The sequence below is a fragment of the Streptomyces sp. NPDC047049 genome (assembly GCF_040643995.1).
In the GTDB taxonomy this organism is placed as follows: domain Bacteria; phylum Actinomycetota; class Actinomycetes; order Streptomycetales; family Streptomycetaceae; genus Streptomyces; species Streptomyces mooreae.
This window is the reverse complement of the sequence record NZ_JBEYVM010000018.1, coordinates 1-165,043: the sequence shown is the minus strand read 5'-3', so window position 1 is coordinate 165,043 and position 165,043 is coordinate 1. Positions and strand designations below refer to the sequence as shown.

Annotated in this window: 133 protein-coding genes, 1 tRNA gene, 1 rRNA gene, 2 pseudogenes and 1 riboswitch; of the genes and pseudogenes, 39 read left to right on the top strand and 98 right to left on the bottom strand. The window is 71.5% G+C overall.

All coding sequences use genetic code 11. The annotated features are described in order from the left end of the window. Positions 1-394: 394 nt before the first annotated feature. The 3 genes from ABZ851_RS29865 to ABZ851_RS29855 form a co-directional block, all read right to left on the bottom strand. Positions 395-1,726 (bottom strand): TRAM domain-containing protein, encoded by a 1,332-nt coding sequence (locus tag ABZ851_RS29865; RefSeq protein WP_361133893.1) that lies wholly within the window; start codon positions 1,724-1,726, stop codon positions 395-397. 331 nt (positions 1,727-2,057) lie between these two features. After that, a complete protein-coding gene (locus ABZ851_RS29860) occupies positions 2,058-4,109 on the bottom strand; it encodes an APC family permease (protein ID WP_361133890.1) in 2,052 nt (683 codons plus the stop codon). Between the two features lie 317 nt (positions 4,110-4,426). Continuing rightward, entirely contained in the window at positions 4,427-6,394 is a 1,968-nt protein-coding gene (locus ABZ851_RS29855; RefSeq protein WP_361133926.1) for an NAD-binding protein, read from the bottom strand. Between the two features lie 328 nt (positions 6,395-6,722). Here ABZ851_RS29855 and ABZ851_RS29850 point away from each other — a divergent pair, with 328 nt between their 5' ends. Further along, the gene (locus ABZ851_RS29850) at positions 6,723-7,391 is read left to right on the top strand and encodes a TrkA family potassium uptake protein (protein WP_086721044.1); all 669 of its coding nucleotides are present in this window, start codon (positions 6,723-6,725) and stop codon (positions 7,389-7,391) included. Further along, a complete protein-coding gene (locus ABZ851_RS29845) occupies positions 7,388-8,059 on the top strand; it encodes a TrkA family potassium uptake protein (protein WP_030088864.1) in 672 nt (223 codons plus the stop codon). Before ABZ851_RS29850 ends, ABZ851_RS29845 begins: the two co-directional genes overlap by 4 nt. Before the next feature lie 144 nt (positions 8,060-8,203). On the opposite strand, the gene ABZ851_RS29840 is transcribed toward ABZ851_RS29845, so the two are convergent. From ABZ851_RS29840 to ABZ851_RS29790, 11 genes are all read right to left on the bottom strand, one after another. Further along, a complete protein-coding gene (locus ABZ851_RS29840) occupies positions 8,204-8,974 on the bottom strand; it encodes a DUF3159 domain-containing protein (RefSeq protein ID WP_361133923.1) in 771 nt (256 codons plus the stop codon). 108 nt (positions 8,975-9,082) lie between these two features. Next, a complete protein-coding gene (locus ABZ851_RS29835; protein ID WP_030088861.1) occupies positions 9,083-9,481 on the bottom strand; it encodes an OB-fold nucleic acid binding domain-containing protein in 399 nt (132 codons plus the stop codon). Positions 9,482-9,597: 116 nt separating this feature from the next. After that, complete coding sequence (locus ABZ851_RS29830; protein WP_093491608.1) at positions 9,598-10,281, bottom strand: response regulator; 684 nt, start codon at positions 10,279-10,281, stop codon at positions 9,598-9,600. A 79-nt stretch (positions 10,282-10,360) separates the two neighbouring features. Further along, positions 10,361-12,913 (bottom strand): sensor histidine kinase KdpD, encoded by a 2,553-nt coding sequence (locus ABZ851_RS29825; RefSeq protein WP_361133885.1) that lies wholly within the window; start codon positions 12,911-12,913, stop codon positions 10,361-10,363. Between the two features lie 774 nt (positions 12,914-13,687). After that, entirely contained in the window at positions 13,688-14,365 is a 678-nt protein-coding gene (gene kdpC, locus ABZ851_RS29820) for a potassium-transporting ATPase subunit KdpC (protein WP_361133882.1), read from the bottom strand. Next, positions 14,362-16,461: a potassium-transporting ATPase subunit KdpB gene (gene kdpB, locus ABZ851_RS29815; RefSeq protein WP_361133921.1), complete on the bottom strand. Its 2,100-nt coding sequence runs from the start codon at positions 16,459-16,461 to the stop codon at positions 14,362-14,364. The genes kdpC and kdpB overlap by 4 nt, the downstream gene beginning before the upstream one ends. A 32-nt stretch (positions 16,462-16,493) precedes the next feature. Beyond that, positions 16,494-18,209, bottom strand: coding sequence for a potassium-transporting ATPase subunit KdpA (kdpA, locus tag ABZ851_RS29810; protein WP_361133919.1), 1,716 nt, complete (start codon positions 18,207-18,209; stop codon positions 16,494-16,496). 31 nt (positions 18,210-18,240) lie between these two features. Then, positions 18,241-18,330, bottom strand: coding sequence for a K(+)-transporting ATPase subunit F (gene kdpF, locus ABZ851_RS29805; protein WP_033264828.1), 90 nt, complete (start codon positions 18,328-18,330; stop codon positions 18,241-18,243). Positions 18,331-18,655: 325 nt separating this feature from the next. Continuing rightward, positions 18,656-19,420 (bottom strand): DUF3710 domain-containing protein, encoded by a 765-nt coding sequence (locus tag ABZ851_RS29800; protein ID WP_361133879.1) that lies wholly within the window; start codon positions 19,418-19,420, stop codon positions 18,656-18,658. 1 nt (position 19,421) lies between these two features. Continuing rightward, positions 19,422-19,943, bottom strand: coding sequence for a dUTP diphosphatase (dut, locus tag ABZ851_RS29795; RefSeq protein WP_088800457.1), 522 nt, complete (start codon positions 19,941-19,943; stop codon positions 19,422-19,424). Beyond that, complete coding sequence (locus ABZ851_RS29790) at positions 19,940-20,533, bottom strand: PaaI family thioesterase (protein ID WP_361133876.1); 594 nt, start codon at positions 20,531-20,533, stop codon at positions 19,940-19,942. The genes dut and ABZ851_RS29790 overlap by 4 nt, the downstream gene beginning before the upstream one ends. Before the next feature lie 58 nt (positions 20,534-20,591). On the opposite strand from ABZ851_RS29790, the gene ABZ851_RS29785 reads away from it, so the two are divergent. Next, positions 20,592-21,035, top strand: a complete 444-nt coding sequence (locus ABZ851_RS29785) for a DUF3093 domain-containing protein (protein ID WP_361133873.1) — start codon at positions 20,592-20,594, stop codon at positions 21,033-21,035. An 18-nt stretch (positions 21,036-21,053) separates the two neighbouring features. Here the strand turns inward: ABZ851_RS29785 and ABZ851_RS29780 are convergent, their stop codons facing one another. The 4 genes from ABZ851_RS29780 to ABZ851_RS29765 all read right to left on the bottom strand — a co-directional run bounded on the left by ABZ851_RS29780 (position 21,054) and on the right by ABZ851_RS29765 (position 24,720). Next, positions 21,054-21,866, bottom strand: a complete 813-nt coding sequence (locus ABZ851_RS29780) for a hypothetical protein (RefSeq protein WP_361133917.1) — start codon at positions 21,864-21,866, stop codon at positions 21,054-21,056. Between the two features lie 102 nt (positions 21,867-21,968). After that, positions 21,969-22,271, bottom strand: a complete 303-nt coding sequence (locus ABZ851_RS29775; RefSeq protein ID WP_003982531.1) for a DUF4193 domain-containing protein — start codon at positions 22,269-22,271, stop codon at positions 21,969-21,971. Positions 22,272-22,797: 526 nt separating this feature from the next. Beyond that, a complete protein-coding gene (locus ABZ851_RS29770) occupies positions 22,798-24,060 on the bottom strand; it encodes a HAMP domain-containing sensor histidine kinase (RefSeq protein WP_361133870.1) in 1,263 nt (420 codons plus the stop codon). Between the two features lie 6 nt (positions 24,061-24,066). After that, entirely contained in the window at positions 24,067-24,720 is a 654-nt protein-coding gene (locus ABZ851_RS29765) for a response regulator transcription factor (protein ID WP_006602630.1), read from the bottom strand. 322 nt (positions 24,721-25,042) lie between these two features. Here ABZ851_RS29765 and ABZ851_RS29760 point away from each other — a divergent pair, with 322 nt between their 5' ends. Next, a complete protein-coding gene (locus ABZ851_RS29760) occupies positions 25,043-25,219 on the top strand; it encodes a hypothetical protein (protein ID WP_006602631.1) in 177 nt (58 codons plus the stop codon). Positions 25,220-25,300: 81 nt separating this feature from the next. On the opposite strand, the gene ABZ851_RS29755 is transcribed toward ABZ851_RS29760, so the two are convergent. Together ABZ851_RS29755 and ABZ851_RS29750 are read right to left on the bottom strand one after the other, a co-directional pair. Beyond that, a complete protein-coding gene (locus ABZ851_RS29755) occupies positions 25,301-26,161 on the bottom strand; it encodes an inositol monophosphatase family protein (RefSeq protein ID WP_336053926.1) in 861 nt (286 codons plus the stop codon). A 62-nt stretch (positions 26,162-26,223) separates the two neighbouring features. Continuing rightward, positions 26,224-27,378: a ferrochelatase gene (locus ABZ851_RS29750; RefSeq protein WP_361133867.1), complete on the bottom strand. Its 1,155-nt coding sequence runs from the start codon at positions 27,376-27,378 to the stop codon at positions 26,224-26,226. A 182-nt stretch (positions 27,379-27,560) separates the two neighbouring features. Between ABZ851_RS29750 and ABZ851_RS29745 the strand changes: the two genes are divergently transcribed. Then, positions 27,561-28,844: an MFS transporter gene (locus ABZ851_RS29745; protein WP_361133864.1), complete on the top strand. Its 1,284-nt coding sequence runs from the start codon at positions 27,561-27,563 to the stop codon at positions 28,842-28,844. A 266-nt stretch (positions 28,845-29,110) separates the two neighbouring features. Further along, positions 29,111-30,454 (top strand): D-arabinono-1,4-lactone oxidase, encoded by a 1,344-nt coding sequence (locus ABZ851_RS29740; protein WP_361133861.1) that lies wholly within the window; start codon positions 29,111-29,113, stop codon positions 30,452-30,454. 98 nt (positions 30,455-30,552) lie between these two features. On the opposite strand, the gene ABZ851_RS29735 is transcribed toward ABZ851_RS29740, so the two are convergent. Then, the gene (locus ABZ851_RS29735) at positions 30,553-31,767 is read right to left on the bottom strand and encodes a hypothetical protein (RefSeq protein ID WP_361133858.1); all 1,215 of its coding nucleotides are present in this window, start codon (positions 31,765-31,767) and stop codon (positions 30,553-30,555) included. 498 nt (positions 31,768-32,265) lie between these two features. Between ABZ851_RS29735 and sepH the strand changes: the two genes are divergently transcribed. Then, positions 32,266-33,330 (top strand): septation protein SepH, encoded by a 1,065-nt coding sequence (gene sepH / locus ABZ851_RS29730; RefSeq protein ID WP_361133855.1) that lies wholly within the window; start codon positions 32,266-32,268, stop codon positions 33,328-33,330. A gap of 116 nt (positions 33,331-33,446) precedes the next feature. Here the strand turns inward: sepH and ABZ851_RS29725 are convergent, their stop codons facing one another. After that, positions 33,447-34,286 carry a sulfurtransferase gene (locus ABZ851_RS29725; protein ID WP_361133852.1) on the bottom strand — a complete coding sequence of 280 codons (840 nt, stop codon included), beginning with the start codon at positions 34,284-34,286 and terminating at the stop codon, positions 33,447-33,449. A 249-nt stretch (positions 34,287-34,535) separates the two neighbouring features. Here ABZ851_RS29725 and ABZ851_RS29720 point away from each other — a divergent pair, with 249 nt between their 5' ends. Then, positions 34,536-35,312 (top strand): VOC family protein, encoded by a 777-nt coding sequence (locus ABZ851_RS29720; RefSeq protein WP_361133849.1) that lies wholly within the window; start codon positions 34,536-34,538, stop codon positions 35,310-35,312. A 35-nt stretch (positions 35,313-35,347) separates the two neighbouring features. On the opposite strand, the gene ABZ851_RS29715 is transcribed toward ABZ851_RS29720, so the two are convergent. From ABZ851_RS29715 to ABZ851_RS29700, 4 genes are all read right to left on the bottom strand, one after another. Further along, positions 35,348-36,013, bottom strand: a complete 666-nt coding sequence (locus ABZ851_RS29715; protein WP_336053914.1) for a thymidine kinase — start codon at positions 36,011-36,013, stop codon at positions 35,348-35,350. A gap of 66 nt (positions 36,014-36,079) precedes the next feature. Then, the gene (locus tag ABZ851_RS29710; RefSeq protein ID WP_361133846.1) at positions 36,080-37,270 is read right to left on the bottom strand and encodes a nucleotide pyrophosphatase/phosphodiesterase family protein; all 1,191 of its coding nucleotides are present in this window, start codon (positions 37,268-37,270) and stop codon (positions 36,080-36,082) included. Further along, the gene (locus ABZ851_RS29705) at positions 37,270-37,863 is read right to left on the bottom strand and encodes a DUF5998 family protein (RefSeq protein ID WP_088802386.1); all 594 of its coding nucleotides are present in this window, start codon (positions 37,861-37,863) and stop codon (positions 37,270-37,272) included. The genes ABZ851_RS29710 and ABZ851_RS29705 overlap by 1 nt, the downstream gene beginning before the upstream one ends. A gap of 38 nt (positions 37,864-37,901) precedes the next feature. After that, a complete protein-coding gene (locus ABZ851_RS29700) occupies positions 37,902-40,934 on the bottom strand; it encodes a GNAT family N-acetyltransferase (RefSeq protein ID WP_361133842.1) in 3,033 nt (1,010 codons plus the stop codon). A gap of 224 nt (positions 40,935-41,158) precedes the next feature. Here ABZ851_RS29700 and ABZ851_RS29695 point away from each other — a divergent pair, with 224 nt between their 5' ends. Further along, positions 41,159-41,440, top strand: coding sequence for an HPr family phosphocarrier protein (locus ABZ851_RS29695; RefSeq protein WP_030990508.1), 282 nt, complete (start codon positions 41,159-41,161; stop codon positions 41,438-41,440). A gap of 305 nt (positions 41,441-41,745) precedes the next feature. Here ABZ851_RS29695 and ABZ851_RS29690 read toward each other — a convergent pair whose 3' ends face one another. The 4 genes from ABZ851_RS29690 to ABZ851_RS29675 form a co-directional block, all read right to left on the bottom strand. Beyond that, positions 41,746-42,435: a GntR family transcriptional regulator gene (locus ABZ851_RS29690; RefSeq protein WP_361133839.1), complete on the bottom strand. Its 690-nt coding sequence runs from the start codon at positions 42,433-42,435 to the stop codon at positions 41,746-41,748. Between the two features lie 265 nt (positions 42,436-42,700). Continuing rightward, positions 42,701-43,480 carry a M23 family metallopeptidase gene (locus tag ABZ851_RS29685; protein ID WP_361133837.1) on the bottom strand — a complete coding sequence of 260 codons (780 nt, stop codon included), beginning with the start codon at positions 43,478-43,480 and terminating at the stop codon, positions 42,701-42,703. Positions 43,481-43,492: 12 nt separating this feature from the next. Further along, positions 43,493-43,648, bottom strand: a riboswitch (cyclic di-AMP (ydaO/yuaA leader). Positions 43,649-43,860: 212 nt separating this feature from the next. Further along, positions 43,861-45,243, bottom strand: coding sequence for a pitrilysin family protein (locus ABZ851_RS29680; protein ID WP_336053934.1), 1,383 nt, complete (start codon positions 45,241-45,243; stop codon positions 43,861-43,863). 38 nt (positions 45,244-45,281) lie between these two features. Next, positions 45,282-46,622: a pitrilysin family protein gene (locus ABZ851_RS29675; protein ID WP_336053933.1), complete on the bottom strand. Its 1,341-nt coding sequence runs from the start codon at positions 46,620-46,622 to the stop codon at positions 45,282-45,284. A 299-nt stretch (positions 46,623-46,921) separates the two neighbouring features. Here ABZ851_RS29675 and ABZ851_RS29670 point away from each other — a divergent pair, with 299 nt between their 5' ends. After that, on the top strand, positions 46,922-49,369 hold the full coding sequence (locus tag ABZ851_RS29670; RefSeq protein ID WP_361133834.1) for a DNA topoisomerase IV subunit A: 2,448 nt from the start codon (positions 46,922-46,924) through the stop codon (positions 49,367-49,369). Between the two features lie 60 nt (positions 49,370-49,429). On the opposite strand, the gene ABZ851_RS29665 is transcribed toward ABZ851_RS29670, so the two are convergent. Beyond that, entirely contained in the window at positions 49,430-50,536 is a 1,107-nt protein-coding gene (locus ABZ851_RS29665) for a GTP-binding protein (RefSeq protein ID WP_361133831.1), read from the bottom strand. 123 nt (positions 50,537-50,659) lie between these two features. Continuing rightward, complete coding sequence (locus ABZ851_RS29660) at positions 50,660-51,829, bottom strand: citrate synthase/methylcitrate synthase (RefSeq protein WP_361133829.1); 1,170 nt, start codon at positions 51,827-51,829, stop codon at positions 50,660-50,662. Positions 51,830-51,942: 113 nt separating this feature from the next. On the opposite strand from ABZ851_RS29660, the gene ABZ851_RS29655 reads away from it, so the two are divergent. The 4 genes from ABZ851_RS29655 to ABZ851_RS29640 all read left to right on the top strand — a co-directional run bounded on the left by ABZ851_RS29655 (position 51,943) and on the right by ABZ851_RS29640 (position 57,791). Continuing rightward, positions 51,943-53,190 (top strand): citrate synthase, encoded by a 1,248-nt coding sequence (locus ABZ851_RS29655; RefSeq protein ID WP_361133826.1) that lies wholly within the window; start codon positions 51,943-51,945, stop codon positions 53,188-53,190. A 204-nt stretch (positions 53,191-53,394) separates the two neighbouring features. Continuing rightward, positions 53,395-54,393: a sucrase ferredoxin gene (locus ABZ851_RS29650; protein WP_361133819.1), complete on the top strand. Its 999-nt coding sequence runs from the start codon at positions 53,395-53,397 to the stop codon at positions 54,391-54,393. A gap of 1,071 nt (positions 54,394-55,464) precedes the next feature. Then, positions 55,465-57,120, top strand: a complete 1,656-nt coding sequence (locus tag ABZ851_RS29645; protein ID WP_361133816.1) for a sensor histidine kinase — start codon at positions 55,465-55,467, stop codon at positions 57,118-57,120. Then, positions 57,117-57,791, top strand: a complete 675-nt coding sequence (locus ABZ851_RS29640) for a response regulator (protein WP_361133813.1) — start codon at positions 57,117-57,119, stop codon at positions 57,789-57,791. Before ABZ851_RS29645 ends, ABZ851_RS29640 begins: the two co-directional genes overlap by 4 nt. A gap of 144 nt (positions 57,792-57,935) precedes the next feature. On the opposite strand, the gene ABZ851_RS29635 is transcribed toward ABZ851_RS29640, so the two are convergent. From ABZ851_RS29635 to ABZ851_RS29610, 6 genes and pseudogenes are all read right to left on the bottom strand, one after another. Beyond that, positions 57,936-59,540 (bottom strand): cation acetate symporter, encoded by a 1,605-nt coding sequence (locus tag ABZ851_RS29635; protein WP_361133810.1) that lies wholly within the window; start codon positions 59,538-59,540, stop codon positions 57,936-57,938. Beyond that, complete coding sequence (locus tag ABZ851_RS29630) at positions 59,537-60,043, bottom strand: DUF485 domain-containing protein (RefSeq protein WP_361133807.1); 507 nt, start codon at positions 60,041-60,043, stop codon at positions 59,537-59,539. Before ABZ851_RS29630 ends, ABZ851_RS29635 begins: the two co-directional genes overlap by 4 nt. A gap of 95 nt (positions 60,044-60,138) precedes the next feature. Further along, positions 60,139-60,824: pseudogene (locus ABZ851_RS29625) on the bottom strand (response regulator transcription factor). Further along, positions 60,821-61,984, bottom strand: a complete 1,164-nt coding sequence (locus ABZ851_RS29620; protein WP_361133804.1) for a histidine kinase — start codon at positions 61,982-61,984, stop codon at positions 60,821-60,823. Before ABZ851_RS29620 ends, ABZ851_RS29625 begins: the two are co-directional and overlap by 4 nt. A gap of 32 nt (positions 61,985-62,016) precedes the next feature. Next, complete coding sequence (locus ABZ851_RS29615; RefSeq protein WP_361133801.1) at positions 62,017-62,505, bottom strand: DUF1453 domain-containing protein; 489 nt, start codon at positions 62,503-62,505, stop codon at positions 62,017-62,019. 157 nt (positions 62,506-62,662) lie between these two features. Next, on the bottom strand, positions 62,663-64,783 hold the full coding sequence (locus ABZ851_RS29610; RefSeq protein WP_361133798.1) for a DNA topoisomerase IV subunit B: 2,121 nt from the start codon (positions 64,781-64,783) through the stop codon (positions 62,663-62,665). 445 nt (positions 64,784-65,228) lie between these two features. Here ABZ851_RS29610 and ABZ851_RS29605 point away from each other — a divergent pair, with 445 nt between their 5' ends. Beyond that, a complete protein-coding gene (locus tag ABZ851_RS29605) occupies positions 65,229-65,459 on the top strand; it encodes a hypothetical protein (RefSeq protein ID WP_003981845.1) in 231 nt (76 codons plus the stop codon). 122 nt (positions 65,460-65,581) lie between these two features. On the opposite strand, the gene ABZ851_RS29600 is transcribed toward ABZ851_RS29605, so the two are convergent. The 7 genes from ABZ851_RS29600 to ABZ851_RS29570 all read right to left on the bottom strand — a co-directional run bounded on the left by ABZ851_RS29600 (position 65,582) and on the right by ABZ851_RS29570 (position 75,018). Continuing rightward, positions 65,582-66,391 (bottom strand): serine protease, encoded by an 810-nt coding sequence (locus ABZ851_RS29600; RefSeq protein WP_361133795.1) that lies wholly within the window; start codon positions 66,389-66,391, stop codon positions 65,582-65,584. Between the two features lie 137 nt (positions 66,392-66,528). Beyond that, entirely contained in the window at positions 66,529-68,082 is a 1,554-nt protein-coding gene (locus ABZ851_RS29595) for an RNA polymerase sigma factor (protein WP_361133792.1), read from the bottom strand. Between the two features lie 403 nt (positions 68,083-68,485). Next, complete coding sequence (locus tag ABZ851_RS29590) at positions 68,486-69,487, bottom strand: FadR/GntR family transcriptional regulator (RefSeq protein WP_361133789.1); 1,002 nt, start codon at positions 69,485-69,487, stop codon at positions 68,486-68,488. Positions 69,488-69,608: 121 nt separating this feature from the next. Then, positions 69,609-69,734, bottom strand: a complete 126-nt coding sequence (locus ABZ851_RS29585) for a hypothetical protein (RefSeq protein ID WP_361133786.1) — start codon at positions 69,732-69,734, stop codon at positions 69,609-69,611. Between the two features lie 598 nt (positions 69,735-70,332). Further along, positions 70,333-71,097, bottom strand: coding sequence for an NUDIX domain-containing protein (locus ABZ851_RS29580; RefSeq protein ID WP_361133783.1), 765 nt, complete (start codon positions 71,095-71,097; stop codon positions 70,333-70,335). A gap of 49 nt (positions 71,098-71,146) precedes the next feature. Further along, complete coding sequence (locus ABZ851_RS29575; RefSeq protein WP_361133913.1) at positions 71,147-73,141, bottom strand: glycogen debranching N-terminal domain-containing protein; 1,995 nt, start codon at positions 73,139-73,141, stop codon at positions 71,147-71,149. A gap of 215 nt (positions 73,142-73,356) precedes the next feature. After that, positions 73,357-75,018 (bottom strand): DUF4192 family protein, encoded by a 1,662-nt coding sequence (locus ABZ851_RS29570; RefSeq protein ID WP_361133780.1) that lies wholly within the window; start codon positions 75,016-75,018, stop codon positions 73,357-73,359. A 125-nt stretch (positions 75,019-75,143) separates the two neighbouring features. Here ABZ851_RS29570 and ABZ851_RS29565 point away from each other — a divergent pair, with 125 nt between their 5' ends. Both ABZ851_RS29565 and ABZ851_RS29560 read left to right on the top strand, forming a co-directional pair. Then, positions 75,144-77,309 carry a RecQ family ATP-dependent DNA helicase gene (locus ABZ851_RS29565; RefSeq protein ID WP_361133777.1) on the top strand — a complete coding sequence of 722 codons (2,166 nt, stop codon included), beginning with the start codon at positions 75,144-75,146 and terminating at the stop codon, positions 77,307-77,309. A gap of 229 nt (positions 77,310-77,538) precedes the next feature. Beyond that, the gene (locus tag ABZ851_RS29560; protein ID WP_361133773.1) at positions 77,539-78,249 is read left to right on the top strand and encodes a hypothetical protein; all 711 of its coding nucleotides are present in this window, start codon (positions 77,539-77,541) and stop codon (positions 78,247-78,249) included. Positions 78,250-78,548: 299 nt separating this feature from the next. Here ABZ851_RS29560 and ABZ851_RS29555 read toward each other — a convergent pair whose 3' ends face one another. The 4 genes from ABZ851_RS29555 to ABZ851_RS29540 all read right to left on the bottom strand — a co-directional run bounded on the left by ABZ851_RS29555 (position 78,549) and on the right by ABZ851_RS29540 (position 81,919). Continuing rightward, a complete protein-coding gene (locus ABZ851_RS29555) occupies positions 78,549-79,199 on the bottom strand; it encodes a hypothetical protein (protein ID WP_361133770.1) in 651 nt (216 codons plus the stop codon). A 66-nt stretch (positions 79,200-79,265) separates the two neighbouring features. Next, positions 79,266-79,967, bottom strand: a complete 702-nt coding sequence (locus ABZ851_RS29550; RefSeq protein ID WP_088800422.1) for a ribonuclease HII — start codon at positions 79,965-79,967, stop codon at positions 79,266-79,268. A 372-nt stretch (positions 79,968-80,339) separates the two neighbouring features. After that, complete coding sequence (locus tag ABZ851_RS29545) at positions 80,340-81,248, bottom strand: ADP-ribosylglycohydrolase family protein (RefSeq protein ID WP_336053868.1); 909 nt, start codon at positions 81,246-81,248, stop codon at positions 80,340-80,342. An 11-nt stretch (positions 81,249-81,259) separates the two neighbouring features. Beyond that, the gene (locus tag ABZ851_RS29540) at positions 81,260-81,919 is read right to left on the bottom strand and encodes a histidine phosphatase family protein (RefSeq protein ID WP_336053866.1); all 660 of its coding nucleotides are present in this window, start codon (positions 81,917-81,919) and stop codon (positions 81,260-81,262) included. Between the two features lie 245 nt (positions 81,920-82,164). Here ABZ851_RS29540 and ABZ851_RS29535 point away from each other — a divergent pair, with 245 nt between their 5' ends. After that, positions 82,165-82,980, top strand: coding sequence for a TetR/AcrR family transcriptional regulator (locus tag ABZ851_RS29535; RefSeq protein ID WP_361133766.1), 816 nt, complete (start codon positions 82,165-82,167; stop codon positions 82,978-82,980). A gap of 12 nt (positions 82,981-82,992) precedes the next feature. Here ABZ851_RS29535 and ABZ851_RS29530 read toward each other — a convergent pair whose 3' ends face one another. Next, positions 82,993-83,598, bottom strand: a complete 606-nt coding sequence (locus ABZ851_RS29530; RefSeq protein WP_361133763.1) for a YdbC family protein — start codon at positions 83,596-83,598, stop codon at positions 82,993-82,995. A gap of 354 nt (positions 83,599-83,952) precedes the next feature. Here ABZ851_RS29530 and ABZ851_RS29525 point away from each other — a divergent pair, with 354 nt between their 5' ends. Further along, a complete protein-coding gene (locus tag ABZ851_RS29525; RefSeq protein ID WP_336053860.1) occupies positions 83,953-84,474 on the top strand; it encodes a TerD family protein in 522 nt (173 codons plus the stop codon). Between the two features lie 216 nt (positions 84,475-84,690). Here the strand turns inward: ABZ851_RS29525 and ABZ851_RS29520 are convergent, their stop codons facing one another. Both ABZ851_RS29520 and nrdR read right to left on the bottom strand, forming a co-directional pair. Continuing rightward, positions 84,691-87,567, bottom strand: a complete 2,877-nt coding sequence (locus ABZ851_RS29520; RefSeq protein WP_361133760.1) for a vitamin B12-dependent ribonucleotide reductase — start codon at positions 87,565-87,567, stop codon at positions 84,691-84,693. A 123-nt stretch (positions 87,568-87,690) separates the two neighbouring features. Next, positions 87,691-88,221, bottom strand: a complete 531-nt coding sequence (nrdR, locus tag ABZ851_RS29515; RefSeq protein WP_361133757.1) for a transcriptional regulator NrdR — start codon at positions 88,219-88,221, stop codon at positions 87,691-87,693. A 578-nt stretch (positions 88,222-88,799) separates the two neighbouring features. Here nrdR and lexA point away from each other — a divergent pair. Next, positions 88,800-89,597, top strand: a complete 798-nt coding sequence (gene lexA / locus ABZ851_RS29510) for a transcriptional repressor LexA (RefSeq protein ID WP_088800415.1) — start codon at positions 88,800-88,802, stop codon at positions 89,595-89,597. A gap of 68 nt (positions 89,598-89,665) precedes the next feature. Here the strand turns inward: lexA and ABZ851_RS29505 are convergent, their stop codons facing one another. The 5 genes from ABZ851_RS29505 to ABZ851_RS29485 form a co-directional block, all read right to left on the bottom strand. After that, the gene (locus ABZ851_RS29505) at positions 89,666-91,669 is read right to left on the bottom strand and encodes an ATP-dependent DNA helicase (protein WP_361133753.1); all 2,004 of its coding nucleotides are present in this window, start codon (positions 91,667-91,669) and stop codon (positions 89,666-89,668) included. 41 nt (positions 91,670-91,710) lie between these two features. Next, the gene (locus ABZ851_RS29500) at positions 91,711-93,477 is read right to left on the bottom strand and encodes an IucA/IucC family siderophore biosynthesis protein (protein WP_361133750.1); all 1,767 of its coding nucleotides are present in this window, start codon (positions 93,475-93,477) and stop codon (positions 91,711-91,713) included. Between the two features lie 105 nt (positions 93,478-93,582). After that, positions 93,583-94,284: a GNAT family N-acetyltransferase gene (locus ABZ851_RS29495; RefSeq protein ID WP_361133746.1), complete on the bottom strand. Its 702-nt coding sequence runs from the start codon at positions 94,282-94,284 to the stop codon at positions 93,583-93,585. A gap of 98 nt (positions 94,285-94,382) precedes the next feature. Beyond that, positions 94,383-96,401 carry an IucA/IucC family protein gene (locus tag ABZ851_RS29490; protein WP_361133743.1) on the bottom strand — a complete coding sequence of 673 codons (2,019 nt, stop codon included), beginning with the start codon at positions 96,399-96,401 and terminating at the stop codon, positions 94,383-94,385. Beyond that, positions 96,398-97,792, bottom strand: a complete 1,395-nt coding sequence (locus ABZ851_RS29485) for a diaminobutyrate--2-oxoglutarate transaminase family protein (RefSeq protein ID WP_361133740.1) — start codon at positions 97,790-97,792, stop codon at positions 96,398-96,400. The genes ABZ851_RS29490 and ABZ851_RS29485 overlap by 4 nt, the downstream gene beginning before the upstream one ends. A gap of 280 nt (positions 97,793-98,072) precedes the next feature. Here ABZ851_RS29485 and ABZ851_RS29480 point away from each other — a divergent pair, with 280 nt between their 5' ends. Continuing rightward, on the top strand, positions 98,073-99,263 hold the full coding sequence (locus ABZ851_RS29480) for a hypothetical protein (protein ID WP_336052862.1): 1,191 nt from the start codon (positions 98,073-98,075) through the stop codon (positions 99,261-99,263). 119 nt (positions 99,264-99,382) lie between these two features. Here the strand turns inward: ABZ851_RS29480 and hflX are convergent, their stop codons facing one another. The 6 genes from hflX to miaA all read right to left on the bottom strand — a co-directional run bounded on the left by hflX (position 99,383) and on the right by miaA (position 107,808). Further along, positions 99,383-100,870 (bottom strand): GTPase HflX, encoded by a 1,488-nt coding sequence (gene hflX / locus ABZ851_RS29475; protein ID WP_361133737.1) that lies wholly within the window; start codon positions 100,868-100,870, stop codon positions 99,383-99,385. Positions 100,871-101,053: 183 nt separating this feature from the next. Further along, positions 101,054-102,601, bottom strand: coding sequence for a M1 family metallopeptidase (locus tag ABZ851_RS29470; RefSeq protein WP_361133910.1), 1,548 nt, complete (start codon positions 102,599-102,601; stop codon positions 101,054-101,056). Between the two features lie 283 nt (positions 102,602-102,884). Next, positions 102,885-105,074 carry an HD domain-containing protein gene (locus tag ABZ851_RS29465; RefSeq protein WP_361133734.1) on the bottom strand — a complete coding sequence of 730 codons (2,190 nt, stop codon included), beginning with the start codon at positions 105,072-105,074 and terminating at the stop codon, positions 102,885-102,887. 197 nt (positions 105,075-105,271) lie between these two features. Further along, positions 105,272-106,147, bottom strand: coding sequence for a diaminopimelate epimerase (gene dapF / locus ABZ851_RS29460; protein WP_361133731.1), 876 nt, complete (start codon positions 106,145-106,147; stop codon positions 105,272-105,274). Between the two features lie 98 nt (positions 106,148-106,245). Then, on the bottom strand, positions 106,246-106,761 hold the full coding sequence (locus ABZ851_RS29455) for a hypothetical protein (protein ID WP_361133908.1): 516 nt from the start codon (positions 106,759-106,761) through the stop codon (positions 106,246-106,248). A gap of 108 nt (positions 106,762-106,869) precedes the next feature. Next, a complete protein-coding gene (miaA, locus tag ABZ851_RS29450) occupies positions 106,870-107,808 on the bottom strand; it encodes a tRNA (adenosine(37)-N6)-dimethylallyltransferase MiaA (protein WP_093491636.1) in 939 nt (312 codons plus the stop codon). Positions 107,809-107,991: 183 nt separating this feature from the next. On the opposite strand from miaA, the gene ABZ851_RS29445 reads away from it, so the two are divergent. Further along, on the top strand, positions 107,992-108,417 hold the full coding sequence (locus ABZ851_RS29445) for a hypothetical protein (protein ID WP_361133727.1): 426 nt from the start codon (positions 107,992-107,994) through the stop codon (positions 108,415-108,417). A 92-nt stretch (positions 108,418-108,509) separates the two neighbouring features. Here ABZ851_RS29445 and ABZ851_RS29440 read toward each other — a convergent pair whose 3' ends face one another. The 3 genes from ABZ851_RS29440 to ABZ851_RS29430 form a co-directional block, all read right to left on the bottom strand. Next, the gene (locus ABZ851_RS29440; RefSeq protein ID WP_361133724.1) at positions 108,510-109,220 is read right to left on the bottom strand and encodes a class III extradiol dioxygenase subunit B-like domain-containing protein; all 711 of its coding nucleotides are present in this window, start codon (positions 109,218-109,220) and stop codon (positions 108,510-108,512) included. An 83-nt stretch (positions 109,221-109,303) separates the two neighbouring features. Then, positions 109,304-110,818 (bottom strand): tRNA (N6-isopentenyl adenosine(37)-C2)-methylthiotransferase MiaB, encoded by a 1,515-nt coding sequence (gene miaB / locus ABZ851_RS29435; RefSeq protein WP_361133721.1) that lies wholly within the window; start codon positions 110,816-110,818, stop codon positions 109,304-109,306. A gap of 96 nt (positions 110,819-110,914) precedes the next feature. Next, entirely contained in the window at positions 110,915-111,466 is a 552-nt protein-coding gene (locus tag ABZ851_RS29430; protein WP_361133718.1) for a DoxX family membrane protein, read from the bottom strand. 294 nt (positions 111,467-111,760) lie between these two features. Between ABZ851_RS29430 and ABZ851_RS29425 the strand changes: the two genes are divergently transcribed. Next, entirely contained in the window at positions 111,761-112,756 is a 996-nt protein-coding gene (locus ABZ851_RS29425) for a TAXI family TRAP transporter solute-binding subunit (RefSeq protein ID WP_361133715.1), read from the top strand. Positions 112,757-112,888: 132 nt separating this feature from the next. Here ABZ851_RS29425 and ABZ851_RS29420 read toward each other — a convergent pair whose 3' ends face one another. From ABZ851_RS29420 to ABZ851_RS29410, 3 genes are all read right to left on the bottom strand, one after another. Then, positions 112,889-113,092, bottom strand: a complete 204-nt coding sequence (locus tag ABZ851_RS29420) for a cold-shock protein (RefSeq protein WP_336052876.1) — start codon at positions 113,090-113,092, stop codon at positions 112,889-112,891. 270 nt (positions 113,093-113,362) lie between these two features. Continuing rightward, a complete protein-coding gene (locus ABZ851_RS29415) occupies positions 113,363-114,778 on the bottom strand; it encodes a HAMP domain-containing sensor histidine kinase (RefSeq protein WP_361133712.1) in 1,416 nt (471 codons plus the stop codon). Between the two features lie 16 nt (positions 114,779-114,794). Beyond that, positions 114,795-115,535 (bottom strand): response regulator transcription factor, encoded by a 741-nt coding sequence (locus ABZ851_RS29410; protein ID WP_361133709.1) that lies wholly within the window; start codon positions 115,533-115,535, stop codon positions 114,795-114,797. 276 nt (positions 115,536-115,811) lie between these two features. On the opposite strand from ABZ851_RS29410, the gene ABZ851_RS29405 reads away from it, so the two are divergent. The 8 genes from ABZ851_RS29405 (at position 115,812) to ABZ851_RS29370 (ending at position 122,567) form a co-directional block, all read left to right on the top strand. Then, on the top strand, positions 115,812-116,597 hold the full coding sequence (locus ABZ851_RS29405) for an amino acid ABC transporter ATP-binding protein (protein WP_088800397.1): 786 nt from the start codon (positions 115,812-115,814) through the stop codon (positions 116,595-116,597). A 56-nt stretch (positions 116,598-116,653) separates the two neighbouring features. Beyond that, positions 116,654-117,562, top strand: coding sequence for a glutamate ABC transporter substrate-binding protein (locus ABZ851_RS29400; RefSeq protein ID WP_336052882.1), 909 nt, complete (start codon positions 116,654-116,656; stop codon positions 117,560-117,562). 130 nt (positions 117,563-117,692) lie between these two features. Further along, entirely contained in the window at positions 117,693-118,340 is a 648-nt protein-coding gene (locus ABZ851_RS29395) for an amino acid ABC transporter permease (RefSeq protein WP_336052884.1), read from the top strand. Positions 118,341-118,413: 73 nt separating this feature from the next. Then, positions 118,414-119,349 carry an amino acid ABC transporter permease gene (locus ABZ851_RS29390; protein ID WP_336052886.1) on the top strand — a complete coding sequence of 312 codons (936 nt, stop codon included), beginning with the start codon at positions 118,414-118,416 and terminating at the stop codon, positions 119,347-119,349. A gap of 215 nt (positions 119,350-119,564) precedes the next feature. Continuing rightward, complete coding sequence (locus ABZ851_RS29385; protein WP_361133704.1) at positions 119,565-121,493, top strand: FAD-dependent monooxygenase; 1,929 nt, start codon at positions 119,565-119,567, stop codon at positions 121,491-121,493. Then, positions 121,486-121,572: a putative leader peptide gene (locus ABZ851_RS29380; RefSeq protein WP_311624691.1), complete on the top strand. Its 87-nt coding sequence runs from the start codon at positions 121,486-121,488 to the stop codon at positions 121,570-121,572. The genes ABZ851_RS29385 and ABZ851_RS29380 overlap by 8 nt, the downstream gene beginning before the upstream one ends. A gap of 78 nt (positions 121,573-121,650) precedes the next feature. Beyond that, positions 121,651-122,193, top strand: a complete 543-nt coding sequence (locus ABZ851_RS29375; protein ID WP_336052889.1) for a cysteine dioxygenase — start codon at positions 121,651-121,653, stop codon at positions 122,191-122,193. After that, a complete protein-coding gene (locus ABZ851_RS29370; protein WP_361133701.1) occupies positions 122,190-122,567 on the top strand; it encodes a rhodanese-like domain-containing protein in 378 nt (125 codons plus the stop codon). Before ABZ851_RS29375 ends, ABZ851_RS29370 begins: the two co-directional genes overlap by 4 nt. Positions 122,568-122,665: 98 nt before the next feature. Here the strand turns inward: ABZ851_RS29370 and recX are convergent, their stop codons facing one another. The 7 genes from recX to ABZ851_RS29335 form a co-directional block, all read right to left on the bottom strand. Continuing rightward, the gene (recX, locus tag ABZ851_RS29365) at positions 122,666-123,322 is read right to left on the bottom strand and encodes a recombination regulator RecX (RefSeq protein ID WP_361133698.1); all 657 of its coding nucleotides are present in this window, start codon (positions 123,320-123,322) and stop codon (positions 122,666-122,668) included. 6 nt (positions 123,323-123,328) lie between these two features. Beyond that, positions 123,329-124,450: a recombinase RecA gene (gene recA, locus ABZ851_RS29360; protein WP_088800390.1), complete on the bottom strand. Its 1,122-nt coding sequence runs from the start codon at positions 124,448-124,450 to the stop codon at positions 123,329-123,331. Between the two features lie 336 nt (positions 124,451-124,786). Then, positions 124,787-125,962, bottom strand: coding sequence for an AI-2E family transporter (locus ABZ851_RS29355; RefSeq protein WP_361133905.1), 1,176 nt, complete (start codon positions 125,960-125,962; stop codon positions 124,787-124,789). A gap of 195 nt (positions 125,963-126,157) precedes the next feature. Further along, a complete protein-coding gene (locus ABZ851_RS29350) occupies positions 126,158-126,352 on the bottom strand; it encodes a DUF3046 domain-containing protein (RefSeq protein ID WP_336052894.1) in 195 nt (64 codons plus the stop codon). Positions 126,353-126,726: 374 nt separating this feature from the next. After that, positions 126,727-126,897, bottom strand: coding sequence for a hydrophobic protein (locus tag ABZ851_RS29345; RefSeq protein ID WP_086716166.1), 171 nt, complete (start codon positions 126,895-126,897; stop codon positions 126,727-126,729). 156 nt (positions 126,898-127,053) lie between these two features. Continuing rightward, positions 127,054-127,320 (bottom strand): DUF4190 domain-containing protein, encoded by a 267-nt coding sequence (locus tag ABZ851_RS29340; RefSeq protein WP_361133693.1) that lies wholly within the window; start codon positions 127,318-127,320, stop codon positions 127,054-127,056. Beyond that, entirely contained in the window at positions 127,317-127,481 is a 165-nt protein-coding gene (locus tag ABZ851_RS29335) for a hypothetical protein (protein ID WP_336052897.1), read from the bottom strand. The genes ABZ851_RS29340 and ABZ851_RS29335 overlap by 4 nt, the downstream gene beginning before the upstream one ends. A 236-nt stretch (positions 127,482-127,717) precedes the next feature. Between ABZ851_RS29335 and ABZ851_RS29330 the strand changes: the two genes are divergently transcribed. Beyond that, the gene (locus ABZ851_RS29330) at positions 127,718-128,584 is read left to right on the top strand and encodes an AraC family transcriptional regulator (protein ID WP_361133902.1); all 867 of its coding nucleotides are present in this window, start codon (positions 127,718-127,720) and stop codon (positions 128,582-128,584) included. Positions 128,585-128,692: 108 nt separating this feature from the next. Here the strand turns inward: ABZ851_RS29330 and ABZ851_RS29325 are convergent, their stop codons facing one another. After that, complete coding sequence (locus ABZ851_RS29325) at positions 128,693-129,853, bottom strand: PP2C family protein-serine/threonine phosphatase (RefSeq protein WP_361133690.1); 1,161 nt, start codon at positions 129,851-129,853, stop codon at positions 128,693-128,695. Between the two features lie 574 nt (positions 129,854-130,427). Between ABZ851_RS29325 and ABZ851_RS29320 the strand changes: the two genes are divergently transcribed. Beyond that, positions 130,428-130,748: an STAS domain-containing protein gene (locus tag ABZ851_RS29320; RefSeq protein ID WP_361133899.1), complete on the top strand. Its 321-nt coding sequence runs from the start codon at positions 130,428-130,430 to the stop codon at positions 130,746-130,748. A 3-nt stretch (positions 130,749-130,751) separates the two neighbouring features. On the opposite strand, the gene ABZ851_RS29315 is transcribed toward ABZ851_RS29320, so the two are convergent. From ABZ851_RS29315 to ABZ851_RS29280, 8 genes are all read right to left on the bottom strand, one after another. Next, entirely contained in the window at positions 130,752-131,225 is a 474-nt protein-coding gene (locus ABZ851_RS29315) for a MarR family transcriptional regulator (RefSeq protein WP_361133687.1), read from the bottom strand. 165 nt (positions 131,226-131,390) lie between these two features. Continuing rightward, positions 131,391-131,801, bottom strand: a complete 411-nt coding sequence (locus ABZ851_RS29310; RefSeq protein WP_336052905.1) for an ATP-binding protein — start codon at positions 131,799-131,801, stop codon at positions 131,391-131,393. A gap of 208 nt (positions 131,802-132,009) precedes the next feature. After that, the gene (locus tag ABZ851_RS29305) at positions 132,010-133,323 is read right to left on the bottom strand and encodes a SpoIIE family protein phosphatase (RefSeq protein ID WP_361133684.1); all 1,314 of its coding nucleotides are present in this window, start codon (positions 133,321-133,323) and stop codon (positions 132,010-132,012) included. Next, complete coding sequence (locus ABZ851_RS29300; RefSeq protein ID WP_361133681.1) at positions 133,320-134,345, bottom strand: SpoIIE family protein phosphatase; 1,026 nt, start codon at positions 134,343-134,345, stop codon at positions 133,320-133,322. The genes ABZ851_RS29305 and ABZ851_RS29300 overlap by 4 nt, the downstream gene beginning before the upstream one ends. Further along, on the bottom strand, positions 134,330-134,719 hold the full coding sequence (locus tag ABZ851_RS29295) for an anti-sigma regulatory factor (RefSeq protein ID WP_361133896.1): 390 nt from the start codon (positions 134,717-134,719) through the stop codon (positions 134,330-134,332). Before ABZ851_RS29295 ends, ABZ851_RS29300 begins: the two co-directional genes overlap by 16 nt. Positions 134,720-134,783: 64 nt before the next feature. Next, a complete protein-coding gene (locus ABZ851_RS29290) occupies positions 134,784-135,197 on the bottom strand; it encodes an STAS domain-containing protein (protein ID WP_129293879.1) in 414 nt (137 codons plus the stop codon). Beyond that, on the bottom strand, positions 135,194-136,072 hold the full coding sequence (locus ABZ851_RS29285; RefSeq protein ID WP_361133676.1) for an STAS domain-containing protein: 879 nt from the start codon (positions 136,070-136,072) through the stop codon (positions 135,194-135,196). The genes ABZ851_RS29290 and ABZ851_RS29285 overlap by 4 nt, the downstream gene beginning before the upstream one ends. A 302-nt stretch (positions 136,073-136,374) precedes the next feature. Then, positions 136,375-137,544 carry a PP2C family protein-serine/threonine phosphatase gene (locus ABZ851_RS29280; protein ID WP_361133674.1) on the bottom strand — a complete coding sequence of 390 codons (1,170 nt, stop codon included), beginning with the start codon at positions 137,542-137,544 and terminating at the stop codon, positions 136,375-136,377. Positions 137,545-137,624: 80 nt separating this feature from the next. Here ABZ851_RS29280 and ABZ851_RS29275 point away from each other — a divergent pair, with 80 nt between their 5' ends. The 5 genes and pseudogenes from ABZ851_RS29275 (at position 137,625) to ABZ851_RS29255 (ending at position 146,036) form a co-directional block, all read left to right on the top strand. Beyond that, the gene (locus tag ABZ851_RS29275; protein WP_361133671.1) at positions 137,625-138,134 is read left to right on the top strand and encodes a MarR family transcriptional regulator; all 510 of its coding nucleotides are present in this window, start codon (positions 137,625-137,627) and stop codon (positions 138,132-138,134) included. Positions 138,135-138,367: 233 nt separating this feature from the next. After that, complete coding sequence (locus tag ABZ851_RS29270) at positions 138,368-139,291, top strand: hypothetical protein (RefSeq protein ID WP_361133668.1); 924 nt, start codon at positions 138,368-138,370, stop codon at positions 139,289-139,291. Positions 139,292-139,431: 140 nt separating this feature from the next. Beyond that, on the top strand, positions 139,432-144,237 hold the full coding sequence (locus ABZ851_RS29265; protein WP_361133665.1) for a DEAD/DEAH box helicase: 4,806 nt from the start codon (positions 139,432-139,434) through the stop codon (positions 144,235-144,237). Between the two features lie 69 nt (positions 144,238-144,306). Next, positions 144,307-145,167, top strand: a complete 861-nt coding sequence (locus ABZ851_RS29260; RefSeq protein WP_361133662.1) for a DNA-formamidopyrimidine glycosylase family protein — start codon at positions 144,307-144,309, stop codon at positions 145,165-145,167. A gap of 62 nt (positions 145,168-145,229) precedes the next feature. Continuing rightward, positions 145,230-146,036: pseudogene (locus ABZ851_RS29255) on the top strand (SDR family oxidoreductase). On the opposite strand, the gene ABZ851_RS29250 reads toward ABZ851_RS29255, so the two are convergent. From ABZ851_RS29250 to ABZ851_RS29205, 10 genes are all read right to left on the bottom strand, one after another. Continuing rightward, positions 145,984-146,334, bottom strand: coding sequence for a hypothetical protein (locus ABZ851_RS29250; protein WP_361133658.1), 351 nt, complete (start codon positions 146,332-146,334; stop codon positions 145,984-145,986). The pseudogene ABZ851_RS29255 and the gene ABZ851_RS29250 overlap by 53 nt on opposite strands. Positions 146,335-146,558: 224 nt before the next feature. Continuing rightward, positions 146,559-147,029: a DNA starvation/stationary phase protection protein gene (locus ABZ851_RS29245; protein WP_088800372.1), complete on the bottom strand. Its 471-nt coding sequence runs from the start codon at positions 147,027-147,029 to the stop codon at positions 146,559-146,561. Between the two features lie 197 nt (positions 147,030-147,226). Further along, positions 147,227-147,610: a helix-turn-helix transcriptional regulator gene (locus ABZ851_RS29240; RefSeq protein ID WP_086720541.1), complete on the bottom strand. Its 384-nt coding sequence runs from the start codon at positions 147,608-147,610 to the stop codon at positions 147,227-147,229. 94 nt (positions 147,611-147,704) lie between these two features. Beyond that, the gene (locus tag ABZ851_RS29235; RefSeq protein WP_361133654.1) at positions 147,705-148,241 is read right to left on the bottom strand and encodes a CinA family protein; all 537 of its coding nucleotides are present in this window, start codon (positions 148,239-148,241) and stop codon (positions 147,705-147,707) included. Then, positions 148,238-148,888 carry a CDP-diacylglycerol--glycerol-3-phosphate 3-phosphatidyltransferase gene (pgsA, locus tag ABZ851_RS29230; protein ID WP_336052924.1) on the bottom strand — a complete coding sequence of 217 codons (651 nt, stop codon included), beginning with the start codon at positions 148,886-148,888 and terminating at the stop codon, positions 148,238-148,240. The genes ABZ851_RS29235 and pgsA overlap by 4 nt, the downstream gene beginning before the upstream one ends. Next, entirely contained in the window at positions 148,885-150,381 is a 1,497-nt protein-coding gene (rimO, locus tag ABZ851_RS29225) for a 30S ribosomal protein S12 methylthiotransferase RimO (RefSeq protein WP_336052926.1), read from the bottom strand. Before rimO ends, pgsA begins: the two co-directional genes overlap by 4 nt. 126 nt (positions 150,382-150,507) lie before the next feature. Further along, positions 150,508-151,314 carry a helix-turn-helix domain-containing protein gene (locus ABZ851_RS29220; RefSeq protein ID WP_361133650.1) on the bottom strand — a complete coding sequence of 269 codons (807 nt, stop codon included), beginning with the start codon at positions 151,312-151,314 and terminating at the stop codon, positions 150,508-150,510. A 223-nt stretch (positions 151,315-151,537) separates the two neighbouring features. Further along, complete coding sequence (locus ABZ851_RS29215; RefSeq protein ID WP_361133647.1) at positions 151,538-154,339, bottom strand: DNA translocase FtsK; 2,802 nt, start codon at positions 154,337-154,339, stop codon at positions 151,538-151,540. Positions 154,340-154,431: 92 nt separating this feature from the next. Next, positions 154,432-155,091 (bottom strand): response regulator, encoded by a 660-nt coding sequence (locus ABZ851_RS29210; RefSeq protein ID WP_129293893.1) that lies wholly within the window; start codon positions 155,089-155,091, stop codon positions 154,432-154,434. 255 nt (positions 155,092-155,346) lie between these two features. Beyond that, positions 155,347-160,887, bottom strand: a complete 5,541-nt coding sequence (locus ABZ851_RS29205; RefSeq protein WP_361133644.1) for a HAMP domain-containing protein — start codon at positions 160,885-160,887, stop codon at positions 155,347-155,349. Positions 160,888-161,176: 289 nt separating this feature from the next. On the opposite strand from ABZ851_RS29205, the gene ABZ851_RS29200 reads away from it, so the two are divergent. Further along, on the top strand, positions 161,177-163,819 hold the full coding sequence (locus tag ABZ851_RS29200; RefSeq protein ID WP_361133640.1) for a SpoIIE family protein phosphatase: 2,643 nt from the start codon (positions 161,177-161,179) through the stop codon (positions 163,817-163,819). A gap of 187 nt (positions 163,820-164,006) precedes the next feature. Here the strand turns inward: ABZ851_RS29200 and ABZ851_RS29195 are convergent. From ABZ851_RS29195 to rrf, 3 genes are all read right to left on the bottom strand, one after another. Then, positions 164,007-164,082 (bottom strand) — tRNA-Thr (locus tag ABZ851_RS29195). Between the two features lie 75 nt (positions 164,083-164,157). Beyond that, complete coding sequence (locus ABZ851_RS29190) at positions 164,158-164,835, bottom strand: DegT/DnrJ/EryC1/StrS family aminotransferase (protein ID WP_361133637.1); 678 nt, start codon at positions 164,833-164,835, stop codon at positions 164,158-164,160. Positions 164,836-164,951: 116 nt separating this feature from the next. Next, positions 164,952-165,043: ribosomal RNA gene (gene rrf / locus ABZ851_RS29185) — 5S ribosomal RNA — on the bottom strand; the annotation flags it as partial.

Genomic DNA, 165,043 nt, shown 5'->3' with positions numbered 1-165,043 from the left:
GCCGCGCCTTTCGGCGTGATCACTACTTTAGCGGAATTCCTCGTTGACGCATAATCACGTCACGGTCGAATTTCGGCATGCCGAAATTGGTCCCGATGAGGGGCCGTGCAGTAGTGGTGTGCCGCGAAGCGGCGAATGGTCGCCTCGAACCTTTCCGGCTCTGTGGCAACTCGAAGAACTTACACGATCCTATGGATGCGGCACGACTCGGGGGGGTACGTCTGCGGTGGTTTCGTGCTGTCCCGGTCCGCTGGGGCGCCGAACCTCCTGGTCACGGGAGGGGCTCAGCTGTCCTCCCGCTCCGCCGAAGGTTCGCCGCTCTCCAGGAGGTGCGCCGAGCGCCGCCGCTGCGGCGGTGGCCCACAGTGCCTCGGCGCTCCGCCCAGACCACGGGTCAGGCGCCGTTCGTCGCCTTCTTCTCCAGCACCACCACGCACTCCACGTGATGCGTCATCGGAAACAGGTCGAACGCCCGCATCCGTCGCGGGCCATATCCCGCCTCCGCGAAGTACTTGAGGTCGCGGGCGAGGGCTGCCGGGTCGCAGGCGACGTAGGCGATGCGGCGGGGGGTGAGGGAGGCGAGGTGGTTGACGGTCTTCTTGCCGGCGCCGGCGCGGGGCGGGTCGAGGACGATGAGGTCGACGTCGGTGATGCCGGTGCGGGGGAGGATCGCCTCGACCTTGCCGTGTTCGATGCGTACGCGGTCGAGGTCCTGGAGGTTGTGGCGGGCGTCGTCGACGGCACGCTTGCCGGATTCGATGCCGAGGACCGCGCCTTTGTCGCCGACGCGTTCGGCGAGAGCGCCCGCGAAGAGGCCGACGCCGCAGTAGAGGTCGAGGGCCATATCGCCCTTCTTGGGCATCAGGCCCTGCATGACGGCCTCGACGAGGAGGTCGGCGGCCTTCGGGTGGACCTGCCAGAAGCCGCCGTTGCCGACCCGCCAGGTGCGGTCGGCGGCGCGCTCGCGGACGAAGGGGCGGCCGTGCACGCGGTGGACACCGCCGTCCTTCTCGCCGATGCGCAGGACGGAGACCGGCTTGTCGAGTTCGACGATGGGGAGGCGGCCGCCGGGGCGGGGGGTAAGGATGACCTGGCGGTCGTGGGAGCCCGTGGCGGCGATCGCCTCGACAGCGGCCATCTGGGGCCACTCGCGCTTCTCGATGCCGAGTTCGGAGACCCCGGGGGCGGCGATCATGCAGTGGGTGACCGGCTCGATGTCGTGCGAGCGGTGCTTGCGCAGGCCCGCGTGGCCGTCGGCGTCGACGGCGTACTGGACGCGGGTGCGCCAGGCGGGGACCTCACCCTTGGCGACCTTGTCGCCGGGGGCGGGCTCGACCGTGCCGTCCCAGTGGGCGTCGTCCGGCGACAGCCCGGCCAGCCGTTCCAGCTGTTCGGCGATGACCGAAGCCTTCAGGCGGCGCTGGGCGCCGGGGGCGGCGTGCTGCCAGTCGCAGCCGCCGCACTTGCCGGGGCCGGAGAAGGGGCAGGGGGCCTCGACCCGGTCCTTGGAGGGGGTGAGGATCTGCACCGCGTCGGTGCGCAGGAAGCGCGCGCCCTCCTCGCCGTCGGTGACGCGGGCGATGACCCGCTCGCCGGGCAGGGCGTGCCGTACGAAGAGGACCTGGCCCTCCTCGGTGCGGGCGATGCAGTGACCGCCGTGTGCGACCGGGCCGACCTCGACCTCGTACTCCTCGCCGACCAGCGATTTCTTCGGTTCTGCCTGCATGGCGGGAGGACTCCTGTGGTGGGTGGTGCGGGGCGAGACGAGGGCGGTACGGGGCGCGCGGTACGGCCGGACCACCCTCTGTACGGCGGGACGCCGACCGTCAAGTCTACGTCCCGCCGTGCCGTGTCCTGCCTCGGTCCCGTGCTGCTGTGCCGGGGCCGGCCGGGCCTCCTGCCGAGCGCGCCCTCGCCGGGGCATGCGGCCCGCCGCTGGATCTCACGCCTCGTCGGGGCCGCGGCCCACCGATCCTCGCCGGGGCCTCCCGCTGCCCGTGCCGCGCCCCGCTGCCGCTGCCGCGCCGCCCCGGTGTCCTGCCGGGGCGGCGGTGCCCCTACTTCTTGGTGGCCGCCTTCTCCTTCTTCGGCTGGGCGACCGGGCCGCGGCGGACCGCACCCGGGGCGTTCCACTCCGCGCGCTTGCGGGCGCGCTGCTTGGCGGCCTCGGAGGAGTCCAGCTGCCAGGGCACGGAGGTGACCATGACGCCGGGGGTGAAGAGCAGGCGGCCCTTGAGGCGGAGTGCGGACTGGTTGTGGAGAAGGTGCTCGTACCAGTGGCCGACGACGTATTCGGGGATGTAGACGGAGACCGCGTCGCGCGGGCTCTCCCGGCGCAGCGACTTGACGTAGTCGATGATCGGCCGGGTGATCTCTCGGTACGGGGAGGCCAGCACCTTCAGCGGCACCTCGATGCCGCGGCGCTCCCACTCCTCCCGGAGGGCCTTGGTGTCGGCCTGGTCGACGTCCACGCTGACCGCTTCGAGGCTGTCGGAGCGCATCAGCTTGGCGTAGTTGAGGGCGCGCAGGGTGGGCTTGTGCACCTTGGAGACCAGGACGAGGGAGTGCACCCGGGAGGGGCGGACCACATCGTCGTCGGGGGCGTCCTCGGCGGCGATCTCGTCGGCGACCCGGTCGTAGTGGCGGCGGATCGCGGACATCGTCACAAAGAAGATGACCATGCCGAGCAGCGCCACCCACGCGCCGTGGGTGAACTTCGTCAGGAGGACGACGACCAGGACCAGGCCCGTGAAGAAGGCACCGAAGGCGTTGATGGCGCGGGAGCGGTGCATCCGGCGGCGCTTGGCCGGGTCGGTCTCGCCGAGCAGATGGCGGTTCCAGTGGCGGACCATGCCGGTCTGGCTGAGCGTGAACGAGACGAAGACGCCGACGATGTAGAGCTGGATGAGGCGGGTGGAGTCCGCGCCGTAGAGGTAGACGAGGATCGCGGCGGCGCCGGCCAGCAGGACGATGCCGTTGGAGAACGCCAGGCGGTCGCCGCGGGTGTGCAGCTGGCGCGGCAGATAGCGGTCCTGGGCGAGGATCGAGCCGAGCAGCGGGAAGCCGTTGTAGGCGGTGTTGGCCGCGAGGAAGAGGACCAGTGCGGTGGCGGCGGCCAGGATGATGAAGAGGAAGGAGCCGTTGCCGAAGACGGCGGAGGCGACCTGGGAGATGACCGGGTCCTGGGTGTAGCCGGCCCCGATCGGCTTGCCGTTCTGGAAGAGGTCCTTGGCGGGGGTCTCGGCCATCCGTACGTGGGTGGCCATGGCCAGGCCGATGATGCCGCAGAACATGGTGACGGCCAGCCCGCCCATGAGGGCCAGGGTGGTCGCGGCGTTCTTGGACTTCGGCTTGCGGAAGGCCGGGACGCCGTTGGAGATCGCCTCGACGCCGGTGAGCGCGGCGCAGCCGGAGGAGAAGGCCCGCAGCATGAGGAAGACCAGGGCGAAGCCGGCCAGGCCGCCCTGTTCCGCGTGGATGGTGAAGTCGGCGGTGGGGGCCTTCATCGTGTCGCCCAGGACGACGCCGCGGATCACACCCCAGATGATCATGATGAAGACGCCGGCCACGAAGACATACGTCGGGATCGCGAAGAGCTTGCCCGATTCCTTGACGCCGCGCAGGTTCATCAGCGTGAGCAGCACGATGATGGCGATCGCGCACAGGGTCTTGTGCTGGACGACGAAGGGGATCGCGGAGCCCAGGTTCTCCACCCCGGAGGAGATGGAGACCGCGACGGTCAGCACATAGTCGACGAGCAGCGCGCTGGCGACGGTGAGACCGGCCTTGGGGCCGAGGTTGGTGTTGGCGACCTCGTAGTCACCGCCACCGCTCGGGTAGGCGTGCACGTTCTGCCGGTACGACGCGACGACCGTGAACATCAGCACCACGACCGCGACCGCGATCCAGGGGCTGAAGTTGTACGCAGACACACCCGCGACGGACAGGACGAGCAGCACCTCGCCCGGCGCATAGGCCACGGAGGAGAGCGGGTCGGAGGCGAAGACGGGTAGTGCGATGCGCTTGGGAAGCAGGGTCTCCCCGAGCTTGTCGCTGCGCAGTGCGCGCCCGATCAAGATCCGTTTGGGCACGTCGGTCAGTTTGGACACGCAGAGGATGCTAAGCCTTCGTCAAGGTCTGCGCCCACCCGCTACCGGATCGGGTGGCGTCGGCGGAGCCCGCGATGCGGCGGGCGGGACGCGTCCGCCCTGCTGAGGGGCGCATCGCGGCCGGTCGCCTCCACAGGATCCGCACGTCACGCGCACGGGGCGGCCCCGGGGGGGGCGTCTCCGTGGCGTTCGTCACGGGGTGAGGCGGTCCGTCATGGAGTTGACGCGGTCCGTCACGGGAATGACGCGGTCTGTCACGAGGAGGGGTGGGAGCTGTCATGAACTGACCTGTCCCGTCACGGAAAGTGACGGGTGAGTCATCCCTGGCGGGCGGCTCCGGCTCCGGTGTCCGCGGCCCGGTGGCGCCGGACGTGCAGATCGCCCAGCCCCTGCCGGGTGGCCACCAGCAGCACCCGGTCCTGTGGCCGCAGGACATAGCCGTCGCCGAGTTCGTGCACCAGGTGCGCCGGCTCGCGCTCCGCGTCGGGCGGTGGCGCGGCGGCAGCGTCGTCCGGCTCCGGATCGTCGGGGGCTGAGGTGTCGACCGCCAGCACCCGCAGCCGCCCCGGCCGCAGCACCTCGGCGACCGTACGGCCCTCCAGCGCCACATGGCCGCGCACCTCGACCCGGGCGACCAGCAGCACCCGGCGTTCGACGGGGATGGCGCCGAGGATCTGGCGGCCCATCATCGCTCCGGCGAAGGCGGGCGCGGCCAGGTAGGTGACGCTCCGGCTGCGGGTCAGGGCCCGCGGATGCGCGGCGCGCAGGGTGCGGTAGACGGCGGTGGCGAACCGGTCGTCGAACAGCCGCAGCGTCACCCGCAGCCGCGGCTTGACCGAGCGGGCATAGAGGGCGGCCTCCAGGTTGGTGGTGTCCTCGCTGGTCAGAGCGAGCAGGGTGGCCGCGCGCTCGATCATCGCGGCTTCCAGGACACCTTCTTGTGTGACGTCCCCCAGCACGGTCGGCACCCGCAGCCGGCGGGCCAGCGCGATGCCCCGTGCCTCGGGGTCCCCTTCGATGCACACCACGGGGATGCCCATCTCGTGCAGCCGCGCCAGCACCCGGGTCCCGACCTTGCCGAGGCCGAGCAGCACCACATGCCCCGACAGGCCCCGGGGCGGACGGCGCAGGGCCGAGGCGCTGCGGAAGGTGCCGAGCCCTTCGAGCGCCGCCGCGACCAGCACCGGCAGCAGCAACAGCCCGGTCAGCCCGGACAGCAGCTGCAGCACCTTGCGGGGCGTCGGGTCGTGGATCGCCGGGTCGTTGATCGCGAAGAGGTCCAGCAGCGAGAGGTAGGCGGCGTGCACCGGATCCTCACCGGTGGTCAGCCAGCCGGCGACGGCCAGCGCCAGCACCGCTCCGACGACCCCGGCCAGCGACCAGCGCAGCCGCCGGGAGAAAAGCGAGGCGAGTGGCGCGCCCCGGCCCCGCAGTCCGCGGGGGCGCACCGGCCGCCCCGTATAGGAGACGGTCTCCAGGACGACGGTTCCGCAGCCGACGGCGGCCGAGGCCGCGGTGTCATCCGGGAGAAGTACGGGGCCCTCGTGTCCTGCCGCCGAACTCGGTGCGTCCTCGGGGTCGTTGGCGGCGGCGGAGAGCAGCGCCAGGGTGCACAGCCCCGGAGTGCCGGGCCGGCCCGGCGGCACCGGCGCACGCTCCACGGCGCGCAGCAGCAGCCCGTCCGCCTCGATGACCTTGCTGGTGCCGGCGACCGCGGCAGCCGCCAGCGCGGGGGCCACGGTGTCGGCGTCGGACAGCACGGTCGTGGAGGCATCGACGGCCTCCGCGTCCCCGGCGTCGTCGGCGCCCAGGGCGGCGACCGCCGCCGCCTGGTCCAGCAACTCCTCCAGATGCTGGCCGAGTTTGCGGTTGTAGAGCCGGATGACCAGCCGCAGCCGCGGGTTGAGCCGGCGGGCCCGCAGCGCGGCGTGGATGTTGAGCTCATCGTCGTCGTAGACCAGCGCCAGGGCGTCCGCCTCGGCGACACCGGCCGCGGCCAGCGCCGCATCGTCCGGCTGGGCCGCCTCCAGGAGCCGTACGGTCTCCTCCGGCGCCTCCGCGTCGTCGTCAGGGCCCTCGGGCGGCAGCGCCGTCGTGCGCGTCATCGCCGCCGACATCCGGCCCAGCAGCGCGGTCGCACGGTCCAGCGCACGGGCCGGCGGCGGGATCCGGGGCCGGTGCGATTCCCGGGCGGTGGGGACGACGAGCGTCACCCGTTCGCCGTAGACGTCCCGGAGTTCGGCGGCGAGCCGATGCGCCAGCGCATCGTCGCCGCAGACCACCATGTGCGGGGTGCAGTGGCCCTGTTGGGGCTGGAGAGGCAGGTTGGGCACACCTCGTAGCGTGCCTTACGGGCGCCGCGCGGCGCAGCCCGGCGCGGGAGGCGCGGCGCGGACGGCGCGGATCCGCATCCGACCACGGCCCACCGCGCCCCCTACCAGGAGCGCCATTACGGCTACGGTTGTACCGGACCACGGTGCGCCCAGCGCTCCCGCTGCCGCACCCGGTTCTGTCACGAGCCGTGGCTCCGTGTCGCCGGTACTGGGAGAAGAAAGTAGTGAGCAGGGTGTTTGTGCAGGTCAGCGCGCTAGTACAGGGCACGGGGTAATCAGCATGCACATCGTCATCATGGGGTGCGGGCGCGTGGGCTCCGCGCTTGCGCAGACCCTGGAGAGCCAGGGTCACACCATCGCCGTGGTGGACCAGGACCCGACGGCGTTCCGTCGTCTGGGGTCGTCCTTCGGCGGCCGCCGGGTGACCGGCGTCGGCTTCGACCAGGACACCCTGCGCGAGGCCGGCATCGAGGAGGCGGGCGCGTTCGCGGCCGTCTCCAGCGGTGACAACTCCAACATCATCGCCGCCCGGGTGGCCCGTGAGATGTTCGGTGTCGAGAACGTCGCGGCCCGTATTTACGACCCGCGCCGCGCCGAGGTCTACCAGCGCCTGGGCATCCCGACCGTCGCCACCGTCCGCTGGACGGCCGACCAGATGCTGCGCCGGCTGCTGCCCTCGGGCGCCGAACCGCTGTGGCGGGACCCGAGCGGTGGCGTCCAGCTCGCGGAGGTGCACACCTCCCCCTCCTGGGTCGGCCACAAGATCAGCACCCTCCAGGAGGAGACCGGCGTCCGCGTCGCCTTCCTCACCCGGCTGGGCGAGGCGATTCTGCCGACCTCGCAGACCGTGCTGCAGGAAGGCGACCTAGTGCACGTCATGATGCGCACCGACGAGGTCGAGAAGGTGGAGGCGGCATTCGCCACGGGTCCTGAGGGAGCGCACGCATGAGGGTCGCGATCGCAGGCGCAGGCGCGGTGGGCCGTTCCATCGCGGGCGAGCTGCTGGAGAACGGGCACGAGATCCTGCTCATCGACAAGGCGCCGACCGCCATCTCGGTCGAGCGGGTGCCGCTGGCGGAGTGGCTGCTGGCCGACGCCTGCGAGATCACCTCGCTGGACGAGGCGGCGCTGCAGCGCTGCAACGTCGTCATCGCGGCGACCGGCGACGACAAGGTGAACCTCGTCGTGTCGCTGCTCGCCAAGACCGAGTACGGCGTGCCGCGGGTGGTCGCCCGGGTCAACAACCCGAAGAACGAGTGGCTGTTCAACGAGTCCTGGGGCGTCGATGTCGCGGTCTCCACGCCGCGTCTGATGTCGGCCCTGGTCGAGGAGGCGGTGAGCGTCGGCGATCTCGTCCGGCTGCTGCGCTTCAGCCACGGTGACGCCAACCTCGTCGAGCTGACGCTGCCTCCGGAGGCCGCGCTGGCGGGCACCCGGGTGGGCGATGTGGAGTGGCCCGAGGACACCTCCCTGGTGACGATCATCCGCGGGACGCGGGTGCTCACGCCCAACAAGGAGGACGCGCTGGAGGCCGGTGACGAGTTGCTGTTCGTCGCGGCCCAGTCGCGCGAGGAGCAGTTGGAGGATCTGCTGTCGGTGCGGCGCGAGGACGCGTAGCACCGGCCGGTGGTCCCGCCGGTGGGTGCCCCGGCGGGACGTCCGACGGGGCACCCGACACCCACGTGAAGCGCCCGGGGCCCGGGAACCGCTTGGTTCCCGGGCCCCGGGCGCAGATGTGTGCGGTGTCGGCCGCCCGTCCCGTCAGCGGCGGTGGCGCGCCCGCCGCGGCCGCTCGTCGGCGGCCTCCGCCACGACCTCGGACGCCATCTCCTGGTAGAGGTCCTCGGCGACCCCGTCCAGTACTGCGCGCTCGCCGCGGCGCCGCTCCTCCGCCTCCTTTTCAGCCTGCTCCTTGGCCTCCATCTCGGCGAAGACGTCGATCGGCGGCGGTGCCTTCGCCAGGAAGACCCAGGTGAGGTAGACGGCGAGCAGGAACGGCGGGATCTTCAGCGCGATCAGCACCCAGCCGAGCTGGGTGGTGTCCGCCCACCAGTACAGCGGGAAGAGGATCGCGCACTTGGCGAAGAGGATCAGTCCCCAGGCCCAGCTGGCCTTGGCGTACGCCTTCTTGCGTCCCGGGTTGCGGGTGCGCCAGGAAAGGTTCTCCTTGAACACCGGCCCCAGGATCAGCCCGATGAGCGGGACGCCCGCGGCCGTGGTGATCATGTAGGCGAGGGACAGTCCGAGGGTGTAGAGCATCCCCGGCAGATAGAAGTCCTTGGCGTTGCCCGTCATCATCGCGAAGACCACGCCGAAGACCACCCCGAAGACGCCGCTGAAGGCGTGCTTGACGGTGTCCCTGCGGACCAGGCGCACGGCCGCCAGCACCAGCGAGACGGCCAGCGCGGCGATCGCCGAGGTGTGCAGATCCTTGTTGATGGTGAAGATCGTGACGAACAGCAGGCCGGGGACCACGGTCTCCACCATGCCGCGTACCCCGCCGAACGCCTCGAACAGCGCCGCCTCGGTCACCTGCCTGTTGTCGGCATCTGTTCGGTCGCCCGGCTCGGGCGAGGGGCCTGCGGGGGCGTCGGGGCCGCCCTCCGCGTCAGTGGTCGGTCGGTCGTGAGACGTCACCGGCTACTCCTGTCCGAGCGGTCGGAGTTCGTACTTCGGATTGAAGAGCACCCGGCGTCCGTGGCTCAGGGAGACCCGGCCCGAGGCGATGAGCTTTCGGCCCGGCTCGATCCCGACGATGGAGCGGCGGCCGAGCCACACCACGTCGAGCGCCGCGGAGCCGTCGAAGAGCTCCGCCTCGAGCGCGGGCACACCGGCGCGCGGCCGCAGCGTCACATGCCGCAGGGTGCCGGTGACCTTCACTATCTGCCGGTCGTCGCAGTCGCAGATACGGGTGCACCCCGCGTCCTGCGCATCCTGCTGCAGCTCGGCGGACTGCAGCTCCTCCTCGGAGGAGGACAGCCTGTCGAGCAGCCGGCGGAATCGGCCGGCCGGCTTCTCGGAACGGGTCCCAGCACTCATAACCCCAGCGTACCGGTGGCCGGGGCCGCGGATCACGGTCCGCACACGGACTTCGTACCCGCCTCACAAAGCCGCGTCCCGCCGCGGGGGCCGGAGCCCGGCCGCGCCCCGCCGTCTCACTGCTCGAAGCGGTACCCCATCCCCGGCTCCGTGATGAAGTGCTTCGGGTGCGAGGGATCGCTCTCCAGCTTGCGGCGGAGCTGGGCCATGTACACCCGCAGGTAGTTGGTCTCGGTGCCGTACGAGGGGCCCCAGACCTCCTGGAGCAGCTGCTTCTGGCTGACCAGCCGGCCGGCGTTGCGGACCAGGACCTCCAGCAGATGCCACTCGGTGGGGGTCAGCCGGATGTCCCGGCCGCCGCGGTTGACCTTCTTCGCCGCGAGGTCGACGGAGAAACCTTCCGTCTCGACGATCACCTCGTCCTCGGCAGGCCCCGTCGGCTCGGCCCGGCGCACCGCCGCCCGCAGGCGGGCCAGCAGCTCGTCCATGCCGAACGGCTTGGTGACGTAGTCGTCCGCGCCGGCGTCCAGCGCCTCCACCTTCTCGTCGGAGGTCTGCCGCGCGGAGAGCACCAGGATCGGCACCCGCGTCCAGCCCCGCAGCCCCTTGATCACCTCGACGCCGTCCATATCGGGCAGACCGAGGTCGAGGACGATGACATCGGGGTGGCGGGCGGCCGCGAGTCTGAGCGCGGTGGCCCCGTCGGGGGCGGCGTCGACCTCGTATTTGCGCGCCTTCAGGTTGATCACGAGGGCGCGGACGATCTGCGGCTCGTCATCGACCACAAGCACCCGGTTCACTGGCGTTCTCCTCGTGGTGTCGTCGGCCGGCGGGGCGGGCCCGCCGGGTGTGTGGTGAGGGTGGTCCGTGCGGCCCGGCTCATGTCGTGGCCCGGGCCGGAAGGCCGGGCCTGGCCGGCGGCATGCCGGGCGCGGCCCGGAGCGTGAGGACCATCGTCATGCCGCCTCCGGGGGTGTCCTCGGCGGCGAGCGTGCCGCCCATCGCCTCCGCGAAACCGCGCGCCACGGCCAGGCCGAGGCCCACGCCGGCACCGCGCGGAGCGTCACCGTAGCGCTGGAAGGGTTCGAAGATGCGGTCCTTGGCGCTGTCCGGCACCCCGGGGCCGCGGTCGGCGATCCGCAGCTCCACCCGGTCGCCGAGCGCGCTGGCCGAGACCAGCACCACCGCACCGTCGGGGCTGTATTTCACGGCGTTCTCGACGAGATTGGCCACCGCGCGCTCCAGCAGTCCCGGGTCGATGGCGACGATCGGCAGCTCCTCGGGGATGTCGAGGGTGACGCTGCCCTCGGGGACGCCGCCGAGCGCCATCGGCACCACCTCGTCGAGGTCGGTCTCACGGATCAGCGGAGTGACCGTGCCGGTCTGCAGCCGGGACATGTCCAGGAGGTTGCCGACCAGGTGGTCCAGCCGGTCGGCGCCCGCCTCGATGCCGGCCAGCAGCTCCGCCTCGTCCTCCTCGGACCAGGCGACGTCGTCGGAGCGCAGGGAGGTGACCGAGGCCTTGATGCTCGCCAGCGGGGTCCGCAGATCGTGGCTGACCGCGGCCAGCAGCGCCGTCCTGATGCGGTTGCCCTCGGCCAGCTCCCGGGCCCGCTCCGCCTCGCCGACCAGGCGCTGCCGGTCCAGTACGACGGCGGCCTGGGCGGCGAACGCGGCCAGCACCCGGCGGTCCTCGGCCGGCAGCACCCGGCCCGTCAGCGCCAGCGCCATGTGGTCACCCACGGGCATGTCGACATCCGCGTCCTCGGGGCGCATCAGCGGCTTGCCGTGGTCGCTTCCGGCCCGGCCCGCGCACGTCCACGGCTCGACGTCGCCGGCCCGCTCCAGCAGCGCCACCGTCTCCATGCCGAAGGTCTCCCGCACCCGCTCCAGCAGGGCGTCCAGGGTCGTCTCCCCCCGCAGCACGCTGCCCGCGAGGAAGGACAGGATCTCCGACTCGGCCCGCAGCCGGGCCGCCTGGTGGGTGCGGCGGGCGGCGAGGTCCACCACGGAGGCGACCGAGACGGCCACCGCGAAGAAGATCACGATGGCGACGATGTTCTTGGGATCGCTGACCGTGAGGGTGTGGGTGGGCGGCGTGAAGTAGAAGTTCAGCAGCAGCGAGCCGACCGCGGCCGACGCCAGGGCCGGCAGCTGCCCGCCGAGCAGCGCGGCGACGACCGTCAGGAAGAGGAAGAGCAGGACGTCGTTGGCCAGCCCGGGGCCGTTCGCCATGCCGGTCAGCAGCAGCGAGAGCAGGACCGGGCCGACGACGCCGACGAGCCAGCCGGCGAGGATCCGGGTGCGCCCCAGCCGCGCACCGCGCGCCACCGGCAGACCGCGGCCCTTGGCGACCTCGTCGTGGGTGACGATGTGCACATCGAGATCGGGCCCGGATTCGCGGGCGACGGTCGCCCCCACCCCCGGCCCGAAGATGTACTGCCAGGCCTTGCGGCGGCTGGATCCCAGCACGATCTGGGTGGCGTTGACCCCGCGCGCGAACTCCAGCAGCGCGCTGGGTATGTCGTCCCCGATGACGTGATGGAACGTGCCGCCCAGGTCCTCCACCAGCGTCCGCTGGACGGCGAGTTCCTTGGGTGAGGCCGAGGTCAGCCCGTCGCTGCGGGCGATGTAGACGGCAAGCACCTCGCTGCCGGACCCCTTGGCCGCCATCCGCGCCGCGCGGCGGATCAGCGTACGGCCCTCCGGCCCGCCGGTCAGTCCGACGACGATGCGCTCACGCGCCTGCCAGGTGGAGCGGATCGAATGCTCCGCGCGGTACTCCTGCAGATACTCGTCCACCCGGTCGGCGACCCACAGCAGCGCCAGCTCGCGCAGCGCGGTGAGGTTGCCGGGGCGGAAGTAGTTGGACAGGGCGGCGTCCACCTTGTCGGGCTGGTAGATGTTGCCGTGCGCCATACGGCGGCGGATCGCCTGGGGCGACATGTCGACAAGCTCGATCTGGTCGGCCCTGCGGACGATCTCGTCCGGCACGGTCTCGCGCTGGCGCACACCCGTTATCGACTCGACGACATCCCCGAGTGATTCCAGGTGCTGGATGTTGACGGTCGAGATCACATCGATCCCGGCTTCCAGCAGCTCCTCGATGTCCTGCCAGCGCTTGCCGTGGCGCGAGCCGGGGACGTTGGTGTGGGCCAGCTCGTCGACCAGCGCCACGGCCGGAGCGCGATCCAGGACGGCGTCCACGTCCATTTCGGTGAAAACCGTGCCGCGGTACTCCAGCTCCCGGCGCTGCATCTGCTCCAGGCCGTGCAGCATGACCTCGGTACGGGGCCTGCCGTGATGCTCCACGAACGCCACGACGAGGTCCGTGCCCCGCTCCATGCGCCGGTGTGCCTCGGACAGCATCGCGTACGTCTTGCCGACGCCCGGTGCCGCGCCGAGATATATCCGTAGCTTGCCGCGTGCCATGGCCCCATTGTCTTACGTGAAAGCCGCCCCCACCGGGCTGAACCTGCTGCGACCCTACCGACCGGACAAGCGGACAAAAGGGGCAGTAGGCGACTTGGCGGCCGGTCTTGACGCGACTCTGATACAGGCGGCGGGAGGAGCGGGCGGCCGGGGTTCATGGGGGTGGGCGGGCCTTCGGGCAGGCGGGCTTGGCGCGGGACAAGCTTGGGGGTGAGCTGGGTTTTGGGACGGGACGGGCTTTGGGGTGAGCCGGGCTTCGGGGCGGGACGAGCTTGGGGGTGAGCCGGGGCTTCGGGCTCGGACGGCCCCGGCGGCCCGGAAGGCCCGACTGCCTCCATGACACCGGTCGGCCCCACAGGGCGCCGGCCCAACCGCCCTTCCCTGACACCTCGCTGACAGGCGGACGACGGGACGGCGACGGACGGGCCCTGCGCTGCGGCTGTGTGGAGGGCGTCGGCGGCAGCGCGGACCGCCGCGGACGCGGACACGGCGCGGCCATGATGAACGCCCTGGAGCGGGTCATCCGCGGGGGCTACGACCTCGGCGCGCTCGGCGCCGCCGACGAGGCCGCCTCCTTCTACGCCGCCCGGGGCCGGCAGCTGTGGCACGGCCCGTCCTGGGCCCTCACCCCGGACGGCATCCGGCGCACCGCCGGCGAGGACGGCCGTATCCACGTCCTCCCCGCCCCGGCCACCCCCTCGATCTCGACACCGGCCTCACCTGCGACTGGCGCGACGGCGACGTCTGGTGAGGCCGGCACGCGCGCCTGTGCGCTCAGCCCTTGGCCCGGCCCTCCACCAGGTCCCGGAGCGCGAGGTTCAACTCCAATACGTTCACCCGCGGTTCCCCCATGAAGCCGAGGGTGCGGGCGTCGGTGTGACGCGTGACCAGCTGCCGCACCGTGCTGCCGGGCAGCTGGTTCTCCTTGGCGACACGGTCCGCCTGCAGTTGGGCGTACGCGGGTGAGATGTCCGGGTCGAGTCCGGAGCCCGACGAGGTGACGGCGTCCGCCGGGACCTTCGACTCGGGGACCCCGTACGTCTCGGAGATCCACTGCTTGCGCTCCTTCACCGCCTTGATGAGGTCGGTGTTGGTGGCGCCCAGGTTGGAGGCGCCGGAGACCTGGAGGTCGTACCGGGTGTTGACGCCGTTGGCCTTGTTGCTCCCCAGGCCCGCCGAGGGGCGCGGCTGGAAGAACTTCAGATCCGGAAGCGGGTTGCCGGCCTTGTCCTTGCCCTTGTCGTAGCGCTGGCCGAGCAGCGACGAGCCGACGGCCTTGCCGTGGGAGCGCAGCTCGGACCCGTTGGCCTGACGGGGGAACGCCGCCTGCGCCACCGCGGTGACCACCAGCGGGTAGAGCACCCCGCAGACCACGGTCAGGACGAGCAGGGCCCGCAGGCCCGCCCCGATCAACCGGGCGGTGTTGCGTACGGAGTTGTTCACGGCGGTCACCCGATTCCGGGGAGGAGAGTGAGGAGCAGGTCGATGAGCTTGATGCCGATGAACGGTGCGATCAGACCGCCCAGCCCGTAGACGGCGAGGTTGCGGCGCAGCATCCGGTCGGCGCTGACCGGCCGGTACCGCACGCCCTTGAGGGCGAGCGGCACCAGCGCGACGATGATCAGCGCGTTGAAGATGATCGCCGAGAGGATCGCGGACTGGGGGCTGGACAGCCGCATGATGTTGAGGGTGTCCAGGCCGGGGTAGGCCACCGCGAACATCGCCGGGATGATCGCGAAATACTTCGCGACGTCGTTGGCGATCGAGAAGGTCGTCAGTGCCCCCCGGGTGATCAGCAACTGCTTGCCGATCTCGACGATCTCGATGAGCTTGGTCGGGTTGGAGTCCAGGTCCACCATGTTCCCGGCCTCCTTGGCGGCCGAGGTGCCGGTGTTCATGGCCACGCCGACGTCCGCCTGGGCGAGGGCGGGGGCGTCGTTCGTCCCGTCACCCGTCATCGCGACCAGCTTGCCGCCGGCCTGCTCCCGCTTGATGAGGGCCATCTTGTCCTCGGGCGTGGCCTCCGCGAGGAAGTCGTCCACCCCGGCCTCATCGGCGATGGCCTTGGCCGTCAGCGGGTTGTCACCCGTGATCATGACGGTCTTGATGCCCATCTTGCGCAGCTCGACGAAGCGTTCGCGCATGCCGTCCTTGACGACGTCCTTGAGGTGGATGACGCCCAGGACCCGCGGGCCGCTCTCGTCCTCCAGGGCGACCAGCAGCGGGGTGCCGCCGGCCTGCGAGATGGCGTCGGTGAGCTGCTGGGCGTCCTCCGCGACGCTGCCGCCGCGTTCCCTGACCCAGGCGATGACCGAACCTGACGCGCCCTTACGGACCTTGCGCCCGTCGACGTCCACACCCGACATCCGGGTCTGGGCGGTGAAGGGGACCCACTCGGCGTCCGTCAACTCGCCCTGGTGGCGCTCGCGCAGTCCGTACTTCTCCTTGGCGAGCACGACGATGGAGCGGCCCTCAGGGGTCTCGTCGGCCAGCGAGGACAGCTGGGCGGCGTCCGCGACCTCGGCCTCGGTGGTGCCGCGGACGGGGACGAACTCGGCAGCCTGGCGGTTGCCGAGGGTGATGGTGCCGGTCTTGTCGAGCAGCAATGTCGATACATCGCCCGCGGCTTCGACGGCGCGGCCGGACATGGCCAGGACGTTGCGCTGCACCAGGCGGTCCATGCCTGCGATGCCGATGGCCGAGAGCAGCGCACCGATGGTCGTCGGGATGAGGCAGACCAGCAGCGCCAGCAGGACGATCATGGTCTGCTCGGCGCCCGCGTAGATCGCGAAGGGCTGGAGGGTGACGACCGCCAGCAGGAAGACGATGGTGAGCGAGGCGAGCAGGATGTTGAGCGCGATCTCGTTGGGGGTCTTCTGCCGTGCGGCCCCCTCGACGAGGTTGATCATCCGGTCGATGAAGGTCTCGCCGGGCTTCGTCGTGATCTTGATGACGATGCGGTCGGAGAGCACCTTCGTCCCGCCGGTCACGGCCGAGCGGTCACCGCCCGACTCGCGGATGACCGGAGCCGACTCGCCGGTGATGGCGGACTCGTCAACGGACGCCACCCCTTCGACGACATCGCCGTCACCGGGAATGACGTCCCCCGACTCGCACACGACGAGGTCGCCGATGCGCAGCTCGGTGCCGGGCACCCGCTCCTCGTCGCTGCCGCTCAGCCGGCGTGCCACGGTGTCGGTCTTGGCCTGGCGCAGGGTGTCGGCCTGCGCCTTGCCCCGGCCCTCGGCGACCGCCTCGGCGAGGTTGGCGAAGAGGACGGTCAGCCACAGCCAGACGGCGATCGCCCAGCCGAACCAGTCGGTGGGGTCCGTGCAGGCGAAGATCGTGGTCAGCACGGAGCCGACCTCGACCACGAACATCACGGGGGACTTGACCATCACCCGTGGGTCGAGTTTGCGCAGCGCGTCCGGCAGGGACGTGAGCAGCTGCCTGGGGTTGAAGAGACCGCCGCCCACACGGCCGTCGCCGGGCTGGTGCCCACGGGGGACGTCCTGGTGCGGAGCACGGGTCTCGGTGGCGGTGGACATGGAGCCGGACTCCTCCGGTTTCACGGGGACGGTCATGACAGCCCCTCCGCCAGCGGCCCGAGGGCCAGCGCCGGGAAGTAGGTCAGACCGGTGATGATCAGGATCGTGCCGACGAGCAGCCCGGCGAAGAGCGGCTTCTCGGTACGGAGGGTGCCCGCGGTCTCCGGGACCGGCTGCTGCCCGGCGAGCGAGCCGGCCAGGGCGAGCACGAACACCATCGGCAGGAAGCGGCCGAGCAGCATCGCCAGACCGATCGTGGTGTTGTACCAGGGCGTATTGGCGTTCAGGCCGCCGAAGGCCGAACCGTTGTTGTTGGCGCCGGAGGTGAACGCGTACAGCACCTCGGAGAAGCCGTGCGAACCGGCGCCCAGCGCCTTGGTGTTGAGCATCGAGCCCAGCGCGTCGGGCAGCACCATCGAGGCGGCGGTGAAGCCGAGCACCAGCGTCGGGGTGATGAGGATGTAGCAGGCGGCGAGCTTGATCTCGCGGGTGCCGATCTTCTTGCCCAGGTACTCGGGTGTGCGGCCGACCATCAGACCGGCGATGAACACCGCGATGACCGCCATGACGAGCATGCCGTAGAGGCCGGAGCCCACGCCGCCGGGCGCGATCTCACCGAGCATCATGCCGAGCAGCTGGATCCCGCCGCCGAAGGCCGTGAAGGAGGAGTGGAAGGAGTCCACCGCGCCGGTGGACGTGAGGGTGGTGGCCACCGAGAAGATCGAGGAACCGGCGATGCCGAAGCGGGTCTCCTTGCCTTCCATGGCGCCGCCCGCGGCCTGCAGGGCCGGGCCGCCGTGGGCGAACTCGGTCCACATCATCAGGGCCGTGAAGCCCAGCCAGATGACGCCCATCGTGGCGAGGATCGCGTAACCCTGCCGCACGTTCCCGACCAGCTTGCCGAAGGTCCGGGTGAGCGCGAACGGGATGACCAGGATCAGGAAGACCTCGAAGAGGTTGGTGAAGGCATCGGGGTTCTCGAAGGGGTGGGCGGAGTTGGCGTTGAAGTAGCCGCCCCCGTTGGTGCCCAGTTCCTTGATGACCTCCTGGGAGGCGACCGCGCCGCCGTTGGTCTGCTGGGAGCCGCCCATGAACTGACCGACCTCATGGATGCCCGAGAAGTTCTGGACGGCACCACAGGCCACCAGGACGAGGGCGCCGATGACCGCGATCGGCAGCAGCACCCGTACGGTGCCGCGGACCAGGTCGGCCCAGAAGTTGCCCAGCTCGCCGGTGCGGTTGGGGGTACCCCCTGCTCGAGCGGAGCCGAGAGCTCGGGGGAGGGCGAAGCCGCGGACGAGAGCGACGGCAACGGCCATGCCGGTGGCGGCGGAGACGAAGTTCTGCACCGCGAGACCGGCGGTCTGCACGACGTGGCCCATCGCCTGTTCGCCGCTGTAGGACTGCCAGTTGGTGTTGGCGACGAAGGACGCCGCGGTGTTGAAGGCCTGGTCCGGGCTGATCGACGCGAAGCCGAGGGACAGCGGCATACCGCCCTGGACGCGCTGCAGCAGGTAGAGGAAGAGCACCCCCGCCGCGGAGAACGCCAGGACGCCGCGCAGGTAGGCCGGCCAGCGCATCTGCGTGTCGGCGTCGGCACCTATGCAGCGGTAGACGGCCTTCTCGATCCGGAGGTGCCTGGGGGACGTGTAGACGGCGGCCATGTGGTCGCCGAGGGGGCGGTACGCCAGGGCCAGCGCCGCGATGAGCGCTGTCAGCTGGAGGACGCCCGCGAGAACGGGGCTCATGTGGCCCGCTGCGGCAGCAGCAGTCGACACCTCAGAACCTCTCCGGGAAGACGAGGGCGAGGACCAGGTAGCCGAGCAGGGCGACGGCCACGACCAGGCCGACGATGTTCTCCGCGGTCACAGCTTCGCCACCCCCTTGGCGACGAGAGCCACCAGCGCGAAGACCGCGATCGTGACGACGACGAAGGCCACATCGGCCATCGTGTGCTCCTAGTGGACGGGGCGGACAGGACCCCTAGAGCAAAGCGCCGTTCCGGCCGCCCGTGACCACTGTTGACGGCTCCCTTACGGCCATTGGCGCTCCCTTGACGACTTTCCTACGCATCGCGACCTGACCTGCACAAACACAGCGGGCCCGCACCCCCCGAAGGGGAGTACGGGCCCTGCTGACCGTCACGATCCAGCCGTAACCGGGGCGCCCTCACGCCGCCCGGCCGCCGGAGGTGTCAGCGGATCTCGGTGATCTCCGGTCCACGCTCCAGACGCTCCACACCACCGCCGAAACGCGACTGCTCGACCTGGTCCTGCTGCACGCCGTCCGGCACCATCTGGGCGTCGTCCGGCAGCTTCAGGACGATCGGGTCGCGGGGGGCCATCGGGCCCTCGCCGCGGATGATGACGGTGTCCCGGAAGATGTGTTCCAGCACGCTGGCGGCCTGCGGCTGCACCGCGCCCTGGCCGGAGATCACACCGCGCAGGAACCACCGGGGGCCGTCGACTCCGACGAAGCGCACGACCTGCACACCGTTCGTGCCGTCCGGCAGCTGTACGGGCACCTGGGCCCGCAGCTCCCAGCCCAGCGGGCCCTCGACCTCGTCGATGACACCGCCCTGCTGGGTGATGCCGGCCGCGATCTCCTCGCGGACCTCGCCCCAGATGCCCTCGTTCTTGGGGGCGGCGAAGGCCTGCAGCTGCACGGCGCTGTCCTGCAGCACCACGGTCGCGGCGACGATGGCGTCACCGGCGACCTCCACCCGGAGCTCCATGCCCTCGACACCCGGCACGAACAGCCCGCCGAGGTCGACCCGGCCCTCGCCGGGCTCGGAGATCTCCGACGCGTCCCAGGGACCGTCGGGGCGCGGCGCGGGCGGAAGATTGAGCCGCTGCTGCGGCGCCTCGTCCTCGTCGGCGTCGCTCACCGCGTGCTCGTCGAGCGTGGTGTCCTCGACCGACTCTTCAGGAGCCTCGTTCTTCTTGCGACGTCCGAACACGTCACTGTCCTTCCCGGTCGGCACCGACCGATGCGTATTCATTCCCGCCCGTGGAGCCGCCCACCGCCGCATGACCGCCGGTGGAACCGAATCCCCCCTCGGCCCGCGCCGAGCCGGGAAGTTCCGCCACCTCGTGGAAGCGCACCTTCTCGACCTGCTGGACGACCAGTTGGGCGATCCGGTCGAACCTCTCGAACCGCACGCTCTCGCGCGGGTCCAGATTGACCACGATCACCTTGATCTCTCCACGGTACCCGGCATCCACCGTCCCGGGGGCATTCACCAGCGCCAGGCCGCAGCGCGCGGCCAGTCCGGACCGCGGGTGCACAAAGGCCGCATACCCGTCGGGCAGCGCGATCGACACCCCGGTGGGCAGCACGGTGCGCTCCCCCGGCGCCAGCTCGGCGGCCTCGGTGGTCACCAGATCCACGCCCGCGTCGCCGGGGTGCCCGTACGCCGGAACGGGCACGTCCGGATCCAGCCGCCGCAGCAGCACGTCCACCGGATTCCGTCCCTGACTCATGGGTTCACCTCAAAGGCGCGCGCTCGCTTGAGCTGGTCCGGGTCGGACATCGCCGCCTGGATCTCCTCGGTCCTGCCGTTGTCGATGAAGTGGTCGACCTTCACCTCGATGAAGACGGCCTCGGCACGCACCGCGACGGGGCCGTCCGGACCGCCTATGCGCCCCACGGCCGTCGAGTAGATCTTGCGCCCGTGCACCGCGGTGACCCGCGCGTCCAGGTGCAGCACCGTGCCCAGCGGCACCGGCCGTACGAAGTCGGTCTCCAGCCGCCCGGTCACCGCGATCACCCGCAGCAGCCAGTTCAGCGAGCCCAGGGTCTCGTCCAGCGCGGTGGCCAGCACCCCGCCGTGCGCCAGGCCCGGCGCGCCCTGGTGGGCCTCCTTGACGGTGAACTCGGCGGACACGCTCACGCCGTCGCCGGCCCGTGCCTCCAGATGCAGGCCGTGCGGCTGGCCCGTGCCGCAGCCGAAGCACCGGTCGTAGTGCGCGCCGAGGAGTTCTCCGGGGGCCGGCGCGTCGGCATGCCGGACCGGAGCGGCGGCGTCCGCCGGTGGCGTCAGCCGCGCCCTGGGTTCGTCAGTTCCACTCACGAGGTCAGACCCTACCCGCGCGCGTAACGGGCCCGCGCCGCCGTGCCAAGCTGGAGCCATGCAGCCGTACGAAGAACGCCTCACCGCGCCCCGGTCCTGGTGGGTGATCGCCGCGATGATCGGCGTTGCCTGCGCCCTGATGCTGCTCCCCCTGGGGACGCTGTGGATGCTGGGCGGGCTGATCGGCGGAGCGGCCCTGTCCGCGGTGGCGGTGAGCTCGTACGGCTCGGTGCGGATCCGGGTGGTGGGCGGCGCCCTGATCGCCGGCGACGCGAAGATCCCGGTGACGGCACTGGGCGAGGCGCGGGCGCTGGACGCGGACGAGGCGCTGGCGTGGCGTACGCACAAGGCCGACGCCCGTGCGTTCATGCTGCTGCGCGGCTACATCCGTACCGCGGTGCGGGTGGAGATCACCGATCCGCAGGACCCGACGCCGTACGCCTATCTCTCGACGCGGACGCCGGAGCGCCTGGTGGCGGCACTGGCGGCCGGACGGGGCTGACCGGCGCGCAGGGGCGGGTCAGCCGCCCGGTGGCGGCGGGGCTTCCCCGGTCGGTTCGCCGGCCGCGGGGGCGTCCGGCGCGGAGGGGGGAAGGGCCTCCCAGGGGACCTGCTTCGTGCGCAGGTCCTTACGGATTTTCTCCGCGAGCTTTCTGGTGTCCCTGCGGTTCATGAACGCGCCGACGGAGGCGCCGATCATGAACGGGGCGAGGTTGGGGAGATTGCGCAGCGTGCGCTTCATGATCTGCTGGCGCAGCTCACGCCTCATCTGCACACCGAGGGCGACGTTGAGCGAGGCCGGTTTGGTGAGGTCGACGCCCCGTTCCTCCGTCCAGGACGTCAGATAGGCCATACCGCGCTGCCGGAAATTCCCGGCCGGCCGCAGGCCGTAGACCTCGTGCAGCTCGGCGATCAGTTTGATCTCGACCGAGGCGACGCCGGTGATCTCGGCGGCCAGCTCGGCCGGCATGGCGGGCGGTACGGGCAGCATCGCTGCCGCTCCGACGCCCGCTCCGACGGCCCCGGTGGCTGCGCAGGCGCCGACGACCAGCTTGTCGGCCAGGTCCTCGGGGGTCAGTCCGGGGAACTGGGCGCGCAGGATGGCGAGGTCACGGACCGGAACCCGCGGGGCGGTCTCGATGATCCGGTCGGCGATCACGGCCACTCCGGCCCGTACCCTGCCGCCGGTTCTTCCGGCGCCACGGCCGACCAGGGCCACGAACGAGGCCGTGCGGCCCCTCCCCCGCTCTCGGCTTCGCTCGAGCGGGAGGTGCCCCCACTGCAGTGCGCCGGTCGTCCGTTCCGCGGGAAGGGCGCTCGGGTCGGCGGGCACGGGCGCGGTTTCCTCGCGTGATCGTGCGCCGGCCGCCGAGCCTTCGACGCCCTTGGAGCCCTTGCGGAACGGGTTCACGCCTGCCACGGCGTAGAGCCGGACTCAGGCCGCGCAGTCGCGGCAGATCGGCTGCCCGTTCTTGTCCTCCGCGGCGAGCTGGCTGCGGTGGTGGACCAGGAAGCAGCTCATGCACGTGAACTCGTCCTGCTGCTTGGGCAGCACGCGCACGGCCAGTTCTTCGTTGGACAGGTCCGCGCCGGGCAGCTCCAGGCCCTCGGCCTGCTCGAACTCGTCGACGTCGACGGCCGAGGCGGACTTGTCGTTCCGCCGCGACTTCAGCTCTTCGATGCTGTCCTCGTTGAGGTCGTCGTCGGTCTTGCGTGGGGTGTCGTAATCCGTAGCCATTTTCGCTCTCCCCCTCTGGGTGTCTGCGGTGTCTCAGCGCTCGTAACGCGTGAGAGGCCGGACTTGTGCCCGACCTGAGGCGGAGATTTTGCCTCACATCAAGGTCTGTTACTCAATCGACACCCAACCGCACCCCTGAAGAGGTGATCGGTTTGGATGGCGATCAGGACCGTACACGGTCCGAATGTCGCACCTCGCGCAGCCCATCACCTCTACTTCCCGTGATCTCACCCCCCGGAAACCCGGACGTCCCCGGCATTCCGACAGGCTTTTTGATCACAGAGCGTAGATGGCCGGAAAATCGCGCCTGTGAGGCATCACACACGCACTGACCGGCGGGCGGACCGGTTCAATTCCGCGCAAAGCGAACTCGGCGAAGGATCCACGCCGACCCCCCTTGCCGTCAAACCGGCAGGCGAGGCGGTGTACGGCCGCGAGACGGGCGATCGTACGCACAGATGTCCGATGGCTGCCCAGGGGGGTGCACAGCGGCTCCAGCGGGCGTACAACCCCCCTGTGGCCTGCGTCAGAGCGGCAGGACGACCCGCATCACCAGTCCGCCGCCCTCACGGGGCCGGGCCGTGATCGTGCCGTCATGCGCACGCACCACCGAACGCACGATGGACAGCCCCAGCCCGACCCCCTTGTCACTCCCGGTCCGCTCCGTGCGCAGCCGCCGGAACGGCTCGAAAAGGTTCTCCACCTCATAGGCCGGCACCACCGGACCGGTATTGGAGACCACCAGCACCGCACACCCCGGCTGCGGCTGGGTCATCACCTCCACCCAGCCCTCCTCCGGCACGTTGTAGCGCACCGCGTTCTGCACCAGATTCAGCGCGATCCGCTCCAGCAGCACCCCATTGCCCTGCACGAACACCTGCTCCCGCACCCCCCGCAACGCCACCCCCTTGGCCTGCGCCTCCTCACGCATCTGCTCCACCGCCTGCGACGCCACCTCCGCCACATCCACCGGCTTCTTGTCCACGACCTTGTTCTCACTGCGCGCCAGCAGCAACAACCCCTCCACCAGCTGCTCACTGCGCTCATTGGTCGCCAGCAGCGTCTTGCCCAGCTGCGCCAGCTCCGGCGACGCCCCCGGATCCGCCAGCTGCACCTCCAGCAGCGTCCGGTTGATCGCCAACGGCGTCCGCAACTCGTGCGAAGCATTCGACACGAACCGCCGCTGCGACTCGAACGCCCGGTCCAGCCGGTCCAGCATCTCGTCAAACGTGTCCGCAAGCTCCTTCAGCTCATCATCAGGACCCCCCAACTCGATCCGCCGGTGCAGATCCGAACCCGCCACCCGCTGAGCCGTCCGCGTAATACGCCCCAACGGCGACAACACCCGCCCCGCCATCGCATAACCGAAAGCGAACGCCACCACCGTCAAACCCAGCAAAGCCAGCAGGGAGCGGTTGAGGAGGCTGTTGAGGGCCACCGCGCGCTGGTGCTGCAGGCACTGTTCGACGGCCTGCTGGAGCAGTTGTCCGGACGTCTCGGTGGGCAGGTCGCAGATGTCACTGGTCGACTGGAACTTCCCGCCGAGGATCTTCAGGGGCAGCGCGCTGCCGTCGTGCAGCGCGTCCGCGGCCAGCATGTAGATGATCGTCAGCAGCACGATCCCGGCCATCAGGAACATGCCGCCGTACAGCAGCGTCAGCCGTATCCGGATGGTCGGCCGCAGCCACGGGAACGGGCGGACATCGACCGGCCTGGGGTCCCAGGTCGGCTTGGGCGGAACGGGGGGCGGCGGGTTGGCCGCCTTGGAGAACGAAGGCAGGGAAGGCATCGCCGGTCAGATCCGGTATCCCGAGCCGGGGACCGTGACGATCACCGCGGGCTCGCCGAGCTTGCGGCGCAGCGTCATGACCGTGACCCGTACGACGTTGGTGAACGGGTCGGTGTTCTCGTCCCAGGCCTTCTCCAGAAGCTGCTCCGCCGAGACGACCGTGCCCTCGCTGCGCATCAGGACCTCCAGCACCGCGAACTCCTTGGGGGCGAGCTGGACCTCCTTGCCGTCGCGGAAGACCTCGCGGCGGTTGGGGTCGAGCTTGATGCCGGCCCGCTCCAGGACGGGCGGCAGTGCGACGGTCGTACGGCGTCCGAGAGCCCGGACCCGGGCGGTCAGCTCGGTGAAGGCGAAGGGCTTGGGAAGGTAGTCGTCCGCGCCGATCTCCAAGCCCTCGACGCGGTCGCTGACGTCGCCGGAGGCGGTGAGCATCAGGACCCGGGTGGGCATCCCCAGCTCGACGATCTTGCGGCAGACATCGTCGCCGTGGACGACCGGAAGGTCACGGTCCAGCACGACGACGTCATAGTCGTTGACCGCGATCCGTTCCAGGGCGGCAGCGCCGTCGTAGACCACGTCGACCGCCATGGCCTCCCGGCGTAGTCCGGTGGCCACCGCATCGGCGAGCAGCTGCTCGTCCTCGACGACGAGAACACGCACGTCGCTAGTCCTTCCTCAGGGCCCTTTCGGGCAGGCACAACAATGTCTTCAGAGCTCTTCCATCCTGCCCCGAAGAGCCATAAACCGGCGGTAAGGGGGGTGCGGAGGGGTGGAGGGCCCCGGGGCGGCACCCGACGGCAGGATTCCCGAGCGGGTTGAGGTTTCCCTGAGGTGAGGGGTGGGGAGGACGACTGCACACCCGCGATCACGCCCTGTTTATTTCGGCTATCCGCCTTGAACTGATCCGTCGCAGGGACCACGCCGTGATCGAACCGCCCGTCGGCACACCCCCGTGCCCACCGACCCACGACGAGGGGGCGCAATGGACGCGTTCACCGCAGGCATTTTGCAGCGCATAGAGAACACCGAAGCTGATCTGGACCGGGCCCGCGCTGCGGGCGACGACTTCCTCGCCGAGGTCGAGCAGGCAGAACTCGAGGACCTGCAGCGTCTGGCGACCGAGCACGGCGTGCGGTACGGAGCGGTCAGCAACGCCTGACCTCTCCCCGGCGTACGACGAGAGCGCCCCGGCATCCAGGGGAGGGTGCCGGGGCGCTGTCGTGCCCGGACGCGGGTCCGGTCAGTCGTGCCAGGCGCCGAGCTCGTCCAGGAGCGGCTGCAGCTGCTCGAAGAGGGCCGGGGAGGCGGCGAGGGTCAGCTCGTGGGAGGCCGGCCGGCCGGGGCGGCCCCCGGTGAGCGCCCCGGCCTCGCGGGCGATCAGCGCGCCGGCCGCCAGGTCCCAGGGGTTCAGACCACGTTCGTAGTAGGCGTCGAGCCGGCCGCAGGCCACATCACACAGGTCGATCGCGGCCGAGCCGCCGCGCCGGATGTCGCGGACCTGTGGCAGCAGCGTGCGCACCACCTCCGCCTGGCCGGCCCGGCGCTCGGCGAGGTAGCCGAACCCGGTGCCGACGAGCGCCTGGGAGAGCGGCGGGGCGGGCCGGTGGCGGATGCGCTCGCCGTTGTTGAACGCGCCACGACCGACGACGGCCTGGTAGGTCTCGCCGCGCATCGGGGCGGCGACGACCCCGACGACCACCTCGCCGTCCCTCTCCGCCGCGATGGACACCGACCAGGCCGGCAGCCCGTAGAGGTAGTTCACGGTGCCGTCGACGGGGTCGATGACCCAGCGGATGCCGCTGGTGCCGTCGGTGCTGGCGCCCTCCTCCCCCAGGAAGCCGTCGTCGGGGCGGTGCTCCGCGAGGAAGCCGGTGATCAGCTTCTCGGAGGCGAGGTCCATCTCGGTGACGACGTCGATGGGGCTGGACTTGGTGGCGGCCACACCGAGGTCGGCGGGCCGGCCGTCGCGCAGCAGCGCCCCCGCACGGCGGGCCGCCTCCAGGGCCAGGTCGAGGAGTTCGTCGTACAGCGCGTCGCTCGGCGCCGGGGCGGTCTGCGCCGGGGCGGTCTGGGGGGCGGCGGGGTGCAGCGGGTCGGGCACGATGCTCCTTGCTCGGACGAGCGGTGGTCGGGGGATCGGGGCGAGGGCGTGGGTGTGGGGGCTTATGCGGGGGCCCGGTCGGCCGGGCCGTGCCAGTCGGCCCCGGCGGCGGCCGGGCGCGGAGCCCGCGCGGGGCAGCAGCCGACCGGGCACAGGTCGTGGCCGGCACCGAGGGCGCCCAGGGCGCAGCGCTCCGGGGCACGGCCCCGTTCGGCGGCCGCGCGCTCCAGGAGGAGGTCGCGGACGGCCGCCGCGAACCGCGGGTCGGCGCCCACCGTCGCCGACCTGGCGACCGGAAGTCCCAGCTCGGCGGCCTTGGCGGTGGCTTCGGTGTCGAGGTCGTACTTGACCTCCATGTGGTCGGAGACGAACCCGATGGGAGCCATCACGACGGCCGGGACACCGGCGGCGTGCCGCTCCTCCAGGTGATCGCAGATGTCCGGCTCCAGCCACGGGATGTGCGGGGCCCCGCTGCGGGACTGGTAGACGAGCTGCCAGGGGTGGTCCACACCGGTCTCCGCCCGGACGGCGTCCGCGATCACCTGCGCCACGTCCAGGTGCTGGGCGACATAGGCGCCGCCCGCGCCGTCCTGCGTGTGGTCGGCGGGAGTACCGGAGGTGTCGGCCGCGGCGGTGGGGATGGAGTGCGTGGTGAAGGCGAGATGGGCGCCGCCTCGCACCTCCTGGGGCAGGCCCGCGAGGGACGCCAGCACGCCGTCGACCATCGGCCGGACGAAGCCGGGGTGGTTGAAGTAGTGCCGCAGCTTGTCGACCCGGGGCGGCTCCAGGCCCTCGGCCCGCAGGGCGGCGAGGGCGTCGGCGAGGTTCTCGCGGTACTGCCGGCAGCCCGAGTACGAGGCATAGGCGCTGGTCGCCAGGACGGCGATACGGCGGTGGCCGTCGTGGACCATGGTGCGCAGGGTGTCGGTCAGGTAGGGCGCCCAGTTGCGGTTGCCCCAGTAGACGGGCAGGTCCAGTCCGTGCTCGGCGAAGTCCGTGCGCAGTGCGTCCAGCAGTTCCCGGTTCTGGGCGTTGATGGGGCTGACGCCGCCGAACAGGAAGTAGTGCTGCCCCACCTCCTTCAGTCGCTCACGGGGGATGCCGCGGCCGCGGGTGACGTTCTCCAGGAACGGGACCACGTCGTCGGGGCCTTCGGGACCGCCGAAGGACAGCAGCAGCAGGGCGTCATACGGGCGGGGATCGCACTGTTCGGGCATGCCATCGATCCTGCCACCCTTCCCATGGGTGCGGCGGGCAGGTCCCGGCGCCGGGAGGACCGGCCGCCGCGGCGGGCGGTGGCGGAAATCCGGCGGCGTCCGACGGCCCACCGCCCGTAAGCTGTATCAGCCCCTGTCATTCCTTACCGATCTCATCGGTCCTCACCGGCGGAGCACCCCCGTTGCCCAGTCCCTACCGCGCCCTCTTCGGCCGCCGCGGCACCAAGTCGTTCTCCGCCGCCGGGCTGCTGGGCCGGATGCCCTTGTCGATGCTGGGCATCGGGATCGTCACGATGATCTCCCAGCTGACCGGCCGCTACGGCCTGGCCGGCGCCTTGTCCGCGACGATTGCGCTGTCCGCCGCGGTCCTCGGCCCGCAGATCTCCCGCCTGGTGGACCGGCACGGCCAGCGCCGGGTGCTGCGCCCGGCCACCCTGGTGTCGGTCACCGCGGTCGCCGGACTGCTGCTGAGCGCGCAGCAGGGCTGGGCCGACTGGCTGCTGTTCGTCTTCGCGGCCTGTGCGGGGTGCGTGCCGAGTGTGGGGGCGATGATCCGGGCGCGTTGGGCCGAGCTCTACCGCGGGTCCCCGCGAGAGCTGCACACCGCGTACTCGTGGGAGTCGATCGTCGACGAGCTGTGCTTCATCGTCGGGCCGATCCTGTCCATCGGCCTGTCCACCGCGTGGTTCCCGGAGGCGGGGCCACTGCTGGCCGCCGCTTTCCTGGCCGCCGGTGTCTTCTGGCTGACGGCGCAGCGGGCGACGGAGCCGGTTCCGCATCCGCGCGAACACCACACCAAGGGGTCCGCGCTGCGCTCACGGGGGCTGCAGGTGCTGGTGGTGACGTTCGTGGCCACCGGCACGATCTTCGGGGCGGTCGACGTGGTGACCGTGGCCTTCGCCGAGGAGGTCGGGCACAAGGCGGCGGCCAGTCTGGTCCTGGCCGTCTATGCGCTCGGCTCGTGTGCGGCCGGCGCGGTCTTCGGCCTGCTCCACCCCAAGGGGCATCCGTCCCGCCGCTGGGTGGCGGGGGTGTGCGTGATGGCCGTGAGCATGGTGCCGCTGCAACTGGTGGGCTCGCTGCCGCTGCTGGCCGTCGCGCTGTTCGTCGCCGGACTGTCCGTCGCGCCGACGATGGTGACCACGATGGCGCTGGTCGAGGAGCACGTGCCGCGGGCGAAGCTGACCGAGGGCATGAGCTGGACCGGCACCGGCCTGGCAGTGGGCGTCGCACTGGGGTCGTCGGCCGCCGGCTGGGTGGTGGACGCGGCCGGGGCCGCCCGGGGCTACCTGGTGCCGGGGACGGCGGGCCTGCTCGCCGCACTGGTGGCCTTCGCGGGCTACCGCAGGCTCCGCCCGCAGTCCGCACCCACGGCGACAGGCCCGGCCGTGGCGGGAGGCCTGCCCGGCCCGACCGGCCCGGCCGATCCGGCCACGGAGCGGCGGGGCGAGGAGAGCGTCGCGTAGGCGTGCGACGGGGACCGGCTTCGCCCGGCCTCGCCCGTCCGCGTCACCCCTGCCACGCCCGCCATCCCGCCCGTCCGCGGGAACCCACCCCTCCCGCCGGGGAGTTACCCGCGGTACGACATGTCCGGGAGCCGGGCGGTTCGGGCTGGTTCCGCGCCGCTGTGATTCCCGTCACCCCTCCCTGACGGGGCGTCGGCTACTGACATCATGCGCTCAACAACGGCGGCCGGACACGGCCTGCCCGCGCGGAGGGAGGGGACGTCACCATGGCAGTCAGCAACGCCGTCGGCGGCTCGGGAGGGCGGGGTCCGACCATCGGGCCGTGGCGCAACTGGGCGGGCAATGTCACCGCCCGCCCCACCCGGAGCGTGGCCCCGGCGAGCACCGAGGAGGTGGCGGCCGCGGTCCGCGCCGCCGCAGCGGACGGGCTGACGGTCAAGGCCGCCGGCACCGGCCACTCCTTCACCCCGGCCGCCGCCACCGACGGGCTGCTGATCCGCCCCGACCGGCTGACCGGCGTCCGCTCGGTCGACCGCGAGGCCGGCACGGTGACGGTGGCGGCCGGTACACCGCTCAAGCACCTCAACGAGACGCTGGCCGCACACGGACTGTCGCTGACCAACATGGGCGACATCATGGAGCAGACGGTCTCCGGGGCGACGTCCACCGGCACGCATGGCACCGGCCGCGACTCGGCGTCGCTCGCCGCCCAGACCACCGCCCTGGAGCTGGTCACCGCCGACGGCTCGGTCCTGGCCTGTTCCGCCGGGGAGAACCCCGAGGTCTTCGCCGCGGCGCGGCTGGGCCTGGGCGCGCTGGGTGTGATCAGCGAGCTGACCTTCGCCGTGGAGCCGGAGTTCTGGCTGACCGCCCGCGAGGAGCCGATGCCCTTCGACGAGGTGACGGACCGCTTCGACGAACTGGTCGCCGAGAACGAACACTTCGAGTTCTACTGGTTCCCGCACACCGGCAACTGCAACACCAAGCGCAACAACCGCAGCCAGGGGCCGGCGGCACCGCCCGGGAGGGTCAGCGGCTGGGTCGAGGACGAGCTGCTGTCCAACGGGGTCTTCCAGCTCGCCTGCGCCGTCGGGCGGGCGGTCCCGGCCGCCATACCGGGCATCGCCAAGATCTCCAGCCGCGCCCTGTCGGCCCGTACGTACACCGACATCTCGTACAAGGTGTTCACCTCGCCGCGTCGGGTGCGGTTCGTGGAGATGGAGTACGCACTGCCCCGGGCGGCCGCGGTGGCGGCACTGGGTGAACTCAAGGCCCTGGTGGAGCGCTCGGACTTCAAGGTCAGCTTCCCGGTCGAGGTGCGGACCGCGCCCGCTGACGACATCCCGCTGTCCACCGCTTCGGGCCGGGACACCGTCTACCTCGCCGTACACATGTACCGCGGGACACCGTACGGAGCGTATTTCGCGGCCGCCGAACGGATCATGACGGCACACGAGGGGCGGCCGCACTGGGGGAAGCTGCACACCCGCGACGCCGCCTACCTCGCCGACGCCTATCCGCGGTTCGGGGAGTTCACCGCACTGCGCGACCGGCTGGACCCGGAACGCCGGTTCGCCAATGCCTATCTGCGGCGGGTCCTGGGGGACTGACCGACGACGGCCGCGGCCCGGCGCCCCGGGGTGGGCGACGGGCCGCGGCCGTGGCGGGTCCGCCTCGTCGGGACGGCCCCTGCCGGACCGCCGCCGGCTCAGGAAGCGCCGGGATCGGGGACCGGCCCGCCGGACTGCTGTCCGGCCGGAGGGTCCCCCTGCTCTCCGGTGCCGGCCGGGCCGTCGCCGGAGCCGGTGTGCCCGTCACCGGCGGAACCGCTCGGGGACGGGTCCGGCGACGACGGCGTGCCGGGATCCGGCGAGGTCCTGCCGCCGTCGGACGGACTCGGGTCCGGCGACGGCGTGCCGCCGCCCTTGTCCGTACCGGCACCGCTGCCGGTGTCGCCCGAGTCGTCCGGCTCCGGGCTCCGGCGGTCTGCGCCGCCGTGCCGACTGCCGCCGTCCGGGGAATGACCGGAACCGGGCGACTGCGGGGAACGGTGCTGCTGGCGCCCCCCTCCCCCGGTGTGAGTGAGGTTGCTCAGGGTCGTGCCCTGCGCCCCGCTCGGCGTCTGCCCGGTGATCAGCTCGGTGCCGGTGACCACCCCCATGGCGAGCGCGAAGACCGCGAGCGCACCGAGCGTCGGCCGCTTCCAGCCGCGCAGCCGCGTGCCGTACGTCGCGGTGCTCAGCTCCTCGGGCGGGCCGCCCGGGTGTCGCGCGGCCGGAATGCCGGCCGGACGGGCAGCCGCCTGACCCAGCGCCATGGTCTGGTCGTCGAGGCGCGGCACCAGTTGTGTCCGGTCGGCGGACCGCCCCGGGGCACTGCCGTCCACCGCGCGCAGGGCGCGGGTCGCCTCGGCGCCGGCGGCCCGCAGCGGCCGCGTCGCGTCATCCGCCGGCGGGGCGGGGTGGGCGCCTGCCAGGTCGCGCCGACGGGCCTGTCCGGCCCGCGGGATCAGCTGCGTACGGGCGGTGCCGGGCGCGGACGTCCTGGCCGCGACGGAGGTGACCTTGTCCTCCGTGCCCTCCTTGTCGAAGGTCGGCAACACCATCGTGGGGCCGGCCGGCCGGACATCCGGTGTGGTGGATCGAGTGCGGGCGGCGGAGGGGCGGCGCGGCCTCGGCCGGGTGGTGACCGTCGCCTCCTTGAGCTGTTCACCGGTGCGCCGGAACAGGTGCTGGAATATCGAACCGCCCGTAGTGGCCACGACACTGACCACACCGGCTCCGATGATGGTTCCGTAGACGCCGAGCCGGCCCGCGAGGTACGCGGCGACCGCCGCGGCGAGCGCGCTGCCGGCCACCTGAGCAACGCTCAGGTCTATCCGCCTCTCCTTCTTCTTCGTGTCGCTTTCGGTTTCTTCGTCCATCTCCAACCTTTGATAGCCGCTTCGATCCATCCTGCATGGAGGAGTGACCATTCGGCGGAGCCAAAAGTTCCGATTTTGGGGAATCTGTGAAACTCGCCACCGACACGCCAGGTAGAGAGATCGACAAGACGACCCAACTCCGTTGCCCGCCCAGAAGTTCAGCGGCGCGGCGGTCCACCTCAGTGGTCCGAATGGAGTACTGTGGCGAGCCCTGGCCCCGGTTCCCGTCCGGCTGCCCGGAACCCATGGGAGGGGGCCATGAAGGCGGCACTCACACCGGGGCGCCGCCGCTCGGTACGGGTGAACGGCGACAGGACAAGCGGCATGGTCACTGAGCGTGGCGAACAGGTAACCGTGTCATAACGGCGTTTCAGGGCCAAGCCCCGACACGCCGGGCAACTCGGCAATGTTGTGGCAGGCTGCACCCGGGCAGGCCACACTCGACTAGCGGAAGCAGCGACGCGAGTGACGTCGGCAGGCACCACCCGGGAGGTCCCCATGCCCGAACTGCGTGTCGTGGCCGTCTCCAACGACGGCACACGGCTGGTGCTCAAAGCTGCGGACAGCACCGAGTACACGCTTCCGATCGACGAACGGCTGCGCGCCGCCGTCCGCAATGACCGTGCACGCCTCGGCCAGATCGAGATCGAGGTCGAGAGCCACCTGCGCCCGCGGGACATCCAGGCCCGTATAAGAGCCGGTGCCTCCGCCGAGGAGGTCGCCCAGCTCGCCGGCATCCCCGTCGACCGGGTGCGCCGCTTCGAGGGCCCGGTGCTCGCCGAGCGCGCCTTCATGGCCGAGCGGGCCCGCAAGACCCCGGTACGGCGCCCCGGCGAGAACACCGGTCCGCAGCTCGGCGAGGCGGTGGCGGAGCGACTGCTGCTGCGCGGCGCCGACAAGGACAGCGTCCAGTGGGACTCCTGGCGCCGCGACGACGGCACCTGGGAGGTACTGCTGGTCTACCGTGTCGCCACCGAACCGCACTCCGCGAGCTGGACGTACGACCCGCCGCGGCGTCTCGTCCAGGCGGTGGACGACGAGGCGCGGGCGCTGATCGGCGAGAGCGACGACACGCCCGAGCCGAGCTTCCCGTTCGTGCCGCGGATCGCGCGGCTGCCGCGTGACCGGCCGCTGGACCGTGCGTTGGACCGGCAGTCGTCCGAGCGCGGCGAGCGCGCGGCGCAGTCCGGTGACGACGACGGCGAGCCGCAGGTCGCTGAGGAGGCCGTCGGCGAGCGGGATTCGCTGACCAGCCTGCTGGAGGCGGTGCCGAGCTTCCGTGGCGACATGGTCGTCCCGGAGGCCGTGAAGTCGGCACAGAGCGACGAGGAGTCCGAGGCCGAGGTCGAGGAGCCGCCCGCCCCGGCGGCGAGTGCGGGTGCGGGCGCGGGTTCCGCGTACGCCGATGTACTGATGCCGCGCGCGGTGGCCGGCCATCGCGACCGGCTGACCGGGACGACGGACCGGCAGGCCGAGGCGGACGGTGTACGACCGGGCCGCCGCGCCGCGGTGCCCAGCTGGGACGAGATCGTCTTCGGTACCCGGCGCAAGAAGCCGGAGTAACGGGAGGGCCCTTGAGGCCTTTCCCGACGCGTGACGCACCGTCCGCCCGCCCCCTGGAATGCAGGGAGCGGGCGGGTGCCGTGGTGCGACGCCCCGTTACGGGCCCTGACGGGGGCTCAGCCGGGCTGCGGGCCGGTGGCGACGGGGCGGGACGGGTCGGCCGACCATTCGCTCCAGGAGCCGACGTACAGGGCGGCGGGGACACCCGCGACCGCGAGGGCCAGGACCTCATGCGCGGCGGAGACCCCGGAGCCGCAGTACACACCGACCTCCGCCTTCGGCGTGGCGCCCAGCGACGCGAAACGCTCGGCCAGTTCCGCCGCGTCGCGGAAGACGGTGCCCCCCTCGACGACGTTCTCGGTCGTCGGGGCGGACACGGCGCCCGGGATATGGCCGGCGACCTTGTCGATCGGCTCGACCTCGCCGCGGTAGCGCTCGGCGGCGCGCGCATCCAGCAGGACTCCGCGGCGGGCGAGGGCGGCCGCGTCATCCGCCCGCAGCAGCGCCAGGCCACCGGGCACCGGGGTGAAGTCACCTTCCTGCGGAGTCGATTGATCGACACTCAGGGCGCCGCCGGCCGCCTTCCAGGCGGCGAGGCCGCCGTCCAGGACGCGCACGTCGGGGTGGCCGGTCCAGCGCAGCAGCCACCAGGCACGGGCGGCCGCCCAGCCCTGGCCGCCGTCGTAGACGACCACCGGGCGGTCCGCGCGGACGCCGGCGGCCCGCATGGCCTCGGTGAAGACATCGAGATCGGGCAGCGGGTGCCGGCCACCCGGGCCGGGAGGCGAGGCCAGCTCGCTCTCGAGGTCGACGTAGACCGCGCCGGGCACATGACCGGCCTCGTACTCGGGGCGACCGGGCGGGCCGCCCATCTGGTAGCGGACGTCCAGGAGGACCGGAGCGGTGGGCCGCTCCAGCTCGCTCGCGAGTTCGGTAGCGGTGATGATGGCATTCATGGGACTCATCCTTGCGTAGCGACGGCTACGTACAGAAGGTAGGCACCCACCCTCCGTATGACGCAGTTACGTCCTGGCGTAACGCCGCTGAGGCGGATCGGAAACGTCAAAGCGGGCATTCTCCCTCGCGAACCGGCCGTGGACGGCGCGGCCGGGGCGCTCACCAGGTCACCGGGTGCGAGCATCTGCTCGGGACCCGCGCCCGTGGCGCAGAGGGTCAGCACCCGACGCTCCGAGGAGAGAGTGACCATGACGACCGAGGCAGCGACCCGGCGGATGCCCGGCGCGCCCTGCTGGGTGAGCCTCCTGGCCCACAGCCTGTCCGCGACGCAGGAATTCTACGGCGCGCTGTTCGGCTGGGAGTTCCGCCCGGGACCGCAGCATTTCGGTCCGTACGCCCGGGCCTTCCTCCACGGCCGGGAAGTCGCCGGGCTCGGCGAACTGGCGCCCGACCGCCATCTCCCGGTCGCCTGGACCACCTACCTGGCGAGCGATGACGCGGACGCGACCGCCGAGCAGATCCGTTCCTGCGGCGGGACGGTGGGCGTCGGGCCGCTGGATGCGGACGACGACGCGGGGCGGATGGCGATCGCGTCCGACCCGCAGGGCGCGATCTTCGGCATCTGGCAGGGCAGGTCGGTGGCGGGCACCACGATCACCGGTGAACTGGGCACCCCGGCATGGAACGAGCTGGTCACCCGGGACACGAGCTCCGTCCTGACGTTCTACGAGCATGTCTTCGGCTACGAGGCGGAACCGGTGATCTCGGCGGGCTTCGACTATCTGACCCTGCATCTCAAGGAACACCCGGTGGCCGGTATCCACGGCGTGGGCAACGCCCTGCCACGCGACCGGGGTTCCCACTGGATGACGCACTTCGCCGTCTCCGACACGGACGCGGCGGCCCGCCGGGTCATTGAACTGGGCGGCCAGGTACTGCAGCCCGCCCGGGACTCCGCCCACGGAAGGCTGGCGACGGTCTGCGACAGCGAGGGCGCCGTCTTCACGGTCGTCCAGCGGGACTGAGGGACGGTCACACCGGGATCAGCCCCGCGGCCGGTCTACTTCGCGCTGTCGACCGGCAGTACGTCCGGGGAGAGCGCGGCCGCCCGGGCGGCCGCCGAGGTCTGACGACGGCGGTGGTGACGCCGGCACAGCACTTCGTAGCCGACCTCGGTGTGGGAGCCGTCCACGTCACCGACGACATCGCCGACCACGACCTGAGCACCCTCGACGACCATCCGGCCGTCGACCGTACGGGCGTTGTGCGTGGCGCGGGCGCCGCACCAGCACAGCGCCTCGACCTGCAGCACCTCTATGCGGTCGGCCAGTTCGACCAGCCGCTGGGAGCCGGGGAACAGCTTGCTGCGGAAGTCGGTGGTGATGCCGAAGGCGAAGACGTCCAGTTCGAGGTCGTCGACGATGCGGGCGAGCTGGTCGATCTGTTCGGGGACGAGGAACTGTGCCTCGTCGGCGATGACGTAGTCGACCCGGCCGCCGGCGGAGAGGTGGTCGACGACGTGCGTGTAGAAGTCCATGCCGTGCGCCGCCTCGACGGCCTCGGTCACCAGGCCGAGGCGGGAGGAGAGCTTGCCGCGGCCGGCCCGGTCGTTGCGGCTGTAGATCATGCCTTGCAGACCGCGGGAGGAGCGGTTGTGCTCGATCTGCAGAGCAAGTGTCGACTTTCCGCAGTCCATCGTTCCGGAGAAGAACACCAGCTCGGGCATGGGGTGTTGCGGGCCTTTCGGGCTCGTACGGAAGGGTGGGGGCGTGCGGGCGGCGGACCGCGCGGGTCAGGTGCGCACTTCCAGGAGCGGCACCAGCTGCTCCACCGGCGTCATCGAACCGTGCATGCCGACCATCTCCGATTCACGGGGCTCCCGTTCGGTCGCGATGATCACCATATCGGCGTGCGCGGCCGCGACGACATCGCCGATCCGGGCTCGTACCCGGTCGTCGACGGACGGTCCGAACCACCCCGCGGCGATGGCCTCTTCGCGGCTCGCCACCCACATCTGCTCACCGACCACCTCGCGCCACACGGCGAGCACATCCGCGGCCGCGCCCGGGTGGGCGTACACATGGCGGGCCCGGCCCTCGCCCCCCAACAGGCGTACGCCGGCGCGCAGTTCCCAGTCCTCGTCGAAGTCGATCCGGGACTCGGGGTCGAAGGGGATGTCGATCATGCCGTGGTCGGCGGTGATGTACAGCGCGCTGCGCGGCGGCAGTTGCTCCGCCAGCCGCTGGGCGAGCCGGTCGACGTACATCACCTGGCCGCGCCAGGCGTCGGAGTCGACGCCGTAGCGGTGCCCCTTGCCGTCCACCTCGGAGTAGTACGTGTAGACCAGCGAACGGTCACCGGCGGCAAGCTGCTCGGCGGCGAGGTCCATCCGCTCCTCGCCGGAGAGCCGGCCGTGGAAGGTGCCGCCGCTCAGCGCGATCTGGGTGAGCGGGGTGTGCTGGAAGTCCGGCGCGGAGACCTGGCAGGTGTGGATCCCGGCGGCGTCCGCGCGCTGGAAGACCGTCGGGTACGGCTGCCAGATGTGTGGTTCGGTCCACGGGTACCAGCGCAGCTGGTTCATCAGGGCGCCGGTGGCCGGGTCCTCGCAGGTGTAGCCGGGCAGGCCGTGGCCGCCCGGCGGCAGGCCGGTGCCGACCGAGGCGAGCGAGGTGGCGGTGGTGGACGGGAAGCCCGCGGTGAGCGGGCGGCCGCTGCCGTTGAACGACGTGTCCAGGAGGGAGGTGAGGAACGGCGCCTCCTCCGGGTGGGCCCGCAGCAGTTCCCAGCCGAGGCCGTCGATCAGGAAGACGCAGGCCCGGTCCGCAGGCGTCAGCTCCATCGAGGTGGCGAGGCCGGTCATGCCGAGCCCCGTGGCGATGGTGGGCAGCAGGTCGGCGAGCGAGCCGGTGCCGTATCGCGGCACCGGGGCGCCGAGCGGGTCGAGCGGTTCGGGTTCCGGCCAGGCGGGGGCGATGTGGACCATCAGCGGGGGGCGGGGGTGGCCGCGGTGGCCTCGGAGAGCGCCTGGGCGAAGGTGAGCGTCTCGCGCACCGAGTCCGGTCCGTCACCGGCCTCGCTGACCCGCAGCGAGAGGTCATCGGCGGTGGAGGAGCCCGTGTAGCCGTGATCCGCCTCGCAGTTGGGATCGCCGCAGGCGGCGGGCTCCAGGTCGAGGCGGGCGACCGCGCCCCAGCCGATGGTGAGCACGACCTCGCGGGGCAGGCGGCCCGGGGTGTACGACTCGGGGTTGGCGACCACCCGGCTGAGCACCACGGAGGAGATCCGGCTCAGCTTGACGGATTCGGTGGAGGTGGTGGCGTACGGCGACGGGGAGGTGGCGTCGGCGGCCTGCTCGTCGGTGTGACTGACGATGAAGCGGGTGCCGGTCAGGACCAGGACCGTGACATGGCGGCGGACCTCGTTGGCGTCGAAGGTCGTCTCCTGGTGGACGAGGTACGACGTCACGGGCTCGCCGCCGACCGCGGCCTGCACCGCCTCGGCCACGAGCGTCGGGTAATAGCCGCTGCGCTCGATCGCCGCGCGCAGCCCCTGGGTCGTCGTACCGGTCTTAGCCATGGGGTCCATCTTACGGGGCGTACCGGGCCGCGAGAGCCTCAGTAGACGGGCAGCCGGCGGGGGCCGAGGTCAGTGGTGGCGGGGGCCCTGGCCAGGCGCACGGTCGCCCCCAGTACGGAGAGGCCGTGCGCGGCGACGACGACCGGTTCGAGGTCGACGCCGACGACCTCGGGGTGGTCGTCGACGAGCCGGGAGACGCGCAGCAGCACCTCGGCCAGGGCCGCGGTGTCCACGGGCTGGCTGCCGCGCCAGCCGAACAGCAGCGGGGCGGCGCGGATCGAGCGGATCTGTTCGGTGACCTCGCGGTCGGTGGCGGGGATGAGGCGGTGGGCGATATCGCCGAGCAGCTGGGAGGGCGCCCCGGCCAGGCCGAAGGAGAGCACGGCGCCGGCGGCCGGGTCGATGGCGGCACGGATGACCGTGTCGACGCCGCGCGGCACCATCGCCTGGACGACCGGGCGCAGCTCCTCCGGAGAGCCCAGGAAATCGGTCAATTCGGCGTAGGTACGACGGAGTTCGGACTCACCGGCGATATCGAGACGTACTCCGCCGAGGTCGGCGCGGTGACGCAGATGGGGTGCGGTGGTTTTCAGGGCCACCGGATAGCCGAGGCGGGCGGCGGCGCGGACGGCGGTGTCCGGGTCGGGGGCCGGCAGGACGGGCCGGGTGTGGATGCCGTAACGGGCGAGCAGGGCCTCGGCGTCCTTGGGCGGCACCGGGACGGAGCGGCCCGTGGGGGCGTCGGGGGTGAGCCGGTCGAGCAGGCGCTCGATGTCGGCGCCGGCCGCCGCCTCCTGAATGTCGTCGTATTCGGGCACCCGGCCCGGCTCGGCGGCCTCCCGGCGCCATGCGGCGTAGCGGACGGCCTCGGCGAGGGAGCGCACGGCGCGCTCGGCGGCGGGATAGGCGGGGATACGGAGCGGCGCCGGGCGGGGCCGGGGCGGGGTGGCGGCGTCGCGGGCCGCCTCCGGCCGGCGTGCGGCGAGGGTGGGCGGCGGGCCCGGGGGGAGTGGGGGGCGTGAGCGGTTCGCCGGGGGGTGCGGGGGGCGTGGGGGCTGCAGGGGCTCGGCGGGCCGGGCCGACGCGGGGTCCGGGCTCCCGGGGCGGGCCGGCTCGCCCCGGGCGGGCGCAGCGGACTCATGCGACGGCGACTGGGCGGGTGCCGGTGCCGGTGCCGGTGCCGGTGCCGGTGCCGCGAGTGTTTCAGCCAGATCGTCCATGGCGAGGTGGACGACCGTCACGGGCTTCTCCGGATGCTCCTCGGCCGCGGTCCGCAGCGCGGCGGCGAGTGCGACGCCTTCGCTGTCGGCCGGGGAGACGGCGGCCCCCTCCCCCACCCAGGGGATGGCCGTGACGACGACGGCATCGCAGCCGTCGCCGGACAGCGCCTCGGTGAGCGCGGCCCGGAAGTCGTCCGCGCTCGCCGCGGAGGGCAGCACACGGGGGCTCTGCGGGCGCAGGCCTTCGGTCAGGCAGGCGTCGTAGGCGAGCAGCGCCAGCGACTCGGAGTTGCCGAGGATGGCGATGCGTGGGCCGGCCGGCAGCGGCTGGGAGGCCAGCAGCAGACCGGCGTCGATCAGTTCGGTGACCGTGTCGACGCGGATCACGCCGGCCTGGCGCATCAGGGCGGCGACGGTGCTGTCGGGGACCCGGACCGTGGGCACGGCGTGACCGGGCGGAGCCGTGCCGTTGTGCCGGGCCCCCTTGGCGACCACGACCGGTTTGACGGCGGCGGTGCGGCGGGCGAGCCGGGCGAATTTGCGCGGGTTGCCGATGGATTCCAGGTAGAGGATCACGACATCGGTGTCCGGGTCGTCGTACCAATACTGGAGCAGGTCGTTGCCGGAGACATCGGCGCGGTTGCCGGCCGAGACGAAGGCGGAGATGCCGGCGATCCCGCCGTCACCGGGGCCGCGCGCATGCAGTCCGCTGAGCAGGGCGATACCGATGGCACCGGACTGGGTGAACAGGCCGATGTGGCCGGCGCCGGGCATCCGTGGGGCGAGGGAGGCGTTCAGCCGGACGTCGGGGGCGGTGTTGATCAGGCCGAAGGCATTGGGCCCGATGAGCCGCATGCCGTACGAGCGCGCCTGGCGGAGCAGGGCGCGCTGCCGCTCCCGGCCGTCCGGGCCCGCCTCGGCGTAACCGGAGGACAGGATCAGCACGCCCTGGACGCCGTGTTCGCCGCAGTCGCGGACCACGTCGGGGACGCTGTCCGCGGGGACGGCGATGACGGCGAGGTCCACCGGGTCGGGGATCTCCCGCAGGGAGCGGACGGCCGGCACCTCTTCGGGCCGCAGCCGCTGCGTGTCTTCGGGGAAGGCATGGTTGACGGCGTACACCCGGCCCGTGAAGCCGGATTCCAGGAGGCTGCGCAGCGCGGTATGCCCGACACCTCCGGGGGCGCGGCCGGCACCGATGACGGCGACCGAGCCCGGGGCGAGCAGCCGCTGTACGGAGCGGGCCTCGGCACGCTGCTCGCGGCCGCGCATCACGGCCATGGACTGCTCGGTCGGCTCCAGATCGAACTCCAGGCGGACCACACCGTCTTCGAAGGTGCGCTTGTGGGTGTAGCCGGCGTCCGTGAAGACCTTGATCATCTTGGAGTTCGCGGGAAGCACCTCGGCGGCGAACCGGCGGATGCCTCGCTCGCGGGCGACGGCCGCGATGTGCTCCAGGAGGGCGGAGGCGACACCGCGGCCCTGGTGGGCGTCCTGGACGAGGAAGGCGACCTCGGCCTGGTCGTCCTCGGGGCTCTTGGCCGGCAACCCCTGGTCGTTGATCCGGTCGTAGCGGACGGTGGCGATGAACTCGTCGCCGACGGTGGCGGCGAGTCCTACCCGGTCGATGTAGTCGTGGTGGGTGAAACGGTGCACATCGCGGTCGGACAGGCGCGGGTAGGGCGCGAAGAAGCGGTAGTACTTCGACTCGTCCGAGACCTGTTCGTAGAAGGAGACCAGCCGCTCGGCGTCGGCGGGGGTGATGGGGCGGATCCGCGCCGTGCCGCCGTCACGCAGCACCACGTCGGCTTCCCAGTGGGTCGGGTATGCGTGGTCCTGCGGCTGGTGCATGCGGACAGCGTACGACCGGCCACCGACAACCGGCTCGGCGCGCGTACGCTCGGGATGCGGGGCAGGCTGAGGATGCCGTACGGACGTACGCTCCGGCTCGGCCCGCGGGACCTCCCCCGGGAAGACCAAGGGCCGCAAAAAGGCCAGGACAAAGGGCTGCCCAGCACTCCCGGCAGCGTGAGAGACTGGTCTAGACAACAGTCACGACTTTGAAGGGCAACACCATGGCAGAGCGCCGCGTCAATGTCGGTTGGGCCGAGGGCCTGCACGCCCGCCCCGCGTCGATCTTCGTCCGTGCGGCCACCGCCTCCGGCGTCCCCATGACGATCGCCAAGGCCGATGGCAACCCCGTCAACGCGGCCTCCATGCTCGCGGTCCTGGGCCTGGGCGCCCAGGGCGGCGAGGAGATCGTGCTGGCCTCCGACGCCGAGGGCGCCGAGGAGGCACTCGACCGTCTGGCCAAGCTCGTCGCCGAGGGTCTCGAGGAGCTTCCCGAGACCGTCTGAGTCCTCCAGGACTTCTGCTGCTGCGGCCCCGCCGCGGCGACCGGTGACCGGTTGCCGCGGCGGGGCCGTTTCGCTGTGCCCGGGATATCGGAGACGACGCCTCGATATCGGGGACGCAAAAAGAAAGCGTGCGCTAATCAATTCCTCCGATGCGGACCTATGGCAGCACGCAGGGCAGCGCAGCACTTATTGCCGGCACAGCACGCATGACGACACGCATACATACTGAATGCCGACGGGGACGAAACCGTAATCTCGCCCCCTCCCGAATCCCCTTCCGCACTTCTTTGTATACGGCGCGATTGTTAAGGGCGGGCGCGGACTGTGTTGACGGGCGGTTTCGGATCCCTCACCTCTGCCCTGGCGGGGCGCCGGAGCCGGTACACCGGGAGTGCGCGTTCGACATGAGCCGCCATCAGGGCACGGGCCCGTTCCGCGTCTCCGCGGGCCACCGCGTCCAGCACCGCGCCGTGTTCGTCCCACGACTCCCCCGTACGGGCGGGCAGTTCCACGGCGTACATCCACTCGATCTTGCGCCGCAGCTGGGTCAGCAGCGCCGTCAGGCTGGGGCTGCCGGCCGCCTGGGCCAGCGTCTCGTGGAACCAGCCGTCCAGTTGGCGCAGATCAGCCGGGCTGCCGTGACGGGCCCGCTCACGGCCTAGCCGTACCAGGCCGCGGAGCACCTTGAGGTGAGCCGGGCTACGGCGGACGGCCGCGCGGGCGGCGCCCAGCGGCTCCAACAGGGCGCGGACGTCGAGGAGATCGGCGGCCTCCTGCTCGGTGGGCTCGGCGACGCAGGCGCCCGCGTGGTGGCGGGTGGTGACAAACCCTTCGGACTGCAGGGTCCGCAGCGCCTCACGGACCGGCACCCTGGAAACGCCGTACCGGGCCGCAAGGATCTCTTCGATCAGCCGGCTCCCCGGCGCCAGCGCACCGGAGACAATGTCATCGCGAATCGCCGTGCACACCGCATGAGCGGAAATATGGCCTCGCATCTTCCGTGCCTCCGCCGTCATCCCCTGGAAACGCCGCCGATCGGCGCCTTTTCCGTGACTCTATTCGACCGGAACGCCTTTCCGGCGGACTCCGGTTATTCAGGGAAATTTTTTGGCCGGAAGTTGGCGGGAGGGCGCCGCATATCCCCGGCCCCACTGCCGGGGCGCCGGATACGCCGAAGCCCCAGCCGTGGAGCCGGGGCTTCGGGCGGACGCTCGGAGGGGGCGCGGCCCTATGAGGAGCGCGGGCGGACGGGGCGGAAGGTCAGACGTTGACGCCGTGCGAGCGCAGGTACGCGACCGGGTCGATGTCCGAGCCGTAGTCGGCGCCGGTGCGGGCCTCGAAGTGCAGGTGCGGGCCGGTGGCGTTGCCGGTGGCGCCGGAGAGGCCGATCTGCTGGCCCGGGGTGACGTGCTGGCCGACCGAGACGCCGAGCGACGACAGGTGACCGTACTGGGTGTACGTACCGTCGCTCATCTTGATCACGATGTTGTTGCCGTACGAGCCGCCCCAGCCCGCCTCGACGACGGTGCCCGTGCCGACGGCGTGGACGGAGGTGCCGGAGGCGGCGTGGAAGTCGATGCCGGTGTGGCTGCCCGAGGACCACAGGCCGCTGGAGGCCTTGTACGAGGTGGACACGTAGGAGTCGGCAACGGGGGCGACGAAGGTGTTGAGGCGCTTGCGCTCCGCCTCACGGGCGGCGCGCTCCTTGGCCTTGCGGGCGGCCTCGACGCGCCGCTTGGCCTCCTCGGCCTGCTTCTTGGCCACGGCCTCGGCCTTCGCCTTCGCCGCCGCGGCCTCCGCCTCGGCCTGCTGCTCGTCGGCCTGGGCCGCGACGTGGTTGGCGAGCTCGTCACCGAGCACCACGGCATGCTGCAGACCGGTGTCGTGGGTGCGGGCCTCGTCCGTGGCCGCCAGCGCCGGCGAGGCCACGGAGGCGACCACGCCGCCGGCCGCGAGGGTGGCTATGCCGGCGATGTTGCGGGGCGTCCTAACGGGGCGGCTCGTACGGCGGTGCTTCCCGGTGGCACGGATGAACGCCATGTACTGGCTTGTCCTTTCCCTCCTTCTCGCCTACCGGGTTAGCTGACGGGTTCGGAGCAGGAAGGTCTCCTACGGGCTCCTCCGGAGGGGAGCCCGATTCACCCCAAGGGACTCTGGGTCCCCGGCTCCCCTGGCTCGCGCCGTACGGGGACTCGGCGATGACTGTCCGGTGCCACGGTTGTGGCGGAGTTGTGACGAACAGCCGGACCGACGCTAAACGGGGCAACTTTCAATCGGCAAACAGAACCGCTTTTTTGTGCGGGATGCCACAAGAACCGAGGCACCGGCCGCAACAAACCGGACATACGGCAACTCCCGTGGCGGACCGTCGCCACGGGAGTTGCTTTGTCGATATGTGACCTTCCGTCACATGGCGGGGACTAGCCGCCGACGACCGTCACCTCACCGATGCCCAGCGCCTTGATGGGCTCGGCGATCTGCGCCGCATCGCCCACCAGGACCGTCACCAGCCGGTCCACGGGGAAGGCGTTGACGGCCGCCGCGGTCGCCTCCACCGTGCCGGTCTCCGCGAGACGGACGTACAGCTGCGCCTGGTAGTCGTCCGGCAGGTGCTGCTCCACCTGGTCGGCGAGGGTGCCGGCAACGGCTGCCGCGGTCTCGTACTTCAGCGGCGCGACCCCGACGAGGTTCTGTACGGCGACATCCCGTTCGTCGTCCGTCAGCCCCTCTGCCGCGAGGGTGCGCAACACCTTCCACAGGTCCTCGAGCGCCGGGACGGTGGAGGCGGTGTCCACCGACCCGCTGATGGCGAGCAGCGAGGCACCCGTGGCCCCCTCGGGGGACGTGGGGGCGGTGGAGCGCAGCACCTGGCCGAAGGCGCGCACCCCGTAGGTGTAGCCCTTCTCCTCGCGCAGAACACGGTCCAGACGGGAGGTGAGGGTGCCGCCCAGGCAGTACGTGCCGAGGACCTGCGCGGGCCACACCCGGTCGTGCCGGTCGGCGCCGATACGCCCGATGAGCAGCTGCGTCTGGACGGCGCCGGGGCGGTCCACGATCACCACGCGGCCGGTGTCGTCGGCGACGATCGGCGAGGCCTTCAGCGGCTCGGCCGACGAGCCACGCCACGCGCCGAGCGTCTCGGCGAGCGCGGCGTCCAGGTCGACACCGGTGAAGTCACCGACGATGACGGCAGTGGCCGTCGCGGGCCGTACATGGGCGTCGTAGAAGGCGCGCACGGCCGCGGCATCGACGCGCCCGACGGTCTCCTCGGTGCCCTGGCGCGGCCGCGACATACGGGACGTGGCCGGGAACAGCTCCTTGGACAGGGCCATCGCCGCGCGCCGGGCCGGGTTGGCGAGCTCGTGCGGGATCTCGTCGAGACGGTTGCGCACCAGCCGCTCGACCTCGCTCTCCGGGAAGGCGGGAGCGCGCAGCGCGTCGGCGAGCAGGCCGAGCGCGCGCGGCAGCCGGGACGCCGGCACCTCGAGGGAGACCCGTACGCCGGGGTGGTCGGCGTGCGCGTCCAGGGTGGCGCCGCAGCGCTCCAGCTCGGCGGCGAACTCCTCCGCGTCGTGCTTGTCGGTGCCCTCGGACAGGGCACGCGCCATGATCGTGGCGACGCCGTCCAGGCCCTCGGGTTCGGCCTCCAGGGGAGCGACGAGGTTGATCTCGACGGCGACGACCTGCTGGCCGGGGCGGTGGCTGGTCAGGAGGGTGAGCCCGTTGGGCAGTTGGCTGCGGTCGGGGGCCGGGAAGGCCCACGGCCTGGGTGCGCCGCCCTGGGGCTGCGGGTGAAAGTCCATGCTGCTCACGGGGGAATCGGCGTGGGTGGTGGCGTCGCTCACTGGTCCGCCTCCCCTTCCTCGGTGTCGGCGGCGTCGGTCGGCTCGGTGGGCTCGTAGACGAGCACCGCGCGGTTGTCGGGGCGCAGCCGGGCCTTGGCGACCGCCTGCACCTCCTCGGGAGTGATGTCCAGGACGCGCTGCACGGCGGTCAGCGCCAGCTGCGGGTCGCCGAACAGCACGGCGAAGCGGCACAGTTCGTCGGCGCGGCCGCTGACCGTGGCCAGCCGGTCCAGCCATTCGCGCTCCAGCTGGGCCTGTGCCCGCTCCATCTCCTCCGGGGTCGGGCCCTCGGCGGCGAAGCGGGCCAGCTCCTCGTCGACCGCGCGCTCGATGCCGGGGACCTCCACGCCGCCGGACGTCTTCACGTCCAGCCAGCCCAGCGAGGGCGCGCCGGCCAGCCGCAGCAGGCCGAAGCCGGCCGCCACGGCGCTGCGGTCACGGCGCACCAGCCGGTTGTAGAGGCGGGAGGACTCACCGCCGCCCAGGACGGTCAGCGCGAGGTCGGCGGCGTCCGCCTCACGGGTGCCGTCGTGCGGCAGACGGTAGGCCGCCATCAGGGCACGGGCGGGCACGTCCTCCTCGACGACCTCGCGCAGCTCGCCGCCGATGACGTCGGGCAGCGTGCCGTCCCGCGGCGCCTGCTTGCCGTCGTGCGCGGGGATCGAGCCGAAGTACTTCTCGACCCAGGCCAGGGTCTGCTCGGGGTCGATGTCGCCCACGATCGACAGGACGACGTTGTTGGGCGCGTAGTACGTCCGGAAGAACGCCCGCGCGTCCTCCAGGGAGGCCGCGTCCAGATCGGCCATCGACCCGATGGGTGTGTGGTGGTACGGGTGGCCCTCGGGGTACACCATGGCCGTCAGCTTCTCGAAGGCCGTGCCGTAGGGGACGTTGTCGTAGCGCTGGCGGCGCTCGTTCTTGACGACGTCGCGCTGGTTCTCCATGGACTCGTCGTCGAGCGCGGTCAGCAGCGAGCCCATGCGGTCGGCCTCCAGCCAGAGCGCGAGCTCCAGCTCGTGGGCGGGCATGGTCTCGAAGTAGTTGGTGCGCTCGAAGCTCGTGGTGCCGTTGAGCGAACCGCCGGCGCCCTGCACCAGCTCGAAGTGGCCGTTGCCCTTCACCTGCGCGGAGCCCTGGAACATCAGGTGCTCGAAGAGGTGGGCCAGGCCCGTACGGCCCTTGACCTCGTGGCGGGAGCCGACGTCGTACCACAGGCAGACCGCTGCGACCGGGGTCAGGTGGTCTTCGGAGAGCACCACGCGCAGGCCATTGGCCAGCCGGTGCTCGGTCGCTGTCAGGCCGCCGGAGCCGGCTTGTTCTGTGGCCGTGTGACCCATGGGCATGTACGTCCCTTCGATCCGCTTGCGAGGAAGTTCTGTCACTGTATGCAAGCGCGTCGGCATCTGGCGAAGTCACCGGGCGGCCGGCCCGGGACCTGCGCCGTGCGCGAGCCCGCAGGAGCTGAAGGGGGAGTCGCGGTCGGCGTTGTCAGTGGGGCGGTCCACAATGGTCCGCGTCAGACTCAGACATACTCGCGGGTCGATCCCTCAGCTGGTTGACCCGACTGGTTGACCGTTGTTCCGATGCCGCCTCCCCGGTATCGGCACTAGACGCAGCTAAAGGAGCCGCAGCCGCGATGGCCCGCCGCAGCACGAAGACCCCGCCGCCGGACGACTTCGAGGAGAGGATCCTCGACATCGACGTCGTCGACGAGATGCAGGGTTCCTTCCTCGAGTACGCGTATTCGGTCATCTACTCGCGCGCCCTGCCGGACGCCCGCGACGGCCTCAAGCCCGTGCACCGCCGCATTTTGTACCAGATGAACGAGATGGGGCTCCGGCCCGACCGCGGGTACGTCAAGTGCGCCCGCGTCGTCGGCGAGGTGATGGGTAAGCTCCATCCGCACGGCGACGCGTCGATCTACGACGCCCTGGTGCGCATGGCGCAGCCGTTCTCGATGCGGCTGCCGCTCGTCGACGGCCACGGCAACTTCGGTTCGCTGGGCAATGACGACCCGCCCGCCGCGATGCGGTACACCGAGTGCCGGATGGCGTCCGCGACGTCCCTGATGACGGAGTCCATCGAAGAGGACACCGTCGACTTCGCGCCGAACTACGACGGCCAGGAGCAAGAACCGGCCGCCCTCCCCGCCGCGTATCCGAACCTCCTGGTCAACGGCGCGTCCGGCATCGCCGTCGGGATGGCGACGAACATGCCGCCGCACAACCTGGGCGAGGTCATCGCCGCGGCCCGCCATCTGATCAAGCATCCGAACGCCGACCTCGACACCCTGATGCGCTTCGTGCCGGGTCCGGACCTGCCGACGGGCGGCCGGATCGTGGGCCTCGGCGGCGTACGGGACGCGTACGAGAAGGGCCGCGGCACGTTCAAGATCCGCGCGACGGTCTCGGTGGAGAACGTCACCGCCCGCCGCAAGGGCCTGGTCGTCACCGAACTCCCCTTCACGGTCGGCCCCGAGAAGGTCATCTCCAAGATCAAGGACCTGGTCGGTTCGAAGAAGCTCCAGGGCATCGCGGACGTCAAGGACCTCACCGACCGCGAGCACGGCCTGCGGCTGGTGATCGAGGTCAAGAACGGCTTCAACCCCGAGGCCGTATTGGAGCAGCTGTACAAGCTCACGCCGATGGAGGAGTCCTTCGGCATCAACAACGTCGCGCTGGTGGACGGGCAGCCGCTGACGCTGGGCCTCAAGGAGCTGCTGGAGGTCTACGTCGACCACCGCTTCAACGTGGTGCGGCGGCGCAGCGAGTTCCGGCGGACCAAGCGGCGCGACCGTCTCCACCTGGTCGAGGGCCTGCTGACGGCCCTGGTGGACATCGACGAGGTGATCCGGCTCATCCGCTCCAGCGAGAACAGCGCGCAGGCCAAGGAGCGGCTGATCGAGCGGTTCTCGCTGAGCGACATCCAGACGCAGTACATCCTCGACACCCCGCTGCGCCGGCTGACCAAGTTCGACCGTATCGAGCTGGAGTCGGAGCGTGACCGGCTGCAGGACGAGATCGAGAAGCTGACGCGGATCCTGGAGTCGGACGCCGAGCTGCGCAAGCTGGTGTCCGGCGAGCTGGCCGCGGTCGCGAAGAAGTACGGCACGGACCGTCGGACGGTCCTGCTGGAGTCGGCGGGCACCTCGGTCGGGGCGGTGCCGCTGGAGGTCTCCGACGACCCGTGCCGGGTACTGCTGTCCTCGACGGGGCTGCTGGCGCGGACGGTCGCCGGGGACGTGGCCTTCGACGCCGACGCCAAGCGCGTCAAGCACGACGTGATCGTCTCGGCGGTGCCGGCGACGACCCGCGGCGAGGTGGGCGCGGTGACATCCCTGGGCCGGCTGCTGCGGATCTCGGTGATCGATCTGCCGCAGCTGCCGGAGACCGCGGCGGCGCCCAGCCTCTCGGGGGGCGCGCAGCTCTCGGAGTTCCTGACGCTGGAGGACGGCGAGGAGCTGATCTGTCTCACGACGCTCGACGAGTCGTCGCCGGGTCTGGCGCTCGGCACGGAGCAGGGCGTCGTCAAGCGGGTGGTGCCCGACTACCCCGGCCACAAGGAGGAGTTGGAGGTCATCACCCTGAGGGACGGGGACCGCATCGTGGGCGCGGCCGAGCTGCGCACCGGTGAGGAGGATCTGGTCTTCGTCACCAGCGAGGCGCAGTTGCTGCGCTATCCGGCGTCGCAGGTGCGGCCGCAGGGCCGGCCCGCGGGGGGCATGGCGGGCGTCAAGCTGGGGGAGGGCGCGAAGGTGATCGCGTTCGCCGCGGTCGATCCGGCCGCCGAGGCCATGGTGTTCACGGTCGCCGGCTCGCACGGCACGCTGGACGACTCGGTGGCGACGGCCAAGCTCACCCCGTTCGACCAGTATCCGCGCAAGGGCCGGGCGACCGGCGGGGTGCGGTGCCAGCGGTTCCTGAAGGGCGAGGATCTTCTCGTCCAGGCGTGGGTGGGGCCGGCTCCGGTGCGGGGCGCGGACGCCAAGGGCGCCCCGGTCGAGATGCCGGAGGTGGATCCGCGGCGGGACGGCTCGGGTGTGCCGCTGATGAAGCCGGTGACGGCGCTGGCGGGGCCGGTGTAAGCAGGCGTGTGACGGATGCGGCTGACGCCGTCGGGCCGGTGGAGGACCGGCCGGGCGGCGTCAGCCGTCTTGGGAGTCCTCGCGCGCGGCCACGTACCGCAGCACGCCCCACATGCTGTTCTGGTCGGCGCCCGACGGTGCGCTCTCGCGGCAGGTGTCCAGTTCCTTGCGCAGGGCCGGCGCGTCGATGCCGCTGCCGATCATGACGAGCTGGGTGCACCGCTCCTCGCCCTTCGGCCAGGGGGCGGGATAGAAGCGCAGGAAGTCACCGACGGCGTGCACCGTGAACTTCTGCCGGTTCTCCGGTACGTCGAAGTGGACGAAGCCCTTGATGCGGTAGAGGCCGGCGGGGCGGCTGTCGAGGAAGTCCATGAGGCGGCGCGGGTTCATCGGCTCGGTGGAGGTGAACTCCACGCTCTGGTAGGCGGCATGGAGGTGACCTGCGTGGTGGGTGTGGCCTGGGTGGTCGCACCCACCGTCCGGGCCGTGCGCGGAGTCCTCGTTCGCCGCGGTCTCGCGCAGCAGGTCCTCGAAGGACAGCTGGCGCACGGCCGCATCGTGGTCCTCACCCAGCCCACGGTCGAAGAACAGCTCAGGATCGATCTGCCCGTAGGCCGTGCAGATCACGGGCCGGCCGGGAGCAAGGCCCGCGAGCGTGTCCATGAGGTGCTGCCGTGCCGCATCTTTGATGCGATCGGCTTTGTTGAGCACCACGAGGTCGGCGATGCCCACATGCCGGTCCAGTTCCGGATGCCGGGTCCTGGTGTCCTCGAACTCCGCGGCGTCGACGACCTCGATCAGCCCGCCGTAGACGATCCGGTCGTTGTCACTGGCGAGGATCATCCGGATGAGTTCCTGCGGCTCGGCCAGCCCGCTGGCCTCGATGACGATCACATCGATCCGGGCGGCGGGCCGCGCGAGCCGCTCCAGGTAGGTGTCGAGTTCACTGGTGTCGACCGCACAGCACAGACAGCCGTTGCCGAGCGAGACCATCGAGTCCACCTGCCCGGCGACGGTCATGGCGTCGATCTCGATGCTGCCGAAGTCATTGACGATCGCACCGATACGGGTGCCGTCGCCGTTGCCGAGGAGGTGGTTGAGCAACGTGGTCTTGCCTGACCCGAGGAAGCCCGCGAGCACGACGACCGGGATCTGTTGCGTGGGCAAGGGGGCGCCTCCATGGTGCGGGTGGCGGGCCGCGCGGACCGGCGGCGGACGAGCTGCCGATCGTAACGGAATGCCCGCGCCACGAGCCCGGCCTGCCCCCGCACCGCCCATGGCGCTCCCCCGCTAGCAGGGTGCGACGACGGGCAGCGGGTGCGGCGGAGGCGGGCCGACATACCGGGCCGCGGGACGAATGATCTTCGAGTCCTCGGCCTGCTCCAGGATGTTGGCGCTCCATCCCACCACGCGAGCCGCGCAGAAGGTGGGCGTGAACATCTCACGCGGCAGCCCGCACAGCTCCATGACGACCCCCGCGTAGAGCTCCACATTCGTGTGCAGCTCACGTCCGGGCTTGAGCTCGGCCAGCAGCTCTTCGACCCTCGCCTCCACCTGGACGGCGAAATCCACCAGCGGCCCACCGATCTGCTCCGCGATACCTCGCAGCATCCTGGAGCGCGGGTCCTCGGTGCGGTACACGGAGTGGCCGAACCCCATGATCCGGTCCCCGCTCAGGACGCGGTCGCGGATCCAGGGGTCGATACGGTCGGGTGTGCCGATGGCGTCGAGCATGTCCAGGGCTCGGCTGGGCGCACCGCCGTGCAGCGGCCCGGAGAGGGCACCGACGGCACCGACCAGGCAGGCCGCGAGATCGGCGCCGGTGGAGGCGATGACGCGTCCGGTGAAGGTCGACGCGTTGAAGCCGTGGTCGATGGTGGAGATCAGATACGCCTCGATCGCCCGGACCCGGTCGGGCTCCGGCTCGTCGCCGGTGAGCATGTAGAGGTAGTTGGCGGCGTAGGTCAGATCCGAGCGGGGCTCGACGGGCTGCAGCCCCCGGCCGAGCCGGTGGAGCGCGGTGACCAGCGTCGGTACGGCGGCGCACGCGGCGAGTGCGTCGGCACGTCGGTGGTCGGTATCGATGTCGTACAGCGGCCGGAAGCCGGCCGTCGCGCCGAGCAGGGACAGCGCGGTGCGCAGCCCTGCGCGGGGGCCTGAGAGCACACCGGCACGAGCCAGGGCGGGCAGCGCATCACGCACGGCCGCGGGCAGGGGGCGCAAGGCGGCGGTCTCGGCGCTGAAGGCCGCGAGCTGCGCAGCATCGGGCAGTTCCCCGTGGAACATCAGGTACCAGACCTCATCGAAGGTGCGGGCCGTCGCCAGCTCGACGGCGGAGTACTGGCGGTAGTGGTAAAAGCCCTCGATGCCCCGGACGTCGCCCACTTGGGTCTCGGTGACGATGACGCCCGCAAGCCCACGGGGCGCGTCGATCGGTGTGTTCGCCTCGGCGCTCGGCATTGCTGATCTCCTTGCTCTTCCTCAGCTAAATATTGATCCGACTGTCTATGCTTGACTCAACCATTGTCAATATTGATTGAATCAATGTGGATGAGTCTGGATACGGTGAGCCCATGGCGGATCGAGACACGGCACAGGACACGGGCGAGCAGCGACTGAGCACCCGAGAGGCAGCCGACCGGCTGGGCGTGAAACTGGAGACGGTGTACGCCTACGTCAGCCGCGGCCAGCTGACCAGCCGTCGCGAGCCGGGCGCCCGCGGCAGCACCTTCGACGCGAAGGAAGTCGACGCGCTCGCCCGGCGTGCGGGCCGCCGTGAAGCTTCCGCCTCCGGCAGCGAGTTTGCGGTCAGAACGGGCATCACACTGATCGACCGCGACCACTGCTACTTCCGCGGCGTCGACTCATCGGAACTCGCCACCCACTACTGCTACGAGGAAGCAGCCGAGTGGCTGTGGACCGGCGAACTGCGCCCCGGCATCCGTTTCACGGCGCCCCCGGACGCACTGTCGGCCGCCCACCACGCCGTACAGGCGCTGCCGGCCGACAGCGGCCCGATGGACCGGCTACGGGTCGCCGCGATCGCCGCTGCGGCCGCCGACCCGCTCCGCTTCGACCTCTCCGAGGACACCGTCGTCGGCACCGCCCGCAACCTCATCCCGACGCTTGTCGACGCGCTGCCGTCGCACAACCCCAAGCAGAGCGCTACCGGCCCCCTCGCCACGCGCCTCTGGTCACGATTGACCGCGGAACCCGCCGACGCCGCGGCCCTTCGCGCCCTGGACGCCGCGCTGCTTCTGCTCATCGACCACGACCTCGCCGCCTCGACGTTGGCGGTACGCGTCGCCGCCTCCGCCCGCGCCCATCCGTACGCGATCGTCTCGGCGGGCTTCGGAGCACTGGACGGCGTGCTGCACGGCGCGGCAAGCGGACTCGCCCACCGGATGCTGGTGGAGGTACGGGACCGGGGCAGTGCGGCTGCCGTGGTCGCCGACCACCTGCGGGCCGGCCGCCGGGTCCCGGGTCTCGGTCATCCCCTCTACCCGGGCGAGGACCCGCGGGCCCGCACCCTGTTCCGCTTCCTGGAGGACGTACCGCGCGCCCGCCGCGCCCTCCAGGCCGCCCGGCAGGTGGTCACCACCACGGCCCGGCACACGGAGCTGCATGCCAATGTCGATCTCGCGCTGGCCGTACTGACCGTCTCGACAGGCATGCCGGTGGAGGCAGGCGAGACCATCTTCGCCATCGCCCGCACCGCCGGCTGGATCGCCCACGCCCTGGAGGAATACGCCGAACCGCCCCTCCGCATGCGCCCGAGCGGTCACTACCACGGCCCCCGCCCGCCCCAGCCACTGCCGTGACGGGAGACTGCCGCTGGGCGGGCCGCCCTGGTCGGTGCCGGGACACCAGCAGCACGGGCGCCGATACCGATGCCGGGACCTTGGCATCGCCAGACCTCACACGTAGCGGCAGCTGCCATCACTGCGGGACATCCGGTTGCCCATCGTCCCGTTGCACCACCACCCGGAACCCGACGCGGGACAGATGAGGTTAGGCTCACCTATGTGAGTACCTGCGCCACCGCTTCTCGTGAATCGGCCGAATCTCTCGCCGGGACCGCGGCCCCTGCCCGGACCTGGCTGCTCATCGAGCAGCCGGGGCCCTGGGGCACCCATGCACTGACGGACAGCCACCTCGACCCTGACGTCGGCCGGGCCTTGGAGGCCGCGGCAGAGGGAACGGGCGTACGCGTCGCCCTGATCCGCAGGCCGGGGCGCCACGCCGACCGCCACGGCACCTCCCGGCGACGGCTGTTCCTCGCGCACACCGCGCCGGGACGGTCCTGGATCCGCACGACCACCGTCACCGACCCGCGGGCGGTCCTCGGGCTGGACTTCGCGGCCCTGGGAGCGGGAGAGCACCTTGGCCTCTGGGAGCCGTACATCGGTGAGCCGCTGGTCCTGGTGTGCACCAACGGCAAGCGGGACCGTTGCTGTGCCCTGCTCGGCCGCCCGCTGGCCGCCGAGCTCGCTGCCGACGGAAGCGAGGCCTGGGAGGTCACCCACATCGGAGGCCACCGCTTCTCCCCCACCCTTTTCGTCCTCCCGTACGGCTACGCCTACGGACGGGCCTCGGCCCCCCTGGTCAAGGAGGCCGTGGAAACGGCGCGCGACGGACGGATCACGATCGACCACGCCCGTGGCCGCTCCGCCTGGGACCGGCCGGGCCAGGCCGCCGACCTTGCGGTCCGCGAGCTGATCGGGGAGGACCTGGCGGACGCACTCGACGTCGTACGGACCGACGCGGTGTGGCCCGAACCGAGGTCGGCCGGCAGCCTGACGCCCGGCAGTGCGACCTTTGCCGGAGCCTCCGCCGCCTGGGCGGTTACCGTGGCGCACTCCGACGGCCGCGTCTGGCGGGTCGTCGTCGAACAGCGGGCCGATGGTGCTGCGGCGCCCGCCAGCTGTGGTGCGCCGCTCGGTCCACCGGCGCGTATGGCGGTTATCTCGATCAGTGCGGCGAGCGGCATGCCGCAAAGGACGGTCCAGGCCGTCGGCAGGTGACTTGGCGGACTCGCCGAGACGCTTACCGGGTACTTCACCACCCCGTCCTCCCGTACCCCACGTTTCCATCCCAGGAGGCAGACACGGATCATCACACGGACCGATCCGCTGCTTGCCCGCAAGGCGACGGTCACTGTTCCGACCACACCCCGCCCCGCCGGACGCACGAACGGCACCCGGCAGCGGACGACTGCTCCACGACCAGCTGAGACGGCAGACCAGCCGCACCGACCAGCTACGCCGGGACCATCCGCCCGCGCCCCAGCGACCGAACGGCACACGTCCCTCCCTCTTCCACACATTGCGCCACGCCCCGTGGCTGCCCTCCCTCGTCGACCGCATGACCGCCCCCTCCGCACGCCCACCGCGCAACACAGACCGACCGACTGGCCGCCCCCCTACGCAAGGCCCAGCCGCTTGTTCACCGTGCGAGGTTACGCGCGTGCTATCCGCAACCGAAAGGCCTGTGGATAACCGCTCCTACCTCCTCTTGGACCTTCGGTGAAGCACATCTGACCTGCGCCTTCGTCGCTGGAGTCCGCCTCTGCCACCGAGCTGCGAGACCTCGCTGAAGCCCACTCACGCCGAGATGTCGATGGATTCCCTTCTGCTGGGAATTGCTGGGATGAGCCAGGGCCGAGCACGACGAGCTGACGGGGCGGCGGTCAATGGCGGCATTGTTGTCGCCGTCGGCCAGCCAGCAGCGCGCGTCACGTTCTGCGGCTCGCGACGAGCGGGGAACCTCGCGAGTCGCCGCTCGGACACCCTGCGAATTCGCTCCGTCAGGGATTACCGGCCGACCCATCTCCACGCTTACTGTTCGTTCGTATGGGCGAGAAGGAAGCGTCGATTCCCCGCCCGAGCGCCGCAGAGCCCTCGGGCCCCGCCCCATTTCCCACCGAGACGGTCTCCGACGCCCCCAGCAACGAGCCATTCAGCGCCCCGCAGACGACAGCCGGCCTACAGGCTGTCGGCACTCGGTCCCTGGTCGACCACGGCCCTGCCGACCGCACAACGCGCCGGCCAAGGCCCCGGCTGGGGTGGCCTCGGCGGGTTTTCTCCCAGGTGCTGATGGTCCAGCTGGCCATCGCCGCCGGTGTCACGGCCCTGGCGACCGGCCTGTTCCTTGCCCCGCTCAGTGCACAGCTCGACGACCAGGCGATGCGCCGCGCCCTCGCCATCGCACAGACCACCGCGGCCGAGCCTCGCCTTGACGATGCCCTGGAGTCCTCCCGTCCGACGCGCCACGGCCCCGTACAGCACGAGGCGGAGCGGATTCGCGCCGCCACCGGCGCCGAGTACGTGGTGATCATGGACAAACAGGGGGTGCGCTGGTCGCATACCGACCCCGATGAGATCGGCCGCCACGTCTCCACCGATCCGAGCATCGCGCTCGCCGGCCAGGAAGTGATGCAGATTGATGAGGGCACCCTGGGCAGGTCCGCGCGAGGCAAGGTCCCACTCCGTGACGAGGACGGCAAGGTCGTCGGCGCCGTCTCCGTCGGCATTGCGTACGAGAGCGTGCAAGAACGGCTTCTCTCCACCGTCCCCCAGTTGCTCGCTTACGCGGGCGGAGCGCTGGCCGTGGGCGCGCTCGCCGCCTATCTCCTCGCCCGCCGGCTCCAGCGCCGCACCCACGACCTGGCGTTCTCCGACATCTCCGCGTTGCTGGTCGAGCGGGAGGCGATGCTGCACGGTATCCGGGAAGGGTTCCTCGCCCTCGACAAGCACGGCCGCATCCGTCTGCTGAACGACGAGGCGCAGCGTCTCCTGGATCTTCATGCCGAGGACACCGGCCGCCCCTTGGACGCGGTCCTGCCTCCCGGCCGTACGACGGACGTCCTGGCAGGCCGCGTGTCGGGGGCAGACCTACTGACCGTCAGCGGGCACCGGGTCCTGGTGGCGAACCGCATGCCGACTGGCGACGGCGGTGCCGTGGTCACCCTGCGCGACCGTACCGAGCTGGAGCGGCTGGGGCGTGAACTGGACGGCACCCGCGGCCTCATCGACGCCCTCCGGGCCCAGGACCACGAGCACGCCAACCGGCTGCACACCCTCCTCGGCCTGCTCGAACTCGGTCTGCACGAGGAGGCGGTGGAGTTTGTGACGCAGGCCGTGGGCGTGCATCACGCGACCGCCGAGCAGGTCACCGAGCGCATCCACGATCCGCTGTTGGCTGCGCTGCTGGTGGGCAAGGCCACGGTCGCCACCGAGCGCGGCGCCTCCCTACGCATCTCCCCCCATACGCACCTGCCCGACCGCCTGGTCGACCCGCACAGCCTGGTCACCGTCCTCGGCAACCTCGTCGATAACGCGCTGGACGCCACGTCGGGTGAGCGTGACGCGCAACTGGAAGCGGAGGTCCGCGCCGACGGCCGTACCGCCATCGTGCGCGTCAGCGACAACGGCCCGGGCGTGCCCGAAGAGCGCCGCGGGGAGATCTTTACCGAGGGCTGGACGACGAAGGAATCGCCGGCCCACGGGCAGCGCGGCATCGGCCTCGCGCTCGTACGGCGTCTCGCCGAGCGCTACGGAGGCAGTGTCGAGGTGGGCGAGCGGCGCGGTGGCGGAGCGGTGTTCACCGTGACGCTTCCCGACGCGCTGTCCGGAGAACTGCCCGAAGCGCGCGAAGCAACCCTCCAGGAAGCAGTCACGGACACTCCCACCACCAGAGGGCCCGAAGGGGGCGCTCGTCGCCCCGACGGCTCCACGGAGGCCGCTAGATGATCGACGTACTGGTCGTCGACGACGATGTGCAGGTCGCGAAGATCAACGCTGCTTATGTCGCGAAGATCGAGGGCTTCCGTGTCAGTTGCCTCGCGCACACGGCCGCTGAGGCCCTTGCCGCCCTTGAGACCCACGCCGTCGATCTGATCCTTCTGGATCATTACCTCCCCGACAGAACAGGGCTCCAACTGGTCGGCGACCTACGGCGGCGCGGCCTGGTCACCGATGTGATCATGGTGACGGCGGCGCGCGATATCGCCACCGTGCAGGCCGCGATGCGCCACGGTGCGCTGCAGTACCTCGTTAAGCCTTTCACCTTCGCAGGCCTGCGCTCCAAGTTGCTGGGATACGCGGCGCTGCATCGCACCTTTGCGGGTGGCGGCCAGGCCGAACAGTCCGAAGTGGATCGGATCTTCGGGGCGCTGGGAGCCGCCAACGCGGGTCCCTCCGAGCTGCCTAAGGGGCATTCCACCGCCACCGCCGATCGGGTGCGCTCGGTGCTGCGCTCCGCGGGCGCCCCGCTGTCGGCGCAGGACGTCGCCCTGCAGGCGGGGCTGAGCCGGCAGACCGCACAGCGCTACCTCAAACTCCTGGAACGCACCGGGCGGGTGCGCCTCACACTCAAGTACGGCGAGACCGGCCGCCCCGAGCACCGCTACGAGTGGGCCTAGCCAGGAGAATGAACCTCCACGGTGAGCCGATGGGTGCCGGGAAGCCGGTGTACGAGTAGGGCGCCGCAGCCACGCAACACGTGACTGCGGCGCCCGTCCGCGTCAGGGCGAGGTCCGGCCCGACCCTGGTGTATCGGAACAGGCCTAAGCCGCCCCTGCCCCTGTCAGCGCCCGGACCTCCGTCTCTGCATGCCGTGCCTCATCGGCGGCCTCCGGGGAGAGCACCGTTCCCAGCCACCCCATCAGGAAGCCCAACGGGATCGATACGACACCGGGGTTGTCGAGCGGGAAGATGGCAAAGTCCATGCCGGGGAAAAGTGCCTCCTGGCTGCCGGAGACCACCGGTGAGAGAACGACCAGAGTGATCGCCGGGATCAGACCGCCGTATACGGACCAGACGGCGCCCCGGGTGGTGAAGCGGTGCCAGAAGAGCGTGTAGAGCAGGACCGGCAGATTGGCCGATGCGGCAACGGCGAAAGCCAGGCCCACCAGGAAGGCGACATTGAGGTCCTGGGCCAGCAGGGCGAGGCCGATCGCAACCGCACCGACGGCCACCGCTGCGATGCGCGCCACGGTCACCTCGGCCCGCTGGGCATCCTGCGCCGTGCCCCGCGGACGCCGAAGCGAGGCATACAGGTCGTGTGCGACGGAAGCCGACGAGGCGAGAGTGATGCCGGCGACCACGGCAAGGATGGTCGCGAACGCGACTGCCGCCACCACGGCGAAGAGAACCGTGCCGCCGGTCGAACCCGCGCCGCCTCCCAGATCGAGCGCGAGCAGCGGGACGGCGGTGTTGCCGGCCGTATTGGACGTACGGACGGCGTCGCTGCCGAGTACCGCCGCAGCACCGAAGCCAAGCACGATGGTCATCAAGTAGAAGCCACCGATCAACCCGATGGACCAGACGACTGATCGACGGGCGGAACGTGCCGTGGGGACGGTGTAGAAGCGGGAGAGGATGTGCGGCAGCCCGGCGGTTCCCAGGACGAGCGCGATGCCGAGGCTGATGAAGTCCAGCCGAGAGATCCAGTCCTCACCGTATTTGAGGCCCGGTGCGAGGAAGTCACGGCCGTGGCCGCTGCGTTCGGCAGCGGTGTTCAGCAGGACGTTGAAGTCGCCGTGAAACCGGACGAGTACCAGGACGGTCAGAGCGATGGCGCCACCCATGAGGAGCACGGCCTTGACGATCTGGATCCAGGTGGTGGCCCGCATCCCGCCGAAGGCGACGTAGACCACCATCAAGGCACCGACCCCGATCACCATCCAGGTACGGGCCTGCTGGCCCGCGCCCCCCAGGAGCAGCGCGACCAGGCTGCCGGCCCCGACCATCTGCGCCACCAGGTAGAGCACCGACACGGTGACGGAGGCCGCCCCGGCCGCCATACGGACGGGGCGTTCCCGCATCCGGGCCGCGACGACATCGGCGAGGGTGAACCTGCCGCAGTTGCGGACGAGTTCGGCGACGAGGAAGAGGACGACGAGCCAGGCGACGAGGAAGCCGACCGAGTACAACAGGCCGTCGTAACCGAAGAGGGCGATCAGGCCGGAAATGCCGAGGAAGGACGCGGCGGACATGTAGTCCCCCGCGATGGCGAAACCGTTCTCCATCGGAGAGAAGAGCCTCCCTCCCGCGTAGAACTCTTCGGCGGAGCCGTGCCTGCGACGACTCACCCAGGTAGTGATCGCCAGGGTGATGGCGATGAACACGCTGAACAGAACCCAAGCAAGGGCCTGGTGGTCGTCGGTCACCGTACGTTCCCTCCGGTGAGCTCCTGGGTTTCCCAGCGGATGTCGAGTGCAGCGCTGTCCCTGCGCAGTCGGGCATGGCGCGCGTACGCCCAGGTCAACAGGAATGTCGTGGCGAACTGACCGAGCCCGGCCAGCATCGCGACATTCAGGGCGCCGGCGACCCGGTGGGCCATGAGGCCGGGCGCGGCGGTCGCCGCGATCACATAGGCGAGGTACCAGGCCAGAAAGACCGCTGTGCCGGGCAGGACGAACCGCCGGTAGCGGCGGCGCACCTCCTGGAAGGCCACGCTTCTTTGCACCGCAAGATAGATCTCGTCATGCGGCGAGGACCGCTCGTCCTCGGGTACTGATACCGGCGGGGGTGACTGCCCACCGCCCCACCCAGCCGCTGCCTCCGCTGCGCCGTCCAGCTCGCCCCACCCTGAGGCGAGAGCGTCGTACCAGGGGTCGTCGAGCCGTACGCCCCCTGATTCACCGGCCGAGCGGCCGTCCTGCTTGTCCACCGAACTCTCCTTGGTGCACGGGGCTGTTGTCCGTGCGACCCAAGGTTGGACAGAAAGGAAGATCCGGGACTCTTCATTCCGAACCCTTCACCCCATCAGGTGATGGACTGTCCGGGCGGCTGCGCCAGGCCGTGGCGGTACGCGTAGTGGATGGCTTGGACCCGGTCCCGCAGCCCTGCTTTGGCGAAGAGATTGTTGATGCGTGTCTTCACCGTCGCGGTGGAGACGTGCAGCGTCCGCGCGATCTCCGGATTGGACTGGCCATCGGCGACCAGTCGCAGCACCTCCACCTCGCGGGCGGTCAGGCCGTCAGGGGGACATCCGGCGGTTGTAGCAGGGGTCGTACGGGGTCCGCGACCCGCTCCAGCAGCCTGCGCTGGATCGTGGGCGACAGACCGGCTTCGCCCGAGAGCACACCGTCGATGGCGCGGACGACCTCATCGCCGTCCGCGTCCTTGGTCAGGTAGCCACGGGCGCCGGCCTGCAGTGCGGGAAAGAGCGAGTCGTCGTCCGCATAGGTGGTGAGCACGACGACCTGAGTAGCGGGGTGCTCGGCACGGAGGCGCCGGGTGGCCTCGTCACCGTCACAGCGCGGCATGCGCAGGTCCATCAGCACGACGTCGGGGCGGAGTTCGGCGACGAGCCGGATGGCGTCCGCGCCGTCCGCGGCCGACCCCACGACCTCGATGCCCGGCAGCAGTCCCAGCAGCATCACGATTCCTTCGCGCACCACCGTCTGGTCATCGGCAACCACCACCCGTGTCACTGTGCGTGCCGTCATACCGGCACCCGCAGCCGCACCACGAAGCCCTCGTCGGGGCCGGAATCCAGCGTTCCACCGAGAAGTTCGGCGCGCTCCCGCATCCCGAGCAGACCGTATCCGGAGCCGCTGTCCCCGAGCTCGCCGGGCTTGCCACGGCCGCCGAAGTCACGCACCTCCAGCCCTACGCCGTCCCTCCCGTACTCCAGCCGCACATTCACCCGCGCCCCCGGGGTGTGCTTGCGTACGTTCGTCAGCGCCTCCTGGGCGACTCTGCGGACCGCGAGGCCCGCCTCTGCCGGCAAGGCACGACCCTCGCCCTCCACCTCCAGCCGAATGCCCTCAGCGGCCGTCAGGCGGCGCAGAAGGCCCTCGACGGGGATCACCTCCCCGCGCAGCGCGGAAAGCGCCTCACGGGTACCGTCCAGCCCTTCACGGGCCATCCCCCGAGATGCGACCACCCGGTCCAGGAGCTGATCACGGTCCGCCTCGAGGTCGATGCTGCGCTGGATCAGCTGCCGCGCCGCCTCCAGGTGCAACAGTTGGGCGCTGAGGCTGTGGACGAGGACGTCGTGGATCTCGCGCGCGATCCGCCCGCGTTCGGTGAGCGCCGCCGATTCGGCCTCCGCCTTGCGGGCAGCCCGTTCCTGAGCCAGCAGCCGCTGGGCGTTGCCGCGGGCCTCGGCGTCCTGCCGTATGACATAGCCCGCCAGCGCCAGACCCACCGTGGTCGCGGTGGTCGCGATCCAGTTGCCGTGGCCCAGCACTGCGTACGCGCCGAGGGCAGCGGCGGCGCACGGTACCGCGAAGCCGAGCGGAAGCCGCTCCAAGGCGATGACGGCACAGGCACACCACAGCACGATCGCGGGCGCCGCCGCCCCGGCGGACGCGAAGCCGAAGGCCGCCACCACCAGTAGGGCGAACAGCCCGATGGACGGCCCCAGACGGCGGGCCAGCGTCATGCGGAAGAAGCCGCGGAAAACCAGGACGGTGACGGCCACGCCGGCACACGCCGCCACCCGGCACCAACCGGTGAAGCCCGGCCCCGTCAAGGTGGTTCGCACCAGGCCGGCGAGTACCACGACACGCACCGCTCGGCCGATCCGCACCCGGGCGCCGCTGACGCCCTCACGGGACAGCGACTCCCGCAGGGGCCACCCCGTCCAGTAGTTCAGCGGCACGTACGGTCCTTCCCAGGGCGCGGGGAGGGGCGTCAGCACGCAACACGGCCACGGTACGTCTGGTGCAGGGCCTGGGCCCGCCAGGTGGTGACACCGGCACGGGTCAGCAGCATCGCTGCAACGGAGAGCATGGTGGCCGCGCCGCCCTGGTGGACCCCCATGGCCGCGGCGATCCCCATGAGACCGAGGCGCAGCACCATGCCGCACAGCCACACACCGGCCGCCGCCCGGCCTTCTTCGCTCCAGACCGCGCCGTCCGCGTCCGTCCGGATACGTATCGTCCACGCCCAGCCGACACCGCAGGCCAGCCCGATAAGGATCTCCGCGCCGAGCAGGACGGCGGACGCCGCGTGGCGCCCAGGATCCAGGAGGCCGGGCTGCCGCAGCGCCAGGACCGTCAGGACGACCGGAATAAGCCACCACTTCTTGCCCTCCGACGTGACACGCCGCGGCGAGAACTGCCGGATGAACGCCCAGGCAACCGCCGCGATGATCACAATGATGCTGAGCAAGTCGTTCATGTGCTCAGGCCCTCCGCAGGACGGGGAATTCGACGTTTCCGACGCTACGGAGCGGCGCCGGCGGCCGGATCGGAGCCAGGGTGGGGGCCGGGTGGAAATGCCACGGGCGCCCGTCCACCCAGGGGTGGAAGGGCGCCCGTCGGGAGCTGCGGTCCGGTCAGGTGTCGATGCGCGAACGGTCCAGAGTGGACGCGGAGTTGGTGATGAACTCCTTGCGGGGGGCGACTTCGTTGCCCATCAGGAGGTCGAAGGCCTTCTCCGCCGCTTCGAGATCGCTGATGTTGATGCGGCGCAGGGTGCGGTGGCGCGGATCCATGGTCGTTTCGGCAAGCTGGTCGGCGTCCATCTCGCCCAGGCCCTTGTAGCGCTGGATGCTGTCCTTGTAGCGGACCTTCTTGCGCTGGAGCTCGAGCAGCGTCTGGCGCAGCTCGTTGTCCGAGTAGGTGTAGATGTACTTTTCCTGACCCTTTTTGGGGTTGATCAGTTCGACCCGGTGCAGCGGCGGGACGGCGGAGAACACCCGGCCCTGCTCGACCATGGGCCGCATGTAGCGCTGGAAGAGCGTCAGCAGCAGGCAGCGGATGTGCGCGCCGTCGACGTCCGCGTCGGCCAGGAAGATGACCTTGCCGTAGCGGGCGGTGTCAATGTCGAAGGTACGGCCGGATCCGGCCCCTATGACCTGGATGATGGCGCCGCACTCGGCATTCTTGAGCATGTCCGAAACCGATGACTTCTGGACATTGAGGATCTTGCCGCGGATCGGCAGCAGCGCCTGGAATTCCGAGTTCCGGGCCAGTTTCGCGGTGCCCAGTGCCGAGTCGCCCTCGACGATGAAGAGTTCGCTGCGGTCGACGTCGTCACTGCGGCAGTCCGCGAGCTTGGCCGGCAACGAGGAGGACTCCAGCGCCGTCTTCCGCCGCTGCGCCTCCTTGTGCTGACGGGCGGCGATGCGCGTCCGGGCCGCGGCGACGATCTTCTCCATGACGGCGCGCGCCTGCTGCTTGTCGTCCCGCTTGGTGGAGGTGAGGAACGCCTTGAGTTCCTTGCTCACCACCTGGGCGACGATCCGCGAGGCGGCGGAGGTGCCGAGCACCTCCTTGGTCTGACCCTCGAACTGCGGCTCCGCGAGTCGTACGGTCACGACGGCGGTGAGGCCTTCCATGGCGTCGTCCTTGACGACGTCGTCCTCAGCGACGCGCAGCAGCTTGCTCGACCGCAGCACCTCATTGACCGTCTTGGCGACCGACCGCTCGAAGCCGGAGACGTGGGTGCCGCCCTTGGGCGTCGCGATGATGTTCACGAACGACTTGAGCGTCGCGTCGTAGCCGGTACCCCAGCGCAGCGCGATGTCGACGCCCAGTTCCCGGGTGACCTCGGTGGGGGTCATGTGGCCGCGGTCGTCGAGGACGGGCACGGTCTCCTTGAAGGTGCCCTGGCCGGTCAGCCGGAGCACGTCGCAGACGGCCTTGTCCTGTGCGAGGTACTCACAGAACTCACTGATGCCGCCGTCGTAGCGGAACGTCTCTTCCGTCTTGCCGGCGCCGTCGATGCCCCGCTCGTCACGGACGACCAGGGTCAGGCCGGGCACGAGGAACGCCGTCTGGCGGGCTCGGGCGTGCAGCGTCTCCAGGGAGAGCCTGGCGTCCTTGAGGAAAATCTGCCGGTCGGCCCAGTAGCGCACCCGGGTGCCGGTCTTCGTCTTGGCGATCCGCTTGCCCTTGAGCAGGCCGTTGCCCGGGTCGAAGGGAGCGTCGGGGCCCGATTCGGTGAAGATGCCGGGGACGCCGCGGCGGAAGCTGATCGAGTGCGTCTTGCTGCTGCGGTCCACCTCGACGTCGAGCCGGGCGGAGAGGGCGTTGACGACCGAGGCGCCGACGCCGTGCAGACCGCCGGAGGCCGCGTAGGAGCCGCCGCCGAACTTTCCGCCGGCGTGCAGCTTGGTCATCACGACCTCGACGCCGCTGAGGCCGGTCTTGGGCTCGACGTCCACGGGGATCCCGCGGCCGTTGTCCCTGACCTCCACCGACCCGTCGTCGTGGAGGATCACCTCGATGTGGTCGCAGTAGCCGCCCAGCGCCTCGTCGACAGAGTTGTCGATGATCTCCCACAGGCAGTGCATCAGGCCGCGACTGTCCGTCGAGCCGATGTACATACCGGGGCGCTTCCGGACGGCCTCGAGCCCCTCGAGGACGAGCAGATGCCGCGCGGTGTAGTTGGAACCGTCCCGGTCTGCCCCGGTCAGCACTGCGGTGGACGGCACGGACATCTCGGCGGTCACGCGGTTCGCTCCTCGCTGAATTTCTGGCAGCCCGCATTCCGCGGACTCGGTTGTGGCGGTGTCGCCCGTCAGAGGGTACCGAGGCCTGGTAGAGCCGTTGTGACGCCACCCGTAAGCATGCCCATGGTAGTAGAATTTCGCTCGTACGTTCGATCCCTCGATGGGGTGACGTCCGAGTGACGTGCACATCACGTTCCCTTCGAGGCATGAACCATTTAGGCTCCGGGCACGTCCTCATCAACAACCGGCAAGCCAGCCGGGAGGACACAGATCCAACAACCAACGTGAATCAGACCACCACGCAATACGGCTCATTCGCCGCCACCCGGCAGCACCCGGCCCCCTCCGAGAATTTTTTCGAGGAAAAGGCACGAGCGGGAACGTTTTCGGCCTGGTTGGATGTTGACCCTGGTACGACAGCTCGTCGAGCTAGAGAAGAGGCGACGTGACTACTGTTCTGACACCCGCGAGCCCGCTGACGGCCGCTGACCGCTGCGACCGCTGCGGCGCCCAGGCATACCTGCGCGTCGTCCTGATGTCCGGCGGAGAACTGCTCTTCTGCGCCCACCACGGACGCAAGTTCGAGCCAGAACTCAAGAAGATCGCCGCGGAAATACAGGACGAGACGGAGCGGCTGACCGCTTCTCCGGCGTCCGCGTCCGATGAGGAACGCTGACACTTCGCATCCACGACGAGCGAGCAGCGGCCCAGCGCCGTATCGCGGGCGGTTCCCCGACACCACCGGGGACACCGCCCGCACTCGTACGCGCACACATGCCCGTCAGCCGCCCGTACTCATCACCCGGCCCCGTTTGCGGACACCGCCGGGAGAATCGCCGAGGCGCGCGTATAGACACCGGGACTGCCCGGCCGGCCGCAGCCGGTCCCCCACGACACCAGGCCCACCAGCCGTCCACGCACGACCAGCGGCCCGCCGCTGTCCCCCTGGCAGGCGTCGCGGCCGCCGCGCGGCGCCCCCGCACACAGCATCGTTCGCGCCTTGTACGTACCGTCGGCACCGCCCGGATACGCCCGCGCACAGACCGCATCGGGCAGCACATTCACATGCGCCGCACGCAGCCGTGACGCGTAACTGCCTCCGCCCGTGGTGTCCCCCCAGCCGTAGACCGTGGCCGCATTGCCGGCCCGGTAGGCGCTGTCCTGCCGTCCCGCCATCGGGATGGGCCGGTTCGGAACCGGCTTGCCCAGCGTGAGGACGGCCATGTCACCGTCGTTCGTGTAGCTGTCATAGCGCGGGTTGACCCAGACCTTCGCCGGTTTGAGTTCCTGGCCGCCGCCACCACTGAGCTTGTCGCGGCCGACGACGATCCTCAGGTCCCGCACTTCCCTCCAGGGGACGCCCAGAATCTCCTTGCTCAGACAGTGCGCCGCCGTCACCACCGTCGAGTGCCCGACGAGCACGCCACCACAGAACTGCCCGGAGCGCTGGGTCCCGAAGCGCTCATGGGAGGCCAGTGCCACCGCCCAGGGGCTCTGTGACAGCGCTGCGGGCTTACCGCCGATCACCAACTCGTCCGCAGTCGCCGACACCGGGAGGACGAGGACCAGCGCGAGGGCGCCGAGGGCAGCAGGTGCGGTCGGGCGCATTCCAACTCCTGACTCTGGGACAGTGCGCGCACACCCAGAGTGACCCAAACGGCGGCCCGGCGCACCCCGGACGAGCGCGAGCCCGGCCACTCCAGCTAAGGAGTGACCGGGCTCGTGGCGCTCTTGGAGCGGTCGGACTAGTCGAGGTAGTCGCGCAGCACCTGGGAGCGCGACGGGTGACGCAGCTTCGACATCGTCTTCGACTCGATCTGGCGGATCCGCTCACGCGTGACGCCGTAGACCTTGCCGATCTCGTCCAGCGTCTTGGGCTGGCCGTCGGTGAGGCCGAAGCGCATGGACACGACGCCGGCCTCCCGCTCGGAGAGGGTGTCCAGAACCGAGTGCAGCTGCTCCTGCAGAAGCGTGAAGCTGACCGCGTCGGCCGGGACGACCGCCTCGGAGTCCTCGATGAGGTCACCGAACTCGCTGTCGCCGTCCTCGCCCAGCGGGGTGTGCAGCGAGATCGGCTCGCGGCCGTACTTCTGGACCTCGATGACCTTTTCGGGGGTCATGTCGAGTTCCTTGGCCAGCTCCTCCGGGGTGGGCTCGCGGCCCAGGTCCTGGAGCATCTGGCGCTGGACGCGCGCGAGCTTGTTGATGACCTCGACCATGTGGACGGGGATACGGATCGTACGGGCCTGGTCGGCCATGGCACGGGTGATGGCCTGACGGATCCACCACGTGGCGTAGGTCGAGAACTTGTAGCCCTTGGTGTAGTCGAACTTCTCGACCGCACGGATCAGACCGAGGTTGCCCTCCTGGATCAGGTCCAGGAACAGCATGCCGCGGCCGGTGTACCGCTTGGCCAGGGAGACGACCAGACGGAGGTTGGCCTCCAGGAGGTGGTTCTTCGCCCGGCGGCCGTCCTCGGCGATGATCTCCAGCTCACGCTTGAGCTTCGGTGCGAGCTTGTCGGAGTTCGCCAGCTTGTCCTCGGCGAACAGACCCGCCTCGATGCGCTTGGCGAGCTCCACTTCCTGCTCGGCGTTGAGGAGCGGGACCTTACCGATCTGCTTGAGGTAGTCCTTGACCGGGTCGGCAGTGGCGCCGGCCGCGGCGACCTGCTGCGCCGGGGCGTCGTCCTCGTCGTCGTCGGACAGGACGAAACCGGCGCTCTCCGCGCCCTCGGCGACCTCGGGAGCCTCGCCCTTGCCGGGCGCCGGTGCTTCCTCGGTCACCTCGTCGTCGAGCAGCTCGTCGACGTCCTTCTTGGACGCGGTCTTCTTGGCGGTGGCCTTCTTGGCCGTGGCCTTCTTCGCGACCGTCTTCTTGGCGGTCGCCTTCTTCGCCGCTGCCTTCTTCGCAGGCGCGGACTCGGACTCACCGGCCGACGGGTCCGCCACAGGGGCGGGGGCCGCGGCGGCGGTGGTCTTCTTGACCGTGGCGGCCTTGGCCGCGACGGTCTTGGTGGCGGTGCGCTTCGCCGGACTCTTCGCTGCGACGCTCTTGCGGGTGCGCTTGGGCGCCTCTGCGGCACTGACCATCAGCGTCACACCCTCCTCGTCGAGGATCTGGTTGAGGCTGCGCAGAACGTTCTTCCACTGGGTTGGCGGAATCTGGTCAGCCTCGAAGGCCCGACGCACGTCATCGCCGGCGATCTGCCCATCTGCCTTTCCCCGCTCGATGAGCGCCATCACAGACTCGGACTCGGCGATCTCCGGCGGGAGCGTACGGGATGTGCTGGCCGACACGAACAACCTCTCGGAACGATGGAAACGGCTTCCGACCCCGTCCAGTGTGGATCGGAGCCGACGACCGCCGGTGGGGATGGACCGACGGCGCAGGGGCAACCGGGGAGTTGAACAGCGTCACGAACGCCGCTCGTATTCCCTCCTCGGCTATCACCTCTTAAGTCATCGCGCTTCCCGGAAGAGCGTTACGCCCAAACTGCGTGGCCCGAGTCACACCCCATAACGACCCATTCCCAGTCATATGACATGCAATCCTCCCAAGACCTGTCGCCGGATCCGGTCGAGGACGCGGATCCGGCGATATCTCTGCGTCTCGCCGCGTACGGCGTGCCCTGCCCCGAGGGGTGCGCAGGACACGGGGCCGCGCGGCGCCTACGGTCCGTACACGGCCGGGTACGGGCCTTCAGTGCTCGCGGGGCGCGGGGACCACGTGGTCCACGGGCGTCCCGGAGCCCTGGCCGCCGGCCTCGCCATGGGCGGCGAGGAGCTGGCGCATCGCTGATTCGGCCGCCGTGGCGTCGCCCGAGCCGATGGCGTCGACGACCCGCATGTGCTGGCCCACGGAGGTCTCGACCGGCCGCTCGCAGCCGCCACCGGGGCCGCCGGAGACATGCAGGGCGGCGGAGACGATGCCCGAGAGATGTTCGAGCATGCGGTTGCCGGCGAGCTGCAGCAGCAGCGAGTGGAACTCGGCGTCGGCGCGGGAGAAGGTCATGGTGTCGCCCTGGGCCGCGGAGTGCCCCATGATCTCGACCATGTCGGCCAGCCGCTGCTGGATGTCCTCACGGCCGTGGCCGGCGGCGAGCCGGGCGGCGAGGGGCTCGATCGTCCAGCGCAGCTCGCAGAGCTCACGGCGCTGGTCGTCACGCTGAGGCCCGTAGGCCCGCCATTCGATGATGTCGGGGTCGAGGAGGTTCCAGTCGCTGACCGGGCGCACCCGGGTACCCACGTTCGGGCGAGCGCTGACGAGGCCCTTGGCCTCGAGGACTCGCAGGGACTCACGGACGACGGTGCGGGAGACCTCGAAGCGCTGACCGATCTCCTCGGGGACGAGCGGGCGGTCCGCGCCGAGATCCCCGGAGACGATCATCTGGCCGAGCTGCTGGACGAGTTGGCCGTGCAGGCCGCGGCCGCGGCTGCCGGCGGCGCGACGGCCGACCCGGCCGATGTCGGCCTCGGAGCCGTCCCAGACCTGCGAAACGCGCTCGGCACGGTCATGGCCGGCTGCGTTGTTGGCGTTCGCGGCGTTGGCGGCGTTCGCGTAGGGGTAGCGGTCAAGCTCGCCCGGGCCTGCGAGGCCGGTGTCGCCGGGGCGAGCCGCGGTCATCATGGTGTGCGCAAGGGTACTCACGCATCTTTTGTCGGCGACACCCTGAACACCCTTGAGGTCTTTGGTGAAAAGCACACGAAAGGGTGATCGCCCCCCATCCCCGAATTGACGCTTTATCGGAAAGAAATGCGCTCTCCATGGCGAGTTGTGGACAGCAGCCGCACCAACAGGGCGCCAAAATATATGCCTTACTCGATCAGCAGCAGAAGCCGCGCAGCACGGCGAGGGCATATCCGCAGACCAGGCCTGTTGTCGGCAACAACGGTGCGCCCCCTGCGAGTTGGAGCGTGAGTGGCATCACGAACAGGTGCGTCTTGGTCAATTGCGAAGGGGTGCTTGACGCGGCCGCCGACCGTGGGTCAAACCCTCTGTTGAGGGCCAGGACAGCCCCTGTCGGCAATCCCCATTGCGACGGAACGGAATACATTGAAGGTCAATAATCCAGCCTGAATCCAGCCGTTCGGTGACCCCGTTCAACTGACAGCGGGAACAGGGCACTCGACACGATGCACTCCATAAACGCAATCGCGGAACCCTCGGACGGCGCATCGAAGTCGAGAGGGGGCGGAGGAGGCACCGGATTGCGCGGCGAGCGGACGGCCGCGGGCCGGTCCGGGCAGCTGCCGCCCGCACTGCGGGACGCTAGCGGGGCGGCGCCACGCGCGGAGGGCATCGCGCGGGCGAAGGGGCCGACCGTGGCCGGATGCGAGTCACGGGGCCCGCCGGACGACCCGGCGGCGCGAGGCGCCACACCACTGATGGGGCGTGAGGCCGACCGGGGGCTTCTTGGGGCACGAAGGGACTCACCCGGCCACAGTACTGCTATATGTCCTATTTTCTCGCAATTGAGCAATTGCGACGGACCATCGTGTCACTGCGGGTGAACTTCAGCCCCGCGGTGCCGTGAAGGCTGTGCGGGCTCAGACCTCGGGGCGCAGCATCGGCGGATTGAGCAGCGTGGCCCCACCGGCTCGGAACAACTGTGCGGGACGGCCGCCCTGACGCGTCGTCGTGCCGCCTGTGGGCACCAGGAATCCAGGGGTGCCGGTCACCTTGCGGTGGAAATTACGGGGATCCAGGGCGACGGCCCAGACCGCCTCGTACACCCGGCGCAGCTCACCCACGGTGAACTCCGGCGGGCAGAAGGCGGTGGCGAGCGAGGAGTATTCGATCTTCGATCGGGCGCGCTCCACACCGTCGGCGAGGATCCGGGCGTGATCGAAGGCCAGCGGAGCCGCAAGCTCGCCCTCGCGGGTGGGGGCGTCGTCCTGTTCCAGCAGAGTCTCCACGGGCGCCCAGCGCGCGCTGTGGGCGTCGCCACCGGCGGTGGGCGCGGGCAGGTCGGGGGCGAGTACCAGGTGCGCGACACTGACGACCCGCATTCGGGGGTCCCGTTTGGGGTCGCCGTAGGTGGCGAGCTGTTCGAGGTGTGCGCCGTAGACGGGGGACGGGCCGGCCGGGGACTGGGCGTGCAGACCGGTCTCCTCGGCCAGCTCCCGGGCGGCCGCGGCCTCAAGGTCCTCGTCGCCCCGGACGAATCCGCCGGGCAGGGCCCAGCGGCCCTGGAACGGCGGCTCACCGCGGCGCACGGCCAGCGCGCACAGAGCATGGCGGCGCACGGTGAGCACGACCAGATCGACGGTGACGGCGAAGGGCGGGAAGGCCGACGGGTCGTAGGGAGGCATGGGCGTGATCATAGTCGTCCGCTTGACGATAAACAGGCCCCGGAGCACGTCACGACCCCAGTTGCAGGCCTTCCGCCGCCGTCTCCACCATGCCCATGCCGAGTCTGCTGATCCGCATGCCGAACGGCTGCTCGGCGACGCACAGACCGGTGAGCTGCATCGCGCCGAGCGGGGCGGTCCCGAGCGGCCGTACGGACACCGTTCGGGCAGGGACATCGGGGCGCAGGCCGGCGAGCGTGACGAGTATGTGGACCGCGCCGCCTGCCGCCACGGCAGCGGGACGACAGGCCGCCGGATGGGGTACGGGGATGCCGCCCGCGGTGCGCTGCTCGCCCGCGTACATCTCGGGGAGGCGGTACCCGAAGCTCTCCGCGGCATCGAGCACTCCTTTGATCAGGCTGCCGGCTGCCTGCTCGTGTCCGGCTGCGGCCAGGCCGGCGGCGGCGACCGCCGTCTCGTGGACACGGACCGCGCCGGTGCGGTGGCCGAAGGGGTTGTAGCCGCTCTCCTTGGTGCTCAGCCCGCGCAGGCCCCATCCCGAGTCCATGGCCGGGCCGGCCAGCAGTCCGGCCAGCTGGTCGGTCTGTGCCGCGTCCAGCAGGCCGGGGGCCGACCTCCCGCCACCGAGCAGTCCGGTGTCGAGGAGGTGGGCGGCGGTGGAGCCGAAGTGCGGAACGGGTCGGCCGTCCGAGGTGAGCAGGGTGGCGGGTCTGCCGCCGGCCGGGTCCTCCAGCCAGAAGTCCCTGCGGAAGCGGGTGCGCAGGTCGGCTGCCCAGTCGCGCAGGGCCGCCGCGTCGGAGGGCCGGGAGGCATCGAGGAGATCGGCGCCCAAGAGAGCCGCGCGATGGGCATGGGCCTGGGTTTCGCAGCGGTACGGCCCGCCGGGCCCGGGATCGGGGACGTAGCCGCTGCGGCCCCCGCCCGGTGGGTCGGTGATCCTCCTCAGCCATGTCAGGCAACGCTCCGCGGCGGGCAGCAGCCGCTCCGTCTCGTGCGGGGGCAGGCCCCAGCGGCAGGCCTCCGCGAGCACGGCGGGGAACAGAAGGGTTGCCTCGATGCCGGTACAGCTCGGTGGGGAGTGTGGCCCGGTGTCCCGCAGAGCGCCGGGAATTCGGCCGAAATCCGCTCCTGGCGCGGCTTGTTGGCTACGGGCGAGCGCCCGCAGCGTGCCTGCGGCGAGCCGTGTGCCCAGGGGCAGCAGCATCCGGGCGGTCCACAGTGCCTCGGCCGGTGCAAGACCGCAGCGCCACGGGAATCCGCCGGCGACATATCTGTCCGTGGCGGCGACCGGGTCCCGCATCACCAGGCCGTGGAGATCGTCGAGGCTGCTCGCCATGAGCGCGTCGGCCCGGCGGTCGTCACACTCCAGCCTGGCTGCCGTCCAGGGGCACGGTGGCCGGTCGTTGCGCGTTCGCCGGGCGACCGTTCCCGTGCGTGGTGCGGGGATGCGGGCGTCAGTCGCAGGTCCGTGATGGTCCAAGGGTCCGCCCGGCTCGTACTCCAGTGAGGTGCGCAGTTCGATACCGCGGTGGCCGCCGGGCGGCAGCTCGAGTACCCAGCGCAGCAGGCCCGCCGAGGCGAGCGCGTCCTCGGGCGAGGGCGTCGCGGACGCCACCGCGTGCACACCGGTCGCGGACCAGCGGAGTCCGGCGCCGTGGACGGTGGCCCGCAGTTCGGGGCCCGGGAGACCGACGGCGATGGCTCCGAGCTCCGCGAGGTCCGTGCCCAGCCGGATCTCGACCGCCAGCCGGACGGGCCGGGTGGCGCTGCTGCGGAACGTGATCTGCTCGGTGCCGTCGGCGGATCGCAGCCGCTCCACACGGATCTCGGGGTCCGGCCCCCGCTCGCCGGCCCTACGGATCGTCCCGAGGAACCGTGCCCGGCCGGCGGCGGTCAACCGCCCTTGGACGACGAGCGGTTCGTCGCCCGCGACCCGTAGTTCGCAGCGGGACAGAACCCGTCGGCCGTCGCGGTAGAAGCCGTCCATGCCGCGGCCGGTCAGCTGCCCCGACGCCGGGGACACGGCGAGAGCCGGGAGGGCCACACAGACGAGGGAGGAGTGGACGGGCTGGGGTTGCGGGGCCCGGGGTGACGGCGGGCGCCGCTCTCCGGGGAGCCGGTGGGCCGGCCGGGTAGCGGGGATGATGCCTGGCACGTGATGCGCTCCCTGATGAGGTCGGGGCTTGGTACGCGTTGCTCCACTCGGGTGAACGGCCCGGCCGGCGCGCAGGTCACGCCGGCCGGGCCACGACGGCACGGTCACCGCCGGCTCCGATCGCCGTCCCGGCCGGCCCGGCGCCTGCCGCGCCCGTCGGTCGTACGGACGCCGGGGCCCGTACCGCCGCGCGGGCCCCGGGGGCGGTTGCCCGCCCCGGACCGGCTCGGCCCGGGGCGCTTCGTGGACCGCGGCGTCTTCTTGGCGGCGGGCGCCGGGGCGGCGGGTGCGGCTGCGCTCACCGCCTCTCGGTGCTGCTCGCGCAGGCAGCGGCGCAGGGGCTCCGGATCGAGGCCTTCATTGATGGCACGGTGCAGCAACTGGGCGAAGGTGTAGCCGGGGTCGAGGGCCAAGGCGCAGCTGAGGGCGACGCGCGCCGAGGGCCCGTCCTCGGTGGACCAGCAGACCCAGCCGGCGAGAGTCAGGGGTGCCACCGCGTGTTCGACATAGCCGCCGGCGCAGCGGCGGGCGAGTGCACGCCAGAGCCGAAGGGCCGGCGCGGCGGCGGAACCGTCCATCCACTCCGCTGCCCGGTCGCGGGTAACCCGGTCCTGGAGGCCGAGGATGAGATCGGCTGCCTCGGCATCGGTGATCAGCGCGTCGTCACAGGCGTCCCTGGCCCGGTTGCTGCCCGAGGGGGTGTCCTGACGGAAGCGGTGGATCATGGCGTCGGCCAGGTCGAGGGTGTCCCGGCGGACGGCCGCTGCACCGTCCCGCCGGAGCATGCGCGGAACCAGCGCGCCGGCGGCCCCGTCCAGCGCCTTCTCCTGTGCCACGGCCCGCGGCCCGGTACGGGGCGTGAGCCTGGCCTCCATCTCCTTGAGAGAGCCGCGCACCTGCATTCCCGCGTAGGCGGCGGCCGCGGCCATCACGGACGTGCCCGGCATGACCATGGGTGTGCCGTCCGCGGGACAGCACCGGAAGTCGGGGCAGCAGTACGACCAGAATCGGCCGCCGGAGAGGCACAGGGCTTCGAGAACCGGTACGTCGAGCGTGCCGCAGGCGGTGCGCAGCCGCTGGGCGAGCGGGCGGAGGCGGTCTTTGACGTCCTTGCCGCTCTCCCCCGCCGCCGGCTCCTGGCAGAGGTAGACGATGATCGCCGCGGGACGGGTGTCCCGCTCCTGGCCTGCGGAGATCAGGCACTCGGCGAGCTGGTCGGCGACGTCCGGCCACTGCGCGGTATCGGTCGGGATGCCGATCCTGACCCGGCCGCCGAAGCGTCCCCGTTCGCCGTTCAGCGCGACCATCACGATGCTGTCGTCCGGGTAAAACCCCATCAAATACGGCAGGGCGTCGGCGAGCTCGGCCGGGCCGCGCAAGGTGACCTGCGCATCGGCGGACGGAGCCTTGGGTGCGTCGGAAGGGGCGGAGGCATGGGAGGGGCTGGACGGGAGGGAGGGGGCCGTGGAGGCGGTGAGGTGGGGCGGGGGCGAAAAAACGATGGGGGCGGAGGGATCGGAGGGGGTGGGAGGGCTGGTGGATTCCGCGGGGGCCGGCGGGACGGCGGATTCGGTGGGGGTGACAGGGTCGGTGGGCGTCGTGGGGCCGGATGCTGCGGATGCGCTGGGCGGGTCGGCGGGAGCCTGTGGCTCCGGCGTGCGGGGAGGACGAGGAGAGCTCGAGGGGTTCGGGGCGGCTGGGTCGGCGGCCGCGGGGGTCGAGTGGCTGTCGCCGAGGCGCTTGCTCGGTTCGCTGTGCGGATTCATGGCTCGAAGATCCCGCGGCCGGCCGCTGCGCCGCGACCCCTGTGGATAACTCTCGGGCGGCGAGGTTATCCACAGCTTCGGGCGGGCGTTCGCGCGTTGTCAGTGGCATCGGGTTGCATGGGGGCATGAGCAACGAAGATCTGCGTGCCGCAGCCGACGCCGTCCTGACCCGCCTCGTTGGGGATCCCGGCGGCGAGGCCAGGCTGCGCGAGGATCAGTGGCGGGCCATCGAGGCGCTGGTCGCCGACCATCGCCGCGCGCTGGTCGTCCAGCGCACGGGCTGGGGCAAGTCCGCGGTCTACTTCGTCGCGACGGCGCTGCTGCGCGAGCGCGGCAGCGGACCGACCGTGATCGTCTCCCCGCTGCTCGCGCTGATGCGCAATCAGGTCGAGGCAGCCGCGCGGGCGGGAATCCGTGCCCGCACGATCAACTCCGCCAACACCGAGGAGTGGGACACCGTCCAGGCCGAGGTGGCGGCGGGCGAGGTGGACGTCCTGCTGGTCAGCCCGGAGCGGCTCAACAACCCCGACTTCCGCGATCAGGTGCTGCCCAAGCTCGCGGCGGCCACCGGTCTGCTGGTGGTCGACGAGGCGCACTGCATCTCCGACTGGGGCCATGATTTCCGGCCGGACTACCGGCGGCTGCGCACCATGCTCGCCGATCTCCCGCCCGGCGTGCCCGTGCTCGCCACCACCGCGACGGCCAACGCGCGGGTGACCGCCGATGTCGCCGAACAGCTCGGCACGGGCGAGGGCTCCACCGAGGCACTGGTGCTGCGCGGGCCGCTGGACCGGGAGAGCCTGAGCCTGGGTGTCCTCCCGCTGCCGGACGCCGCGCACCGGCTCGCCTGGCTTGCCGATCATCTGCACGAGCTGCCGGGCTCGGGGATCATCTATACGCTCACCGTTGCCGCCGCCGAGGAGGTCACGGCCTTCTTGCGCCAGCGGGGGCACACGGTCTCCTCGTACACCGGCAAGACGGAGAACGCCGACCGCCAGCAGGCCGAGGACGATCTGCTCGCCAACCGGGTCAAGGCGCTGGTGGCGACCTCGGCGCTGGGCATGGGCTTCGACAAGCCCGACCTGGGTTTCGTGGTGCACATGGGCTCGCCGTCGTCCCCCATCGCCTACTACCAGCAGGTGGGCCGGGCCGGCCGCGGGGTCAAGCACGCCGAGGTGCTGCTGCTGCCCGGGCGGGAGGACGAGGCCATCTGGAAGTACTTCGCCTCGCTGGCTTTTCCGCCCGAGGAGCAGGTGCGGCGGACCCTGGACGTCCTGGCGGCCGCCGGGCGTCCGGTGTCGCTGCCGGCTCTGGAACCACAGGTCGAACTGCGCCGCTCGCGCCTGGAGATCATGCTCAAGGTGCTCGATGTGGACGGCGCCGTGCAGCGCGTCAAGGGCGGCTGGACCTCCACCGGCCGGCCGTGGTCGTACGACGCCGAGCGCTATGCGTGGGTGTCCCGCCAGCGCGAGGCCGAACAACAGGCCATGCGGGAGTACGCCACCACCACGGGCTGCCGGATGGAGTTCCTGCGGCGGCAGTTGGACGACGAGGCGGCCGTGGCGTGCGGCCGCTGCGACAACTGCGCGGGGGCACGGTTCACCGCCGAGGTGTCCGCCGCTGCGCTGGATGCGGCGCGCGGTGAGCTGGGGCGGCCCGGGGTGGAGGTGGAGCCGCGGCGGATGTGGCCGACGGGGCTGCCGGCCGTCGGTGTCGACCTCAAGGGGCGTATCCCGGCAGGTGAGCTGGCGGCGACCGGCCGGGCCCTGGGCCGGCTCTCCGACATCGGGTGGGGCAACCGCCTCCGGCCGATGCTCGCGGCGCAGGCGCCGGACGGCCCGGTCCCCGACGACGTGGCGGCCGCGGTGGTCACCGTGCTCGCCGACTGGGCCAAGGGGCCCGGTGGTTGGGCCTCGGGGGCGGCGGATGCCCCGGCCCGCCCGGTGGGTGTCGTCGCGCTCTCCTCGCGCAGCCGCCCGCAGCTGATCCGGTCCCTGGCCGAGCGGATCGCCACGGTCGGCCGCATGCCGTTCCTGGGCACGGTGACCTCGGTGGACGACGGTGCGGACGGCAGGATTCCGCGCAGCAACAGCGCCCAGCGACTGCGGGCACTGCACGGTTCACTGGGCGTTCCGCCGGAGCTGGCGCAGGCGCTGGCTTCGGCGGCCGGCCCCGTGCTGTTGGTGGACGACTACGCCGATACCGGCTGGACGCTGGCCGTTGCCGCCCGGCTGCTGCGACGGGCGGGGGCAGCGGAGGTGTTTCCGCTGGTCCTCGCCGTGCAGGGCTAGGAACGCACGGCCCGCATCATCCCGACGCGGCGACGGGCAGGGACATTTACCCTTCCCCGGACGATTTGGGTCGTGGGCGGGAATTGCTCGTTGCCGCATGCCGATGCGGCCGCGAGAATTGGAGTTGCTTCCCCGTACCGGCCGTCCGTGGTCAGGCAGGGCCATGCCGTGGTGCGTAGCCGCGCGCGGCCACCGCCCGAGACGCGGACGCGTAGACGATGGGAGGAACGTGTCCTTCGGCTTCGCCCCGCACCCGCAGGTGTCCCCGCCTCCGTCCGCCGACCCCGCCGCCCGGCTGAGCCGGATGCTGGAGCCCGCCGAATGGGCCTCGGCCGGTATCCCGTTGCTGCGCAACCCCCGTGAGGTCGTCACCGGCCTGCACGACCGTCATCGGCCGGTGCCGTCGACGGCCATCGTCGCGGTGCTCGACGCCCATGAGCGGGTGACGGCCAGCGCCTCCTTCACGGAGCTCACGACCGCTCCCGACGGCTGGGAGTTCCGCAATGTCCTGCTGACGCACCTGCGCCGGGTCATCCCGCACGACCTGCGGCTGCGTGCCCCGGTCCGGACCGCCGTGCTGCTCTACTGCCGCGAGGGCGAGCCGCTGTGGACGGAGACGGACGGGGCCTGGATGTGGGGGCTGCGTGACGCCTGCACCCTGCACGGGCTCCGCTGCGGGGCGTACATCACGTTGACCCCGGACCGCTGGCAGGTCCTGGGGGAGGGCCGGGGCGGGCGCCGCCCCAGGGGCTCGCCCTCGAACGAGCCGGTCACGGAGACACGCCGTACAGCAGCCGGGGCCCGGGAGAACCGTCGCACGACGGTGCCTGCGGAGGTGCCGCACCCGGCCGCGAATCTTCCCGTCGCCCGCGGCCGGCCGGTGGCGCGGCGCACGACAGACGGCACCCCGGAAGCCCACAGGCAGACGGCAGCACGCTGAGCGGGCCGGCGGACACACGTCCGGGGTCCGGCTTCCGTCAGGTGGCGGAGGCAAGGCATCCGACCGGGCGCTCCGGCACGCGGGCAGGGCGTCCCACCGGACACCCCGGCACACGCGGCAGGGCGCACCCGCTCAGCATGCCGGTCCCCAGCAGACAGACGGACCGTTCACCCCGTACAGCCGCACCCCTCCCCCACCGAAACGCCGGCCATCCGCACCTGGTCCGGACCTCGTCCGGCAGGGACGCAAGCGAGCCCGACGGCCTCCGGGGCCGACGGGCTGTTGCGAACCGGCAGTGGTCAGGCAGGGGCGCCGAGAACGGTGTTGATCCGCTGCGGGTCACCGCAGACGATCAGCAGCGTTCCGGCACGGGCCATCGCCGCGGGCAGGGCCTGCGCGGTGACCTCGTCCGTACCGCCGTTGACGGCAACGACCACGACGGGCCGTCCGGTGGCACGCCCGGCCCCGGCGTCCGCGTAGAACACATCGTCCGCGGCGTCGTGTTGGGCCCAGTAGGACGCTTCGCCGAAGGACAGTTCATGCGCGGCCCACGGGTGCGTTTCGCCGGTGGTCAGCACCAGGATCTCGCCCGGCGCACGCCCGGAGTCCAGCAGCAGGTCGACGGCCTCGTCGGCGGCATCGACAGCGCCGGCGGCAGGCGCCGGGATCAGCTGGAGCTGTGCTCCCGCGGCGGTGCCGGTCTTGCCGGCGGACGGCTGCGGGGAGCTGGTGCGCTGCGCCGGCGGAGCGGCGACAGGCCCACGCGGCGGGGCAGCAGGTCCGGGCTTGCCCGGACGGACACTGGCCGCGGGAGCGCCACGCGGCGGCGCGGGGCGGGGACCGGGACCAGGAACAGGACGGGGGGTCGGCGCGGTGCGGCCGGCGGCCGCAGTTGCGCGGGGACCCGGGACACTCTCGTGAATCTGAGGCTCCTCGGGGATGAGAGGCATAAAGGGATGTCTATCAAACGTAAGTGCGGAACACGTCATCGGGTACCGAATTGATGTCCGTACCGCTCAGAAATCGAAGCCGAGTTGGCCACCGGCTTCCAGAGCGGCTGCTTCGGGGGTGATGCGCACCTTCTTCAGATGCCGCCAGCGGGGCAGGGCATCCATGTAGGACCACGACACTCGGTGGTGCGGCGTAGGACCGTACTCCTCCAGGGCAATGCGATGGGTCGGCGAGGGGTAGCCTGCGTTGGCCGCGAAGTCGAAGTCGGCGTACACCAGGCCCAGTTCGGCCATCATCGCGTCGCGTCGCACCTTGGCGATCACGGACGCGGCGGCGACCGCGATACAGGACTGGTCGCCCTTGATGACCGTGCGGACCCGCCATGGCGCGCCCAGGTAGTCGTGCTTGCCGTCGAGAATGATCGCGTCCGGCCGGACCGGCAGCGCCTCCAGGGCGCGTACGGCCGCGAGCCTCAGGGCTGCGGTCATGCCCAGTTCGTCGATCTCCTCCGGTGAGGAGTGCCCCAGGGCGTACGACGTGACCCACGAGCCGAGCACATCACACAGTTCGGTGCGGCGCTTGGGGGTCAGAAGCTTGGAATCGGTGAGTCCGTCGGGCGGCCGGCGCAGGCCGGTGATGGCTGCGCAGACGCTGACCGGACCGGCCCACGCTCCGCGCCCGACCTCGTCGATACCTGCAACGATCTTGGCGCCCGTCGTGGCGCGCAATGATCGCTCGACGGAATGGGTGGGGGGCTCGTACGGCATGGCGCCAGCAAGGTTACGCCTATTCGGCCGAGCCGTCCGCACCGGATCCCCACCTGGCGGCAAACGGTGTGGGCAACGCTGTGAGCAGCGCAAGAACGGGACCCTTCGGTTCCGTTACCGAGCGGTATACGCAGAGGCGCGGCGCGGCCGCCACGGGACGCCGCCGCCCTCTCGGCCCGATCCCGGCCGCGGGGGCGAAGTGGCCGCCCGTCACCGCGTGTTGGAGGACATCGACAAGAGGGGCAGCGGACGGACGCGGACCAGGGCACAGCGGGCCAGGGAGAGGAGCGGGCGAGACAACAGTGAGGCAAGGAGGGCAGCGGACGGGGCACAGCGGGCCGGGGCGGCCTGCGGCGGGACGGAGCGACGTGATCAGTCGGCGAGGGCGGGCGTCCAGGACGGGAGCGGTTCGGTGCCGTCCAGCCACGCCTCAGGCGGGTTGCCGCCGCGGCCGGCGGCGACGATGCCGCCGACGATGGCGCAGGTGGTGTCCACATCGCCGCCCGCCTGAGCGGTGGTCCAGAACGCCCGCTCGTAGTTGCCCAGATGCCGGGCCGCGGCCCAGAGGGTGAACGGCACGGTGTCGTGGGCACTGGTGCGCCGCCCGCAGCCCAGGACGGCGGCAACGGTGCCGGAGTCGGCGTAGTCGAGCATGTCCCGGGCGCGGCGCAGCCCGGCTTGTACGGCGCTGCGCGGGATCAGCTCCAGCACACCGTCCAGCAGCTGTTCGGGACCGGTGTCACGGCTCGGGTCGGCCACCAGGGCGGCAGCGGCGGCGACGGCCATGGCGCCGACGACGGCCTCACGGTGCTGGTGGGTGGTGTAGGCGGAGATCTCCGCCTGGTGGGTGGCCTGCTCGGGGTCGTCGGCGTACCAGGCGCCGAGGGGAGCGATGCGCATGGCCGCTCCGTTGCCCCACGAGCCCTGGCCGTTGAAGAGCTCCGACGCCAGCTCGCGCCAGTCGCCGCCCTCGCGGATCAGCCGCAGCATGCGGTTGACGGCCGGGCCGTAGCCACGGTCGAAATCATGGTGGTCGGCGAAGGAGCGCGCGAGGGCGTCCTGGTCGACCCGGCCATGGGCGGTGAGCACGGCCAGGACGGAACAGGCCATCTCGGTGTCGTCGGTCCACTGCCAGGGAGAAGGGGGCAGCGTGCGGCGCTTGAGCGAGGGGTAATGGGCGGGGACGAAGAACTGGGATCCGAGCGCATCACCCACGGAAAGGCCGCGCAGGCTGGCCAGAGCTCGCGCACAGCGGTCTGCGTCACGGTGGTCGGGGTTCATCGCTGTGCACTCTAACCGGTGACGCCGTAAGGCTCGGGTACACACCAGCGCGCGAACGGCCGGTCGAGGGTGTAGCGGCCGTCCGGGCCGAGCAACAGGGTGCGCCACTCCGCGTTGTCCGGATTGGACAGCGACTCGAAGTCGGCCACGGTCCAGTGGAACCAGCGCATACAGAACAGCCGCATGGTGAGACCGTGCGTGACGATGAGGACGTTCGGCGGGTGGTCCGGGTCCTCGAAACTGCGCCAGAGGCTCTCCAGGAACGCCCCGACCCGGTCGTAGACATCCGCACCGGACTCGCCCTGGGCGAAGCGGTAGAAGAAGTGGCCGTAGGCGTCGCGGTAGGCCTTCTGCCGTCGTACGTCGTCGCGGTCCTGCCAGTTTCCCCAGTCCTGCTCGCGCAGCCGGGGCTCCTCGCGCACCCGGACCCTGGCCGGGTCGAGGCCGAGCGCACGAAAGGTCTGATGGGTGCGGCGGTAGGGCGAGACATAGCCGGAGATCCGTTCCGCACCGAACATCTCGCGCAGCGGGCCACCGGCCTCCTTCGCCTGCCGCAGCCCGGCCTCGGTGAGGGCGAGCGCGTGATCGGGCTCCCGCTCGTACACGGTGTCGTCGACATTGCCCGCCGACTCTCCGTGGCGGATGAGGACGATGCGTCGGGGCCGAGCCATGCCGCCAGCCTAAATCTCCTGCTGTGCACCTGCCGTACACCGCAGGAGGGCGCCAGCAGGGCGGTCAGCTCCAGCACCACCCCGGCAATGCCACGGCGGCACGCGGCGAGCAGGCGCCGCCCACAGGACCTGGCGGTGTCGCGTAACGAAATCCGAGCGGACATACTCCCCCCATGTAAACGCAACCTTCGTCGCGTTACGATGAGCGTGACACATCGGTCCGGCTAACGCAAGAGGAGTTGCAATTGTCTGACGAGACGGAGCACGGGAACCGGCGCGAGTCCGGCGATCCCCCGCAGACCCCCGGCACCCGCCGCCCCGGCGGCCGCACGGCCCGCACCCGCGCCGCCGTCCGCGACGCCGTGCTGGCCGGGCTCACCGAGCACGGCTATCCCGGCTTGACCGTCGAATACGTCGCGGAGCACTCCGGCGTGCACAAAACGACGCTCTACCGGCGCTGGAAGGACGTCGAGGGCCTGGTGGCGGACGCCCTCGACCTTGCGGGCGAGGACAGCTGGGTCCCGCCCGACACCGGATCCCTGGAAGGCGATCTGCGTGCGCTGGCACGCGAGGTCGTCGCTTCCTTCACCGACCCGGCGGTGGCCGCATCGGGCTCCGCGATGATCGCCGCCGCCTTCCAGTCGGAGCGGGCGGCCGTGGCGCTGCGTGACTACTACGCAGAGCGGTTCACGCGCTGCGAGGTCCTCGTCGAACGCGCCGTCCGACGCGGCGAATTGCCGGCGGCCCCGGGCACCGTGCCGGCCACGCCGGACGCCACGCCGTCGGCCACCCCCGACACCGCTCCGTCGGACACCGCCCCGCCCGGTCCCGCCTCCCCCGCCGTCCCGGAGAGCGCCATCGACGCCGGCGCGCTCGTCCGTTCCGTCTCCGCTCCGCTCTTCTTCCGCCTTTTCATCACCCGGGAGACGGTGGACGACTCCCACGCCGACCAGGCCGTGGCAGCCACACTGGCCGCCGCCCGCGCCGGGGCGTTCACCACCGGCAGCACCGGCACCGCGCTCGGCACGCCCCCCGGCACATCCGCCGGCGCGGCCCCCTGACCGCGCCGTCCCTCACACCGTCCACGACGGTTCGAGCTGCACCACATCGCCCGCGATCGCCCGGACATCCGCGGCTATCTGGGCCCGCAATGCCAGCCGCTCCACCCGTTCAGGCCGGTACTTCCCCCGCTCGCCGGCCGACTGCCACAGCGACAGCACCAAGAACTCCTCCCCCGGAGCCCGCCCCAGCATCCCCCGCAGCATTCCCGGCGAACCCGCCATCGCGGGGTTCCAGACCTTCTCCTGCATCAGCATGAAGTGCTCCACCCGGTCCGGGCGCACCTGGCAGTGCGCCAGTCGCAGCACATCCACATCGCCGAACGACGGGCGGAATCCCACCTTGACATCAAACTCGTGCTCGAACAGCCGCACTTGGGCGTCCTTGTACGTGCCGGCCTGGGCGGCCGCCAACCGGTCGTGCGAGCGCGCCATGAAGGAGTCGTAAAAGGCCCGGCTCTCCCAGAAGGCCACCAGATGCGCGACGCCCGGCCGCCCCCGGCTCCACCCACCGCCCTGCCCTCGGAATCCCGGCTCACCCAGCAGCCCCGCCCATTTCCGCTGCCCCCGTTCGAACCCTCGACGGTCCACAACGGTGAGGCGAATCCACTTGACCAGCACCGCGCCATCGTACGGCCCAAGAGGGGGGCCGGATCACTGCGCGTCACGTTCCGACCGGCCCGAACTTCCTTACGGGCGCGGGCCGATCGCCGTCAGGACGGCACCGCCACCGCGCCACCGCCTCGTCCGCCCCGGCCGCCCGGGACGCCGGCCTTCCCGGCAGGAGCGCACGGAGCAGGGCGCTTTCCAGCCACCCGAACCCGACGCAAAGCACGGGTGACCAGGGTCAGTTCACTCCGCGCGGGGCCCTCCGGGCGTGGCACGATGGTCAGTCGACGGGAAGTCCCGGGAAGAGGGCCGCGGGCCCGCGTGGGCCTGCGCCACGTCCCCGGGAGATGACGGGAGGGAAGTCCGGTGAACACGTTCAACAAAGGGATCGAGAAGGTCGAGGTAACGCTCCAGTGGGACCCCAGCCCCCTCGGAACGCCGGACAATGACCTCGACATCGTCGCGGCGACCTATACGGCGGACGCGCCGCACGGCGACCCGGCCTATCTGGTGCACTTCGACAGCCGGTCGCCCGACGGGACCATCACCCTCAACCGGGACAGCAGGACCGGCCAGGGCTTCGGCTCCGACGAGATCATGACCCTGGAGCTGGACCGGCTGTCCGACACCTACACCCGGGTGATCGTCGGGGTCGCCATCCAGCAGGGCGAGGGCCGCAAGGTCTTCGGCGACATCCCGAACACGGTCGTACGGATCCGCGAGGGCTACACCGATCTGGCCGAGAACGACTTCGCCGAGGTCGCGGGTGCCACCGCGGCGACGGTGGCCGAATTCACCCGGGACGGGACGGGACAGTGGCGCCTTCGCCCGGCGCTGCGGGGATTCGACACCGACCCGGCCGGGTTCGCCTCACTGATGGGCCGCTGACGGGGAGCGGCGCAGAGACCGGAGCAAGGGCGCGGGCAGGAACCGCGGCACGCACGGGAGCATGCACCGCAGCACGAAGGGGAGGGGACCGGCGCCGGCCGGTCCCCTCCCCTTCGTGCTGCGGCCTGTCCCGGCCCGCGTTCCGCCTCGGCCTGCCTCAGCCCGAGGCGCGGACCCACGCGGAGGGCGAAACCTCCCGCGCGGGCCCGCTCACGCTCAGCTGCAGCCGCTGGTCGACCCGCAGCCCTCGCACAGGTAGCAGCTGCCGGCCCGCTGCATCTTCGTCCCGCAGGAGAAGCACAGCGGCGCGTCGGCATTGATGCCCAGCTGCATCTCGACGAGTTCGGCGTTGGTGTGCGCCTGCTTGGGCGCGGGAACGGCGGCGTCCTCGACGACCTGCACCGCCGGGGTGGACTCGGTCACCGGCTCCGTCCGGCGGGGCGCGGACTGGGCCAGGCCCTCGACGTCCACCTCGTCCTCGGAGGGCTCGTACGAGCCGGTCTCCAGGTGGCGCTGGCGCTCCTCGACGGAGTGGATGCCGAGCGCCGAACGGGTCTCGAAGGGCAGGAAGTCCAGCGCCAGGCGGCGGAAGATGTAGTCGACGATCGACTGCGCCATCCGCACGTCCGGGTCGTCCGTCATGCCGGCCGGCTCGAAGCGCATGTTGGTGAACTTCGAGACGTAGGTCTCCAGCGGCACGCCGTACTGGAGGCCCACGGACACCGCGATGGAGAAGGCGTCCATCATGCCCGCGAGGGTCGAGCCCTGCTTGGACATCTTCAGGAAGACCTCACCGAGACCGTCGTCCGGGTAGGAATTGGCGGTCATGTAGCCCTCGGCGCCGCCGACCGTGAAGGAGGTGGTGATGCCGGGACGGCCCTTGGGGAGGCGCTTGCGCACCGGGCGGTACTCGACGACCTTCTTCTCGGCGACCGGCTCGGCCTTCTTCTCCTCCTCCTTCTTCTTGGCGGAGAGCGGCTGGCCGACCTTGCAGTTGTCGCGGTAGATCGCGAGCGCCTTCAGGCCGAGCTTCCAGCCCTGGAAGTAGACCTCCTCGATCTCCTCGACGGTGGCCGTCTCCGGGACGTTGACCGTCTTGGAGATCGCACCGGAGAGGAAGGGCTGCGCGGCCGCCATCATGCGCACATGGCCCATGGCGGAGATCGAACGCACGCCCATGGCGCAGTCGAAGACCTCGTAGTGCTCGTGCTTGAGGGCGGGGGCGTCGACGACATTGCCGTGCTCGGCGATGTGGGCGACGATCGCCTCGACCTGCTCGGGCAGGTAGCCGAGCCGCTTGAGCGCCTTGGGGACCGTGTTGTTCACGATCTGCATGGAGCCGCCGCCGACCAGCTTCTTGAACTTGACCAGGGCCAGGTCCGGCTCGACGCCCGTGGTGTCGCAGTCCATCATCAGGCCGATGGTGCCGGTCGGGGCCAGCACGGAGGCCTGCGCGTTGCGGAAGCCGTTCTTCTCGCCGAGGCGCAGCACGTCCTGCCAGGCCTCGGTGGCCGCCGCCCACACCGGGGTGTCCAGGTCGTCCATCCGCACCGCGGTGCCGTTGGCGTCGGAGTGCTGCTTCATGACGCGCTTGTGGGCGTCCGCGTTACGGGCGTAGCCGTCGTACGGGCCGACGACCGCGGCCAGCTCGGCGGAGCGCTTGTAGGAGGTGCCCGTCATCAGCGAGGTGATGGCACCGGCCAGCGCGCGGCCGCCGTCGGAGTCGTAGGCGTGGCCGGTGGCCATCAGCAGGGCGCCGAGGTTGGCGTAGCCGATGCCCAGCTGGCGGTAGGCGCGGGTGGTCTCGCCGATCTTCTGGGTGGGGAAGTCGGCGAAGCAGATGGAGATGTCCATCGCGGTGATGACCAGCTCGACGACCTTGGCGAAGCGCTCGGCGTCGAAGGACTGGTTGCCCAGGTCGTCGTCGCGCAGGAACTTCAGGAGGTTGAGCGAGGCGAGGTTGCACGAGGAGTTGTCCAGGTGCATGTACTCGCTGCAGGGGTTGGACGCGGTGATCCGGCCCGACTCCGGCGAGGTGTGCCAGTGGTTGATGGTGTCGTCGTACTGGATGCCGGGGTCGGCGCAGGCCCAGGCGGCATCCGCCATCTTGCGGAAGAGCCCCTTGGCGTCGACCTCCTCGATGACCTCACCGGTCATCCGGCCGCGCAGCCCGAACTTCGAGCCGGACTCGACGGCCTTCATGAACTCGTCGTTGACCCGGACCGAGTTGTTGGCGTTCTGGTACTGGACGGACGTGATGTCGTCGCCGCCCAGGTCCATGTCGAAGCCCGCGTCGCGCAGCGCGCGGACCTTCTCCTCCTCCTTCACCTTGGTCTCGATGAAGGCCTCGACGTCCGGGTGGTCCACGTCCAGGACGACCATCTTGGCCGCACGGCGGGTGGCGCCGCCCGACTTGATCGTTCCGGCGGACGCGTCGGCGCCGCGCATGAAGGAGACCGGGCCGGAGGCGTTGCCGCCGGAGGAGAGCAGCTCCTTGGAGGAGCGGATGCGGGAGAGGTTCAGGCCGGCGCCGGAGCCGCCCTTGAAGATCATCCCCTCTTCCTTGTACCAGTCGAGGATCGACTCCATGGAGTCGTCGACGGAGAGGATGAAGCAGGCGCTGACCTGCTGCGGCTGCTGGGTGCCGACGTTGAACCACACCGGCGAGTTGAAGCTGAAGACCTGGTGGAGCAGGGCGTACGCCAGCTCGTGCTCAAAGATCTCGGCGTCCGCCGGGGAGGCGAAGTAACCGTTCTCCTCGCCGCTCTTGCGGTACGTCTTGACCACGCGGTCGATCAGCTGCTTGAGGCTCGCCTCACGGGTCGGGGACCCCACCGCACCACGGAAGTACTTGCTCGTGACGATATTGACCGCGTTCACCGACCAGAATTCGGGGAACTCGACGCCACGCTGCTCGAAGTTGACCGAGCCGTCGCGCCAGTTGGTCATGACGACGTCACGAGACGCCCACTCCACCTCGTCGTACGGATGCACGCCGGGTGTGGTGTGAATGCGCTCGATACGCAGACCCTTGCTCGCCTTGCTGCCCTTGGCGCGGGAGCCTCGTGCCGGGCCGCTCGTCGTCTCTGTCATGCCGCCTCCCTGTATACGGGCAAACGCCCATATGTGCGCACTCATTCCGTGGCACGGTGTATGTCTTTCCGTACCGGGACGCCCTGCTCTCGCCCCGGTAGAGGTCCTGGATGCGCGCCGAACTCAGTCGGCGGCGGTGGCGGGCACGGGAACGGCCGGGCCGCCGGCCTCCCCGTCGGTCCCGCATTCCGGCCCGGGCGGCCCCTGCTCGCGCTGCTCACGCAGCTCGGCGATGGCCGCCTCGAAGTCCTCGAGTGAATCGAAGGCCCGGTAAACGGACGCGAAGCGCAGGTACGCGACGAGGTCGAGTTCCTGCAGCGGGCCCAGTATGGCGAGCCCGACGTCATGGGTGGAGAGCTCGGCGCTGCCGGTGGCGCGCACCGCCTCCTCGACCCGCTGGCCCAGCTTGGCGAGGGCGTCCTCGGTGACCGGGCGCCCCTGGCACGCCTTGCGCACTCCCGCGATGACCTTGTTGCGACTGAAGGGCTCAGTGACCCCGCTCCGCTTGATCACCATCAGCGACGCCGTCTCGATGGTCGTGAAACGGCGGGAGCAGTCGGGGCACTGGCGGCGCCGGCGGATCGCTGTCCCGTCATCGGTGGTGCGGCTGTCGACGACCCGGCTGTCCGGGTGCCTGCAGAAGGGGCAGTGCATGGCTCCACCCTCCTCACCCTCGATATACGGACGTACGTACGCCAACGAACCCGGCGTACGCCAACAACCTCCGACGGTCCGCGCGGGCCCTTCGGAGCAGCCTCCAGCATAGGCGATTCCCGACCCCCGGAGGGACCAGGGCACCACAACTTCTGGGTGACCGATCGCATCCCACCACTAGATGTGGTGTCGGGGCGCTTACATCTGCCTACCGCGTGTCGTGGCGGCGACGGGCCGGACGGTCGCCCATGAGAGTACGGGAAGCCACCCGGCCGGCGGCGCGGCGGGGCGGAGATGACAGAATCGCCCGGGTCGCGACGACCGGCCGCCGGCCCCCGTCGCGCACCCCTTCACGACCCCCCGCGACCCTTCGCGCGTCGACGGCCCGACGCACCGGAACGGCCGGGACATCCGGGCGCCGGCGCCCTGCCGGGCCGGAATCGCCGCTCGGCCATACACCCAGCCACTCGATCCGGGCAGCCATTCGCCGAATATTTCACTCGAACGTGTGTTTGGCGCAACCTTTCGAAAGCAACTACCGTTGGCTAACTAGGGAGAACATTTCGAGAGGGGCCGACGTGACCACCACCGCAGACAGCGCGACCATCACCGCACAGAGCCACTCCCAGAGCCGGTTCGATCCGCAACAGGCACAGCGGCCGCCGATGGACGACGCCACGTCGGACTCCGAAGAGCAGAAGCCGGCCCGTTCGCTGCCCGGCCGGCCCCCAGGGATCCGGGCCGACAGTTCCGGACTCACCGACCGCCAGCGCAGGGTGATCGAGGTGATCCGGGATTCGGTGCAGCGGCGCGGCTACCCGCCGTCCATGCGCGAGATCGGCCAGGCCGTCGGGCTGTCCAGCACCTCGTCCGTCGCCCACCAGCTCATGGCCCTGGAGCGCAAGGGCTTCCTGCGGCGCGACCCGCACCGCCCCCGGGCGTACGAGGTGCGCGGGTCGGACCAGACCACCGCTGCCGCGACGGAGACCGCCGGAAAGCCCGCCGCCTCCTATGTCCCGCTGGTCGGCCGGATCGCCGCCGGTGGCCCGATCCTCGCGGAGGAATCGGTCGAGGATGTTTTCCCGCTCCCCCGCCAGCTCGTCGGCGACGGCGAACTGTTCGTCCTGAAGGTCGTCGGCGACTCCATGATCGAGGCCGCGATCTGCGACGGCGACTGGGTCACGGTCCGCCGCCAGCCGGTCGCCGAGAACGGCGACATCGTGGCCGCCATGCTGGACGGCGAGGCCACCGTCAAGCGCTTCAAGCGCGAGGACGGCCATGTGTGGCTGCTGCCGCACAACTCCGCGTACCAGCCGATCCCCGGCGACGAGGCGACCATTCTCGGCAAGGTGGTGGCGGTGCTGCGCCGCGTCTGACCCACCCCTCACGACCGGGCCCCGGAACCACTGCGCCGGTTCCGGGGCTTGGTTTTGCCGTCTCCGGGTCAGGGAGCGTCCGCTGCCGGCTGTGCCGCTTCGGGTGCGGGCGCCGCCTTTGCCGCCGCGTCGATGGCGGCGAGGGAGCGGCGGACCTGGTTGCGGTCGGTGGTGTACCAGAAGTCGGGCATCGACTTGCGGAGGAAGGAGCCGTACCGGGCCCGCTCCACCCGGGGGTCGAGGACGGCGACCACACCGCGGTCGCCGGTGGCGCGGACCAGACGGCCGGCGCCCTGCGCCATCAGCAGCGCGGCATGAGTGGCGGCGACCGCCATGAAGCCATTGCCGCCGGCCTCCTCCACGGCCTTCTGGCGAGCGCTCATCAGCGGGTCGTCCGGGCGCGGGAACGGCACCCGGTCCATCACCACCAGCTGGCAGTTCGCACCGGGCACATCGACGCCCTGCCACAGGGACAGCGTGCCGAACAGGCAGGTACGGGCGTCGGAGGCGAAGGCCCGGATCAGCTCGCCCAGCGTCTCCTCGCCCTGGAGCAGGATCGGCACGTCCAGCCGGCCACGCAGCTCCTCGGCCGCGGCCTGGGCGGCGCGCATGGAGGAGAAGAGGCCGAGGGTGCGGCCGCCGGCGGCCTCGATCAGCTCGGTGAGTTCGTCGAGCATGTCGGTGCGGCTGCCCTCGCGGCCCGGCTGGGCGAGGTGCTTGGCGACGTAGAGGATGCCCTGCTTCGAGTAGTCGAAGGGGGAGCCGACGTCCAGGCCCTTCCAGGGCGGGACGTCCTCGCCTTCCGTGCCCTCGGGGGCCAGGCCCAGGGAGGCCGCGACCCCGTTGAAGTCGCCGCCCAGCTTGAGGGTGGCGGAGGTGAGGGTCACCGAGCGGTCGTCGAAAAGCTTCTCGCGCAGCAGGCCCGAGACGGACAGCGGGGCCACGCGGAGGGACGCGCCGAAGCGGTCGTGGCGTTCGTACCAGACCACGTCGTACTCGGAGCCGTTGGCGATGCGCTCGGCGACGGCGTGGACGTTCTCCAGCGAGGCGAGGGCCTGCTTGCGGACGGCGTCCTCGTCCTGGACCGACTTGTCCCGCGTCGAGCCGAGCGCCGAGATGACCGTACGGGCCGCGTCCCGCAGTGCCATCAGGCAGTAGCCGAGATCTTCGGGGATCTCTTCGAGGCGGCCGGGCAGGGCCGGCTCCATCAGGCGCTCGAAGGTCTCCGACGCGGTCTGGAGCTGGTCGGCGGCCTTTTCGTTGACGAGCTTGGCGGCCCGGCGGACGGCACGGTTGACCTGGCCGGGGGTGAGCTCGCCGGTGGCGACGCCGGTGACCCGGGAGACCAGCTCATGGGCCTCGTCGATGATCAGGACCTCGTGCTGCGGGAGGACCGGGGCGCCCTCGATCGCGTCGATGGCGAGCAGCGCGTGGTTGGTGACGACGACATCGGCGAGCTTGGCGCGCTCCCGGGCCGCCTCGGCGAAGCACTCCGCGCCGTAGGCGCACTTCGAGGCGCCCAGGCACTCCCGGGAGGAGACCGAGACCTGGCCCCAGGCCCGGTCGGAGACGCCGGGGGTCAGCGCGTCACGGTCGCCGGTCTCGGTCTCGTCCGCCCAGTCGCGCAGCCGCAGCAGGTCCTTGCCGAGCTTGCTGGTCGGCGTCGCCTGCTCGAAGACGTCGAAGAGCCCGTCCTCCTCTTCCTGGGGGACGCCCTCGTGGAGGCGGTGCAGGCACAGGTAATTGGAGCGGCCCTTGAGCATGGCGAACTCGGGACGACGGCGCAGCAGCGGATGCAGCGCCTCGACCGTGCGCGGCAGATCGCGCTCGACGAGCTGGCGCTGCAGCGCCAGGGTGGCCGTGGCGACCACCACTCTCTCGCCGTGCGCGAGCGCCGGCACCAGATAGCCGAGCGACTTTCCGGTGCCGGTGCCGGCCTGCACCAGCAGATGGGCCTGTTCGTCCACGGCCTCGGCGACGGCCTCGGCCATCGCCACCTGGCCGGGGCGCTCGGTGCCGCCGACGGCGGTGACGGCGGCGTGGAGCAGATCGGGGAGAGAGGGCTTCGTCATAGCGTGGCAAGCCTACGCGGGACCACTGACAGCCGGTCCGGTCACGGGTGGTGGAGGGGATTGGGGACGGTGCCGTGCACGGCCGCGTGCGGGCGGTCACGGCGGTCCCGGTAGCCGTCCACATGCAGACGGTTGCGGTTCAGGCACAGCCGCTCGATGCGCGGGGTGAGCAGGTCGAAGGTCTCGTACCGCTCCTTGAGGGCCGGGAAGCGCTCGTGGTGGCGCAGGATCTCTGCCCGTACGAGTGACCAGAACGCGGCCTCGGGGACGTCCAGTTGGTCCGCGCACAGCGGTGCGAGGTAACGGAAGACGCCGACGAACAGGCCGGAGTGGATGAACTGGGTGAGGAAGGAGGGCGGTTCGGTCAGCAGCACCGCCCGTACATCGTCCGGCATGGAGTCGTGTTCGGGGAGCGGCCGGGAGCTGGTGTTGACGTCGTCGACGAAGTCCTTGACCGCGAGACGGGTGGGGACGTCGTGCTCGTCGAAGACGACGATGGCGTTCTCGCCGTGCGGGGAGAAGACGGTGCCGTACCGGTAGAGGAAGTGCAGCAGGGGCGGCAGCAGGGCGGCGAACAGCCGGGCCAGCCAGTCGCCCGGGGCCAGCCCCGAGCGGTGCACCAGCTCGGCGGTCAGGGCGCGGCCCTGGGGATCGGTCTGCAGCAGCGCGGCCAGGGTGCGGGCGCGTTCACCGGGATCCAGATGGCAGCTCACCGGCTCGCGCCAGATGCAGCCCAGCAGCTCCTTGAACTGGTACGGGACGCCGGGGAGCCGGTCGTAGAGGGGGTGCTCGACGGTGACCGAGGCGGTCTCGCCGAGCAGGATGACCCGGGTCTCGTCGCGGAGATAGGGGTCTGCGTCGCGCAGGCCGTGGACCCAGCGGGTGACGGCGGGCGCGGCGAGCGTGCGCTCGGTGGGCAGCCCGCGCCAGACGAGGGTGTTGAGGATGGACAGCGGCAGTTTGACCGTACGGGCCCGGGGGCGGCTGAGGTTGAGGAAGGTACGGATCGACTGCTGCGGCAGGCGGAGGTCGTTGTCAGTGGGCAGCGCGATGATGGATCTGTCGGCGAGCTGCGGGGCGAAGAGCGGGGCGATGGTCTCGTCCCACTGCCAGGGGTGGACGGGGAGGTAGAGGTAGTCGTCGGGGTCGTGGCCCTCGCCGGCGATGGTGCGGGCGAAGGCGTGCCGGGTGGCGGGGGCCAGCTCCTCGCCGTAGAGACGGTCGGGGGTGGCCAGGGTGGGGATACCGCGGTAGTGGGCGATGCTGTGGTGCGCGGCGAGCCAGGGCAGGCGCTGGGGTGTGCGGGCTTCGGGAGCCCAGGTCGCCGCGTCGTGCGCGGAGAAGCCGAGCCGGCCCTTGTTCGCGACGAGCCAGGGGTGGCCGGTCTGGTGGCCTTCGAGGGTGGCGTAGTCCAGCTCGGCGAGGTCGGCGGCGCTGACGGCGGTGGCGTCGAGCCGGGTGTCGGCGGCGAGGGTGGCGGTCAGCTCGCGGACGAGGTGACCGGTGGTGTCGCCGGACAGGCCCAGCACGGTGTCGTGCGCGTGGGTGAGGAAGCGGAAGGGGTCGGCGTCGGGGGTGATCGAATCGGGGTCGACGCGCCAGTGGCCGTAGGCGCCGCGGCGGGCTCTGAAGCGGTAGACCAGGCCGTCGGTGACCGGCAGGCGGTATTGCGGGGTGCCGTCGGGTGCGGTGCCGTCGGCCTCGGGGGTCAGGACTTCCTCGTACGCGAACTCCGCCAGGATCTTGGCGAACAGTCGGCGCGCGGCGTGCTGCCAGGCGCTGTGCGAAGGCTGGGGCTCGGGCGACAAGGCGGGCTCCTCGAAGCGGGACCGCCCCGGCACGTACGGGGGACAACCGGGGCAGCGGGGGTGGACGGCGGACCGGAAGGGGGCCGTCGGCGGACGGCGCCGGGGTCAGAGCAGGTGGCGGTGGGCGCGGTCGCGGACCATCAAGGCAGCGCGTTTTCCGGGCAGTTCGATCTCGTCGCCGTAGCGGAATCCGGCGCTCAGGAAGGCCGCGACGGAGGCGGTGTTGCGCAGATCGGGCTCGGCGAGGACCCGTGCGCACCGCGGCCGGTGGTCGAGTACGAGGTCGGCGACGGCGCGCAGCAGCGTGCCGCCCAGCCCGCGGCCCCGGTCGCCGGCGCCGCCGATGAGCAGATGGATTCCGGTGTCCTCGGGCCGGGCCGGATAGCAGCGGGCGAGGGGGTCCAGATCCGCGCGGTAGATCTCCCAGTAGCTCATCGGGACACCGGCCAGCACCCCCAGGCAGGGCACGCTGCGGCCGTCGCCGTCGAGCTGGGCGCGCAGATGGGCCGCGGTGGTCTCCGGCGGGCCCGCCAGTTCCCAGAAGGCCGCCACCGCCGGATCGTTCATCCAGCCGGTGATCCGGTCGAGATCGCGGGCGAGCCGGACGGGGACGAGCGCGAACGGCCCCGCGGGGGTGTCGGCCGCCCCCCAGCCCGCCGGGTTGTCGAGCAGCGGCCCGGCGGCCGGGGCGTCCGGCGGCGCCTGCGGCCCGCGTCCCCCGGCGAACAGCGCACCGAACTCGGGCGGGAGCTGCAGGTCGAGGGTGTCATCGGAGCTGGAGCCGAGGCCGGAATCGGTGGGTGGCACGGCGACTCTCCTCTCGTGGCCGCGTGCCGCGTGGCTGGTGGGTCGCGGGGCGCCGGGGGCGGGGGCTGAAGGCTGTTGGCGGAGGGTGCGGTGGGCGGCTAGGGGGCGAGGGGGTTGGGCAGGGTGACGTAGACGGACTGGGTTTCGACCGGGCCGACGAGTTCGTCCAGGCCGTGCAGGCGGGTCGCCAGGTTGGCCTTGCAGCGCAGCGTGCGGGCGGCGAGCAGCTGTTCCGGGAGCGGCGAGCGGTGCGCGCGGGGGGCAGCGGCGGCATCGGCGAGGAACCGCCGGAAGGCGGCGAGCAGGATCTCCTCGCGGACCAGGCGCTGGGAGCCGAAGGCGCCGATCAGGCCGAGGACGTTGTTGATGCCGAGGTAGTAGGCGAAGCGTTCGTCGGTGACGTCGTCGGCGACGAAGCTGTCGCCGGCCACGCCGATACCGGGCAGCCGCCGCTCCAGCTCGGCGCGGCGGGAGGTGCGGAAGTAGTAGCCCTGGTTGTCGCGGTAGCGGCCGCCGACCGGCCAGCCGTCGGGGTCCAGCAGCACCACGGTGTTCTGCTGGTGGGCTTCGAGCACGACACCGGCCGTGCCGTCGAGCCACAGCACGGGCCGTACGACTGCTTCCAGGTAGCGCAGGAACCACTCGGTGGCCACGGCTCCCAGGGGGCGGCCGGTGCGCGCGCCGAGCGTGCCGACGAGGTCTTCGAGCCGGGAACGCACGCCCGAGCGGCCGGGCCAGGGCCGCGGGGAGGTGAGGCCGGCGATGCACACGGCGTCGTCGGTGGTGCTGAAGGGGTTGTGCCGGATGACGGCGTCGAGGCCCTGGACGGGTGCCCCCTCGAAGCCGTCGACGGCGAGGTAGGCCGGGTCGCGGACGATGTCGAAGCCGGGGTGGACGGTCTGCCACTGCTCGGCGAGGCCGGTGCGCAGCAGCCGGTGCACCTCGACGCCGCGGGCCAGTTCCTTGCGGAGGTTTTCCCGGCGGGAGTTGGTGATGCGCAGCCCGAGGGAGAGCTTCAGCATGGCGTTCGCGCCGGGGCGGTAGACCGTGCGGACGGAGGAGGTGGGGTGCCAGAGCGGGCCGTGGGCGCCGAGGTCGTGGAGCAGGCCGGCTTCGCGGAGGGCGGCGATGTCGGGACGGTCGGCGAGCTCCCTGGCCTGCCAGGGGTGCACCGGCAGGGGCACGGTGTCGTCGGGGAGCCGGAGGCCGTCCCCGGCGAGGTCCCTGGCCAGCTGCTCGGCCGGTACGGGCTTGCCGCGTTCGGTCCAGGCGGAGTCGGCGGCCAGCACGGAGCGGTGCACGGCCGTCCAGTGGAGCGGGAAGGCGCCGCGGAGTTCGGGCGAATAGGCGCGGGTCTCGGCCTCGGAGAGCCCTTCGCGGCTCTTGGGGGTGGGGTGCAGCGGGTGGCCGAGGAGGAGGGACTGCTCGGCTTCGAGGAAGAGGGCGCCGTGGTCGTCGGCGGGCCGGGCCCGCCGGTCGGTGAGGAAGAGGGCGACGTTGCGTACGGAGTTGGCGACCCGGCCGATGAGTTCGGCGCCGCCGCCGTCCGGTGCCGGGCGGCGCATACCGTCCGAATCCGGCCGCTCGTCGGCGTCCGCCACCCGGTGCTCGCCGCCGTCGGAGGCCCGGCGGTCGCCGTAGGCGGCCTCCCGGCGCAGCAGCGCGGCGAGGGTGACGGCGTCCAGCGGGGCGGCACCGGCCGGGGCGCCGTCGAGGGTGGGGGCGCCCAGGCGGTGCCAGCCCGTGGGCGACCAGTAGCGGACGGGGATGTGCAGGGCGCCCGCGGCGGCGCGCAGGGGGATCGCCACCTCGCCCTCGGCGGGGTGATGAGTGGTGCCGCTCTCCCGGAGCCAGCAGCGCAGCAGGTGCTCGATGCCCGCGGCGTCGGCGGCGATCGCCGGGTCCGGGTGGTCGAGGGGGTCGTGGTCACCGGACACCCGGACGCGGTCGTAGGGGCCGGGGGCGGCCCGGTCCGGTGCCTCGTGGGTCTGCTGGTGGCAGGCGGTGTCGGGGGCGCGCCGTTGCTGGCGGGGTACCGACTCGATGGTGCCCGCGCCCTGGTGGGCGGGGATGCGCTCGGCGGGCTGGCCGCCGTCGGGGCCGGGGCGTTCGTTCATGGGGAGGTGCCTCGCATTGTCGTGGGGGACGAGCCCGTCGGCCCGGGGGTGGTGCGGACCGCCGCCGTGAGGGCGTCGGCGAGGCGGTCGAGGATGGCGTCCGCCTGTTCGTCGGTGATGGTCAGGGGTGGCAGCAGCCGGACGACGGCGGACTGCCTGCCGCCCAGTTCGACGATCAGGCCGCGGTCCAGGCAGGCGTGCTGGACGGCCGCCGCGAGCTGCGGGTCGGCGGGGCGGGCGCCCGTGGCGTCGGCGTCGGCGGTGCGGTCGACGAGCTCGATGCCGAGCATCAGTCCGCGGCCGCGGACGTCGCCGACGCAGTCATGGGCGGCGGCGAGGGAGGTGAGGCGGTCGAGCATCCGGGCGCCGAGCTCCGCGGCGCGCCGGTCGAGGCCGTTCGTGCGGACGTAGGCGAGGGTGGCGGCGCCGGCGGCCATGGCGAGCTGGTTGCCGCGGAAGGTGCCGGCGTGCGCGCCGGGCTGCCAGGCGTCGAGTTCCTCGCGGTAGACGATCACGGCGAGCGGCAGGCTGCCGCCGATCGCCTTCGACAGCACGATCACATCGGGCACGATGCCGCTGTGGTCGACCGCCCAGAAGGCGCCGGTGCGGCCGACGCCGGTCTGGACCTCGTCCACGATCAGCGGGATCCGCCGGTCGGCGGTGATCTCCCGCATCCGCCGCAGCCAGCCGTCCGGCGCGGGGATCACGCCGCCCTCGCCCTGGACGGGTTCCAGGATCATCCCGGCCGGCCGGGGCACGCCGCTCCTTGGGTCGTCGAGCAGGCTCTGGGTCCAGCGCGCGGCGAGCTCGGCGCCGCGCTCGCCGCCGGTCTGGAAGGGGCACCGGTAGTCGTACGGGTAGGGCAGCCGGACCACGCTGGTGTGCTGCGCTCCCCCGGAGGCGGCGAGCGCTTCCGAGGTCATGCCGTGGTAAGCACCGGAGAACGCCATCAGGCCGTCCCGGCCGGTCGCGGTGCGGACGAGTTTGAAGGCGGCCTCCACTGCGTCCGTGCCGGCCGGGCCGCAGAACTGGATGCGCCCCTTTTCGGCCAACTCCCGTGGCAGGGTGGCGAAGAGCTCGGTGGTGAAGGCGTCCTTGACGGGGGTGGCCAGGTCGAGGACGTGCAGCGGTGCGCCGGAGTCGAGGACCGTCCGGATCGCTTCGAGCACCACCGGGTGGTTGTGGCCGAGCGCCAGGGTGCCGGCGCCGGAGAGGCAGTCGAGATAGCGCCTGCCGTCGGCACCCTCGATGGTCAGTCCGCGGGCGCGCACCGGGACGATGGGCAGCGAGCGCGCGTAGGTACGGGCGGCGGACTCGCGCAGGGACTGCCGCCGCAGGATCCCCTCATGGGCCGGCGGCGCTGCCGCCGGCACGGTTTCGGTCAACACCACGGCAGTTGTGTCCTCCTGCTGGTGAGCTGCGGAATGCCGCGCGGGCTGGGGGCAGCCCGGCCGTCCCCCGTACGTACCAACGACGGCGGCGACCCGGGATCACGGTTGTCGGCAAGATCCTTGATGGCGTGGAACCGGGGACCCGAGTACCGCCGTCCCCATCGTCACCGGCATAGTGGGGTGTTGCGCCGGGATCTTGAGGTTCATGACAAAGACCGGACCGGTGCCCACCGAACGAGCCACACCGGCTCGGTCCGAATTCATCAGGGGGAGCTCACCCATGCGATCCATACGTCGGCCAGTCCTGGCCGCCGCCGCCCTCACCGCTGTCGTGGCGCTCACCGCCACCGGCTGCGGGCCCGAGAGCGACAACGCGGACGCCAAGCCCGACCAGTCCGCGGCGCAGGACTCCACGGGCGGGGGTGACTTCAAGATTCCTCAGGACATCCAGGACAAGCTCAAGGAGCACGGCTTCGACCTGGACAAGTGGAAGAACGGCGAGTGGAAGAACTGGAACCGCGACAAGTGGCTCCGGGAGGCCGGGGAGTTCATCAACCCGATCATCAAGGACTTCTGGGACAAGGACAAGATCGACAAGGTCAAGCCGCCCCAGGACCCCAGCAAGCCCGAGGACATCTCGGAGGACCAGGGCAAGACCGACCCCGATCCCGCCGCCGTTCCGGCCCAGGCCGTCAAGACCCCGTACACCTCGACCGCTCCCGGTGTGGGCCTGCTGCTGTTCAGCACCCCCGAGGGCGGGTCGCGCTGCTCGGCCACCGTGGTCAAGGACCCAGCGCACCCCGGTAAGTCCAACCTCGTGTGGACCGCGGCGCACTGTGTGCACGCCGGCAAGAACGGCGGCTGGTACCGCAACATGATGTTCGTGCCGAACTTCAACAGGACCGGCGGCAGCGCCGCGCAGTTGAAGGGCAAGCCCTACGAGGACCGCGTCCCGTCGGGCAAGTGGTGGGCGGACGACATGGCGACGTCGCAGCAGTGGATCAAGGCCGGCGGCGCCGTTCCGGGCGTGCCGATGGCTCCGTACGACTTCGCGCTGATGCATGTGAAGCCCGAGGAGAGCACGGGCGGCAAGTCGCTGGAGGAGGTCGCCGGCGGTGCGTACGCGGTGGACTTCAACGCACCCGCGATGGCCAAGATCCCGAGCCTGACCGCGCAGGGCTACCCCGCCGAGCCGCCGTTCGACGGTGCGGCGCAGCAGCAGTGCACCGACAAGCCGACGCGTCTGTCGATGGACGCCCAGAAGCCGACCATGTACCGGATCGGCTGCACCATGACCGGCGGTTCCTCCGGCGGTCCCTGGTTCGCCAAGGGCAAGGACGGCAAGCCGGAGCTGATCTCCAACATGTCGATGGGGCCGCGCCCGGCCCGCTGGTCCGCCGGTCCCCACCTGGGTCCCGAGGCCAAGAGCATCTTCGACGCCATGAGCAAGAAGTGGGCCACCAAGCAGTAGGCGGGTGAGACGGTTGGCGCCGGGGACGGCGCCGCCCGCACCTCGCGCAGGAGCATGACGAAGGCCTGCCCCCGGTTTCCCCGGGGGCAGGCCTTCGTGCGTGGTGTGGCGCGCGGCGGCTACGCCGCGGGGACGAAGCGCTGGAGTTCGGCGGCCAGCTCCTCGTGGACCCGTGCCTTGAGGACGGTGCCGTCCGCGGTGTGCTCCTCGGAGATGACCTCGCCCTCGGCGTGCGCCCGCGAGACCAGGGCGCCGTGGGTGTACGGCACCAGCACCTCGATCTCGACGCGCGGCCGGGGGAGCTCCTCGTCCAGCAGGGCCAGCAGTTCGTCCAGGCCCTGGCCGGTCCGGGCCGAGACCGCGAGGGCGTGCTTCTCCTGGCGCAGCAGTCGCTGCAGTACCAGCGGGTCGGCCGCGTCGGCCTTGTTGACGACCACGATCTCGGGCACGTCCGTCGCGCCCACGTCGCGGATCACCTCGCGGACCGCGGCCAGCTGCTCCTCGGGCACCGGGTGTGAGCCGTCGACCACGTGCAGGATGAGATCGGACTCGCCGACCTCCTCCATCGTGGAGCGGAACGCCTCGACGAGGTGGTGGGGCAGGTGCCGGACGAAGCCGACGGTGTCGGCGAGGGTGTAGAGCCGCCCGCTGGGCGTCTCGGCCCGCCGGACGGTGGGGTCCAGGGTGGCGAACAGGGCGTTCTCCACCAGCACACCGGCGCCGGTGAGGCGGTTGAGCAGGGAGGACTTGCCGGCGTTGGTGTAGCCGGCGATGGCGACCGAGGGGACCTTGTGGCGCCGGCGCTCCTGGCGCTTGATGTCCCGGCCGGTCTTCATCTCCGCGATCTCCCGGCGCATCTTCGCCATCTTCTCGCGGATCCGCCGCCGGTCCGTCTCGATCTTGGTCTCACCGGGACCACGGGTGGCCATACCGCCGCCCGCCGAACCGGAGCCACCGCCACCCATCTGCCGGGACAGGGACTGGCCCCAGCCGCGGAGCCGGGGAAGCATGTACTGCATCTGCGCCAGCGAGACCTGCGCCTTGCCCTCCCGGGACTTGGCGTGCTGGGCGAAGATGTCGAGGATCAGGGCGGTCCGGTCGACCACCTTGACCTTGACGACGTCCTCGAGGTGGATCAGCTGGCCCGGGGAGAGCTCACCGTCACACACCACGGTGTCCGCCCCGGATTCCAGCACGATGTCGCGCAGCTCCAGCGCCTTGCCCGAGCCGATGTACGTGGCGGGGTCGGGCTTGTCGCGGCGCTGGATGACGCCGTCGAGCACCATGGCGCCCGCGGTCTCGGCGAGGGCGGCGAGCTCGGCGAGGGAGTTCTCGGCCTCCTGGACCGTGCCGGAGGTCCAGACGCCGACGAGCACCACGCGTTCCAGGCGGAGCTGCCGGTACTCGACCTCGGTGACGTCCTCGAGCTCGGTGGAGAGACCCGCCACACGGCGTAGCGCGGCACGGGCCGAACGGTCGTACTGGTCGCCGTCACGCTCCCCGTCGATCTCGTGGCTCCAGGCGACGTCCTCTTCCATCAGGGCGTTGGCCCGAAGGCTCTCGGGGAGGCGCTGCCGGTCCTGCGGAAGGGAAGAAGAGGAGGTCATTTGATCCTTTGTGTCGTCGGTGAGCCCTCGCGGGGACCTGGTGTTCCCGCCGGGACTGTCGGTGGTGCGGCGACCGCCGCGGCGCTGCCGCGGCCGTCGCTGGTGACAACGTCCGAGCGGTCCCGGAGATTCCCGGGCCGGCCGGTGCCGTCCCGACGATATTCCCACGCCACGGGAAGGCCGTCACACGGGTTTCCCGGGGTGTGCGGCGGCTGCCCTGGGCGCGGGGGTCTTGGCGGGCGCCCCGGTGGAGCCGGGGCCGGCGGCGGCCCCCTTGGGCCCGAGGCCGGCGCCCGCCCCCTTGGGGTGCCCGACCTTCGCGACGGCCTTGGGGTGCCCGGGCTTTGCCGCGGGCCCCTTGTGCTGCCACTCCGGATGCCCCGGCACCGGCGGGGTCCGGTCGCCGTAGAGCCAGTCCTGGAAGAAGCCGGTGAGGTCCTGCCCGGCGACCTGGGAGGACAGCTGCACGAAGTCGGCGGTGTCCGCCACGCCGTCGCGGTGCCGCTGGACCCAGGTGCGCTCCAGGCGGTCGAAGGCGGCGGTGCCGATCTTCTGCCGCAGGGCGTACAGGACCAGCGCGCTGCCGTCGTAGACGACGGGGCGGAAGATGCCGATCTTCTGTCCCGGGCGCGGGGCCTTGGGCGCGGCGGGCGGCCCGCCCTCGGCGCGCCAGCCGTCGGACTCCTGGTACGCATGGCGCATACGGGCTTCCAGGGTGGCCCGGCCGTTGCTCCTCTCCTGGGCGTACAGGGCCTCGTACCAGGTGGCATGGGCCTCGTTGAGCCAGACGTCGGACCAGCGGCGCGGGCTGACGCTGTCGCCGAACCACTGGTGGGCCAGCTCGTGCAGCATCACCGACTCCACGTACCAGGCGGGCAGCCGGTCGGTGGTGAACATGGCCTTCTCGAAGAGCGAGAGGGTCTGGGTCTCCAGCTCGAAGCCGGTCCTGGCGCTGGCGATCAGCACCCCGTACGTCTCGAAGGGGAAGGGGCCGATCTTGCGCTCCATCCAGGCGATCTGGGCCGGGGTCTTCGCCAGCCAGGGCGCCAGGGCCCGGCGGTGTGCGGTGGGGACCACATCGCGGACGGGCAGGCCGTGCGGTCCGTGCCGCAGCACCACGCTGGACTTCCCGAGGGAGACCTGCGCCAGTTCGGTGGCCATGGGGTGGGTGGTGCGATAGGTCCAGGTGCGGCGCCCCGCGCGGGCACCGGGGCTCAGGGGCAGCCCGTTGGCGACGGCGGTCAGTTCCTGCGGCGCGGTGATGTGGAAGGTGAAGAGCGCCTTGTCGGAGGGGTGGTCGTTGCAGGGGAAGACGCGGTGCGCGGCGTCCGCCTGGTTGGCCATCGCCAGACCGTCGGAGGTACGGAGCCAGCCGCCGTCCCCCTTGCCGCGGGGCTCGCTGGTGTGCTCGATGGAGATCTTCACCTCCTGGCCGCTCGAGATGTGGAAGGCCGGGGTGAGCACCAGGTCCTCGTCGTGCTGCTGGTGCGCGGCGGGCAGGCCGCCGATCTCCGCGGAGCGTACGGTGCCGCGGGCGAAGTCGAGGTTGACGTGGTCGAGCTCGGTGGTGGCGCGGGCGGTGATCACGGTGGTGGCGTTCAGCGGCCGGTCGTTGTGGCCGGAGTAGTCCAGGGAGATGTCGTAGGAGGTGACGTCGTAGCCGGTGTTGCCGAGCAGGGGGAAGAGCCGGTCGCCGAGGCCCTGGGGCCCCAGGGACGGCGGTACGGCCATACCGAGGGTGGCGAGCGCGGCCAGCCCGAGGGCGGCGGCCCGGCGGCCGGTCCAACGGAGCCGCCCGCGCGGGTCGCAGGGCAGGGCGGGGGCGGAGCGAACGGGGTCGCGTGAAGGGCGGCGCAGGCGAAGGGGCATGCACTACGGCTACCAACGCCGTCCCCTCCCCCGCGGGTGACGGGGCAAACGGCACCCGAACGGGCGGTGGATCGTGCGTCCGTCTTACGCCGCCGGGCGGAGCGGCTTCCGACAGGCCGTCACCTTGTGCTCCCGTCGGCCCCGTTCAGGGACGCAGTGCCGCCGGGCGGGACCGGCCCGCCCGCAACACGTCGAAGACTCCCGGCACTTGGCGCATGGCCCGCATCAGGGACGGCAGCCCGGCGGCGTTCGGCAGATGCAGGGTGTAGGTGTGACGGACCCGCTGTTCGCGCGGGGGTTCGACAGCGGCGGACACCACGGCGGCGCCCTGGGAGGCGATGGCTTCGGTGAGGTCGGCCAGGAGCTGCGGCCGGCTGAAGGCCTCGGCCAGGAGGGTGACGCGGCAGCCGTGGCCCCCCTGTCCGGCACCCCGCCAGCGCACCCCGACCGGCTGCCGGCCGGTGGCCGCCATCCGCGCCACGGCGGGGCACAGGGCGCGGTGGACGGTGACCGTGCCGCCCCGTACGGCGAATCCGGTGACGGTGTCCGGCGGCACCGGGGTGCAGCAGCCCGCCAGCCGGACCGCGGCGCCCGGCAGGTCCGCCACCACGAGGACCGACGCCGCGACCGGGCCCGCTCCGGGCCGGTCGTCGTCCGCGGCCCGGCGGCCGGCCGGGGGCGCCGCGACGGGCCCCTCACCGGCACCGGCCGGGCGGGCGCCGGGCTCCTGCGGCCCGGCCAGCCAGCGGGCGATGGCGAGCCGGGCGGCGGGCGTACGGGCGTGGTCGAGCCATTCGGGCGAGGGGCCGGCCGCGGAGTCCGGGGCCATCAGCAGCTGCAGGCTGTCGCCGTCGTGCAGGACGGTGGAGAGGGTGGCGAGCCGGCCGTTGACGCGGGCGCCGATACAGCAGTGCGCCACCTCGCCGTGCCGTTCGTAGGCGGCGTCCACGCAACTCGCCCCGGCGGGCAGACCGATGGCACCGCCCGGGAGGGCCGGCGAGCCGTCCGACGGGGCGTCGGTGCAGAAGACGGTGATCTCCCGGTCCTGGGCGAGGTCGTCGCGCAGCGAGGTCCAGAACGTGTCCGGGTCGGGGGTGGTGCGCTGCCACTCCAGCAGCCGGGAGAGCCATCCGGGGCGGGTCGGGTCGGCCCGCTCGCCCTCGGGGGCGTCCACGCCGTCCGTGGGGGCGTACGGGTTGCCCAGCGCGATCACCCCGGCCTCGGCGACCCGGTGCATCTGGTGCGTACGGATCAGGGTCTCGGCGATCTCCCCGGAGGGGCCGGCGACCGCCGTGTGCAGCGACTGGTAGAGGTTGAACTTGGGGGCCGCGATGAAGTCCTTGAACTCGGAGACGACCGGGGTGAAGCAGGTGTGCAGCTCGCCGAGGACGGCATAGCAGTCGGCGTCCTCCGCCACCAGCACCAGCAGCCGCCCGAGGTCCGCGCCGGTCAGCTCGCGGCGGGCGAGGCGTACGCGGTGCACCGAGACGAAGTGCCGGGGCCGGACGAGGACTTCGGCGTCGATGCCCGCCTCGGCCAGGACGGTGCGCACCCGCTGCGCGAGGGCGGTGAGCGGGTCGGGCCGGGTGGCGTACTCCATGACCAGGGCCCGGGTGGTGGCGTACTCCTCGGGGTGCAGGATCGCGAAGACGAGGTCCTCCAGCTCGGCCTTGAGCGCCTGCACGCCGAGGCGTTCGGCGAGCGGGATCAGCACGTCGCGGGTCACCTTGGCGATCCGGGCCTGCTTCTCGGGGCGCATCACGCCGAGGGTGCGCATGTTGTGCAGCCGGTCGGCGAGCTTGATGGACATCACCCGGACGTCGTTGCCGGTCGCCACCAGCATCTTGCGGAAGGTCTCCGGTTCGGCGGCCGCGCCGTAGTCGACCTTCTCCAGCTTGGTGACGCCGTCGACCAGGTAGCAGACCTCGGCGCCGAACCGCTCCCGCACCTGATCCAGCGTCACCTCCGTGTCCTCAACGGTGTCGTGGAGCAGGGAGGCGGTCAACGTCGTGGTCTCCGCGCCGAGTTCGGCGAGGATGAGGGTCACCGCGAGCGGATGGGTGATGTACGGCTCGCCGCTCTTGCGCAGTTGGCCGCGGTGCGAGGACTCGGCGAGCAGATAGGCCCGGGTGAGGGTGTCCAGGTCGGCGTCCGGGTGGTGCCCGCGGTGCACCTTGGCGACGTGCTCCAGGGCGTGCGGGAGGCCGTCGCGCGGGGCGGGTCCGAGCAGGGCGGCCCGGCCGATCCGGCGCAGGTCTCTGAGCTCCAGCCGGCGGCGGCCGCGCTTGCGGCCCGCTGCTCCAGGGTTACCAGGGTTTGTGGCCTCTGCGCTCATGGGCACCTCCGGCAGCGTCGACCGGCGGTGGGACGCGTCAGTTGGGGCGTCCGGGCCGGTGCTTGATGCTATCGACCCCATCACGCAGCGCTGTCCACCTCTCGCTCAGAGTGATACGGATCACCCGTTCGAGCGAACCTTTCGGCCGTAGCCGTTCCTCGTGAAAGGTCTGGGCCCCGGACGTCGCAGGGGTCGCGTCAGGCGAGCGCGGCGGTCAGCCAGGCGGGGTCGAAGGTGCCCTCGGCGACGATCTCGGCCGGTCCGGTCATCTCGACCGTGCCGTCGGGCAGCTCGGTGATGGAGAGGCTGCCGCCGAGCACATCCACCGTGTAGGTGGCGGGTGTGCCGGTCTCCGCGGGGGCCGGGCCGTCCCTGCGGGCGGTGGCGACGGCGACCGCACAGGCGCCGGTGCCGCAGGAGCGGGTCTCGCCCGAGCCACGCTCGTGGACCCGCATCGCCACATGGTGCGGCCCGCGGTCGGCGACGAACTCGATGTTCACGCCGTCGGGATAAACCGATGCCGGGCTGAACGGCGGTACGGCCAGCAGGTCGCCGGCGTGGGCCAGGTCCTCGACGAAGACGACGGCGTGCGGATTGCCCATGCTCACGTTCCGGGCCGGCCAGCTCCGGCCGCCGACGGTGACGACGACGCTCTCCTCGAAGAGCTCGGCGCGGCCCATCGAGACCGTGACATCGCCGGTCTTGGCGACGTGGACGCGGCGCACGCCGGCGCGGGTGGCGATGGCGAGGTCACCGGCCTCGACCAGGCCAGCGTGCAGCAGATAGCGCGCGAAGACGCGGACGCCGTTGCCGCACATCTCGGCGATCGAGCCGTCGCCGTTGCGGTAGTCCATGAACCACTCGGCCTCGTCGGCCTGGCCTCGGGCCTCCGGGTGCGCGGCGGAGCGGACGACGCGCAGCACGCCGTCGCCGCCGAGTCCGGCCCGCCGGTCGCAGATCCTGGCGACGGCGGTCGCGGGCAGGTCGAGGCGGCCGTCCGGGTCCGGGACGATCACGAAGTCGTTCTCCGTACCGTGGCCCTTGAGGTAGGCGAGGCGCTGCGTACTGGTCACCCCTGCATCGTACGGGGCCACCGGGAGGATCGGCCTGACGGGGCCGGGTGCGCGCCCGTACACGGCACGCGGGCCCTCCCCGGAGACCCCGCCCCGGTTCAGCGCAGCCGGGCCACGCGCCAGATGGCCAGTGAGGCCGGGACCGCCACCACGAGGGCGTAGAGCAGCACCACGCGCCAGTCCGGACGGCGGCCGGAACCGGGCACCGGGAGCCCGGGCCAGGTATGGCCGACGCGGCGGGCGGCCATCATGCCCCAGCCGGCCGCGCAGCAGCACAGCAGCAGGCCGAGCATCGCGATCATCGCACCGCCGTCGCCGCCGACCTCGAAGGCGAGGGGAAAGGCGAACATCAGCGAGCCGAGGACCGCGAGCGCCACGATCGGCGCCAGCTGCCACAGCCGCAGCCGGCGTGGCGGGCGCAGCTCCCGGAAGGACTCGCCGCCCTCGCCGGGGCGGTCGGCGCCGGAGTCCGGGGCGTCGGAGTCGTCCAGGGTGTCCGGGTCGGGAGCGGCACCGGGCAGGCCGTCCTCGGCGCCCGGACCGTCGTCGGTCAGGGGTGCCGGGTCAGTGCCGCCGTCCGGTTGCTGCGCTCGGTTGCGAGGGCCGGCCTCCATTGCCACGCGCCCTCCCCACTGCAGACTGCACGCCTCGATCGAAGGTCGATGATGACACGCCCTCAGGGGCCCGGATGACGGCCGGAGCGTCCCGATGCCATGACGTGATCAGGCTGTGACCGGTCGTTCGAGCAACGCCAGGGCCTGTCCGGGAAGTTCCGCGCGGTGCTCGGCGGCGCCGCTGAGCCAGTGGACCCGCGGGTCCCGGCGGAACCACGAGTCCTGGCGGCGCGCGAAGCGCTTGGTGGCGCGCACCGTCTCGTCGCGCGCCTCCTGCTCGGTGCACTCCCCCGCGAGCTGGGCCAGCACCTGCTGATAGCCGAGCGCCCGCGAGGCCGTACGGCCCTCCCGCAGCCCCTGGCCCTCCAGCCGGCGCACCTCGTCGACCAGGCCCGCCTCCCACATGCGGTCGACCCGGCGGGCGATCCGCTCGTCGAGCTCGGGGCGCGCGACATCGACACCGATCTGCAGGGTGTCGTAGACCGCTTCGTGGCCGGGGAGGTTCGCGGTGAAGGGGCGGCCGGTGATCTCGATGACCTCCAGGGCGCGCACGATGCGACGGCCGTTGCTCGCCAGGATCGCGCGGCCCGCCTCGGGATCGGCGGCGGCGAGCCGGGCGTGGAGGGGGCCGCTGCCCCGTGCGGCCAGTTCGGCCTCCAGGCGGGCGCGCACCTCCGGGTCAGTGCCGGGGAAGTCCAGGGCGTCGATCGCACCGCGTACATACAGGCCGGAGCCGCCGACGAGGACCGGGGTCCGGCCCTCGGCGAGCAGCCGGTCGATCTCGGCGCGGGCCAGCCGCTGGTACTCGGCGACGCTGGCGGCGCAGGTCACGTCCCAGATGTCCAGGAGGCGGTGCGGGACACCCTGCTGCTCCTCGGGCGTGAGTTTGGCGGTGCCGATGTCCATGCCGCGGTAGAGCTGCATGGAGTCGGCATTGATGACCTCGCCCCCCACGTGCTGTGCGAGCGCGACGCCCAGATCGGACTTTCCGGCCGCGGTGGGACCGACGACGGCGATGACCCGCGGAGCGGGAACGACGGTGTTCACCCCGCCAGTCTCGCAAACATCGCACCCCCGTCCCGAACGAGCGACGTGACGGGCAACCGATGGGGTCGTTGCCTGTTGCGAGGTCCCGAGTGGCCGGTGCGCCTCACCGGCGCCCGCGGGCGGCGCAAGGGACCGTTCCCCGGCGGCACGCGATGTCGCCATCTGAAGAGCGTAGGAGCAGTTATGGGCGTGTTTTCGCGGTTTCGCCGCCGTAAGTCCGAAGCGTCGACGGAGGAGCCCGCCGCCGCGGCGGTGACGGCCGGGGCGGAGCAGCCGGCGGAGATGGAGGAGGCGGCGGAGGAGCCGGCGGCGCCGGTCGTTCCGGCGGCCGCGGAGGCTGCCGGTGCCGCCGGGGAGGCCGGGGAGGCCGGGGAGGCCGCGGACTCCTGCGCGGAGGACTCCCGCGCGGACGAGGGCGACGCCGCGGCACCCGGGCCGTCGGCCCCGGAAGCGTCCGGAGGGGCTGTGGCCGGAACGGCAGCCGGCGACGGGCCGCAGGCGGAGAAGTCCGGCGAGAAGTCCGGCGAGAAAACCGGCGAGAGCGCCGGAATCCCCCGGCAGCAGTCGGCCGAGGCCGCCGCGGACAGCGAGAGCGCACGGCAGAAGTAGCCCGCCGTGCACACCGTGCTCTCCGTACGGAGCCCGACGGCCGCGGGGCGGAGCGCCCCGCGGCCGTCGCCGTACCCGCCCTCGGTACCGCGCTACGACCAGGACGCCACGAAGTAGCCCACGCCGTACGGGGCCTCCTCGCCCAGCAGCCGGCCGCTCAGGCCGGCGTCCTCGGCCGCACCCGCCAGCACCTGCCAGCAGGCCCGTCCGGACGCCTGGAGGGCGGCGGCCGGCTCCTCGTCCAGGGCGGCCAGCGCCTCGGTGTCGGCGGTGCCCAGAGCGCGGGCCGTGGCGGCGTCGAAGGCCTCGGCCCGCTCGTCGAAGTAGCCGGGCGCCTTCACCGTCCGGCAGGCGCTGCCGTCACCCATCACCAGCAGGGCCACCCGGGGCGCCCAGGCCGCGATCTCCCGGCCCGCCGACAGCGCACGCTCGCGCGGCAGCGACTCGGCCACCCCCAGCCCCTCCACGGGTGCGCCGGCCCGTTCCGTACGCGACAGCAGCCAGGCGCCGACCGCCAGCGACGGCGGGAGTTCGCGCTCCGGCACGGTCTCCGCGGCGCCCAGCCGCACCTCCAGATCCACCCCGAAGCCGCGGAAGGAGCCGGGGGCGCCCTGCGGATACGGGCCCCGGCCGGCCTCGTCGGACGGGCCGAGGACGACCAGCCGGTCGGGGCGGGCCGCGGCGAGCACGCCGATCGCGTCCAGGCAGGCGGCGCGCAGCGCATCGAGTTCGGACGCCGCCCCGGCGGCCACCTCCGGGACGAGGAGCGGCGGGCAGGGGCAGACAGCGGCGGCTACGAGCATGCCACGCAGCGTAACGCCCCTGCTGCGGGCCGGTCAGGGCGCCCTGACCGGCGGCGTGCACGCGGCCGGGCGGTCGCTGCCGGTCAGTCGCAGCCGCAGCCGGCGGCGGGCGCCGGGCCCGGCGCCGGGGCCCCGATGGTGGGCAGGCCCAGCAGCACGCCCTGGGGCTTCTGCGCCGGCGCGGCGTTGCGCTTCTCCCAGGCGTCACCGGCGCGGGTACGGCGGACCGCCTTGGCCGGGCCCTCCGCCAGGAGGTGGTGCGGGGCGGCGTAGGTGACCTCGACGGTCACCGTGTCGCCGGGGCGGACCATCTCGTCGGGGCGGGTGAAGTGCACCAGACGGTTGTCGGGGGCGCGGCCGGACAGGCGGTGGGTCGCCTCGTCCTTGCGGCCCTCGCCCTCGGCGACCAGGACCTCCAGGGTCCGGCCGACCTGCTTCTTGTTCTCCTCCCAGGAGATCTCCTCCTGGAGGGCGACCAGGCGCTCGTAGCGCTCCTGAACCACGGCCTTGGGGATCTGCCCCTCCATGTCGGCCGCCGGGGTACCGGGGCGCTTGGAGTACTGGAAGGTGAATGCCTGGGCGAAACGGGACTCGCGGACCGTGTGCAGGGTCTGCTCGAAGTCCTCCTCGGTCTCGCCGGGGAAGCCGACGATGATGTCCGTGGAAATGGCGGCGTCCGGCATGGCGGCGCGCACCTTCTCGATGATGCCGAGGAAGCGCTCCTGGCGGTACGAGCGGCGCATCGCCTTGAGCACGGTGTCCGAGCCGGACTGCAGCGGCATGTGGAGCTGCGGCATGACATTGGGCGTCTCGGCCATGGCGGCGATGACGTCGTCGGTGAAGTCGCGGGGGTGCGGGGAGGTGAAGCGCACCCGCTCCAGGCCCTCGATCCGCCCGCAGGCGCGCAGCAGCTTGCTGAAGGCCTCGCGGTCGCCGATGTCGGAGCCGTAGGCGTTGACGTTCTGGCCGAGCAGGGTGATCTCGCTGACGCCCTCGGCGACCAGCGCCTCGATCTCGGCGAGGATGTCGCCGGGCCGGCGGTCCTTCTCCTTGCCGCGGAGCGCCGGGACGATACAGAACGTACAGGTGTTGTTGCAGCCCACCGAGATCGAGACCCAGGCCGCGTACGCGCTCTCGCGCCGGGTGGGCAGGGTCGAGGGAAACGCCTCCAGCGATTCGGCGATCTCGACCTGCGCCTCTTCCTGGATGCGGGCACGCTCCAGCAGCACCGGCAGTTTGCCGATGTTGTGTGTCCCGAAGACCACATCGACCCAGGGGGCCTTCTTGACGATGGTGTCGCGGTCCTTCTGGGCCAGGCAGCCGCCCACGGCGATCTGCATGCCGGGGCGCGCGGCCTTCTTCGGGGCGAGCTGGCCGAGGTTGCCGTAGAGCCGGTTGTCGGCGTTCTCCCGCACGGCGCAGGTATTGAAGACCACCACGTCGGCGCCGTCGCCGTCCTTGGGCGCGGGGACGTATCCGGCCTCTTCCAGCAGGCCCGACAACCGCTCGGAGTCGTGGACGTTCATCTGGCACCCGTAGGTGCGGATCTCGTAACTCTTGTTCACGCCCACTGCCTGGCTCCGGTCGCTGCTGGTCATGCAATAAGGGTAGGCGGTACGGGAAGTACCTCCCGCCGCGGAGTCTTCGGGCCGGATCCGGCAGCCCCCGGTGTGCCGCGCCGCGCGCGGCCCGCCTCACAGGGACAGCACGATGGCGGCGCCGACACCGCCCGCCACCAGCGCGAAGGCCGCACTGCCGAAGCCGCCGTGCCCCCAGCGGAAGGGGCGGTCGAGCGCGAAGCGGCCGGGTCCGGTGGCCGCGACGGCCAGCGCGACGACGGCGATGGTCAGGGGATATTCGATACCGCCGGTCTGCTCCCAGAGCCCCTTGGGCGCCGACACGGCCATGGCGTTGATCATCACTCCGATGAGTGCGGCGGCCGCGAGGGGCGTGAGCAGCCCGACGGCGAGGCCGAGGCCGCCGAGGAATTCCGAGACTCCGGCGAGGCAGGCGAAGAACTCGCCCGGGCGGTAACCGAGGGCGGCGAAGCCCTTGCCGGTGGCGGCGAGGCCGTGGCCGCCGAAGATCCCGAAGAGTTTCTGGGCGCCGTGTCCGGCCAGGATCAGTCCCACGGTCAGACGCAGGAGGAGCAGGCCGAGGTCGGCGGCGAGCGGCGGTGAGCGGAGGGTGCCGGGCCGGGCGTGGGCATCGGCCGGCGGCTCGGTGTCCGGTTTCAGCGGTTTCATGGGGGACTCGCTTCCCGCACCGGCGCGTCATGGCCGCGGTGTCGGACACCGGCGCCGGTGCGCTCAGGGTGGACGGGATCGAGTGGGTGCGCGCCGGTCGGCGCGCGGTGAGGGACGTGCCAGGTCCCCGCTACGTCGAGAGGTCGGGAGGATGAAACCTCCACCATCGATCGTGCTACGCGAAGCGCCGTCTGCAAAGGGCGGTCGCGCACCGGGGCGCCTCCGCCTCCCGTGCCTCCCGCCGAGAGGCCCTGCCCCTCCCTTTCCGGCCGCGGTACTGGCAGGATCCCGCCCATGGTCACAGCTTTCTCCCGCACCGGCCGCCGGGCCTTCCAGGCGGCGGTCGCGGCACTGGTCGCCCTCGGACTGGGGCTGTGGTGGCTGCTGGCGATGGGCGGTGAGCCCACGCCCCGTGGGTCGCTTACGCTGGCGACGGGCGTGCCGACCGGCGTGTACGCACGGTACGGGGAGCTACTGAAGCAGGATCTGGCCCACGACCTGCCGGACGTCGATCTGCGGCTGGCCCGTACCGAGGGCTCCATCGACAATCTGCGGCAGCTGGTCTCCGGGCGCGCGGACTTCGCCATCGCGACGGCCGACGCGGTCGCCACCTACGAGGTCAGGGGCGAGCCGGGCGCGGACCGGCTGCGGGCGTGCGCCCGGCTGTACGACGACTACATGCAGCTGGTGGTGCCGAAGAAGTCCGCGGTGCGCTCGACGAAGGATCTGCGGGGGATGCGGGTGGGGGTGGGGACCGACGACTCCGGGGTCCAGCTGGTGACCCGGCGGCTGGTGGAGGCGGCCGGGCTGGACTTCCACGAGGACATCGAGCCGGTGCGGGTCGGCATCGACCAGATGCCCAAGCTGCTGGAGCAGCACAAGCTGGATGCCTTCTTCTGGTCCGGCGGCCTGCCGACGACGGCCGTGCAGCGCCTGGCACAGCGCTTCCCGGTGCGGCTGGTCCAGCTCGGTGATCTCAGCCCGGCGCTGCACCGGCAGGGGGAGCGGACCCGCTACTACCGGGCGGCGGTGCTGCCCGCCGACGCCTACCCCCTGGCCCAGGACGGGCAGGCGGTGAAGACGATCGCGGTGGCGAATCTGCTGGTCACGACCGACCGTGAGGATCCGGTGATGGCCCAGGGCATCACCCGTACGGTCATCGGCAGCCGGGACTCGATCGGGCGCCAGGTCCATGCCGCGCAGAAGGTGGATCTGCGGACGGCGGTGTTCACCGATCCGCTGGAGCTCCACGAGGGCGCGCGGCGCTATTACCTGTCCCAGAAGCCGTGAGCCGGAGGCGCCGAGCGGAAGCACGGGGGCCGGGGCACCGGGCCGGATGCGCCGGGCTCACCGCGTCCGCGAACGGGCCGGGGCCCGCACCGGACGGACCGGTGCGGGCCCCGGCCACGGGACGCGGGAGCGTCAGGCGCCGACGATGTTCTCCGCCTGCGGACCCTTCGGGCCCTGGGTCACGTCGAAGGTGACCTTCTGGCCCTCGAGGAGCTCACGGAAGCCCTGCGCGTTGATGTTCGAGTAGTGGGCGAAGACGTCGGGGCCGCCGCCGTCCTGCTCGATGAAGCCGAAGCCCTTTTCCGAGTTGAACCACTTGACGGTGCCGGAAGCCATGTTTTTCTCCTTCATGGGGCAAGCCGGAGACCACACTGCGCGGCCTCCTTGTCGCCGAGATGATTGCCCCACACCGGCACAGGTCCGGAAACAAGGAACGCCCGGGGCATCCAGCCTCCGGGCGCGCACAAAGTTCATCATGGGTACCACAACTGCAACGCCGTTCACGGTAGCACAGGTGCCGGGCAGGCCCCGGGGACCGCGCCCGCCGCCCGGCAGGCCGTGCCCGCCGTCCCGCGTCCCGTACGCGCCGGCCCGTCACGGGCCCGGTCACGGAGCGGTGCGCGGCACGGTGACCGTGACCTTCAGCCCGTGCGGCGGGTGCGGGGCGTAGGTGATGGTCGCGCCGCCCGCGGTGAGCAGGGCGCGGGTGATCGAGAGGCCGAGCCCGGAGCCGGAGACGTTTTGGTGGCGGCCGCTGCGCCAGAAGCGGTCGCCGATGCGGGCCAGCTCGTCATCGGTCAGGCCGGGGCCGCGGTCGGCGACGGTGACCTGGACGCGCTCGCCCGCCGCCGCGACGCCGACGGTGACCGGCCGGCCTTCCGGGGTGAACTTCAGGGCGTTGTCGACGACGGCGTCCAGGGCGCTGGACAGCGCGACCGGGTCGGCCCAGCCGGTGACGGCGCGCTGGCCTTCGTAGGAGAGGAGGACGCCCTTGTCGTCGGCCAGCGGGCGCCAGGAGTCGACGCGTTCGGCGGCCAGCGCCGCGACATCGGTGAGCTGGAGGTCGGCGGCGGTGTGTTCGGCGAGCGCCAGGTCGAGCAGATCGTCCAGGACGCGGGCCAGCCGCTTGCCCTCGGTGCGGACCGAGGCGATCTCCGCGTTGCCGTCGGGGAGTTCGAGGGCCAGCAGCTCGATGCGCAGCAGCAGCGCGGACAGCGGGTTGCGCAGCTGGTGGGAGGCGTCCGCGACGAAGGCGCGCTGCTGCTCCAGGACGTCCTCGACGTGGTCGGCCATCTCGTTGAACGAGCGGGCCAGCCGGCGCAGTTCGGGCGGTCCGGCGGTGGCCGCCACACGGGCGTTCATCCGGCCGGTGGCGATGTCGTGGCTGGCCGTGTCCAGGACGCGCACCGGCCGCAGCACCCAGCCGGTGAGGCGGAAGGCCGCGGCAACGGCGACGAGCATGGCCGCGCACTCCCCGGCCGCGATCAGCAGCCAGCTGCGCAGGACGCCGGCGCGCAGGTGCCCGGTGGGCGAGTCGGTCATCACGACGGCGACCACATCGCCGTCGCGGATCACCGGTGAGGCGACCGGGATGCGTCCGGTGTCGTCCCAGGGCCAGATCTGGTGCGGATCATGGCTGCGACGGCCGGCCAGCGCCTCGCGGAAGGCCTGGGCGCCCTCGCCGTCGCGGGGCACCGGCATACCGGCCGGGGCGGCGGCCATCGGGGTGTGATCGCGGTAGAAGACGCCGGCCCGGATCCCGTAGAGGCCGTAGTAGCGCGCGAGCTCGGTACGGAGGGTGGCCAGCCGCTCGTCCTCCTCCGGGGTCTTGTCGTCGGTGTCCGTGGCGGGGCGGGCGGTGACGAACTGGGCGAGGGAGGCGAAGCGCGCGGCGTCGTCGATCCGGTCGACGACCACTCGCTGCTGCTCCACACCGGCCGTGATGACGCCCAGCGGGATGCCCAGCGCGAGCAGCACACCGGCCATGAGGACGATGAGGAGAGGGAGGAGTCGGGCGCGCACCTGAGCGCGGCGGCCTTCAGGAGGCCGGGGAGGCGGGCAGCCGCCGCCCCGCGCCGGCGGCCGGGACGACCAGGCGGTAGCCGACGCCGCGCACCGTCTCGATCAGGGCGGGCATCCGCAACTTGGCGCGGAGCGAGGCGATATGGACCTCCAGGGTCCGGCCGGTGCCCTCCCAGCTCGTGCGCCACACCTCGCTGATGATCTGTTCCCGGCGGAAGACCACACCGGGCCGCTGGGCGAGCAGCGCCAGCAGGTCGAACTCCTTGCGGGTGAGCGGGACCGCGGCGCCGTCCACGGACACCTGGCGGGTGGGGAGTTCGACGGTGACCGCGCCCAGATACAGCGCCTCGCCGGGGACGCCCTCGTCGGCGGGCTGCTCCGCGCCGCCGGGCGTGTTGCGCCGGCTCACCGCATGGATACGGGCCAGCAGCTCACCGGTGTCGTACGGCTTGACGACATAGTCGTCGGCGCCGAGGTTGAGGCCGTGGATGCGGGAGCGCACATCGGACCGCGCGGTGACCATGATGACGGGGGTGGCGCAGATCTTGCGGATCCGGCCGCACACCTCGAAGCCGTCCTGGTCGGGCAGCCCGAGGTCGAGCAGCACCACCGCGAACGGCTCCGCATGGGCGGGCAGCAGGGCCTTGAGCGCCTCCTCGCCGTTGCGTGCGTGGACGACGGACAGGCCGTGCCTGGCCAGCACCGCGGACAGGGCCGCGGCGACATGATCGTCGTCCTCGACCAGCAGCAGTCTCATGTGGGCCTCCTCCCGGGGTGCGTGTGTACGGGCCACAGGGCATCTACGGCGATCCGAGGCGTGCGCGTCAAGAGGAGGCCACCTCCTGGCCGCCATCCGTTACCCAGCCGGTACGCCGGCCGGGCCGGGCCGCCGTCACCCCGCGCGAACCCCGCTTGACGCAGAGTGTCCGTTTGCGGCCGGATCGTTATCCTCAAGTTCCCCTCAGAAGTAATGACGCTGGTCGCAGGGCGTCATTACTGTCCTCCCAACCGAGGAGGACGGAGCTACACGCCGATGAGCGAAGTATCGGTGACCAAGAACGCCGAGGGTCCCGCGCCGGCAGCGGACCGGCTGGTCGTGCTGGACAACGTGAACAAGCACTTCGGCGCGCTGCACGTGCTCCAGGACATCGACCTGACGATCCACCGCGGCGAGGTCGTCGTCGTGATCGGGCCTTCGGGCTCGGGCAAGTCGACGCTCTGCCGCACGATCAACCGCCTGGAGACCATAGACAGCGGCAGCATCACGATCGACGGGAAGCCGTTGCCGCAGGAGGGACGGGAGCTGGCCCGGCTGCGCGCCGACGTGGGCATGGTCTTCCAGTCCTTCAATCTCTTCGCGCACAAGACGGTGCTCGAGAACGTGATGCTGGGGCAGACCAAGGTCCGCAAAACGGACAAGGCCGACGCCATGGCGAAGGCCCGTACCCTGCTCGACCGGGTCGGCGTCGGCACCCAGGCGGACAAGTACCCCGCACAGCTCTCCGGCGGTCAGCAGCAGCGGGTGGCGATCGCCCGGGCGCTGGCGATGGACCCGAAGGTGATGCTGTTCGACGAGCCGACGTCCGCGCTCGACCCGGAAATGATCAACGAGGTGCTGGACGTGATGCAGCAGCTCGCCCGGGACGGCATGACGATGATCGTGGTCACCCATGAGATGGGGTTCGCGCGCTCCGCGGCGAACCGGGTCGTCTTCATGGCGGACGGCCGCATCGTCGAAGAGGCCGAGCCGAACCAGTTCTTCAACAACCCGCGCAGCGACCGCGCCAAGGACTTCCTGTCGAAGATCCTCCACCACTGAGGCCGCAGTCGGGCCACCGTCATTGCCAACACTTGCTGAACCAAAGGATGTTCACCATGAGGATTCGTCAGACGGCTGCGGCCGGTGCGGTGGTGCTCGCGCTGGCGGCCACGGCTACTGCGTGCGGCGGGGAGAAGGGCACGGCGGGCGACAAGCCGGCCGGCGGAGAGGTCTACAGCGGCACTTACAAGGTCGCCTCGGCCCCGAAGACCGACTCCCCGGTGCTGAAGAAGGCCCAGAAGGCCAAGAAGATCGTCATCGGCGTGAAGGCCGACCAGCCGTTCCTGGGCTTCAAGGACACCGCCGGCAAATACTCCGGCTTCGACATCGAGATCGCCAAGATGGTCGCCGCCGACCTGGGCTTCTCCGAGAAGCAGATCGAGTACAAGACGATCGACTCCAACGTCCGTGAGACGACCATCTCCCGCGGCCAGGTCGACTACTACGTCGGTACCTACACGATCAACGACGAGCGCAAGAAGCAGGTCGGCTTCGCGGGCCCGTACTACACGGCCGGCGCGGACCTCCTGGTGCGCAGGGACGACAAGTCCATCACCGGCCCGGAATCCCTCAAGGGCAAGAAGGTCTGCTCGATCGTCGGCTCGACTCCGCTGCAGGAGATCAAGAAGCCGAAGTACGGCGCGGACACCAGCGAGCAGTCGAAGTACTCGGACTGCGTCAAGAACCTCGTGGACGGCCAGGTGCAGGCGGTCACCACCGACGACGCGATCCTGCAGGGCTACGCGGCACAGCGCCCCAGCCAGCTCCGGGTCGTCGGCAAGCCGTTCACCAAGGAGCCCTACGGCGTCGGTATGCGCAAGGACGACAAGGCCCTGCGCACCGCCATCACCGAGGCGCTGGAGAACCACATCAAGAACGGCGACTACGAGAAGGCCTACAAGGCCACGCTCGGCAAGTCGGGTTCGCCCTTCAAGGCCCCCCAGACCCCGCTTCCGCGCGACTGAGGCACCCCGCCCACCGGACCGCGCCGCCCCGTACGCCCGCCGCGGCGGGTGTACGGGGCGCGGTGTCTTCCGCGCCGCCCCCCTTTGATCCCCATCCCGCCGTCGACCCGACCGCTACCGCGGAGACCCCATGAACGTACTCCTCGATTACCTGCCCGAGTTCCGGGACGGGTTCCTCGGAACCCTGGCGATCACCGCGTCCAGCGCGCTGCTCGCCCTGGTCCTCGGCGTTGCCATAGCCGGCTTCCGGGTGTCTCCGGTCCCGCCGCTGCGCGCCTTCGGCACGGCCTGGGTCACGGTGCTGCGCAACACCCCGCTGACGCTGCTCTTCCTGGTCGCGTTCTTCGTCGTCCCTCAGGTGCTCTTCCGCGGCGCCAGCCCGTACGTCCTGGCCACCCTGGCCCTCGGCTTCTACACCTCCTCCTTCGTCTGCGAGGCGGTGCGGTCCGGCATCAACACCGTGCCGCTGGGCCAGGCGGAGGCCGCGCGCAGCATCGGCATGACGTTCTCCCAGACGCTGCGCGAGATAGTGCTCCCCCAGGCCACGCGCACCGTGCTGGCACCGCTCAGCAGCATCTTCATCGCGCTGACGAAGAACTCCGCCATCGCCGGAGCGTTCGGGTACGGCGAGCTGTTCAACCTCTCCAAGCTGCTCAACGACAAGGGGTACGCGATCGCCTGGATCTTCCTGTGGACGGCGCTCGCCTACCTCGTCATCACCTTCGCCATCAGCGGCACCTTCCGGGTGCTGGAGCGCCGGATGGGGGTCGTGCGGTGAACGGGCGCGGGAGGCCGGACGGGACGACGTGGGTGCCGCGCGCAGGCGGGGCGGAAACTAGTGAGGTAAGGGCATGAGCGGCGCCAGCGTTCTCTACGACGTACCCGGGCCGAAGGCAAGGACACGCAACCGCATCTACGGCGTCTGCGGTGCGCTCGCGATGCTGGGACTGCTCGTGTTCGCCGTGGTCCGGCTCAACACCAAGGGGCAGCTCGAACCCGAGGTGTGGAACATCTTCAACAACGCCGGAGTGCGGACCAACATCCGCGACGGCGTCCTGACGACACTGCAGGTCTTCGCGGTCGCGGCGGTGCTGTCGCTGGTCCTGGGCGTGCTGCTCGCGGTGGCGCGGCTGTCGGACCACAAGCCGGTCCGCTGGCTGGCGACCGGCTTCATCGAGCTCTTCCGCGCCGTCCCGCTGCTGATCACGATCTACGCGCTGTGGGTGGCGCTGCTGACCAACCGCGAAGCCCTCGGCCTCGGCGACGACGGGCCGCAGTTCTGGGCACTGGTCATCGGGCTGACGGTCTACAACGGCTCGGTCCAGGCCGAGGTGCTCCGGGCCGGCGTCAACGCCGTCCCCGCGGGACAGCGTGAGGCCGCCTACGCACTCGGTATGACCAAGACCCAGGTCATGACGACGGTGCTGCTCCCGCAGGCCGTCCGTGCGATGCTCCCGACGATCATCAGCCAGCTCGTGGTGACCCTGAAGGACACCTCGCTGGGCTACATCATCACCTTCGAGGAACTGCTCTTCACCGCCCGCCAGATGAGCACCAACATCCTCGTCAACGGCAATGACACCTATGTGCCGTTCATCATCGTGACCGGTGCCATCTACGTCGCGATGTGCCTGGCACTGTCCTCCCTCGCCAACTGGATCGAGCGGCGCGGCAGCCGGGCCAGGACCGGCATCAAGGTGGCCGCGGCCGGCGAGCCGGTGGCGGCCGGCGACGCGATGGAGGTGGCCGACGCGGTACCGGACAAGCCGGCGGCCCCGCAGGACTGAGCTGCGGCCGCCGCGCCCCCGCGCCGTCCTGACGGCGCGCCGGCCCCGCGCGGCTGAGAGGAGACCGTCCGGAGGCGGTGGCACCGCTGCCACCGCCTCCGTCACTTGACGCGAGCGGCCGCAGTGGGTTGCATACTCTGTGTGATCACGCACCGGGCTCCAACTGCCAGTTTCCGCCTGTCCCGTACGTACCAGCGGCCCCGGGGAGCTGCGCCGTGGACCCGGTGATCGTGGTCGGCGCCGGCCCGGTCGGCCTCTCCCTCTCCCTCGCCCTCGCCCGCCTCGGCGTGCCGAGCGTCGTCCTCGACGAGACCACCGGCCAGGAGGACACCCGGCCCGCCCGCACCGCCGTGCTCCACCAGGACACCGCCGCCTTCGTCGGCCGGCTCGGCTGTGCCGACACCCTGGAGAGCGACGGCACCCGGTGGACGGCCTGGCGCACGATGCGCCGCCGGCGCCTGCTGGAACGCATCGCCTTCGCCTCACCGGCCCCGGACGGCGCCGCCCCCGCCACCGCCGTTTCCCCGGTCCATCTGCCGCAGCATGCCCTCACCCGCGCGCTGCGCGCCGCACTCGCCCGCGAAAAGCTCGCCGAGATCGTCACCGGCAGCCGGCTCGCCGGTCTCGAACAGGACGAGCAGGGCGTCAGCGCCCACACCCGCGGCACCAACGGGACGTGGTGGCGCGGGAGTTACCTGGTCGGCTGCGACGGCCCCCGCTCGACCGTCCGCAAGCTGCTGGACATCCGCTTCCCGGGCCGTACGGCGGTGGAACGGCACGCGGTCGCCGCGCTGCGCTGCGAGCTCCCCTGGCCCGGCGAGGCGCTGCTGCACCGTTCGCCGCCCCGGCACGGCGGCGGACCGGGCAGCGAGGTGTCCGCCCGCCCGCTGCCCGACGGCATCTGGCGGCTGGACTGGCTGCTGCCACCGGGGCGCGAACTGGTCACACCGGACGCCCTGGTCGCCCGGATCCGCGACTCGCTGGCCGGCTGGACCACCGACCCCCCGGCAGACGTGGACGGCGCAACCGGCGCGGACGGCGGCGCGGCGCCCGCACGGGGGCGCGGCCACGGCCGGCTGGTCCCGCCGTACGAACTCCTCGACACCGGGGTGCACACCGTCCACCACCGGCTGGCCCGGCGCTGGCGCCAAGACCGTGCGTTCCTCGCCGGGGACGCCGCCCATCTGCTGGGCGCCCTCGGCACCCAGGGCCTGGACGAGGGGCTGCGGGACGCCGAAAACCTCGCCTGGAAGCTGGGCCTGGCCTGGCATCACGGCGCCGGTGAGGTACTGCTCGACAGCTACCAGGCCGAGCGCCGGGGCGCGGTCGCGGCCCGGCTGCGCGCCGCGGACCAGGCGCTGCCGCTGCTGCGCGACGGCCGCTCGGCCCGCTGGCGGACCGTGCTCCCGGGTGCGGTGCGCGGCCGCAGCACCCTGCTCACCGATGGTCATCTGAGCCGCGGCCCGCTGGGCGCGCCGCCGGTGTACGCCCGCACCCCGCTCGCGCCGCCCGTGACCGGCCCCGTCGTCGAGACGCTTCCCGGCGCGGCCGTCACGGATGTGCCGGTGACCGCGTCCGACGGCTCGGTGGTCCGGCTGCGCGACCGGCTCGGGCAGGGTCTTCTGGTGGTGCTGGTGGCACCCGGTACCGGTGTCTGGGACCGGCGGCACTGGCAGTCGGCGGGTCTGATGCCCCGGTTGGCCGAGGCGGTCGACGCGCTGCCGATGGCCGCCGAGATCCTGGTCACCGAGGCCTACCCGGGTGCGGCCGCGCACACCGTGCTGCTCGTACGGCCGGACGGACATCTGGTTACCACGCTGTCGGGGGTCCGCCCGGCCGAGATGGCCGCCTGTGCGGACGCGGTACGGGGCAGGGCGTACGGGCAGGACGCGGAGCCGGGGCGGGCCCGGCGGCCCGGGGGAACCGGCGACTTGGGGGTGGCCCGGGACGGCGGAGCCGGGCAGGGGGGAGACGGGGCGGGAGAGCCCGGCGAGGGTGCAGCCGGGGAGGGTTCAGCCGGGGCGAGTGGTGCCGGGGAGGGTGGTGCCGGGAAGGGTGAGCACGGGGCGGACGGAGCCGCGGAGAGCCGGACTTCCGCGGTTGACCCTGCGCGAACGTCCATGCTTCACTTCGAGGATGACTGATCACAGCTCGCGATTCTGGCGGAGGGTCCATCTCGACCTGCTCCGCTATGCGGGCTGCATGTGTCGTCCGTCCTGTTGATCCGCAGCTCCTTCCCCGCGCGGCCGCCTGCCCCCTCCCGGCAGCCGCGCCTCTTCGCGATCACCCAGGACGGTTTCCGTGCCCGACGTACGTACCCCTGCGCGCCCGCGTGCCACCGGCCATGACGGTGGGCCCAGCGCCCGTGAACTTCTCGACTTCGCCCACCGCACCGCCGCGGACCCGGAGCTCATCGCTTCGCTCCCGCTCGACCCCGAAGGCCGTACCTGGATCCGGCTGGACGGGCCGGGCGGCAGCGAGGCCTGGCTGATCGGCTGGCCGCCCGGCACCGGTACCGGCTGGCACGACCACGGCGGCTCGCACGGCGCCTTCGCGACGGCCGCCGGCGAGCTGACGGAACAGTCGCTCACCGCTCAGCTCCCCACCGAGGGCTGGAAGACGCTGGAGCTCGCCGACGACGTGGACCGGGAGCGCAAGCTCAGCGGCGGCCGCGGCCGGGCGTTCGGCCCGCACCATGTCCACCAGGTGCTCAACCTGTCCCCCCGGAACCACGCGGTGTCGGTACACGCCTACTACCCGCCGCTGCCGTTGATGCGCCGCTACAGCCGCACCGGGCCACTGCTGCGGCTCGAAGCGGTCGAGCAGCCCGAGGAGTGGACATGAGCGCGGTCGACGAGCTGCTGGCCCGTGCCCGGCGCGAGCTGGGGCACCGGGTGGGTCCGCGGGAGGCCGCCGCCGTCCAGGAGGCCGGCGGGCTGCTGGTGGACATCCGCTACGCAAAGCTGAGGGAGCGCGACGGCCTCATCCCGCGCGCGCTGATCGTGGAGCGCAACGAGCTGGAGTGGCGGCTCGACCCGACGGGCGAGCACCGCGCCCCGGAAGCGACCCATCACGCCCTGCCGGTCGTGGTCGTCTGCAACGAGGGCTACGCCTCGAGCCTCGCGGCACTCTCCCTGCGCGAGCTGGGCCTGCACCGGGCGACCGACCTGGAGGGCGGGTTCCAGGCTTGGCGGGGGGCCGGGTTGCCGGTGGGGTGAGACGGGGGGGGCGAGGGGGCTGTGGCTCCTTCGCCGCCTTTCTCGCTCCCCCGCCCCTCCCCTTCCCTCCCCCACCCCATGGCCTCGGCTTGTTCTGCTCATGTGTCCGGCAGACAGTGCTCCTCCAGGAGTGCCGGGTCCTCGCCTTCTTCCTCCAGGGCCTGCCTGACCACCCGGAGGGCGAACCCTTCGGGGTACCCCTTGCGGGCCAGCATTCCGGCCAGACGGCGCAGGCGCTTCTCGCGGTCCAGGCCTCGGGTGGAGCGCAGTTTGCGGTCGACCAGCTCGCGGGCGGTGGCCTCCTCCTGTTCGGAGTCGAGGCGGCCGACGGCCACATCGATGAGGGCGGAGTCCACACCCTTGGTGCGCAGTTCACGGGCCAGGGCGCGGCGGGCCAGGCCGCGCCCGTGATGGCGGGACTCCACCCAGGCGTCGGCGAAGGCCGCGTCATCGATCAGTCCGACGTCCTCGAAGCGGGAGAGGACTTCCTCCGCCGCCTCCTCGGGGATGCCCCGCTGGTGCAGGGCGTCCCCGAGCTGCTTGCGCGTACGAGGGCTCCCGGTGAGCAGGCGCAGGCAGATCGCCCGTGCCTGCTCCTCAGGTGTACGCGGTGGTCCCGACCCGGCCCTCGACGCCTCGGGCCCACCGCTGCTCTCCCGGCCATGACGGCCCTTGCGCCCCTGACGGGTCTCGGCGTCGCCGGCAGCGGTGCTGGTGTCGTCCTCGCTGCCCGGCCATTCCGTTCGCCGCGTCATGGCGGGCTAGCTCTTGGCCGCGGCGGCCTTGGAACCCTTGGCACCCTTGGCCGCCGGTGCCGGAGCTGCGACCGCCGGTTCGCCCGCCGCCACCGCGGCGTCCGCGCCGGGCTCCGCCGCCGGGTCCTGCGGCTGCACGCCGATGCCGAGCTTTTCCTTGATCTTCTTCTCGATCTCGTTGGCGAGATCCGGGTTGTCCTTGAGGAAGTTACGGGCGTTTTCCTTGCCCTGGCCGAGCTGGTCGCCTTCGTAGGTGTACCAAGCGCCGGACTTGCGGATGAAGCCGTGCTCCACGCCCATGTCGATCAGGCCGCCCTCACGGCTGATGCCCTGGCCGTAGAGGATGTCGAACTCGGCCTGCTTGAAGGGCGGGGAGACCTTGTTCTTGACGACCTTGACGCGGGTGCGGTTGCCGACCGCGTCCGTGCCGTCCTTGAGGGTTTCGATGCGGCGGATGTCGAGACGCACCGAGGCGTAGAACTTCAGCGCACGTCCACCGGTGGTGGTCTCCGGCGAGCCGAACATCACGCCGATCTTCTCGCGGAGCTGGTTGATGAAGATCGCGGTGGTCTTGGACTGGTTGAGCGCGCTGGTGATCTTGCGCAGCGCCTGGCTCATCAGCCGGGCCTGGAGGCCGACGTGGGAGTCGCCCATCTCACCCTCGATCTCGGCCCGCGGCACCAGGGCGGCGACGGAGTCGATCACGATGAGGTCGAGTGCGCCGGAGCGGACCAGCATGTCCGTGATCTCCAGGGCCTGCTCGCCGTTGTCCGGCTGGGACAGGATGAGGGAGTCGGTGTCCACGCCGAGCTTCTTGGCGTACTCGGGGTCAAGGGCGTGCTCGGCGTCGATGAACGCGACGGAGCCGCCGGCCTTCTGGGCGTTCGCGACGGCGTGCAGGGTCAGGGTCGTCTTACCGGAGGACTCCGGGCCGTAGACCTCGATGACGCGGCCGCGGGGGAGGCCGCCGACGCCGAGCGCGACGTCGAGCGCGGTGGATCCGGTGGGGATGACCTCGATGGGCTCCTTCGACCGCTCCCCCATGCGCATCACGGCGCCCTTGCCGAATTGCCGTTCAATCTGTGCGAGCGCGGCGTCCAGCGCCTTCTCGCGGTCGGTGCCTGCCATGGGTTCCACCCGATTTGCTTGAGTCGATCGCTTCACGTCCATGACGCTAACGCCTGCCACTGACAATGCGCCCGGACCCGGCTCCGGCCTGTGGATAACTCCCCGGAAAAGCCCGAGGACACAGGCCGGATCTCCCATGAGAATGGATGTTCGATTTTGGTGTCAAGCGGTACCGGCGCGCGTCGTCGACGGGTTGCCGGACCGGCACCGGCGCTCCACTCCCGGCCGCGCGCCGCAGCCCCCGAGGCCTCCCGGCCGTGAGCAGCAGCCCGACCGCCCATGGCCTCCCGGCCGCGCGCGGTGCGCAGTGCGCCCCGGGGCCCGGCCCCGCACGGGTCAGCGGACGCCTTCGCCGTCCTCCCGGACACCGCCGTCCGCCTTCCGGTCCTCCAGCGGGGCCGAGGGCTGCTCGTCGTGCAGGGTCCGCCGGAAGCGGGCCAGCACGCCGGCACCGCGCCGGCGCCTGCCGTGGACCCGCAGGTCGTCGGTGACCTCGTACCGCTTGACGTACGCACCGAGGAACGCCTGCAGCGTCGCCGTGGCCGGGATCGCGATCAGTGCGCCCACCGCGCCCATCAGGGCCGTGCCGGCGACGACCGAGCCGAAGGCGACGGCGGGGTGGATGTCCACGGTCTTGGCGGTGATCCGCGGCTGCAGGAGGTAGTTCTCGAACTGCTGGTAGGTCACGACGAACCCGAAGACCCACAGGGCGTACCAGGGGTCGACGGTGAACGCGATCAGGATGGGCAGGGCGCCCGCGAGGTAGGTGCCTATGGTCGGGATGAACTGGGAGACCAGCCCCACCCAGATGGCCAGTGCCGGGGCGTAGGGCACCTCCAGGACCTGCAGCAGGACGTAGTGCGTGCCACCGGAGATCAGCGCCATCAGGCCGCGGGAGTAGAGGTAACCGCCGGTCTTGGCGACGGCGATCTCCCAGGCGCGCAGCACCTCCGTCTGGCGGTGCGGCGGGAGCACGGAGCACAGGGCGCGCCGCAGCCGGGGGCCGTCGGCGGCGAAGTAGAACGAGAACAGGGCCACCGTCAGCAGGTTGAACAGGCTGCCCAGCACCGTCGCGGAGACGGCCAGGACGTTGTTGGCACTGTCCTGGACGTACTTCTGCAGCCAGTCGGACTTCAGCAGGTTGTTCTGCACCTCGACCCGCGAGAGGTGGGTGTGCAGGGTGCTGTTGATCCAGCTGATGACGGAGTCCAGATACTGCGGGAACTCCTCCACCATGTTGGCTATCTGGCCGGCCAGCATGGAGCCCAGGAGCGCGAAGAACCCGGCCGCGGCGACGAGGATGCTCACGAACACCAGGCCCGTGGCCAGTCCGCGCCGCATGCCCCGGGCCGCCATCCAGTCGACGGCCGGTTCGACGGCCAGCGCGAGGAAGAACGCGATCAGCACATTCAGCAGCAGGGTGATCAGCTGGTGGAATCCCCAGGTGGCGAGCTGGAAACAGGCCACCAGAGCGAGCGCCAGCACCATGGCACGCGGCAGCCAGCGCGGCATCCGCGCATCGGACCGGTCCTCGGACCGGCCTTCGGGGCGTGGGATGTCGTTGCTGATGATCTCATCTGACTCGGGCACGGAGCCAAGTGTCGCGCACCGCTGCGGCACCCCGGGGCCCAGCCCGTGCCTCAGCCCCGCGGCGCCCGGCCGCCGGGCTCGCTCGTTCCCAGGTCAGAGCCTCGCGCCCGGCCCTTCTCAGCGCTTTTCGGGCGGCACGTCCATCACCGAGCAGACCACCCGCCACACCTCTTTGGCGCTCCACCCCGCGTCCAGCGCCTCATGAACGGTCCGGCCGCCGAGGTCCGCCATCACATGATCGCGCGCGAAGGAGTCGGCATACGCCGCACCGAAGTGCTCCGCCATCCGCTGCCAGAAGATCGTCAACCGCATGAGTTCCGCTCCGTACCCGCTGTGACCCGTGGCCGCCGCGTGTTCTGCCCGCACGCCTTCGCATGCCCCGCACGCCCGCGCGGGGATATACGCAGAGTAAGGCCCAGCGCGGGATGTCCGGGCGCGAACCCGGACCCGGCCCCGGGCCGGCAAGCCCCGGGACCCCCGGCCGAGGAATCCCGAGGTGCGAGAAAAGTCACCGCATTCTCGAATTCCGGCCCCGGGGAGAAGGCCGCTTTCGCGCCTCCCTGATAATCCGGACGGACCCTTCGAGTCTTTCCCGGCCGCCGGGAAGAGGTGCCCGCGCACGCGGGTGGGGGCCGGACTCCGAAGTCCGGCCCCCACTCGCAGGACAAGCATGTCGTGCCATGAATTCACCAGCGATACCACCGGCCGCGCTTACCCCCGGCACCCGCGGAACGCAGCACGAACCCCAGCAGCCACACGGCGAGCACGATGACCGCCACGATCCACAGGGCCTTCAAGGCGAATCCGGCACCGAAGAGAAGAAGCGCGAGAAGAAGTACGAGAAGCAGGGGGACCATAATCATCAACCTCCGAGGCATCGTGTGAGGCATCGTGTGCCCCGCGGAATTCCCCCCCAACCTCCCGAACTTATGTGTTTCTTAGCCGGTTCCCGGGGCATCAGGAATTGTTCCTCTGAAAGATCCATTTCGTCGGCGGCCCGGAGCCCGGAGGCCCTAAAGGTGCCAGCTGAGGGTCCCGCTCCGGGAGGACAGCACCACGAGCAGCAGGAGGTCGAGGACGCCAAACGCCAGGCCCAGATAGGCGCGGAGAAGGCGGACGGTTCCCCGGCAGAGGGCCGCGGCACCGAAGAACAGCGCGCACGGGCCGAGCACGATGTTGAACGCCAGGGCCCCCAGCAGACCGCAGACGAACGCGGCGACGGCCATCCGGTCGGCCTGGGGGTGCGGTCCGGTCCTGACGGGGATCCGGGCGGAGGTCATCGGCCGCCCCCCTTCGCCGCCTTACGGCGTTCCTTGGCGAAGAAGACCACCAGCCAGGCCACGATGGCGAGGGCGGCGACAACGGTGACGGGCACGGGGACGTGCCCCGCGGTCCCCATCAGCACACCGAAGAGGAAGAGCGCTACGACCAGGAAGAGCATGATGCACCTTTCCCGTGGGTGGGACGGCAAGGAAGCGGCGAGCCCTCACGGGGCTTCAACTGCGCCTTTGCGGTGCCGCTTTGGCCCGCGTACCCGGACCGGCCGCATCTCACCGGGTCGGTTCCGGACGATCCGCGGCAGCACCACTCCCGGACCCGATCGCACCGGGCACAGGATGTCGGGTCCGGCGGCCCGGCCGCTTCCTAACGTGAGTGCCGAAAGGGAAGGAGACCGAGGTGCTGGAGCGGCTGAACCAGGCCATGGAACACATCGAGTCGCAGCTCGACCGGGAGATCGACGTGGCCCGTCTCGCGCACATGGCGGTGACGTCGGAGTACCACTTCCGCCGGCTGTTCTCGGCGCTGGCGGGCATCCCGCTGTCGGAGTACATCCGGCGCCGGCGGCTGACCGTGGCGGGCGCCGAGGTGCTCGCCGGTGAGCGGACACTGCTGGACGTCGCGATGCGCTACGGCTACGGCTCGGGAGAGGCCTTTGCCCGGGCGTTCCGCGGTATGCACGGGGTCGGCCCGGGTGAGGCCCGGCGGACCGGTGCGGCGCTGCGCTCCCAGCCTCGGATGTCCTTCCGTCTCATCGTGGAGGGGAGCAGCAGCATGCGATACCGGATCGTGGAGAAGGAAGGGTTCCGTGTGGTCGGCAAGAAGGCCCGCGTCCCGCTGGTGCACGTGGGGGTCAACCCGGCGATCGCCGAGTTCATCCGGGGCATCGGCCCCGAGACGTTGCAGCGCCTCACGGCGCTGTCCGACCAGGAGCCGGAGGGAATCATCGCGGTGAGCGACCAGCTCGATGCGAGCCGGGCGGAGGGGTCCGAACTGGACTACTACCACGGCGTGGTGACCTGCGCCGAGGTGCCCGGGGACATGGATGCCCTCCCCGTCCCGGCGGGGATGTGGGCCGTCTTCGAGAGCTCCGGCCCGTTCCCGCAGGCGCTGCAGTTCCTGTGGCGGGACGTGTTCACCCAGTGGTTCCCGTCGAACCCGTACCGGAGCAGGCAGGGGCCGGAGATCCTGCGCACCCGCCTTTCACCGGACGGGGCGCAGGCGGAGGCGGAGCTGTGGATCCCGGTGGAGCGGTCCGCCGCCTGAGCGGTGCCACGGCGGCACGACAGCACGGCACCACGGCACGGCGGTCCGGGAACGAGCCCGGGCCGCCGTGCCGCGCCGAACTCCCGCGCACCCGGGAGCCCCACCGCCCTACGGTTTGCCGAACCAGTCGACGCACAACACCAAGGAGTCATCCAGGGGTTCCGCGGCGCGGAACTCGGACAGGTGACGGAGCACGGCGCGGGGCACGGTGGCGGCGGGCAGCAGCATGCTGGCGTGCAGGGCGCGGGCCAGGGCTCGCTGGGCGTACGCCTCCCCCTGGGGCGAGAGCGCCGCGTACACCCCGTCGCTGACGATGAGGAGCCGGTCTCCGGGCAGGACCTCGAACTCCTTCGCCACGTACTGGGTCTCCTCGAACATGCCGAGCGGCATCTGCGGGTCGAGGTCGATGAGTTCGACCGTCTTCCCCCGCATCCGCCACAGCTGCGGCGATCCCGCGTCCACCGCCTGCACCCGCCCGGTCATGAGGTCGAACCGCAGCAGCAGGCTGGAGACGTACACGCTGCCGCGGTACTGGGCGTAGAGGGCCTGATCGGCCAGTGCCGCCTGGTCCGCGATGCCGATGCCGGCCCGGCGCGCGTTGCGCAGCGCGTTGACGGCGAGGTGGGTGAGCAGCGACGCGTTGACGCCCGTGCCCATGCCGTCGGTGACGGAGAGGGTCAGCTCGTGGGCGTCCGAGGCCCAGTCGTAGTTGTCGCCGTGGATGGCATAGGCCGGCTCCAACTGGGCCCCGATGGCGTACTCGGCGGCGGAACAGGCCCGGGCCGGCAGCAGCTGCCACTGCATCTCGGCGGCCAGCGTGAGCCGGCTGATGCGCCGGGCCCGCTGGTAGACATCGGTGTCGCGCTCGGCCACCAGGAGTTCGTGGCCGAGCAGTTCCGCCGCGTACACCAGGTCGTCGACGGTGCGCGGGACGGACCGCTCGACGGGCAGCCGCACGGTGAGGATGCCGGTGCGCTCCCCGCGGACCGACACCGGCAGGTGGTGTTCGACCACCTCGCCCTGCCGGACCTGCCGGCGGGGCTCCTGGCTCCCGAACACCCTGCCCTCGACGCTGTTCGCCACCGGGATCGACGCGCCCGGCATGGCCGGCGCACCGAAGGGGGTGAGCGCCGTTGCCCCGTAGTCGGCGAGCAACAACTGCACACAGAGGGCTCCGTACGATTCGGTGAGGACCGCACGGAGCGTGTCCACCAGAGCGTGCGGGGCCGATGCCCGCAGTGCTCGTTCCACATCACAGCGTTGAGTCACGGTCTCTCAGGCATTCTTCGTCCACGGACGACGCAAAGGCGGGGGCTGGCTGGGGACCGCGCCGGATGACAGAGTGATCGGGTGTCCCGTTTCACTGGTTCGCCGCCTGCCCGCGAGCGCGCGGGCGCGGGCGCCCTCACCGCCTCCGGGCCGCCGGGCAGGGCCCCGGCCCGAAGAGACGCGGCAGCGCGCGCACGGGTGTCCGCCGCGGTTCTCGGGCACAGGGAATCGGCGGCCGTCGCCCACCGTGCGGCGGGACGCAGAGCGTTCCACGCGGCGGCCTCCTCCCCCCTTCGCAGATGAGGGTGACGGCCCACGCGTCGTCGGCGGCCACGCTCGTGTGTCTGACAGCACGTAGCGGGTCTCAGGCCGCTTCTCGTCCCCAAGCCGCGCCGGGCGCGGCCGTCTTGCCAGGTATCGGGAACAGATTGTTGCCTTATGGCGAATGTTGTCAAACGGCAACTATGAATTCTATCCTTGGCGGTGCCGCACCCCGAGGACCTGTCCACTCACGAAGCGTCAGCCCCCTACAGCGAGGTTCATCGTGCTGTCCCAGCCCCATGGCGGCCGGCCCCTGCGTATCGGCACACGACAGGAGCGGGGGGCGGTGATCCTCACCGTCGCCGGGCCGTTCGACCTGGACACCGTCGCGCCGCTCGACGCCACCTTGCAGCAACTGGCGCAGGACGGCGCCGGCCCGGTCGTCATCGATCTGTCGGACGTCTCGTTCGCGGATTCGACGACGGTCAACGTCCTGATCCAGGCGCACGAGGCGCTGGGCCCGGCGCTGCGCCTCGCGGCCCCCTCCGCCGTTCTGGAACGGCTCTTCACGCTCACCGGACTCGACACGGTGCTGCCGCTGTACGGGTCCGTCCGCGTGGCGCTCGACGCCTGAACCTCAGCTCCGTTCGGAACCGACGGCGGCGACGGCGACGGCCAGCTCGCCCAACGCCGCGACCAGCGCGCCCCGTTCGTCCGTCGGCATCCGGCGCAGCACCGCCGCCATCCGGTCCACCCGGGTCGCCCGGAAGCGCTCCAGGAACGCCTCGCCCTCAGGGCTCAGCCGCAGTCCGATCTCGCGCCGGTCGGCGGCCGCCGGGCGGCGGAGCAGCAGGCCGGCGGACTCCAGTGCGGCACAGACCCGGCTGGCGCGCGGCAGCCCCAGCCCCACGGCGGCGGCCACCGTGGTCAGGTTCCGCCCGGGACACACCGAGACGACGGACAGCACTCTCAGGCCGCCCGGGGAGAGCCGCGGTTCCACCGGGTCGGCCGCGTCCCGCATCAGGGCGGTGATCGCCTCACCGGCGGCGGCCAGTTGTTCCGCGGCCTGGCGCAGGGTCTTCGCCGTCCCTTCGGCGCTGTGGCGTTGCATGGACGCATCCCGTTCCCACGGTCCGACGACAGATGCGGTGCGCCCTGCGGGCAGGGCTCGGCGGCGCCCGAGGAGCGGTGGCAGGCGCACGGTCCCTGTGCCCTGCCCGCTTCTCCCGGGATCACCCGGCCCGGACACGTCAGCGGCCCGGTGCCGGGGCCGTCCTCAGCGTGCGAGAGCGGCCTGCACGATCTTGCCGCCGCCGGGCCGGGGTCTGACGGTGACCTCGCGGGCCAGGGCGCACACCACGGGCCACCCGAAGCCGCCGTCGCGGCCGGTCAGGTCGGGACTGCGCTCCGTCGGGCGAGCGGGACTGGCGTCCTCGACGCATATCCGGATGGTGTCCTGCTCGGCGGTGAGCCGCAGCGCCGTGACGGCACCCGCGTGGCGCAGCGCGTTGGTGACGAGTTCGGACACCAGCAGGAGCAGGTTCTGGGTGGTCCGGGCAGGGGGCGGCGGATGGAGCAGGCCGGCGAAGCTCCTGGCGAAGTCGCGGGCATCTGCCGCCGTTCGGGGACTGCAAAGGTCCCGGGCGGGCGGAGTTGAGGGGTCGTCCGTCGCAAGAGGATGGTGCACAAGCTTTCACCCCGGTCAGTGGAACGCCTCGTTCGGCTGGTGTGCAGCAAGCGTCATCAGGTGTTCGTGAGGCGTGTACCCAGCAGAACCCTTGCGGAACGGGGAACTTGGCGTGCCGGTGGGCGGCGCGGCCGGACACCCGGGGACGCGAGTGGGCGGCTGCGCCCGGCCCCCCGGCGGCCGGTGGGAGCAGCAGGGGCCGGGCCGGTCAGGTCTGTGCCTGTGCCCCCGCCCGCGAGGTGTCCCGCCGGGCCCGGCGGACGGCAAGGGCGAGGGTGTCGTCGGAGTGCAGGATGACGGTGTGCATGTCCTCCGCCACGGCGCCGGGGATCTCGTCCACCGGCCGGCGGGCGTGGGCCCGGGCGCTCTTGACCAATCGCGCCTCGCCCTCGATGGGGTCGCGCCGGCTCTCGGTCAGGCCGTCGGTGTAGAGCACCAGGAGGTCGCCCTCGTGCAGGGTTTCACGCCGTACGGCCTCGCTGCCCGGCAGCGGGAACCCGATGCCCCGGCCGCGGACCTCCAGATAGTCGGAGGTTCCGTCGGCCCGCAACAGCAGGGCCGGCGGATGACTGCCGTTGGCCAGGCGGAGTTCACCGGTGTCGGGATGGATACGGGCGAGCAGCACCGTCGCCATGATCTCGGGGTCGAACGGGGCCAGGATGTCGTGGGTACGGGCGACGATGGATTCGAGCGGGTGGCCTTCGAGCGCCAGGGTGCGCACGGCGTGGGTGACGTTGAGCGCGCTGCGGGTACTGCGCACACCGTGTCCCAGCGCATCGACGACGGTGATGTGCACGGTGCCGTCGGGCAGGCTGAGCCAGTCGTAGAAGTCGCCCCCCGTGGGCGCATCGGTGCCGGCCGGCTCGTAGTGGACGGCGAACTCCAGGCCCTCCACGCCGATCGGCGAGGGACGCAGCGCGTCCTCCAGCTCCCGCAGGGTCTGGCCGTGGGCCCGCCGCAGCTGTTCGTCCCGCTCCTCCAGCTGGACGTAGAGGGCGAGCACCCCGCTGTTGGTCTCGGCGAGTTCGTCCTTGAGGCGGTGCAGCTCGGTGGAGAGGGTGTCCGCCCGGGAGAGGGCCGCGGCGAGATCACCTTCGAGCGCCGCGATCCGTGCCTCGTACGCCTCGGCGGTCGCCGCCCCGCGCGTCCCTGCCTGGCCTGGCACCGTGCCGGGCGCGGCGGCAAGGGGGGCGGGCCCGTCCTGCCCCTCGCCGAGGGGCAGGTGCCAGGCGACCTGGCCATCGGGCGTGGCCTGGCCCGGCAGCGGCAGGTCGGCCCAGTCCGGCGGGGCCGGCGTCGGTGCGGCGTGCAGCGTGACGGCCAGCAGGGCGGTGCCGCCCGGAGCGGTCCGCTCGGCGGCTTCGAGGCGGACGGGGCCGCCGGCGCGCAGGGCGGCGCCGGCCACCTGTGCGACGGAGCGCACCAGGCGCCCTCCGGTCCGGGAGGGAAGCCGGTGCGCTTCGCAGATCCGCCGTACGGCGCTGCGGAGGGCCGGCAGGTCGTGGAAGGTATGGGGGGTCACGGAAGTCTCTGACGGGGACGGGCGGCGAGCACGGTCGCATCGTCGCGGGGGAGGCGGTGACTGTGGACGAGGGACGCGGCGAGCAGGGACGGGGGCAGGCGGCGCACGAAGGCCGAGGGTGCCTGCGCCCAGCGGTGGTCGACGCCGTCGGAGTGGAGCAGTACGGTGCCGCCGGGCGGTACGGGGAAGGCCCGCACCTGCGGTGGCGTCATGTTCAGTCCGGCGATTCCCGGCTGACCGCTGAGCCGTTGCCCCGGGCCGAGCGCGGTCAGCGTCACGACGCGTACGTTGCCGACGCCGCAGTACTCCGCCCGTTCGGGGTGCAGGCGCAGCAGGCCGACGGCCGCCCCGCGGGTGCGGCGCAGCGCCCGGTGCAGGCCGGTGAGGATTTCGGGCAGGGGCGCGTCCGGTCCCCGGTGGAAGGACCGCAGCGCCACCTGGGCGGCCTCGGCGGCGTGCGGTCCGTGGCCGAGGCCGTCCACGACGAGTGCGGTGCGCGCGGAGTCGTGATCGGCGAGGGCGCACCCGTCGCCGCTGGTCTGTTCACGCTCTGCCGGTACGCAGATGGCACCTGCTTCCTGGTCGGCCGACGCGGTCTCGTCGGGGGCGGTGAGGCGGGCGCTGACGAGGGTTCCGTCCCCCGGCGCCGTACGGATGGTGAGGGTGGTGGCTATCCGCTTCACGGCTCCCAGGCCGGCGCCGAGGGTGGTGCCGGTGGAGTAGCCGTCGGTGAGGCACTGGTGCAGTTCGCCGATGCCGGGGCCGTGGTCCGCGGCGACGATCTCCATGCCGCCGCCGAGAGGCAGGGACTGGATGAACAGCGCACCGTTGGTCGCATGATTGGCCAGATTGCTGGCCAGTTCCGAGGCGATGACCGCGGCCCGGTCGGGCAGCGCTCCCGGCAGCGCGCACTGCCCGGCGACCGCCCGGGCGGTTTCGGCGGCCAGATGCACGGCGCTGTAGTGGTCCACGGCGATGTGTGCCGTCGGCCGGGGGCAGGGGAGCGTCAACGACTCGCCCATCGCGTGACGATCACGGTCGTGCCCTGTCCCGGAGCCGAGTGGAGTTCGAAGTCGTTCATCAGCCGCCGGGCGCCGCCCAGACCGTGGCCGAGCCCGGCGCCGGTGGTGAAGCCGTCGGTCAGTGCGGCGCCGACGTCCGCGATGCCGGGACCGTCATCGGTGATCGTCAGCCGGACTCCGGCGGTGTCGGGAGACATCAGGCAGTCGATGGTCACGGTGCCCCCTCCGCCGTGGATGTAGGCATTGCGTGCCAGCTCACTGGCGGCGGTGACCACCCGTGTCTGGTCGACGATGCTGAAACCGGCCTGCACGGTGGCCGCCCGTACGGCGTGGCGGACGGTCAGCAGGTCTTCTTCGGTCCGCACCTGGTGCACCGATGTGCTGCCCTCCGCGCCGGGGACGTGTCGAGCGGCCGTGGCGAGGCCCACCGCGTGATCACTATTCCGTGCCGAACTCACGCAGCACCCCTTCGGAAGGCTGCAGGCTCTGATGCCATCCCAGCGCGGCCATGCCGTGCTCGGCGTTCAGTGCCGTTTCCACCCCGGTCAGCTGCAGCCCCAGCTCGACCAGGGTGATGGCGACCGGCGGCCGCATCCCGGCGACGATCACCCGGGCACCCAGCAGGCGTGCCATGGTGGTCAGCTCCATCAAAGTACGGGCCACGAAGGAATCGACGATTTCCAGCCGGGAAATGTCGATGAGGACCCCGCGCGCCCGGTCACCGGTGATGCGCGCGGTGAGCTCTTCGGTGAACGCCACGGCCGTCTTGTCGTCGAGCTCGTTGAGGAGCCCGGTGACCAGGACGTCGCCCAGCCGCAGAATCGGCACACCGGCCGAGGCGGGAACATTCACCGCTGCGCCAGGGGGGCGGACTTCGACGGAGCGGCGTCGGTGAGTTTCACGGCTTCTCCCAGGGCGTCGGCCAGGGTGGCCCGGGTCATGATCGTCGACAGGTCGATGCCGAGCTGGGCGATGGTCTGGGCGATCGGCGGCCGGATGCCGCTGATGATGCAGTCCGCTCCCATGAGACGCACCGCGTTGACCGTGTGCATCAGATGCTGGGCGACGGCGGTGTCGACGGTGGGGACGCCGGTGATGTCGATGATGGCGACCAGCGCCTCGTGCTCCTGGATGGCCTGGAGCACGTTCTCCATCACCACCTGGGTGCGTGCGGTGTCGAGCGTGCCGATCAGCGGGACGGCCAGCACCTGGCGCCACAGCCTGACGACCGGGGTGGACACCTCCAGCAGCTGCTGGCTCTGCCGGCGGATGATCTCTTCCCGGCCCTCCACGAAGATCTCGAAGGTGAGTGCCCCGGCGCTGTCCAGGAGGCGGTTGATCAGCACCGCACTGTGGAAAAGGCCCTCACCGTCACGGGTGTGCCGCTGAACGGCCTTCAGCAGGGCCTCCTTCAGCGACATCACGGCCAGCGACGTCGCGGTGGGCGAGACGCCCCGGCGGGCGCGCCGCAGGGAGATCTCGGACACGGCTTGATGGATCTCCTCGTGGGAGGTGACCACGTGTTCCACCGGCAGACCGCGGTCCAGGCCGGAGAGCAGGGCGCCGAGCAGGGCATCGGCCTCCTCGCCGAGCTCCGCCTCGCTCACCTCCCCGTCCAGCGTCGGCTGCGCCAGCTGCAACTCCACCCAACGGTCCGAGATCTCATCGGCCTCTTCGCGCAGCACGCTCACGACGCGCTCGCGTGCGGCAACCTCAGCGGATCCCAACTCATCGTCCTTTCGGTCGGCCGGCCCTGGTGGCTGCCTCGGGCCGGTTCGCCCTGCGGTTGCGGCGGGCCGGTCCGCACACCGATAACAGTTGTCGCCCGGCAAATGTTAGCGAGCACGATCAAGGGCCGGTACCCGCGGGCGCGCTCTTCACCCACCGGCGGCCGCGAGCGGCCGGGCAGCCGAATCCTTGCGGTCGGCCCTCCCGGGGCGCCGGCGACCTCCTGTCCAGGCACGACGCCGGTCACCGCAGTGCCTGACGGCCGGCCGCGCTCCCGCACAGGGACAGTAATGATCTCCGTTCAGCAGTGACCGTCGCCGACCCAGTCAAGACACAGCACCAAGGCGTCATCCAAGGACTCCGCCTCACGGTAATCGGCCACATCACGCAGGACCTCACGGGGCACCATGGCGGCCGGCAGCAGACTCGTGGCGTGAATGGCGCGCGAGAGCGCGTGCTCGGCGTACGTCTCCCCCCGCGGCGAAAGCGTCTCGTACACGCCGTCGCTGACGAAGATCAGGCGGTCTCCCGGGGCGAGGGTGAACTCCTGCGGGGTGTAGTGGGACTCCTCGAACATGCCCAGGGGCAGCTGGGCGTCGAGAGCGATGCGCTCGACCGACTTCCCCCGCATCCGCCACATCTGCGGCGAGCCCGCGTCGATGGCTTCCACCCGGCCCGTCGCGAGCTCGACGCGCAGCAGCAGCGTGGACACATGGGCCGCGCCCCCGTAGTGGTCGTGGACGGCCTGGTCGGCCAGTGCCGCCTGGTCCGCGAGTCCGACACCGGCCCGACGGGCGTTGCGCAGGGCGTTGACGGCGAGGTTGGTGAGGAGCGAGGCTTCGATGCCCTCACCCATCCCGTTGGTGACGGTGAAGGTCAGCTCGTCGGCGTCCACGGCCCAGTCGAAGTTGTCACCGTGCACGGCGTACGCGGGCTCCAGCTGCGCCCCGAGGGCGAACCGCGCGTCGCGGTACGCGCGGGCGGGCAGCAGCTGCCACTGCATCTCGGCGGCCAGGGTGAGGCGGCTGACCCTGCGGGCCCGCTGGTAGACGTCCGTGTCGCGCTCGGCGACCAGGATCTCGCGCCCGAGCAGGTCCGCCACGTACCGGAGGTCGTCGACGACCTCCGGTGTGGAGCCCTCGTGCGGGAGCCGCACCGTCAGGATGCCGATACGGTCGCCACGCACCGTCACCGGCAGATGGTGCTCGACGGCGTCCCCGTGCGCCACCTGCTGCTCCCGGGGTTCCTGACTGCCCAGCGCCCGCCCCTCCGGGCTGCCGAAGACGGACAGCGAGCCCGCACCGCCCCCCGAGCCGTCGCACGATCTGAGCACCGTCCCGCCGTAGTCCGTCAGCAGCAGCCGCACCGCGGTGGCCCGGTAGGCGGTGGTGAGGACGTCGCGCAGGGCGTCGACCAGGGCATGCGGCGCCGCGGCGCGCAGTGCCGTCTCCACTTCGAGGCGTTGGGTCATGGTTTCGCGGACACCCTTCGTCCAGGTCCAAGGGCAGGGTCGGTCTGACAAGGGCACGCACAGGGTGACAGAGTGTTCGTGTGTCCCGTTTCACCGGTCGGCCCCATTCCCACGAGCGCGCGAGCGCGGCGGCGCTTGCCGCGGCCGAGTTGCTCGAGGTGCTGTGGGGCCGCGGGCAGGAAGCGGCACGCTCGGCGGAGGTCTCGCTGTCCCAGCTGCGCGCGCTGCTGGTGATCGAGCGCCGCGAGGGCACCAATCTGCGCACCCTCGCCGAAGCGCTCGGCTCGCGTCCGCCGGCGGTCAGCAGGCTCTGCGACCGCCTGGAGGCCATGGGCCTCGCGGAGCGGGGGCCCAGCGCGACCAGCCGGCGGGAGGTCGAGCTGCGGCTGAGCCTGCGCGGCCGGGTGCTGCTGGAGCAGTACCGCGTGGCCCGCAGCCGGGAGGTCACGGCCACCCTCGACCGTATGGAACCGGCCGATGTCGCCCGGCTCGCGGCGGGCCTGGAGGCCTTCCACGCGGCGTCCGCCCGGCTCGCGGCGGACCGGGACGACGCGGCGCCCCGGGACGGCGACGTCGCGGACAGCGCCTAGGGCCTGTCCGCAAAGTCCCGCCTGGCTCGCGACGCCTGGCACCGCCGGGGAACGACCTGCACGCCCGGCACGCGGCGGACCGCCTGCGCGGTGCCTCCCGCAGCCCGCGGCCGGCCCGGGGCCGGCGGGCGCCGCCGCAAGATCCGTCAACCGCATGCCTTCAGTATCCCGCCTGGGAGGGTGGCGGTGCGCGAGCCGGTGTGGACGGGGGATTTCCGCCCTACGGTCAGGCCATGGCCGACAACGCAACTCCCCCTTCGACCCCTCTCGCGCGCGGCGAGCGCTTCGTCTGGCTGACCGCGCGGGTGCTCGAACAGCGGCTTTTCGCGTACCACTTCCTCGGCGGCGGGGCCGACCCGGTCGAGACCGCGCTCGCCGCGTACCGCAATGACGACGACGGCTTCGGCCACGCGCTGGAGCCCGACCTCCGCGGCCCGGTCAGCCAGCCGCTGCACACCGCCCACGCCCTGCACGTCCTCGATCTGATCGGGCGCTGTGACGGCCGCCAGGTGGAGCGCATCTGCCGCTATCTGACGAAGATCTCCACCCCGGAGGGCGCGCTGCCCGCGGTGCACCCCTCGCAGCGCGGCTATCCGGCCGCCCCCTGGATCCCGGTGGTCGACGACCCGCCGAGCGCGCTGCTGGCCACCGGCCCCGTGGTGGGGGTGCTGCACCGCAACGAGGTCTGGCACGCCTGGCTCTTCCGCGCCACGGACTACTGCTGGGCGACCGTGGAGTCCCTGACCCGGACCCATCCGTACGAGGTCGAGGCGGCGGTGGCCTTCCTGGACGGCGCCCCGGACCGGCCGCGGGCCGCCGCGGCGGCGCAGCGCCTCGGCCGGCTCGTACGGGAACAGCAGCTGGTGCTGCTGGACCCGGAGCGGGCCGCGGACGTCCCGGTGGCGCCCGGGTACGCCCCCGGGGAGCATCACCTGGCGTACGACTTCGCGCCCACGCCCGGCTCGCTGGCGCGCGACTGGTTCACCGACGAGGAGATGGACCGGGCGCTGGACCACCTCGGCGCGCTCCAGCAGGAGGACGGCGGCTGGCCGGTCAACTGGCGGGCGTGGGCGCCCGGGACGGCCCTGGAGAGCCGCCCGATGGTGACGCTCAAGGCGCTGCTGACCCTGCGGGCCTACGGGCGCCGCCTCCTGTGAGCGCTCCCCTCCCCGGGCCCGTCCGCCGGCGGTGACGGCCGCGGCGACGCCGGCGGGACGGCCCGGGAGACCCCGCTCCGCGGCGGGCGGCGCGGCGCGCGACAGCCGCGTTGTCAGTGGTCCGGTGCACGATGGAGGACATGGCCAAGGCAGCGCTCGACTCCTTCTCGCCCGCGACCCGCGGCTGGTTCGCCGGGGCGTTCAGCGCGCCCACTGCCGCGCAGGAAGGGGCCTGGCGGGCGATCGGCGCGGGCTCCGATGTCCTGGTGGTGGCGCCCACGGGCTCCGGCAAGACCCTCGCCGCCTTCCTGGCGTCCCTGGACGCCCTGGCGAGCACTCCCCCGCCCGCCGAGCCGAAGAAGCGCTGCCGGGTGCTGTACGTCTCCCCGATGAAGGCGCTGGCCGTCGATGTCGAGCGCAATCTGCGCAGTCCGCTGACGGGCATCCGGCAGGAGTCGGTCCGCCTCGGGCTGCCGGAGCCCGACCTCAGGGTCGCCATCCGTTCCGGCGACACCCCGCCCGCCGAGCGCCGCGCGATCGCCCACCGCCCGCCGGACATCCTCATCACCACCCCCGAGTCGCTGTTCCTGATGCTGACGTCCTCGGCACGGGAGGCACTGGCCGGCGTCGAGACGGTGATCGTGGACGAGGTCCATGCGGTGGCCGGCACCAAGCGCGGGGCGCATCTGGCGCTGTCCCTGGAGCGGCTGGACGAACTCCTGGACCACCCGGCCCGCCGGATCGGGCTGTCCGCGACGGTGCGGCCGGTGGAGGAGGTGGCGCGCTATCTGTCGCCGCGGCGCCGGGTGGAGATCGTCCAGCCGCCGTCCGGGAAGCGTTTCGACCTGTCGGTGGTCGTCCCGGTGGAGGACATGGGCGAGCTGGGCGGCTCACCGGTCCAGGAGGACGGCACCGGCGAGAAGCCGTCCATCTGGCCACAGGTCGAGGAGAAGATCGCCGATCTCGTCCAGGCCCACCGCTCCACGATCGTCTTCGCCAACTCCCGCCGGCTGGCGGAGCGGCTGTGCAACCGCCTCAACGAGATCGCCTACGAGCGGCGGACCGGCGAGGCGCTGCCCGAGCACCACTCCCCCGCCGAGCTGATGGCCGAGGCCGGGGCGGCGAAGGGCGCCCCGGCGCTGCTGGCCCGCGCCCACCACGGCTCGGTGTCCAAGGAGCAGCGCGCCCAGGTGGAGGAGGACCTGAAGGCCGGCCGGCTGCCCGCCGTGGTCGCCACCTCCAGTCTGGAGCTGGGCATCGACATGGGCGCGGTCGATCTGGTCGTCCAGGTGGAGTCGCCGCCGTCGGTCGCCTCCGGGCTGCAGCGGGTCGGCCGGGCCGGGCACCAGGTCGGCGCGGTCTCGACGGGCGTCGTCTTCCCCAAGTACCGCGGCGATCTGGTGCAGGCCGCCGTGGTCACCGAGCGGATGCGCTCGGGGGCCATCGAGGCGCTGCGGGTGCCGGCCAATCCGCTGGACGTCCTCGCCCAGCAGCTCGTCGCCATGGCCGCGATGGACACCTGGGACGTCGAGGAGCTGCTGGCCGTCGTCCGGCGGGCGGCCCCGTTCGCCGGGCTTCCCGAGTCGGCGTTCACCGCCGTGCTGGACATGCTCGCCGGCCGCTATCCCTCCGACGCCTTCGCCGAGCTGCGGCCGCGCCTGGTGTGGGACCGCGTCGCGCAGACCGTCACGGGCCGCCCCGGCGCCCAGCGGCTGGCCGTCACCTCCGGCGGCACGATCCCCGACCGCGGCCTGTTCGGGGTGTTCCTGGCGGGCGGCGACTCCGGCAAGGGGGGTGGCGGGCGACGGGTGGGAGAGCTCGACGAGGAGATGGTCTACGAGTCCCGCGTCGGCGATGTCTTCACGCTCGGCACGACGTCCTGGCGCATCGAGGACATCACCCGCGACCGGGTACTGGTCACCCCCGCCCCCGGTGTACCGGGACGGCTGCCCTTCTGGAAGGGCGACCAGCTGGGCCGCCCGCTCGAACTCGGCCGTGCGCTCGGCGCGTTCCTCCGCGAACTCGGCGCGCTCGGGCCGGAGGACGCCCGGACCCGGCTGTCCGCCACCGGGCTGGACGACTGGGCGGCGTCCAATGTGCTGAGCTATCTCGCCGAGCAGAAACAGGCCTGCGGCCACGTCCCCGACGACCGCACGATCGTCGTGGAGCGCTTCCGTGACGAGCTCGGCGACTGGCGGGTGGTCGTCCACTCCCCCTTCGGCGCCCAGGTACACGCCCCGTGGGCGCTGGCCCTCGGCGCCCGCCTCGCCGAGCGCTACGGCATGGACGCCCAGGTGATGCATGCCGACGACGGCATCGTGCTGCGGCTGCCGGACGCCGATCTGCTGGGCCTCGACCTCCTGGACGGCGACGGCGCCTTCGATCCGGCCGCCGGTCCGGGCCCGGCCGCGCGCGGCACGGAGTACGACCCCGAGCAGTCCCCCGTGGGGGCGGCCGATGTCGCCTTCGAGCACGGCGAGGTCGACCAGATCGTCACCGACCAGGTGGGCGGCTCCGCGCTGTTCGCCTCCCGGTTCAGGGAGTGCGCCGCCCGCGCGCTGCTGCTGCCCCGGCGCAGCCCCGGCAAGCGCACCCCGCTGTGGCAGCAGCGCCAGCGCGCCGCCCAGCTCCTCCAGGTGGCGAGCGAGTTCGGGTCCTTCCCGATCGTGCTGGAGGCCGTCCGCGAGTGCCTGCAGGACGTCTTCGACGTACCGGGCCTGGCGGAGCTGATGGGGGACATCGAGGCGCGCCGGGTCCGGCTGGTGGAGGTCACCACCCCCGAGCCGTCCCCGTTCGCCCGCTCGCTGCTGTTCGGCTATGTCGCCCAGTTCCTGTACGAGGGCGACTCCCCGCTCGCCGAGCGCCGCGCCGCCGCCCTCTCCCTGGACTCCCGGCTGCTGGCCGAGCTGCTGGGCCAGGCCGAGCTGCGCGAGCTGCTGGATGCCGAGGTGCTGGCCGGGCTGGAGCGCGAGCTGCAGTGGCTCACGGACGACCGGCGGATCAAGGACGTCGAGGGCGTCGCCGACGTCCTGCGGCTGCTGGGGCCGCTGACCGACGCCGAGCTGGCCGAGCGCGGCGCCGATCCGGCCTGGCCCCGGGAGCTGGCCGCCGCCCGCCGGGCCATTACGGTGCGGATCGCCGGGGCCGAGCACTGGGCCGCCGTCGAAGACGCCGGCCGGCTCCGCGACGCCCTGGGCACCGCCCTGCCGGTCGGCGTCCCGGAGTCGTTCACGGAACCGGTCAAGGACCCGCTGGGCGATCTGCTGTCCCGCTACGCCCGCACCCACGGCCCGTTCACCTCCGAGCAGGCCGCCGCCCGCTTCGGCCTCGGCACCGCCGTCACCGACGGCGCGCTGCATCTCCTCGCCGCGGCCGGCCGGGTCGTCCAGGGGGAGTTCCACCCCGCGGGCATCGGCCAGGAGTGGTGCGACGCCCAGGTGCTGCGCAGGCTGCGCCGCCGCTCGCTCGCCGCGCTGCGCGAGGAGCTGGAACCGGTGCCGCCCGCCGCGCTCGCCGCCTTCCTCCCCCAGTGGCAGCACCTCGGCCCGCCCCGGCCGGCGCCGGTGAGCGGGGTGCCGGCACCGCTCGCCGACGCGTCGCACGGCCTGCGCGGGATCGACGGTCTGGTGCGCGCCGTCGAGCAGCTGCAGGGCGCCCCCGTGCCCGCCTCCGCCCTGGAGAAGCTGGTGCTGCCCTCCCGCGTCGGCGGTTACACCCCCGCCCTGCTGGACGAACTCACCGCCACCGGCGAGGTGGTGTGGTCCGGCGCCGGAGCGCTGCCCGGCAAGGACGGCTGGATCTGCCTCCATCTCGCCGACTCCGCCCCGCTCCTGCTCCCGCAGCCCCTCCCGCTGGAACTGACCGCGCTGCACGAGTCGTTGCTGACCGCCCTCGCCCCCGGATACGGGCTGTTCTTCCGCCAGCTCGCCGACCAGGTCCGCGCCACCACCCACCCCGAGGCCACCGACTCCCAACTGGCCGACGCCCTGTGGGACCTGGCCTGGTCGGGCCGGCTGACCAATGACACCCTGGCCCCGCTGCGCGCCCTCCTCGGCTCGGGCCGTACGGCAGGATCGACCGCGCACCGCGCCCGCCGGGCCGTCCCCCGGGGCAGATGGGGGCACCCCGGGACGGAGTTCGGGGGAGGCTCGCTGACCGCGGCCGCGGGCCGCGGCGGCCGCCGCACCGCCTCCCGCTCCGGCCCGCCGACGGTGGGCGGCCGCTGGTCACTGCTGCCCGCCCCCGAACCGGACCCCACCCACCGCGCCCACGCCCTGGCCCGTACGCTCCTGGACCGCCACGGCATCGTCACCCGCGGCGCGGTCGCCGCCGAGGGGGTCGAAGGCGGTTTCTCCGCCGCGTATCGCGTACTGGCCGCCTTCGAGGAGTCCGGCCAGGCCCGCCGCGGCTATGTCGTGGAGGGGCTGGGCGCCGCCCAGTTCGCGATGGACGGCGCGGTGGACCGGCTGCGCGCGGTCAGCACCCAGCGCGAGCGCACCGCCGATGACGCGCTGCCGGACGGCGGCCCGGCGCAGTCCCGGCGCGGCGGACCGCAGCGCGCGCTCGTACTGGCCGCCGCCGACCCGGCGAATGCCTACGGCGCCGCCCTGTCCTGGCCCGAGCCGCCCGAGGGCTCGACCCACAAGCCCGGCCGCAAGGCGGGTGCCCTCGTCGTCCTCGTCGACGGGGAGCTGACGCTCTACCTGGAGCGCGGCGGCAAGACCCTGCTCGTCTGGCCGCTCGGCCACGACCCGGCCCCGGCCACCACGGACCCCCGCCTGCGGCTCGCCGTCGAGGCGCTTACGGATGCCGCCCGCGCCGGCGCCCTGGGCACCCTCACCACCGAGCGCATCAACGGCACCTCGGCGCTCACCTCGCCCTACGCCCCCGCCCTGGAGTCCGCCGGCTTCCACCCGACCCCGAGGGGGCTGCGGCTGCGGGGGTGACGGGAAGCGGCAGCCACACTCCCGCTCCGGGAGCCCCGCCCGCGCACGCCCGCGCGGCATGATGGTGACATGCCCGAAGGTGACACCGTCTGGCGCCTGGCCCGGCGGCTCGGCGACGCGCTGGCCGGCCACCGGCTGACCCGCTGCGACCTGCGGGTCCCCCGGCTCGCGACGGTGGATCTGACCGGCCGCGAGGTGCTGGACGTGCGCTCCCGCGGCAAGCACCTCCTCACCCGCTTCGAGGGCGGCCTCACCCTGCACTCCCATCTGCGGATGGACGGCGCATGGAAGATCTACGCCCCGGCCGAGCGCTGGCACGGCGGCCCCGCTCATCAGATCAGGGCGGTCCTCGGCACCGCGGAACACACCGCCGTCGGCTACCGCCTCCCCGTCCTCGATCTGCTGCGCACCGCCGACGAGTCCCGGATCGTCGGCCACCTGGGACCCGATCTCCTCGGCCCCGACTGGGACCCGGAGCGCGCCCTCGGCCGGCTGCTCGCCGCCCCCGGGCGCCCGCTCGGCGAGGCCCTGCTCGACCAGCGCAATCTCGCCGGTATCGGCAATGTCTACAAGTGCGAGCTGTGCTTCCTGCTGCGCGCCTCCCCCTGGCTCCCCGTCGGCCGGCTGCCCCGTCCCGAGCGCCTGCCCGCCCTCGCCAAAAAGCTCCTGGAGGCCAACAAAGACCGCCCCGCCCGCACCACCACCCCCTGGGGCCACCGCCCGCCCCCCTTCGGGAGCAGCGGGCGCGGCCGCCCCGACCGCCGGCTGTGGGTCTACGGCCGGGCCGGCCGCCCCTGCCTGCGCTGCGGAACCGGGATCCGCACCGCCGGCCAGGACCCCGCCGGCCAGACCCCCGCCACCGAGGAGCGCGTCACCTACTGGTGCCCCGCCTGCCAGCCCGGCCGGCCGCCCGCCCGGCCCACGGACTGAGCCGAACCGCATCGCGCCCGCACCAATTGACGCACCGTCAGATCCCTCCCTGCCCTCGCCCCATGCCCTTCACGGCGTACGGCCTCACGGGCCGCACCGCGATCGTCACCGGCGCGGCCGGGGGCACCTCCCACGCCCTCGGGCAGTGGGGGAGGTATCGGCCGTGCCACCGCCGCCCTCCTCGCCGAGGCCGGGGCCACCGTCCACTGCGCCGATCCCGACGACCGCGGCGTCCGGGCGACCGCGGCGGCGATCACCGCGGCAGGCGGCTCGGCGCACGCCCACCGCCTCGACGTCACCCGGCGCGACGAGATCGCCGCGGTCGTCGACACCGCCCGCGGCACCACCGGCCGCCTCGACGTGATGGCGAACATCGCCGGGATCATGTACTCCTCCCCCGTCCTGGAGACCGAGGACGCGGAGCTGGACCGGGTCTGGAACACCAACTTCAAGGGCGTGCTCCACGGCTGCCAGGAGGCGGCCCGCGCCATGATCGCCACCGCCACCCCGGCTCCCTCGTGATCATGGCCTCCGGCCCGATCGACACCGGCGCGCCCGGTCTGCTCTGCTACGGCGCCGCCGAGGCAGCCGTCGTCCAGCTCACCAGGACCCTGGCCACGGAGGTGGGCAGGCACGGCATCCGCGTCAATGCCGTCGCCCCGGGGTGGGTCCGTACGGCGATGACCGAGCGGCACACCGACCGGGCGCAGCAGCAGGCGGAGGGGCCGATGATCCGGATGTCGCCCCTGGGGAGGGTGGGAGAGCCGGAGGACATCGCCCCCACCGTGCTGCACCTGGCGTCGGATGCCTCGTCGTTCATGACCGGCCAGATCCTCCGCCCGAACGGCGGCGTCGCCATGCCGTGGTGACCACCGTCCCCCACGCCGCCCGCGCCCCGCGCAACCTCCTGACCACCCGGCCCAGGGCGCGCCGTGGGCCGCCGGGCCGGTCCGCCCGCGGAACGCAGTGCACCGGCAGCAGACTGAGCCCCCAGCCGCCCAGCGCCACGACCCCCTCGACCACCCCCGCCGACTGCGGCCACACCACCAGCCGGAGCGCCGCCCACCACCACAGGACCCCGACCACGGCCCCGGATATCCAGCGCCCGGGCACGGCCCGCGGGCGCCGGCCGGCCGACGCACGGGCCGCGACATCACGCCACCCCATGGCTGCCTCCTCCGGCCGACGCTAGACGGGTCCCGCCGCCCGGCGGGAGAGCGCACCGGGGCATTTCCGGCGCGCGTCCCGCCCCACAAGCCCCGCGACGGACCTCGATGCGGCACGGCCCGGAACGGTCACCGCAGCCCCGCACGACACACCACGGCACGCCAGCCCCGAGCCGCAGCCCCACGGCAAACGCCGCAACATCCCAGCGGGCCCTCCGCGGCCCGTCAGTGCGCCTCGGCCTGGAACATCCAGTGGTGCTTCTCCAGGTCGGCGGTCAGCCCGATCAGGATGTCCTGGCTGACCGGGTCCGGGTCCGCGGTGGCGACGATCCGCTCGCGCATCCGGCCGATGACCGCGCCGAGCCCGTTCACCATCGCCCGCACCACATCGCCGTCCTTGATCCAGCCATCCGTGATCTCACTGATGCCACTGGTCTTGGCGACGGTGACGGCCCGCCCGTCGGGGGGCACCCCGATCGCGGACGCCCGCTCGGCCACCGTGTCGGCATGCTGCCGGGCACTGGTGACCACGTCGTCGAGCTGCAGGTGTACGGAGCGGAAGCGGGGCCCGACGACGTTCCAGTGCACCTGCTTCGCCACGAGGGACAGGTCCACCAGGTCGACGAGCGCTCCCTGCAGGGCGGTCCCGACCACTTTGCGGTTCTTGTCGGACAGCGTGCTCTTGACGACAGACATCCAGATACTCCTGATTCAGGCGATATATCCGATGTCGCCATCGTATAAATGAATCGCCCGTTCCGAGCTGCCCGGACAGCCCGTACGGGCCCCTCCCCGGGCGCCGCACCCGCCCCGCACGCCCGCCCGCACCCGGGCAGCACGGAGCCCCGGCGGGCTGCTGCCCACCGGGGCTCCGGTACGTACGAACAGGGGTGTCAGGCCGCGACGACATCCACGACGTCGGCCGGGGACTTGATGGTCACGCGCTCCTCCGGCACACCGGCCAGGGACGTGACGGACACCGAATTGAGCTTCGGCCGCACCGGTGCGGGCACCGGGTCGCTCGCGGCCGCGGACGCTGCCAGCTCGGCGAGTGCCAGCTCATCGCTGACCTCCCGCATGAGCTCGGACATGCGCACGTCCAGCGCGTCACAGATCGATGAGAGCAGTTCGGAGGAAGCCTCCTTCTGCCCCCTCTCCACCTCGGACAAATAGCCGAGCGATACCCGGGCGGAGGAAGAGACCTCGCGCAGGGTTCGGCCCTGGCGCTGACGCTGTCGGCGCAGCACGTCACCCAGCAGGCGACGAAGCAGAATCATCGCTGGCTCCCTCCTCGGACCTCGGATCCGGATCCTTCTCGCCCCACCGTACCGCCTCGGGCTGGAGGCGTGCGGGGTGCAAGTACGTGTTCACTCAGGGCTGCAAACATCCATTCCCCCCGTGTTGTTCCGTATCCTGTGCCCGCGTATTTTCTGTCAGTTCGCTCAACAGCATTGCGAGCACGGCATGAATGGTGTCCTGGCGGATCCGCTCCCGGTCGCCCTCCAGCGCCAGCCGCCGCACCCGCCCGGCGCCGTCCGGCCCCTGTACCGCCACGAAAACGGTGCCCACCGGATATCCGTCCTGCGGATCCGGGCCGGCCACCCCCGTCGTGGCGATGCCCCAGTCGGCACCCAGCACCCGCCGCACACCGCGCGCCATCTGCCGCGCGACCTCCCCGTCCACCGCGCCGCAGGCGGCCAGCAGGGCGGCGTCCACCCCCAGCAGCTCCCGCTTGAGGTCGGTGGCGTACGCCGTGACCGAGCCGCGGACCACCCGCGAGGCCCCGGGGACAGCGGTCAGCGCGCCCGCCACCAGGCCGCCGGTCAGCGATTCGGCCACCGCCAGGCTCTGACCGCGCCCGGCGAGCAGTTCCAGCGCCCCGGCCGCGGCAGAACCCGGCCCGCTCACCTCGCCGCGTCCCGCTCGGCCCGCTCGGCGCGCTCCCGGACCAGTCCGGCCCGGCGCAGCACCACGGCCTGCCGGATGTAGTCGAACCCGGTGACCACGGTCAGCGCGACGGCCACCGCCATCACCCACCAGCGGAAGGTCGCCAGCGGGCCGGTCAGCACCAGGACGTACATGCCCACCGCGGTGCCCTGTGCCAATGTCTTGATTTTGCCGCCGCGACTGGCCGGAATCACTCCATGCTTGATCACCCAGAACCGCATCAGGGTGATGCCGAGCTCCCGGAAGAGGATCACGCCGGTCACCCACCACGACAGATCACCCAGCACCGACAGGCAGATCAGCGCCGCACCCATGATCGCCTTGTCCGCGATCGGGTCCGCGATCTTGCCGAAGTCGGTGACCAGGTTGTACGTGCGCGCCAGATGCCCGTCGAAGACGTCAGTGATCATGGCGACGGCGAAGGCGGCCCAGGCGAACACCCGCCAGACGGGATCGGTGCCGTTGTCGTGCATCAGCAGCACCACGAAGGCCGGGACCAGCACCAGCCGCAGCATCGTCAGAAGGTTGGCGATGTTCCACAGCCCGGCCTGCCGGACGACCGGCGCCGTGCGCGGGCCACCAGCTGCGGAAGCCGGGACTCCGCTCATCTGGCCGCCTCCTCGGTACACCCCGTGCCCTCCACCGACAGCACCTCCGCGACGAGGTCCACGCCCTCGCTCGCCACCACCTTTGCTTCGACCATACGACCGGGCGCCAGCTCCTGGTCGGTCGAGAGCAGGGTGACGCCGTCGGTCTCCGGCGCCTGGTGCGCGGCCCGCCCGACGATGCCGTCCTCGTCGTCGGTCCGGTCGACCAGCACCCGCAGCGTCTCGCCGATCCGCTCCTCGGCGCGCTGCGCGGTCAGCTCCTCGGCCAGCCGCGAGACCCGCGCCAGCCGCTCGGCGACCACGTCCGGATCGACCTTGTCCTCGTACGAGGCGGCCTCGGTGCCGTCCTCGTCGGAGTAGCCGAAGACGCCGATGGCGTCGAGCCGCGCCTCGGTGAGGAAGCGCTCCAGCTCCACGAGGTCGCTCTCGCTCTCCCCGGGGAAGCCGACGATGAAGTTGGAGCGGGCACCGGCCTGCGGCGCCTTCGTACGGATCGTCTCCAGCAGCTCCAGGAAGCTGTCGGTGCCGCCGAAGCGCCGCATGGAACGCAGCACCCCGGGCGCCGAGTGCTGGAAGGACAGATCGAAGTACGGCGCCACCTTGTCGGTGCCGGTCAGCACATCGATCAGCCCCGGCCGCATCTCGGCCGGCTGCAGGTAGCTGACCCGGATCCGCTCGATGCCGTCGACCGCCGCCAGCTCCGGCAGCAGCGTCTCCAGCAGCCGGATGTCACCGAGGTCCTTGCCGTAGGAGGTGTTGTTCTCGGAGACCAGCATGATCTCCTTGACGCCCTCCCCGGCCAGCCAGCGCGTCTCACCGAGCACATCGGAGGGACGGCGCGAGATGAAGGAGCCGCGGAAGGACGGGATGGCGCAGAACGAGCAGCGCCGGTCGCAGCCGGAGGCCAGTTTCACCGAGGCCACGGGGCTGCTGCCGAGCCGGCGGCGCAGCGGCGCACGCGGCCCGGAGGCGGGGGCGATGCCCTCCGGCAGGTCCTCGGGCGGGGCCGCCGGCGGCTCGTCCTGGGCGTGGCCGGGCAGCGCGACACCGGCGGAGCCCTGCCGCTCGGCCGGGCTGATCGGCAGCAGCTTGCGGCGGTCGCGCGGGGTGTGGGCGGCGTGGATGCCACCGTTCAGGATGGTCTGCAGGCGGTCGGAGATGCTGCTGTAGTCGTCGAAGCCGAGCACACCGTCGGCCTCGGGCAGCGCCTCGGCGAGCTCCTTGCCGTAGCGCTCGGCCATGCAGCCGACGGCCACCACGGCCTGGGTTCTGCCGTGATCCTTCAGATCGTTGGCTTCCAGCAGGGCGTCGACGGAGTCCTTCTTGGCGGCCTCGACGAAACCACAGGTATTGACGACGGCGACATCGGCATCGGCGGCTTCCTCGACGAGGTCCCAGCCGTCCGCTGCCAGGCGGCCTGCGAGCTCCTCCGAGTCCACCTCGTTACGGGCGCAGCCAAGAGTGACAAGGGCGACGGTACGGCGTTCGGGCATAGGCCTCAGCCTACTTTGTCCCCGCCACCCCCTTGGCGCGCAGGTCTCCGCCGCCCGTTCCGGGAGCCCGGCGCGGGCGGCGGCCGCCCACCGGGCGCGGGCGGCGGGCACTCACCGGGAGGGCGCTCAGCCCGCCTGGGGGTCCCCCGGCGTATAGCTCAGCCGCTCCACCGTGCCCTTGTCGCCGACCTTCTTGACCTCCTTGCCGTTGACGTACAGCTGTACGGCTCCGGCGTTGCCGAGGACCAGGTCGATGCGTTCCTTGTCGGTGATGGTCTTGGACTCGCCCTTCTTGAGCAGGCCGTCCTCCAGGAGCTTGCCGTTGGCGTCCTTGGCGGAGACCCAGCTCTGGCCGTCACGGGCGGTCACCTTGATCGTGACCTTGTCCTTCGGCAGTCCGGCGACGGCGCTGTCGGAGGGGTCGGGCGTGACGGGCGGCTTGATGGTCGAGGGATGGCGGGTGGGCGCCGGCGCCGGCTTGGCGTTGGCGTCGCCGCCCGCGATCGGGCCGCTGTCGCGCTTGCCGCCGTCCGTGAAGAGCGTGAAGCCCATGAAACCGACCACCGCGACGATCGCCGCAACCATCGCCGCGGTCCAGTTGGGGCGGCGCGGCTCGGAACGGATCCGCTCGGCTTCGTAGAGCGGTGCGGCGGGGGTCGGCGCGGGCCGTCCGCCGTGCTCGGCGTCGAACTGGTCGATCAGCGGTCCGGGATCGAGACAGACCGCGCGGGCGAGCGCCCGGATGTGCCCCCGGGCGTAGACATCGCCGCCACAGCGGGAGAAGTCGTCCTGCTCGATCGCCTGCACGAGGGGGATGCGCACCCGTGTCGTCGCACTGACCTCTTCGACGGTCAGTCCCGCTCCGATACGGGCCTTCTGGAGGGCAGCGCCGACGGAAGGCCGGTCTGCTTCGGGGGAGTTGCCGATGGACACGGGGGCGCCTTTCGAGCGTGTAGCCACCTGCTGGAGGTTCAGTCTAGGGGTGGAGCGAAAGGGTCGGGCAAGCGGGAGAGCGGGGTTTTACGCCATCGGAACGCCGTCGGCGGTGCCCTGGGGCTTGATGGTGAAGCATCGTTCCCTCGTCTCCCTCAACTTGACGTATCGGCAGGCGAAACGGTTGCCTTCTTCTCTCGTATGCGGGACCCGGATGTCTGTGCTACTCGGTAGCCTCCCCCCGGATCACCGCCAGCACTCCATCCAATTCATCGGGCTTCACCAGAACGTCGCGGGCCTTGGAGCCCTCGCTCGGCCCGACGATATTGCGCGACTCCATGAGGTCCATCAGCCGGCCGGCCTTGGCAAAGCCCACCCGCAGCTTGCGCTGAAGCATCGACGTCGACCCGAACTGCGTGGAAACCACCAGCTCAGCGGCCTGGCACAGCAGATCGAGGTCATCGCCGATGTCCTCGTCGATCTCCTTCTTCTTCGCCGTGCCGACGGTGACGTCGTCGCGGAAGACCGGCGCCATCTGGTCCTTGCAGTGCTGGACCACGGCCGCGACCTCGGCCTCGGTCACGAACGCGCCCTGCATACGGACCGGCTTGTTGGCACCCATCGGCAGGAACAGCCCGTCGCCCTTGCCGATCAGCTTCTCGGCGCCCGGCTGGTCGAGGATGACCCGGCTGTCGGCGAGCGAGGAGGTGGCGAACGCGAGCCGGGAGGGCACATTGGCCTTGATCAGGCCGGTGACCACATCGACGGACGGCCGCTGGGTGGCGAGCACCAGGTGGATGCCTGCCGCGCGGGCGAGCTGGGTGATGCGGACGATCGAGTCCTCCACATCGCGCGGCGCGACCATCATCAGGTCCGCCAGCTCGTCGACGATCACCAGCAGGTACGGGTAGGGCGCCAGCTCGCGCTCGCTGCCCTCGGGGGAGCTGATCTTGCCGCTGCGCACCGCCTCGTTGAAGTCGTCGATGTGCCGGAAGCCGTACGCCGCGAGATCGTCGTAGCGCAGGTCCATCTCGCGCACCACCCACTGCAGCGCCTCGGCGGCGCGCTTGGGGTTGGTGATGATCGGCGTGATCAGGTGCGGGATGCCCTCGTACGCGGTCAGCTCGACGCGCTTGGGGTCGACCAGCACCATCCGGACGTCCTCCGGCGTGGCCCGCACCATGACCGAGGTGATCAGGCAATTGATGCAGGAGGACTTGCCGGAGCCGGTGGCACCGGCCACCAGGACGTGCGGCATCTTGGTCATGTTGGCCATGACATAGCCGCCCTCGACGTCCTTGCCGAGCGCCACCAGCATCGGATGTTCGTCGCCCGCGGCATCGGCCAGCCGCAGCACATCGCCGAGGTTGACCATCTCGCGGTCGGTATTGGGGATCTCGATGCCGACCGCGGATTTGCCGGGAATCGGGCTGATGATCCGGACGTCGGGGCTGGCCACGGCGTAGGCGATGTTCTTGGCCAGCGCGGTGATCTTCTCGACCTTGACGGCCGGGCCGAGCTCGACCTCGTAGCGGGTGACCGTCGGGCCGCGGGTGAACCCGGTGACCGCCGCGTCGACCTTGAACTCCTGGAAGACCGTGGTCAGTGCGGTCACTATGGCGTCGTTGGCGGCGCTGCGGGTCTTGCCGGGCCCGCCGCGCGCGAGCAGGTCCAGCGAGGGCAGCGAGTAGGTGATGTCTCCGGACAGCTGAAGCTGCTCGGCCCGCGCCGGCAGCTCGCCGGACGGCTCCGGCGGCGCCTTGGTGAAGTCCGGCACGGCCGGGGTGTCCTCGGCCGCGGACGGCTTCGGCTCCGCGCCGCGGGCCGGCGGCACCGTGCCGCTCTCCCCCCCGGTGTCCTCGCCGTCGTGCCCGTGGCGCTCCCCGGAGATGCTGCTGCTGAGCCCGGCGACGAGCGGGGAGGGCTGGACACCGTGCAGCACCGCACCGTCCAGCGCGGCGGCGGCCGCCGCGGCCACATCCACGGCGTCCATCGGCCGGTCCGCCGCCGGCTGTACCGAGCCCCGGCGCGGGCGGCGGCGCTGGGCCAGGGCCGCTTCCTCTATCGCCTCCGGGCCGCTCGCGGCCGGTGCGGCGGCCCCGCGGCGCGGTGTGCGGGCGGGCTGGTCGCGCCACTCCTCCGCGTAGTCCTCGGCCTCGTCGAAGTACTCCTCGGGTTCGTCCGGTTGCACCACTCCCAGCCGGACGCCGAGCGCCCGCAGCCGCTGCGGGATGGCGTTCACCGGCGTCGCGGTGACCACCAGCAGCCCGAAGACGGTCAGCAGCGCCAGCAGCGCCACGGCCAGGGTCTGTCCGACGGTGAAGATCAGCGGCTTGGACGCGGTCCACCCCAGATAGCCGCCGGCGTCCTGTATGGCGGCCAGACCGTCGTCCCGGCCCGGCGAGCCACAGGCCATGGCGACCTGTCCCAGGACACCGACGACCAGCGCGGACAGCCCGATGACGATCCTGCCGTTGGCCTCCGGCCGCTCGGGGTGCCGGATGAGGCGGATCGCGATACCGCCGAGCAGTATCGGCACGACCAGATCGAGCCGCCCGAACGCCCCGGTCACCAGCAGCTCGACGAGGTCACCGACCGGACCGCTGAGGTTCGACCACGTACCGGCCGCGATGACCAGCGCCAGGCCGAGCAGCAGCAGCGCCAGCCCGTCCTTGCGGTGCGCGGGATCGAGATTCTTCGCGCCGCGGCCCATACCGCGGAACACCGCCCCGATGGCGTGCGCCAGCCCCAGCCAGCAGGCACGGACGAGGCGGTAGACGCCGCCGGTGGGTGACGGCGCCGGCTTGGGAGCCGCCTTCTTGGCCGGAGCCCGCTTGGCCGGAGCCTTTTTGGCCGGTGCCTTCTTCGCGGCCGCGGTCTTCCTGGCCGGCGGCTTGGCAGGCGCCTTCTTCGCGGCGGTCTTCTTGGCGGCGGTCTTCTTGGCGGCGCCCGCGGTCCGTCCGGCGCGCTGCTTGGAGGGTCCCGCCGTGCTCTGGGTTCCCTTGCCGGACGTACGTGAGGCCATGGCGACGAGATTACAGGCGAACGCGGGCCTCACACGAGCGCACAGCGCTTCACCCGAACGTGTCGCGCGCCCGCCTCATGAAAGGGCGTCAGTCACCCCGCGACGCTGCCCGCTCCCGGCTCCAGGGCATCCAGAGCCCGGCGCAGACCCGTCAGTTTGCGTTCCAGATGGGCGGCCGTGGCGACCGCCGCAGCATCTGCCGTCTCGTCCAGCTGTTTGGACAGCGCCTCGGCCTGTTCCTCGACCGCGGCCAGCCGCGCGGAGAGCTCGGCGAGCAGCCCCGCCGACTCCCGCGCCTCGTCGGCGCTCGGCCGCCCGCCCTCCAGCTGCAGCCTCAGCAGGGAGGCCTGCTCACGCAGTTGGCAGTTCTTCATGTAGAGCTCGACGAACACCGAGACCTTGGCGCGCAGCACCCAGGGGTCGAACGGCTTGGAGATGTAGTCCACCGCGCCGGCCGCATAGCCGCGGAAGGTGTGGTGCGGGCCGTGGTTGATGGCCGTGAGGAAGATGATCGGGATGTCGCGGGTCCGCTCGCGCCGCTTGATGTGCGCGGCGGTCTCGAAGCCGTCCATCCCCGGCATCTGCACATCGAGCAGAATCACCGCGAAATCGTCCGTGAGCAGTGCTTTGAGCGCTTCCTCCCCGGACGATGCCCGCACCAGTGTCTGATCGAGCGCAGAGAGGATCGCCTCCAGCGCCAGCAGATTCTCCGGCCGGTCATCGACCAGGAGGATCTTGGCCTTCTGCACCATGGCCCGTCCTCCTCGCCCCGGCATGGAACCGGACGCCGCCCCAGGGGACGACTCCGTCACGCCGCCCGTCCTTGTGCCGGTCATGGTAGCTGCACCCCGCCTGTCGCCACACCCTGTCACCGCGATGTCACTGTGCACGTAGCAGAAACGCAGACAGAGACCAGAAGGTTCCCCGAATCCTGCGCTTCCACACGTCCACGGCGACACTGAGTCAACACGCGATGATCCTCTTACGCCTCCATACTGGACGTTCCCTCACTCCGCGCGCATCCATTGCTCCATGACCGACAACAGATGATCGGTATCCACCGGCTTGGTCACATAGTCGGAGGCTCCGGAATCGATGCTCTTCTCCCGGTCACCCTTCATCGCCTTCGCGGTCAGCGCGATGATGGGCATTCCGGCGAACTGCGGCATCCGGCGGATCGCCGCCGTGGTCGCATAGCCGTCCATCTCCGGCATCATGATGTCCATCAGGACCAGCACGATGTCGTCGTGCTGCTCCAGCACCTCGATGCCCTCGCGCCCGTTCTCCGCGTACAGCACCGAAAGCCCGTGCTGCTCCAGGACGCTGGTGAGCGCGAAGACATTGCGGATGTCGTCATCGACGATCAGCACCTTCTCGCCGTGGAAACCACCCTCGAAAGCGGGATCCACCAAGTCCTGGCCGTTGCCGATCCAGGGCTCCTCGGCGGGCTGCTGCGCGACCGGCTGCGGCGGCGCCTCGGGCGCCTGGGGAGCCTGCGGGGCTTGGGGAGCCTGCGGCGGCGCCGCGGACGGCTGCTGCCGTCCCGGCAGCTCGAAGCGGCGCGCAGAGCCCGAAACCGCCCGGCGGCGGCGCCGGTTGAGGCTGCCCCCGGAGTCCAGCTCGCGGCCCTGCTGCTCTTCGGCCTCCAGGCGCCCGACCTCCGTCTCCCGCGCCTCCGCGTCCATCGCGATCCCGCCGGCCACCAGCTGCGGATAGCCCTGCGGCGGCAGTCCGCCCGGGTTGTGCGGGAGGTAGAGCGTGAACGTGGAGCCGCGGTTGGGCTCGCTCGCGGCATGGATCTCGCCGCCCAGCAGCCGGGCGATCTCCCGGCTGATGGACAGCCCCAGGCCCGTGCCGCCGTACTTGCGGCTGGTCGTGCCGTCCGCCTGCTTGAACGCCTCGAAAATGACCCGCATCTTGCTCGACGCGATGCCGATGCCGGTGTCGGTCACCGAGAAGGCGATCATGTCCGCATCCGGGTCACGCAGCGAACCGTGCTCCAGCAGCTGCTCGCGGATGGCCACCGGGACATCCGCCCCGGCCGGCCGGATCACCAGCTCGACGGCGCCGCTGTCGGTGAACTTCACCGCGTTGGACAGCAGATTGCGCAGCACCTGCAGCAGCCGCTGCTCGTCGGTGTGCAGGGTGGCCGGCAGCTCCGGGGAGACCCGTACGGAGAAGTCGAGACCCTTCTCCGCGGTCAGCGGCCGGAACGTGGCCTCCACGTAGTCCACGAGCTGGACCAGCGCGATCCGGGTCGGGCTGACGTCCATCTTTCCGGCCTCGACCTTGGACAGGTCCAGGATGTCGTTGATCAGCTGCAGCAGGTCGCTGCCGGCGCCATGGATGGTTTCGGCGAATTCGACCTGCTTCGGGGAGAGGTTCCCCTCGGCGTTGTCGGCCAGCAACTTGGCCAGAATCAGCAGAGAGTTCAGCGGCGTCCGCAGCTCGTGCGACATGTTCGCCAGGAACTCCGACTTGTAGCGCATCGAGACCGCAAGCTGCTCGGCGCGCTCCTCCAGGACCTGCCGCGCCTCCTCGATCTCGGTGTTCTTCACCTCGATGTCGCGGTTCTGCGCGCGCAGCTGCTCGGCCTTCTCCTCCAGCTCGGAGTTGGACAGCTCCAGCGCCTTCTGCCGGCTCTCCAGCTCGCCCGAGCGCTCCTTGAGCTGCTCGGTCAGCTCCTGCGACTGCTTGAGCAGCACCTCGGTCTTGGTGTTCACCGAGATGGTGTTGACGCTGGTCGCGATCATCTCGGCGATCTGGCTGAGGAAGTCTTTCTGGATCTGGGTGAACGGCTGGAAGGACGCCAGCTCGATCACGCCGAGCACCTTGTCCTCGAAGAGCACCGGCAGCACGATCACATTCGCCGGCGGCGCCTCGCCCAGCCCGGAGGCGATCTTGAGATAGCCGGACGGGACGTTCTCCACCAGGATGGTGCGCCCCTCCTCCGCGGCCGTGCCGATCAGCGTCTCACCCGGCCGGAAGGTCGTCGGCATCCCGCCCATGGCATAGCCGTACGAGCCCATCAGCCGCAGCTCGTACGCGCCCGCCTCGCCGCCGTCCGCGCCGATCTCCTGGCTGTCGGGCTGCGCGGCGAGGAAGAACGCGCCGTGCTGGGCGGAGACCGCGGGCGAGAGCTCGCTCATGATGAGCGTCGCGACGTCCTTGAGGTCGCGACGGCCCTGCATCAGACCGGAGATCCGGGCCAGGTTGCCCTTGAGCCAGTCCTGTTCCTCGTTGGCGAGGGTGGTCTCGCGGAGCGTGGAGATCATCGTGTTGACGTTGTCCTGGAGCTCCAGGATCTCGCCGGCCGCGTCCACGTCGATGCGGACGTTGTGATCGCCGAGGGTGACCGCCGCGGCGACCGCGGCGATGGCCCGCACCTGACGGGTCAGGTTCCCGGCCATCTCGTTCACCGACTCGGTCAGGTCCCGCCAGGTGCCGGCCACGCCCCGCACCTGCGCCTGACCGCCCAGCTGGCCTTCCGTACCCACCTCACGGGCCACTCTGGTGACCTGCTCGGCGAAGGACGACAGCTGGTCGACCATCGTGTTGATGGTGGTCTTCAGCGCCAGGATCTCGCCGCGCGCATCAATGTCGATCTTCTTGGTCAGATCGCCCTTGGCGATGGCGGTGGTGACCATGGCGATGTTGCGGACCTGGCCGGTCAGGTTGTTGGCCATCGAGTTCACGGACTCGGTGAGGTCCTTCCACGTACCGGCGACGCCGGGGACGCGGGCCTGACCGCCCAGGATGCCGTCGGTGCCCACCTCACGGGCCACCCGGGTGACCTCGTCGGCGAACGACGACAGCGTGGTGACCATCGTGTTGACCGTGTCGGCGAGCTGCGCGACCTCGCCGCGCGCCTCGACCGTGACCTTCTTGGTGAGGTCTCCGTTGGCGACCGCCGCCGAGACCTGGGAGATGTTGCGCACCTGGATGGTCAGGTTGTTGGCCATCAGGTTCACGTTGTCGCTGAGGTCCAGCCAGATACCGGTCGCGCCCGGCACCCGTGCCTGGCCGCCCAACTGGCCCTCGGTGCCCACCTCACGGGCCACCCGGGTCACCTGCTCGGCGAACGACGACAGCTGGTCGACCATCGTGTTGACGGTCGTGACCAGTTCCAGGATCTCGCCCTTGGCGTCGACGGTGATCTTCTTGGACAGATCACCGCGGGCCACCGCGGTCGTCACCTCGGCGATGTTGCGCACCTGCGAGGTCAGGTTGTTCGCCATGAAGTTGACGGACTGGGTGAGGTCCTTCCACGTACCGCTGACGCCCTGCACCTCGGCCTGGCCGCCCAGGATGCCCTCGGTGCCCACCTCGCGGGCGACCCGGGTGACCTGCTCCGCGAACGAGGAGAGCTGGTCGACCATGGTGTTCAGGGTGTTCTTCAGCTCCAGGATCTCGCCCCGGGCATCCACGTCGATCTTCTGCGACAGGTCACCGCGGGCGACCGCCGTGGCGACCTGGGCGATGTTGCGGACCTGGGCCGTCAGGTTGCCGGCCATGCCGTTCACCGAGTCGGTCAGATCGCGCCAGACGCCCGCGACGCCCGGCACCTGCGCCTGGCCGCCCAGCCTGCCGTCCGTACCGACCTCCCGGGCGACCCGGGTGACCTGCTCGGCGAAGGCGGAGAGCTGGTCGACCATCGTGTTGATGGTGTTCTTCAGCTCCAGGATCTCGCCGCGCGCGTCCACGTCGATCTTCTGCGACAGATCGCCACGCGCGACCGCCGTCGTCACCTGCGCGATCTGCCGCACCTGAGAAGTCAGGTTCCCCGCCATGAAGTTGACGGAGTCGGTCAGCTCCTTCCAGGTGCCGCTGACGCCGTCCACCCGGGCCTGGCCGCCCAGCCGGCCCTCCGTGCCCACGTCCCTGGCCATCCGGGTGACCTGGTCGGCGAACGACGAGAGCTGATCCACCATGGTGTTCACGGTGTTCTTCAGCTGCAGCATCTCGCCGGAGACGTCGACGGTGACCTTCTGCGACAGATCACCGTTGGCCACCGCGGTCGTCACCTGGGCGATGTTGCGCACCTGCCCGGTCAGGTTGCGGAAGGCGGTGTTCACGGAGTCCGTGAGGTCCTTCCACGTCCCGGCCGCCCCGGGCACCGCGGCCTGGCCGCCCAGCTCACCCTCGACACCGATCTCCCGCGCAACGCGCGTCACTTCGGCGCCGAACGACGACAGCTGGCCCACCATCGTGTTGACGGTGTTCTTCAACTCCAGCATTTCACCGGCCACATCGACGGTGACCGTCTGCGACAGATCACCGTTGGCGACCGCCGTCGTCACCTGCGCGATGTCCCGCACCTGCGCCGTCAGGTTGCGGAAGGCGGTGTTCACCGAGTCGGTGAGGTCCTTCCACGTCCCGGCCGCGCCCGGCACCTGCGCCTGACCGCCCAGCTGCCCCTCGGCACCGACCTCGTTCGCCACCCGCGTCACTTCGTCCGCGAAGGTCCGCAGCGTCTCGGTCATGGTGTTGATCGTGTCGGCCAGCTGCGCGACCTCGCCGCGTGCACTGACCGTGACCTTCTGCGACAGATCGCCATTGGCGACGGCAGTGGTGACCTGCGCGATCCCGCGCACCTGAGCGGTGAGGTTGCCGGCCATGAGATTGACCGAGTCGGTGAGGTCCTTCCACACCCCGGCCACGCCGGGGACCTGCGCCTGACCACCGAGCTCGCCCTCGGTGCCCACCTCACGGGCGACCCGCGTCACCTCGGAGGCGAACGAGGAGAGCTGGTCGACCATCGTGTTGACGGTGTTCTTCAGCTCCAGCATCTCGCCGGAGACATGGACGGTCACCTTGCGCGACAGATCACCCTTGGCCACCGCCGTGGTGACGAGAGCAATGTCACGGACCTGCGCCGTCAGCCGGGACGCCATGGTGTTGACGGATTCCGTCAGGTCCTTCCACGAACCCGACATTCCGCGCACCCGCGCCTGGCCGCCGAGCTTGCCCTCCGTACCGACCTCACTGGCCACTCTGGTGACCTCGTCGGTGAACGCGGAGAGCTGGTCCACCAGCCCGTTGACGGTCCGGCCGACCTTCAGGAATTCACCCCGCAGAGGGTGCTCCGAAGAGCTGTCCGAACTGCGCGACCGCAGATCCATCCGCTGTTCCAGGTCGCCCTCGGACACCGCTGACAGCACCCGTCCCACCTCGGAGACGGGCCGTACGAGGTCGTCGACCAGGGCATTCGAGGCGTCGATCGCCGCGGCCCAGGAGCCCTCGGCGGCGCCGGCCTCCAGCCGCTCCGTGAGTTTTCCCTCACGGCCGACGACCCGGCGCACCCGCGTCAGCTCGCCCGTCAGATGCAGATTGCGATCCGCGACCTCGTTGAAAACCGCCGCGATCTCCGACATGACGCCGTCGCCGGAAACCGTGAGCCGCTTGCGGAAGTTCCCGTCCCGCATCGCGACCAACGCGACCAACAGCCGATTCAGCGCAGCCGTATCCACCTCGGTCGTCCCGTTGTTCCGGGATCGTCCGCCTTTCGCGCGCGTGCTTGCGCCCCGCGCCGCTGCGCCAGACTCCACCGTGTCCCTCCCGCAAGGGTCGACCGTTCTACCCGGGCTTTCTCTTGATACGTGCCCAGTGTTTCACCATGGCCCAACCAGGCCATAACAGTTCGGCAGCATCGCACACCGTCCCGGGGCACGATTGGGGCGGAAACACACGTGACCGGCATCCTCGGGTGCGGCGAAGGTAAGTAACCTGGCATACGGCTGTCCACCGTCCGGCCATCGAGCACGGGCAGTGGTGGACGCACCACAGGTTTATTCGGAGGGCGCCGCAAGTATGGGGGAGCAGATCACCGACACACGCATGAGGAGACCAGTGATCACCGCGCGGGCCGCCGCAACCTTCGAGCCGGTCGGGCGCTCGGTCGCCACTGCCCGTGCATTCGTCCGCGACACCCTCCAGGGCTGGGGCTGCGCCGACATCGTCGACGACGCCGTGGTGCTGACCAGCGAGCTGGTCACCAACGCCGTGGTGCACGCCGGCACCGCCGCCGATGTGCTGTGCCTGCGCAACGACGACGGCGTACGGATTTCCGTCGCCGACCGCTACCCCGAGCGCGAGATCCCGCTCCAGAACGCCGGCCAGATCGTCGTCCACCCGGACCGCGAGGGCGGCCGCGGCCTGCTGCTGTGCGGCGCGCTCGCCACCCGTTGGGGCGTCGAGTACACCGCCGCACAAAAGCACGTATGGTTCCAGCTCGACCTCCCCCAGCGCCCGGCCGGCACCCGTTCCGCCGGCCCCGCCCTCCCGGTGGCCGCCCTCCCGGTCGCCGAGACCCGCGTCCGGGTCGCGGTGATCCAGATCGACCGCGGCGGCTGCATCAGCTTCTGGAACGAGGACGCCCAGGACCTCTTCGCCTACGACCCCGAGCAGGTCATCGGCAAGCCGCTCACCGACTTCGCCGCCTGGCCGCACACCCCGGGAACCGGCACGGGCATCGTCGAGGCCCTGCAGCTCTCCCGCTGGGAGGGCTCCTACGGCATCCGGGGCTCGGACGGCCGGGTCGTCCCCGTCTACGCCTCCCACCTGCGCGTCCGCGACGCCGACGGCGAGGCCTCCACGGTCTGCCTCCTGGTACGCGACCACGAGCGCGCCATCCTGCAGAGCCCCCAGCGCACCCCCGCCCCGGACGCCGCCTCCCAGGCCGGCCCTTCGGAGGGACGCCTCGCCGACCCGTTCGAGGTCTTCATCGGCTCACCGGCCCCCGACGACCTCGACGGCCTGCTCCAGCGCACCGTCGAGCGGGCCCGCGACATGCTCGACGGCGACGCCGCCTACCTCCTCCTGGCCACCGACGACGAGACCGAACTCGAGGTCCGCGCCTCCACGGGCCTGCCCTCCGCCCGCCAGCGGTTCGCCCGCGTCCCCGTCGAGGCCGGCTCCGGACGCTACGGCTCCGCCCGGATGCCCGCCGTCCACGAAGACCTCACCGCGGTCCCCGGCGCCGTCCCCCTCCTCAGCGGTACGGGCATGCGCTCGGTCGTCACCGTCCCGCTCAAGGTCGAGGGCCGGCTGACCGGCTCGCTCGGCGTCGCCGCGGAGGGTGCCGGCCGCTACACGAACGAGGAGGCGCTGCGCCTCCAGTTCGCCGCCGACCGCATCGCCCTCGCCGTCGAACGCGCCCGCCTCACCGAGCTGGAAAAACTCCGCCGCGGCTCCCTCTCCTTCCTCGTCGAGGCCTCCGACCTGCTGGCCGGCACCCTCGACCGGGACCAGACCCTGGCCCTGATGGCGCAGATGACGGTCCCCACCCTCGCCACGTGGTGCGCCGTCTACACCGTCGCCGACCAGACGTCCGAGCCCGAGCTGTCCTATGTGCTGCACGAGGACGAGGACCGGATCGACGGCCTCAAGACGCTGCTGATGAAGGTCGACCCGCCCGAGCCGGTCCCCACCCCCGGTGCCCGTGTCTGGACCGCCCCCGGCGACGCCGCGCACGACGCCGCCCTGCGCACCTCCATGCGCAGCCTGGGCCTGGGCAACGCCGCCCGGCCCTCCACCGGCCCCGGCGCCACCCTCGCCACCGCCTCCGCGGTGGGCGGCGAGACCGTCGTCCTCCCCCTCGTCGCGCGCAACCGCGTCATCGGCATGCTGACCCTGGGCAAGCCCACCGAGGAGCACTTCCGCCAGGAAATCCTCGAACTCGCCGAAGACCTCTCCCGGCGGGCCGCGCTCGCCCTGGACAACGCGCGTCTCTACTCCGAGCGCACGGCCATCAGCCAGTCCCTGCAGCGCAGCCTGCTGCCCCCTGAGCAGCCCGCGATCCCCGGCGTGGAGGTCGAGGTCATCTACCGGGCGGCCGGCGAGGGCAACGAGGTCGGCGGCGACTTCTACGACATCTTCCCGATCCGCGACGGCGCCTACGGCTTCGCCATCGGTGACGTCTGCGGTACGGGCCCCGAAGCGGCCGCCGTCACGGGCCTGGCCCGGCACGCGCTGCGCCTGCTCGCCCGCGAGGGCTTCGGCGGCCCCGCCGTCCTGGAACGCCTCAACGCCGCCATCCTCGACGAGGGCGCCCGCAGCCGCTTCCTGACGCTCCTTTACGGCGAACTCTGGCCCCAGGCCGACGGCAGCGCCGTCCTCAAGGTCGTCTGCGCCGGCCACCCCCTGCCGCTGCGTCTCCGCCAGGACGGCACCGTCGAGCCGGCCGCCGAACCCCAGCCGCTCCTCGGCGTCATGGACGATCTGGAGCTCTACGAACAGAACGTCAGCCTCGACCCCGGCGATGTCCTGCTGTGCGTCACCGACGGCGTCACCGAGCGCCGCGAGGGCACCCGCATGCTCGGCGACGACGGCCTCACCGACCTCCTGACCACCTGTACGGGACTGACGGCAGGCGCCGTCGCCGCCCGCGTGCTGCGCGCCGTGGAGCGCTTCGCCGCCGAACCCGCCTCCGACGACATGGCCATCCTCGCCATGCGCATCCCCGAGGCCCCGGCGGACTGACCCCCGGGGAGCGGCCGAGGCCCCTCACTCACGGCCCCCGGCCGCTCCCCCGCCTCCAACCGCCGCCCACGACACGGCTCATAACTCCCCTGTGCGGGCTGATACGACATCACCGAGCCGTCAACGATCCGACAATGGACCGGCATACGACAAAGGCCCCCGCCGAATGGCGGGGGCCTTTCTCCTCTGGAGCCCCAATACGGAATCGAACCGTAGACCTTCTCCTTACCATGGAGACGCTCTGCCGACTGAGCTATTGGGGCGCGGCAACGGGATAGATATTACCCCAACTCCGCGCCGTCTTCTAATCGTCGACCGCCCGGTCCACCGATATCCGACTAAAAGGCCGGCTGCAGCAGCCCGCCGAGCGCATTGCACGCACCGACCATCTTGTGGAGCTCCCGCCGCGACATCCCCGCGTGCACGGGCAACGCCAGCGTCTCGTCCACCGCCCGCTCGGTCTCCGGCAGAAAGACATCCCGCCGCAGCCCCGGCATCCGGTACACCGGCGCCAGCACGGGCACCTTGCACGCCACGCCCTTGGCCCGCAGCGCCCGCGCGAACGCGTCCCGGTCCGGCCGCCCGTTGCCGGGCACCCGCACCACATACTGCTCGTAGGTGTGCCCCGCCGCCGACGTGGGCGTCCGGACCCCACTGAGCCTGCCGTCCAGGTACGACGCGTGGGCCCGCCGCAGTTCGGCGCCCTCCGGGTCGGCCCCGGGCTCGTTCTCCACGAGCACCAACAGACCGCGTCGCTGACCCACTTCACGGATCCACCCGGTGTCCGCCTGCCGACCGAACCGGTGAATCGCCACGACCGCGGCCGTCTGGCTGGTCACCACATCCGACACCGCGGCCGGGTCCAGGCAGTAACTGTCGCCGTCCACATCGGCGAACACCGGCACCGCGCCCAACTCCAGCACGGCCCGGGCCACCTCGGCGTTGCCGTACGCCGGCACCACGACCTCATCCCCAGCACTGACACCGGCCGACTTGAGCGCTCCTACTGTCCGCATGAAACGGATCCTGCTCAGGTCAGATGAACGTCGAGTTACGCCCACCACCCGAAAATCAGAACAAAAAAGCTCCGGTCCCTGAACCACGAGGGTTCAGGGACCGGAGCTGAAGAATTGTTCGGCGGCGTCCTACTCTCCCACAGGGTCCCCCCTGCAGTACCATCGGCGCTGAAAGGCTTAGCTTCCGGGTTCGGAATGTAACCGGGCG

What these genes read in the sequence shown, in the direction of transcription:
- ABZ851_RS29865 (WP_361133893.1), bottom strand. Translation starts at nt 1,726, where the DNA reads ATGCAGGCAGAACCGAAGAAATCGCTGGTCGGCGAGGAGTACGAGGTC.
- ABZ851_RS29855 (WP_361133926.1), bottom strand. Translation starts at nt 6,394, where the DNA reads ATGGTGGTCTGCGGCGACGATGCGCTGGCGCATCGGCTCGCCGCCGAA.
- ABZ851_RS29850 (WP_086721044.1), top strand. Translation starts at nt 6,723, where the DNA reads ATGCACATCGTCATCATGGGGTGCGGGCGCGTGGGCTCCGCGCTTGCG.
- ABZ851_RS29845 (WP_030088864.1), top strand. Translation starts at nt 7,388, where the DNA reads ATGAGGGTCGCGATCGCAGGCGCAGGCGCGGTGGGCCGTTCCATCGCG.
- ABZ851_RS29835 (WP_030088861.1), bottom strand. Translation starts at nt 9,481, where the DNA reads ATGAGTGCTGGGACCCGTTCCGAGAAGCCGGCCGGCCGATTCCGCCGG.
- ABZ851_RS29825 (WP_361133885.1), bottom strand. Translation starts at nt 12,913, where the DNA reads ATGGCACGCGGCAAGCTACGGATATATCTCGGCGCGGCACCGGGCGTC.
- kdpB (WP_361133921.1), bottom strand. Translation starts at nt 16,461, where the DNA reads ATGTCCACCGCCACCGAGACCCGTGCTCCGCACCAGGACGTCCCCCGT.
- kdpA (WP_361133919.1), bottom strand. Translation starts at nt 18,209, where the DNA reads ATGAGCCCCGTTCTCGCGGGCGTCCTCCAGCTGACAGCGCTCATCGCG.
- dut (WP_088800457.1), bottom strand. Translation starts at nt 19,943, where the DNA reads ATGAGTCAGGGACGGAATCCGGTGGACGTGCTGCTGCGGCGGCTGGAT.
- ABZ851_RS29785 (WP_361133873.1), top strand. Translation starts at nt 20,592, where the DNA reads ATGCAGCCGTACGAAGAACGCCTCACCGCGCCCCGGTCCTGGTGGGTG.
- ABZ851_RS29775 (WP_003982531.1), bottom strand. Translation starts at nt 22,271, where the DNA reads ATGGCTACGGATTACGACACCCCACGCAAGACCGACGACGACCTCAAC.
- ABZ851_RS29770 (WP_361133870.1), bottom strand. Translation starts at nt 24,060, where the DNA reads ATGCCTTCCCTGCCTTCGTTCTCCAAGGCGGCCAACCCGCCGCCCCCC.
- ABZ851_RS29760 (WP_006602631.1), top strand. Translation starts at nt 25,043, where the DNA reads ATGGACGCGTTCACCGCAGGCATTTTGCAGCGCATAGAGAACACCGAA.
- ABZ851_RS29750 (WP_361133867.1), bottom strand. Translation starts at nt 27,378, where the DNA reads ATGCCCGAACAGTGCGATCCCCGCCCGTATGACGCCCTGCTGCTGCTG.
- ABZ851_RS29740 (WP_361133861.1), top strand. Translation starts at nt 29,111, where the DNA reads ATGGCAGTCAGCAACGCCGTCGGCGGCTCGGGAGGGCGGGGTCCGACC.
- ABZ851_RS29735 (WP_361133858.1), bottom strand. Translation starts at nt 31,767, where the DNA reads ATGGACGAAGAAACCGAAAGCGACACGAAGAAGAAGGAGAGGCGGATA.
- sepH (WP_361133855.1), top strand. Translation starts at nt 32,266, where the DNA reads ATGCCCGAACTGCGTGTCGTGGCCGTCTCCAACGACGGCACACGGCTG.
- ABZ851_RS29725 (WP_361133852.1), bottom strand. Translation starts at nt 34,286, where the DNA reads ATGAATGCCATCATCACCGCTACCGAACTCGCGAGCGAGCTGGAGCGG.
- ABZ851_RS29720 (WP_361133849.1), top strand. Translation starts at nt 34,536, where the DNA reads ATGACGACCGAGGCAGCGACCCGGCGGATGCCCGGCGCGCCCTGCTGG.
- ABZ851_RS29715 (WP_336053914.1), bottom strand. Translation starts at nt 36,013, where the DNA reads ATGCCCGAGCTGGTGTTCTTCTCCGGAACGATGGACTGCGGAAAGTCG.
- ABZ851_RS29710 (WP_361133846.1), bottom strand. Translation starts at nt 37,270, where the DNA reads ATGGTCCACATCGCCCCCGCCTGGCCGGAACCCGAACCGCTCGACCCG.
- ABZ851_RS29705 (WP_088802386.1), bottom strand. Translation starts at nt 37,863, where the DNA reads ATGGCTAAGACCGGTACGACGACCCAGGGGCTGCGCGCGGCGATCGAG.
- ABZ851_RS29700 (WP_361133842.1), bottom strand. Translation starts at nt 40,934, where the DNA reads ATGCACCAGCCGCAGGACCACGCATACCCGACCCACTGGGAAGCCGAC.
- ABZ851_RS29695 (WP_030990508.1), top strand. Translation starts at nt 41,159, where the DNA reads ATGGCAGAGCGCCGCGTCAATGTCGGTTGGGCCGAGGGCCTGCACGCC.
- ABZ851_RS29690 (WP_361133839.1), bottom strand. Translation starts at nt 42,435, where the DNA reads ATGCGAGGCCATATTTCCGCTCATGCGGTGTGCACGGCGATTCGCGAT.
- ABZ851_RS29685 (WP_361133837.1), bottom strand. Translation starts at nt 43,480, where the DNA reads ATGGCGTTCATCCGTGCCACCGGGAAGCACCGCCGTACGAGCCGCCCC.
- ABZ851_RS29680 (WP_336053934.1), bottom strand. Translation starts at nt 45,243, where the DNA reads ATGGACTTTCACCCGCAGCCCCAGGGCGGCGCACCCAGGCCGTGGGCC.
- ABZ851_RS29675 (WP_336053933.1), bottom strand. Translation starts at nt 46,622, where the DNA reads ATGGGTCACACGGCCACAGAACAAGCCGGCTCCGGCGGCCTGACAGCG.
- ABZ851_RS29670 (WP_361133834.1), top strand. Translation starts at nt 46,922, where the DNA reads ATGGCCCGCCGCAGCACGAAGACCCCGCCGCCGGACGACTTCGAGGAG.
- ABZ851_RS29660 (WP_361133829.1), bottom strand. Translation starts at nt 51,829, where the DNA reads ATGCCGAGCGCCGAGGCGAACACACCGATCGACGCGCCCCGTGGGCTT.
- ABZ851_RS29655 (WP_361133826.1), top strand. Translation starts at nt 51,943, where the DNA reads ATGGCGGATCGAGACACGGCACAGGACACGGGCGAGCAGCGACTGAGC.
- ABZ851_RS29645 (WP_361133816.1), top strand. Translation starts at nt 55,465, where the DNA reads ATGGTCCAGCTGGCCATCGCCGCCGGTGTCACGGCCCTGGCGACCGGC.
- ABZ851_RS29640 (WP_361133813.1), top strand. Translation starts at nt 57,117, where the DNA reads ATGATCGACGTACTGGTCGTCGACGACGATGTGCAGGTCGCGAAGATC.
- ABZ851_RS29615 (WP_361133801.1), bottom strand. Translation starts at nt 62,505, where the DNA reads ATGAACGACTTGCTCAGCATCATTGTGATCATCGCGGCGGTTGCCTGG.
- ABZ851_RS29600 (WP_361133795.1), bottom strand. Translation starts at nt 66,391, where the DNA reads ATGCGCCCGACCGCACCTGCTGCCCTCGGCGCCCTCGCGCTGGTCCTC.
- ABZ851_RS29580 (WP_361133783.1), bottom strand. Translation starts at nt 71,097, where the DNA reads ATGCCTCCCTACGACCCGTCGGCCTTCCCGCCCTTCGCCGTCACCGTC.
- ABZ851_RS29570 (WP_361133780.1), bottom strand. Translation starts at nt 75,018, where the DNA reads ATGAATCCGCACAGCGAACCGAGCAAGCGCCTCGGCGACAGCCACTCG.
- ABZ851_RS29565 (WP_361133777.1), top strand. Translation starts at nt 75,144, where the DNA reads ATGAGCAACGAAGATCTGCGTGCCGCAGCCGACGCCGTCCTGACCCGC.
- ABZ851_RS29555 (WP_361133770.1), bottom strand. Translation starts at nt 79,199, where the DNA reads ATGCCTCTCATCCCCGAGGAGCCTCAGATTCACGAGAGTGTCCCGGGT.
- ABZ851_RS29550 (WP_088800422.1), bottom strand. Translation starts at nt 79,967, where the DNA reads ATGCCGTACGAGCCCCCCACCCATTCCGTCGAGCGATCATTGCGCGCC.
- ABZ851_RS29545 (WP_336053868.1), bottom strand. Translation starts at nt 81,248, where the DNA reads ATGAACCCCGACCACCGTGACGCAGACCGCTGTGCGCGAGCTCTGGCC.
- ABZ851_RS29540 (WP_336053866.1), bottom strand. Translation starts at nt 81,919, where the DNA reads ATGGCTCGGCCCCGACGCATCGTCCTCATCCGCCACGGAGAGTCGGCG.
- ABZ851_RS29520 (WP_361133760.1), bottom strand. Translation starts at nt 87,567, where the DNA reads ATGACAGAGACGACGAGCGGCCCGGCACGAGGCTCCCGCGCCAAGGGC.
- nrdR (WP_361133757.1), bottom strand. Translation starts at nt 88,221, where the DNA reads ATGCACTGCCCCTTCTGCAGGCACCCGGACAGCCGGGTCGTCGACAGC.
- ABZ851_RS29505 (WP_361133753.1), bottom strand. Translation starts at nt 91,669, where the DNA reads ATGACGAAGCCCTCTCTCCCCGATCTGCTCCACGCCGCCGTCACCGCC.
- ABZ851_RS29490 (WP_361133743.1), bottom strand. Translation starts at nt 96,401, where the DNA reads ATGAACGAACGCCCCGGCCCCGACGGCGGCCAGCCCGCCGAGCGCATC.
- ABZ851_RS29480 (WP_336052862.1), top strand. Translation starts at nt 98,073, where the DNA reads ATGCGATCCATACGTCGGCCAGTCCTGGCCGCCGCCGCCCTCACCGCT.
- hflX (WP_361133737.1), bottom strand. Translation starts at nt 100,870, where the DNA reads ATGACCTCCTCTTCTTCCCTTCCGCAGGACCGGCAGCGCCTCCCCGAG.
- ABZ851_RS29470 (WP_361133910.1), bottom strand. Translation starts at nt 102,601, where the DNA reads ATGGCCGTACCGCCGTCCCTGGGGCCCCAGGGCCTCGGCGACCGGCTC.
- ABZ851_RS29465 (WP_361133734.1), bottom strand. Translation starts at nt 105,074, where the DNA reads ATGAGCGCAGAGGCCACAAACCCTGGTAACCCTGGAGCAGCGGGCCGC.
- ABZ851_RS29455 (WP_361133908.1), bottom strand. Translation starts at nt 106,761, where the DNA reads ATGGAGGCCGGCCCTCGCAACCGAGCGCAGCAACCGGACGGCGGCACT.
- ABZ851_RS29445 (WP_361133727.1), top strand. Translation starts at nt 107,992, where the DNA reads ATGGGCGTGTTTTCGCGGTTTCGCCGCCGTAAGTCCGAAGCGTCGACG.
- ABZ851_RS29440 (WP_361133724.1), bottom strand. Translation starts at nt 109,220, where the DNA reads ATGCTCGTAGCCGCCGCTGTCTGCCCCTGCCCGCCGCTCCTCGTCCCG.
- miaB (WP_361133721.1), bottom strand. Translation starts at nt 110,818, where the DNA reads ATGACCAGCAGCGACCGGAGCCAGGCAGTGGGCGTGAACAAGAGTTAC.
- ABZ851_RS29430 (WP_361133718.1), bottom strand. Translation starts at nt 111,466, where the DNA reads ATGAAACCGCTGAAACCGGACACCGAGCCGCCGGCCGATGCCCACGCC.
- ABZ851_RS29425 (WP_361133715.1), top strand. Translation starts at nt 111,761, where the DNA reads ATGGTCACAGCTTTCTCCCGCACCGGCCGCCGGGCCTTCCAGGCGGCG.
- ABZ851_RS29420 (WP_336052876.1), bottom strand. Translation starts at nt 113,092, where the DNA reads ATGGCTTCCGGCACCGTCAAGTGGTTCAACTCGGAAAAGGGCTTCGGC.
- ABZ851_RS29410 (WP_361133709.1), bottom strand. Translation starts at nt 115,535, where the DNA reads ATGAGACTGCTGCTGGTCGAGGACGACGATCATGTCGCCGCGGCCCTG.
- ABZ851_RS29405 (WP_088800397.1), top strand. Translation starts at nt 115,812, where the DNA reads ATGAGCGAAGTATCGGTGACCAAGAACGCCGAGGGTCCCGCGCCGGCA.
- ABZ851_RS29400 (WP_336052882.1), top strand. Translation starts at nt 116,654, where the DNA reads ATGAGGATTCGTCAGACGGCTGCGGCCGGTGCGGTGGTGCTCGCGCTG.
- ABZ851_RS29395 (WP_336052884.1), top strand. Translation starts at nt 117,693, where the DNA reads ATGAACGTACTCCTCGATTACCTGCCCGAGTTCCGGGACGGGTTCCTC.
- ABZ851_RS29390 (WP_336052886.1), top strand. Translation starts at nt 118,414, where the DNA reads ATGAGCGGCGCCAGCGTTCTCTACGACGTACCCGGGCCGAAGGCAAGG.
- ABZ851_RS29380 (WP_311624691.1), top strand. Translation starts at nt 121,486, where the DNA reads ATGACTGATCACAGCTCGCGATTCTGGCGGAGGGTCCATCTCGACCTG.
- ABZ851_RS29370 (WP_361133701.1), top strand. Translation starts at nt 122,190, where the DNA reads ATGAGCGCGGTCGACGAGCTGCTGGCCCGTGCCCGGCGCGAGCTGGGG.
- recX (WP_361133698.1), bottom strand. Translation starts at nt 123,322, where the DNA reads ATGACGCGGCGAACGGAATGGCCGGGCAGCGAGGACGACACCAGCACC.
- recA (WP_088800390.1), bottom strand. Translation starts at nt 124,450, where the DNA reads ATGGCAGGCACCGACCGCGAGAAGGCGCTGGACGCCGCGCTCGCACAG.
- ABZ851_RS29355 (WP_361133905.1), bottom strand. Translation starts at nt 125,962, where the DNA reads ATGCCGCGCTGGCTGCCGCGTGCCATGGTGCTGGCGCTCGCTCTGGTG.
- ABZ851_RS29350 (WP_336052894.1), bottom strand. Translation starts at nt 126,352, where the DNA reads ATGCGGTTGACGATCTTCTGGCAGCGGATGGCGGAGCACTTCGGTGCG.
- ABZ851_RS29345 (WP_086716166.1), bottom strand. Translation starts at nt 126,897, where the DNA reads ATGGTCCCCCTGCTTCTCGTACTTCTTCTCGCGCTTCTTCTCTTCGGT.
- ABZ851_RS29340 (WP_361133693.1), bottom strand. Translation starts at nt 127,320, where the DNA reads ATGACCTCCGCCCGGATCCCCGTCAGGACCGGACCGCACCCCCAGGCC.
- ABZ851_RS29335 (WP_336052897.1), bottom strand. Translation starts at nt 127,481, where the DNA reads ATGCTCTTCCTGGTCGTAGCGCTCTTCCTCTTCGGTGTGCTGATGGGG.
- ABZ851_RS29315 (WP_361133687.1), bottom strand. Translation starts at nt 131,225, where the DNA reads ATGCAACGCCACAGCGCCGAAGGGACGGCGAAGACCCTGCGCCAGGCC.
- ABZ851_RS29300 (WP_361133681.1), bottom strand. Translation starts at nt 134,345, where the DNA reads ATGGGCGAGTCGTTGACGCTCCCCTGCCCCCGGCCGACGGCACACATC.
- ABZ851_RS29280 (WP_361133674.1), bottom strand. Translation starts at nt 137,544, where the DNA reads ATGACCCAACGCCTCGAAGTGGAGACGGCACTGCGCGCCGCGGCGCCG.
- ABZ851_RS29270 (WP_361133668.1), top strand. Translation starts at nt 138,368, where the DNA reads ATGGCCGACAACGCAACTCCCCCTTCGACCCCTCTCGCGCGCGGCGAG.
- ABZ851_RS29265 (WP_361133665.1), top strand. Translation starts at nt 139,432, where the DNA reads ATGGCCAAGGCAGCGCTCGACTCCTTCTCGCCCGCGACCCGCGGCTGG.
- ABZ851_RS29260 (WP_361133662.1), top strand. Translation starts at nt 144,307, where the DNA reads ATGCCCGAAGGTGACACCGTCTGGCGCCTGGCCCGGCGGCTCGGCGAC.
- ABZ851_RS29250 (WP_361133658.1), bottom strand. Translation starts at nt 146,334, where the DNA reads ATGGGGTGGCGTGATGTCGCGGCCCGTGCGTCGGCCGGCCGGCGCCCG.
- ABZ851_RS29245 (WP_088800372.1), bottom strand. Translation starts at nt 147,029, where the DNA reads ATGTCTGTCGTCAAGAGCACGCTGTCCGACAAGAACCGCAAAGTGGTC.
- ABZ851_RS29240 (WP_086720541.1), bottom strand. Translation starts at nt 147,610, where the DNA reads ATGATTCTGCTTCGTCGCCTGCTGGGTGACGTGCTGCGCCGACAGCGT.
- pgsA (WP_336052924.1), bottom strand. Translation starts at nt 148,888, where the DNA reads ATGAGCGGAGTCCCGGCTTCCGCAGCTGGTGGCCCGCGCACGGCGCCG.
- rimO (WP_336052926.1), bottom strand. Translation starts at nt 150,381, where the DNA reads ATGCCCGAACGCCGTACCGTCGCCCTTGTCACTCTTGGCTGCGCCCGT.
- ABZ851_RS29215 (WP_361133647.1), bottom strand. Translation starts at nt 154,339, where the DNA reads ATGGCCTCACGTACGTCCGGCAAGGGAACCCAGAGCACGGCGGGACCC.
- ABZ851_RS29210 (WP_129293893.1), bottom strand. Translation starts at nt 155,091, where the DNA reads ATGGTGCAGAAGGCCAAGATCCTCCTGGTCGATGACCGGCCGGAGAAT.
- ABZ851_RS29200 (WP_361133640.1), top strand. Translation starts at nt 161,177, where the DNA reads ATGAGGAGACCAGTGATCACCGCGCGGGCCGCCGCAACCTTCGAGCCG.
- ABZ851_RS29190 (WP_361133637.1), bottom strand. Translation starts at nt 164,835, where the DNA reads ATGCGGACAGTAGGAGCGCTCAAGTCGGCCGGTGTCAGTGCTGGGGAT.